This is a genomic window from Curtobacterium sp. Curtsp22, from assembly GCF_059492135.1.
In genome coordinates this window covers 283,733-509,249 of sequence record NZ_CP168519.1, presented here as the reverse complement: position 1 = coordinate 509,249, position 225,517 = coordinate 283,733, and the positions used below count along the sequence as shown (strand labels likewise).

Genomic DNA, 225,517 nt, shown 5'->3' with positions numbered 1-225,517 from the left:
GTGAGCGACACGACGCCGGCACCGGTCGACGAGACGGTCCCCTACGACGACCCCGCACCCGTCCCGCAGGACGACGAGCGCGACGAGACGAGCTTCGCCCTCTTCGAGGGCGACGAGGGCCGACTGGACGACCGGCAGCGCCGTGCCCTCGTGGCGCTGCTCCGCAACTCCTACGTCAGCGCACGGACGCACGCCGACGAGTGGCGCGCCGTGCTCGACGCGGAGTACCAGCTCCGCTCGCGCCTCAACGACCTGTTCCTCGAACTGCACGTGGACCGCGACCGCGAGGTCGCCTGGAAGCGTCAGGCCCGCTCCGAGAGCCAGCGCCGCGGCTTCCCCACGCTGCTGCGCGACGTCCCGTACACGCGTGAGGAGACGATCGTCCTCGTCTACCTGCGCATGCGTCTCCGCGCCGACACCCGCCCGGGCCCGGACCAGGTCGTCGTCGACCGCTCCGAGATCCTCGGGCACGTGGCCGGGTTCCGCCCCGCGACGGCGACCGACCGCACCCGTGACGAGGGCCGCGTGGCGAAGGCGGTCGAACGCCTCGTGACCGCCCGGATCCTGCTGAAGACCAGCGACCCGGACCGGTTCCGGGTCGCGAGCGTGGTCGAGGTGCTGCTCCCGCTGGAGCGGCTGCGCGACCTGGACACGTGGTTGGCGACCACAGCGTCGCGGACCGCCACCGCGCACGGGGACGCGACCACCCCGGACGGCGAGCCGACCGACGGAGACGACCCGTCCCTCCTGGCCGACGAGACCGACACCGACGACGAAGGCGAGACGGAAGCGTGACCGACACCTTCGAGATCCCGGCGCTGTTCGACACGGTCGCGCAGTGGCGCGCCGAGTCGATGCAGGTCGTGAACTGGGGCGGCTTCCACGGCCACCGCCAGGTCGAGCTGTCCGGCACCGCGACGCTCATCTCGGGCGCGTCCGGCACCGGCAAGTCGACGCTGATGGACGCGTACCTCGCCGTGATGATGCCGTCGGACGTGCCGTTCAACGGGGCATCGAACGACGCGACCACCGGGCGCGCGCGCAGTGCCGACCAGCGGAACCTGCTGACGTACCTGCGCGGCAAGGTGGACACCCGTCGCGACCCCGAGTCCGGCGCCCTGCGCGACGTGAACCTGCGCGGCGACGACCAGACCACGTGGGGTGCCGTCGCGGTGACGTTCCGGAACGACGACGAGCGGCGCTTCACGGTGCTGCGCGCGTACATCGTGCCGAAGCGTGCGCGGGGCGTCGGCGACATCCAGATGACCATGGCGACGGTGGACGACACGTTCGACCTGCGCCGGCTCGAGGAGTTCGTGCCGACGCGGTTCCACCACCTCGAGCTCACCGGACGCGTGCCGGGGCTCGTCATCCGCGACACCTACCAGGAGCTCGCGTACACGCTGCAGGCCCGCCTCGGGATCGGCGACTCCGGCGGCGGCAACCGGGCGATGCGGCTCCTCGCGCGCATCCAGGCCGGGCAGCACCTGCCGACCGTCGACGCCCTGTACAAGTCGCTCGTGCTCGAGACGCCGGGCACGTACGAGGCCGCCGACCGTGCCCTCGCGCACTTCTCCGCCCTCGACGAGGCGTACGAGGCGATGGACACCGAGGAGCGCAAGGTCCGCATCCTCTCCCCCATCACCGAACTGCACGCCGAGATCGCGCGCTCGAGGGCCGCGGCCGAGGCGCTCGTCGGGATCGCGACCGGCGCCGAGGTCTCCCCGTTCGCGCACTGGACCGCATCGCGCAAGCGTGCGCTCCTGGACGCCGAGGTGGACCGCAACGGGCGCGAACGCACGGCTGCCCGCGCCGAGGTCGCCGCGGCGGAGGCCCGGCACGCCGCGGTCGAGATCGAGCTGCGGGACGCCGAGGCCCGGCTCCGTGACCAGGGCGGCAACGCGCTGGCGCAGCTCGAGGACCGCATCGACCGTCGGACGCGCGAGCGCGACGCCGTCGTCCGCACCCGGGCGACCTTCGACGAGCGGACGGCCGTGCTCGGGTCGCCCGTGTCCACCGAGCAGTCCTTCACCGCCGCGCAGCGGGCGTCCCACGAGTTCCTCGGCACCTACCCCGCGTCGCGCGCGGAGCTCGACGAGCGCCGTGACGCCCTCACCCGCGAGGAGTACCCGCTCCTCGACCGCGAGCGGTCCCTCCGCCAGGAGCGCCAGTCGCTCGAGCACCGACAGGGCGCCATGCCGCTGCCGATGCACGAGGCCCGACTGGCGATGGCCCGCGCCGCCGGCATCGACCCGTCCGAGCTGCCCTTCGTCGCCGAACTGCTCGACGTGCTGCCCGGCGAGGAGCGGTGGCGCACGGCGATCGAGTCGGTCCTGGCGCCCGTCGCCCGCACGCTCCTGGTCGACCAGGACCGCCTCGCCGACTTCAGCGAGGCGATCGACGCGCTCCGCCTGCCGGTGCGCGTGCAGTTCGAAGGCGTCCCGACGGGGCCGCACATCGACGTCGACGGCGACCCGTCCATGGTGTCCGGCAAGCTCGCGATCAAGCAGTCGCCGTTCAGCACCTGGGTGCGCGAGCGCATCGAGTCCGACCGCACCGACGCCCGGTGCGTCGGGTCCGCCGCGGACCTCGGCGGCGGCGGTCGGCGCGTCACCGAGTCCGGGCAGCTCCGCGACGGTCGACGCGGTGCCCACGGCGACCGGCGTCAGGCGAACGTCATCGGCTTCACGAACGAGGCGCGGGTCGCCTCGGTGGAGCAGGAGCTGGCCGCGATCGCCGAGGACCTCGCCACGCTCGAGGCCCGGCGTACCGACGTCGCGCAGGACATCACGGCGCTCGACGTCCTCCGCGCGGCGCACCAGCACATCGTCGACGTCACGTGGGAGGCGATCGACGTCGTCGGGCTCGACGACTCGCTCGCCCGCCTCGACCAGGAACGCCAAGCACTCCTCGCCGCCGACGACGGCCTGCGCACCCTGCGTTCGGCCGTGGGTCGGCTCCGGGCGTCCCTCGACGAGGCGTCGGACCGTCGCGCCGCTGCCCGCCAGTCCGTCGCCCGGCTCGAGGAGCGGCACGCCGTGCTCGTGGACGGTCAGGACGCCGCGGCCGAGATCCTGTCGCGCTTCGAGGACACCCCTGACGCCCTGCCGGACGACCGACAGGCGCAGCTGCTGTCCGAGACGTTCGAGGAGATCGGAGCGCCGGACGGCGTCGACGGCTTCGACGACGCCACCCGCCGACTGAAGCGCCGGCTCGAGGAACGCCTCGCGCAGGCGCTCGACGGCGCCGCCTCGGCCTCGACCGCGTTGACGCTGACCTTCCAGCGCTACCAGGACGCCTGGCCGGACCCGAACCTCGGGACCGGCGTCGCGTCCTACCCCGACTACCGCGCCATCCTCGACCAGATCGTCGCGACGGGCCTGCACTCCCGCCGGAGCGAGTGGCGCCGACGTCTGTCGCAGTGGAGCGGCGAGGACCTCGTCCCGCTCGCCGGTGCCTTCGACCGGGCCGTCGTCGAGATCGAGGAGCGGCTCGAACCGGTCAACGAGATCCTCCGCGAGCTGCCCTTCGGTGCGAACCGCGACCGGCTCAAGATCCAGATCCGCCGGGTCACGCGCGAAGAGGTCACGGCCTTCCGCCGGGAGCTGCGGGCACTGTCGGCGTCCGTCGACACCGAGCTGACCGACGACGTGCTCGAGACCCGGTTCCGCCGGCTCCGACGCTTCATGGCCGTCATCCGCCCCGACCCGTCCGTCCCGCGTGGTGGCCGGACCACGCAGCGCGACGCTGTGCTCGACGTCCGGCGGCACATGGAGATCACGGCCGTGCGGTACGACACCGAGGGCAACGACCTCGGCGTGTACTCGTCCCTCGGTGACAAGTCCGGCGGTGAGACGCAGGAGCTCGTGGCGTTCATCGTCGGTGCCGCGCTCCGGTACCAGCTCGGCGACGAGACCCGGCCGCGGCCGCGGTTCGCGCCGGTGTTCCTGGACGAGGCCTTCATCAAGGCGGACTCGGAGTTCGCGGGGCGTGCGGTGACGGCGTGGCTGCGGCTCGGGTTCCAGCTCGTCGTGAGTGCGCCGCTCGACAAGGTCACGGCGCTGGAGCCCTCGATGGAGCGGCTCCTGTCGATGCGCAAGCACCCGGACACCGGGCACTCGTCGATCACCGAGATCGCGCGGGCTGCCGTGGGGGCGTAGGCGCGCGTCCCGTCCCGTCCGCGGGTCGACCGCCCGTTCGCGGGCCGCCGGGGTCGCACGAACTGCCGCCCGGCGCCGGCAGCAGCGGCACCTCGTGCGACCCCGGCGATGGGTGCACGGCATGTCGTGCGACCAGGGCGACCGTTCCCGCCACCCCCGGACTGGGGTGCCGGCAACAGCAGGCCGCCGGGCACTCCTTGACTACGATCGCCAGGAGCTCCACCGACTCCAGCAGGGACCATACCGTGACCACTCCCACACGCACCGCAGGCGCGATCGTCACCGGGCTCCTCGTCGCCGGCGCGCTCGCTGCGTGTGTCCCGTCCTCCACGGCACCGGGGTCGACAGCGGCACCGACCACCGCCACAGCGACTCCGCTGGTCACACCGACGCCGAAGCAGACACCGACGCCCACACCCACCCCGACCCCGACTGCGACCCCGACCGCCGTGCCGACGACGCTCCCGGTCGGCGACGTCACGTCGAACGGACGCACCTGGCGGCAGTCGTACGCCGAGGACTTCACGAAGCCCGCCGCACTCGGCACGGTGGCATCCGTCTACCCCGGCATGGGCCTCTACGACGGATTCCAGGACACCAGCGGACTCGGCACGTACGCCCCTGCGAAGGTGCTGTCCGTCGCCGACGGCAACCTCGACTTCGACTTCCACTCCGAGGGCGGCCGACCGCTCGTCGCCGCCGTCATGCCGGACGGGTACGCACCGCACACGACGGCACGGGTCAGCATCCGCTACAAGACCACGGTCACCGACGGGTACAAGTTCGTCGGCATGCTGTGGCCGTCCTCCGACGACTGGAACGACGGCGAGATCGACTGGCCGGAGTCACTCACGCTCGGAGCATCGCCGCGCCCCGCGTCCGCGATCCCGGGAACGTACGCGAACCGTCACGTCAAGTACGACCGCTCGGTGCAGGTCCACGCGAAGACCGACACCACCGAGTACCACGTCGCCACCACCGAGTGGGACACGGGCATCGTCCGCTTCTACTGGGACGGGGAGCTCGTCTCCTCCACCACCGAGGCCGTGCCGACGAAGCCGATGCGCGTGACCCTGCAGGGCGAGACGTGGACCGATCACGGCGCCGTCCCGACGGACGCGACGGGCACCGTGTCCGTCGACTGGATCTCCATCTGGAACTGACCCGCGCACGGTACGGTGGGCGCGTGTTCGGACGCCGCTCCCCCAGCCCCCGCCCCGACGACCGACCGGGCCTCGGCATCGGCGCCCTCGTGCAGGTCGTCGACACCGACCAGGGCGGCGAGCAGTGGGCTGACGAACCGATCGGCGTCATCGTCGCACCGGGCGGCAGCCAGCTCGGCGGGACCCAGCGCACCTGGACGGTCGCGTTCGAGGAACCCGTGTACACGAAGGACGGCCGCGGCCCGTTCGAGCGCGCGACCGTCCTGAGTCGTCAGCTGGTGCCGATCGAACCGGCACCGGACACCGAGGGCTAGTACTCCTCGTTGCCGCTCTTCATCATGGCTGCGAAGGCCATGCAGACCCCCACGCCACCGAGCACGCCGATGCCGATGATGACGCCTGCGATGAGTTCGAGCATTGGTGACTCCTTGGTTCCGGGGCCGGTCTGGCTGCCCTCAGGTTAGCGGATGCCGCGCATGAGCTTCAGCACCGGCTTGGCGAGGACGAGCAGGACGACACCGACCGCGACGGCGACGAGCCCGAGGACGGCGAAGTACGGCGCCTCGTCCGTCGGGTCGTAGTACTGCGAGAGCACCCCCGTGACTGCGGTGCCGAGCGACACCGACAGGAAGAACAGGGCCACCATCTGCGTCTGGAACTTCGGCGGTGCGAGCTTCGTGGCCACCGACTGCCCCACCGGCGACAGCAGGAGCTCGGCGATCGTGAAGACGAGCAGGATCCCGACGAGGGCGAGCAGCGGCGTGCCGTTCTGCCCGGTGCCGACGAAGGGCAGGAAGAGCAGGAACGCGACGCCCATGATGCCGGTGCCGAGGGCGAACTTCGTCGGGGTGGACGGCTGGCGGTCGCCGAGCTTCGTCCAGATCGCCGCGAACACACCGGACAGCACGATGATGAAGACCGGGTTGATCGACTGCACCCACGAGACCGGCATCTCCCAGCCGAACAGGGACCGGTCGAGGCGCTCGTCGGAGTAGACGGTCACGACGGTGAACTGCTGCTGGTACAGCGACCAGAACACCGCACTGCCGATGAACAGCGGGATGAAGGCGAACACGCGCGACCGCTCCTGCGCGGTGATGCCGCTCGAGAGGATCACCACGAAGTACCCGATCGTGGCGAGGATGACGATGGCGACGACCACGGTGGGCAGGTTGTCGACGTTGAGGAGCCCGGTCAGCACGGCGACCACGATCACCGCGAGTGCCACGAGGACGAGCACGCCGATGAGCGGGAGCCGACGGCGGTCGACGGGGTTCGTGACGTGCCGCACGGACTCCGGCAGCTTGCGGCGGCGGATCGCGTACTGCACGAGCCCGGCCGCCATGCCGACCGCAGCAAGGCCGAAGCCGTAGTGGAAGCCGAGCGAGCTCTGCAGCAGGCCGGTCAGGAGCGGACCGAAGAACGCCCCGAGGTTCACGCCGAGGTAGTAGAGCGAGAAGCCGGCGTCACGACGGGGGTCGTCCCGGCTGTAGAGCCCGCCGACGATCGTCGTCGCCGTGGCCTTGAGCCCGCCGGAGCCGAGCGCGACGAGCACGAGGCCGACGCCGACGCCCGCGACACCGGGGATGAGCGCGAGGGCGATGTGCCCGAGCATGACGACGATGGCGCTGCCGAACAGTGTCCGGTCCGCACCGAGCAGCCGGTCGGCGATCCACGCCCCGATGATCGTGAACAGGTACACGGCTCCGCCGTAGGCACCCATGATCCCGCTGGCGACGCCCTTGTCGATGCCCAGCCCGCCCTGCGAGAGCGTGTAGTACATGTAGATGAGGACGATGCCCTGCATCCCGTAGAACGAGAACCGCTCCCAGAGCTCGACGGCGAACGGCGTCGACAACTCGAACGGCTGCCCGAAGAAGGTCCGCCCGCGTGCGGGCGTGGTGGTACCTGACATGCCGGACAGTCTGCCCTCGCCCGTCCGCTCGCGCACAATCGTCTAGCCCTGCTCAAGAAATGACGGTCGACGCTTTGGAGGGTTCCCACCACCGTGTCGGACCAGAGCGCCCCGTGCGTTGTCAGCCCCGGACGGCGTTCACGCGACTCGCGGGTCCGATCAATAGCGTGGGTTCTGCAACACCGGACAGAGCAGTTCAGGAGGGCTCCGACCATGGTCGACACCGCACCCGTCCACAGCACGAACACGCCCAAGGCAGACGCCGCGGGCGACCCCGCCGCGGGCACGCCCGCCGGCGGGACGGACACCGACGTCCGGATCGACGTCGACCTGCTCGCCGAGCACCTGCTCGGCCGCTGGGCGGACGACCGCCGTGCCTCGCGACGACTCGCACTCGACCCGGCGATGCACAAGGTCGAGGGCATGCCCTACGCCGACGCCCGCGCCCGGACGCTCGACCAGCTCCGCATCCTCGTCGACGCGGGAGCGATCCAGCGCCCCTACCCCGAGGAGTTCGGCGGCTCGAGCAACCACGGCGGCAACCTCGCCGCGTTCGAGGAGCTCACCACGGCCGACCCCTCGATGCAGATCAAGGCCGGCGTGCAGTGGGGGCTGTTCGGCTCGGCCGTGCACCACCTCGGCACCGAACGGAACCACCGCGAGTTCCTGCCGGGCATCGTCTCGTTCGAGGTCCCCGGCTGCTTCGCGATGACGGAGACCGGGCACGGCTCGGACGTCCAGAGCATCGCCACGCGGGCGACCTACGACCCGGCGACCCAGGAGTTCGAGATCCACACGCCCTTCCGCGGTGCGTGGAAGGACTACATCGGCAACGCCGCCCTGCACGGCAAGGCCGCCGTCGTCTTCGCGAAGCTCGTGACGCAGGGCGTCGACCACGGCGTCCACGCGTTCTACGTGCCGCTCCGCGACGCCGAGGGTGCGTTCCTGCCCGGTGTCGGCGGCGAGGACGACGGCTACAAGGGCGGCCTGAACGGCATCGACAACGGCCGGCTGCACTTCGACCACGTGCGCGTCCCCCGCACCAACCTGCTGAACCGCTACGGCGACGTCGCCGAGGACGGCACCTACTCCTCGCCGATCGCTTCGCCCGGTCGCCGCTTCTTCACCATGCTCGGCACCCTCGTGCAGGGCCGCGTGTCGCTCGACGGCGCCGCGGTCGTCGCCCAGAAGATCGGCCTGGAGATCGCGCTGACGTACGCGGCACAGCGTCGCCAGTTCCCGACGGGCGACGGCACCGAGGGCGTCCTGCTCGACTACGGCCGGCACCAGCGCCGGTTGATCCCCCGCCTCGCCACGGTGTTCGCGCAGTCGTTCGCCCACGAGAAGCTCCTCCGCACCTTCGACGACGTGTTCAGCGGGCGTGAGGACACCCCGCAGCGTCGCGAGGACCTCGAGACCCAGGCAGCGGCCTTCAAGTCGATGTCCACGTGGTCGGCCCTCGACACGCTCCAGGAGTGCCGCGAGGCCTGCGGTGGCGCCGGGTTCCTCGCCGAGAACCGCCTCACCGGACTCCGCGCCGACCTCGACGTCTACGTGACGTTCGAGGGCGACAACACCGTGTTGCTCCAGCTCGTCGGCAAGCGCCTGCTCACCGACTTCCGCGCGAAGGCGCCGAAGGACCCGGCGTCGACCGCGAAGTTCGTGGCGGCCCAGGCGGCCACGAAGCTCGCCGACGCCACCGGTCTCCGACGCCTCGGACAGACCATGACCGACCGGGGCTCGCTCGCCGCCTCCGTCACGGACCTGCAGGACGCCAGGACGCAGCGCGACCTGCTCGCCGGCCGCGTCGACACGATGGTCACCGAGATCGGCATGCGCCTCGCGTCGGCCGGCAAGGACCGCGCACGCGGCGCCCGACTGCTCAACCGCTCGCAGCACGAGCTCATCGAGGCGGCGAAGGCCCACGCGGAGCTCATGCAGTGGGAGGCCTTCACCGAGGCCATCGACGAGGTCCCGCCGGGAGACACCCGCCGCGTGCTCGTCTGGCTCCGCGACCTGTTCGCCCTCGGCCTGCTGGAGCAGCACCTCGACTGGTACCTCATGCACGGGCGCATCACGGCGCAGCGGGCGCGGGCGGTCTCGGCCTACATCGACCGCCTCGTCGCCCGGGTCCGACCGGTCATCCCGCAGCTGCTCCACTCGTTCGGGTACGAGGCCGGCCACGTCCGCGCACCGATCGCGCTCGGTGCCGAGCAGGCCAGGCAGGACGAGGCGCAGGCATGGTTCGCCGCCGAGGCGGCCGCGGGTCGCCTCCCCGAGCAGGAGAAGAAGCCCCGCGCCTAGTGCTGGACGTGGGGCGCGTCAGGCGTCGCCGGCGGGCCCGCGGTCCTCGAGGGCCCGGCGGAGCCGCGCCTCGGCGTCGTCCCCGGCGCCGGCGGCAGCGGCCTCGGCGTTGGCCTCGGTCACCGCGCGCACGACCTCTTCGCGCTGGATCTTCACCCCGCGAGGCGCGTCGATACCGATCCGGACGCCGTCCCCGCGGCTGTCGAGCACCGTGATGACGATGTCGTCACCGACGAGGATCCGCTCGCCGACCTTCCGCGTGAGTACCAGCACCCGTTCAGCCTAGCGACACGACGGGGACTCCCAGCAGGTGCACCGACTCCGGCGTGGCGGTCTCCCCCGCGCCGATCGCCACGACCCCCGCCACGTGGGCCCGGTCGGCGACGGCGGCGAGCATGCGGACCGAGTCCTCGTGCTTCCGACCGACGTCCACGACGACCCAGACCTGGTCGGGTGCGAGTCCGGCGGCCGTCGCGACGTCGTCCCAGGCGGCGACCGCGAGCAGCGCGTACCCGTCGCGGACGCCCTCGGCCCGGGCGAGGATCCCGCTCCGCCGGTCGGCCGCGTCGGTCGGCCGCAGTGCGTGCCGGGTCGCGAAGATCCCGGCGGCTGCGTCCACGTCGTTCGGACGCCCGACGAGCAGCACGAGGTCGCCGTCGGCGGACCGGACCGACGGGACGGGCCGGGTGGGCGCGGTGGCGGCGACCAGCTGCTCGGCCACGACGTCGTCGACGAGCCGAGCCGTCCCTCCAGGAACGACCGACGGACCGGGCACGACGGACGCGACGGGCACCGCGGACGGACCGGGCAGGTCCAGGAGGCGCGACCCGCCCGGCTCCTCGGCCCCCGCCTCCGGCAGTGCACGCGTCGGGCGCGGGGCGCTCCCCGTGATCCCGTCGGCGACGAACCCGTCGAGCACCGACGCGAACGCGTCGGCCCGCGTGGACGCGGTGCCGTCGTGGCCGGCGATGCGCGCCTCCGCGGCTTCGGCATCGGCCAGGAGCGCGGCGATGCCCACCCGCTGGACCGGCGAGTCGGCGATGGCGACGCGCGCGGTCGGGACGTCGTCGGGGCCGGGGACCTCGACGGTGGCCTCGACGTGCGCCTTGCGGAACAGCCCGCCGATCCCCGGTGTGGTGACGCGCTCGGCGGCGACGATGCGTGCGCCCGGTCCGAACTCCGAGCGGACGGCGTCCCGGAGCTCGTCGAGCGTGGCGCCGTTACGCTGCAATCGGGTCGGCGGCACGGACCACTCCCACGGTCTCGATGGTGGAGCCCGCGGCGGTGGCCTCCTGGTAGGAGAGCACCGGCAGGCCGTTCGACTGCGCGGAGACCATGCGGTGCACGGCCGGGCGGAGCTGCGGGGCGCAGACGAGGACGGCGGAGATCCCCTGGTCCTCGACGGAACGGACGGCCTCCCGGAGCGACCCGAGGACCTGCTCGATGCGGTGGGCGTCGAGGACGATCTGGGTCCCCTGCTCGGACGGCCGGAGCCCCTCGAGCATCGACTGCTCGAGCAGCGGGTCGATCATGATGACCCGGAGCGTGCCGGCGTCGAGGTACCGGGCGGGCAGCGCGGGGCCGAGTGCGGCGCGGGCGGCCTCGACGAGCCCCTCCGGGTCGGTCGACACCTTCGCGCGGAGCGTGAGGCCCTCGCAGATCCGGCCGAGGTCGTTGATCGGGACCCGTTCGGCGAGCAGGCCCTGCAGGACCCGCTGCAGCTCGGCGAGCGAGAGCATCCCGGGGACGAGCTCCTCGACGGCCGCGGGGTTGACCTGCTTGACGCCCTCGGTGAGGACCTTGACGTCCTCGCGGGTGAGGAGCCGCGCGGCGTTGTCGCCGATGATCGCCTGCAGGTGGGTGACGAGCACGGAGACGCGGTCGATGACGGTCGCGCCGGTCATCTCGGCGGCGTGCCGGAGCTCGGCGGGGATCCACTTGCCGGCGAGGCCGAACACCGGTTCGACGGTGGTCTCCCCCGGGAGCCCCTCGAGGTGGTCGCCGAGGGCGAGCACGCTGCGCGACGGTGCGGTGCCCCGGCCGGCCTCGACACCGGCGATGCGGATGGCGTAGGTCGACGGCGGGAGCTCGATGCTGTCGCGGGTCCGGACGGGCGGGACGACGATCCCCATGTCGATCGCGATCTTCCGGCGGAGTGCCCGGACGCGGCCGAGCAGGTCGTCCGAGGCGCCGGACACCATGTCGACCAGGTCGGGCGCGAGCAGGATCTCGAGGGCGTGCACGCGCATCTGCTCGATGAGGTCCTCGGGGGTGTCGGCGCTCGGCGCGGCGGCCTCCATGGCCTGCTGCTGGGCGAGGGCAGCCTCCTCGCGCTTGGTGTTCTGCCCGAGGCGCCACCCGATGACGAGCAGCGTGGCGCCGATGACCAGGAACGGGACGATCGGCATGCCGGGGATGAACCCCATCGCGATCGCCGCGACGCCCGCGATCACGAGGGCGTTCCGCGACTGGGTGAGCTGCTGCGACGCCGAGGTGCCGATCTCGGTCTCGGCGCCGGAGCGGGTGACGATCATGCCCGTCGACACCGCCATGAGGAGCGCCGGGATCTGCGTGACCAGCCCGTCGCCGATGGTCAGGATGCCGTACTTCGACAGGGCGTCGGTGATCGACAGCCCGTTCTGCACCATGCCGATGGCGATGCCGCCGACGAGGTTGATGACGATGATGAGGATGCCGGCGATCGCGTCGCCCTTGACGAACTTCGACGCACCGTCCATGGCGCCGTAGAAGTCGGCCTCGGCGGACACGGCGGCACGGCGTTCCTTCGCCTGGGCGTCGGTGATGAGCCCCGCGTTGAGGTCCGCGTCGATCGCCATCTGCTTGCCGGGCATCGCGTCGAGCGTGAACCGTGCCCCGACCTCGGCGACGCGCTCGGCGCCCTTCGTGACGACGACGAACTGGATGACGACGAGGATCAGGAAGATCACCGCGCCGATGATGATCGAGCCGGAGACCGCCACGTGGCCGAACGCCTGGATGACGTCGCCGGCGAACCCCTCGCCCAGGACGAGCCGCGTCGACGCGACGTTCAGGCCGAGCCGGAACAGCGTCGCGACGAGCAGCAGCGACGGGAACACCGAGAAGTCGAGCGGCTTCTTCACGAACAGCGTCGTGAGCAGGATCACCAGCGCCAGCAGGATGTTGCAGATGATGAGGAAGTCGAGCAGGAAGGACGGCACCGGCAGGATCAGCAGCAGGATGATGCCGACGATGAAGACCGGGACGACGAGCTTCGGCAGGTCCTTGCGGTTCATGCGGGCACCCCTTCGGGAGTCGAGTTCGGGCGGAGCTTCCGGGGCCGGAGGTCCCCGCTGATCGTGGCCGGGTCGATGACCGTCGCGACCTCGTCCGGGGTGGTCGGCCGCGGCGGGGCGTGCGTCCCGGCCGCCGCTCCCCTGGCCTTGAGCGCCATGACGAACGACAGCACGCGGGCGACCGGCGTGTAGAGGTCGACCGGCACCTCCTGCCCGAGCTCGCACGCGGCGTGCAGCGCACGCGTGAGCGGGACGTCCTGGACGATCGGCACCCGGGCCTCGAGCGCCTTGTCGCGGATCATCGCCGCGACCGGACCGGCGCCCTTCGCCACGACGCGCGGCGCGGACTTGCCCGGTTCGTACGACAGCGCGACGGCGTAGTGCGTCGGGTTCGTCATCACGACGTCCGCGGTGCCGATCGCCTGCACCATCCGGTTCCGGCTCATCGCGAGCTGTCGGGACCGGCGCTGGGACTTCACGAGCGGGTCGCCCTCGGCGTGCTTGTTCTCGTCCTTGACCTCGCGCTTGGTCATCATCGTGCGCTTGCGGTTGCGGCGGATCACGACGAAGACGTCGAGCGCGGCGAGGACCAGGCCGGCGACGATCGCCGCCCTGAGCAGGGTGCCGGTGCCGGCGGCCGCGGCGTCGAGCACAGCGGACAGCGGCAGCGACCCGCTCGTCATGAGGACGGGGACGAGTGCCTGCACGGCCATCCAGAGGACGAGGCCGACGACGGCGGTCTTGAGGAGCGCCTTGCACCCGTTCCAGAGCGCCTGGGTACCGAACACCCGCTTCAGGCCCTGGATCGGGTCGAAGTGCTCGGGCTGCGGGGTCAACTTCCGGACGTGCACGCCGCCTTGCGCGACCGCTGCGGCCAGCACGGCGACGGCGACGACCCCGAGCATCGGGCCGAGGGTCCCGCCGAGCGAGCCGAGGGCCTCGTGGAAGACGGCGTTCATGGTGCCGATCGTCGGGTCGGCGATGACGCGCTGCACGGCTCGGAGCTGCTCGGAGCCCGCGGCGGCGGCGTTGCCGATCGCGGACGGCATCATGAGCGCCGCGACCGCGATCCCGATCCACGCGCCGAGGTCCTGCGACCGCCCGATCTGGCCCTTCTGGTGGACCTCGCGCATGCGCTTCTGCGTCGCCTGCTCGGAGCGTTCTCCGCTGTCGGACACGTCGTCACCCCCGTCCCGTGATCGCGGCCACCGCGTCGCCGGTGAGGGACGAGACGACGGACGGCAGGGCCATGAAGAGCGCGCCGGCGAAGACGACGGTCAGCCCGATCTTGATCGGGAAGCCCATCTGGAAGGCGTTGAGCGCCGGGGCCACGCGCGTGAGCAGGCCGAGGCCGACGTCGGCGAGGAAGAGCACCACCACGAGGGGCCCGGCGATCTGCAGCGAGGACAGGAACATCTGCGTGAGCGCGGTGACGAGCACGGACGCCAGGCCGCCGAGGTCGAACGTGCCGGTCAGGGGCACCGCGTCGAAGGAGCGCACGAGTCCGGCGACGATGAGCTGGTACCCGCCCGAGGCGAACAGCAGCGCGAGCGCCGCCATCTGGAACAGCCGCGTGAACTGGGCGCCGTTCACCTGCGACTGCGGGTCGAAGGCCTGCGCCAGCGTGAACCCGCCGAACAGGTCGATGAGCGCACCGGCCGACTGCACGGCGGCGAACACGAGGAACACGAGGAACCCGAGGGCGAGTCCGACGAGGAGCTGCGTCAGGAGCGCGAGCAGGAACGGTCCGGTGTCGAGCGACTCGTAGCCGACCGCGACGCGCGGGGCGACGCCGATCGCCAGCCCGATGCCGAGGATCACCTTCACCGTCGCGGGGAACGCGCGGTACGAGAACGGCGGCGCGATGACGAAGAACGCGACGAGGCGGACGCCGGCGAGCATCGTCGCCTCGAGGCGGTCGCCGTCGATCGACAGCTCCATCAGGCCGTTCCCAAGAGCTTCGGGATCATGTCGAACGCGACGTGCGTGAACCCGACCATCTCCGAGATCATCCAGTTGCCGCAGACGACCAGGGCGATCGCGACGGCGACGGCCTTCGGCACGAAGGAGAGCGTGACCTCCTGGATCTGCGTGACCGACTGGAACAGCGAGATCGCGAAGCCCACGACGAGCGACGTCACGAGCACGGGCGCGGCGAGCTTCGCCGACACCAGGAGCGCCTGGAGCGTGAGGTCGATGACGGCCTGCTGGTTCATCAGTGCACCACCTGGTAGCTCTCGATGAGGGACTTGATGATGAGCCCCCACCCGTCGACGAGGACGAACAGCAGGATCTTGAACGGGAGCGAGATCATGACCGGCGGGAGCATCATCATGCCCATCGACATGAGCGCCGCGGAGACGACGAGGTCGATCACCAGGAACGGGATGAAGATGACGAACCCGATGATGAAGGCGCTGCGGAGCTCGGAGATCACGAACGCGGGGATCACCGTCGTCATCGGCACGTCGGCCATCGACTTCGGGTTGTCCTGACCGGCGGCACGGGTGATGAGCGCCACGTCCTCCTCACGCGTCTGGTGCAGCATGAAGGTCCGCAGTGGCTTCGTCCCGATCTCGACCGCCTGGGTGAAGTCGAGGTGGCCGGCGAGGTACGGCTGCAGGGCGTCGTCGTTGATGTGCCCGAGGACCGGTGCCATCACGAAGAGCGACAGGAACAGCGCGAGCCCTGCCAGCACCTGGTTCGGCGGGATGGACTGCAGTGCGAGGGCGTTCCGCGTCATCGCGAGCACCACGAAGATCTTCGTGAACGACGTCATCATCAGCATGAGGGCCGGTGCGACGCTGAGCAGGGTGATCCCGATCAGGGTGACGACGGCGGACGACGGGGTGCCGTCCGGGCCGTTCACGCTGACGCTGAAGTCACCGGTCGACGGCGGCGTGGGCGTGGCGGGAGCGGTCGGCTGCACGACACCGGCCGCGTGGGCGCCGGTCGCCGTGAGCATGAGGAAGCCGGCGACGATCGTCACCCCCAGCAGGAGGAGGGCGATCAAGCGTCCGGTGCGTGCCGCGGTCACCCGGCCCGCCGGTTCCGGAGCGCCGAGGCGGCCTGCCGCCAGGTGTCGGCGGACAGGATCGACCCCTGCAGCTGCTGCGCCGTGGGCAGCGTGGTGCGCTGCGAGCGGCGGTTGCGGGGACGCATGGGTAGGTGGTCCTGGAGGGACGGCTCGGTCTGGTCCTGTCGCTGCAGTTCCCGAGAGAACGCGTCGGCCGACGGGGTCGGACGCACCGGCAGCGTCACCGGCCCGGTCACGATCGTGAGTTCCGGCGCCGGCGCCTGTCCGCTGGTGAGCAGGGCGACACCGTGCTCGGAGACACCGAGCACGAGGCGCTCGCCCTCGACGTCGACGACGACGACGCTCGCCTTGCCGCCGATGCCCTGGCGGCCGACGACCTCGACCGACGCCGAGCGGCGGCCCTTGGCCTTGCCCGCACCCAGGCCGCTCTTCGCGACGCGACGGTGCAGCACCCACATCAGGGCGAGCACGACGCCGAGCGAGAGCGCGACGCGGAGGACGATGACGGCGGTGTCCACGTCGGGGCTCAGACGCTCTCGGCGACGTCGAGGATCTTCGTGATCCGGACCGCGTAGTCCTGGTCGACGACGACGACCTCGCCGTGCGCGATGAGCCGGCCGTTGAGCAGGACGTCGGCCGGGGCTCCGGCGCTGCGGTCGAGTTCGACGACCGCGCCGGGCTCCATGCCGAGCACGTCGCGCACGGACATCCGGGTGCGGCCGATCTCGACGGTCAGGGTCATCTCGACGTTGTTGATCCGGCCGAGGTTCCCGGCGGGCAGGCTCGTCGTCGGTGCCGCGGCGGCCGGTGCGGACACGGTGCCGTTCTCGCGGACGCGCAGCGCGAACCAGCCGCCGGGGACGCCACCGGCGGTCAGCTCGAACACGACCGCGTCCGGGTCGGCCAGGAGCGCCGAGGCCGACTCGCGCCGAGCCTCGCCGAGGACGCCGACGCCGAGGACACCGGCGGCGGCCTCGAGGGACGGACGGAGCACGTCGGTCACGTCGACGATCCCGTGGTCGGTGCCGCCCGCGGCGACGACGGCCTCGAGGTCGGTGAGCACGAGGACGAGGTCGGCCGACAGGCCGCCGACGAAGGACGCGACCACAGCGTCACCGGCCGCCTCGAGGACGACGGGGGTCGCGCCTCCCGGGACCGCCACCGCTGCGAGCGGAGCGGCCGTCGGGAGCTGCGCGGCGAGTGCCTCGGCCGCCTGCGTGTGGAGGGTGGTCGTGACGGTCATGCGGGCTGCTCCGATGTGGTGGTGACGACGATGCCGGCGAGGCGCGAGCCGTTCGCGCCGACGGCGGCGGTGCCGACGGGCTCGCCGTCGACCGCGATGGTGAGGGGGCGGTGCTGCGGGTGCGGCAGCGGCAGCACGTCGCCGACGGCGAGACGCAGGACCTGCGACGGCAGCACGGTCGCCGGGGCGAACCGCAGGCTGACGCCGACCGGCACGCTGGCGAGCTGCGCGTCGACGAGGGCGCGGGCGTCGGCGGGGGTGACGTGGGCGGCGGCCTCGCCGAGCTGCGGCAGGACGGCGTCGGCCGGCAGCGCGAGCGTGCCGGGGGCGACGCGCTCCCCCACGCGGATCGTGAACGAGGCGACGATCATGAGGTCGCCCTTCTGGGCGGCCTGGGCGAACTGCGAGTTGAACTGGAAGCCGCCGGCGGTGACGTCGTGCGCGAGCAGGCCGCCGAACGAGTAGCGCAGGTCGTCGAGGGCGTCCTCGACGATCTTGCGGACGAGCGCCTGCTCGATCGGGGTGAACGTCCGGTCCGGCGTCGGGAGCGGCTTCGAGGCGCCGAGCGCGTGCGAGACCCAGGTGAGCGCGGCGTCGAGCGGGACCTGCAGCACGCCCTTCGGGACGACGTCCGCGATCGGGAGCAGCACCATGCCGGTGAGTGCGGGCAGCGAGGCGGCGTACTCGTCGTACGTCGTCATCTGGACCTGCTCGCACGTGACCTGGCTCACCACGCGGACCTTCGCCGTCAGCTGGGTGCCCCACTGGCGCGCGAAGGTCTCGAAGGCGAGCTCGAGGACCCGGGCGTGCTCGCGGGCGAGCGTCGACGGGCGCGCGAAGTCGTACACCTCGGGCGCTGGCAGGGTCTCGGTCACGGGTGCGTCTATCGGTCCGCCGGGGACGTCCCGTCAGTGCTGTGCCCCGTTCTGGGGCGGTGGTGCGCTCAGCCGGCTCGTGCCCCGTCCTGCGCCTTCGCCAGGGCCGGCATCAGCGCGCTGACGTCCTGGTCCTGGTTCGACAGCACCACGATGTCGACCCGCCGGTTGAGCGTGAGGTCGGCGTCCGTCCCGCCCTTCGCCAGCGGACGGCTCGACCCGAACCCGACGCTCTGGATGTGCTGGGCCGGCATCCCGCCGCGTTCCACGAGGTCGCGGAGCACCCCGGTCGCGCGGGCGGCGCTCAGCTCCCAGTTCGTCGCGTACGGCGCGGTGGAGTTCCGCTGGTCGGCGTGGCCCTCGACGCTGACGTCGTGGCCGCCGGTCTTCAGGACCGGGGCGATGGCGTCCATGATCCGCTTCGCCTGGTCGGACAGGTCGGCGCTGTTCGTGGTGAAGTACGTCTCGCTGCCGACGAGCCGGACCGTGAGCCCGCGGGCGTCGACCGTGAACTGCACGTTCGACGTCTGGCCGGCCTTCGCGAGGTTCGCCTTGATCGCCTGCTCGATGGCCTGCAGGTCGTCGAGCTCCTTCTTCGCCGCGGCGACGTCGGCCTTCGTCGCGGTCGTCGGCACCACGGTGGAGGCCGGGTCGACGTTGGTGTCCTTCGTGCCGGACGACGCGGTCGAGTGGTCTGCCTGGGACTTGTCGACGGAGTACCCGGAGCCGTCCTTGACCTCGTCCTTCGTCACGACCGTGCCCGACGCGGTGTCGATCTTCTGCGACTTCACCTCGCCGAAGCCCGTGGCGAGCGAGTTCTTCAGCTGGATGTACTTCTGCTGGTCGACCGTGGACATCGCGAAGAGCACGAGGAACATGCACATCAGCACGGTGATCATGTCCATGTACGAGGCCATCCAGCGCTCGTCGGGGTGCTCGGCCTCGTCGTGCGACTTCTTCGCGCGTCCGCGACCGCGCCCGCGGGGGTTGGCGCTCATCGTCAGGCCGCCAGCTGCTGGTCGTCGGCGTCCGCGTCGCTGCCCTTGCCGGCCTTCGCCTTGCCGCCCTTGGCGTCCCCACCGCGCGCCGCGGGCGGGACCATGGCGGTCAGGCGCTCGCCGAGCAGGCGCGGCTGGCTGCCGGCCTGCACCGCGAGGAGCCCCTCCATGAGCAGCGTCTGGCGGTCGGCCTCGAGCTGCGCGAGCTTGCGGAGCTTGCCGCCGATCGGCAGCCACAGGAAGTTGGCGGTGAGCAGGCCCCAGAGCGTCGCGACGAACGCGCTCGCGATGAGCGGACCGAGCTCGTCGGGCTTGCCGAGGTTCGCGAGGACGTGGGTCAGTGACACCACGGTGCCGATGATGCCGACGGTGGGGGCGAAGCCGCCGAGGCCCATGAAGAACGAGCTGGCCGACCGGACCGGGGCGGCGTTCGACTCGATCTCGTCCTCGAGCAGGATCCGCAGCTCGTCGCCGTCCGTGCCGTCCGCGATGTTCTGCAGCGCCTTCTTCATGAACGGGTCGACGTGCTTGTCGGCCTCCTGCTCGAGCGCGAGCAGACCGTTCGCACGGGCCGTCTCGGCGAGCCCGACCACGTCGTCGATGACCGACTGCGGCGGGGTGACCTTGCCGGTGAACGCCTTCGGCACGGCCTTGAAGCTGGCGATGGCGTCCTTGAGGGTCGTGCTCGCGATGCCGCAACCGATCGTGGCGCCGAACACGAGCAGCATCGGTGCCGGCAGGAACAGCCCCGCGAGCTCGACGTGCTCCATCTCGACCATGCCGAACAGGGCGCCGAAGGCGAGCAGGATCCCGATGATCGTCGCGATGTCCACGTCAGCGACCCCCGTCCTGCGTGCGGGGTGCCCGGTCGGTGGACACGGCGTGGATCGGGGCGACCGGTGCCAGCGTCGGCTGCGGGCCGGTGGCGTCTCGAGCGGCGGTGTCCGTACCGTAGGCCATGCCGACGATGCGTGCCCGGTACGCGGCGATCAGGTCGATGACGTCGGCCAGGGACTCGCGGACGATGTACTTGGCGCCGTCGACCATGATGAGCGTCGTGTCCGGCGTCTCCTGGATGCGCTCCACGAGATCGGGGTTGACAGCGAATCCGCTGCCGTTGAGTCGTGTGACGACGATCATGGCCCGTCCTGGTTCTCGATCGTCCCGCCGCCGTCCGTGGGGCGGGATGCTGCCCGTCCGTGGGCTGCACCGAGGACTATCGGCGGGCCCGGGCCGGTCGTTAGGCATGACCGGTCGTTCGACGTGGCCGGCGTGACCGGCGTGACCTGCCGACACCGGATTCCGGATCGGGTGCATCCGATCGGCCCCGTCCGCCGGTAGTGCCGGTGTGACGTCGACGACGACGTCGTCCGTACCGGCCCGAAGGGGCCAGAAGGAGACCCGACATGCGCAAGACCCTCGCCACCGGCCTCGCCGCCGGTGTGCTGCTCGCCGCCGCTGCGGCCGCGGTCCCGGCGGCCACCGCCTCCGCCGCCACCGGGGACGCGACGCTCTCCGTCCTGCACGCCGTCCCGGACGTCACGGTCGACGTCTACCTGGACGGGAAGCGCGCCCTCGACGACTTCACGCCGGGGACCCTCGCCGGCCCGATGATGGTCCCGGCGGGCGCACACCAGCTCGCGATCACCGCGTCGGACGCAGCCGATGCGTCGAAGCCGGTCATCGGCCCCGTGGACGTCACGCTCGACGCCGGCGGGAACTACACCGCCGTCGCGCACGACGACACCAGCGGCAAGCCCACCGCCACGCTCTTCACCAACGATGTCTCGGCCACCCCGGCCGGGCAGGGACGCCTGATCGTCCGGCACGTCGCCGCTGCGCCGGCGGTGGACGTCCTCGCCGGTGGCGAGGCCGTCGTCAGCAACCTGTCGAACCCCGACGAGCAGGCACTCGAGCTCCCCGCCGGCACCGTCTCGGCATCCGTCGCCGCCACCGGCACGACCGACCCGGTGATCGGTCCGGCCGACGTCGCTGTCACCGCCGGCGCCGACACGATCGTGTACGCCTGGGGCAGCCTGGACGACCAGAACCTGGCGCTCGCCACCCAGACGATCTCGGACCTCGGCGGCACGCCGAACGGCGTCCCGGCCGGCAACGCCGGACTCGTCGCGACGAACCGGACCGACACCGTCGGGATCGTCGGCGGGACGACAGCAGCCCTCGCGGCTGCGGTCGCGATCGGCGCGGTGGTGCTCCGGCGCCGCCGCACCGTGACCGGGGACCAGCGGCAGGACTCGGGTCACTGACCGTGCCGTCCCCGGTCCGGACCACCGCGGCGGCGCTCGTCGTCGCCGCGGTGGCCGCGACCATCCTGACCGGGTGCTCGTCGGGCGGCTCCCCCACCCCCGACGGGCACCCCTCGACCGCGATCGTCACCGGTCCGTCGTCGACGCCGACCCCGGTGCCGTCGGCGTTCTCGACCGCGGTGCCGCAGGTCCGCGCCACGGTCCCGCCGGCCGTCCGGGTCGCCGCTCCGTCCCGGATCGCCGTCGACTGGGCCGGGGTGCTGGCCGAGGTCCGTCCCGAGGGCGTCGACGACCAGGGCGCGATGTCCCTGCCGCCCGATCCGGCCGTCGCCGGCTGGTACCGGTACGGCGCAGCACCGGCGTCGACCACGGGGACCGTCGTGATCGCCGCCCACGTCGACGCCGTCGGCTACGGCGTCGGGCCGTTCGCCCACCTCCGGGACGTCCCCGCCGGCACGACCGTCACTCTGACCGACACCTCCGGTGACCGGACCCGGTGGCGGATCGACTCGGTCGCCCTCGTCGCCAAACGCGGCCTCCCGTGGGCCTCGGTCTTCCGGACCGACGGACCGCGACGGCTCGTCCTGGTCTCCTGCGGCGGCGTGTTCGACGAGTCCACCCACCACTACGAGAGCAACCTCATCATCAGCGCGACGCCCGCCTGACCGGAGCGATCACGACCGCCGTACGATCGGGTCACGGTCGACGACGACCACGCCAGCGACAGGATCCAGTGACGACCACCCTCCCGGACGACAGCGAGCTCTCCGACGCGTTCAGCGCCGGGAGCGAGGACGCCCTGCGCGCCGTCTACGACCGGTGGTCCCCGCTCGTCTACTCGTTGGCGCTCCGCGCGCTGGGCGACCAGTCGGCGGCCGAGGACGTGACGCAACAGGTCTTCGTGAAGGCCTGGCGCCGGAGTGCCAGCTACGACCCGGAGCGGGCCCCGCTCGGCGCCTGGCTCGTCGGGATCACCCGGAACTGCATCGCGGACGCCTTCGCGGAACGGACACGGCACGCCAGGACCACCGACCCGACCGTCGTCGAGGAGACCGCGGCGGCACCGGAGTCCGAGTTCGACCTGGCCGAACGCGCACTGGTCGCGGGCGAGCTCGACCGGCTGGACGACGTGCCACGCCGGGTCATGCGCTTGGCGTTCTACGACGAGCTGAGCCATCGTGAGATCGCCGAGCGGCTCGGACTCCCCCTCGGCACCGTCAAGAGTCACATCCACCGAAGTCTGGCTCGGCTCCGAACACGTCTCGAGGTGATCGAATGAAGCACGTCGACGACGAGACGCTCGCCATGCTCGCGGTCTCCGGTGTCGTGGCCGACGACGCCGTGACGGAGCACCTCGCTGCCTGCGCCCGGTGCCGTGACGAGGTCTCGGACCTGCAGCGCGTCGCCGCCGTGACGCGGTCGTCCTCCCACGTCCGGCTCGACGCGCCCCCGGAGGCGGTCTGGGACCGCATCGCCGCCGAGGTCCGGGACGGTCCGCCGCGCGTCCCGGCGGAGTCACCCGCACCGGTCGCGGTCTCCGGAACGGGCCGCCCAGGAGGAACGACCCGCCCCCGCGGACGGGTCACCCCCGGTGGTCCCCGCGTCCACCGCCGTCGGCGCGTCCTCCTGACCGTCGCGGCCGTCGTCGGGGCGTTCGCGATCGTGCTCGGGATCGGCGTGGCGACGGGTGCCCTGCCCGGGCTCCCCGGCTCGGCGTCCGAGACCGTGCTCGCACGGGCGGAGCTCGACGCGCTGCCCGGATGGTCCGGGGCCGGTGGCACCGCCGAGCTGGAGCGGGACCGCGACGGGCGGCTCTCGCTCGTGGTCGACCTGCGCGGCGGGACCGGACGAACGGGTACCGGTGCCCTGCGCGAGGTGTGGATGATGCGCTCCGACCTCGACGGGCTCGTCAGCGTGGGGTTCCTCGACGGTGACCGCGGGCGGTTCACGGTCCCGTCGGGCATGGACACCGCACGCTTCCCGGTCGTCGACGTCTCGGCCGAGGCGGACGACGGCGACCCGGCACACTCGGGCGACTCGATCGTGCGCGGCCGGCTCGCGCGCCCCTGACCGAGGACGTGCTCCGCTGGACGACAGGTGACGACGAAGTTCTCACAGACGGTGTATTCCCGAGTCGATCCTGAGAAGTCTGGGCGTTGTCCCCCGCGATTTATCTCATGGGCGTGTTAGCGTGCCCCTCATGACCGACACCACCATCGTCGCTCCCCCGACCACCCCGGCCCCGCTCCGCGAGGTCGGCGCCCTCATCCGGGGCGCCCGCAAGGGTCGCAGCATGACCCAGGCCCAGCTCGCCGAACGCGTCGGCACGAGCCAGAGCGCCATCAACCGCATCGAGCAGGGCGGCCAGAACCTGTCCCTCGAGATGCTCACCCGCATCAGCGACGCCCTCGACCAGCAGATCGTCTCGATCGGCGGCGCCCCGCAGCGTGCTCACCTCCGCGTGCAGGGCGGCCGCAAGCTGAGCGGCTCGATCGCGGTGAACTCGAGCAAGAACGCCGCCGTGGCGCTCCTGTGCGCCTCGCTGCTCAACCGTGGCGTGACCCGCCTGCACAAGGTCGCGCGCATCGTCGAGGTCGACCGCATCATCGACGTGCTCCGCAGCCTCGGTGCGACGGTCACCTGGTCCGAGGACGGCGAGACCCTCGAGATCGTCGCCCCGTCCGACCTCCGCCTCGACGCGATCGACGCCGACGCCGCCCGCCGGACCCGCAGCGTCCTCATGTTCCTCGGTCCGCTCAGCGGCCGGTACGAGTCCTTCCGCCTGCCGTACGCCGGCGGCTGCGACCTCGGCACCCGCACGGTCGAGCCGCACCTCATCGCCCTGCGCCCGTTCGGCGTCGACGTCGAGGCGACGTCGGGCTGGTACGAGGTCGACGTGGCCAACACCGAGGTCCCGACGAAGTCGGTCGTCCTCACCGAGCGCGGCGACACCGTCACCGAGAACGCGATCCTGGCCGCGGCCGCCCGCGACGGCGAGACCGTCATCCGCAACGCCAGCCCGAACTACATGGTGCAGGACCTCTGCTTCTTCCTCGAGCTCCTCGGGGTGGAGATCGAGGGCATCGGCACCACCACGCTCCGGATCACCGGCAAGAGCCGCATCGACGAGGTCGTGGACTACTGGCCGAGCGAGGACCCGGTCGAGGCCATGAGCCTGCTGACCGCCGGCATCGTCACCGACTCCACGCTCACCGTCACGCGCGCACCGATCGAGTTCCTCGAGATCGAGCTCGCGACCCTGGCCGAGATGGGCCTGCGCTTCGACGTGACCGACGAGTACCCCGCCGCGAACGGTCGCACCCGCCTGGTCGACATCACGGTGCACCCGTCCGAGCTGCACGCGCCGATCGACAAGATCCACGCGATGCCCTTCCCCGGCCTGAACATCGACAACCTGCCGTTCTTCGTGGTCATCGCCGCGATGGCGGAGGGCACCACGCTCGTGCACGACTGGGTCTACGAGGGCCGCGCGATCCACCTGCTCGACCTCACCCGCCTGGGCGCGAGCGTGACCCTGCGCGATCCGCACCGGCTTGACGTGACCGGCCCGACGCACTTCTCGGGTGCCGAGGTCAGCTGCCCGCCGGCCCTCCGCCCCGCCGTGGTCATCCTGCTGGCGATGCTCGCGGCCAAGGGCGAGAGCGTCCTGCGCAACGTCGGCATCATCGCCCGCGGCTACGAGCAGCTGCAGGAACGGCTCAACTCGCTCGGCGCGTCCATCGAGACGTTCCACGACTGACGCACCGGAGGCCGCACCCGGCCGCCTGCCGACGTGACCCGACGGCCCGTCCCCGCAAGTGGGGACGGGCCGTCACCCGTCCCGGGTGAACCGAGCCGTTCCTCCAGGCCGATGCCCAGGAGCGCTCCACTGCCCACCCAGGCCGACGGTGCTGGATGGGCTGATGGCCACGAGATCGCTCCTGACCGTCCCCCTGCTCACCACCGTCGCAGCCGCCGCCCTGGCGTGGTTCGTGCTCGGTCCGGCCGCCGCGCTCGCGTTCGTCGCGCTCGCGCTCCTCGAGATCGCGATGGCGGCAGACTCGTCGGTCCCGATGGCCGGCATCGCTTCGCGCCTGCACTCCCCCGCGCGGCGACTGTTCCTGTCGCTCGGCATCGTCGCGGGCGTCCTCGCGATGCGGCTGCTGCTCCCACCGGCCGCGGTGGCGGTCGGCGACGCGACCGACCCGGCGAGCTCGGTGGGCGAGGCCGTGTTCGCACCGGGCTCGTTCTCGGCGCACCTCGCCGAGGTGCGGCCGGCCCTCGCCGCCTTCGGCGCCGCGTTCATCTGGCTCGTGTTCGCCGAGTACCTCTTCAACACGGACCGCGCGTCGCGTCGGTCCTGGCTGGGCCGACTGGAGGCGCGGCTCGCCCGGGTCGCCCGCCCTCGCGTCTGGTCGCTGGTCACCGCCGGCACCGGGGTGCTGCTGACCTCGGTGCTCGTGGGGGTCGACGCCGGGTGGTCCCCGTCGACGCTGCTGCCGGTGGTCCTCGGCGGGACGATCGGCATCGGCGCGTACCTCGGATCGAAGCGGATCGCGGCGTGGGCGCTCCGGAGCACGGACGGGACCGACACGGCGTCGATCGGGACCGGGAGCGGCGCCTGGCGGATCCACGCCTACGCCTCGACGGTCGTCTTCGAACGCGGGCTCGTGGTGTTCATGCTGTTCGAGATCCTCGACGGGGTCTACAGCCTGTCCGGCTCCGGGGTCCTCGGCGGTGACGGGCTCGGGGCGCTCGAACAGGCAGCCGTGGCGATCGCCGCGATCGGGGTCGGGGCGGTGTTCCTCGCGCGCCTGACCTCGCGGCTCGACGAGGCGTCGGGGCTGAAGCGGCTCCGGTACCTCAAGGCGGGGGCGGCGTACGTGCTGGGCATCCTCGCGGTGCTGCTGTGGACGAGCCTGCTCGTGCCGATCCCCGGCGTCGTCGTCGGGTGGTTCGGCAGCGTCGTGATCGGCCTGGCGCTCGCGACCTCGCTGCCGTGGGGTGCGTGGTGGCGGCGGGCGCGGCGGTCGTTGCCCGGTGGGGCGCGCGCCGCGCGGGGCTGAACGGTCCGCCCCGCGGCAGACCCGCGCCGTCGAGGACTCCGGGTGCGCGCCGAGCCGCACCGTCCCTCCTGTCCGGTGTCAGCCGCGACCGACGAACGGCATGGCGGTCGGCATGACCGTCAGGTTCGACACGTTCGTGCCGGCCGGCATCCCGGCCATGTACGCGACCGCTCGGCCCGTCTCGGCGACGTCCATCGTCGGTTCGGGGCGGATCGAGCCGTCCGCCTGCATCGTCCCGTCCGCCGCGCCCGACCCCATGGTGGTGGCTGCGTTGCCGATGTCGAGCTGCCCGCAGGCGATGCCGAACGCCCGACCGTCGAGCTGGAGCTGCTTCGTCAGGCCGGCCACCGCGTGCTTGGCGACCGTGTAGGGCGCGGAGAGCGGCCGCGGTGCGTGCGCGGAGATCGAGCCGTTGTTGATGATGCGGCCGCCCTGCGGTGTCTGGGTCCGCATGATCCGGAACGCCTCGCGGGCGCAGAGGAACGAACCCGTGAGGGTTACGGCCAGCACCTCGTCCCAGGTGTCGAGCGTGATCTCGTCGAACTGCGTCGCCGGCGCCCCGGTGCCGGCGTTGTTGAACAGGAGGTCGAGTCGGCCGAACCGTGCGACGGTCTCGTCGAAGAGCCGTCGGACGTCCGCCTCGACCGAGACGTCGGCGACGACCGGGACGATGCGCTCCGAGACGGCCGCGACCTCGTCGAGCGGGCCACGCCGCCGTCCGGCGACCACGACCGTCCACCCGTCGCCCGCCAGCGCGAGTGCGGCGGAGCGGCCGATCCCGCTGCCGCCGCCGGTCACGACGGCGATGCGGGTGTCACGCGCGCGGGCGGGGGTCGTGTCGTCGCTCATGGCGGCACGCTACCGCGGACGTCCGTCCCCGTGCGTCATGCGTCGACCATCCCGTCGGGCGCCGCTGCGACCAGGCCCGCTCGCCGACGGAGGTCGAACGCGGCCGCGACCAGCTCCCGCGTGCGCGGGTGCCGTCCCGCGTCGAACAGCTGCTCGGCCGGACCGACTTCGACGATCCGCCCGGCGTCGAAGACCGCGATACGGTCGGCGACGCGACGCACCACCGCGAGGTCGTGCGACACGAAGACGCACGTCGTCCCGGTGGTGCGCTGCAGGTCGAGGACGAGGTCGAGGATCCGCGCCTGCACGGACACGTCGAGCGCCGAGGTGGGCTCGTCGCACACGACCAACGGGACGGGACCTGCGAAGGCCCGGGCGATGGCGACGCGCTGCTTCTGTCCGCCGGAGAGCTGCGCCGGCCGGCGGTCGAGGACCGCGGCGTCGAGTCCGACCCGGGCGGCGAGGTCCTCGGCGCTGCCCTCGCCACCGAGCAGTCGGATCGCTCGGCCGAGCACCTGCCGGACGGTCCGCCTCGGGTTGAGCGAGGCGTCGGCGTTCTGGAACACGACCTGCACGGGCGGGGTCCGTCGCCCGGGGCCGTCGCCCGCGGCGGAGGCAGCCGTGGTCACCGTGCCGTCGTACCGGACGAGACCGGCGAGGGCACGTCCGAACGTGGTCTTGCCGGAGCCGGACTCCCCGACGACGCCGAGGACCTCGCCCCGGTGCAGGTCGAGGTCGATGCCGTCGAGGGCGACCGCACCGTCGTACTCCTTGCGGAGGCCGCGGACCGACACGAGCACGTCGTCCTCCGTGGTGCCGCGGGCGGCCTTGCCCGCGGTGATGTCGGGCAGCGCCTCGACGAGCTGCACCGTGTACGGCTCGGACGGCGCACCGAGCACCGTTCGGGCGGAGCCCTCCTCGACGAGCACGCCGTGCCGGAGGACACCGACCCGCTCGCAGTGCGCGGCGACGAGCGGCAGGTTGTGGCTGATGAGGAGCGTGGCGAAGCCGGTCTCCTCGCGCAGTTCGTCGATCAGCGCCATGATCCCCGCCTCGACGGTGCTGTCGAGGCCGGTCGTGGGCTCGTCGAGCACGAGCAGCCGCGGCCGGGAGACCAGGGCCATCGCGATCGCGACGCGCTGCTGCTGCCCGCCGGACAGCTCGTGCGGGTACCGGACGCCGATCGTGTCCGGGTCGGGCAGGCCGACGCGGGTGAACGCCTCGACCGTGCCGGACTCGGCCTCGGCCCGCCCGGACCCGGTGGCACGGAGCACCTCGGCGACCTGACGGCCGACGGGCATCGTCGGGTTCAGCGCGAGGCCCGGCTCCTGGTGCACGACCGCGACCACGTCGCGCCGGAAGCGCCGGAGCCGTTCGCGGCGGAGCGTGGGCACGTCCGAACCGTCGACGACGATCGCCGCCGCTGAGACGTCGGCATCCGGACCGAGCGAGGCGGTGAGGGTCCCCGCCACCGTGCTCTTGCCGGAGCCGGACTCGCCGACGAGGCCGTACGATCCGCCCGCCTCGATCGTGAACGACACCCCGTCGACGACCCTGACGCCGCGGTACGCGACGGTGAGTCCCTCGACCCGGACCAGCGGTTCGCTCACTCGGCGACCTCCTTGAGGTTGTCCGCGATGAGGTTCGCGGCGACGACGATCGACGCCACGGCGACGCCCGGGAAGACGACCGTCCACCAGGCGGCCTGCAGGTAGGCGCGGTTCGCGTTGATGTCGAGGCCCCAGTCGGCGGCCGGAGGTTGCGACCCGAGGCCGAGGAAGGACAGCGACGCGGTGATGAAGATGGCGGCACCGAGGCTCAGGACGGCCTGCACGACGAACACCCCGACGACGTTCGGCAGGAGCTCGGTGAGCATCGCCCGGAGCGCGCTCTCTCCCTGCAGCCGGGCCGCCTGCACGTAGGACTTGCCCATCTCGACGAGGACCGCGGCGCGGACGATGCGCGCGATGCCCGGTGCGAAGAGCACGCCGACGATGAGCACGAGCGCCGGGGTCGAGACGCCGAACGCCCCCACGAGCACCACCAGGAAGATGAGGCTCGGCAGCGCGAGGAGCACGTCGAAGAACCGCATCAGGGCGGTGTCGACCCAGCCGCGGTGGAAGCCCGCGACGAGCCCGAGCGTGCCCCCGAGGACGGTCGCGAGCGCGGCACCGAACGGGCCAATCACGAGCGCCGGGCGGGCTCCGGCCGCGACCCGGGCGAAGACGTCGCGTCCGAGCGAGTCGGTGCCGAACCAGTGCGCCGCACTCGGTGCCTGCAGGAGTTCCCCGGTCTTCGCGAACGGCTGCAACCCGAACGCGTGCCACCCGACGGCGAGGACGACCCACCAGACGAGGACCGCGACCGAGACCAGGAAGGTCGGGCGACCCAGCAGCGCGCGCCAGCCACGACGGGCACGGCGCGATCCTGCGGTCTGCTCCGGCCCGGTGACGACCGGGGCGTCGGTGGCGAGGGCTCCGGGGACGACGGCGGTCATGCGGTGACCCGCCGTTCGAACCGGATCCGGGGGTCGACCACGACGAACAGGAGGTCGGTGAGCAGCAGCGCGCCGAGGGACAGCGCTCCGGCGAGCATCACGCCGCTCTCGAGCAGGAGCGCGTCCTTCCGCTCGGCGGCCGACACGAGCAGCGCGCCCAGCCCCGGGTACGAGAAGAGCGTCTCGACGATCACGCTCCCGCCGAGCAGGGTGCCGAGGTAGATCCCGAGCACCGAGAACGTCGGGATGAGCGCGTTGCGGACGACGTGCCGCCGGACGATCTGACCGGTCGTCAGCCCCTTCAACACCGCGGTCCGGTGGAACTGCGACCGGATCGTCTCGATGACGCCGGCCCGCACCATCCGGGTCAGGACGGCGAGGTACGCCAGGGCCAGCACGACCGCCGGCAGGGTGAGCACCCGGAGCCGCTCGCCGAACCCCGCGTCGAGCGCGCCGGACGCCTGCACGGGCACGACGCGGAGCCAGACCGCGAAGACCAGTAGCAGGACGATCCCGACCACGAACTCCGGGATCGCGGAGACGGTCAGCAGGCCAACCGTCACGGCACGGTCGGACCGGCGCCCCTGGCGGTAGGCCTGCACGGCGCCGAGCACGAGGGCGACCGGCACCATGATGACGAAGGCGTACGCGCCGAGCAGGAGCGAGTTGCCGAGCCGTCCGAGCACCAGGTCCCGCACCGGCTCGGAGTACACGAAGCTCGTGCCCCAGTCGCCGGTCACGAACCCGCCGATCCAGTGCAGGTACCGGCTCACGAGGGAGCCGTCGAGTCCGTGGTCGACGTTCCAGGCCTGCACCTGCGCCGCCGTCGCGTACTGCCCGAGCGCGTTCCGTCCGGGGTCCCCCGGGACGACCTGGACCAGCCAGAACGTGAGGATCGAGACCACGACCAGGACGAGCGGGATCTGGACGACCCGCTGGCCGACGAGGGACAGCAGACGACGGCGGCGCGCGGTGCTCATGACGAGGTGACCCCGATCCCGCGGAAGTCGAACCCGCCCGGGAAGTCCTGCCCGGACCGGAAGGTCCCCGTCACGCGCTTCTGCAGCAGGATGCTGCTCGACGCGAACGCCGGCACGATCACCGGCAGGTCCGTCCACTCGATCGTCGCGATCCGGTCGGCGAGGTCCTGCCGCTCGGACTTCGACGTGGTCGACTCGTACTGGTCGACGAGGGTCTCGAGCTCCGGGTTCGAGTACTTCGACGCGTTCCAGGCGGCGCCGGACCGGTAGATCAGGTCGACGTACTGGGCCGGCAGTCGCTGCGCCCAGTTCGTGATCGTCACGGGGGCGTTGAGCCACGGCGTGTCGGCCCCGTCGGCGTAGTACTGCGCGCTCGTGAGCACCTTGAGCGTGACGTCGAACCCGCCGACGGCCTCGAGCTGCTGCTGCACCACCTGGGCGAGCGCCTTCTCGGCGTCGAGCGTGATGATCTCGAACGACACGGTCTTGCCGCCGAGGAGCTCCCGCACCTTCGCCGCGTCCTGCGACCGCTGCTCGAGGCCCTTCGGCTGGATCGCGGAACTCGGGAAGAACGTGGTGTCGTTGCCGACCTCGGCGTTCCCGCCGTAGACCGTCTTGACGATCTCCTTCCGGTCGAGCGCCAGGGCGAACGCCTCGCGGACGTCCGGGTCGTCGAACGGCGCCTTGGTCACGTCGAGGAAGATGCCGTCGAACTTGTTGTAGTACGGCTTGGTCTCGTTGTAGTCGGAGGCCTGCAGCGTCGAGGTCGCGGTCGGGCTCGACGCGATCTGGTCGATCTCGCCGCTCTGGAAGGCCAGCAGCTGTGCCTGGTCGTCGGCGTAGAACTTCACGTCGACCTTCTCGAGGTCGACGTCCTTCGCGTCCCAGTAGTCGGGGTTCTTCGTGAACGTCGCGCCCTGGCCGGCGGAGTACTTCGACAGCACGAACTGGCCGGCACCGACGGGCTGCTTCGCCCAGTTCGTCGACGCCGTGAAGCCGGCGGGCTGGATCGTCGTGTTCGAGCCGGTGAGCAGGTAGGGGAAGTCGGCGTAGGGCTTGTCGAGCGTGAACTCCACGGCGGAGTCGCCGTCCGCGGCGACGGACCCGAGGATGCCCTCGAAGCTCGACTTGCCGGGCGACTGGCTGTCCGTGCCGATGATCGAGTCGAACGTCGCGACGACGTCCTTGCTCGTGAGGGCGGCGCCGTCCGAGAACTTCAGGCCGTCGCGCAGGGTGACGGTCCAGGTGTGCCCGTCGGACGAGGCCTTCCAGGAGTCGGCGAGCCGGCCCTCGAGCTTGCCCTGCGCGTCCTGGCTGAGGAGTCCCTCGGATGCCAGCCCGACGATGAACATCGCGTTGTAGTCGGACGTGGTGAGGGGGTTGATGGTGCTGTCGGGTTCCTGGAGGCCGAGCGTGTAGGTGCCGGCGTCCGACGAGCCGGACGAGGAGTCGCCGCCGGACGAGCACGCGGCGAGGGTGAGGGCGAGGGCGGACGCGGTGGCCGCGAGGGCGAGGCGCTTGAGGCGCCGCCGCCGCGACGTGAGGTCGACGGTCATGGTTGGCTCCTGGGGTTCGGGGTGCAGGGGGTGGTGCGGTCAGCGGTGCGCACGGTCGGGCACGCGGGGGTGTCCGAACCGCTCGCGCAGGGTGAGGTCGTCGTACGTGGTGGCGGTCCGGCCGCGGCGCTGCAGCTCGGGCACGACGTGGTCGACGAAGCGGTCGATGCCACCCGGCAGGTACGGGAACTGCACGATGAAGCCGTCCGCTCCGCCGTCGTCCGCGAGTTCCTCGAGCCGGTCGGCGATCTCCGGCCCGGTGCCGGTGAGCAGGCTCCGCCGGTACGACCACGAGTAGACGTCGCGGGGCGTCGCCGGCCCGTCCGCGAGCAGGCGCTCGACCGCGGGCTTCGGCGACCGGGTCTCGTTCGAGGTGTCGAACTCCTCGGCGTAGTCGAACGGCACGTCGACGTCGCGCCCCGACAGGTCCTGGCCGATCTGGTGCGACACGTCCTCGAGGATGAGGGCGTCCGGGGTGAGTGCGAGGATCGCGTCCGCCTCGGCCCGGGCGTCGGCGGCGGTCTCCCCCACGACCGGCATGACCGAGGGCATGATCTTCACGGCGTCGGCAGCGCGACCGTGCCGGACCGCCCGGGCGCGCAGGTCGTCGACGAACCGACGGACGTCGGCCGCGGACCCACCCCGCGTGAACACGGCGTCCGCGGTGTCGGCGGCGAGCTCGAGGCCGGATTCGGAGCCGCCGGCCTGGAACAGCAGCGGGTGGCCCTGCGGCGGCCGGGCGATGTTGAGCGGACCGCGCACCCGGAAGAACTCTCCGTCGTGGTCGAGCCGGTGCAGCCCGTCCCGGTCGGCGAAGATCCCGGACGCGGCGTCCGCACGGATCGCGTCGTCGTCCCAGCTGTCGAGCAGACCGTGGACGACGTCGACGAACTCGCGGCCGCGCTCGTACCTGCGGGAGTGGTCGATGTGTGCGTCGCCGCCGAAGTTCCGGGCCTCTTCGTCGTAGCGGCTGGTGACGAGGTTCCACGCCGCGCGGCCCCGGCTGATGTGGTCGAGGGAGGCGATCGTCCGCGCCACGTGGTACGGCTCGTTGTAGGTGGTCGAGACCGTCGCCGCGAGCCCGATGCGGCTGGTCACCTGGGACAGCGCGGCGAGCAGGGTGAACGGCTCCGGGCGGAGCGCGCCGTAGTGGTCGACGCCCGAGGGGTACCGGTCCCAGAAGTACAGGCCGTCCGCCAGGAACAGCGTGTCGAAGAACCCGCGCTCGGCGCTCTGCGCGATGTGGCGGTGGTGGCCGATCGTCAGGTGCTCGGCCGGCCGCGACGACGGGTGCCGCCAGCCGGTGACGTGTGCGCCGCCGGGGTGGAAGGCGAACGCACCGAGCAGGATCCGGTCGCTCATGCCGACACCTCCGCAGTCCGGAGCGTGCTCGCCGGTCGCGCCAGCCCGAGGTGCTCGCGCAGGGTGTCCCCGCGGTACGTGCGGTCGTACACGCCGCGGCGTTCGAGCTCCGGTACCACCTGGTCGACGAACCGGTCCACGCTCACCGGGATCGACGAGAACGCGAGCATGAAGCCGTCCGCGGCGTCCTGCTCGTAGCGCTCGGTCAGCCAGTCCGCGATCTGCTCGGGTGTTCCGGGCAGGAACCGGCGCCGCAGGATCGTCCGGTAGACCTCGCGCAGCGTCGTGGCGTCCGCGGCGATGCGTCGGATCGACTCGTACACCGACTTCGACTGGGTGATCGACGACTCGTCGAAGACGTGCTCGAACGGCGCGTCGAGCGGCCGGTCGGACAGGTCGGTCTGCAGGTAGTGCGAGAGCAGGTCGAGCGAGACGCGGTCCGGTGTGAGCTCCTCGATCTCGTCGAGCTGGCGCAGCGCGTCCGCCTCGGTGTCGCCGATGACGGGCGACACGGCCGGCAGGATGAGCATCGACGACGGGTCGCGACCGTTGTCGACGGCTCGGCGCTTGTAGTCGGCGTACAGCGCCTGCGCGTCGGCGAGCTCGTCCTGCCAGAGCGTGAACACGCCCTCGGCCTTCGCCCCCGCCAGCGCTCGGCCGGCCTCGGACGCGCCGGCCTGGAACAGCACCGGGTGAGCCTGGGGCGGACGGGCGATGTTGAGGGGTCCCCGCACCCGGAAGAACTCCCCCTGGTGGTCGAGGACGTGCAGGCCCTCGCGCTTGGCGAAGTACCCGGACTGCTTGTCGTGCAGGAAGGCGTCGTCGTCCCAGCTGTCCCAGAGTCCCTGCACGACGTCGACGAACTCGGCCCCCCGCCGGTAGCGCACCGCGTGGTCGAGGTTGGCGTCGCGCCCGAAGTTCCACGCCTCTTCGTCGGAGGCGCTCGTGACGAGGTTCCACGCGGCGCGGCCCTCGCTGAGGTGGTCGAGCGAGGCGAGCTTCCGGGCGACGTGGTACGGCTCGTTGTACGTCGTCGACACCGTGGCGGCGAGTCCGATGTGCTCGGTCCGCTGCGACAGCGCGCCGAGCAGCGTGAAGGGCTCGGTGCGGATGTTCACGACGTGGTCGATGCCGGAGTCGAAGCGGTCCCAGACGTAGAGCTCGTCGGCGATGAAGAGCGTCGCGAACCCGCCGCGCTCGAGCGTCTGGGCGAACCGGACGTAGTACTCCACGTCGAGGTACTGCTCCGGTTCGCTGCCGGGCAGCCGCCAGCTCGTGACGTGTTCACCGCCCGGGTAGAAGACCATCCCGCCCAGCACGAGGCCGCCGTCGCGCGTCATGCCGTCACCGCCTCTCGTGTCCGTGCCGGTGCGACCGGCCCCACCGTCGCCCCGATGCGTGGCGCGACGTCCTCCGCGAAGAGCGCGAGGGCCTCGCGCCGACGCTCCTGGTCGGCGTAGCCGTGCTCGACCTGCACGTTGAGCTGCGTGGCGTACCGGGAGTACGGCTTCGACAGGATCGACTCGGCGATGTCCTCGGCGGTGCCGTAGTGCAGGTTCAGCGACGCGGCCTTCTCGGCCAGGGTCGAGGCCGGGGGCAGGAACGACTCGCCCCACGCGTACTTCGCCTCGATGCCGGCACGGGCCTCGCGCAGCGCCGTGGCACGGTCACGGGCCGGGTAGATCGCGGTGGAGAGCGCCACCCGCGGCACCGCGCCGTCGGGCAGCGCGTCGAGGTAGGCGGCGGCGGTGACCTCGGCCGGTACCGTCTGGGTGGTGCCGACCAGGACCCCGTGTCCCCGGGTGGCGGCGATCGCAGCGCTGCCGGCGGTGAGGGTGGCGTCCCAGAGCCGGTCCAGCAGCGCGCTGCCGTCCGGGTTCAGTCGGGCCGTGCCGGTCCCGAGCGGCTCCCCGCGGAGCGCACCGAGCAGCGTGTCGAGCTGGGCGTCGAAGGCCGCCCGACGTGCCTCGTGCTCGGCGTGGGCGAGGTCCGGCGCGAAGACGTCGAGGGTCTCGGGGCCGCCGCCGTTCGCGACGCCGAGCTCGACCCGGCCGTCGCTGAGCGCGTCGAGCACCGCGGCGTCCTCGGCGACGCGGACCGGGTCCTCGTGCGGGAGCGTCACCGCACCGAGTCCGAGCCGGAGGGTCGAGGTGCGCTCGGCGAGGGCGGCGAGGAAGACGAACGGTGACGGCAGCCCGCCGCGGTCTGGGTCGTCGTCGTGCCGGAAGTGGAACTGCCGGACCCACGCGCTCGCGTACCCGAGTCGTTCCGCGGCGGCGAACAGGTCCAGCTCGTCGCGGTACGCGCGGCTCGCCGGCGGCGCTTCCGTCCCGTGCGAGAACACCGCGATCCGCAGTGGCACCGAGGCCACTCGGGCGGCCCGTTCGACGTGCGTCATGGAACACTCCCTCGTCAGTGGAGTGATGCAAACACGCACCACCGACGGTCCACGAGCGGCGACGTAACGGAGCGTTGCGCGACGTCACACGACGTAGGAGTGGGCGCGGACGGCGTCCGAGGAGCATCATGCGGCCGCACTGCGGCTCGGACGGACTCAGATGTCGAGGACCCCGTCGACCGCACTGCGACGCGGAGGGATGTGCCGGGAGCCGATGTCCTCGTCCAGGTACACACCGAGGTAGCCGTGGTCGACCGGTCGGCCGGTGTCGTCGAACACGCGGTACCGGCGACGGAGCCGGAGGAACGGCACGTCCGCGTGCTCGAACGACACGACGACCTCGGTCGCGGGGAACGCACCCTCGACCTCGACGCGGACGTCGCGGTAGTCGCTGCGGATCCGTCGCGGTCCGTCGACGCCGCGAGACCAGACGATGCCCGGACGGTCGAGGGCCGTGAGCTGCGCGACGAGGCGAGCGACGCTGCGATCCCGGTCCACGGACTCCCGGTCGACCACAGGCCACCGGGTGCCGTCGACGCCGGCCAGGTCGAGGCGCTCGATCCAGGGCGCCCGTCGGTCTTCCCGCTGCTCGATCGACCGCTCCCACTCGGCATCGGCAGTGTCAGCGTCCTCCGGGTCCTCGACCGCGACGGAGTCGAGCTGCTCCGTTTCGATCCTGGACGGGAGCCCTCCCGACACGTCGACCATGACCTCGCGAGGTCGGTAGACCACGTCCCGAGCGCCGTGACCGTCCGGGACGAGCTCCGGGCCGGTGGGGTGGTACCGCACGGTCAGCGTGTCCGCTTCCACCGTGACGCCCTCGACGAGGTGGTCGACGCGGATGGTCGTCCGTGTCCCGTCCGGGGCGATCCGTACGAGGTCGGTGGGCGGCGTGGGCGACGGCGGCTCGGGGGCCTCCGCGTCGTTCTCGTCGCCGTCGTCTCCCACCTCGAAGCCGTCGCGGTCGTCGGCGAAGCCGATCGACCACTGGTACGCCGTCATCACGGCCGAAGCGGACTCCTCGTCGTCCTGGTCGTCCTCGTCGTCCCGGTCGTCCTGGTCGTCCTGGTCGTCGAGCGACTCCTCGTCGTGAGCGACCTCGTCGTCGGGCTCGGTCCACGCCGCGGGGTCGGGCCAGAACGCACCGACCTCGGCCCAGGCGAGATCCGACGCTTGCAGCGCCTCGAGTTCCTCGGAGTCGTCCTGGTCGGAGTCCCCGCCGACGTGCGCCATCCAGCCCGAGGCGTCTCGGGGGTCGGCGAGCCACAACCCACCGACGTCCGCCCCGACGGGGCGCCGGTCACCGAGGTCCACGGCCGCTCCGACGTGGTCGGGGTCGAGGTGGACCGCGGTGCGGGTGACGTCGTCGATGCCGTCCGAGCGGTACACGACCCAGACGCCGTCGTCGGTCGGCCAGGCCTCGGCCTCCTCGATCGCACGCTGGGGCAGCGGAGCGGTCGGCCACGTCAGCCACCGCACGACCTCGCCGGCGGCGACGACGGCAGCGACCGGGCGGTGGAGGTCCGGCACGACCGCGTGATGTCCGATGGGCACCACGTCGAGCGGGAACAGGTGGTCGGGTCCGTCGGTCCGGTCGCTCGCATCGGTCACGTGCGTGACGCTACCGCGAGCCGATCGCCGACGCGTGCGGAGGGCGCACGCGCGCGGATCGGACCGTGAGCGGATCAGGCGCGTGCGCACACCGGGTGCGTGTGCGCTGTCAGCGCCCATCGCGTTGACTGGGGTGTCGGTCGATCGAGGAGTGCGTGTGCTGGGACCTGAACTGGTGGTCGTGCTCGGCCTCGCCATCGCCCTGACGGCGGGCATCGCCGACCGCATCCGGGTCGCCCCGCCGGTGCTGCTGCTCGTCTTCGGCGCGCTGCTCGCCCTCGTGCCCGAGTTCGCGGGTGTGCAGCTCCCCGCCGACGCCGTCCTCCTGCTCTTCCTGCCGGCGCTGCTGTACTGGGAGAGCCTGACGACGTCCCTGCGCGAGATCCGGAAGAACCTGCGCGGCATCGTCCTGATGGGCACACTGCTCGTCGTCGTCACGGCCGGGGCGGTCGCCGTCCTGCTCCACCTGCTCGGCATGCCGTGGGGTCCGGCCTGGGTGCTCGGTGCCGCCGTGGCCCCGACCGACGCCACGGCCGTCGGGGTGCTCACGAAGATGCTGCCGCGACGGAACGTCACGGTGCTGCGTGCCGAGAGCCTCGTCAACGACGGCACCACCCTCGTGGTCTACGGGATCGCCGTCGCGGTCACGGTCGGCACGCAGGAGCTCACGTTCTGGGGCGTCTCGGGCATGCTCGCGCTGTCCTACCTCGGCGGCGTGGCGGCCGGTCTGGTCGCGGCGTGGCTCGGCACACAGGTGCTCCGGCGCGTCGACACGGTCGTCCTCGAGAACCTGGTGACGCTCCTCGTGCCGTTCGTCGCGTTCCTCGGTGCCGAGGCGATCGGTGCCTCCGGCGTCCTCGCGGTCGTGGCCGCCGGAATCGTGGTGAGCCAGGTCGGTCCGAAGCTCGACCGCGCCGAGACCCGTCAGCAGGTCCGCGCGTTCTGGTCGTTCCTGACCTTCCTGCTGAACGGCGCGCTGTTCGTGCTCGTCGGCATCGAGGCGATGGTCGCCGCCCGTGCACTGGAGCCCGCCGAGCTCCTGCGCGCCACCGGCGTGATCGCCGCGGTGTCGATCGCCCTCGTGCTCGTGCGGTTCGCGTTCCTCAACGCTGCCGGCGGCACCGTGTGGCTCGTCACCCGACGGTCCGGCGGAGCACCGCGCGAGGGCCACCGGGACCGGCTCGTCAGCGGTTTCGCCGGGTTCCGCGGGGCGGTGTCGCTCGCGATGGCCGTCGCCGTGCCCCGGACCCTCGAGTCCGGCGCGGCCTTCCCCGACCGGGACCTCATCGTCTTCGTCACCGCCGGGGTCGTCGTCGTCACGATCGTCGGGCAGGCCCTGGTGCTGCCGGCCGTCCTGCGCCGGGCAGCACTGCCCGAGGACGAGTCGGTCGGTGAGGAGCGCCGCTACGCCGAGCGCACCGCGATCGAGGAGGCGCTCGACGCACTCCCCCGCCTGGCCCGCTCGACCGGCGCGGACCGTGCGACCGTCGAGCGGGTGCGGAAGGACTACGAGGCGCACCTCGACGTCATCCAGGCCCGCGAGGAGGAGGACGACGACCACCCGGCGCTGCAACGGCACGACACCGCGGTCGCCCTCGAGCTCGCCCTGGTCCGGCACAAGGCCGCGACGCTCCTGCGGTTGCGGGACGCCGACGAGATCGACGACCTCGTGCTGCGGCAGGTGCGGTCGGGGTACGACGCGGAGGAGGCGCGGCTGAACGGGGTCACCACGACCTGAGGGATCCGATTCTTGGACGTTCCTGACCAGCCCCGCGTCAGGCTGCCCCCATGCTCACGATGGTCCCCGCCGCGGTCTCGGTCTTCGATGCTGGCTCGCTCCTGCACGCGTTCGGCCCCTGGGTGTTGCTCGGCATCGGCGTGGTCGTGTTCATCGAGTCCGGTGTCCTCTTCCCGTTCCTGCCCGGTGACTCGCTCATCGTCACCGCGGCGATCCTGGTCGGCAGTCTCGGCATCGACCCGTGGCAGATCGTCGTGGTCGGCGTCGTCGCCGCGTTCGCCGGCGACCAGGTCGGGTTCTGGCTGGGCCGTGGTGCGGGCCGCCGACTGTTCCGACCCGACGCCCGTGTACTGACGACCGCACGCTTGCACGAGGCCGACTCGTTCTTCGCGCGGTACGGGGCCCTGTCGCTCGTCCTCGGTCGGTTCGTGCCGATCGTGCGGACCTACGTCCCCCTCGCCGCCGGCACGTCCGACATGCACTGGCGTCGCTTCACGGTGTGGAACGCGCTCGGGGGCACGGCATGGGTGGTCGTCATGACCCTGGTCGGCGTCCTGCTCGGCGGCATCCCGTTCGTCGCCCACAACATCGACGTGCTCGCGATCGTCATCGTCGTGGTCTCCGTGCTGCCGGTCGTCATCGGCGCGGTCCGGTCCCGGCGCGCCCGCCACGACCGGTCGTCGGGCCCCGGTGCTCGCGAGCGGTCGACGATCCGATGACCGCCCCGTCCGACTACGAAAGGTCCTCCGTGTCCCGCTCGAACCCCGCACCCGCCGGCCCGATCCGGATCTCCCGCAACAAGGTCCCCGAGCCCACGGCGTCGTTCTGGATCGTCAAGGTCCTCGCGACGACCGTCGGCGAGACCGCCGCCGACCTGATGAGCGACACGCTCGGACTCGGCCTGCCCCTGACCACCGCGGTCATGGCCGTCGTGCTCCTGCTGTTCCTCGTCGCACAGTTCCGGGCGCGCTCCTACCGCCCGTCGGTGTACTGGCTGACCGTGGTCCTCATCAGCATCGTCGGCACGTGCATCACCGACAACCTCACCGATGGGCTCGGGGTCCCGCTGTGGCTCAGCACCACGGTGTTCGCCGTGGGGCTCGCCGCGGTGTTCCTCGCCTGGCACCGTGTGGAGGGCACACTGTCCATCCACCGGATCGACACGGTCCGCCGCGAGGCGTTCTACTGGCTCGCGATCCTGTTCACCTTCGCCCTCGGCACCGCCGCCGGCGACCTCATCGGGGAACAGACCGGGATCGGGTACTTCCCGGCACTGCTGCTCTTCGCCGGGGGCATCGCGCTGGTCGCCCTGCTCCACTTCGGCTTCCGGGTCGATGGCGTCGTCTGCTTCTGGGCGGCCTACGTGCTCACCCGGCCGCTCGGCGCTTCGCTCGGCGACCTGCTCTCGCAACCGACGTCGGACGGCGGGCTCGGCATCGGGACGATCACCACGAGCGTGGTGTTCCTCGTGGCGATCCTCGTGATCGTCGGCACGGGCGCCGTCCGGCTCCGCCGCCGACGGTCGGAGACACTCAGCGAGGGTTCCGCCGCCTGAGTCCCGGCCGGTCCCCGGCTCGCGGCAGCGCGAGCACGAACACGGTACCGCCGGGCCCGGACTCGGCGACGCGCACGGAGCCGCCGGAGCGCGTGACGACGTCGCGGACGAGTGCGAGGCCGATCCCGTAGCTCCGGCGTCGTTCGGTCGGACCGGCGGCAGGCGTGCCGTGGGCGAATCGGTCGAACACCCGGTCCGGATCGATCCCGGTGATGCCGTCACCGTGGTCCCGCACCGTGATCGTCACCGTGCGGGCCGTGGCCTGCACATGGACCTCGACGTCCGAGCCGGTCGGCGCGTGTCCCACCCCATTGTCGAGGAGCGCGACGAGGGCGCGACGGAGCGCGGTGGCCGGCATCGCGACCGCGGCGTCGGCCACCGGACCGTCGTGCACGATCCGCACTGCCCGCTCGACGGCGACGACCTGCAGGTCCGCGACCGCCCCGACGATCTGAGGGCCGACGTCTGTCTCGTGGCGCTCGCCGTCCGGCACCATGGTCGCCGCGCTGAGGAGGTCGTCGACCACCGCCGCCAGCGACCGCGTGTCCTCCCGGAGCGCCGCCACCACCGCGGTGTGCTCGTCGTCGGCAGACATCAGCCGTTGCAACTGCTGCACCCGCGCGCTCATCACGGTCAGCGGGGTCCGGAGTTCGTGGCTCGCGTCCGCCACGAACGTCCGCTGCAACCGGAGCGCCTCCCCCAGCGGCACCACCGCACGCCGGGCGATGAACCACGTCGCCAGCCCGGCGAGCACCACCGCCCCGAGGCCGATGACGGCGAGGGCCCCGAGGAGCGCATCACGGTCGACGAAGATCCGGGTGCTGTCCGCCGCGTGCCGCTCGGTCGCCTCGCTCGGGGTGGACTGCCACAGCACGTAGGCGAAGACGAGCCCGATGATGACCACGACGAGCCCCGCGGAGACGGCCGCCACCCGCACGCCGATCCGGACCGCCGAGCGCCGCACGGCGACCTCGTCGGGATCCCGGGTCACGGCGAACCGATCCGGTAACCGGTACCGCGGATCGTGGTGATCAGCTCCCGGTCGGTCTTCCGGCGGATGTAGTGGACGTAGGTGTCGACCGTGCCCTCGACCTCGCTGTCCCCGAACACCGTCGACAGGATGTGGGCTCGGGTGAAGGCCGTGGTGGGCGATCGAGCGAGCAGTGCGAGGAGCGCGTTCTCACGGTCCGTCAACTGGATCCGGCCCGAGTACGGCGAGTAGACGGTCGCCGTGTCCGGGTAGAACGTCCACTCGCCGATCGGCAGCGGATCGCCTTCGGAGCGGAAGTCGCGCGTCAGCGCGCGCAGTCGGGCGGAGAGCTCCTCGAACTCGAACGGCTTCACGAGGTAGTCGTTCGCGCCCGCGTCGAGGCCGGACACACGGTCCCCGAGCGCGCCGAGTGCCGTGAGCATGAGCACGGGTGTCGCGTCCCGTCGGCTCCGCAGCCGGGCGACGAACTCCGCACCGCCGATCCCGGGCAGCCGTCGATCGACCACCATCACCGCGAACATCCGCTCGGCCGCCGCCGTGAGGGCCTGCTCACCCGAGGGCACGAGCGTGACGTCCCAGTCCTCACCGAGCACGTCGGCCACGAGCGGGCCGAGACGTGGGTCGTCCTCGACGAGCAACAGCCGGTCCGTCGTCGTCACCGTGCCTCCTCCGGCGCGTCGGGCGGCGCCTCGTCGTCCAGCGTGGCACAGCCGTGGCAGGCTCGGACCGTGAACGAGCCGAGCGGTCTCCTGTGGACGCTGGTCGGGGTCCTGGTGCTCGTCGCCGTCGCCACCGACGTGCTCCTGCTCGCGCGCGCGCCGTCGCCATGGGCCCCGGCGCTCGCGGTCCTGCGGGGCACGGTGCAGCTGGCGCTCATCAGCCTCGTCCTCGGCGGCGTCATCCGGGACCCCCTCTGGATCGCCGCCGCCCTGGTGGTGATGTTCGGCGTCGCCACGACGACCGCGGCGAGACGCCTGGGCACGCTCCGGACCCGGTTCCTGCCGGTGACGCTGGCGATGTCCGCCGGGATCGTCGGCGCGCTCGGCATCGTGTTCCTCACCGGCGCGATCGCGTTCACGCCGCGCTACGTGCTCGCCGTCGGTGGCATCGTGATCGGGAACGCGATGACGAGCGCCACGCTGTCCGGTCGCCGCTTCGTCGAGTCGGTCGACGACCGGTGGGACGACGTCGAGGGGTGGCTCGCACTCGGGGCGACTCCACGGCAGTCGACCGCCGACCTGGTCCGGCGCGCCGTGCACGCCGCGATGGTGCCGAGTACGGACCAGACGCGGACGACCGGGCTCGTCACACTGCCGGGGGCGTTCGTCGGCGCGATCTTCGGCGGCGTCTCGCCGATCGAGGCCGGGCGTTTCCAGATCGTCGTGCTCGCCGCGATCATCGCGGCCGGTGCGATCGTCGCGACGACGCTCACGCACACGCTGGCACCGGTCCGGACCCGGCCGCCACAGCTCACCTGACCGCGATTCTCAGCGGTTCCTCCGAACGAACGGGAGACCGTCGACGGGTGCGCTCGAACAAGGTCCCGGTCCCCTCCCCGTCGTTCTGGGCCGTCAAGGTGCTGACGACCGGGTTCGGCGAAGCCCTCTCCGACTACCTCGTCCGTCGGTTCGACCCCGTGCCGACAGTGCTCGTCACGGCCGTGGTGTTCACGGCCGTGCTCGCCGTGCAGCTCGGCTCACGCCGGTACGCACCTGGTCGCTACTGGAGTGCGGTGGTGATGGTCGCGGTCTTCGGCACGATGGCGGCGGACGCCGCACACGTGGCTGTCGGGGTGCCCTACTGGGCATCGTCGCTGGCGTTCGCCGGCGCGCTCGCGACGGTGTTCGTCGGCTGGCGACGCACCGCCGGCTCCCTCGACGTCCACGGGATCGACACCCTGCGCCGGGAGCTCTGGTACTGGGCGGCCGTCGCCGCGACCTTCGCGCTCGGTACCGCCGTCGGCGACCTCGTGGCATCGCTCGCCGGACTCGGGTTCCTCGCCGGAGGCGTGCTGTTCCTCGCGGCCATCGGCTTGGTCGCTGCTCTGCGCGGGTTCCAGGTGCTCGGACCCGTCACAGCGTTCTGGGCCGCCTACGTCCTCACCCGTCCGCTCGGGGCGTCGTTCGCCGACTGGGTCGCCGTCGAACCCGCGCGAGGTGGCCTCGGCGCCGGCACCGGACCCGTCTCGGCCGTCCTCGGGATCGTGATCGTCGTGTCCGTGTCGACCGTGGCCACCGGTCGACGCCGCCGGGTCGCCTCCCAGCCGCGATGACGGACGGGAGGCGCGGTGCCGGCCGGCACCGCGCCTCCCGTCCGTCAGGTCCTACGACTCGTCAGCAGCCGCCGGTTCCGAGGCGAGCGCCTTCCGACGCTGCACGACCTGGACCGCGATCGCCACCGGGACCGCCGCGAGGGCGAGTCCCCGCAGCCACGGACGGTCGAAGACGTGGCCGGACGCGTGGTCGAGGGACACCGGACCGGGGCCGCCGAGGGCGAACATCGCCGCCGAGAAGCCGAGGAACGCCGGGAACTCGAACCCGCCGTCGGCGTTGAAGAAGCCGTTCGGGATGTGCACGCTCGAGGCGACACCCATTGTCGTCGCGGCGCCCGCACCGGCGATCGGGGTGGCCAGGCCGAGCGCGAGGGCGGCACCGGAGCCGGCCTCGCCGATCCCGGCCAGGACGGCGTTGCGGCGGCCGGGTCGGAACCCCATCTGGTGCATGCCCTGGGCGGTGCCCTCGATGCCGCCGCCGCCGAACGCGCCGAAGAGCTTCTGGGAGCCGTGCGACACGAGGACGGCGCCGAGGGCGATGCGGAGCAGGGTCTTGGCGGTGACGGAAGCGGTCGTGGTGCGTGAGCTCATGCGTTCTCCCGGTGGTCGGTGGTCGTCCGGCCGAGGTGGTCGGCCGTGGTGTCGCAGAACGTACGCCCCGCCGGTCCGGTGTGGACCGGCGGGGTGTCCCGCGATGCGGTGGTCGTCAGCTGGTGAGCTGGCGTCGACCGCTCACACGGACGATGACACCGGCGACGACGGCACCGACGATCGGGGCGACGATGAAGACCCAGAGCTGCGCGAGCGGTGTCGCCCCGCCGTAGACGGCGGCAGCGATCGAGCGCGCCGGGTTCACGCTGGTGTTGCTGATCGGGATGCTCACGAGGTGGATCAGCGTCAGGGTGAGCCCGATGCCGATCGGCGCGACGGCCTGGTACTCCCGCTTGGCGGTGATCGAGAGGATGACGGCGATGAAGACACCGGTCAGCACCGCCTCGGCGAGGAACACCGACCCGAGGCCGTACCCGCCGGGGCTCGCCGATCCGTACCCGTTCGAGGCGAACCCGCCGTCGCGAGCGGCCGCGAACGCCCCCGGCTTGCCGGAGAGCACCGCGGCGATGATGCTCGTCGCGGCGAGCCCGCCGAGGATCTGAGCCACGATGTAGCCGGCGACGTGGCGGGCATCGGTGCGGCCCGCGGCGAGCAGACCGAGCGTGACCGCGGGGTTGAAGTGGCCGCCGGAGATGTGCCCGACGGCCGAGATCCCGGCCACGAGCGTGAGGCCGAACGCGAGGGCCACGCCGAGGTAGCCGACGCCCTGCTGGTTGTCCGTGGCACTCGGGACGTTCGCGGCGAAGAGCGCGGTACCGACGCCGCCGAGCACGAGCAGGAACGTGCCGAAGAGCTCGGACGCGTACCGGGCCACCGGCGACCAGACGGCCGCGTCCTCACGGCGCTGCTCGGACGTGGACTCGCTGACGGGTTCGTCCGCGGCGCGGTCGTGGTTGCGGTTCGCCATCGTGGTGTTCTCCGTTCGGTACGGCTGTCAGTGGACGCGGGTGGATTTGGCGAGGGTGGAGCGGGTGCCGCCGGTGAGGTGGACGAGGACGGGGATCTGCCGGCCGAGGGTGCGGTCCAGGACGGTGATGGCCTGGTCGACGGCGGTGAGGACGGTGACGGCGTCGCCGCCGCGGCGGACCGCGACGCGGATGCGTGCGGCGCGTTGGCGGCGGACGAGGTACGTGTCGACGCGGGCGCTGATGACGTCGCGGACGCCGTCGAGTTCGTGGTCGAGGACGTCGCGGACGAGGGCGACGTTGACGGTGACCTGGTCGTCGCCGGAGCGTTCCCGGACGGCGACGGACGTGCCGCCACCGCCGCGGGTGAACACCCACACCAACGCCAGGACGATCACGACGGCGCAGGCCGCGACGATGATCCACAGCGACGACGCCGGCACGCTCAGGTTCCGGGGCAGCTGGATGGTGCCCGAGATCGCGTCGCGGACGGCGGGCAGGACGCCCGCGCCGATGGTGATGCCGACGATGACCGCGACGAGGCCGAGGACGAACAGGATGATCCGGTTCAGGGTCCGGTTGCTCTTCGTCATGCGAGGGTTCCCTTCTCCTCGACCGTGACGCTCACGCGTCGGCCGAAGCGTTCGTCCAACCCCGACAGGCGGTCCCGGACGGCGTCACGGATGACCGCGTCGTCGACGGGGATCCCGCTGACGGGCACCACACGGACCTTGGTGGAGCGTCCGCGGGCGGTCGCGGAGGCGTTGCCCTCCGGGACACCGGCAGCCATCCCCGCGGCGTTCGCGGCGGTGGAGGCGAGGATGCGGGTGTCGATGACGACGGCACCACGGTCGTGGTCGATGACGGAGCGGTGCTGCCGGCCGGGCTTCAGGGCCAACACGATCAGGACCACACCGAGGACCACGAGGACCACGGCGATGACCTCGGCGATCGTGACGAACGCGGCGTCCGGGCGGAGCGCGGCGTCGACGACGGTCTGCGGGTCCGCGAGCAGCGGGGGCCGGCCGATGGCGGCGAGGACCGCTTCGGTGCCGATCCACGCAGCGACAAGGGCGAGCACCACGAGCGACACCGCCACGGCGGTCGAGCGGGAGCGGTGCACGCTCCGGCGACGGATGCGTCGTTCGACGGAACCGTTGCTCATGATGGCCTCCTAGGCGATCCGGGACCGGTGCTCGCGCACGATCCCGGTGAGTTCGATGTGGGCACTGCCGACGCGGCGGCCGGTGAGTTCCCCGACACGGCCCTTGACCTCGTCCGCGACCCGGGCGGTGCGGGTGACGATGTCGTCGCCCGCGGCGATGGGGCCGGTGATGTCGAGCGCGAGCGCGCCGGAGGTGTCGCCGAGACCGACGCGCACCCGCTTGGCGGGGGCGCCGAGCCGTTCGGCTGCGACGGCCCGCGCCAGCGAGGTCAGTGCGCGAGCGGTGATCTCGACACGGCCCGGGACGTCCGGGCCGGCGTTCACCGGGAGCTCCGGCGTCCGGTCAGCACGTCGGCGAGGGCACCCCGGTCGATGCGGCCGGTGACCAGCGCGGCCACGAGAGCCCCGACAGCACCGAACACGACCACGAGCACGAAGCCCCAGAACCCGAACTGCAACGCCACGACGGCGAGGATCGCCCCGATGAGGGCTCCGATCAGTGTGTTGCTCATGCGACTCGCGCTTCCTTCTTCTCGTCGTCCTTGTCGTCGTCGTCACCCGGGATGAACACGTCCTGCACGGTCACGTTCACCTCGGCGACCTCCATGCCCACGATCTGCTCCAGCGCACGAGCGACACCGGCGCGGACACCGTCAGCGACCTGCTGCAGTGCGACGGGGTACTCCGCGACGATCACGATGTCCGCGGCGACCTGCTTCTCACCGACCTCGACCTTGACGCCCTGACCGAAGTCACGCTGCCCGATCGCGTCACGGATCGCACCGATCGCACGCGCGGCACCGTTACCGAGGGAGTGCACCCCGTTCACCTCACGCGCAGCGATCCCGGCGACCTTCGACACGACGGTGTCATCGATGACGGTCTTGCCCGTGACGCCGCCGGTCGACGCAGCGGTCGAGGCGCGGCTCACCGAGGTGGCGGTGGTGGCCGGGGTGGTGGTCGTGGTGTCAGCCATGTTCGTTCCTTCCGTTGACCCGCCGGGCGTTCCCAGCGGTTGCTGTTCACGGATGAGACGGGGCCCACCAGACGGAAGTCACACCCGGCTCGTGCTGTTCAGCGATGTCCCAGGAACGGGGTCGGACGACGGGGTTCTTGTCCCCCGCCGACGACCGCGGCGGCACCTGGCGCGCAAAGCGGCCGCAGCGTCGCGCGGGCTGTCCCGTTCCCGCGCGATCCGGGGTCCGCACGGGCCCGGGCGTGCGGAGCGCCGGCGACGGGAGTACCGGCTACAGGTCCTGCAGTCGGCGCCCGGTGATGCCCTCGTTCCACCGCGTGACCGAACCCCCGACGACCGACTCGTGGTGTCCCGCGTGCCCGTCGGCGAGTCCGCAGCGCCACCGGTCGAAGACGCTGAGGCACGGGACGCGGGGAAGCCGGTCGGACCCGGCGCCGCTCGGGACCGGTTCGGCGGGGTACGTGGCGTTGCTGTCGTCGATCATTCCGCGGAGAAGACGACGCGACACCCCGTTCCGTCACGAAACGGCCGGCCTCCGGTCCGCCCGGGCGTTTCGCCGCCGGCCGGTGCAGGGTGGACGGACCACGACCGGACGACGACCGTGGACGACGACCGGAAGGCGGGGATGGACCACGACGATCCCCTCCTGCGCGCGGAGGACGCCACGCTCGTGGTCCGTGCCGTCGAGGGCGACGTGCGCGCGTTCGAGGTCCTCGCCCGCCGCCATGGCCCGGTGATGCGCCTCTACGCCGAGCAGATGCTCGGCTCGAACGTCGAGTCGGACGACGTCGTGCAGGACTCCTTCCTGACCGGCTGGCGTCGGCTGTCCGACCTCAACGACCCGGCCCGGTTCCGTCCGTGGGTGATGCAGATCGTCACCCGGAAGGCGCTCGACCGGCTCCGCCGACGACGACACCACGACGACGTCGACACCGTGCAGCACCCGGCCGACGTCGCTCGGCAGCCGGAGCGTATCGTCGAGACGCGGATGCAGCTCGACGCGATGTGGACCGCGCTCGACCGCCTCCCCGCAGACCAGCGGCGGTGCTGGCTCCTGCGTGAGACGGCCGGCTACAGCTACCAGCAGATCGCCGACGAACTCGAGCTGCCGGTGTCGACGGTACGTGGGCTGCTCGCTCGTGCCCGTCGGTTCCTGACCGTGGAGATGGAGGCATGGCGATGAGCGACATCGACGATGTCCCCGTGCCCGAGGACGACCTCGACGGCCACACGATGGAGGAGCTCGCGGAGTACCTCGATCGTGGCCGGTCACCACGCGACCCCGCCATCGAGGGCTCTGCCTCCTGCCGTCTCGCCCTGTCGAACATGGAGCGGCTGCGCGAACTCTCCCTCGGCGCCCTGCAGTACCGGGCCGACGCCGAGCCGGACCGCGAGACCGACTGGGTCGACCGGTTGCTCGCGACGATCCGCGCCGAGGTCCGCCCCGGTCGGGACGTGCCCGTCCCCCCACCCTGATCCCCGACTCCGCCTGTCCATGGCCGAGGCCGCCGTCCGTGGGCTGGTCCGCCGGACCGGCGACACGATGGGCGGGGTCGTGATGGGCAGCTGCACACTCGACGGCGAGCTCGGCGACCCCGGCGCCCCGGTCCACGTGCGCGTGACCGCCGGACTCGTCTACGGGGCGCCCGCGGACGAGACCGCCGACCGCCTCCGGGTGCGGATCGCCGCGGCGCTCGCACGCCACACCACCTTGACCGTTGCGTCCGTCGACGTGGTGTTCGACGACGTCTACCTGCCGTAGGAGCCCGACGTGAGCGACGAAGCGCTGTCCCGAGCCCTCACCGACCGGATCCGGAGCGTCCCCGGCGTCACGGGCGTGTACCCGACGAGGCCGATCGTGCACGCGGCCGCGGAGGCCGTCGCGTCGACCTTCGCGCTGCAGGAGCCCGACGTGCTCGTCGACGTGCACCGCGACGGCTCGGCGCTCCGGATCGGGGCGGGGATCGCCGTCGACGACGCACGTCCGGCTCCGGAGACGGTCCGCGAGGTGGGCGAGCGCATCCGCGACCTGGTCGACGAGCGGACGGGCGCCCCAGCCGACCTGGTCGAGGTGACGATCCGGCTCGTCGAGGGCATCGGCGGACCGGTCGACGAGTCGGCCGGTCCCGATGCGGGCGAGCACGTCGCGACACCCGGCTGACGGAGGCCGTGCGGCCCTCGACGCACCACGGACGGACGGGAGGCGCGGTGCGGGCCCGCACCGCGCCTCCCGTCCGCACTGGGTCACGGACGAGGCGGCCGTCCTGTCGTTCCGCGCACGCGTGGCGACGATCGACCGCAGCCGCCTCCTCGACGCGTCAGGTCACGGCGGACGTCGCACCGTCCTCGGTGCGGACGGCCGACCTGGCGCCCGGCGTGGCCCAGACGGTGCCGTCGGCGCCGAACGCGAGCACGTCGACGCCGGCGTCGCTCGTGAGCCTCCGGAGGTCCTCCGCGTCGCCGGCGACGACCGCGGTCGCGAGGACGTCCGCCGTGACGATGTCGTCGGCGATGACCGTCGCCTGGACGAACGTCGGGGCCGCGCGGCGCCAGATGTGCTCGCCGCGCTCGGCGGTGCCGGAGGTCGCGACCGCACGACGGGGTGCCTCGAGCCGGACGACACCGACGACGGTGTCCCGGTGCGTCGGGTCGACGACGCCGACGCTCCACGGGTCGTCGGACCGGTGGTGGCCGCGGACCAGCACGTCGCCGCCGGCGCTGACCATCCAGTCGCCGTCGCCATCACCGTCACTCGCGGCGTCGAGGACGGCTCCGGCGTCGCGGATCGCGAGTGCCTTGACGACGCCGGAGAGGTCGATCACGCCGTCCGGGCGGTGCGGGGTGAACGCTCCCCCGGTGCGCTCCCGCCAGTCGAGCGCGAGCGCGTACACGTCACGCACCTCGGACGGGGTGTCCGCGAGCTGGACCAGACCGTCCGCGACGCGGCTGAGGACCGACGACGGGTCGTACAGGCTGTAGCGGTGGTCGTAGCCGGCGAAGACGGCGCGCACTTCGGATGCGGCATCCGGGGTCGCACCCCGGAGGCTCACGACGGTGCCCATCGTCTCGAAGGTGGTGACGCCGCTCACAGTCCGGCCTTGTCGATCGCGGACTGGAGGGACGTCGTGTAGCCCTCGCTGGTGAAGGTCGCGCCGCTGACGGACTGGATCTGCGCGGACTGCGCCTGCAGCGCCTCCTGGCGGAGGATCGGGGCCGCCTGCTGACTGATCTGCACCGACCGCCCGTCGCTGTTCGTGAGCTGCAGCGCGGTGACGTCGGTGATCGTCCCCTTCGCGACGGTGATCTGGACCTGCACCGGGCCGTACCGGGTCTGCGTCGTGTCGCCGGTGAAGGTGCCGGTGGCGGAGGACCCGCCGGTGGTGCCGGTGCCGGTGCTGCCGGTCGTGCCGCCGGTCGTCCCGGTGCCGGTGGTGCCGCCGCTCGTCCCGGTGCTGGTGCCGGTGGTGCCCGAACCCGACGTCGTGCTCTGCTGTGCCGGGGCGGTGACCGCGGGCTGGCCGCCGAGCTGCCACCCGACGACCAGGACCGCGATGGACGAGACGACCCCGCCGGCGATGACGCGTGCTCTCATGACTCGAACCGTTCCTGGTGGATCTGGTGCTCGGGAACGCCCGCGAGCCGTGCTTCGCGGACGACCAGGTCGGACCAGGCACGCGGCCCGCAGACGTACAGGTCGGACTGGAGCAGGTTCGGGAACACGGACCGGAGGGAGACTCCGCGCCGGACGTCCTCCTCGGTCATCCAGCTCTCGCGGGAGCGGGATCGGTGGCCCACCATCGTGTAGAGCGGGCTGCCCGTCACCTCGGCGAGATCGGCGGTCTCGTGCCACAGGTACTGCTGGTCGGCGTCGGTCCCGCGGAGCAGCACGGTGGCCTCACCCGAACGGAGGTCGGTGTCCTCCAGCAGCGCCCGCACGGGGGTGATGCCGATCCCGGAGGCGACGAGCGCGAGGTACGGAGCGGTCCGAGCCCGGCTGGTGAACAGGCCGTAGGGGCCCTCGAGGGAGACGAACGCACCCGGGGTGATCCGGCCGAGTCGCGCGGAGCCGGCGCCGAGGTCGCGCACCGTGATCCGGGCACGATCGCGGCCGGGGACGGCGGAGAACGACACCGGGTGGGCGTGCCACCAGGTGCGGGCGGTCCAGAAGCGCCACACCCCGTACTGTCCACCCTCGGTCCCGAGGCGGTCGAGGTCCCGTCCGGCGAGGTGGATCGACACGACACCCGGTGCGACGGGCTCGACGCCGACGACACGGATGCGGTGGCGGAAGGTCACGACGAGGGGCAGCGCGAACCGGTACAGGGCGATCAGGCCGAGGGCGAGGACGTAGAGCGCGATCCAGTAGACCCGCTGCCACGTGCCCTGCGCGAGGACGCTGCCGACGCTGAGCATGTGCGGCAGCGCGACGAGCACCGCGGCGTAGCTCAGGAGGTGGATGACGTGCCAGGCCTCGTACGGCAGGCGACGGCGGACCGCGACGAGCGAGGACACCACCACGGCGACGAAGAGTCCGAGTCCGAGGTAGGCCAGCGGCATGTCCGGCGTGGAGAAGAGCGCGATCGTCTCGGCGATCGGCCCGGTGCCCGCCGAGGCGCCGTACCCCAGGGTCAGGAGCGCTCCGTGCGCGAGCAGCAGGTACAGCACGGGCTTCCCGAGCGACCGGTGCACCGCGATGGCGTTGTCCTGGCCGAAGGTCCGGTCGATGAGCGGCACGCGCGCGGCGAGCACGAGCATGACGAGCACGAGGTCGGTCGCGACGAGGCCCGCGACGATCCCGGCGTCGGTGAGCCAGCCGCCGATGCCGACGACCGTGTGCGATCCGGGCGACACGAGCCAGAGCATGACGGCCACCGCTGCCGAGACCCAGGCGAGGATCCCGAGCAGGTCGGTGACGGCGTTGCGGCGGCGTCCGGCTCGGCGGCGACGACGGGCCGCGACCTCGAGGGGTTCGGCCGGTGGCAGCGTGCCACGGACGGCGCCGTCGCCGGAGTGTCTCGGCGTCGGGCGGGTGGGGCGAGCGGTGTCGATCATCGGCTCGTTCCTCTCCAGCGTGTGATCGGGTGACTCACAGCATCGGCATCGGGCCTATGGAGGAACTCGGAACGGGACGTGCGCTTCGTTCGAGACTTCGAGTGATCGACGGCGGCGTCGGATCGGCGTCAGGCCGCGGGCAGCCGGACGGTCGCGACCGCGCCGCGGTGATCGGGGTGCTCGCCGTTCCGGAGCGACGCCGACCCGCCGGCGCGCTCAGCGATCCCACGGACGAGCGCCAGACCGAGTCCGCTGCCGCCGAGCACCGCACGCCGCGCACTGTCCGCCCGGGCGAACCGCTCGAAGGCCTGGGGCAGGAAGTCCTCGGGGACACCGTGACCGTCGTCGGCGACGGTGAGTTCGAGCGCGTGCGAGGCGTCCTGGGCGAGCGTCACCCGGATCACGCCGCCGTCGTCCCCGGCGGCGATCGCGTTCGCGACGAGGTTGTCGACGATCCGGGCGAACGCGGCGGGCTCGAGGGCGTACCGCTCGTCGGGGGCGTCGAGGGCCGCGGTGAAGTCGATGTCCCGGTCGACGGCACCGCCGAGGGCTCGCGCGCGGTCGATCGAGCCCATCAGCTCCGTCACGAGCGCGGCCGCCGGGGTCGACGGTGCGGGACCGGACTCGTCGAGCCGGCTGAGCTCGAGCATCGTGTTCGCGAGCGCCACGAGCCGTGCGGCGTCGCCCTCGGCAGCGCGCAGCTCCCGTTCGAGCGCCTCCGCATCGCCCGACGAGCGGTGTGCGAGCTCGAGCCGAGCGGTCAGGGCGGCGAGCGGTGTCCGGAGTTCGTGACTGGCGTCGGACACCATCCGCCGCTCTCGCTCGGCGTTCTCGCGCTGCCGGTCGATGAAGGCGTTGAGCGTCCGGGCGAGGGCGGCGAGCTCGTCGTCCGAGCTCCCGACCGGCAGGTGGCCGCCCGCGGTCCCGGCGCTCAGGTCCTCGGCGGTTCGCCGCATCCGCCCCACGGGTCGGAGTGCCAGCGTCGAGAGCAGCCAGGCCGTCGCCGCGAACGCGACGAGCGCCAGAACCGTCCCGACGACGAGCGAGCGGTCCACGCGCTCGAGTGTCTCCTGCCCGGCACGGCCGTCGTGGGCCGCCCACACGACCGCGGAGCCGTCGTCGTTGGTGACGGGCACCCCGACGACGGTGACGAGCCGGTGCCCGGTGTGGAGACGGAGCGTGACCTTGTCCTCGGGGACACCGGCCGGCAGTGATGCCCGGACGTCGCGCGGCAGCGAGTCCACGAGCCACGTACCGGAAGCGGTCCGGATCCCGACCAGGACATCCTCGGCGGGGCGGTCCGGCGCCTCGTCCGGGTTGTGACGGAGGTCGGAGACGAACGGCGCGGCGTCCCCGGCGGCGAGGGACTCGTCGGTCGCGATCGTCGCCCGTTCGATCTGCACGTGCAGCACGACCGCGATCCCGGAGAGGACCACGGCGCCCACGACGAGGCTGCCGAGCGTGATGCGCGCGCTGATCGAGAGGCGGCGGAGGACCCTCATGCCGTCGGCACGACCTCGAGCGCGTAGCCGACGCCGCGCACGGTGCGGATCGCGACGTCGGCATCCGCCGCCTGCAGCTTCTTGCGGACGTAGCTCACGTACTGGTCGACGATCGTCGGGTCGAAGTGCTCGGCGCTCCCCCAGACCTCCTCGAGGACCTCGGCGCGGGTCCGCGCTGCCGGCGATCCCTGGATGAGGAAGCGCAGCAGCGAGAACTCCTTGACGCTCAGCGGCAGGTCACGCCCGCGCACGGCGGCGCGGACGGCGACGGTGTCGAGTCGGACCGAGCCGGCCTCGACGACCGTCGCGGTCCCCGCCGCCCGACGGCGCAGGTGGGCTCGGATGCGGGCGTTGAGCTCGGCGATCGCGAACGGCTTCGTGAGGTAGTCGTCGGCGCCGGAGTCGAGCCCGAAGACCCGGTCGTCCACCGCGTCGCGCGCCGTGACGAGCACGACCGGGAAGTCCTCGCCCATCTCGCGCAGCCGACGGCAGACCTCGAACCCGGACATCTCCGGGAGCATGACGTCGATCGCGGCCGCGTCGAACGACTGCGCCCGCGCCTCGACCAGGGCAGCGACGCCGTCCGAGACCACGGTCACCGCATGGCCCTCGCCGACGAGCCCGCGTTCGACGAGCGCACCCATCTCCGGATCGTCTTCGACCACCAGGATGTTCGCCACGTCACACCACCCCGCTCGTCCCGAGGAGCGATTCGAAGACGAACGTCGCCGTGCTGGTCATGCCCCCAGCGAACCAGGTCCGGGCGCTTCCGTTCGTGTGAGGTTTCGAACGATGCCGGCGCCCGGAACCGCTTGGCTGGAGCCACAGCGCCGGCGTCGATCGGCGCACGATGTGGAAGGCCGACATGGACTGGCAGTTCGGCGGGATACCGCTCCACCCCCTCTTCGTCCACCTCACCTCTGTCGCGGTCCCGGTCGCGGCCCTCACCGCGATCGCCGTCGCCGTGTGGCCGAGAGCACGGCGGTGGCTCGCGGTCGGTGCGCCGATCATCGGGCTCGTCGCACTGGTGTCCGTGCCGCTCGCGACGTCCTCCGGCGAGTGGCTGGAGCACCACGAGCGGGAGACCGCCTTGCTCGAACGGCACACCGAGCTCGCCGACGGGATGCTGCCGTGGTCGATCGCGGTGTTCGCGCTCCTGGCGCTCTGGTGGGCGTGGCACCGGTTCGGGACCGCCCGGGTGACGAACCGCGGCGCGGTGCAGGCCGTCGGGATCATCGGGCCGGTACTGCTCGTGGTGGTCGCCGTCGTCTCGATCGTCGAGGTCGTCGTCATCGGCCACGCCGGAGCCGAGTCCGTCTGGAAGGGGTAGGCGCCACCCCGCGTCGGACGGGAGGCGCGGTGCGGGCCCGCACCGCGCCTCCCGTCCGACCGTGCGCCGGTCAGTACGTGTGGTCGCCGGTGCCGGTGGCCGCCGCGGGGGTCACCGTGAACCGGTCGACGTTGCGCATCGCGTCGCGGAGGTGCTCCTCGGCGTGCTCCGCGAGGTGCGTGGCGGCGTGCAGGTCGGTGGCCGCGACCTCGACCGTCGCGGATCCCGTGAGCCGGTGCCCGGTCCAGCGGAGCCGGACGTCACGGACGGCGAGCACCCCGTCGGCGTGCTCGAGCGCGTGTTCCGCCCGGCCGACCAGCGCGGGATCGACCGCGTCCATGAGTCGCGCCCCGATCGACCGCACCGTTCCCCAGAGCAGCAGCAGGATCGAGATCGAGATGAGCAGACCGATGATCGGATCGGCGAGCGGGAATCCGAGCATCACGCCGATAGCACCGAGGACCACCGACAGCGACGTGAAGCCGTCGAGCCGGGCGTGCACGCCGTCGGCCACGAGCGCCGCCGAACCGATGCGCTGACCGACGCGGATGCGGTAGATCGCCACGATCTCGTTGCCGGCGAACCCGATGAGCCCGGCGGCGACGAGCAGCCAGGGCGCCTCCACCGGCTGCGGGTGGACGAACCGGTCGATCGCCTGCCACCCCGCGACGACGGCGGAGAGCGCGACGACGAAGACGATGAACATGCCGGCGAGGTCCTCGGCGCGACCGTACCCGTAGGTCATCCGGCGGGTCGCGAGGCGGCGGCCGAGGACGAACGCGATCCACAGCGGCACGGCGGTCAGCGCGTCCGCGAAGTTGTGGATGGTGTCCGCGAGCAGGGCGATCGAGCCGGTGAACGCGACGATCACGGCCTGCAGGACCGTCGTGGCGAGCAGGACGAACAGGCTGATCTTGAGCGCGCGGACGCCGGCGGCACTGGCTTCCATCGCGTCGTCGATCGAGTCGGCGCTGTCGTGCGTGTGCGGGACGAAGAGATGCTGGAGGAAGCTCCGCACCCCACCGTGCGGATGCGAGTGGTCGTGCCCGTGGTCGTGCCCGTGGTCGTGCGGGTGCGTGTGGTCGTGGCCGCTCATGCCCGTCCCGGCTCCCCGCGGTGGTGCGGTGGCGCGCCGACCACGTGTTCCGCCTGCTTGACCGCATCGATGACGAGCTCGGACGCGTGCTCGTCCGTGAGCCGGTAGAACACCGTCGTGCCCTCGCGCCGCGTCGAGACCATCCGGGCGAGCCGCAGCTTCGCGAGGTGTTGCGAGACGGCTGCCGGAGTCTTGTCCACGACGTCCGCCAGGTGGTTCACGGACATCTCCTCGGCGCTCCGCAGCGCGAGGATGATCTTCACCCGGGTCGCGTCCGCGAGCATCGCGAACACCTCGACCGCGAGCTCGACGTACTCCGACTCCGGATCGAGTCCGCATGGTTGCTTGTCTACGTGCACACGCAGATACTAATGCACTGGTGCGTCACCGCCACCCGGGGTACCCGCTCAGGGCATCCCACCCGACCGCCCGGCACGCGACCATCGAACCGTGACCACCTCGGCGCCCCGTGTCGCGCTCCTCCTGGCCTCCCTCGGGTTCTTCCTCATCACGCTCGACATCCTGATCGTGAACGTCGCGCTGACGACGATCGGCCGGGAGCTCGGCGGCAGCACCTCGGGCCTGCAGTGGGTCATCGACTCGTACACGCTGCTCTTCGCGTCCCTGCTGCTGTTCGCTGGCAACCTGTCCGACCGCATCGGTGCGAAGCGTGCCATCGGGTGGGGCATCGCCGGGTTCCTGCTCGCCTCCGTCGCCTGCGCGATCGCCCCGACGCTCGGCACCCTGATCGGAGCGCGCGCCGTCCAGGGCGCTGCGGCAGCGGTCATGCTGCCGGCGTCGATGGCGCTCGTCCGCGAGGCGTTCCCGGACGCCCGCGAACGTGCCCACGCCCTCGGCATCTGGGCGGTCGGCGGCGCCGTGGCCGGAGCGGTCGGGCCGGTCCTCGGCGGCGCGCTGACCACGGTCGACTGGCGGCTCGTGTTCGCGATCAACCTGCCGGTGTGCGTCGTCATGCTCGGCATGCTGGTGCGAGTGGCACCCTCGCCCCGTCGCCCGAGCCGGTTCGACCCCGTGGGCCAGGTGCTGGCGCTGCTCACCCTCGCCGGACTCGTCTTCGGCCTCATCGAGGGTGGCGCGCACGGCTTCGGCACCGGGAATGTGGTCGCCGCACTCGTCGTCGCCGCCGCATCGCTCGTCGGGTTCCTCGTCGTCCAGGCCCGGGGTCGCTCCCCGATGATGCCGCTCGACCTGTTCCGGTCGAGCGGCATGCGGATCGCGCTCGGAGTCGGGTTCGCGTTCATGGTCGGCAACTTCGGCAGCGTCTTCGTGCTGAGCCTGTACCTGCAGCAGCACCTCGGGCTGTCGCCGCTGCTCGCCGGACTCGTGTTCCTGCCGTCCGCGGCGTGCAGCATCGTCGGCAACGTCGTCAGCGGCACCCTCGCCAACCGCTTCGGCGCCCGCGTCCCGGTCGTCGCCGGACTCACCACGATGGTCCTGGGTCTCGTGGTGGTGATCGTGTTCGCACCGTTCGACACGTGGGTCGCCGTCGCCGTCTGCGCGGTCCTGACCGGCGCGGGTGGATCGGTCGCGATGCCGCCAGCGACGTCCGTCGTCCTCGCCAGCGTCCCCGCGGAACGCTCCGGGACCGCGAGCGCGGTGTTCAACACCTTCCGCCAGGTCGGCGGCGCGGTGGCCATCGCCGTGTTCGGCGCCCTCCTCGCCGACCGGGCGCACTTCGTGACCGGCACCCAGGTCAGCTTCGTCGTCGCGGGAGCCGTCATCCTCGTCGCCGCGGTCGCGGCCACCCGCATCCGCACCACGTGACGGTCGGTCCGGTCGGGCGGGACGCGACCAGTGACGGACGGGAGGCGCGGTGCCGGCTGGCACCGCGCCTCCCGTCCGCTGGGTGGTCGCGTCGCGACCCGGTGTCAGCGAGCCGTCGTCACGCGCGTCCGTCCGCCGCAGCGGGCTCGGCGGCGTGCGCCGCGTCCCGGCGCTCGGTGGCGTCGAGGGATCCGAGCAGGCGGAGCGCATCCGCCGTCGGCGAGCCCGGTTCGGCCGTGTAGAGCAGGAAGCTCAGCGCCGGGTCGCTCATCAGGCGGGAGCCCTCGAACAGCAGGTCGAGCGCGCCGACGACCGGGTGCACGAAGTGCTTCTCGCCGGTGCCGTGCCGGCGGACGTCGTGCGCGCCCCACCTCGTCCGGAACTCGGGGCTGCGCGTGGAGAGCTCGCCGACGAGGTCCTGCAGCTCCCGGTCGTGCGGGTCGTGCCCCGCGGCTGCCCGGAGGATCGCCACGCTCTGGTCGGCGGCGAGGTCCCAGTCCGGGTAGAACGCGTCCGACCACTCGCGGTCGAGGAACGCTGCGCGGGCGAGGTTCGGGCGCTCGGCCTTCCGGAAGAGGTCGGCGTAGAGGGCCCGTCCGAGCGCGTTCGCGCCGAGCACGTCGAGGCGGTCGTTGCGGATGAACGCCGGGCCCCCGGTGAAGGCGTCGAGCGCGTACTGCAGGCCGGGCCGCAGCGTCTTCGGGGTCGTGGACCGGCGGCGGGCGGCCCGCACCGGCGAGGCGTTCGCGGCTCGGGCGAGGTCGAACAGGTGGTCGCGTTCGGCGTCGTCGAGGAGCAGCGCACCGGCGATCGCGTGCAGGACGCCCTCGGACACCCCGGAGAGACTGCCGCGCTCGAGCCGGGAGTAGTACTCGACGCTCACGTCGGCGAGCATCGCCACCTCGCCGCGGCGCAGGCCCGCGACCCGCCGGTTCGCTCCTGCGGGCAGGCCGACCTGCTCGGGGCGGACGCGGGCGCGCCGGCTGACGAGGAAGTCCCTGACGTCGTCGCGGTTCGTGCTCATGGACGGGGACTGATCCGGACGGTCGCCGAGGTCGGTCCGTCCTGCAGCATCGGGGGCAGGTACGGGCTGCCGGCGTACTTCGCCTCGTAGGCGGCGTCGATACGGCTGTTCAGGTCGGGGCCGACGGCCTCGAAGGCGACCTCGTGCTCGGCCCCGGCGGCGCGGATCCTGCCGGCACCCTGCTCGACAGCGGCGCGGTACCACCGGGAGCGTCGCCCGTTGTAGGCGCGGGCGTACAGCTCGCCGTCGACGACCACGGACCAGATCCACGTCGGCGTGCCGTACGTCGTGCCGTCCCCCCGGAACGGGCTGACGTGGAGGTCGTCGCTCGCGGCGATCGCGGCGATGGTGTCCTCGTCCCAGTTCGTCATCGGGTCACCGGCCCGCGAGGTCGTCGTCGGAGACGTGCTCGAGCCACGTGGTCGTGGTCGACGGGTCGTCGGCGCTCTCGAGCATCGCGAGGTGCTCCATGAAGGTGCCCTCGGCGGAGGCGTGGAAGTGCTCTTCGCCCGGTGAGACGTAGACCGTGTCACCGGGACGCGCGGTCACGACCTTCCCGTCGCGGGTCCCGAAGCGCGCCACGCCCTGGGTGACGCGGAGGAACTGGCCGCGGGCGTGGGAGTGCCAGGCGGTGCGGGCACCGGGGGCGAACTTCACGAGCGCGAGTGTCGCGCGCTGGTCGCCGTCCTGCGGGGTGACGATCGGGTCGACCCACACGTCGCCGGCGAACTGCTCCGGCGGGTTCTTGGCGGTGGGCTGCTTCGGCAGGATCTCCTGCGGCATGGGTTCGTCCTCTCTCGGCGGGTGGTCGTGTGCCCGCTGCGTCCGACGGTACGACCGATGGCGGTCGGGAGGGATGTCCTGACAGGGTGACCCTGTCGGTCTAGCGTTGCGGCATGGGCAGTGACGCACCACGGACGACCGATCGCGGCGACTCCACATCGACGCAGTTCCTCCGCCGCAACGGCGTCCGACTGCAGTCCCTCGTCGACCGGGTCGTGCCCGCCGACGAGTACCCGTCGGCGTCCGAGGCCGGCGCGCTCGAGTTCCTGGCGTCGGTCCTCGACGAGCGTCCGGACTGGCTCGACCGGCTCCGTGCGGTCGTGGACGGCCACGACCAGGACGACGACCCCGACTGGGCGTGGTTCGCAGGGATCGTCGCCGCCGGCTACTACGCCGACGCGGGCAACGGCGGCAACGTCGGCGAACGCTCGTGGGACATGGTCGGCTGGCAGCCCGGGCCGCCGGCGGGGTGGAGCGTCCCGGTACCGGTACCCACGGCGCAGCCGGTGGTGGTGCGCCCGTCGGAGTTGGCCGAGCGGTACGACGCGATCGTCATCGGTTCGGGCGCCGGCGGGGGTGTCGCGGCGTGCGGGCTCGCCGAGTCCGGGCGCCGGGTCCTCGTCGTCGAGGCCGGGTCCTGGCCGGGCACCGCCGACCTCGCGGAGGACCACATCCGCAATCCCCGGTCGACGTGGGGGCTCGCACCGCGATCGGGTCCCGTCGACCTCGGCAACCCGCGCGTGATCGCCTCGCAGGAGGGAGACCGGGTCGCGCGGCCGTCCGACTGGGACTGGCACAACAACGCCTTCACGGCGGGCGGTGGCACGAGGGTCTACGGAGCGCAGGCGTGGCGGTTCGCCCCGAGGGACTTCACCATGGCCACCGACCACGGCGTGCCGGACGGCAGCGCCCTGGCGGACTGGCCGATCGGCTACGCGGACCTCGAGCCCTGGTACGAGCGGGTGGAGTGGGAGCTCGGCGTGAGCGGCGACGGCGACGGTCCGTGGCCCGGTCCCCGCACACGGGCGCTCCCGATGCCGGCGGTGGCGGCGGGACCCGCGAGGGAGCGGTTGGCGCGGGCCGCGACCGAGCTCGGCTGGTCGACGGTGCACGTCCCGCTGCTCGTCAACTCGGTCCCCTTCCTCGGGCGGGGAGCGTGCGAGCAGTGCGGGATGTGCGTCGGGTTCGCCTGCCCCGTCGACGCGAAGAACGGCAGCCAGAACACGATGCTCCCCCGGGCCTTCGCCACCGGCAACGCGTCCGTCCTCCTCGAGACCCGGGCCGCGCGGATCCGGACGGACCGGTCCGGCCGCGTCGTCGGGGTGACGCTCGTCGGGACGGTCGACGGCGTGGACTGGCGTTCGGACGTCGACGCGGAGGAGGTCGTCGTCGCGGCCGGGGCGGTGGAGTCCGCCCGGCTCCTCCTCAACAGCCGCAGCGAGCAGGAGCCGAACGGGCTCGGCAACGGCCAGGACCAGGTCGGACGGCACCTGCAGGGGCACCGGTACGGCGGCGCGATGGGCATCTTCGACGACGTCGTCGAGGACGCCCTCGGGCCCGGGCCGTCCATCGCCACGACCGACTTCCGGCACGGCGTCCCCGGGCAGATCGGCGGCGGGATCATCGCGGACGAGTTCGTCGCGACGCCGTCGAACACCTACGCGTACCTCACCGGGTTCGGGCTCCTCCCCCGTGCTGGCATCGACAGCAAGCACGGGATGCGCGACCTCGCCCGCCGGAGCATGCGGCTGATGGGGCCGATCCAGGAGGTCACGTCCGCCGACTCCCGCGTCCACGTCGACCCCGCCGTCACCGACCGGTGGGGCGTCCCCGTCGCCCGGTTCAGCGGTGGCCCGCACCCGGAGGACACCCGTGCCCGAGACCACACCAGTGCGCGGAGCGGGGACTGGCTCCGGGCCGCGGGTGCGACGCGGGTCGCCCAGATGCACGGGGAGCTGACCGGGACGAGCGGTGGGCAGCACCAGGCCGGGACCCTCCGCATGGGCGACGACCCGCGCACGTCGGTCGTCGATCCGTTCGGCCGGGTGTGGGGACACGACAACCTGCGCGTCGCCGACGGATCGGTGCACGTCACGAACGGCGGGGTGAACCCGGTGCTGACGATCTTCGCGACGGCGATGCGGACGATCGACGACATGGTCCGGTGACGTCGGGCGCCGCGGACGCTACCCGCGCCGACGGGTGCGGGGGTCCGTCTGGTCCGGCGGGTCCGGCGGCTCCGGCGGCTCCGGCGACTCCGGCGGCTGGCCGAGGACGGTCCGTCCGGCGAGCACGGCCAGCGCGACCTCGGTGACCGGGAGCCGGTTCCGCCGCGCGTGGTCGCGCAGCAGCGAGAACGCGGTCGCGGGGTCCACGCCGTTCCGGTTGGCGAGCCACCCCTTCGCCTGTTCGATGACCGTCCGGCTCTCGAGGGCCGCCTGCAGCTGCGCCTGCGTCGTCAAGGCGTCGTCGATGGTCCGCTGCTGCACGACCGAGATCGCGGCGATGTCCGCCAGTGCCCGCGCGGCGACGACGTCGTCCTCGTTGAACGCGCCCGTGGACTCGCCGAACAGGTTGAGCGACCCGATGATCGTCGCCCGGAGCCGCAGCGGGATCGAGTGGACGGCGCGGTACCCGGCGTCCGCAGCGGCCCGGGAGAAGTGCGGCCATCGAGACTCGGCGGCCAGGACGTCTGGGATCGAGACCACGGTCCCCGTCCGAGCGGCTTCGAGGCAGGGTCCGTCGCCGACCTCGAGCTGCAGGAGTTCGAGCAGTCCGCTGTGGTGACCCACCGAGGCGGCGATGTGCAACCGGTCGTCCGACCCGAACAGCATCAGCCCGGCGGCCTGGACGTCGAACAGGGCCGCCGACTCGTCCACGAGGAGCTGCAAGCGGCCCGCGAGGTCGCGTTGACCGGTGGCACCGCCGACCAGTTCGATGATCGTGTCGAGCAGTCGTCGTTCGCGGTCGACACCCAAGGGGTCACTCCAGATTCGGTGATCAGAAGTGGCCGGTCGTGCGCTGCTCCAGCGGTCGGGGACCGCGTGGTCCCACCGTACGGCCCGCACATGCGAGCGGCCCGGGCGTCCGACGTGCCTGACCGGCGCACGACGGAAGGCACCGCGAACCGCGGGTCCCCGTGGTTCGCGGTGCCTTCCGTTGTGCGCAAGCACCCCGCACCGCGGGGCGGCTCCGCGCGCGGCCGCGGCGCCCCGCGCTACCGCTTCAGGTTCGTCAGCTCCTGCAGCACCTCGTCCGAGGTCGTGATGATGCGCGCGTTCGCCTGGAACCCGCGCTGCGCCACGATGAGGTTCGTGAACTCCTGCGACAGGTCGACGTTCGACATCTCGAGCGTGCCCGACGCGAGCTGCCCGACACCGGGCGACCCCGGAGCGCCGACCGTGGCGTTGCCGGAGTTGGCCGTGGCGCGGTAGCCCGACGCCCCGGTCTTCTCGAGGCCGGCCGGGTTCGCGAACGTCGCGAGGGCGATCCGGCCGATGGCGAGCGACGCACCGTTCGAGAACGTCCCGACGACCGTGCCGTCCTTCGAGATCGAGTAGCCCTGGAGCGACCCGGCCTCGTGGCCGTTCTGCGACGAGATCGACGCGGTGTTGAGCGAGGCGAAGCCCGTGAGCTGCCGCATGTCGACGGCGATGCCCCCGACGGCGAGCGTGCCACCGGCCGTGAGCTTGCCGTCGGTCCCGAACGTGAGCGACGTCGTCGCCTGGGTGCCCTGGCCGTCGGTCGCGGTGACGTCCCAGCCGGCGGCGGTCCGCTCGTAGGCGATCGACATGGTGTGCTTTGCACCGGACGCGTCGTAGACGGTGGCGTCGCGGGTGATGACCGCGCCCACGGCGGTCTCGGACGGCAGGTTGCCGGTCACACCAGCGGTGGAGGTGCGGACGGCGGGCGCGGCGGCGTCGAGCGGCAGGACGATGTCCGACAGGGCGCCGTTCTCGTTCACGACGCCGTTCGTGGCCGGGTAGCCCTGCACGATCTTCCCGTCGGCGCTGACGAGGCGGCCGTCGGCGTCGAAGTCGAACGCACCGGCGCGGCTGTACACGGTGTCGTTGCCGAGGCGCGTGACGAAGAAGCCGTCGCCCGAGATCATCAGGTCGGTGGCCTTGCCGGTGGCCTGGGCGGAGCCCTGCGCGAAGTTCGTGGAGACGCCGGCGACCTGCACACCGAGGCCGATCTGGGCGGGGTTCGTGCCGCCGATGCCGGTCTGCGGTCCGCCGGCACCCTGGGTCATCTGCGACAGGGTGTCCTGGAAGACCGTCGACGACGACTTGAAGCCGACCGTGTTGACGTTGGCGATGTTGTTTCCCGTGACGTCCAGCATCTGCTGGTGCGAACGGAGGCCGGAGATCCCGGAGTAGAGCGAGCGGAGCATGGTGCGTCCTTTCGTGGAGGTACCGAAGAAGAAGAAGAAGAGGAGGGGGTCAGGAGGTCGTCTTGATGCCGGAGATCACGTCGAGGTTGACCTCCTTCCCGTTCACCGTCACGGTCGGCACGCTCTGGGCGTACGACACCGCGGTCGCCGTCCCCGTGATCGACGTGCCGGACGTGGCGTCGGTGTAGCTGACCTGCTTCCCGACGAGGTTGGCGGCGGCGATCCGCATCTGCAGCGAGAAGTTCTCGTTCGCCGTCGTGGTCTGGTTGGTGATCTGCTCCATCATCGCGAGCTGCGTCTGCTGGCTGATCATCTGGTTCGTGTCCATCGGCGAGGACGGGTCCTGGTTCTGCAGCTGCGTGACGAGGAGCTTCATGAACACCTCGGAGTCCATCGTCTGCGACCGCGAGCTGGTCTGGTTCGCGGCGAGGGCCGCGGCCTGGGCGGCCTGGTCCACGGTGCCGGTGATGCCGTCGATCGGCATGGTCGTTCCCTTCGGTTCTGCCTGTGCTGGCGGTCGACGCTCAGGCGAGGACGTCGAGTCCGACGGTGCGGACGGTGGGCGTGTGGGCGGTGCCGGGTGCGCGCGGGGTGCGCCGCGCCTCCTGGCCGGTGTCGACGCGTGGACCCGTCTGGGCGGGCCGTTCGTCGTGCCCGGAGCGGGTGTCCGGGTGGTTCTGCGAGGACAGGTCGAGCGTGGTCGACAGTCCGGAGCCGGCGGCGTCGCGGCGGAGGTCCGGCATGACCTGCCGGACCGCGTCGCGCCCCGCGTCGGAGGCGGCGAAGAGCTCGACGTGCATCCCGTGCGCGGTGACGTGCGCGCGGACGGTGACCGGGCCGAGCGTGTCCGGCGTCACCTGGACGGTGACGACGTGCTCCCCCGGGCCGGCCTGTGCGAGCGTGAACACCGGTCGGGCCAGCTGCTGCGCGAGCGGGGCCGGGGCGTTCGCGGTGGCTGCGCCGGACGTCGGGGTGGCCGGCGCGGCGGGCGCCGTCGGCGCGGTGGTCGGGACCGCGACGGCGCTCTCGCCGCCGCGCGGCGTGGTGACGGCCTGGAGGCGCGGATCGCCCTGGTCGGGCGCGCCGCTGTCCGCCTCGTGGCCGGTCTGGGCACTGCTGCCCGGTGCTCCGGCGGCCGGGACGGTGGCGGTGGCCGTTGCCGTGGCGACGACGGGCTGCCCGGCGTCGGCGGGGTCGGCGCCGGTGCCGGTCGTGGCGACTCGGGTGCTCTGGGCGCTCTGGCTGGCCTGGGTGCTCTGGGCGACCGGCGTGCTCGCTGCTGCCGGGGCCGTCGGTGCGGCCGTTGTCCCCGGGGCGGCGGACGCCGGCGTTGCTGCCGTCCGGTCGGCCTGGAGCGAGGGTCCCGCCGGGAGGGCCGGACCGGGCGCACCGAGCGGGGCGGCCGGGGTCGTCGCCGCGGCAGCTGTCGACCCGGCCGGGGCTCCGGCGGCGGCCGTCGCTGCGGTGCCGCCGAGCGACCCGGCCGCAGGGCTCGTGGCAGCGGTCGCCGCGGTCGGGTGTGCGCTGCTCGCGGCGTCGGCGTGCATCGTCGGGTCGGCGGGGTCCGGCATCGGGGTCGCCCCGCTGCCCGGCACGGGTGCGTCGAGCGACGCCACGGACGAGCCGGCTCCTGCGGGCGCGGTCGTGAGCGGCTGCGCTGTCGCCTCCGACGGGGCGGCGGTGGTCGGCGCGGCGGGGACCGGCTGGACCAGGGCAGCGACGATCGACGCGGTGTCGACGGTCGGCGCCGTCCCCGTCGCGGCGGGACCGGCGGCGGTGCCGTCGCTGGAGCTGCCGACGGCGGAGGTACCGTCGGCGGAGCGAGCCGCGGCGGCACGGGTCGCACGGTCCGTCGTGCCGTCCGTCGTCGTCGCTTCCGTCGCCGAGCGGCGGTCCCGTCCTACCGAGGCAGAGGCCGAGGCCGCGGGCGGCGCACCGCGGTCCGCTCCGGGCGCCGGGGTGCGGCGGTCGAGGGACGGCCCCGTCGGCGTGCGTCGGTCCCGGGCGTCGGCAGCCGAGGCAGCGGACGCGGAGGACCCGGTGGCTCCCGCGTTCCCCGCGGCGGCCATCGCGGCGCCGAACGAGTCCGCGGACGCCGGCGCACCCGACGAGGACGCGGCCAGCGCCGGTGCCGGGGTGGCGGCGGACGTGGTGATGGTCAGGCTCATGCTGCGCTCCCCGCGTTCATGAGGGACAGCAGCGCCGCCGTCTGCAGGTCCGTCGCACCCGAGGCCGCGGTCGTCGCCGCCGTGGCGGACGCCTGCGCGGGCACGATGCGTCGGATCGTGGCGATGTCCGAGTCCTTGTACCAGTTGTCGACGATCCGGACGTCCTTGCCCGGTCGCGGCGCGTGCAGGACCTTGCCGTCGCCGACGTAGATGACGACGTGTCCCTCGCCCTTCGGGATGATGAGGTCGCCGGGCTGCGCGTCCTTGAGGGACCCCACCTCGACGCCCATCTTCGCCTGGTCCGGCACGACCCGGGGCATGGTCACCCCGAGATCCTTGAACACCGTCTGCACCAGCCCCGAGCAGTCCATGCCGCTCGTGGTGGTGCCGCCGAAGACGTACGGCACGCCGAGGTACTTCTTCGCGTCCGCGACGACGTCGGCACCCGTGGCGCCGCTGCCCGTCGCGAGGGTCCCGGCGCCGGCGTCGACGGACGTGGCGGCGGCCGCGGGCGTCACGGCCGAGGTCGTGCCGGTACCGGTCGTGCCGGTCCCGCTCCCGGTCGCGGTCGCCAGGGCGTCGGCGAACGCGGTCGACGAGGCGGCGCCCGACGCGGCCGAGGTGGCCGCCGTGGCGGTCGTCCCGCTGCGCAGGGCATCGATCTGGGTCCGGATCTCGGAGATCCGGGAGAGCACGGCGTCCACGCTCATCGGGCACCACCTTCCGCGCGGCTGCGTGCCGCGATCTCGTCGAGGGCGTTCTGTTCGGTGCGGAGGTCCTCGGCGGCCTGCTGCTCGTCGTGCTGGACCTCGAGCTTCTCGAGCCCGAGGGCGGACCGGCGGGCGGCGTTGTACTCGTCCTGTGCCCGGTCGGCGTCGGCGCGGCGGGTCCGGGCGACGGCGTCGAGCTCCTCGAGCATCCCGCGGGTGGCGGCACGGGCCGCGGCGACCGCGCTGAGGGTCGCGGCGTCCTGGATCGGCTGCGACCCCTCGGTGTCGGCGAGGTTCCGACGTGCCGCGATCCGGGTGTCGGCGGCGTCGCGCACCCGCTCGTTGGCGGTCGCGAGGGCGGCGGCGGCACGGTCCTGTTCGGCGTGCCGGAGCCGGAGGAGCCCGGCGAGCGGGAAACGGCGGGCCATCAGGCACCACCCCCGGCGCCGAGCGTGCCGACCAGGGCGTCGAGGGAGCGCCACGACGCAGCCGCGGTCGCGCGCTCGTCCATGCCCTGCCGCAGGAAGCCGTCGATCGCGTCCTGGTGGTCGACGGCAGCGTCCACCAACGGGTTCGTCCCGCGCTGGTACGCCCCGACGTCGAGCAGGTCCTGCGCCGCCTTGCGCGCGGCCATGACCTTCCGCAGGGCCGTCGCCGCACCGCGCTGCCCGGGCGTGGTGACCTTCGAGGCCACGCGCGACACCGAGCCGAGCGCGTCGACCGACGGGAAGTGCCCGGTGATCGCCAGCTTCCGGTCGAGGACGACGTGCCCGTCGAGGATGCTCCGGGCGGCGTCGGCGATCGGTTCGTTGTGGTCGTCGCCGTCGACGAGGACCGTGTACAGCCCCGTGACGCTGCCGACACGGTCGGTCCCGGCGCGTTCGAGCAGTCCGGCGAGGACGGAGAACGTCGACGGCGGGTAGCCCCGGGTGGCCGGCGGCTCCCCCACGGACAGCCCGATCTCGCGCTGCGCCATCGCGACGCGGGTGAGCGAGTCCATCATCAGCACGACGTCCTGGCCGGCGTCGCGGAAGGACTCGGCGATGCGGGTGGCGACGAACGCGGCACGCAGGCGCATGAGCGCCGGCTCGTCCGAGGTCGACACGACGACGATCGAGCGGGCGCGGCCCTCCGGACCGAGGTCGTCCTCGAGGAACTCGCGCACCTCGCGTCCGCGCTCACCGACGAGGGCGATGACGTTGACGGCGGCGTCGCTCCCCCGGGCGATCATCGACAGCAGCGAGGACTTGCCGACGCCGGAGCCCGCGAACAGGCCCATGCGCTGCCCGCGCCCGACCGTGGTGAGGGTGTCGAGCACGCGGACGCCGAGCTGCATCGGGGTGTCGATGCGCGTCCGGGCCATGGCGTTCGGCGTCTCGTGGTCGAGCGGCACCCACGCGACCGGCTCGCCACCGGCGCCGACGAGCGGACCGCGGTCGTCGATCGGGCGACCGAGTCCGTCGAGCACGCGTCCGAACAGTCCCGCACCGGTGGGCACGAGCACCGGTCGCCCGGTCGGCCGTGCGGGCGTGCCGGCGGTCACACCGGTCAGGCGCCCGAGCGGCATGCACCGGACGCCGGTGACGTCGGTCGCGACGACCTCGACGAGGGTCTGCGGCGCGCCCTCGGCACCGACGGCGACGACCTCGCCGACGTGCGCGTCGAGTCCGGCGATCGTGAGGCCGAGTCCGACCGCGCTCGTGACGACACCGACCCGCTGCGGAGCGGCCTGTCGGAGTGCCTCGTCGAGCCCACGGGGGCGGAGGAGCGTCGTGGTCACGGGGTCACCCCCAGCGCCGTGCGGGCACGGTCCAGCGCGGTGGCGATCCGCGCGTCGAGCAGCCCGTCGGGCAGGTCGACGACGGCGTCCCCGTCGTGCAGCGACGGGTCGGCGACGACCGGGACCGGCAGGTCGAGCTCGGCGACGCGCGCGGCGTCCGCGACGCTCAGCCGGACGGCCACGGCGACGGTGCGGTCGATGGACGCGAGCGCACGCTCGACGGTCGCCTGCGCACCGGGGACGACCCGCGCCTCCCGTCCGTCATCGGCGGTGTCCGCGGTTCGGGAGGCGCGGATCGCGTACCCGACGACGGCTTCCGCCAGGTCGACGGCCGCGACCGCGACCGACTGCTCGGCCTGGTCGAGGACCGGTGCGACGTGCGACAGCATCGCGTTCGTCGCGGCGTCGAGGACCGCGATGCGGCGCGCGGTGTCGGCCTGCATCGAGGCGGTGCGGGCCGCGTGCTCGGACTCGAGCCGGGCACGGAGCGCGTCGGTCTCGGCCTGCGCCTGCCGGAGCCCCGCGGCGTACCCGGCGGCGTGCCCGCGCACGTCGGCGCTGGCGGCGCGCGCGTTCCCGGACGGGTCCCCGATGACGGGGAACGCGACGCGCTGGACCACGGACTCAGTCAACGAGCTCGTCCTCCTCGGCGCGGTGGACCGTGATGACGCCCTGCGCCTCGAGTTCGCGGACACCGCGGACCACCTCGGCGCGGGCCTCCTCGACCTGCGAGACCCGGACCGGGCCCATGGCCTGCAGCTCGTCGTCGAGGAGCTCGCGGTTGCGCTCCGAGACGTTCGCCCGGATCGTCTCGACGACCGGCGCGGCGGCACCCTTCATGGCGGTCGCGAGGAGCTTCGAGTCGATCCCGCGCAGGACCTGCTGGATGTCGCGGGACTCGAGCTTGACGATGTCCTCGAACGTGAGCATCCGGGAGCGGATGTCCTCGGCGAGCTCGGGGTCGCGCTCCTCGAGCCCGTCGAGCACGGCCTTCTCGGTGGCGACGTCGGAACGGTTGATGATGTCGACGAGCGGGGCGATGCCGCCGACGACCTCGACGCTCTCGCGCGGCGACACGACGGCACCGGCGCGCTGGCGGAGGACGCCGGCGACGATCCCGACGGCTTCCGGGGTCGCGCTCCCCATGGTCGCGAACGCTTGGGCGACGTCGGTGCGGGCGCGCTCGTCCACCCCGGCGAGCACGGCGCTGGCCTGGGCGGGCTTCAGGTGTGCGAGCACGAGGGCGATGGTCTGCGGGAGCTCGCCCTCGAGGAGCGTGACGACCTGGCCGGGCTCGGCGTCGTCGAGGAAGTCGAACGACTGCCCGGCGAGGTTCGAGGCCAGGCGGTCCATGACGCCGGCGGCGCGTTCGGCACCGAAGGACGCCTCGAGCAGCCCGAGCGCGGTCTCCTTGCCGCCGCGCTTCTGCGTGCGGCCGCTCAGCGTCATCCGGTGGAACTCGGTCAGGGTCTTGTCGACGACGGTGTCCTCGACGCGGCGCATCCGGACGATCTCGGCGGAGATCTCCTCGGCCTCGATCTCGGTGAACTGCTTCATCACCTCGGCGGCGCGCTCGGTCTCCATCTGCATGAGGATGAGCGCGACCTTCTGCGCACCGGTCAGCGCACGGTCGCCAGCGCCGGTCCCGCCGGCGCTCGGCACGAGGGCGCTCACACCGGTGCCCGGTCGTCGAGGAGCCCGCGGAGGAGCTCGGCCGTGCGCTTCGGGTCCCGCTCGGCGAGGGCGGAGATGTCCTGGCGACGACGCTCCGCGGTGATCTCCTCGGTGGTGAGGACCTCGGTGGGGGCGTCGTCGTGCGGGACGGTGGGCAGCGCGACGGTCGGGGCGTCCCCGGCCTGCAGGGTGCTCCGGTCCGCGGCGCCGTCGACGGCGAGCGGGAGCTGGAAGGTCTCGCCGGAGAAGGCGTCGAGCTCGCCGAGGTCGACCGCCTCGCGCTCCTGCTTCCGGCTGCGGCGGGCGAGGAAGACGATGATCGCGATGAGGGCGAGCAGCGCGCCGACGACGATCCCGGCGGTACGGATCGACGACCACAACGCCTCCTGCTGGTCCGCCTTCTGCTGGGCCTCGAGCGCCTTCGTCGCCTTGTCGGCGGCGCTGGTGTCGAAGTCCATCATCGCCACGCGGACCTGGTCGCCACGGGTCTGGTCGACACCGGCGGCCGCGGCCACGAGGTCGTTGATGCTCTGCAGGTTCGCGTTCTGCACCGCGGCGGCCTTGGAGTTCAGCGCGACCGAGATCGTCTGACGGGAGAGCCCACCGGCCGGCAGCTGCGTGGTCTCGGTGGTGTGGTCGACGGCGTTGTTCTTCGTCGCGGACTCGTTCTTGTACCCGTCGTCGGCGCCGCTCGTGGCGGTGCCGTTCGGCACGGCGATGTTGTCCGGGCCGAGGACGCCGGTCGCCCCGGCGCCGCCGGCACCGGAGCCCGCGCCGTACTGCTCGGTGGTGGACGACTCGTTGAGCGCGACCGGGCCGGTCGTCGGCGTCGTGTAGGACTCCGACGTGCGGGTGCCCGAGTTCTGGTTCATCGTGGCGGACACCACGACGCTGGCGTTCCCGGTGCCGAGGGTCGTGTCGAGCAGGTCCTGGATCTTCTTGCTCGTCGAGGCGTCGTAGTCGGCCGCCTGGTCCGCCCCGCTGCCGGTCGCGCCGGTGCCGACGGCGGAGAGCGTCTGGCCCTTCGCGTCGACGACGGAGACGTCGGTCGGCTGCATGCCCTCGACGGCGGCGCTCGTCAGGTGCACGATCGCCTGGACCTGGTCGGTGCTCAGCTCGCTGCCGTTCTTCGTGGCGATGAACACCGACGCGGTCGGGTCCTTCTCCTCGGAGACGAACACGGTCTTCTCGGGGATCGCGAGCTGCACGGTGGCGGTCTGCACGCCGTCCATCGCGCCGATGGTCTTCGCGAGCTCGCCCTCCATCGCGCGCTTGTACGTGACGTCCTGCTGGAACTCGGAGCTCGTCACGCCCATCTTGTCGAGCAGCGAGTAGCCGCCCTCGTTCGATGCGGGCAGCCCGTTCGATGCGGCCTTGAGCCGCTCCGAGTACACCGACCCCTGCGGGACGAGGATCGTGGCACCGCCGTCGGTGAGCTGGAACGGCACACCGTCGGTGGTGAGCTGGTCGGTGACGCTCGCCGCGTCGGCCGCCGCCAGTCCGGTGAACAGCGGGGCGTAGGACGCCTTGCCGAGCCAGCTCGCGAGCGCGATGCCGCCGAGCACGAGCGCGGCGATGACGAGGATCGCGATGGTCCGCTGGGCGGCGCTGAAGCCCTTGACGTAGGCGGCGAGACGACCGAAGAGGTCCTTGACGGCGACGGGCATCAGGCCTGCATCCTCATGATCTCGTTGAAGGCGTCGACGCCCTTGTTGCGGACGGCGGAGACGAGCTCGAGCGTGACCTGCGCGCGGGTGGCGGCGATGGTCGCGTCGTGGATGTCGTCGAGGTTGCCGGTGACGGCCTTGAGCGCGAGGGTCTTCGAGTCGCTCTGCAGCTGCTGGAGCCCGTCGACCGCGTTGCCGAGGCTGGCGGCGAACCCGCTGCCGTCGGACGTCGCGCCGGCGGACGTGACTCCGCTCGTCGCGCTCGTGCCGACGTCGCTGGACGTGCCGCTCAGGCTCGTCATCGCGTTCGTCATCGCGTTGGTGGTCACACCGTTCACGGCGTCGATGGGCATCAGTTCTTCCCGATCTGCAGGGCCGCCTCGTAGGCGGTCTTCGCGCGGTCGACCACGGCGGCGTTCGCCTGGTAGCCCCGCTGGGCCATGATGAGGTCCGCCATCTGCGTGCCGAGGTCGATGTCCGGCATGCGGACGTAGCCCTCCGCGTTCGCGAGCGGGTTGTCCGGGTCGTACGTGACCCGGCCGGCGGCGCTGCCGAACGCGGCGCCCTTGACGTAGGCGCCGGAGACGCCGTTGCCCTCCTGGACCTCGACGTAGCGGGCCTGGAACGCGGAGTCGTCCATCGACTTCACCGTGTTGACGTTCGCGATGTTGTCCGACACGGCGTCGAGCCACTTGCGGTGCACCGTCATGCCGGTGCTCGCGATGCCGATCGCGTCGAACGTGGTCACGAGGTGGTCCGCATCGCCGCGCGGACACTGGTGAGCTCGGAGTTCATCGCCTGCGTGGCGAACTGGTACCGGAGCACGGTGTCGATGTTCGAGAGCGTCTCCTCGTCGAGGTTGACGTTGTTGCCGTTCGTGTTCGTCGGCTCGAGGCTCCGCGCGACGGTCGGGGTCGTGCCGCCGTCCCCGTCGACGATCGACTTCGCCAGGGCGTCCTCGAACTGGACCTTCTCGGCGTGGTAGTTCGGCGTGTTGATGTTCGCGATGTTGTTCGCGATGACCTTCTGTCGCATCGACAGGCCGTCGAGCGCACTCTGCAGTGCGACGCTCGTCACGGAATCGAACACTGGTGGACCGTCCCCTCGCTGACGACGTCCCCTGGTGACGTCGCCTGATGGCGGTGGCCGATCCGTGGCCGAACTGGTGAGCGATCCGTGCTCAGGGGGCGCTGTCGGCCGGGCCGCGGGGCGCGTTAGGGGTCGCCCCGAACGGGGGGCGGGGCGGGGCGCGCGGCGGCGGTCGGGTCGACTCGGTACGACAACGTCGATGTCGTACGACGTCGGGAGTGTCGATCGTTGCACGCGCGCCATGTCGCGGCCGCGCAGGAGCGACAACGTCGATGTCGTACGACGTCGACAATCTCGTACCGTCTCACCGCCGGCCCGGGCCGCCGGCCCCGCGCAGCGGCCCCGCGCCCGCGCCCGGCCCAGCGTCAGGCGGACGCGTCGAGGTACACCGAACCGCACGGCTCCCGCGTCGCGTCCACCGCCCGGAGCGCCCCGAGGTGGTCGAGCGTCGCCCGACGGTCCCCCTCGAGCGCAGCGATCCGGTCCCGCTGCGCGGCGAGCAGCCGGGAGGCACGCCCCACCAGCTCCCGCGGCACCGGCCCCAGCCCGGTCGGCTCGGACCACCGCACGTCGCCGCCCGCCGTCAGGTCGGCTTCGAGCACCTCGAGCACGGCCTCCCACGCGGCACGGCGTTCCGCGTCAGGCGACACCGAGTGCCCCGCCGGTCGGGTGCTGCACCGCGGTCGTCGCCGGGATCGACGCGGCGGCCTCGTGCCACGACTGCCGCAGCGGCTCGAGGATCCGGATGCAGTCGCGGGTGGCCTGGACGTCCCGGTGCACGTTCGCGGTGATGAGCGACGTCGACGCGTAGTTGTAGATCGCCAGCAGTCCCTCGCCGCCGTCCCACACGTCGATCTTCAGCGTCGAGGACAGCTCGCCGACGATGGCCTGCGCGTGCAGGAGCTGCTCGCGGGCCGCGTCCCAGTCGGCGGTCGTCTGTGCGGCCTCGGCGCGGTGCAGGTCGAGGAGCAGCCGGTCGTAGAGCATCGTGACGAGCTGCGCCGGCGTCGCCGAGAGCACGGCTTCGTTCGTGTACTGGGCACGGCGCTGATCCGTGACGGTGCGGGGCTGCGCGGCCTGTCGGAAGGCGGCGGACTGGAGGTCGAAGGCGTTCATCGGTGTTCCTGTCAGCTCGTCGTCGACGCCAGCTGGCTCGCGAGCCAGCTGGACTGGGACTGGAGCTTGCTGAGGCTGGTCTCGAGGCTCGCGTACATCGTCTGCAACGCTGCGCGACGCGAGGTGAGCCGGTCGGTCCAGCTGTCGATCTGGGTGTTGAGGTCCTTCGCGACGGCCTGCTGTCCGGTGATCGCGGTGGTGATGGACCCGTCGTACTTGTCGGAGGCAGAGGTGGCAGCGGCGCCGACGTTCGCCGCGACGCCCGAGAGCATCGCCTGCGTGCCCTCCGGATCGGTCGCGAGGGCCTTCTGGAAGACGTCGGCGTCGAAGGTGAAGTCGCCGTCCTTCGTGATCGAGATCCCGATCGACGACGGGGACTTGCCGCCCACCGGCGCGGACATCGTGCTCGCGAGCCGCTGGACGACGTCACGCGTGGTGCCGTCGCCCGAGAGCACGCCGGCCGTCGTCGTGGTGGTGCCGGTCGTCGGGCTGGTCGTGCTCGTGACGGCGGTGTTCGAGCTGTAGTACGCGGCCACGGCGTTCATCGCATCGACGAGGCCGGACGCGACGGTCTGCGCCTTCGTGGTGTCCTGCGCGATGGTCAGCGTCACCGGGTCGGTGGTGGGCTGCGTCACCGTGACGCTGACCCCGGGGACGAGGTCGGTGAAGGTGTTCGTCGTGCTCGTCACCGTCTGCGCCGCCGCGGTACCGGCCCACAGGGTCACGCTGGCGTCCTTCGCCTGCGTGACGACAGCGGCACCGACCTGGGTGAGGACGTTCGTCGCGGTGCCGGCGGTGACGTCGTCGGCCGTGCCGCGGTACACCTGGAACGCGCCGGCTGCCCCGGTCTTCGCCGAGGTGAGCTGCAGGCGGTAGAGCTTCGTGCCGTCGGCGTCGGTCCCGGCAGCGACCCGCGTCGCCGTGACACCGGCGCCCGACTTGTTGATCGCGGACACGGTGTCGTCGAGGGACCCGGAGGCCGGTGTGACGGTCGTCTTCGTGCCGTCGGCGCCGACGAGCGTGATCGGCTCGGCTGCGGAGGACCACGTCGCCATCGCCGCGGTGACGCCGACCTGGGCCGACGCGGTGGACCCGACCGTGAAGCTCAGCGACCCGGCGCTGGCGTTCGCCCCGGTGACCGCGGTGACGCCCGGCGACGAACTCGTGGCCGTGAACAGGTCGAGCGAGGTCGCCTTCGCCGCGTCCTTCGCCTTCGTCGCGAGGGTCTGCACGAGCCCGTTGATCGTCTGCAGTGACGAGATGAACGAGTTGGTGCTGGTGAGCTTGTTCTTGAGGAGCGTCTGCGGGACCCCCTCGACGCTCATCAGCGAGTTGATGAGGTCGGTGGTCTTGAGACCGCTGACGAGACCGTCGATCGCGAGACTGCTCGCCGATGACACGGACGACATCGATGGCTCCTGCCGCTACGAGGGGAAAGGGTGCGGGTGACGCCGCCGCCCGGGGTACCTGAACGATCCCGGACGGCGGCGTCAGCGCTGCTAGCGCAGGAGCGAGAGCACACCCTGCGTGCTCTGGTTCGCCTGCGCGAGCATCGAGGTGCCGGCCTGGCTGAGGATGTTGTCGCGCGTGTACTTGACCATCTCCTCCGCCATGTCGACGTCGGTGATGCGCGAACCGGCAGCGGTGAGGTTCTCCTTGGCCACGTTCGTCACGTTGATGGCGTGGTCGAAGCGGTTCTGGATGGCACCGATGTTCGAACGTGCCGTCGACACGCTCTTGATCTGCGCGTCGATCGTGGTGATCGCGGTCTGCGCACCGGTGGCGGTCGTGAAGTCGAGACCGGTGACGGCGGTCGCCACGGTCGAGACGTTCGCGCCCGACAGGTCGACGTCGATCTGGCTCGCCGCGTCGCCGTTGGCGCCGACCTGGAACTTCAGGACGCCTGCGGTGCCGGCGGAGCCGTCGAGCAGGTTGATGCCGTTGAAGTTGGTCGACTGGGAGATGCGGGTGAGCTCCTTGGACAGCTCGGTGACCTCGGTGGAGATCGCCGTGCGGGAGTCCGCGTTGTTCGAGTCGTTGCCGGCCTGCACGGCGAGGTCACGCATGCGCTGGAGGATCGAGTGGGTCTCGGTGAGGCCACCTTCAGCGGTCTGCACGACGGAGATGCCGTCCTGTGCGTTGCGGGCGGCGACCGTGAGGCCACCGACCTGGGACTTCAGCCCCTCGGAGATCGACAGACCGGCCGCGTCGTCGGCAGCACGGTTGATGCGGAGACCCGACGAGAGCTTCTCGAGGGACTTCGACAGGTCGTTCTGCGTCGAGTTCAGGTTCCGGTACGTGTTGAGTGCCGAGAGGTTGGTGTTGATGGACATACCCATGGTGGTTTCCTCCGTGAAATCTGGGTCGTACGTCTGCCCGTCCGTGGGCTGACAGGGGTGACTCTCGACCGGTTGGCCGGAGCCGTTAGGGAATCGGCGGAATTCGTCGTGCGACGAGACCGCCGAGGGCTAGCTCACCGCGACGACGGGGGCGGTCGTGACCGTCGTGGCGTCCTGCACGGCACGCGCCACGCCGGCTGCGGCGTTCGCGGCGACCCGTGCCAGGTACGCGCTCCGGCGCGCGGCGGTGGTCTTCGAGGCCGGCTCCACGGTGACGCCGTCGTCCCCGTAGTGCGCGGCGAGTCCGTCGCGGAGCAGGCGCATCGCCTCGGAGCGCTGCTGCGACACGGCGGAGTGGGTGATCCCGAGCTCGGCGGCGACCTCGGTCACCGACCGGTCACCGAAGTACACGTTCTCGACCACGAAGCGCATCCGCTCCGGCAGCGCCTCGACGGCGGCACGGAGGTAGCGGCGCTTCTCGGCCTCGAGCAGGTCCTCACCCGGCAGCGGCAGGTCCGCAGCAAGGGTGTCGTGCACGGTCTCGTCGATCGGCGAGACCGTCCGGGCCGCGTCGCTCATGGCGTCGGCGGCGGTCTGGCGGTCGACGCCCATCGCGTCCGCGATCTCCTGCACGCCGACGCTCCGCCCGAGCCGGGCCGACAGCGCCTCCTGCGTGGCGAGGGTCTCGCGGATCCGCTTCCGGGTGCCGCGGGACGCCCAGTCGGCGGAGCGCATGTCGTCGGCGATCGCGCCGGTGATGCGGGTGCGGGCGTACGCGCCGAAGGGGACGCCGAGGTCGGGGTCGAAGGCCTCGGCCGCGGCGACGAGGGCCAACGACCCGACGGCGGCGAGGTCGTCACGGTCGAGGTGCGTGGCACGCGCCCGCACGTCGGCGACGATGTAGCCCACGAGCGGGAGGTGCTCCACGATCATCGCGTTGCGGTCGTTCCGGTCCATGCTGATCCCCTGGTCGCCTGACATGCCTGACCCGTCCGTGGGCGCGGCAGACGCCGGCCTCGGATGGCCGGTGCGTACGCCGAAGACCCACCCGGGTCCCTCCGGGTGGTGCACCGTGCGTCCCTGCGACGCGGTGCGGGGTGTCCCCCGCGGTGCGCTTCGAATGTATCGGCTGGCAAAGCCCTGAGTGGGTGCACAACCGTCCCCAAAGCGGGGGTGAGGGGGCGTTTTCCCGGTCGGCATTTGGGGGGACCCCGGCCTGGGAACGCGCGTTCTTGTCCCCCGATGTGGGTGATTCCCTGGAGGCGCGGGTCGTGTCCGGCAGGCGCGGTCACCCGGTCGGTGCTTACGCCCGGCACCCGCGACCCGATAGGTCCCGGTGTCCGCAGGATGACCGACACACCCCACCGGGAGGAGCTGATGAGCGTGAACGAACTGTCCGCCGTGCTCTGGCGCGAACGCGAACTGCTCGAGCTGCTCACCTTCAAGCTCGAGGAGGAACAGCTGCTCCTCGCGGCCGGTCGCTCCCGCTGGGTCTCGCACGCCAGCCGCGAGGTCGAGCAGGTCCTCGAGCGTCTCCGCAGCACCGGTCTCGAGCGCGCCGCGTCGAGTGCCGAGGTCGCCGAGGAGTGGGGCGTCGCCGCCGATGCTCCCCTGCGCGAGGTCGTCGCCGCTGCGCCGAACGGCCCCTGGGGCGAGATCCTCGCCGCCCACCTCACCGCGATGGTGGAGCTCACCACCCAGATCGGGGCGCTCCGCGACGAGAACGACCGCTTCCTCCGTGCCGCCGCGCAGGCGACCGAGGAGACGCTCGCCGGGTCTGTCACGGGTGCCGCCACCTACGACGCCAGTGGTACCTCGGGTACCGGCACGGACGGCGCACGACTCTTCGAGGGGACCCTGTAGCACCGTGGTCAGCACCTTCGGCTCCCTCGCCACCGCCTACTCCGGCCTCGCCGCGGCCCGCGCCGGCATCGACGTCACCGGGCAGAACATCGCCAACGCCGGCACCGCCGGGTACACCCGCCAGCGCGTCTCGCAGTCCTCGATCCCCGCCGCCCAGACCGGGTTCATGCGCGGGACCGCAGCGCTCGCGGGCCAGGGCGTCTCCGTCGACGGCATCGCCCGCCTGGCGTCCCTCACGCTCGACGCCGGCGTGCGGGTGGCCTCCGGCTCCTCGGCCTACGCCGACGCCCGCGCCACCGCACTCGCCGCGCTCGAGAACGGGCTGAACGAACCCGGTGACGACGGGCTCGCCAGCAAGCTCGACGCCTTCTGGTCCTCGTGGAGCGAGCTCTCCAGCCACCCGGACGACCCCGGTGCCGCCAGCGCCGTCATCGGCGCCGCGAAGACCGTCGCCAGCGCGCTCGCCAGCGGCTCGAAGGCGGTCGACGCACAGTGGACGAGCGTCCGCGGCACCGTCGACGGCCAGGTGCAGCAGCTCAACGACGCCGCGTCGCAGGTCGCCGACCTGAACGGTCGGATCCGCACCGCGCTGGCGTCCGGCGGGAACGCGAACGAGCTGCTGGACCAGCGCGACCAGCTCACCCAGCAGATCGCCTCGCTGGCCGGCGGCACGGTCCGGCAGAACACCGACGGCACCGTCGACGTCCTCATCGGCGGCAACGCGATCGTGCAGGGCACCGATGCCCGTTCCGTGGCGCTCGGCGGCGGGCAGCGCATGGCCGACGGTGCCGCGGTCACCCTCACCTGGACCTCGGGCACGGCCGGCGCGGTCGCCCTGTCCGGCGGCTCGATCGGCGGGAACCTCTCACTGCTCGCCCCCGCGACGGCGAACGGCACCGGCGGAGCACTCGCCGAGGCGTCCGCGTCGTACGACCAGGTCGCGACGAAGCTCGCCAGCGCGGTCAACGCCGTGCACGCGACGGGGACGACACCGACCGGTGCCACCGGGACCCCGTTCTTCTCCCTCGCGGCCGGCGTCCCGGCTGCCCAGGGCCTCTCGGTCGTCCCGACCGACGGCAGCGGCCTGGCGACGCGGAACGCGGCGGGGGAACTCGACGACTCGTTCACCGACGCGCTCTCGCGACTCGGTGCGGCCTCCGACGGTGCCGACCGCTCCTGGGCGACGTTCGTGGCGGGGGTGGGCAGCGCCTCCAGGTCCGCCGCGTCGGAATCGACGCTCACCGGACTCGCGCTGACCAACGCGCGCACGCAGCAGCAGTCGAGTGCCGGTGTGGACCTCGACGAGGAGAACGTCAACCTGCTGAGCTACCAGCACGCGTACCAGGGCGCCGCGCGGGTCCTGACCGCCGTCGACGAGATGCTCGACACCATCATCAACCGCGTCGGACTCGTCGGGAGGGGCTGACCGTGATCACCCGTGTGACCACCCAGATGTCGATGACGGCCGCGAGCGCCAGGCTGCAGGCCGGCGCCGCGAAGCTCGCGCAGCTCACCGACCAGGCGACGACGCTGAAGAACATCCAGCGGCCGTCCGACGACCCCGTCGGGACCGCCTCGTCGATGCAGGTGCGCAAGGAGCAGGCGGCCGCCGCGCAGTACACGCGCAACGCGAACGACGCGGCCGGCTGGCTCGCCACGACCGACAGCGCCCTGTCGAGCGTGTACTCCGTGCTCAACAACGTGCGCGACCTCACCGTGCAGGCGGCGAACAGCGGCACCATGAGCGACACCGACCGCGATGCGTTCATCACGCAGTTCCAGTCCCTCAAGTCCGAGCTCGAGTCCCGGGCGAACACGACCTACGGCACGCGATCCGTGTTCGCCGGATCGTCCACCGCCGCCACCGCGTACGACCCGGCGACCGGGTGGGCGTCCTCCGGAACCGACGTCACCCGACGCATCGGCGACGGCACCACCGTGCGGGTCGACACCGCCGGCACCGCGGTGTTCGGCTCGGGGAACTCGTCCGTCTTCGCCATGATCGACTCGATCGTCGGCGACCTGCAGAACGGCGTGAACGTGAACCCCCGCATCAACGACGTCGACGCCGCGATCAGCACCGTGCGCGGCATCCAGGCCGACGTGGGCGTCCGGCACGCCGCGGCCCTCTCCGCGCAGGACTCCCTGAAGAGCGCGACCGTCTCGCTCGAGAACCGGCGCGCCGGCATCGAGGACAAGGACCTCGCGAAGGCCGTCCTCGACCTGCAGGTGCAGCAGACCAACTACCAGGCAGCCCTCGCCGTCACCGCGAAGGTCCTGCAGCCGACCCTGATGGACTACCTCCGATGAGCATCGACCTGACCTTCGCCGTCCCGCCGTTCGGCCTGGCGCCCGCCCCCGTCTTCACGCTGACGCCCGTGGACGGCGCCGAAGGCCTGTTCACCCTCGTCGGGGGTTCCTCGCGCTTGTTCGTGCTCGACGCCGCGGTGCACCTGCCGTCGTACGCGCCGGAGCTCACGAACGAGCAGGCGGCCGGGCTCGGGCTGACCGCGCCCGAGGACGCGATGCTGCTCGTCGTCGCGAACCCGGGCGGCGCCGACGGCGGGACCACGGTGAACCTGCTCGCGCCGATCGTCGTGAACGCCCGGACGTCGGTCGGAGCGCAGCTCATCCTCGAGGAGCAGGACCTGCCGCTGCGCGCGGAGCTCGCCGCGCGCTGAGCGCTGGCGCGGCGCCCCGGGTTCCGCGCGTGTTCGACATCGCGCGAGTCGATCGACGCGTGCTTCGTCGGAACCTGCACACGCATGAGATGCACGTGCATGGAGCGACATCACGCCTGACGATCGACGAGTGTCTTGTCGGTCGATGTACACGCACGGATCACCCTCTGTCCTCCACAGGCGGGTCGATGACCGGAGGTGTCCACGGATCCGGCGGCACGGGCGCCCGGGGACCGACGCGGGCGCGACCCTGGTGCGGTGAGCAGAGCAGACGACATCGAGATCATCCGCACGACCGGGCTCCCGAGCGCGGAACGGCGGCACCTTGAACGAGCCGTCCTCCGTGGGCAGCTGGTCCGGATCCGGCCCGGCGTGCTCGTGCAGCAGGGTGCGCTGGACGATCTCCTGCCCGAGCATCGGCACCACGTGCTCGTGCGGGCCTCGATCCACCGCGCACGCCCGAGCGACCTGGTCTCGCACGAGTCCGCGTGCGCCGTGCTCGGACTGCCGTTCGTGGGGCCGTGGCCACCGAAGGTGCACGTGTGCGATCCGACCTCACCGAACACCCGCGTCACGGCGTGGTTCGTCAGACACGGTTCCGAACACCGACCGCCGTTGGGTCACACCCGCGCGGACGAGATCGCCGCGACCGATGCGGCACGGACGGCGGTGGACCTGGCAGCATCACGAGCGCTGATCCACTCGCTCCCCGTCATCGACCACGTGCTCGGCCGCGGCCTCGCGACCGCGACGGACCTCGAGCGCGAGGCGGGTTCGCTGCACAAGGGGCGGACCAAGGCGGGGGTCGCGATCGGTATGGGGTCGGGGCTGTCGGGGTCGCCGGCGGAGTCGGTGTGCCGGGCCCGGTTCCGGCAGCTCGGCGTCCCGCAGCCCGTGCAGCAGCACACGTTCCGACGGCCCGGGGAACGCACGGCGATCGTCGACTTCTGGTTCCCCGACGCCGGCGTGGTGGTCGAGGTGGACGGCCGGGGGAAGTACGAGGACCCGGCGATGCTGGGCGGCTCAACCACCGCCGACGCCCACTGGCAGGAGAAGCAACGCGAGGACTTCGTGCGTTCCTTCCCCGAGGTCCGCGCCGTCGTCCGGCTGACCTGGGCGGACCTGATGGATCCCGAGCGGGTCCGGGCGAAGCTCCGACGGGCGGGGATCACGTGCCGGTGAACCGCGGAGCGTCCGGGTGGTGGGCCCGCTGGCGCTCGACATCGGAGACCGCGGCACGGCCGACGACCACGTCGCCCGCTCCGAGTCGGACTCCGTAGATCCGCCCCGTGCCTTTGACCACCGCGCCGCGCCGGTCCGGGTCCGGGTCGTGGCGGTCGGCCCCGGCGCTGAGGACGACGTCACGGACCGCAACCGTCCCGATCACCTGCGCGCCGGCACCGATCCTCGCCGGTCCCTCGACGAGACAGCCACCGGACAGCCGTGCACCCGCGCCGATCTCCACGTCGGCACTCCCGGAACCGGACGAGGCCGCACCGACCGCGACGACCGTGACCGGACCGGGCCCGATCTCCGCCCGACCGATCTCGACGCGCGCCCCGTCGGCGAGGACCGTCACCGGCCCCGGCCCCAACCGCGCCCCCGCGCGGACGACGACTGCCCCGGTCCTCCGGCTCTCGAGGACGGCACCCGGGTACACCACGACGCCCGGCTCGATGACCACCGAACGACCGACCAGCACGGACGCCGGGTCCAGGACGAGCACGTCCGGCGCCAGTGCCGCGACCTCGTCCGGCGTCAGGAATCCGGCAGCGCGCCGTGCTGCATCGAGTGCGTGTGCAGGGGTCATCCGACGAGCCTCCCATGCGTCCGGCGTACCGTCGTCCCCATGGCCCGAGAGCAGAAGGACCAGGCGATCGTGCCCTTGCCGGCAGCGCCTGTGGCCTCCACCCCCACCGACCCGAACGCGCGCACCCCCGAGCAGACCCAGCCGGCCGGCTGGGTCAAGATGCTCGACCGGGTACTGAGCGTGCAACGCCCCGTCGTGGTGGCCCACGTGCGGGCACTCCGCCGTCGGCACCCCGACTCGACCCCGGCCGAGATCATCCAGATCCTCGAGCGACAGTACCTCGCGGCGGTGACCACGGGCGGCGCGGCCGTCGGCGCGAGCGCGGTGATCCCGGGCGTCGGCATGGCGGCAGCCCTCGGGTTGAGCGGCGCCGAGACCGTGGGCTTCCTCGAGACCACGGCCCTGTTCGCGCAGTCCGTGACCGAGGTGCACGGCATCGCGCTCGACGACCCCGAGCGCGCCCGCATGCTCGTGATGGCGATGATCCTCGGCTCGCCGGGCACCCAGCTCATCAACCAGCTCGCGGGCCAGATCGCCGGTGGACAGGTCCGCACCGCGTTCTGGGGCGAGATGGTGACGTCGTCCCTCCCGAAGCAGGTCGTGAACGGCATCGGCGGACAGGTGCGCGACCAGTTCATCAAGCGCTTCGCCGCCCGGCAGGGCACGACGATCGTCGGTCGGGCCCTCCCGTTCGGGATCGGCGCGGCGGTCGGTGGCCTCGGGAACCACGCGCTCGGGCGGAAGGTGATCCAGGCCTCGCGGACGGGGTTCGGGCTGCCCCCGGCGCAGTTCCCGATCGTGCTGGAACCGAAGTCGGCCAAGGAACCGAAGCCGGCCAAGGACTCGAAGGCGCTCAAGGAACCCAAGCAGGCCAAGGCGCCGAAGGAACGGCGGGCGATCGGGCGTCGGAAAGGCCGCGAGGACCTCTGGGCCGACACCCCGGACCGCACCGGCGGCTGACGGTCGCACCCGCCGGCCGGACGCGACCGGCAGATAGACAGGAGGCGCGGTGCCAGCTGGCACCGCGCCTCCCGTCCGTCCCAGCGGAAACCCGCCTCAGCGCCCCCGCACCGGCGTCGTCACCACCTGCCCAGCGTGCGCGAACCCACCGCCGAACCCGAACAGCAGCGCCGGCACCCCCTCGGGGAGGTCCCCTCGGGCCCACGCCTTCGACAGCCCGAGTGGCACGCTCGCCGCCGATGTGTTGCCCGACTCGACGACGTCCCGCACCACGAACTTCGACTCCCCGCCGAGGGCGTGCACGAGCGGCTCGATGATCCGCAGGTTCGCCTGGTGGAACGCGAACACCTCGATGTCGTCCATCGTGAGCCCCGCAGCCGCGACGGCTGCCCGGGCGTGGTCGGCGGCCTCGGTGATGGCCCAGCGGTAGATGGAGCGACCCTCCTGGCTGAAGCGCTCGGGGTCGCCGGAGACGAGCACGGCCTCCTCGAGGTGCGGCACGCTCCCCCACGACACCGGGCCGATCTGGGCGTCGTCGGACACGCCGAGCACGGCGGCGCCGGCACCGTCCCCGACGAGCACGCACGTGGATCGGTCGGTCCAGTCGACGATGCCGGACAGCACCTCCGAGCCGACGACGACCGCGATGTCCGTCGACTCGACCCGGATCGCCTGGTCGGCCAGCGCGACGCCGTACTCGAAGCCGCTGCAGGCGGTGTTGATGTCGATGGGCGCCGCGGCGGGCGACAGGCCGAGCGCCGCGGCGACCCGACCGGCGGTGTAGGGCGCTCGGTCGCGGTGGGTGGTGGACGCGACGATGACCAGTCCGACGTCGGAGGGCGCGACGCCGGCGTCGGCGAGGGCGTTCCGCGCTGCCTCGATCGCCATGGAGGTCACGGTGTCCGACGGTCCGGCGATGTGCCGGGTCTCGATCCCGGTCCTCGTGCGGATCCACTCGTCGTTCGTGTCGACCATGGTCGAGAGCTCGTCGTTGGTCAGGATGCGTGCTGGCTGGTGGTGGCCGAACCCGAGGATCCGGCTGCCACGGAGTGCTGGGGTGTTCACGAGACCGCACGCTACTCCCCTGCCCGACCCGCTCATGCCCGGCGCGGCATGGAGCGCACCCTCCGAGGCGGGTACCCACAGGGCCTGCCTGCGGGGAGCGGGACCGCGTAGACCTGGACCATGGACTACACACACCTCGGCCGCACAGGGTTGTCGGTCTCACGAGCCGTGCTCGGGACCATGAACTTCGGCCCGGAGACCAGCGAGGACGACTCGCACGCCATCATGGACCGGGCCCACGAGCTCGGCGTCAACTTCTTCGACACCGCCAACGGCTACGGCGGCTCGGTGGGCAAGGGCGCCACCGAGGAGATCATCGGCCGCTGGTTCGCCAAGGGGGGCGGGCGGCGTGAGAAGACCGTCCTCGCCACGAAGGTCTACGGCGACATGATCGACTGGCCGAACGGCGGGAAGCTCAGCGCGTACAACATCCGCCAGGCCCTCGACGCGAGCCTGCAGCGCCTCCAGACGGACCACATCGACCTCTACCAGTTCCACCACGTCGACCGTGCGACCCCGTGGGACGAGATCTGGCAGGCGATCGACGTCGCCGTGCAGCAGGGCAAGGTGCTCTACGTCGGCTCGTCGAACTTCGCCGGGTGGCACATCTCCCAGGCCCAGGAGGCCGCCGCGCGCCGGAACACCCTCGGCCTCGTCAGCGAGCAGTCGATCTACAACCTCGTCGTCCGCGACATCGAGCGCGAGGTCCTCCCGGCCGCCCGCGAGTACGGCCTCGGCGTGATCCCGTGGTCGCCGCTGCAGGGCGGCCTCCTCGGTGGCGTCATCGAGAAGACCGAGAACGGCTCGCGTCGCCTCTCGGGCCGCAGTGCCGAGTACGTCGAGGGCCACCGCAACCAGCTCACCGCCTACGAGTCCTTCGCGAAGGAGCTCGGGCACACCCCGGGCGAGCTCGCCCTGGCGTGGCTCCTGCACCAGCCCGGCGTCACGGCGCCGATCACGGGCCCGCGCACCATGGAGCAGTGGGAGTCCGCGGTCCGCGCCGTCGACATCCGGCTCGACCAGCGTGCGCTCGACCGGCTCGACGAGATCTTCCCGGGGCACAAGACCTCGCCGGAGGACTACGCCTGGTGACGCGCTGACGCGACCCATGACGGGAGGCGCGGTGCGGGTCCGACCCGCACCGCGCCTCCCGTCCGTCGGCACGTCCAGAGCCGGACCCGCGTCGCGCGCGCAGCCACCGGTCAGAGCGCGGCTATCTCGTCGTCCCGCAGCCCGATGCTGCGGAGGTACCCGTCCACCGAGCCCCACCGCCGCTCGACGCGCTCGATGACCGTCGTCATGATCTCCGGGACGCAGCGGTGGCCGATCGCCGTCGCCACGGGGTCCGTGCTGGCGGCGCGCTCGGCGGCGAACCGCTCGACGAGCCCGGCGGCGCTGGCCGCGTAGTCGGCACCGACGGCGTCGAGGTCGGCACCCCAGTGCCGGGCGAGCAGCGCGCTCACGATGCCGGTCCGGTCCTTGCCCGCGGCGCAGCAGACGAGCACGTCGCCGTCCGCGGTGGCGATCGTCCGCAGCGCCGCGGCGATGCCGGAGCGGTGCCGGTCGAGCCAGTCGGTGTACTGGTCCTCGAGCTGGACGGCCTCGGCGGCGGACTCGATCGCCGAGGCCGGGTCGAAGAGCGGCACGGAGCGGTAGGCGGGCGCGGCGGCGAGCGGGTGCGGCTCCGCGTCCGTCTCGTCCACGCGGCGCAGGTCGACCACGGCCGCGAGGCCCGCCGGGTACGCGGCGGGAGCGACCGGGTCGGTGTTCGCCCGGTACACCGTGCGCCGGCGGCCGTGCTGGAGGCCTGGTCCCCCGACCTCGCGGAGGTTCGTCAGCGTGTTCGACGTCGTCGTCATGGCTCCACTCTGCCGGACGCGGGGCGCCGGGCGCGCCCGCCGTCGTGCCGCGTGCCCGGGCGGCCGGGCGCCTGCCGCGCCGCACAACCAAAGTCACCCCGAACCACGCGATCGCGCGGTTCGGGGTGACTTCCGTTGTGCGAACCCAGCCCGCGCCACCGGCGCGCGCCACGCGCCCGCCGGGCCCCGCGCCGCCCCGCGCCCCGCACCCCGCACACGACGACGGGCCCCGCGCTGCTGTGTGCGCGGGGCCCGTCGTGACGGTGTGGCAGCGAACTACCGGACGGAGACCGGGGTCTCGTCGCGCTCCTCGTAGAGGACGTAGCCCTCTTCGCCGTGGACCGCGGTGTCGATGCCGGCGACCTCGTCCTCGGTCTTCACACGGAAGCCCATCGTCTTCTCGATGATCCAGCCGATGACGAAGGCGAGGATGAACGAGTAGAGACCGACCACGCCGGCAGCGGCGGCCTGCTTGCCGAGCTGCGTGAACGAGCCCGAGTAGATCAGGCCGGTGTCGTTGGCGAAGAAGCCGAGGTACAGCGTGCCGACGATGCCGCCGACCAGGTGGACGCCGACGACGTCGAGCGAGTCATCGAAGCCGAGGCGGTACTTCCAGTCGATCGCGAAGCAGCAGATGATGCCCGCGAGGAAGCCGAGCAGGATGCCCCAGCCCGGGGTGAGCGCGGCGCACGCCGGGGTGATGGCGACGAGGCCGGTGACGGCGCCCGACGCGGCACCGATCGAGGTGGCCTTGCCGTCCTTGAGCTTCTCGACGAGCAGCCAACCGAGGATCGCGGCGGCCGGGGCGGCGAGGGTGTTGACCCAGGCGATCGCGGCGATGCCGTCCGCGGCACCCTCGGAACCGGCGTTGAAGCCGAACCAGCCGAACCACAGGATCGCGGCACCGAGGAGCACGAAGGGCGGGTTGTGCGGCTTGTGCGCACCCTTGGCGAAGCCGACGCGCTTGCCGAGGACGATCGCCAGCGCGAGACCCGCGGCACCGGCGTTGATGTGGACCGCGGTGCCACCGGCGAAGTCGATGACGCCCCAGGTCGCTGCCCAGCCGGACGTGAGGTTGAAGACCCACGAGGCGACCGGGAAGTAGACGACCGTGACCCAGACGCCGGCGAAGACCATCCACGCGCCGAACTTGGCACGGTCGGCGATCGCACCGGAGATGAGGGCGACCGTGATGATCGCGAAGGTCGCCTGGAAGCCGACGAACGCCATCGAGGGGTACGCGGCGTTGATCGTCGAGGCCTTGGCCTCCTCGAACGCCTGCCCGAGGCCGATCTGGTTCCAGTCGATGCTGAAGAAGCCGACGACACCGGACACCGCCGTGCCGTCACCGTGGTTCGCGAAGGCGATGGCGTAGCCGTAGACGACCCAGAGGACGCTCACGAGCGCGATCGCCCCGAAGGACATCATCATCATGCTGATGACGGACTTGGCCTTCACCAGACCGCCGTAGAAGAAGGCCAGGCCGGGTGTCATGAACAACACCAGCGCCGCCATGACCAACACGAACGTCGTGTTGCCCTGATCAAGCATCTGTTCACCTCTCGATTGCACCAGCGGCTCTTGGTCCGCGTCGGGTGTCACCGAGTCTGGCGAGGCGAGGTTTCACGAGGGAGCACGAAGTGTTTCGCGGATGTAACGCGACGGCCCGGTGTGTAAACGTCGTGTTTCGTCCGTCGGGCAGTCCCCTGGACGGGGGCCACGAGTTCTCCCGGTCCGTCCGGACGGTGTCCGACAGCCGTCGCGGAACGGGGCCTGGAGGCGCGGCACGGCAGGGAAGCGGCCGCTCGCGGCCGGCAGGCGGCTCAGTCCACGGCGCGGGTCAGCGCCACGACGCGGCTCGCCGCACGCAGGTACTTCTTGCGGTACCCGCCGTCGAGCATCGACTCGGGGTACACCTGGTCGAGCGGGGTGCCCGACGCCACGATCCGCACCTGCGCGTCGTACAGCCGGTCCACCAGCGCGACCCACCGGAGTGCATCGGTCTGGTCGGTGAAGGGCTGCACGTCGGTGAGGCCGACGGCGTCGAGGTCCTCGACCATCGCGACGTACTTCGACGGGTGCACGGACGCGAGGTGCCCGACCACCGCCCGGAAGTCGTCGAGCGTGACGCGTCCGCCGGGGAGTGCCGCGGCGACGTCGGCCACCACGCCCGCCGACTCGTCGACCGCACGCCGGCGGAAGTCGAGCCCGTCGATGCGCATGGTGTCGAACCGGTCGGACATCGCCTGGATCTCGCGCAGGAAGTCCTGGGCCGCGAAGCGCCCCTCGCCGAGGGCACCCGGCGGCGTGTTCGAGGTGGCGGCGAACCGCGTGCCCGTCTCGGTGAGCTCCTTGATGAGGCGCGTCATCACCATCGTGTCACCGGGGTCGTCGAGCTCGAACTCGTCGATGCACACCAACGCCGTCCCGCGCAGCAGGTCGACGGTGCCCTGGAACCCGAGGGCCCCGACGAGCGCCGTGTACTCGATGAAGGTGCCGAACGTCTTCCGACCGGTCGCGGCGTGGTAGGCGGCGGCGAGCAGGTGGGTCTTCCCGACGCCGAACCCGCCGTCGAGGTAGACGCCGGACTTCACGGTCGACTCCGCCACGGGCTTCCGGCGACCGAACAGCCCCCGGCGAGGCTGGTCGGCGGGACCGGCGGCGACGAAGGCCTCCACCGCGTCGCGGACCGCCGCCTGCGACGGGTACTCCGCGTCGGGTCGGTAGGAGGCGAACGACGCGTCCTCGAACTGGGGCGGCGGGACCAGCGACGCAGCCATCTGCTGCGGGGTCACCTGCGGGTCGCGGTCGACGAGGTGTTCAGGCGCGGTGTTCGCTGACAATCGGGGCAGTCCTTCGGGAAGCATGTCGTGGGGTGTCACGTTGCGTCAGGAGCACGGCACGCCCGCGTACCGTTGCCCACAGGCACCGACGACCGATCCTAGTCCGGTGCCGGATGACCACCTGGAGGTAGCCCACCATGACCGCACCGGTCGACACGTCCGAGAAGTTCACCGCCTACGCCCACCCGGAGCGGCTCGTCTCCACCGAGTGGCTGCAGGAGCACCTGGACGCCGGCACCCCGGACCTGGTCGTCGTCGAGTCCGACGAGGACGTCCTGCTCTACGAGACGGGCCACGTCCCCGGTGCCGTGAAGATCGACTGGCACACCGACCTCAACGACCCGGTGCTCCGCGACTACATCGACGGCGAGGCCTTCGCCGAACTGCTCGGCAGCAAGGGCATCGGCCGCGAGACCACCGTCGTGATCTACGGCGACAAGAACAACTGGTGGGCCGCCTACGCCCTCTGGGTCTTCTCGCTGTTCGGCCACGAGGACGTCCGTCTCCTCGACGGCGGCCGGGCGAAGTGGATCGCCGAGGACCGCGCGCTCACCACCGACCAGACCGTGGTCACGCCGGTCGAGTACCCCGTCGTCGACCGGATCGACACCGAGATCCGCGCCTACAAGGACGACGTGCTCGCCCACCTCGGCAAGCCGCTGATCGACGTCCGCAGCGCCCCGGAGTACGCCGGCGACCGCACCACCGCGCCGGACTACCCGGAGGAGGGCGCCCTCCGCGCCGGCCACGTCCCCACCGCCGTGAACATCCCGTGGGCCACCGCCGCGGCACCGGACGGCACCTTCAAGACCCGCGAGGAGCTCGACGCGATCTACCGCGACGGCGCCGGCATCGGCGACGCGGACGAGGTCATCGCCTACTGCCGCATCGGCGAGCGGTCGAGCCACACCTGGTTCGTCCTGCAGCACCTGCTCGGGTACGACAACGTCCGCAACTACGACGGCTCGTGGACCGAGTGGGGCAGCGCGGTCCGCGTCCCGATCGCCGTCGGCACCGAACCGGGTACGATCACCGACCGATGACCGACGCACTCCCCCAGTCCCTCGCCGAGATCCGCGACGACTTCCTCGAACTCTCCCAGCAGGACCGCCTGCAGCTGCTCCTCGAGTTCTCGAACGAGCTCCCGGCGCTTCCCGAGCGCCTGCAGGGGCACGAGGACGAGCTCGAACGCGTCGAGGAGTGCCAGTCCCCCGTCTTCATCACGGTCACCGTGGGTGCGGACGGCGACGCGCCCGGCATCGTCCGGATGCACGCCACGGCGCCGCGCGAGGCACCGACCACGCGGGGCTTCGCGTCGATCCTCGCGCAGGGGCTGTCCGGCCTGACCGCCGAGCAGGTGCTCGCCGTGCCGGCGGACTACCCGCTGACGATCGGGCTGAGCGAGGCGGTCAGCCCGCTGCGGATCCGGGGCATGGTCGGGATGCTGGGCCGGGTGCAGCGGCAGGTGCAGGCGCAGGCCGCGGTCGCGTAGACCCGCAACGACGTCGGACGGGAGGCGCGGTGCCAGCTGGCACCGCGCCTCCCGTCCGTCTGCCGGTCGCGTCTACTGCTGGTGGGTCGCGCTGGTGGGCTGGACCACCTCGGTCAGCCACGCGAGGATGCGGGCGTCGAACCAGTCGGCGTCGTGGTTCCAGAGCTTGGTGTGCCGGGCGGTCGTCTGCACCTCGAGCCGCACGATGTCGGGCCGGGCCTCGGCGAGGGCGTGCGACGCAGAGGACGGGACGAACCCGTCGTCGTCGCTGTGCATGAGCAGGATCGGCACGTGCAGCTCGTCGGCCCGCGCGACCATGTCGAGCTGCCGCAGGTCGACCGGCTGCCGCAGGCCCGTGAGCCGATGCAGGACCGGGGTGCGGAGAAGACGCTGCGCGACCTTCCGGACCGGCCGCGGCAGGCGGAGCAGCTGGCTCTGCGACTTGAGCACCGCGTGCCAGTCGACCACGGGCGACTCAAGCACGACACCGTCCACGAGGTCCGCGAACGCCGACCGGAGCAGGGTCTGCAGCACGACCGCGCCGCCCATCGACCAGCCCATCAGGACGACGCTCGACGCGCCCTGCCCGGCGAGCCAGCGGAGGACCGCGTCGATGTCCTCCCACTCGGTGCTGCCGAGGCCGTAGCGGCCGTCGACGCTCCGCGGGGCGACGCCGTCGTTGCGCCAGCTCGCCAGCACCACGGAGTACCCCGCCGCCCGGAAGACCGGCACCGCGCGGATCGTCTCGGCGCGGGTCACGCCACGACCGTGCACGAGGACGGCCCACGGCGCGTCCGGGTCGTCGGCGCGGACCACCCAGGCGGGTGCGGGGCCGTTCGGGGTGGGGACGTCGATGTCCTCGACCGGGACGTCCAGCTCGCCCGGGGTCAGGTAGAACCACCCGCCCCACCGACCCCGGCGGGCCGCGGTGGGGTCGCCGGCGTCGATCGCGATGATGCGGCGGGTGACGGTCGTGTCGGTGGTGCCGAGGACCTCGCCGACGCGCATGTGCCCGGTCCCGCCGCCGAACCAGAGGCTGTAGCGGCCCTGCAGTTCGGTGTCCGCGGTGCGCTCGAGCGTCACCGTCCGCCGCACGGGGTCGACGGCGTGGATCGGGACGCGTTCGGTGCGTTTGCGGTCGGGGGTGACCACCGCTCGGGCCACCGCCGCGACGAACCCGCCGATCACCGCGGTGGTGACGGCGGCCGCTGCGATGCCCGCTCCCAGGGCGACGAACCCGGCCGATCGTGCGGTCTCCTGGACGACGTCCTCGGCGGGTCGCGCGGATCGGGACATGGTCCGGAGCCTAGTCTGCATTCGTGTCCGAAACCCGAGAGCCCGACGCCTTCGCGCGGCTCCGTGCGTTCGTGGCGTCCGGCGGCGCGCGCGCCGAGACGACCGTCACCGAGATCCCCTCGCCGTCGCGCATCGCCCCGTTCTCGATCGCCCTGGCGGCGGACGTCTCGGGTGCGGCGCACGGCATCGACTCCGACCTCGGGACGGGCCGGTTCATCGCCCTGCACGACCCGGACGAACCCGAGGGCTGGGGCGGGTCGTTCCGCATCGTGACCTTCGCCCAGGCACCGCTCGAACCCGAGATCGGTGTCGACGAGTTCGTCGCCGACGTGACGTGGAGCTGGCTCGTCGACGCGCTCGCCGCGCACGGTGCGACCTACGACCACGCCTCGGGCACGGCGACCAAGATCATCTCCCGCGGCTACGGCGACCTCGCGGCGCAGGGCGACGGGGCGCAGCTCGAACTGCGCGCCTCGTGGACCCCGCGCGGGGACGACCTCACCGCACACGTCGAGGCGTGGGAGGAGATCGTGGCGATGCTCGCCGGTCTCCCGCCCGCGTCGGACGGCGTGACCCTGTTGGCCCCGAGGAGGCTCGCACGTGACTGACCCCGCATCTCCGGCCGGGGCGTCGCCCGCTGTCCCGTCGTCGGCTGCTCCGTCGGCGTCGCCGGCCGTTCCGTCGTCGGCTGCTCCGTCCGCGGCGTCGCCGGCGTTCGAGGCGTCGCACGACGCGGTCCACGTGATCGCCTCGCGCGAGGAGTACCTCGACGCCGTCGCCGCCATCGCGGCGGGCCACGGCCCGGTCGCCGTCGACGCCGAGCGCGCGAGCGGCTACCGGTACTCGCAGCGGGCGTACCTCATCCAGGTGTTCCGCCGCGGTGCCGGCGCGTTCCTCTTCGACCCGATCCCGATCGGCGACTTCTCCGAGCTCCAGGACGCGATCGTCGACGAGGAGTGGCTCTTCCACGCCGCGTCGCAGGACCTCCCCTGCCTGCAGGAGGTCGGCCTCGTCCCGACCCGCATCTTCGACACCGAGCTCGGTGCCCGCATCGCCGGGTTCCCCCGGGTCGGCCTCGGTGCCGTCGTGGAGCAGCTGCTCGGGATCACGCTCGCGAAGGCCCACTCCGCCGCGGACTGGTCGACCCGGCCGCTCCCGCAGTCGTGGTTGGTGTACGCGGCACTCGACGTCGAGCTGCTCCCCGACCTCCGTGACGCGCTCGCGGCGAAGCTCGACGAGGCGGGCAAGTCCCGCATCGCCGAAGAGGAGTTCGCGGCCGTCCTGACACGGGCGCCGAAGCCGCCGAAGGCCGAGCCGTGGCGCCGCCTGTCCGGCATGCACGCCCTCCGTGGCTCCAGGGCACTCGCGATCGCCCGGTCGCTCTGGTCGGCACGCGACGCCTACGCCCGCGAAGCCGACATCGCGCCGGGTCGCACCATCCCGGACTCGGCGATCGTCGCGGCCGCGGCGGCGAACCCGGCCTCGAAGGGCGAGCTGAGCGGGGTGAAGGCCTTCACGGGTCGTGCCAGCCGGTCCGAGCTCGACCGCTGGTGGGCCGCCGTCGAGGAGGGTCGCACGACCGAGGACCTCCCCCGCCTCCGATCCGCCGGCGAGCCCGCCCTGCCGCCGCCTCGAGCCTGGGCCGACCGCAACCCGGCAGCCGACCGCCGGTACAAGGCCGCACGGGCCGCCGTGGTGCAGCGCGCGGAGGAGCTCGACCTGCCCGTCGAGAACCTGCTCACGCCGGACACCCTCCGCACCGTCTCGTGGGAGCCGCCGACGCCGATCGCCACCGAGACCGTCGGTGCCGTACTCGCCGCGCACGACGCCCGCCCCTGGCAGGTCGAGGAGACGGCGTCGATCATCGCGCACGCCTTTGTCGCTGCTGCACAGGAGCCTGCTGCCGAGAGCAACACCGAGTCGTAGGAACGCCCCAACGGGCATGCGTCCGCACAGGCTCGGGGCATAGCGTCGCTGGTGCACGCCGGGTCGGACCCGGCCGGGCGGGGCGGGACGCGCCCAGCCTGATCAACGAGGATCTGGAGGCCCAGATTGCCAAAGGCAGCAGACGTCGTCTTCGTCGACGGAGTTCGGACACCGTTCGGACGAGCCGGGGAGAAGGGGGTGTTCTGGAAGACCCGCGCGGATGACCTCGCGGTGCACGCGATGCGCGGACTCCTCGACCGGAACGCCTCGTTGGACGGGGCCGCGGTGGACGACGTCGCCGTGGCGGCCACCACGCAGCAGGGCGACCAGGGGCTCACGCTCGGCCGGACGGTCGGCATGCTCGCCGGACTCCCGAAGACCGTCCCCGGGTACGCGATCGACCGCATGTGCGCCGGTGCCATGACGAGCGTGACCACCCTCGCCGGCGCCATCGCGTTCGGCGCGGCCGACGTCGCCATCGCCGGCGGTGTCGAGCACATGGGGCGCCACCCGATGGGCTTCAACTCCGACCCGAACCCGCGCTTCATCGCCGAGCGCATGGTCAACGGCGACGCGCTCGTGATGGGCAAGACCGCCGAGCGCCTGCACGACCGCTTCCCCGCGATCACCAAGGACCGCACGGACGCCTACGCCGTCCAGTCCCAGCAGCGCTACGCCGCCGCGTGGGCCGCGGGCAAGCTCCAGCCGGACCTGGTGCCGGTCGAGGTCAACACCGGCGAGGGCTGGGACATCGTCTCCAGTGACGAGCCGCCCCGCCCCGGCACCACGCTCGAGGCCCTCGCAGCCCTGAAGACGCCGTTCCGCTCGCACGGACGCATCACCGCCGGCAACGCGGCAGGCCTGAACGACGGCGCCACCATGAGCCTGCTCGCCTCGGCCGACGCGGCGAAGCAGCACGGGCTGCCGACGAAGATGCGCATGGTCTCGTTCGCCTTCGCGGGCGTCGACCCCGAGGTGATGGGCATCGGACCGGTGCCCGCGACCGACAAGGCGCTGGCGAAGGCCGGGCTGTCGATCGACGACATCGGGCTGTTCGAGATCAACGAGGCGTTCGCCGTCCAGGTGCTCGCCTTCCTCGACAACTACGGGATCGCCCAGGACTCGACGAACGTGAACGCCTGGGGCGGCGCGATCGCCGTCGGGCACCCGCTCGCCTCGAGCGGCGTCCGCCTGATGACCCAGCTCGCTGCTCAGTTCGCCGAGCGCCCGGACGTCCGGTACGGCATCACGACGATGTGCATCGGGCTCGGCCAGGGCGGCACCGTCATCTGGGAGAACCCGAACTTCAGCAAGTCCGCGGCACGGAAGGCGGCGTGACCATGACCATCGTCGACAACGACCAGCTCCTCGCCCTCAGCGAGGACGAGGTGGTCACCCACTCGTACCTGAAGCACGTCGCGCTGCCGTCCGGTGGCACGCTCGCGCTCATCACGCTCGACAACGGCAAGGACTACAAGCGACCGTCGACCCTCGGGCCGCGCACGCTGCACGAGCTCTCCGGGGTCCTCGACACCCTACGGACCGAAGCGTCCGCCGGGACGATCCAGGCCGTGGCGATCACCGGCAAGGAGTACTGCTTCGCCGCCGGTGCCGACCTCTCCCAGGCTGCCTCGGTGCCGTCGCGGGAAGTCGCCCACGACCTGGCCGCCCTCGGACACGCGACGCTCCGGAAGCTCTCCGACCTCGGGGTCCCCTCCTTCGCGCTCATCAACGGGATCGCGCTCGGCGGTGGCCTCGAGATCGGGCTGCACTGCACGTACCGGGCGTTCTCGTCGGCCGCGCAGGGCATCGGGCTCCCCGAGGTCTTCCTCGGCATCATCCCCGGGTGGGGCGGCGCGACGCTGCTCCCCCGCCTGATCGGCCCCGAGAAGGCGCTCCGCGTCATCGTCGAGAACCCGCTCAAGAACAACCGCCTGATGGACGGTCCGGCCGCGGTCGAGCTCGGCATCGGCGACGCGCTCATCCCCTCGGTCACCTTCCTGCCGTCCGCGGTGGCGTGGATCGACGGCGTCGTGTCCGGTCGCACCAAGGTCGTGCGGAAGAACGAGCCCGGCATGATCGAGAAGGCTGCGTGGGGCACCGTCGTCAAGGTCGCCCGCAGCCAGGTCGCGTCGAAGATCGGCACGGTCCCGAAGTCGCCGTTCCGGGCGCTCGACCTCGTCGCCGCGGCGAAGTCCGGCTCGCTCGACGAGCGGTTCGCCGACGAGGACGACGCCCTGGCCGACCTCATCTCGGGCGACCAGTTCGCCGCGTCGATGTACGCGTTCGACCTCGTGCAGAAGCGCGCGAAGAAGCCGGTGGGCGCCCCTGCGGACGTCTCGCCGCGCCCCGTCACGAAGGTCGGCGTCCTGGGCGCAGGCCTGATGGCGTCCCAGTTCGCGCTGCTCTTCGCCCGACGCCTCGGCGTCCCGGTCGTCATCACCGACGTCGACCAGTCCCGCGTCGACGCCGGCGTGGAGCGCATCCGCGGCGAGGTGGACAAGCTCCTCGACAAGGGCCGGGTCTCCCCCGACGACGCGAACCGCATCAAGGCGCTCGTGTCCGGGTCGGTGTCCTACGACGCGTTCGCGGACGCCGACTGGGTCATCGAGGCCGTCTTCGAGGAGATGAGCGTCAAGCAGGAGGTCTTCCGGAAGATCGAACAGGTCATCGCTCCGGACGCGATCCTCGCCACGAACACCTCGTCGCTGTCGGTGTCCGAGATGGGCTCCGTGCTGTCCGATCCATCGCGACTCGTCGGGTTCCACTTCTTCAACCCCGTCGCCGTGATGCCGCTGCTCGAGGTCGTGCGCACCGCCTCGACCTCCGACGAGACCCTCGCCACGGCCCTCGCCGTCGCGAAGACCCTCAAGAAGACCGCGATCATCACGGCCGACCAGCCGGGCTTCGTCGTGAACCGGGTGCTCGCCCGTGTCCTCGGCGAGGCGATGCGCGGCGTCGAGGAGGGCACGTCGTTCGACGTCGTCGCCCAGGGCGCTGCGCCGCTCGGCCTGCCGATGTCCCCGTTCGAGCTGCTCGAGCTCGTCGGCCTGCCGGTCGGTGCGCACGTGCTCGACTCGCACCACGCCGCCTGGCCGGAGCGCTTCTACCCGGGTGACGGCCTGAAGAAGATCGCCGAGTTCGGGCACATCCTGACCCGCGACAAGAAGGGCACCGCGACCGGGTACGACCCCGCTGCCGTGAAGCTCGTCGCACCGTCGAAGAAGGACGCGAGGCCGGTCGACGCTGCCGAGATGCAGCGCCGCTTCGAGGACGCCCTCGCCGACGAGCTGCACCGCATGCTCGAGGACGAGGTCGTCCAGCACGTCGAGGAGATCGACCTCGGGCTCATCCTCGGCGCGGGCTACCCGTTCCAGGCCGGTGGCATCAGCCCGTACCTCGACCGTTCCGGTGCGTCCGAGCGGGTCTTCGGCGGGGCGTTCCACGAGCCGCTGATCGTCGGGCCGGCCTCGCGCTAGCTGCGGCCGCTCGGCCCCGCACAACCGAAGTCACCCCGAACCACGGCGATCCGTGGTTCGGGGTGACTTGCGTTGTGCGGCGTACGGTCGAACCATGGCACAGGAGTGGTGGGCACCGAGGACGACCGGGCACCCCAGCGTCGTCGTGCCCGTGCCGCTCGCCGAGGTCCCGGAACTGCTCGACCGCGCCGTGCACGCCGTCCCGGGAGCAGCGGCGATGGAGATCCGTCCGGACGGGGCCGTCATCGGCCGCCGGACCTCGTTCGCCGTCCGCGCCGAGAACATCGTCATGACGTTCTCGCGCGAGGGGCCGACGTCCTCGCGCGTGGAGATCATCCGCGAGGGCCGCGACGGCTTGTCGTACGGCCAGGTCCTCTGGGTGACGCCGATGGCCCGCGCGATCCTGCGCGAGCTCGTGTCCGCCGCCGCCGGGCCGCCCGCGCCGCACTAGCCCCGCCCGCGCCGCGCCCGTGCCGCGCCCGCACAACGAAAGTCACGCCGAACCACGGCGATCCGCGGTTCGGGGTGAGTTGCGTTGTGCGCCGGCCGACCGAACCGCGCGCCGCCGGACCGGGCCGCGCCGCCACGCCGGGCCACGACCGGCGCGCGGCGCACGCGCCGCTCAGCGGTCGGCGGACTCCCGGGAGCGCGACGCCGCCCGCGCCGGCTTCGCCTGCGGCAGCTTCGTCCCGACGACCTGGTCGATGACGTCCCGAGCGATCGCCTGCGCGGTCAGCCCCACGTCCTCGAGGATCTGGGACCGCGACGCGTGGTCGATGAACGCGTCCGGCAGCCCGAGCTCGTTCACCCCGGTGTCGACACCCGCAGCGCGCAGGTCCTGCCGCAGCCGTGTCCCGACGCCACCGACCCGCACCCCGTCCTCGAGCGTGATCACGAGCCGGTGGTCACGCGACAGGTCGATGAGCGACGCCGGGATCGGCACCACCCACCGCGGGTCGACGACCGTCACGCCGATGCCCTGGGACTCGAGCAGCGCCGCCGCGTCGAGCGCCACCGGCACCATCGAGCCCACGGCGACGAACAGGACGTCGGGCTCCTGGTCGGACGACGGCGACCGCAGCACGTCCACCCCGTCCGGGAGTCGATGCTCCGCGACGATGTCCGGCCCGACCTGTCCCTTCGACCAGCGCAGCACGGTCGGTGCGTCGTCGACGGCGACGGCCTCACGGAACTCCTCGCGCAGGGTCGCGGCGTCACGCGGTGCGGCGATCCGGATCCCGGGCACCACCTGCAGCAACGCGAGGTCCCACATGCCGTGGTGCGACGGCCCGTCCGGCCCGGTGATGCCCGCGCGGTCGAGGACGAAGGTGACGCCCGCCTTGTGCAGGGCGACGTCCATGAGCACCTGGTCGAACGCCCGGTTCAGGAATGTCGCGTACAGGGCCACGACGGGGTGCAGGCCACCGAACGCGAGTCCGGCCGCGGTCGTCACGGCGTGCTGCTCGGCGATCCCGACGTCGATCACGCGCGAGGGGTGCTGTTCCTGGAAGAGGTGCAGCCCGGTCGGGCGGAGCATCGCCGCGGTGATCGCCACGATCTTCTCGTCCGACGCGCCGACCTCCGCCAGCGTCGAGGCGAACACCGAGGTCCACGACGGCCCCGACGACACGTCGAGCGACTCGCCGGTCTCCGGGTCGATGTGCCCGACCGCGTGGAACTGGTCGGCCTGGTCGCGCAGCGCGGGCTCGAACCCGTGCCCCTTCTCGGTGATGGCGTGCACGATCGTCGGCGCGCCGTACGCCTTCGCCTGGCGGAGTGCAGCCTCCATCGCCCGCTGGTCGTGCCCGTTCACCGGCCCGATGTACTTGATGTCGAGGTTCGAGTAGAGCGCCTCGTTGTTCGTGAACCGCGAGAGGAACCCGTGCAGCCCGCCGCGCATCCCGCGGTAGAGCGCCCGCCCGGGTGCACCGAACCGCGCCGCCGCGGCCTGGGACTTCTCGAACAGCGCCCGGTACTCGCGGCGCGTGCGCACCGAGCTGAGGAACCGCGCCATGCCACCGATGGTCGGCGCGTACGAGCGCCCGTTGTCGTTGACGACGATGACGAGTCGACGGTCGTTGCCGTCAGAGATGTTGTTGAGGGCCTCCCACGTCATCCCGCCGGTGAGCGCACCGTCGCCGACGACCGCGACCACGGTCCGGTCGGCCTGGCCGGTCTGCACGAAGGCGCGGGAGATGCCGTCCGCCCAGGACAGCGACGAGGACGCGTGCGAGGACTCCACGATGTCGTGCTCCGACTCGCTCCGCTGCGGGTACCCGGCGAGGCCGCCGCGCTCGCGCAGCCGACTGAAGTCCTGCCGCCCGGTGACGAGCTTGTGCACGTACGACTGGTGCCCGGTGTCGAAGACGAACGGGTCGTGCGGCGAGTCGAACACCCGGTGCATGGCCAGCGTGAGCTCGACGACGCCGAGGTTCGGGCCGAGGTGGCCGCCGGTCTTCGCGACCTCGGCGACGAGGAAGCGTCGGATCTCGGCGGCGAGGTCCGTCATCTGCGCGTCGGAGAGACGCTTCAGGTCGCGCGGCGACGTGATGCTCGAGAGCAGACTCACGGGCGCTCCTTTCGTGGGGCTGTCGGCCCACTCTATGCGCGTGACCCGACAACGGACGGGTGCGTCAGACGAGCGACCGCAGCACGTACTGCAGGATGCCGCCGTTGCGGTAGTAGTCCGCCTCACCCGGGGTGTCGATGCGGACGACCGCGTCGAACTCGATCGTCTCCTTGCCGGCGGGCGAGTGCTCGCTCGGCGCAGCCGTGACGTGCACCGTCTTGGGCGTACGGCCCTCGTTCAGCTCGGTCAGGCCGGAGATCGAGACGACCTCGGTGCCGTCGAGCCCGAGGGACTCGACCGACTCGCCGGCGGGGAACTGCAGCGGCACGACGCCCATGCCGATGAGGTTCGAGCGGTGGATGCGCTCGAAGCTCTCGGTGATGACCGCGCGGACGCCGAGCAGGTTCGTGCCCTTCGCCGCCCAGTCGCGGGACGAACCGGAGCCGTACTCCTTGCCGCCGAAGATGACGAGCGGGATGCCCTGCTCCTGGTAGTGCTGCGAGGCGTCGTAGATGAACGACTGCGCACCGTCCGGCGTGGTGAAGTCGCGGGTGTAGCCGCCCTCCACGCCGTCGAGGAGCTGGTTGCGGAGGCGGATGTTCGCGAACGTGCCGCGGATCATGACCTCGTGGTTGCCGCGACGCGAGCCGTAGGAGTTGAAGTCCTTGCGGTCGACGTCGTGCTCGGCGAGGTACTTGCCCGCCGGGCTGTCGGCCTTGATCGACCCGGCCGGCGAGATGTGGTCGGTCGTGACCGAGTCGCCGAGCTTCGCGAGCACCCGGGCGCCGGAGATGTCCGACACCGCGTCGGGCTGCATGGTCATTCCCTCGAAGTACGGGGGCTTCCGCACGTAGGTCGACTCGGTGTCCCACTCGAACGTGTCGCCCGTCGGGGTCGGCAGGTTCTTCCAGCGGTCGTCGCCCTCGAACACGGAGCCGTACTCGTGGGTGAACATCTCGGTGTCGATCGACGCGTCGATGACCTGCTGCACCTCGACCGCGTCGGGCCAGATGTCCTGCAGGAAGACGTCCTTGCCGTCCTGGTCCTGCCCGAGGGCGTCCTTGTCGAAGTCGAAGTGCATCGACCCGGCGAGGGCGTACGCGATGACCAGCGGCGGGGAGGCCAGGTAGTTCATCTTCACGTCGGGGTTGATGCGCCCCTCGAAGTTGCGGTTGCCCGAGAGCACCGCGGTGACGGCGAGGTCGTTGTCCTGCACGGCCTGCGAGATCTCCTCCGGCAGCGGGCCCGAATTGCCGATGCAGGTGGTGCAGCCGTAGCCGACCGTGTAGAAGCCGAGCTGCTCGAGGTAGGTCGTGAGACCGGCCTTCTCGTAGTAGTCCGTGACGACCTTCGACCCCGGCGCGAGCGTGGTCTTGACCCACGGCTTCGCGGTGAGGCCCTTCTTCGCGGCGTTCCGGGCGAGGATGCCGGCGGCCATCATGACCGACGGGTTCGACGTGTTCGTGCACGACGTGATCGCGGCGATCGCGACGGCACCGTGGTCGATCGTGAACGGGTCGGCCCCGTCCATCGCGACCTTCGTCGGCTGCGAGGCCGTCGACGGGGCGCTCGAGACGTACACGTGCTCGTGCAGCGCGGTGTCCTCGTTCGTGGAACCGGCGGCGATCGGGTCGGAGGCGGGGAAGGTCTCCTCCACCGCGTCGTCGAGGTCGGTCTGCTCGCTCGGCGTCGTGTAGTTGCCGAGGTCGACCTCGAACTGGGTCTTCGCCTTCGAGAGCTCGATGCGGTCCTGGGGGCGCTTCGGGCCGGAGATCGAGGGGACGACCGTCGAGAGGTCGAGCTCCATGTACTCGGAGTAGTTCGGCTCGACCGCAGCGTCGTGCCAGAGGCCCTGGGTCTTGGCGTAGGCCTCGACGAGCGCGATCTGGTCCTCGGAGCGGCCGGTGAGGCGGAGGTAGTCGAGCGTCACGTCGTCGACCGGGAACATGGCCGCCGTGGAGCCGAACTCCGGCGACATGTTGCCGATGGTGGCGCGGTTCGCGAGCGGGACCTCGCCGACGCCCTCGCCGTAGAACTCGACGAACTTGCCGACGACGCCGTGCTTGCGGAGCTCCTGCGTGATGGTGAGCACCACGTCGGTCGCGGTCACGCCGGCCGGGATCGACCCGGACAGCTTGAAGCCGACGACCTTCGGGATGAGCATCGACACCGGCTGGCCGAGCATCGCCGCCTCGGCCTCGATGCCGCCGACGCCCCAGCCGAGCACGCCGAGCCCGTTCACCATCGTGGTGTGCGAGTCGGTGCCGACGAGGGTGTCCGGGTAGGCGTAGGTCTCACCGTCGAAGTCACGCGTGTAGGTGACCTTCGCCAGGTACTCGATGTTGACCTGGTGCACGATGCCGGTTCCGGGCGGGACGACCTTGAAGTCCTCGAACGCGGTCTGGCCCCAGCGGAGGAACTGGTAGCGCTCGCCATTCCGCTCGTACTCGAGGTCGGTGTTGCGCTGGAGTGCGTCCTCGCGACCGAAGAGGTCGGCGATGACGGAGTGGTCGATGACCATCTCGGCCGGCGACAGCGGGTTGATCTTGTTCGGGTCGCCGCCGATCTCGGCCATCGCCTCGCGCATGGTGGCGAGGTCGACGATGCACGGGACGCCGGTGAAGTCCTGCATGACCACGCGGGCCGGCGAGAACTGGATCTCGGTGTCCGGCTCGGCGTCGGGCTGCCACGACCCGAGGGCGCGGATCTGGTCCTCGGTGACGTTCTTGCCGTCCTCGGTGCGGAGGAGGTTCTCGAGCAGCACCTTCAGGCTGTACGGGAGCTTCTCGTGCCCGGGCACCGTGTCGATCCGGTGGATCGCGTAGTCGACACCCCCAACCGACAGCGTGTCCTTCGAGCCGAAGCTGTTGACTGCAGCCACTGTGCCGCCTCCCTGGTTGATCGGTGTGCCCCCATCCAAGCGGGGCGCGAGGCGTCCCACCAGCAAGGCAAACCTAAACCCGCCAGCCCGGGAAGGGCCGCGGGGAATTATCTCGATGTCGAGACAACTCTACACCCGGGTGGCGTCGCCCTCGCGCTTGAACACCGTCCGGACGAGCAGCCAGGTCACCCAGAGCAGGGCGGCGTAGAGCGGGACGCCCGTGATGAGCTTGATGCCGGCGAGCAGTTCGACCTGGGCGGTCAGGTACAGCGGCACCTCGATGAGGAGCCGGATCGCGAAGAGTCCGACCCAGAGCCAGGTCGCCACGGTGAGCACGCGGCGCTTCGCCGGGTCGCGGCGCCAGTCCTGCGGGGTGCCGTCCTCGTTCGGCGGGAGCAGGAACCCGACGACCAGGCCGATGAGCGGCTGCCGGATGGCCAGCGTCACGAGCAGCCCGACGAGCCACACGGCGTTGATGACGATCCCGGGGATGAAGTTGCTCTCGGCCCGCCCGGTGATGAGCGCGAGGCCGGCGGAGATCGCCACGCCGAGGATCCCCGCGAGGCTCATCACGAGCGACTGGCGCTGCAGCAGGCGGAGCACCACGAACACGACGCCGATCGCGACCGGGATCAGGACGCTCGGGACGACCTCCTTCGTGATCGCGTAGACCACCAGGAACGCGAGCCCGGGCAGGACGGACTCGACGAGGCCGCGCACGCCGCCGATGGCCGCGACGAGGGCATGCCCCGACGGTGCCTCGCCGGGCGCGACCTTGCCGAGCCCGGTGTTGGCGACGGCGGCACGCATCTGGTCGCTGAACGAGGGCAGCGCGTCGGGCGCGTCCGCGTCGGGACGGGTGGTGTCGTCGTGGTCCGGCACCGTGCCTCCTGGTTCGGGTCGCCGGTCAGATCGCCGACTGCGTCGACTTCGGCATGTGCAGCGGGATGAGGTCGCGCGGCGGCATCGGGGTGGTCCCGCGGACCACGACGACGCTGCGGAACAGGTCCTCGATCTCGGCCGCGTCGTCGGGCTGCTCGGCGGCCTTGCCGGCGATCACACCGCGCAGGAACCAGCGCGGGCCGTCGACGCCGATGAACCGCGCGGGGCGGGCCCCGTCGGTGACGCCCGTGCCGTCGGAGACGACCGGGACCTGGGCGCGGAGCTCGGGGCCGAACGGACCGTCGACCTCGGACACGATGCCGCCCTGGCGCTCGATCTGCTCGGCGATCTGGGCGCGGATCTCGTGCCAGAGCCCCGTGGAGCGCGGTGCGGCGAACGGCTGCACCTGCAGCGTGGACTCGTCGTAGTCGAGCCCGACCGCGACGACGCGCTGCGAGCCCTCCTCCACCTCGAGCCGCAGGTGGAGCCCCTCGCGCGGGAGGACCTTCACGCCGCCGAGGTCGACGTACGGACGGACCAGGTTCGCCTCGGTCTCGTCGTGCGGGCCGCTCTCGGCACGGTCCTCGGGCGCGGACTTGTCGGTCGGCGCGACGGCGTCCACCTCGTCGAGGTCGGCGTCGGCGTCGATCGCGATGTCGACCTCCGGCGTCGTCTCGGCCACCTCGACCTCGTCGGCGACGGCGTCCGCCACCTCGACCTCGTCACGCTTGCGTCGGCCGAACTTCATGCGCGCGTTCCTTCCTGAGCGTTGTCCGCGGCGCCGCTGACGGCACCGCTCCGGTCACCGTAGCCCGACGAGCCGAACCCGCCCTGGCCGCGGACGCTGTCGGGCAGCTCGTCGACGCGGGTGAACGACACGCGCGGGACCGGCATGACGATCATCTGGGCGATGCGGTCGCCGACGTGCACCTCGTGCGCGGCGGCCTGGTCGGTGTTGAGCAGCGCGACCTTGATCTCGCCGCGGTACCCGGCGTCCACGGTGCCGGGCGCGTTCACGATCGTGATGCCGTGCTTCGCGGCGAGACCGCTGCGCGGGACCACGAACGCGGCGTACCCGTCCGGCAGCGCGATCTTCAGGCCCGTGCCCACGAGCCGACGCTCGCCGGGCTGCAGGACGAACGCCTCGGTCGAGACGAGGTCCGCACCGGCGTCACCGGGGTGGGCGTATCCGGGAGCGTTCTCCCCGGTCCAGAGCACGTCGACTGGTTCGGTCACGTGTCGAGGGTAGTGCAGACCGTGACCGTTCCGTGACCTGGTCGGAGTCGTGGTCGAATGGTGTCGTGACCCTGTACCGCGAACGACTGTGGGCTCCGCCCGTCCTCTACCTGGCGACGGCGCTCGTCATCCCCGCCAGCCTCCTCGTGTTCCTGCCGATCAGCGTGCTCGCCGGCGTCCTCGTGGCGGTCGGCATGTACCTCGGCGTGCTCGTGCTGCTCTGGGCGCTGGCTCCGACCATCGAGGTCACCGAGACCGAGTTCCGCGCCGGTCGGGCGCACCTCCCGCGGACGCTCGTGGGCGAGGTCGAGGGCTACGAGGGCGCCGAGGCCACCACGCAGCGCGGGCCGAAGCTCGACGCCCGCGCCTGGACGCTCTTCCGCGGCTACGTGCGCGGCGTCGTCAAGGTCGAGGTGCAGGACCCCGCGGACCCGACGCCCTACTGGCTGGTCAGCGTCCGCAACCCGTCGGCCGTCGTCGCCGCCCTGCGGTCCTGAGTCCCCACCTGCGATCCAGGAGGCGCGGTGCGGGCCCGACCCGCGCCTGCTGTCCGGCACGGCGCGCGTCCGAACGCCCAGCGCACGCAGAACGGCCCGTCACCTCGCGGTGACGGGCCGTTCTGGTTTCGTGCGTTCCCTAGAGCGCCGCGCACTCCGCGCAGACCGGGCCGAGCTTCGACTCGTGGTCGAGCTGCGAGCGGTGCTTCACGAGGAAGCACTCGACGCAGGTGAACTCGTCGACCTGGGGCGGGAGCACGACGACGTCGAGGTCGACGTCGCTGAGGTCCTGTCCGGCGAGCTCGAAGCTGCCGGGGTTGTCGGAATCATCATCGACGACCCCCGACATCTTGTCGGGAACGCGCTCCTTGAGGGCCTCGATCGACTCCGAGTCGGAGTTGTCGTCGGTCTTCCGGGGGGCGTCGTAATCGGTGGCCATGCCCATCCATTTCTCGTATCGAGAGGTCGTCGCCGGTGATCGGCGGCGACAGTTTGCACCACGTCTCGCCAGAGCGCAAACCGAAGTCTCCGGCGGGTCGTTCTGGCGCTGCAACCCGTGTGCCCGCCCGTCCATTCCCGCTGTCCGGAAACGCTCGCACGGGAGTCCACGGCACGCCCGTGCGCCTCCGCGGGATCGGGTCCGGACGGCTGCATACTCACGGGGTACGAGGCACGACCGTACGCGACGCTCGGAAGGCGGAACCATGCAAGACGTGAGAGTCATCGGGGTGGAGTCCGGGGCACTCCTGCTCGCGACCGACGGCGGGACCGAGTTCCGACTGCCCGTCACCTCGTCGCTGCCCGGTCAGGTCCGGCAGGCGAACCCCGAGTCCGGTCCGCACAAGCGCGTGTCCCCCAAGGACGTGCAGGCGCGGATCCGCGGCGGTGCCGATGCCGCCGAGGTCGCCCTGGCGCTCGACGTCGACGTCGAGTACGTGCGGCGCTTCGAGGGCCCCGTCCTCGCCGAGCGTGCCTTCATCCTCGACGCCGCGCACCGCGTGCCGGTCACCCCGGTCGACGACGAGTCGCCCGACACCTTCGGCGAGGCGATCACCGCCAAGCTCGAGGCGGGCGAGGCCAGCGGGATCGCCTGGGCGTCGTGGAAGCACGTCGAGAGCGGCTGGCAGGTCCGCGTGCACTACACGGCCGCCGAGGTCGAGCACGACGCCCAGTGGCGCTTCGACCCGAAGACGTCGACACTGACGCCCGACAACGGCGACGCGCACCGGCTCTCGCACACCGAGGACGAGGGCATCGCGCCGCGCCTCCGTGCGGTCGAGAACGACCACCAGGACACCGACGGGACGCGGTTCGACTCCGGCGCGTTCCGGGTCGACGAACCCGACGAGGACGTCACGAACCCCGAGGTGCAGGAGCGTCCGCTCCGCGCGCCGCTCCCCCGCATCGGAGCCGCCGTCGAGGAACGCGCCCCCGGCAACGAGACCGCCGACCTGCTCGAGGCGCTCCGCCGCCGTCGTGGCGAGCGCGAGGCCGCGGCCTTCGGCGAACCGCCGCAGGACGACGGACGACGGACCTCGATCAGCGTCGTCGACATCCCGCTGCAGGGGTTCGAGGACTCGTCGGACACCGCGCCGCAGCCGGACGCTCGACCCACCTCCGCACCCGAGGCCGAGGCCGGGCGGCAGGACCGCAAGAAGCGGAACCGACGGTCGATGCCGAGCTGGGACGAGATCGTCTTCGGGACCCGGCCGGACGACGACCCGGCCTGATCCCCGGCGACGCCCGTGCTCGTGCTACTGCGCGAACGCCCCGGCGAGGCGCAGCGGCACCATGGTCTCCTCGTCGGTCATCGCACCGTGCTGGCCGATCATCCGCTTCGGTGACTCGCCGTCGCGCAGGGCCCGGTCGTCGTTGAACGCCCAAGACCCCCGTGCCACGAGCACGACGTCCCCGATGCGCGGGACGACCTCGTCCGAGACGGCGCCGAACCAGCCGGCGGCGATCGCCTCGTCACGGCTCGCGACGTACGCCTTCTTGCCGTAGCGCGCCCGGAACTGCCCGACGAGGGAGCGGACGTCGGTGCCCGGTGCGACCGTGAACTGCCGGCAGCGCGGGTCGCCGGCGACCCCGACGACGTCGGTCAGCAGGAGCGGGTCGAGCGCGATGTTCGCGTGGTCGGGGACGTCGAGCACGCCGTGGTCGGCCGTCACGACGATCCCGACGTCGGCGGCGGCACGGCCCTCGAGCCGAGCGAGTTCGCCGTCGAGGAGCTCGAGCGCCGCGGTCCACCGGTCGGACTGCCAGCCGTGCTTGTGCCCGATCGAGTCGAGCTCCGGGACGTAGAGGTACACGAGCGAGCGCCCCGTCGCGGTCTCGGCGAGGGCGGCGTCGACGCGCTGCGGGATCGAGTCGGCCGGGACGTAGCGCGCCCCGGCGAGGACGTTGGCGGTCATCCCCGAGGAGCGGTACCGGGCGGGTCCGACCACCACCGGGTCGACGCCGAGCTCAGGCGCCTCGGTGAACAGCGTGCGGGCGAGGAACCAGTCTTTCGGGACCTCGTCGTCCCAGCCGCTCAGCAGGTTCATCACCCGGCCGGTGTCGGGGTTCCAGCCGCTGTACCCGACCACGCCGTGGGTGCCGGGCGACCGACCGGTCGTCAGCGTGCTCAGTGCGGCCGCCGTCGTCGTCGGGAAGCCGCTGCGCAGTCGCTTCTTGCTGGCGGCGAGCCAGCGGGCGTGTCCGGCGCGCGCTGCCAGCGCGCCGGCACCGAGGCCGTCGACCAGCACGACGATCGCGGAACGGGCGGGGCGGAGGGTGATCCGCGCCTCCAGTCCGGTGGAACGCAACCAGGCGTCGTCCGCAGCGCCGAGCGCGACGAGGCAACTCGGGAAGACGTCGGCGAGGTTCGCGGTGGCGTCGGGGGCCGTCGGTACGCTTGTTCCCATCTCCCCCAGTCTCGCAGAAGGGTGCCATGGCACGCACGGAAGCAGTCGGCCTGCCCGACGGTGAACGCATCGAGGACGTCGACGTCTCCGAGGAGATGCAGGGCTCCTTCCTCGAGTACGCGTACTCCGTCATCTACTCACGGGCACTCCCCGACGCACGCGACGGCCTGAAGCCCGTGCAGCGGCGCATCCTCTACCAGATGGCCGAGATGGGGCTCCGGCCCGACCGCGGCCACGTGAAGAGCGCCCGCGTCACCGGCGAGGTGATGGGCAAGCTGCACCCGCACGGCGACGGCGCGATCTACGACGCCCTCGTGCGCATGGCGCAGCCGTTCACGATGCGCGTGCCGCTCGTCGACGGACACGGCAACTTCGGCTCGCTCGACGACGGTCCCGCGGCCGCCCGGTACACCGAGGCCCGCCTCGCCGAGCCGTCGATGGCCATGACCGAGGGCCTGGGCGAGGACGTCGTCGACTTCGTCCCGAACTACGACAACCAGATCATGCAGCCGGGCGTGCTGCCCGCGGCCTTCCCGAACCTGCTCGTCAACGGCGCGTCGGGCATCGCGGTCGGCATGGCGACGAACATGGCGCCGCACAACCTCGGCGAGGTGGTCGAGGCGGCGAAGCACCTGCTCATGAACCCGCAGGCGACGCTCGACGAGCTGATGGAGTTCGTGCCGGGCCCCGACCTGCCCTCCGGCGGCACCATCGTCGGGCTCTCCGGCGTGCGCGACGCCTACGCCAGCGGTCGCGGCTCGTTCCGGACGCGCGCGAAGGTGAGCGTCGAGAACCTCACCCCGCGCAAGGTCGGCCTGGTGGTCACCGAGCTGCCGTACCTGGTCGGCCCGGAGCGCGTGATCGAGAAGATCAAGGACGGCGTCCAGTCGAAGAAGCTCGTCGGCATCTCCGACGTGAACGACCTGACCGACCGCAACCACGGGCTCCGGCTCGTCATCGGCATCAAGAGCGGCTTCAACCCGACCGCGGTGCTCGAGCAGCTGTACAAGCACACCCCGCTCGAGGACGGCTTCGGCATCAACAACGTCGCGCTGGTCGGCGGATCGCCCAAGACCCTCGGGCTGCGCGAGCTGCTCGACGTCTACGTGCAGCACCGGCTCTCGGTCGTCACACGTCGGTCGCAGTACCGCCTCGCGCGCAAGAAGGAGCGACTGCACCTGGTCGAGGGGCTGCTCATCGCGATCCTCGACATCGACGAGGTCATCGAGGTCATCCGCTCCTCGGACGACTCCGAGGCGGCGCGCTCCCGCCTGCAGACGGTGTTCGACCTGTCCGAGGTGCAGGCCGAGTACATCCTCGAACTGCGGCTCCGGCGCCTGACGAAGTTCTCACGCCTCGAGCTCGAGGGCGAGCGCGACCAGCTGCTCGCCGACATCGCCGCGCTCGAGGAACTGCTCGCGTCCGACGAGCGGCTCCGTGCCCGGGTCGCGCTCGAGCTCACCGAGGTGTCCGACCGGTTCGCGACGCCGCGCCGGACCCTGCTCACCGAGGCCGACGCCCCGGTCAAGGGTGGTCGCAAGGCCGCGGTCGACCCGGAGTCCCTGCAGATCGCCGACTCCCCGTGCCGCGTGCTGCTCTCGACCACCGGGCGGCTCATCCGCGTCGACATCCCGACGTCCGAGCTCGGCATCGTCCGGGTGCCGAAGCGGTCCAAGCACGACGCCGTCCGCTCGTCGATCGTCAGTTCGGTGCGCGGGCAGGTCGGGGCGCTCACGTCGACCGGGCGCGTGATCCGGCTCTCCCCCGTCGACGTCCCCGCCGTGCCGCCAGCCGCGGTCCGACTCGACGCCGGCGTCCGGGTGACGGACTTCCTCGGCATCGCCCGCGGCGAGACCGTGGTCGCCCTCGTCGACCTCTCCGGCGCCTCGTCGGACTCGCTCGCCATCGGCACCGTGCAGGGCGTCGTGAAGCGCGTCGTGCCCGGAGCCTGGCCGGACAAGCCCGAGTTCCCCGCCATCGGGCTGAAGCCCGGCGACGCGGTCGTCGGTGCCGCCCAGGCGCCCGAGTCGGACGACCTCGTGTTCATCACCTCGAACGCGCAGCTGCTGCGGTTCCCGGCGTCCGGCGTCCGTGCGCAGGGCCTCCCCGCCGGTGGGGTCGCCGGCGTGGCCCTCGCCGCGGGTGCCTCGGCGATCTGGTTCGGATCCGTCGCCCGCTCCGACGACGCCGTGGTCGCGACCGTCTCGGCGTCGTCCTCGGCGCTGCCCGGCACCGACACCGGCCGCGCCAAGGTCTCGGCCCTGTCGGAGTTCCCGGCGAAGGGTCGTGCGACCCAGGGGGTCCGGGCGCACGCGTTCCTCAAGGGTGAGGACGGCCTGACGGTGGCGTGGGCGGGCATCGCTCCCCCGCACGCGGTCGGGGCGGACGGCGCTGCCCGGACGCTGCCGGACTGGCTGTCGAAGCGCGACGGGTCGGGGGCGCCGCTCGACGCTGTCATCGACTCGATCGGTGGGAGCGCGGCGGCGCTCGACGGCACCGCCGGCGAGGCGTAGGCGCGCCGCGGCGCGGCGGCGACGTTTCCGGCCAGGCGAAAGTTCACGGGGCCCTCGCCCCGTGAAATGTCGCCCAGCGCGTGAACACGCGGCCGCGCCGCGGCGGACGCCGAGACTCGGCCCCGCGGACAGTCCTCGCGCCGTCGCGGCGCGAAACCGTCCGCCCAGCCGAGACTCGCCCTCGCGCGGCCGCGCCGGCGGCGACGTTTCGCGCCAGGCGACAGTTCACGGGGCTCTCGCCGCGTGAACGGTCGCCCAGCGCGTGAACACGCGGACGGGAGGCGCGGGACGGCCCCGCACCGCGCCTCCCGTCCGCCCATGGTGACGACCACCGGACCGCGCTGCGAACTTTCGCGCCCAGCGCGTGAGGACGCGCCGCACGGCGCCGCCGAGACTCGGCCTGGCGGACAGAACTCGCGCCGCCGCGGCGCGAAAGTGTCCGCTGAGGCGAGACTCGGGGGCGCCGCGCGCGCAGCGCGCAGCGCCGCCTACGCGTCGATACGGTCGCGGTCGAGGCCCTCGCCCGCGAGGATGAACTCCTTGCGCGGCGCCACGTCGTTGCCCATGAGCAGCTCGAAGACCTTCGCAGCACCCTCGGCATCGGTGATGTTCACCCGGCGCAGCGTCCGGTGCGTGCGGTCCATCGTGGTCTCCGCCAACTGGTCGGCGTCCATCTCACCGAGGCCCTTGTACCGCTGGATCGGCTCCTGGTACTTCTTGCCCTGCTTCTCGAGCTTCTTCAGCACGGCCTGCAGCTCGGCCTCGGAGTACGTGTACAGCGTGTCGTTCGCCTTGCCGCGGTTGACCACGACGACCCGGTGCAGCGGCGGCACGGCAGCGAACACCCGACCCTGCTCGATCATCGGCCGCATGTACCGGAAGAACAGTGTGAGCAGGAGTGTCCGGATGTGAGCGCCGTCGACGTCGGCGTCGGACATGATGATGACCTTGCCGTAGCGGGCCTGGTCGATCTCGAACGTCCGACCGGAGCCGGCGCCGATGACCTGGATGATCGAGGCGCACTCGGCGTTCGAGAGCATGTCCGAGACGGACGCCTTCTGCACGTTGAGGATCTTGCCGCGGATCGGCAGCAGCGCCTGGTACTCGCTGTTGCGCGCGAGCTTGGCGGTGCCGAGCGCGGAGTCGCCCTCGACGATGAAGAGCTCGGTGCCCTCGGCGTCCTGCTTGCGGCAGTCGGCGAGCTTCGTCGGCAGCGAGGAGTTCTCGAGCGCGTTCTTCCGGCGCTGGGTCTCCTTGTGCGCCCGGGCCGAGATGCGCGTCTTCATCTCGGCGACGACCTTCTCGAGCAGGGTCGCTGCCTGGGCCTTCTCGGTGCGCTGGGTCGACGTGAGGATCTCGGTGAGGCGCTTCGACACGACCTGGTCGACGATCTTGCGGACCGCCGGGGTGCCGAGGACCTCCTTCGTCTGACCTTCGAACTGCGGCTCGGGCAGGCGGACGGTGAGCACCGCGGTCATGCCGGCGAGCACGTCGTCCTTCTCGAGCTTGTCCTGCCCGACCTTGAGCTTGCGGGCGTTCGCCTCGACCTGGGCGCGCACGGCCTTGACCACGCCGGACTCGAAGCCGGCCTGGTGCGTGCCGCCCTTCGGCGTCGCGATGATGTTGACGAAGCTGCGGAACACCGTCTCGTAGCCACTGCCCCATCGCAGCGCGAGGTCGACCTCGCATTCACGCGACACGGAGGTCGACACCATGTGGCCCTTGTCGTCGAGCATCGGCACGGTCTCGGTGAAGTTGCCGGTCCCCTGGATGCGCCAGACGTCGGTGACGGCGGAGTCGAGGGCGAGGTGCTCGACGAACTCACCGATCCCGCCCTCGTACCGGAAGCGCTCGACGACGGGACCGGGCTCGACAGGAGTGCCCGTGGCCTCCGCCCGCGCGGCCGCTGCCTCGATCGAGGCGGGCCGCGCATCCGTGATGGTGATGCCGAGCCCGGGCACGAGGAAGGCCGTCTGGCGCGCTCGGCTGACGAGGTCGCTGGTGCTGAACTTCGCGTCGGAGGTGAAGATCTGCCGGTCCGCCCAGTACCGCACGCGGGACCCGGTCACGCCCTTCTTCACCTTGCCGGCGACGCGCAACTCGCTGCCGGAGGTGAAGGGGGTGAACGGCGCGTCCGGCCCGTCGCCGGCGAACGTGCCCGGCTCACCGCGGTGGAACGACATCGCGTAGGTCTTGCCGCCGCGGTCGACCTCGACGTCGAGGCGCTCCGACAGCGCGTTCACGACCGAGGCACCGACACCGTGCAGCCCACCGGACGCGGCGTACGACCCGGAGCCGAACTTGCCACCGGCGTGGAGCTTCGTGAACACCACCTCGACCCCGGTCAGACCGGTCTTCGGCTCGACGTCGACGGGGATGCCACGAGCGGTGTCGCGGACCTCGACCGAACCGTCGGGGTGCAGCAGCACGCCGATCTCGTCACCGTGCCCGGCGAGGGCTTCGTCGACGGAGTTGTCGATGATCTCCCACAGGCAGTGCATGAGCCCGCGGGAGTCCGTCGACCCGATGTACATGCCCGGACGCTTGCGGACCGCCTCGAGCCCTTCGAGGACGGAGAGATGGCGTGCGGAGTAGTCGGAGCTCACCTTCCGATGCTAGCGATCCGCACCGACACCACCGCGCGGACACTCGGACTGGGGACAGCCGATCCGCGCTGAGCGAAACGGGCGATCACAATGCGCCACTCTCAGGCATCACGTGTTGAAATAGGTGGACCAAGCCGCACCACCTGCGATCCGTGAGGAGCACAGCAATGACCCAGACCGTGCAGGACCTCTCCATCGACGAAGTCAGCAGCCACCAGCTCACCGCTGCCGACCGTTGCGACAGCTGCGGCGCGCAGGCGTACATCCGGGCCACCATGGCCAGCGGTGAGCTGTACTTCTGTGCGCACCACGGCGCCGAGTTCAAGGACAAGCTCGCGGCGACCGCCATCGAGTGGCACGACGAGAGCAGCCGACTCTACGAGTCGAAGTAGCGCCCACAGACGCGAGCGCTGAACGGACAGGAGGCGCGGTGCCAGCTGGCACCGCGCCTCCTGTCTGTCTGCGGTCGCGTCAAGCGATCCGCTTGAACGCCTTGTCGACGTAGCGGTCGACGGTCGCCCGTGCTTCGCGCGCGTAGCGGTCGATCGACGCGGTGCGCTCCGGATCCGGTGCGTACTCGCGGCCGAGCCGAGCGGTGGCCGCGGCGAGGACGCCGTCGGTCAGCTGCGGGTTGAGCGGCAGGATCGGCCCCTGCGTGTGCGTGCCGAAGGAGTTGCCGACGATCGCGCCCTCGACCGGGGCGCCCGCCTGGTTGCCGCCGCCGGAGACGACGTCGGCGAACGGCCGGACACCGGCTCCGAGCTCGATGCGCGTCGCGTGGTCCTCGAAGCCGGCGAGGCGCGTCGGGGCTCCGGGGAGCAGCGGGTACGCGGTCTCGAGCACGAAGTAGTTCACCCGACGCTCGGCGCCGCGGACGGCGCGCGCGTCGAACACCCCGAAGCCGGTGACGGGAGCACCGTCCGTCGGCACGACCTCGGTCGTGGCGAGGTCGAACCCGCCGCCGACGGCCACGACGGGCACCCCGGCAGCGGCGAACTCGCGGAGCGGCGCACCGATGCGTGCGATGTCGTCACCGAGCGACCGCATCGCGCTGAGCGGTCCGTTGCCGATGACGACGACGTCGGCCGTGGTGGGGAGCTCGTCACCCGGCGCGTACTCGAGCACCTCGGTGGCGATGTCCGCGGCTGCGGCCCGACGGACCAGAGCCGCCACGTTGCCGCGGTCGCCCGAGACGCCCATCTGGCGGGGGTAGACGTGCAGGATGGTCAGCCGGTCGGCCGTCATGCGGTCTTCTCCATGTCCGGGTGGCCGAGGGCCTTGCGGGCGATCATCATGATTTCGTAGTTGACGATGAAGTTCTTCGTCCCGGAGGTCGTCGAACCGAGCTGCTCCATCTGCTTGATCGCGGCCTCGACGTCGGGCTCGACCCGGCCGATGCGGACGCCGGCGTGCTCGAGGGCGATCGCGATCTGCCAGGCCTTGTCGCCGGAGACGACGTCGACGTGGTCGAGCTTCGAGAAGTCGATGTCGTAGATCCACGAGATGTCCGGCGTGCCCTCGTCGATCGCCATGAGCACCTGTTCGGGGTGGTCCGGCAGGGCGTCGAGGTTGAGCTGGAGGCTCGCGGCGTTCTTGAACATCGTGAACTCGGCGGACTCGCCCGCGATGGGGAGTCGCTCACCGCGTCCGTACGCCGGCTTCATCGTGCCGAAGGCCGTCGTCACGGCGTCGGCGCGGAACTGCGCACCGAGTGCGGCACTCGCCGTCGCGGTGGCCGCTGCCGCGTCGACGGCGTAGTGCAGCCCGCGAGCCGGCAGCCGGACGGAGATCTCGGCGCCGTCGAAGCGGATGGTCGCACCGTCGCCGGTGTTCACCACGACCTCGGCGTCGGCGACGTTCGGCACGGCGTCCTGCCGGTCGAAGTCGTCGGCGTTCTGCAGGCCGTTCGGTGCGGCGGCGACGACCTCGGCGCTGGCACCGAAGCGCAGCACGCGCTGGCCGTCGGTGCCGACGTAGGCGTCGAGGAACTGGTCGTCACGGTTGGTGATGACGTTCGCGGTCGACAGCGCCGCGGTGTCGAGCATCATCGTCGCGACGCGCTCGGTCTCGAAGAACCGGTAGAGCTGGTCGACCTGGACGTTGAGCATCGTCACGGTGGACGGCGACAGGATCCCGGCGAGCTCGACCGCGAACGCCTCGTCCACCTCGAGGATGCCGATGTCCGCCTTGAGCTTGCCGGTCAGCGACACCTCGGACAGCAGCGCCGAGGCGATGCCCTGCGGCAGGTTCGCCCCGGACGGGTTCGTGAAGACCCGCAGCCCGTGCGCCCGCACGATGTCGGAGATCATGTGGGTCGTCGTCGACTTGCCGTTCGAACCGAGCACGAAGACGACACCGTTCGGGAACTGCGCGGTGACGTGCTGGAGGAAGTTCGGCACCAGCTTGAGCACGATGTACCCGGGGTAGGCGGATCCCCCGCCCCGCGCACGTGCGAGGGCGCGGAGGATCCGCCCGACGAGGATCGGGATGACGAAGCGCATCGGCCTACTCGAGGTAGTCGCGCAGCGACTGCGACCGCGACGGGTGGCGGAGCTTCGCCATCGTCTTGGACTCGATCTGACGGATGCGCTCACGCGTTACGCCGAACGTGTCACCGATCTGGTCGAGGGTCTTCGGCTGGCCGTCCCCGAGACCGAAGCGCATGCGGATGACGCCCGCCTCACGCTCGGACAGCGAGTCGAGCAGGCTCTCGAGCTGCTTCTGCAGCATCGTGAACCCGACCGCGTCGGCCGGGACGACTGCCTCGGTGTCCTCGATCAGGTCGCCGAACTCCGAGTCGCCGTCCTCACCCAGCGGGGTGTGGAGCGAGATGGGCTCGCGGCCGTACTTCTGCACCTCGACGACCTTCTCCGGGGTCATGTCGAGCTCGCGGGCGAGCTCTTCCGGGGTGGGTTCGCGACCGAGGTCCTGCAGCATCTGGCGCTGGACGCGGGCCAGCTTGTTGATGACCTCGACCATGTGGACCGGGATGCGGATCGTGCGGGCCTGGTCGGCCATGGCACGGGTGATCGCCTGACGGATCCACCAGGTGGCGTAGGTCGAGAACTTGAAGCCCTTGGTGTAGTCGAACTTCTCGACCGCACGGATCAGGCCCAGGTTGCCTTCCTGGATGAGGTCGAGGAACTGCATGCCGCGGCCGGTGTAGCGCTTGGCGAGCGACACGACCAGGCGGAGGTTCGCGCCGAGCAGGTGCGACTTCGCGCGCTGACCGTCACGGGCGACCCAGCGCAGCTCGCGCTCTTCCGGCTTCGAGAGCCCGGTCGAGTGCTGCAGCTTGTCCTCGGCGAACAGACCGGCCTCGATGCGCATCGCGAGCTCGACCTCCTGCTCGGCGTTGAGGAGGGCGACCTTGCCGATCTGCTTGAGGTAGTCCTTCACCGGGTCGGCGGTGGCACCGGTGATCGTCGTGGAGTAGACCGGCGCCTCGTCGTCGTCGGACTGCGAGATGACCAGCGCACCCGCGGCGACCGCTGCTGCGGCGTCCGGCTTGGTGTCCTTCTCGTCTGTCTCGGTGTCGGCGTCGTCGATCGCGTCGGCCTCGGCGACCGGGGTCTCCTCGTCGATGTCCTCGTCGTCGTCGGCCTTCTTCTTCGCCTTCGGGGCGGCCTTCTTCGGGGCGGCCTTCTTGGCGGTGGTCTTGGTGGCGCGCTTCTTCGGCGCGGCCGTCCCCTCGGCTTCCGCAGCGCTCTCTGCTGCGGTGCCCTCGGGCTCGGTGTCCTTCGTGGGATCGATCGTCGTGCTCCGGGCAGCCATGCGATCACCTCTCTCGTCGTGCCACGTTCGTGGGGTCGTGGCCTCCCTCGCCGCCCAGGGCCTGCGCCGCGGTCTCCCGCGTCATCAGGTCCTACCGTTCCGGGCAGCACTAGGACCCATGTCAAGTCCCCCGGTTTCTGCGGCGCACTGGAGTGCTCCGAGACACAGGAGGCCCGAACGGGTCCGCGTTCATTATTGCACGCTCCGCTTCCGCAGGCGCGCAACGAGTGCAACCCAGAGCGGCCCCACCCGTATTCCGTCCTGGGCGTGCAGCACCCGGCGCGTGCGACGACGGGCGTGCAGCAGCATCACGACGCCGATCCCGACGACGACGTACTGCACGGTGAGGGCCAGCCGGAAGTTCGTCCAGGCGAACACGGTCTGCCCCGACGCCGACGACGCGAGGTCGAGGATCGTGCCGATCAGGAACATCATCACGAACGCGGCGAGGAACCCGCCGACGTTGACCACGCCGTTCGCCGACCCGAGGGAGCCGACGGGGTTGAAGGACCGCGCGAAGTCGAACCCGATGAGCGACCCCGGCCCGCCGATCCCCATCACGACGACGAGCACGACGAGCAACCACGTGGGCGGCTGTCCGGGCCACACGAGCACGGCGCTCCACACCACGGCGAGGGCGACGACGATCCCGAGCACCAGGTTCGACCGCCGCAGCGGGAACCGGGCGCAGAGCACGCCGAGCACCGGCCCGACGACGAACCCGGTGACGACGATCACGGTGAGGAAGCCGGCCGCCTCGGACGGGGAGTACCCCAGCCCGCGCAGCATCGGGACGCCCCAGAGCAGCGAGAAGACCGTTCCGGAGGACTGCGTGACGTAGTGGGACCAGAAGCCGAGCTGGGTACCGGGACGCCGCAGCGCGTGCCCGAAGGTGTGGAACGCGCCCCGCCAGGTGTGCGGCAGCGGGATCGTGTCGGTACGCACCGGCACGGGGCCGTTCCGGACGAACACGAACGCCAGCACGAGCCCGACGGCACTCGCGGCCGCGGCGACGCCGAACGCCGGCGACCACCCCGCGGTGTGCAGCAGCACGGCGAAGGGGAACGCCGACAGGATCTGCCCGACCTGTCCGAGGTTGCCGGTCCACTGCGAGATCTGCGGCAGGATCGGCCCGCTGAACCACATCGGCACGAGGCGGATCACGGAGATGAAGGTCATCGCGTCCCCGGCGCCGACGAGGACACGCCCCGCGATCGCCGGCCCGATGGTGGGCGACACCGCCACCACGGCCTGGCCGGCGACGAGCAGCGCGGCCCCCAGCAGCACGAGTCGGCGCGGGCCGACGCGGTCGAGGGCGATCCCCACCGGGATCTGGAGTCCGGCGTAGACGGCGATCTGCACGACCGCGAGCGTCGACAGCACCGCCGCCGACACCGCGAAGCGGTCCTGCGCGTCGACCCCGGAGACCCCGAGCGAGGACCGCTGCACGACCGCGAGGACGTACGCGAGCACCGCGACGCCCCACACGAGGAAGGCACGGCGGGAGTTCACGTCACCAGGCTAGCGGCGGCGGCACCGCCGCCAGGACGGGCTGTGGAGAACGCGACGAGCGAGGCGGACGGGTGTCGCGCCTCCCGTCCGACGGCCCAGGAGGCGCGACCCGCCTCCGCCATGTCGGTGCGGCTGGTCGGTACGGCTAGTCGCCGCTCGCGTCGCCGTCGGTGCGGCGGTCCGCAAGGAAGCGTTCCAGCTCCGCGGCGATCGCGTCTGCAGTGGGGACCTGCCCGTCGACGCCGGTGAGCGGCGACGCGATCGGGTTGCCCTCCATGTAGGTGTCGTGCCGTTCCTCGAGCACCCCGACCAGACGCTGCAGCTCCTCGTTGCCGGCGACCTGCTCGTCGACGCGGGTGCGGAACTCGCGTCCTTCTTCGCGCAGCTCGTCGGAGGGGAAGATGAGGCCGGTGGCGGCGGAGATGCCGGAGAGCGCGGCGACGGCAGCGTCGGGGAACTCGGTGTCGGACAGGTAGTGCGGGACGAGCAGGACGAGTCCGGTGACCTGTTCGCCGAGCTCGGACAGCCGGTGCTCGACGAGGTGCAGGACGTTCGCGGGCGCCTGGGTCTCGGGCTTCCAGACGCTCATCTGCTCGACGAGGTCGGCGCGCGTGCCGGACACGGTGAGGCTGATCGGGCGCGTGTGCGGGACGGGCATCGGGATCGACTGGACCCACGTGGTGTCGGCGACCCGGAGCTGGGCGGCGAGGTCGGTGACCGCGCGGACGAAGCGGTTCCACTGGAAGTCCGGCTCGTATCCGGAGAGGAAGAGGAACGGCTGGCCGATCTCGTCACGCACGAGGTGCAGTCGGAGCCGCGGGGGCTCGACGGCGGCGATGTGGTCGTGCTCGAAGGTGATCACCGGGCGGCGTGCACGCCAGTCGAGCAGGACGTCCGGGTCGAACTCGGCGACGAGCTCCGTCTCGAGGTCGTCCAGGACGGCGGCCGTCACCTGCGCCACGGCCGAGCCGGCGTCGGCGAACCCGGTGAGTCCGGCGACCAGGTGCAGCCCCTCGGGGACGGACGGCGCGTCCTCGGCGAAGGTGTAGAGCTCCTCGGGGTGGTTCACCGTCCCCATGCTAGGCGGGGAGCCGGTGTCCCCCGGTGCCGGGCGACCACGCCGACAGCGAACACCTGCTGGATAGGGTTGGGGCATGGTCCGACCGACGCTCTCCACCGACTCCTCCGCTCCCGCCTCGTTCTCCGCCGACGTCCTCGTGCTCGGTGTCCGGCCCGGGTCCGACGGCGCTCCCGCGACCATCGCGCCGCCCGCCACGACCCCGTTCTCCGCGCTCGACGGCATCGACCTCGCCGCCATCGGTGCGACCGGTGCGAAGGACCAACTCGTGCGCATCCCCGCCGTCGGTGTCGACGCGCAGGGCATCGCGCTCATCGGGCTCGGCTCCGGCACCGACGCAGCGGCACTCCGCTCCGCCGCCGGCAGCGCAGTCCGCCAGCTCCCCCTCGCGTCGTCGATCGTCCTCGCGCTGCCGACCGACACGACCGACCTCGTCGACGCCGCGCTCGAGGGCGCCGCGCTCGGTGCCTACTCGTTCACCCGGCACAAGGGCGCCGGCACGACCAGTCCCGCCCGCGGGGACCAGCAGGTGACCGTGCTGGCACCCTCCGCCGCGGCCGACGCCACCGTCCGCCCGGCGATCGTCGGCGACGCCGCCACGCTCGTGCGCGACCTCGTCAACACCGCTGCCGGTGACCTCGGCCCGGCGGACGTCGCCGACGTCGCCCGTGCGCAGGCCGAGGGGCTCCCCCTCACCGTCGAGGTCCTCGACGAGACCGCGCTCGAGGAACAGGGCTTCGGCGGCATCCTCGGTGTCGGTCGCGGCTCGGAGCGCCCGCCGCGGCTCGTCGTCGTCCGGTACGCGCCGGAGTCCGCGACGAAGCACCTCGCACTCGTCGGCAAGGGCATCACGTTCGACTCGGGTGGCCTCTCGCTCAAGCCGGCCGCATCCATGCTCGGCATGAAGACCGACATGACGGGTGCCGCCACCGTCCTCGCCGCGACCGTCGCCGCCGCGCGTCTCGGACTCGACGTCCGCGTCACCGCGTGGCTGTGCCTGGCGGAGAACATGCCCTCCGGCTCGGCGACGCGCCCCGGCGACGTCCTCACGCTGAAGAACGGCAAGACCGTCGAGGTGACGAACACCGACGCCGAGGGCCGACTCGTGCTGGGTGACGGCATGGCAGCCGCGTCGCTCGAGCAGCCCGACGCCATCGTCGACGTCGCGACGCTGACCGGGGCGCAGGTCGTCGCGCTCGGCGACCGCACCACCGGCCTCATGGGCAGCGACGACCTCGTCGCGCAGGTCCGCGCGGTCGCCGGGGCCGTGGCGGAGCCGATCTGGCCGATGCCGCTCCCCGAGGAGCTCGACGCCCGACTCGCGAGCGAGGTCGCCGACATGGTCAACGCCACCGTCGGCAACCCGGCGGGCGGCATGCTCCTCGCGGGCAAGTTCCTCGAGCGCTTCGTCGGCGAGGGCATCCCGTGGGCGCACCTCGACATCGCCGGTCCGTCGGAGAACAAGGGCGGCGGCTACGGGTGGCTCGGCAAGGGCGCGACCGGCGCCATGGTCCGGACGCTCATCTCGCTCGCAGAAGAGCTCCAGGCCAAGTAGTAGGTTTGACTCCGGCGGGACGGCGCGCTCGACGCGCCCCCGCCGGAAACCAACGGGACGGGACCGGAACCATGCGGTCCGACCGTCGGACGCCGCCGCCGCGGTGTCCAGTGGGGCCCGATCGGTCCCGACACGCACGAGGGAGTTGCACCAGGTGACGGAACAGACTTACGACGTCGTGGTCCTCGGTGGCGGCAGTGGTGGCTACGCCGCTGCGCTCCGGGCCGCCGAGCTCGGCATGAGCGTCGCGCTCATCGAGGGAGACAAGCTCGGGGGGACGTGTCTGCACCGCGGCTGCATCCCGACGAAGGCGCTGCTGCACGCGGCCGAGGTCGCCGACGCGACGCGCGACGCCGAGAAGTACGGCGTCATCGCCGAGTTCGCCGGTGTCGAGGTCCCGAAGGTCATCGAGTACCAGCAGGGCGTCATCTCGTCGAAGTACAAGGGCCTCCAGGGGCTCATCAAGGCACGCGGGATCACCGTCGTCGAGGGCTGGGGCCGCCTCACCTCGCAGAACACCGTGCAGGTCGGCGACCAGACCGTGACCGGCAAGAACATCGTGCTCGCGACCGGCTCCTACTCGAAGTCGCTCCCCGGCCTCGAGATCGGTGGTCGCGTGATCACCTCCGAGACCGCCCTGCGCATGGACTACGTGCCGAACAAGGTCGTCATCCTCGGTGGTGGCGTCATCGGCGTCGAGTTCGCCAGCGTCTGGAAGTCCTTCGGTGCCGAGGTGACGATCGTCGAGGCGCTCCCCCACCTCGTCCCGGCCGAGGACGAGTCGATGTCGAAGCAGCTCGAGCGTGCGTTCCGCAAGCGCGGCATCGAGTTCTCGCTCGGTGTCCGGTTCCAGGGCGTCGAGCAGCACGAGAACGGCGTGGTCGTCACGCTCGAGGACGGCAAGACCTTCGACGGCGACATCCTGCTCGTCGCGGTCGGCCGTGGCCCCGTGACGCAGAACGTCGGCTACGACGAGGTCGGCGTCGCGATGGACCGCGGGTTCGTCACCACGAACGAGCGCCTCGCCACGAACATCCCGAACGTGTACGCCGTCGGCGACATCGTTCCGGGCCTGCAGCTCGCGCACCGCGGCTTCCAGCAGGGCATCTTCGTCGCCGAGGAGATCGCCGGGCTCAACCCGGTCATCATCGAGGACAAGAACATCCCGAAGATCACGTACTCCGACCCCGAGGTCGCATCGGTCGGTCTCTCGCAGGCCAAGGCCGAAGAGCAGTACGGCGCCGACAAGGTGGACTCGTACGAGTACAACCTCGCCGGCAACGGCAAGAGCCACATCATCGGCACGTCCGGTTCGGTCAAGGTCGTCCGTGTGGTCGACGGCCCCGTCGTCGGCGTCAGCATGATCGGCGCCCGGGTCGGCGAGCTCATCGGCGAGGCACAGCTCGCCGTGAACTGGGAGGCCTACCCCGAGGACGTCGCGCCGCTCGTCCACGCGCACCCGACGCAGAACGAGGCACTCGGCGAGGCGTTCCTGCACCTCGCGGGCAAGCCGCTGCACGCACTGTGAACACCATGACCACCACCACGAACCACCCCTGCGAAGAGGAGTCCACCCGATGAGCGAATCCGTCAACCTCCCGGCGCTCGGCGAGAGCGTCACCGAGGGCACGGTGACCCGATGGCTGAAGAACGTCGGTGACCGGGTCGAGGTCGACGAGCCGCTGCTCGAGGTCTCGACCGACAAGGTCGACACCGAGATCCCGTCGCCGATCGCCGGCGTCGTGGAGGAGATCCTCGTGCAGGAGGACGAGACCGTCGAGGTCGGCACCGCGCTGGTGAAGATCGGCGACGGGTCGTCCGACGGTGGTTCCTCCGACGGCGGCTCCACCGAGTCGGACGAGTCCTCGAACGAGGCCGCCGCCGACGCCGAGGAGCCCGAGGCAGCCCCGAGCACCGAGCAGGAGTCCGAGACCCCTGCCCCGGAGCCGGCCGAGCCCGAGCCGGCGCCCGCCGGTCAGACGCAGCCCGCTGCGCCGCAGGCCCCGGCAGCACCGCCCGCCGCCGCTCCGGTGCCGCAGGCCGCTCCGGTCCCGCCGCCCGCCGCTGCCCCGCCGGCAGCGGTCCCGGCTCCCGCCGCCGCTCCGGCTCCGGCTGCAGCCTCGGGTGGCTCGGCCGCCAGCGCCTCGGTGCCGAACCCGACGCAGGACGCCTCGGCCTCCGGCTACGTCACCCCGCTCGTGCGCAAGCTCGCGAACGAGCAGGGTGTCGACCTCTCGACCGTCACCGGCTCCGGCGTCGGCGGACGCATCCGCAAGGAAGACGTCCTCGCCGCTGCCGAAGCCGCTGCGAAGGCCCCGGCTGCCGGCGGCTCCGCCGCTGCGGCCCCGGCCGGTCCGTTCGTCGCCGAGGTGTCGCCGCTGCGTGGCACCCGCGAGAAGATGACCCGCCTCCGCAAGGTCGTCGCCGAGCGCGCCGTGCAGTCGATGACCTCGACCGCGCAGCTCACCAGCGTCGTCGAGGTGGACGTGACGAAGGTCGCGCAGTTCCGTGACGCGCACAAGGCCGAGTTCCTCGAGAAGACCGGTTCGAAGCTCTCCTTCATGCCGTTCTTCGCCCTCGCGGCGTCCGAGGCGCTCAAGGCGCACCCGAAGATCAACTCGACCGTCGAGGGCGAGGAGATCGTCTACCCGGAGACCGAAAACGTCTCCATCGCGGTGGACACCGAGCGCGGCCTGCTCACCCCGGTGATCAAGGACGCGGCGTCGCTCAACCTGGCGCAGTTCTCGCAGTCGATCGCGGACCTCGCCGAGCGCACCCGCAACAACCAGCTCAAGCCGGACGAGCTCGCGGGTGGCACGTTCACGCTGACGAACACCGGTTCGCGTGGCGCGCTGTTCGACACCCCCGTGGTGTTCCTGCCGCAGTCGGCGATCCTCGGCACGGGCATCGTGACGAAGCGTCCGGCGGTCGTGAAGGTCGACGGGCAAGAGGCCATCGCGATCCGTTCGTTCGTCTACCTCGCGCTGTCGTACGACCACCGGATCATCGACGGCGCCGACGCGTCGCGCTACCTCGTCGCGGTGAAGAACCGCCTCGAGGAGTGCAACTTCGGCCCGAACCTCGGGTACTGAGCCCAGCGCTCGTCGTACTCCGGACGGCCCCGATCCCTCCGTGGATCGGGGCCGTTCCCCGTTGCCGGCGTGTTCAGCCGATCGTGAAGACCACCGCCGCGGTCAGGCCCGCCGCGACCACGACCCCCACCAGCGCGCGTCGGAGCGGCAGCCGTCTCCCACCGCCGATGAGGAGGCCGTGCTGGACGACCCCGCGCAGCGCCGTCTCGAGGGAACCAGCCGGCCGCGGTGGCATCGCCGTGCGCTCGGGCAGCCCGACGAGCAGGTCGTCCGACGGCCGTTCCCATCGGACCGGGCGCGGCGCCGCGGCCGCTCGGACCACCGCCAACGCCGCACGCACCGCCGTCGTGTCGCCGTCGAGGGCCTCGGCGAGGGCGCCATCGACGGCCGGACGGTCCGGCGCGCGTGCGTCGATCCGCTCCCACACCAGCCGGGCCGCGAGGACCAGGACCCTCGCGCCGCACTGGTCGGACCGACGGACGCCGTCCGACCCGGGTGGCCGGTCGCACAGCACGACCGCACCGGCATCGTCCACCAGGACGTCGTCGAGCCCCGCGGAGCCGATCTGCACCGCGCCGGAGCGTTCGGTCACCGCGAGCTCGAGCATCGGGACGGTGAGCGTCACGGCGACACCGGTGGTCGGCGTGCCGAGGGTGTCGAGTGCCGCGGACAGCACCGTCCCCGCGGGACGGAGGACGTCGACGGCGAGCCGTCCGTCCGCCAGCCGGCCGACGTCGACGACCGGGACGAGGTGCCGTGCCGAGGGATCCGGGGCGATGGCGGCGCGGTCGGCGACCCAGGCGAGGAACGGCTGCTCGTCGTCCACCGCGTGCCACCGGACGTGATCGGAGAGCGTCTGCATCCGGACAGCCTGGCCGGGCCCGCCCAGCCTCCGGCGGACGGGACGCCGTCCTGTGGAGAACGCTGTTCGCCCACAGCCAGAGCATCGACGGTCCTCGGAAGTCGGGACAGGCCGTATCCTGGTCGCATGGCACGCAGCAGTTCTCAAGGTACGACGGCGAAGGAGCCGGGTCGTCTCAAGCAGATGTACCAGGTCTTCACGATGACCCGTCGGGCGGACCCGAGTTCCGTCTGGTGGTTCGCCCTGGCGTTCGTCGTCCCGGTGGTGCTGGGCGTCCTGCTCGCTCTGCTGCTGCCCGGGCAGAACTGGCTCGCGGTCATCCTCTGGATCGTGGCCGGCGTGCTGCTGGGTGTGCTGCTCTTCCTGATCGTCCTCGGTCGGCTGGCCGAACGTGCCGCCTACTCGCAGATCGAGGGGCAGCCCGGTGCCGTCGGTGCCGTGCTGTCGAACTCGCTCCGCCGCCAGTGGCGCTCGAGCGAGATGCCGGTCGCGGTGCACGGTCGTTCGCAGGCCGCTGTCTACCGGGCCGTCGGCACCCCGGGCGTCGTGCTCATCACCGAGGGTCAGCGCGGCAACCTCAACCGCCAGGTCGACGAGGAGCGCCGCAAGGTCCAGCGCATCGTCCCGAACGTCCCGGTGCACGTCGTGCACGTGGCCAGCGGCAAGGACGGCGACGGTGACGACTCCGTGACGCTGCACAAGCTCCCCCGTGCCATGAACAAGTTCAAGAAGGCGCTCAACCGCAACGAGGTCCTGGCGGTCGCGAACCGGCTCGACTCCCTCACGCAGAGCCCGGCCGCGGCGATCCCGAAGGGGATGGACCCGATGCGGGCCCGCGCGGGACGTCCGCGCTGACGGACTCCCCCGCAGACGACGAACGCCCCCGACCGTGCCAGGTCGGGGGCGTTCGTCGTCTGCGGGCAGCATGGCAGGGCGGGCGGTGGCGCGGTGGGGTCGGCGGCGTCGCGCAGTGCGGCGGCGCGCAGTACGGCGTCCGCGCGGCGTCATGCGACGTCGGCGGCCTCGCACGGTGCGGCTCTCGCCAGTCGGTGCGAGGTCGACCAGGCGGTGCGGGCTCGTCGTGCGGCGCCGAGTGGGCAACTCCACGCCCGGCGAAGCACCTCGCACCGTGCAGCGCGGGTCCCGTGCGCTGGCGGTCCGAACGTCGGCGATGGGTCGATCGCGCACCGTGCGAGGTTCGGCACACCGTGGGACCGGTGCCTGCTCGCACTGACGACGGAACCTCGCACCGTGCTGCGCCGCGCTCTCGCGCCGCCCGTGCCACGCGCTCCGCGCCGCCGCGCTCTCGCGCCGCCCGCGCCACGCGCTCCGCGCCGCCGGGAGCGGCCTCGCGAAGCCGCGGCCCCGGCCCCCTCAGCGCCGCACCAACACCGTCCCCGCGATCCGGTCGTGCGCCCCACGGCTGTCGCGGTCGATGATCAGCGCCGGCACGACGAGGCACAGCAGCACCGTCCGCACCACCGGCCGCCAGACCCCGACGTATCCGCCGCGCATCGGCACCACCCGGAGCCCGACGCACACGTGCCCGAACGACCCCGACAGCAGGCAGATGAACAGGATCTGCAGCACGGCGAAGATCGCGATCTGGATCCACGAGTGCGCGATGTCCCCCGAGCCGTTCACGGGCGACCACACACCGGTCACGTACGCCACGAGGTCGGCCAGCGCACCGTCGATCAGCAGGGCCACGATCCGGCGGCCGATCCGCCCGACGCTGCGGGGCCCCTCTTCCGGCAGGCCGAGGTCCTTGCCCGGCCAGCCGTCGGGATGCCCCGGTCCCCCGGAGGACGACGCGGACGACGAACTGGTGCTGCGGGCCATGGTCCCAGCGTAGGCGAACGGGTCGACGTAACACGCACGAAACAATCCAGTCATGTCCGGGAAACTCGGTGTCAATAGCCTCGTCGGAGGGTGCCGAGATGGACCCTCCGACATCACCCAACCCATTGGAGATCGGCCCACATGTTCAGCGATTCCTCCGAGGTCCTGGCCTTCATCAAGGACACCGACGTCAAGTTCCTCGACATCCGGTTCACGGATCTGCCGGGTGTGCAGCAGCACTTCAACATCCCGGCCTCCACCGTCGACGAGGACTTCTTCTCGGTCGGCCAGCTCTTCGACGGCTCCTCGATCCGCGGCTTCGCGTCGATCCACGAGTCCGACATGCAGCTCATCCCCGACGTGACGACGGCGTACATCGACCAGTTCCGCGCCGAGCGCACGCTGATCATGATCTTCGACATCTACAACCCGCGGAACGGCGAGATCTACGGCCGTGACCCGCGTCAGGTCGCCAAGAAGGCGGAGAAGTACCTCGCGTCGACGGGCATCGCGGACACCGCGTTCTTCGCCCCCGAGGCCGAGTTCTACATCTTCGACGACGTGCGCTACTCGGTCACCCAGAACAAGTCGTTCTACTCGGTCGACTCCGAAGAGGGCGCCTGGAACACCGGTCGCGAAGAAGAGGGCGGCAACCTCGCCAACAAGACCCCCTACAAGGGCGGCTACTTCCCCGTGTCGCCGGTCGACAAGACGGCCGACCTCCGCGACGACATCACCCTCAAGCTGATCGAGGCCGGCTTCGAGCTCGAGCGCTCGCACCACGAGGTGGGCACCGGCGGTCAGCAGGAGATCAACTACAAGTTCGACACGATGGTCCACGCCGCGGACGACATCCTGAAGTTCAAGTACATCGTCAAGAACACCGCCGACCAGTGGGGCAAGGTCGCCACGTTCATGCCGAAGCCGCTCTTCGGTGACAACGGTTCAGGCATGCACACCCACCAGTCCCTCTGGAGCGACGGCAAGCCGCTGTTCTACGACGAGAACGGCTACGGCGGCCTGTCCGACCTCGCCCGCTGGTACATCGGTGGCATCCTCAAGCACGCCCCGGCGCTGCTCGCCTTCACGAACCCGTCGATCAACTCGTACCACCGTCTGGTGAAGGGCTTCGAGGCCCCGGTCAACCTGGTCTACTCGGCCGGCAACCGCTCCGCCGCGATCCGCATCCCGATCACGGGCACGAACCCCAAGGCCAAGCGCATCGAGTTCCGCGCGCCGGACGCCTCGGGCAACCCGTACCTCGCGTTCGCCGCGCAGCTGATGGCGGGCCTCGACGGCATCCAGAACCGCATCGAGCCGCACGAGCCGGTCGACAAGGACCTCTACGAGCTCCCGCCGGAAGAGGCGAAGGGCATCCCCCAGGTCCCCGGCTCCCTCGACGAGGCGCTCGAGGCGCTCGAGGCGGACCACGAGTTCCTCACGAAGGGCAACGTCTTCACCGAGGACCTCATCCAGACCTGGATCGACTACAAGCGCGAGAACGAGATCCTCCCGCTCGCGCAGCGCCCGCACCCGTTCGAGTACGAGCTCTACTTCGGCGTCTGACACGCACCGCACCACGAACGCCCCCGCACCGGTCTCCGGTGCGGGGGCGTTCTCGCTGTGCCGACACTCGCCTGCGGGCCCGGCTACCGGGTGAGAACGTGCCTGCCTGGAGGCGCGGCGCACGCCCGGCGGGCCGGCACCGCGCCTCCAGGCGGTCGCCTCGCACGTTCCTTCCCATCACACGCGCGCTGCCATGACGAATCGGGCGTACCTGGTCGGAAGTTCCGACCAGGTACGCCCGATTCGACCAGGTGCGCCCGAACGCGCCGGGCACACGAGAACGGGGCCCGTGCCGCCCCGGCACAGACCCCGCTTCGCGTCCGGGTGACTACCGCGCGGTGGCCACCGCGTCGTTCGTCCCCGCAGCGACGCTCACGGGTGCACCCGTGACCGGAGTGGGCCGTCCCAGGGAACGGACGGTCCAACCCGCCTTGACCCAGTCGGCGACCGGGAGGCAGTTGCGGGCGTCGATCACCGTGCGACGCCCCACGATCGAGGCGAGCGCCGCGGGGTCGGCAGCGATGACCTCGTCCCACTCAGTGAGGACGAGCACGACGTCGGCGTCCTCGATCGCACCCTCCATCGACGACGAGTAGGTGAGCGTCGGGAAGGAGCGGCGGGCGGTCTCCATCGCCTCCGGGTCCCACAGGGTGACCTGGGCGCCGCGGAGGTGCAGCGCAGCGGCGACGTTGAGTGCCGGCGAGTCGCGGACGTCGTCGGTGAGGGGCTTGAACGCCGCCCCGACGACGGCGACGCGACGGTTCAGCACGGAGCCGCCGAGCGCGTCGATCGTCATGTCGATGACGCGCTCACGCTGGCCCATGTTGATCTCGTCGACCTGCTGCATGAGGCCGACGACACGACCGGCACCGAGCTCGTTCGCGCGGTGCATGAGCGCCCGGATGTCCTTCGGCAGGCAGCCACCGCCGAATCCGAGGCCGGCGTTCAGGAACTTGCGGCCGATGCGGGCGTCGTGCCCGAGAGCGTCGGCCAGGGTCGACACGTCCGCACCGGTGATCGCGCACATCTCGGAGATCGCGTTGATGAACGAGATCTTCGTGGCGAGGAACGCGTTCGCGCTGACCTTGACGAGCTCCGCCGTGGCGAGGTCGGTCGTGATGACCGGGGTGCCCTCGGCGATGGGAGCGGCGTAGACCTCGCGGATCACGGCGTCGGCCGATGCGGAGGCACCGCCCCAGACGAGCCGGTCCGGGTGCAGCGTGTCGTCGACGGCCTTGCCCTCGCGCAGGAACTCCGGGTTCCAGATGAGCTCGGCGTCGATGCCCGACGGGGTGAACTCGCGGACGATGCCGCGGAGCCGCTCGGCCGTGCCCACCGGGACCGTCGACTTGCCGACGATGAGGCCGGGGTGCGTCAGGTTCTCGGCGACACCGCGGGTGGCGTTCTCGACGTAGGTGAGGTTCGCGGCGTGCGACCCGGCGCGCTGCGGCGTCCCGACGCAGACGAAGTGGACGTCGGCCGCGGCCACGGCCTCGGGCAGCGACGCCGTGAAGCGGAGCTTGCCGCTGGCGACGTGCTTCGTGATGAGCTCCGGCAGGCCGGGCTCGTAGAACGGGACCTCGCCGGCCGAAAGGGCCGCGAGCTTGGCGGGATCGACGTCCACGCCGATGGTCTCGAAGCCCATCTCGGCCATGGCGGCCGCGTGGGTGGCACCGAGGTAGCCGGTGCCGATGACGCTGATGACGGGTGCCGGACGGGAGTCTGCGGTCTTCTTCTGAGCGGTCACTGCTTGACCTCCTGCAGGTCGTAGTCGGTGTCGGTGCGCGAGATGCCGGCCACGAAGGCCTGGAGGCTGTCGGCGCGGGAGTTGAGTCGCCAGTCGTTCGTGGTGCGGACGCCGTCCACGACGGTGGTCGCGGTCTCGCTGAAGTACGAGAAGCCGATGACGTCGTCGTTCGCCGGTTCCGCGAGGCCGTCGAAGAGCGAGGTGATCCACTTCGCCTTCTGCCCGTTGGTCACGCTCGTCCCGGTCTCGGTCGCACCGATCTCACTGAGGAGGATCTTCTTGTCCGGTGCGATCTGGCGGAGCTGGGCGAGGGTCTTGCCGAACGTGTTGTCGAAGGTCGGCGACTCGGAGGCGGTGCGGTAGTACCCGCTCATCCCGACCCAGTCGACGTACTTCGACTCCGGGTAGTACTCACGCAGGTAGTCGAGCTGCATGTACTTGTCGTTGCCGAGCTTGTCGATGCGGCTCGGCGCCCAGTTCCAGATGACGTACTTGTTCGCGCCGCTGGCCTGGAAGACGTCGTGCACGTGCTGCCACATCGCCACGTAGGACCCGGCCGCGTTCTGCTGTGCCGTCCCCTCGGACCAGTTGTACCAAGAGCCGTTCATCTCGTGGTCGAGCCGGATGACCATCGGCTGCCCGTTCGCCGCGAGGGCCTTCGCGTACTTCGTGAGGTAGGCGTCGAACTTGCCCGACACGATGTCCTCGTTCGTGTACCCGGGGACGTACTTCGCGTCGTTGCCCGTCTTGGCGGGTGCGGACTCCCAGGTCATGAGCGGCAGGCGGCCGTTCGCCCACGCGCGCTGGACGGCGGTGGCGTTGAAGTCCTGGTCGAAGCCCTGGAAGAAGCCGACCATGTTCGTGGCCTTGCCGACCTGCTGCGAGACCTCGTCGTACTCCGCCCAGTTGAAGGGCGACTGCGCGGTGTAGAGGCCGTACCAGCGAGCCGGCTGCGCCATGATCTGCGCCTTGGTGGGGACGGCGATCGGGGTCGTGCCGGGGTCCTTCGAGGGGCCGCCGTTCGGGTTCGTGACGCCGTGGTTGCCGGAGCCGGAGCCGGAGCCGGAACCGTTGCCGGCGCCGCCGGAACCACCCGAGCCACTGCCCGAACCGTCGCCCGACCCGGAGCCGCCGGAGCCGCCGGAACCGTCGCCCGACCCTCCCGAACCCGACGCGCCGTCACCGGACCGTGCCCCGGCGGCCTTGGCAGCACCGAGGTCCGACTGCAGCGACGCGATCTGCGCCTTGAGCTCGGCGATCTGGTCGGCACGCGAGCCGGACTGCGCGGTCGAGGAGTCGAGCTTGCCCTCGAGCGCCCAGATCTTCTCCTGGGCGGCCGTGAGCTTCGTCTGGAGCTCGGCCGCCGAGATCTTCTTCTTCGGCGGCGTCACACCGAGCGCCTGGTGGACCGCGGTGGACACCGAGCCCGCCGGGGACACCCAGACGTTCCAGGTGATGAGTCCGAGGACGAGGACGATGGCGGTGGTCCCGACCGCGGTGAGTCGTGCGTGCTTGCTGGACTGGGCCCACCAGGCACCTGAGGAGCGGATGAGGTCAGACAATGAGGAAGGCCTCCAGGGCGAAGATCGCGAAGCCGATGCAGTACGGGATCGCGGCGTACGGGTTGTACCGACGGACGCGTGCCGGGGCGGGGGCCGCCGCAGTCGCCGACTGCGACTGCGCTGCAGTGGCTGCCGAGCGGCGGGTCGCGAGCACCGTCGCGGTGGAGTTGGTGGTGGCGTCCGGGCCGAACAGGTCGTCGAACGCCCGGTCCACGGCGCGCTGGTCGTCGCCGTAGCCGGCTCCACCGGCCGGGGCCGGGGCAGCCGCGTCGATCGGGCTCACCGGGGTCTGGGTGGCGACGGCCGAGGGCTGCACCGCGTCCGCGGGGTCCTCCTCCATCGGTCCACCCGCGTACGCACCGGCACGGGTCCCCCAGCCGGACGCGTGCGCCAGGCGGAAGAAGCCGATGAGTCGGATCGGCATGAGGAAGAACGTCGACACGATGATGAACATCGGCAGGCGGAAGAAGTCGCTCGGCTTCTCGGCGAGGTGCCGCATCTGCCGGATCGCCATGCTGAGCACTGACGAGACCACCATGAGGGCGGCGACGTAGACGAAGCCGGTCGAGAAGCCGTACTGCTGCAGGATCCCCTGGTAGAGGTTCTCGCCCTGGCCGGTGAAGGCGCGGTAGATCCAGCCGGCGATCACGCCGAACAGCATGAACGGCAGGATGATGTCGGTGAGGAAGAACACCGCGAGGATCGGCGCGTGACCGAGCATCCACGGGAGCATCCGGAGCGTGTTGTACTGCGAACCACGGGCCCAGCGGAGCTGCTGCTTGAACAGCTTCTTCACCTGCAGCGGAGCGTCCGTGTAGACCAGCGAGGTGTACTGGTAGACGGTCCGGTACCCCTCCTTGAGCGTGAGGTTCGTCAGGGTCCGGTCGTCGGACACCTCGAGGAACACGCCCATGAACTTCTCGTGCATGAAGCGGTCCATGACGCGCACGAGGATGTCGCGGCGGAAGGCGATCGTGCGCCCGGGCAGGCAACCGATCTGACCGAGGACGCTCTGCGCGGGCATCGAGTACAGCGCGCGGGAGTTCTCCAGCCAGTCCGCCCAGCGGGTGATCCAGCTGCGGGTCGGCTCGAGGATGCGCTGGCGCGTCGTCACGCCACCGACCGAGGCGTCCGCGAACGGCTTGAGCAGCTCGTCGAGGGTGCCGGGCGTCCACACCGTGTCCGAGTCGACGAGCACGGTGATGTCGCCGTTGGACATCTCGGTGCCGACCTTGACGGCGTTGCGCTTGCCCGGGATGGGCGTGTGCGTCCAGCGGACGAGTGGGGCGAACTCGTCACAGACCGCTTCGAGGGCCTCGTTGCGGGCGCCGTTGATGACGACGATGATCTCGCCGGGACGCTGCTCGACCATGCGGCCGATGACGTCGCGGAAGAGGTCGAGCGGTTCGTCCACGACGGGGACGACGACGCTCGTGGTGCCGGTGTAGGTGCCGGTGTAGGGGCGGTAGCGGGCGGACAGGATGACCTTGAGCAACCAGAGCAACCAGATCACCGCGGAGTACACGGCGAACAGGTAGAACTCGGGGTGCCCTTCGACCATCTGCCTGATCTGCAGAATGAAGGTGAACATCGATCCCTGCTTCAACGTTCGAGGTGGAGATTCCGCTTCGTTGGGGAATCAGGGCCGGTTCGGGTGACCCCATTGATGCAGAACCGTGACCCGGTGCGCAACGCGACCCCCGACCGGGGGCGTTACGGCCACGTTACGGGGTACACCACGGTCCCCCTCCGCGTGTGGTCATCGTGTCCGCACTGGTGCTGACAGCACTCCGGTGGACCACGTTCACCGCGCAACGCGCGTTCTGCAGACCTCCCGGGCCCGGGAGGCGCGACTCACCTCTGCAGGAAACCCCCGGTCAGCGGATGGTCACCTCGGACCGCGTTGCCTCGCCTGCCGGGCACGTTCCAGTCACCCCGGATGCTCGGTAACGACCAGGTAACGAGCGCTCATCAGTGCGCCGCCGGGGTACAGGCAGATGTCGAACGGGGGACGCTGCACGTTACGGGGAATTCACTTCCGAGGACGTGTCAACTCGCTGCGAAACACGTCGGTCCGGGCGTGTCGCGACGGGCGTCAGGCGCCGTAGAACTCGCGCTCGAAGACCTGACGTGCCCGGCGGGTGACCCCGAGGTAGTCCTCCTCGAGCTCCGAGGCGGACCCTGGCGGGTACTCCATCAGACGTGCGATGCCCTCGAGCTGCACCCGGTCGACGGGCAGCACGTCCGTGGTCTTGCCCGACCAGAGCACGAGCGCGCTCCGGGTCCGCGAGGCGAAGCGCCAGGCGGCACCGAGACGCTCGGCGTCGTCGGGGGCGACGAGGCCGGCGTCGCGGGCGGCGTCGAGCGCCTCGAGCGTGGACGTCGTCCGGAGGCCCGGGATCGTCAGCGCGTGCTGCAGCTGGAGGAGCTGGACGAACCACTCGACGTCGCTCAGGGAACCGCGGCCGAGCTTGAGGTGCCGGGCGGGGTCCGCACCGCGCGGGAGGCGTTCGGACTCGACACGGGCCTTGATGCGTCGGACCTCGCGCACCTGCTGGTCGTCGATGTGCTCCGGGTAGCGCGTGCGGTCGGCGAGGTGCTCGAAGTCACGCAGGAGCTGCGCGTCCCCGACCGCCCCGCGGGCCCGGAGCAGCGCCTGGGCCTCCCACGTGAGCGACCAGCGGGCGTAGTACGCGCCGTAGGAGTCGAGCGTGCGCACCACGGGGCCGTTCTTGCCCTCGGGGCGGAGGTCGATGTCGAGGTCGAACGGGTGGATCGCGTCGTCGGTCAACCGGGCGAGCTCCCGCACGATGGTCTGCGCCGCGCGCGAAGCCTGTTCGGACGGGACGTCCTCGGTCGCCCGGTACACGTAGAGGACGTCGGCGTCCGAGCCGAAGCCGAGCTCGCGGCCGCCGTACCGCCCCATCGCGATGACGCCGAACTCCAGGCCGGCCGGGGCGTCCCGTCGCGCGAGCGTGAGGGCACCGGCCAGGGTTGACTCCGTGACGTCGCTCAACGCCGGGCCGAGGGCATCGACGTCGAGGTGTCCGAGCACGGCGGCCATGCCGAGCCGGAGCGTCTCACGCCGTCGGGCGGACCGGACCAGGGCGGCCGCGCCGTCCACGTCGTCCCCGTGCCGTGCCGTCGTCGCCGTGACCTCGGCGAGCAGCGACTCGATCGGCCGGGGGCGCAGCAGCGCCTCCGGTTCGTCGAGCCAGGCCACGGCCTCGGGGAATCGTTCGAGCAGCCCGGACAGGAACGCCGACTCGGAGAGCACGGTGGTGAGCGAGTGTGCTGCGCCGGAGGAGTCCCGGAGCATGCGGAGGAACCAGCTCGACTCCCCCAGGGTGTCGCTCAGCCGACGGAAGGCCAGGAGCGCCCGGTCCGGTGCCGGTCCCTCGGCCATCCAGCGCAGGAGCACCGGCAGCAGGTTCCGCTGGATCGCCGCCCGGCGGCTGGTGCCCTGCGTCAGGGCTCGGATGTGGCCGAGTGCCCCGGCGGGGTCCGCGAAGCCGATCGCGCCGAGCCGGTCGACCGCCTGGTCGCTGGTGAGCACGATGTCGCCGTCGCTCGCGGCCACCGCGGACAGCAGGGGCCGGTAGAACAGGCGCTCGTGCAGGCCGCGCACCTCGAGCTTCACCGCACGCCACCGTGTCTCGAGCGCCGCAGCGGACCGTGCGAGACCGCTCGACCGCGCGAGGACCCGGAGCTCGTCCTCGTCGGACGGCATGAGGTGGGTGCGCTGCAGGCGGCGGAGCTGGATGCGGTGTTCGAGCAGGCGGAGCAGGGCGTAGTCCGGCCCGAAGCGGGCGGCCTCGGCACGGCCGACGTAGCCGGCGTCGGTGAGCGCGTCCATCGCCTCGAGCGTGGACCGGACCCGGACGGTCTCGTCGTCGCGGCCGTGCACGAGCTGCAGCAGCTGCACGGTGAACTCGACGTCGCGCAGACCGCCCGGCCCGAGCTTGAGCTGCCGGTCGACCTCGTCGTCGGGGATGTTGTCGGTGACCCGCTGCCGCATGCGCTGCACGGACTCGACGAACCCCGGTCGTTGCGCGGACGTCCACACGAAGCCGGCGACCGCGGTGGCGTAGCGCTCCCCCAGGTCGACCGACCCGGCGATCGGCCGCGCCTTGAGCAGGGCCTGGAACTCCCACTCCTTCGCCCAGCGCTCGTAGTACGCCACGTGGGAGTCGAGCGTCCGGACGAGTGCGCCGTCCTTGCCCTCCGGCCGGAGGTTCGCGTCGACCTCCCACAGCGCCGGTTCGGCCGCGAGGTCGGTGATGGCGTGCGTGGCCGCGATCGCCAGCCGCGTGGCGATGAGCACGGCACGGTCGGTCCCCACGCCCGTGCCCGCCTCGTCGTCGTGGGTCGGTTCGGTGACGAAGATGACGTCGACGTCGCTGACGTAGTTGAGTTCGCGGGCCCCGGCCTTGCCCATCGCGATGACGGCGAGCGGCGTCGCCTCGACGTCGGCCGCGGGGAACGGGACCTCGCGTCGGGCGACGTCCACCGCGGCCTCGAGCGCGGCACCGGCGAGGTCGGCCAGCCCGGCCGCGACGGCGGGGAACGCCTCGGTCGGCGCGGCGTTCAGGACGTCGAACAGCGCGATCTGGGCCAGGTGCCGGCGGTAGCGCACCCGGAGCCGGAGCCGGGCGTCCTCGCCCGTGGCACCATCGATCGCGGCGAGCAACGAGTCGGTGTACTCCTGCTGCGACCACGGGGCCGTCACCGGCGCCAGGAGCAGGTCTATCTCCGCCGGACGTCGGTGCAGGAACTCGCCGAGCCCGACCGACGCCCCGAGGAGCCGCACGAGCCGTTCGGTGGCGGCGTCGTCGGCGAGGACCGGACGCAGTTCGTCCGGCGCGCGCTCGAGCAGCCGCTCGAGCGCGCGGAGTGCGCCGTCGGGATCGGCCGTGGACTCCCACAGTGCCGGGGACCCGCTCACCGGCACCTGCAGGTCGGGGCCGAACCGCGCCTCCAGGTCGGCGATGCGTTCCAGGGTCTCCGACAGCTCCGCGAAGCCCAGGCGGGCCAACTCGGAACGCGACGTCGTCGTCCGACCGGTCATGTGGTGCGCGCCCCCGGTGCCGTCAGAGCGCGCCGAGGTTCGTGTCGAGCTCGAACGGCGTGACCTGGTCGCGGTAGGCCTTCCACTCCTGGCGCTTGTTCAGCAGCACGAAGTTGAAGACCTGCTCGCCGAGCGTCTCCGCCACGAGCTCCGAGTCCTCCATGAGGCTCAGCGCGTGGTCGAGGCTCGCCGGCAGCTGGCTGTACCCGAGGGCACGGCGCTCGGAGTCGGACAGGCTCCAGACGTTGTCCTCGGCCTCCGGCGGGAGCTCGTAGCCCTCGTCGATGCCCTTGAGCCCCGCGGCCAGCAGCAGCGAGTACGCGAGGTACGGGTTCGCCGCCGAGTCGATGCCGCGGTACTCGATGCGGGCGGACTGGCCCTTGTTCGGCTTGTACAGCGGGACGCGCACGAGGGCCGAGCGGTTGTTGTGGCCCCAGGTCACGAACGACGGGGCCTCGTCACCGCCCCAGAGGCGCTTGTACGAGTTCACGAACTGGTTCGTGACCGCGGTGATCTCCGGCGCGTGCTTGAGGACGCCGGCGATGAAGTGCTTCGCGGTGTCGGACAGCTGGTACTGACCGCCTGCCTCGTAGAAGGCGTTCTGGTCGCCCTCGAACAGCGACACGTGCGTGTGCATGCCCGAGCCCGGCTGGCCGGAGATCGGCTTCGGCATGAACGTCGCGTAGACGCCCTGCTCGATCGCGACCTCTTTCACGACGGTGCGGAACGTCATGATGTTGTCCGCCATCGTCAGTGCATCGGCGTAGCGGAGGTCGATCTCGTTCTGGCCGGGGCCGGCCTCGTGGTGGGAGAACTCCACCGAGATGCCGAGGTCCTCGAGCATCCGGACGGACCGGCGACGGAAGTCGTGCGCGCTGCCACCGGGGACGTTGTCGAAGTAGCCGGCGCGGTCGACGGGCTGCGGGCCGCCGTCCTTCCAGTCACGGCTCTTCAGCAGGTAGAACTCGATCTCGGGGTGCGTGTAGAACGTGAAGCCGCGTTCGCTCGCCTTCGCCAGCGTGCGCTTGAGCACGTTGCGCGGGTCGGCGACGGCGGGCTGGCCGTCCGGCGTCGTGATGTCGCAGAACATCCGCGCGGTCGGGTCGATCTCGCCGCGCCACGGCAGGATCTGGAACGTCGACGGGTCCGGGTGGGCCAGGACGTCCGCCTCGTACGAGCGCGTGAGGCCCTCGATCGCGGAGCCGTCGAACCCGATGCCCTCGGCGAACGCGCCCTCGACCTCGGCCGGGGCGATCGCCACGGACTTCAGGGTCCCGATGACGTCCGTGAACCAGAGTCGGATGAACTTGATGCCCCGCTCCTCGATGGTGCGGAGCACGAAGTCCGTCTGCTTGTCCATTGACGCCCTTTCCGTGGTGCAGCTGGTCCAGCTGGGAGTCTCAGCCTATTGGTCTTCGTCGTCCCAACGCTCGTTGTTCGCCTTGATCCGGTCCAGGGCGTGTTGCGCTTCCTCACGCGAGGCGAACGGGCCGATCCGGTCGCGCTGCGGCGACTGCGGGCCCTGCTCGACGGTGTGCGTCTTCTCGTTGAACCACCACTGGGACTCGATGCGTTCGTCACTCATGCCGCCACCGTACCCAGGTGGGGCGGCGGCGGTGCGGGCGGGCCGCGCCCCGCGCGCTGGGCGACCGCCTGGAGGCGCGGTGCCGGTCCGTCGGGTCGGCACCGCGCCTCCAGGCGGCCGCGTCCGCGCGACACGCGGCCCCGGCTAGAGTGGTCCGCATGCCCCGGGACGAACACGGACACCTGACCGCCGGCCGCATCTCCCCGTTGCGGTCCGTCCCGAAGGAGATCGAGCGCCCGGAGTACGTCGGCAAGGCCGAGCCGCACGAGCACGGACTCGGCGACACGTACACCCCGGACGAGGTCGAGCGGATCCGGACCGCCGGGCGCATCGCCTCCCAGGCCATCGACGCCGTCGGCGCGGCGATCCGCCCCGGTGTCACGACGGACGAGCTCGACCGGATCGGCCACGAGTTCGTCGTCGCGCACGGCGCCTACCCCTCGACGCTCGGCTACCGCGGCTACCCGAAGTCGCTCTGCTCGAGCCTCAACGAGGTCATCTGCCACGGCATCCCCGACGACACCGTCCTGCAGGAGGGCGACCTCGTCAACATCGACATCACCGCCTACAAGGACGGGATGCACGGCGACACGAACCGCACCTTCATCGTCGGGCAGGCGTCGCAGGAGGTCGAGGACCTCGTGACCCGCACGCGACTCGCCCTCGAGCGCGGGATCAAGGCCGTCGCCCCTGGTCGGCAGGTGAACGTCATCGGCCGTGCCATCGAGGCGTACGCGAAGCGCTTCGGCTACGGCGTCGTCCGCGACTACACCGGCCACGGCGTCGGGCGGGCGTTCCACTCCGGGCTGATCATCCCCCACTACGACGCCCCGCGCTTCGACGACGTCATGGAGCCCGGCATGGTCTTCACGATCGAGCCGATGCTCACGCTCGGCGGCATCGACGCCGACATCTGGGCCGACGACTGGACCGTCTCCACCCGGGACAAGTCGTGGACCGCACAGTTCGAACACACCCTCGTCGTCACCGAGCGCGGCGCGGAACTCCTCACGGTCTCCTGACCTCCACACCGAAAGGCTCCTCATGACCACCCTCGCAGTCGGCGTCGACATCGGCGGTACGGGCATCAAGGGCGCGATCGTCGACGTCGCCACCGGCGAACTCACCACCGACCGGATCAAGAAGGCCACGCCCGAGGGCGGGAAGCCGCACGACATCGTCGCCGTGGCCGCGTCCATCCTCGACGAGCTCGCTCCGGCGTCGGACGTGCCCGTCGGGGTCTGCTTCCCGGCGATCGTCCGCGACGGCAAGACCATGTCCGCGGCGAACGTGTCGAAGAAGTGGATCGGCTTCGAGGCCGAGGCGCTCTTCGAGAAGGAGCTTGGCCGCTCCATCCACTTCGTCAACGACGCCGACGCCGCCGGGTACGCCGAGCAGCAGTTCGGTGCGGCGAAGGGCAAGGACGGCCTGGTCGTCGTCACGACGCTCGGCACGGGCATCGGCACGGCGCTCATCAACGACGGCGTGCTCATCGTGAACTCGGAGCTCGGGCACCTCGAGATCGACGGGCACGACGCCGAGTCCCGCGCCTCGTTCGCCGCGAAGGAGCGCGACGACCTGTCGTGGAAGCACTGGGCGAAGCGGCTGCAGAAGTACTACTCCACGCTCGAGGCCCTGCTCTCCCCGGAGCTCTTCGTCGTCGGCGGCGGGGTGTCGAAGCAGTACGAGGAGTTCCTGCCGCTGCTCGACCTGCAGGCGGACATCATCCCGGCGACGCTCCGGAACAACGCGGGCATCATCGGCGCCGCGACCCTGGCCGCGCGGAGCGCCTGACGCGTCTGACGCGTCTGACGCGCCTGCGTGGGCTCGCCCGGACGCCGAGGTCGCACAACACGCCGCGCGCGTCCTGCCGAGGTCGCACAAGGTGCCGCGCGCGTCTCGTCGGGACGGCACTTCGCGCGACCTCGGTGTCCGCGCCCGGTAGACTCGTCCTCGCGAATGGGTCGGTGAGACGGTCGCGTCACTCCCCCGGGAGTGCCGAGGAACGTCCGGGCTCCACAGAGCAGGGCGGTGGGTAACACCCACCCGGAGCAATCCGCGAGACAGTGCCACAGAAAGCAGACCGCCGGCGGCGACGTCGGTAAGGGTGAAACGGTGGTGTAAGAGACCACCAGGGGTCCGGGTGACCGGATCCGCTCGGTAAACCTCGCCCGGAGCAAGGTCAGACAGAGGACGCTGAGGCTGCTCGCCGAGTCCTCGGGTAGACCGCTGGAGGCCGACGGCAACGTCGGTCCGAGAGAGATGGCCGTCACCGCCGCGCGAGCGGCGGGACAGAACCCGGCGTACGGCCGGCCCATTCGCACCCCACGCCCCCGCGTGCCGCGGGCGCTGACCGCGGCACTGTGCGCGGGCGCACGGTGCGCGGAGCGCGAACCCGTGCCGGGTTGCGCACTCGGTGCGCCGCTTCAGCGCGCCACGGCGTGACCGACACCGCACCAGGTCGTGTGCGCCGCACCGTGCGCCCGGCCCGCGCCGGGTCGCGCGGTGCGGCCGGCCCGCCCCCGTTAGCGCACGCACACGACGGACGGGAGGCGCGGTGCCAGCCGGCACCGCGCCTCCCGTTCGTCGTCTGGTCGCGTCTAGAGCCCGGACTCCGCCGTCCGCACAAGGATCGCGTCGCTGTCGGGGCAGAGCACGACGTCGTCGGGCGCAGCCCGCCGGATCGTCTGCAGGTCGGAGTTCGTGAGTGTCACGCCGGACGCCGTGGACACCCCGCCCTGCAGCAGCGAGGCACCGAAGCCGTACCGCGCCCGCTGCCGGTCGTACAGCGCGAGGAGGTCCGCCGGCACCTTCGCGGCGACGGCGGCACGGCTCTGCGTGGCCGATTCACGGTCGGACTCGAGCCGGGCGATCTCGGCGTCGCGCTCGGCCACGAGCCCGGCACGCGCGGCTTCGACGTCGGCGAGCTGCGCCTCGATGTCGCCGACGCGGGCGCGGAAGCCGTCGAGGTTCTCCATGACCTCGAGTTCGGCCGTCTCGAGGTCCCCGATGCGGCGCTGCAGCGACTCGAGCTCGCTCTGGAGACCAGCGGCGTCCTTCACGCTGGAGACGTTCTGGAGCATCGTGGTGTCACGCTCCACACGGGCCTGCGCCGTGGCGGTGTCGGACTCGAGGCGGGCGAGTTCGCGCTCGGCGTCCTCGACCTCGCCGGTGGCCGCCGCGAGCTGGGCGCGCAGCCCCGCCGCCGTGGTGCCGAGCTCGGTGAGCCGGTCCCCCTTCTGCAGCGACGTGATGCGGTGCGCGATCCGGGTGACGTCGTTGTCGAGACGCTGGACGTCGAGGAGGATGACCTGGTCCTCGGGTGCTGCCTTCATGGTCAGACTCCTTGTGTGTCGGTGGTGGGTTCGGCGGCCGGCAGGACGGCGAAGTCCCACGGGTCGGTGCGGAGGTCGCTCACGGTGACGCGGACGCCCGCGGCGCGGCGGAGTTGCTCGGCGGCGACGTCGAGCCAGAGCCACTCGGTGGCCCAGTGCGAGGTGTCGATGAGGGCGGGCCCGCCGACGAGCATCGCCTGCTCGCGGAACTCGGACGCCGGGTGGTGCCGGAGGTCGCTCGTGACGTAGACGTCGGCACCGAGCACGTCGAGGTGCCCGAGGTACGCGTCGCCGGCGCCGGCGCAGAGCGCGACGGAACGGACGGGCCGGTCGAACTGCCCCGAGACCCGGACGCCGGTCGCGGTGCCGGGCAGGAGGTCCACCAGCGCCCGGGCGAGCGCGCCGAGCGTGGTCGGTTCGGCGAGCACCCCGACGCGGCCGATGCCCGTCGACGGGTCCGCACCGGGCTCGAGCGGGCGCTGGTCGGTCAGGCCGAGCCGGTCGGCGAGGACGGCCGAGGTACCCGTCGTCACGACGTCGGCGTTGGTGTGCGCGGCGACGAGGGCTGCCCCACCACGGACGAGGGTGGCGAGCACGCTGCCCTTGTAGGTCGACTCGGCGATCGTGGTGACGCCGCGGAGCAGCAGCGGGTGGTGGGTGAGCAGCAGGTCAGCGCCGAGCTCGACCGTCTCGCGGGCGGTGGCCGGGACGGCGTCGACTGCGAGGTGCACGTGCTCGATCGTCTGGTCGGGGTCCCCCGCCACGAGCCCGACGGAGTCCCAGGACTCGGCGCCGGCGGCGGGCCACAGGTCTTCGATCACGGCCTGGAGTTCGCGGAGCGTCGGCATCCCTTCAGTCTACCGAGCCGCCCGGGTCGGTCCGGGCGCCCTGTGGACGACGACGGCACCGAGCAGCACTGTGGACGACGGGTGATGCGCCGCTGCCCGGTGGATCAGCGGCGACCGAACGCGCGCAGGACGACGGCGACGAAGCGCGTCCACCACCCGGCGGAGGCACGGTCCTCGGACGCGACGTCGGCTGCGTGGGCCGGGTGCCCGGCGGGCGTGTGCGCGGCGGGCGCGTGGGCGGCGGTCTCGGCGGTCGTCGGGACGACGGCCTCCGGGAGCACGACGGGCGTGCTCGCCGTCGCGCCGGCGTGCGCCGTCAGCGCGGCGGCGAACGCGGCACGGTCGATCACGGTCGGCCCGGTCGCGGGCTGGACGAGTGGCGTGGGTCGCGTGTTCGCGGACACCGGTGAGACGACCGGGAGGGACAGCACCGGACGAGCGGGCTCGTCGCGTCCCGCCGTGGTCGCCTCGGGGGCGTCGATCGCGTCCACGACCTCGGTCGCGTCCACGAGCGCGGGAGCGGGCGCGGAGCCGGTCGGGGCGACGACAGCGGTGACGACGGCGGGTGCCGGGACGGCGGCCGACGCGGGCACGCCGGCGACCGGCACGCTGCCCGTCGCCGCACGCCGCGCCGCGGCACGGTCACGACGATCGGCCTCGAGCGCGGCATCGGCCAGCAGGTCCGCGAAGACGGAGTGGGCGAACGCCCGAGCGGCCTCGACCTCGGGGTCGCGCTGTCCGGCGACGGTGGCCTCCCACGCGGCGAGGCGAGCGAGGTCCTCGTCACGACGACGGACCTCGTCCTCGAGGATCACGATGCGCTCGATCGTGCTGCGGCCGCTGGACGAGGACACCTCGACGGCGAGGTCCTCGATGCGGAGGGCAAGGCGCTCCGGCGGTTCAGGGAAGGACGGCGCGCAGACCGCGGCGTGCCGAGCACGGTCGCGGGGGCGACGGAAGGCGGAGTCGTCGGCCGGCACACCGGCGTCGACGACGGCCGCGGCGCCGCTGGTCGTGGCGGGCTCGACAGGGGCGTCCGACGCTGCGTCCGGACGCTGCACGGGCCCGGTGACCGGCGGGACCACGAGGTCCGACAGGTACGGGGCGCGCGTCGCCGGGGCGTCACGGAGCCACTCCTCGAGCTCGCGACCGAACGGGTCGACGAGGGGGGTGCGTGCACCGGACTGCGTTTCCATGATCGAAGGATAAATATCGCAACGCTCATCTCGGCGGACATCCCCGGTGTGTCGCCGGAGTCCCTGCCATATCGCCTCGAAGGTGAACGGCGTGTCGCGGGCGGGGTCAGAGCGTGCGCTCGAGGTCGTCCACGAGTGCACGGCCGGCCGACCAGGCACCGAGACCACTGGCGACGTTCACGTGGCCGAGCGCGCCGACCCGGACGGCTCCGGCACCGAGGACGTCCGCGAACGCCAGGGCCCGGTCGAGCGTGCAGTACGGGTCGTCGTCGCTGACCACCAGACGCGTCGGGACCGCAGGGGCCGCCTGGGCCACCGGCTCGACGAACCCGGCCGCTGCGGCGGGGAACCCCGGCGCGAGGGGGTCCGGCGGCGCCACGAGGAAGGCACCCGCGACCTCGGCGTGTCCGCGCTGCCCGAGCCACGCGGCGACGGCGAGGACGCCCAGGCTGTGCGCGATGAGCACCGGCGGTTCGTCGACGGCGGCCACGGCGCTGGTGATCGCGCGGGACCAGTCGTCCGGGTCGGGCTCGCTCCACGACGCCGGTGCGATCCGGACGACCGCGCCCGGGTCGTCGGCCGACCGGTCGTCCTGCCACAGCGACTGCCAGTGGTCGGGGTCGGAGTTCCAGATCCCGGGGACGATCACCCACGGTCGAGGTCTGCGCACCCTCGAAGCGTAGTGGGGGTCCGATCAGCCGTGCAGCGTGTCGCGCGGGTACTCGCCGAACCGGGCGGCGTACGCCCCCGAGAACCGTCCGAGGTGGGCGAAGCCCCACCGCACGGCGATCGCGGCGACCGTGACGTCACCCGGCGACGAGCGGCGGAGTTCCTCGCGGACGCGGTCGAGTCGGATGCCGCGCAGCATCGCGTTGGGCGCCGTACCGACCTGCCGCTGGAACGCCTGCTGGAGCCCGCGCACGCTGAGCCCGACGTGCTCGGCCACGTCGGTCGTGCTGATCGGTGTGTGGGCGAACGCGTGCATGTACTCGACGGCCTCGCGGACCCGGCCGGTGGCGCCCTGCGGCAGGGTGATGTCCGGCGCGAGCACGGTGTGCGGGAAAGTGCGGAGGAGCGCGAGGGCGGTGTCCCGGGCGGTCTCCGCGAGGACCAGCCGTGACACCGGTGCCTCACCGAGCACGGTCTCGGCGGCCCGGCGGACCTGGGCGTTCCACCCGCGGAGGTCCTCGCGCCGCGGCGGCTGGGTGTGGTCGAACACGAGCGGGGCCGGCTGCGTCCCGTGCTCCTCGGCCGCCACGCCCTCGAGGAACGTGCGATCGAACTGCACGAGGCTCTGCCGGACGTCCTGCAGGTCGAAGGCGAACGGTCGACCGGTCGGGAACATCATCGGCGTGCCGGGCGTGAAGGCGACCTCTTGCCGCCCGACGTCGACGGTGCCCCCACCGTCGGCGAGCCACATCACGACGTACTCGTCACCGGACTCGAGCTCGCCCTGCATCCGGGCGTCGAACCGCGTGGAGCGGAAGGACATCGTCTCGTCGCCCGTGACCCGGAAGCGGTAGCTGAACGGGCGTTCCGTGCGCTCCGCTTGGAAGCCCACGCTCTCGTACGCGTCCTCGTACATCTGGATCGCCGCCTCGAGGTCGGCCCCGGACGTCTCGAAGCTGATCCTGGGGTCGGGCTCGACGTTCATCGACTGGATCGTGACACGGCGGAACGGAACCCACGGGATGTATGCGCACGCATTGCGGATACCGGCCCACGGGCTGCGCGAAGCGGACGAACCGTTCCGTCAGACACGAGCGACACTCAGTGGCGCCCGCGCCGGACCGTCCACAGGTTCCGGTCCGCGACCCGTTCGTAGCGCAGGTCGTCGACCACCATCTGCACGAGCGCCAGCCCTCGCCCGCTCTCGGCCAGCGCGTCGGGAAGCTGCGCGGCGGACGGGTCGACCGGCACCGGCACACCGTCGTCGGTCAGCTGCGCCTCGACCGCGTCGGAGCCGACGTCGAGGTGGAGCGAGCACGAGACGCCGCGACCGGCCGCGCCGTGCTCGATCACGTTCGAGGTGAGTTCGACCAGCGCGAGCTCGAGGGCCATCCGGTCCTCGGCCGAGACGGTGGGCTCGGTGTCCCACACCGTCGCGAGGAACGCGTGCACCGCCGTGACGTCGTCCGGCGGGCACGCCAGGTCGAGGCTGTGCCCACCCACGGCGGCGTTCATGCCCAGTCGGTCACCGCGGCGTCCCCGTCCGGGTACGTGCGGAGGATCTTGTCCATGTTGGAGAGCTTCAGCACCATCTCGACCTGGTCGGACGGCGCCGCGATGCGGAGGTCTCCGCCGGCCTGTCGCGCGGCCTTGAGCGACCCGACGAGCGCGCCGAGACCGGAGGAGTCCATGAACTCCACCCCGGACAACTCGACGACCACGCGGGGTCGCCCGTCGCCGACGACCTTCGCGACGGTCTCGCGGAACGTCGGGGCCGACACCATGTTGAGTCGGCCGCTGCACTCGAGCACGGCGGCGCCGGCGTCCGCTTCGTGTACGACGATGTCCATGTCGGTGCCTCCTGGGATCGGTGCGGGGTGCACCCTGCAACCTACCGGGTCCGGGTCACGAACTCGTCGAGGCGCGTCCGGTCCGTCGCGTCGCCAGCAGCTGCACGACCACGGCGGCCGCCATGAGCACCGCCATCACCGACCCCATCGCGACCGCCGTCCCGCCGAGCGCTCCCGCGAGCGGCGTGCCGAGGCCGCCGAGCCCGAACGTCAGCCCGCCCTGCAGTGCTGCGGCGGTCCCCGGATGCGCGGCACCGACGTGCTGCGTTCGGGTCATCGCCGCCGGCAGGACGAACCCCCACGCCGCGGTCACGACGGCGAGCGAGACCCAGACCGGCACCGCGCCGGCCCCGAGCAGCGCGGACACGAGGACGCCCGTCGCGCCGAGGGTCCCGAGCGCCAGGCCGAACGACAGCAGCGCGTCCTCCGAGAACCGACCGACCACGCGGCGGAACACGAGCGTCGTGACGATCATCATCGAGGCGTTCGTGGCGAACACGAGGGTGTACATCCCCTCGGAGAACCCGAAGCCGGTCTGGAACACGAACGAGCTCGTGGCGATGTACGCGAAGAAGCCGATGGTCGAGAGCACCCCGGTCAGCACGTACGCACGGAACCTCGGGATGCCCATGAGCTCGCGGATGCGTCCCCAGTTCGCACCGAGGCCCACCCCGCCGCGGAACGCCCGCGGCAGGGTCTCGTGGAACCGGACGACCACGGCGACGAAGAACGCCGCACCGAGCACCGCGAGGACGACGAACATGAGTCGCCAGGTGCCGATCGTCAGCACCGCTCCCCCGGCCAGCGGGGCGACGACGGGGCCGATCGCGTTGATCGCCGCGAGGGTCCCGAACACCTTCGCCATCCGTGGCCCGTCGACCACGTCCGAGACCATCGCCCGCCCGGCGACCGCCCCGGCAGCACCCGCCAGCCCCTGGAACACCCGCGCCACGACGAGCGTCACGACGTCCGGCGCGAGCGCGCACCCGACGGAGGCGACGGCGAAGACCGCCGTGCCGACGAGCATCAGCGGACGCCGCCCGATGCCGTCGCTCACCGGTCCGGCGAGCAGCTGCCCGACGGCGAACGCGACGAGGAACGCCGTCAGGGACAGCTGCACGGCACCGGGCGTCGTGCCGAGGTCGCGTGCGATCGCCGGCAGGGCCGGGATGTACATGTCGGTCGCGAACGGCGAGACGCCGACGATCAGGGCGAGCGGCAGGATCGGTGGGAGGGCGGTCGTCCGGCTGGTCGGTCCTGTGCGCTCCGTCGTCACGTCGGCCACGCTACGCGCCCCCGAATCGATTCGACAAGGGCGGTGGTGTCGCGTTGCCGACACCGAGACGGCCAGGAGGCGGGCCCCACCAGCCGGTACCCGCGCACCGCGCCAGCGGGACGACGGCCGTGCCTGGAGGGACGGTGCCAGCTGGCACCGCGCCTCCTGGGCCCGAGGCGGTCGCGTCGACGACCGACGGCCGGTCGGCGTGGATCAGCCCGTGTTCTGCAGGCCGGCCGCGATGCCGTTCACGGTGAGGAGGAGCAGCCGGTGGTCACCGTCCGTCGGGTCCGTGCTGCCCGAGGTGCGGATCGCGCGGAGCGCCCGGAGCTGCAGGTGCGAGAGCGCGTCGACGTACGGGCTGCGGAGCCGGACGGCGCGTGCGAGGACGGGACGGTCCTCGAGGACGTCGCTCCCGCCCGAGACGCGCAACACCCACTCGCGCGTGCGGAGCATCTCGTCGAGGACCTTCGCGGCGAGGTCGTCGCGGTCCGCGAGTTCGAGGTACCGGCGGGCGATGTGCTCGTCGGTCTTCGCGAGCGACATCTCGACGTTCTTGATCATCGCGCCGAAGAGGGGCCACTCGGCGTACGCGGTGCGGAGGAGCTCCACGTCGCCGACGGCCTCGAGCGCGGAACCGAGGCCGTACCACCCGGCGAGGTTGATGCGCGCCTGCGTCCACGAGAACACCCACGGGATCGCCCGGAGGTCCTCGAGCGACTCGACGCTCAGACCGCGGCGGGCCGGACGGGAGCCGAGCGGGAGTAGACCGATCTCCTCCATCGGGGTCACGCGCGCGAACCACGGCGCGAAGCCGTCCGCCTTCACGAGGCCGTAGAACGCCTCGCGCGAGACGTCGTCGAGCTGCTGCGCGAGGTCGGCGAAGCGCGTGGCGGCGACGGCCGTGCGGTCCTCGTTCGACGGCGAGGACGCGAACAGCGTTGCCGAGGCCATCTGCTCGAGGTGCCGCGCGGCGATGTCCTTGTCGCCGTACTGGGCGAAGATGACCTCGCCCTGCTCGGTGAGCTTGAGGCGTCCGTCGATGGAACCGCGGGGCTGCGCCAGGACGGCCTCGTTCGCCGGGCCACCACCGCGGCCGAGCGAGCCGCCGCGGCCGTGGAACAGCGTGAGCTCGACGTCGTTGTGCTTCGCCCAGTCGGCGATCCGGGCCTGTGCGTCGTAGAGCGCGAGGTTCGCCGACACCGGACCGACGTCCTTCGAGGAGTCGGAGTAGCCGAGCATGACCTCGAGGCGGCGACCGGTCGCTGCGAGGCGACGCTGGAACGGCTCGGTGCGGACGGCCTCGTCGAGGATGTCGACACTGGCGTGCAGGTCCGCGAAGGTCTCGAACAGCGGGATGACGTCGAGCACCGGGGCGGCCTCGGGCGACCCGAGTGCGGCGACCGCGAGCTCGTGGACGTTCGCGAGGTCGGCTGCCGACTGCGTGAACGACACGATGTAACGACTGGCGGCGCGGACGCCGTACCGGGCCTGCAGCGCGGCGATCGTCCGGAAGACGGCGAGGACCTCTTCCGTGGTCTCGCTCAGCTCCCCGCCGGCGCGGATCTCGGCAAGGGCGTTCCGGTGCACCTGCGAGTGCTGCCGGACCTCGAGCTCGGCGAGGTGGAACCCGAAGGTCTCGACCTGCCAGACGAGGTTCTGCAGCTCGCCGTTCGCGGGACGGGTGGCCCCGGCCGCGACGAGCGAGGTCTGGATGGTGCGGAGGTCGGCCAGGAGCGCGTCCGGCCCGGGGTAGGCGAGCTCGGCCTCGCCCCGGCGCGTGGCGTCGATGCGGGCGGCGACGAACAGCAGCGCTCGACGGTGCGTCTCGTTCGGTGCACGGACCCCGATGCGCTCGGCGATCCCGGGGTCGAGGGACTCCTGCGCGGCGACGAGCGCGGTGAGACCGGCGTCCGCCGGGGTCTCGCTCGCGTCGAGGGTCAGGGTGCTGCCGATGCGGGTGGCGGCACGGGAGAGCCCGAGCAGGATGTGCTCGGCCGCGATCTCCGCCGCCTGGCGGGTGACGTCCGCGGTCACGTGCGGGTTGCCGTCGCGGTCGCCGCCGATCCAGGTGCCGAAGCGCACGAAGGCCGGTGCGGTGACCGGCACGCGGCCGGCGTCGTCGCCGAGCAGCCGGTCGTCGAGCAGGCGGTAGACCTGCGGGACGATCTCGAACAGCGTCTGGTCGAACACGCTCATCGCCGTGCGGACCTCGTCGAGCGGGGTCGGGCGGGTCGTGCGGAGCGGCGAGGTGCGCAGGAGGGTCGTGATCTCCTCGAGCAGCCGGCGCTCGTTCTCGGCGAGGGCCGTGGCGTTCGTCGTCCGGTCGCGCTCGTCGATGAGGTCGGTGATGCGCCGCACGGCCGTGGTCACCGCGCGTCGGCGGGCCTCGGTCGGGTGCGCCGTGAGGACCGGGTGGAACCGGAGTTCGCGCAGCCGGGCCGCAGCGGCCTCGTCGCCGACCTGCTCGACGAGCGAGGCGTACGTCGCCGGGAAGGAGTCCCCCGCGAGTCCGCCGTCGTCGCCGCGGTGCCGGAGCACGCGGACGCGGTGGTGCTCCTCGGCGAGGTTCGTGAGGTGGAAGTACGTGGTGAACGCCTGGGCCACGGCTTCGGCCCGCTCGGCGGACAGGTCCGCGACGATGGACTCGGCACGCGCGGCGCCCTCGGCCTCGCCGCCCTCGTACGCGTCGATGACCGCGGCACGGAGGCTCTCCACGTCGTGCAGGAGGTCCTCGCCGCCGGTCTCCCGCAGGACGCGTCCGAGCAACTTGCCGAGGTACCGCACGTCGGAGCGCAGGTCGCTGTCGACCGCGCCACTGACGTCGTCCCGCGCGCGTCCGTGGCGGGTCTGACCGTCGATCGTCATGTGGTCCTCTCCGGGTCTCGGCCGGGACGGTCGTCCCGGTATCCCAGCAGCGTATCGGCCCGTCGGGACCGGTGACGACAACCGTCCGGACGGACCGCGGCGGGCGGGTGCGCGGCCTCGCTTCGTGAGCATCGCACCCGGACGGACCACGGCGAGCGTTCGTAGAATCCACCCAGGGATGCTCCGCATCCGTGGGTGGAGGGACGCCATGGACGAGACGGCCGAGCCGGCAGACCACCAACCCGCCACGGTGCGGGCGCAGGACGACGTGGGGACGGGATCCGCGCCTCCTGGCCCGCCGGCCGACACGGCGGTCCGGAAGCCGCCCGTCGAGCGATGGGTCTTCTGGCCGGCCGCGGGGATCGTGCTCGCGTTCGTCGCCGTCGCGCTCGCCGCGCCGCGGGCCACCGAGGACGTCTTCTCGGCCGTCCAGGGGTGGATCGTGCGGGACTTCGGCTGGTACTACGTGATCGCCGCGGCCGCGTTCGTCGTCTTCGCGATCTGGATCGGCTTCAGCCGGTTCGGCGACATCGTGCTCGGCCAGGACGACGAGGCGCCCGAGTTCTCGACGCTCTCGTGGCTCTCGCTGCTGTTCGCCGCCGGCATGGGCATCGGGCTCGTGTTCTACGGCGTCGCCGAGCCGCTCAGTCACTTCGCCGCACCACGGCCGGGGGTGACGGGCGACGACGACGCCCTCGCGCAGCAGGCGCTCACGCAGACGTTCCTGCACTGGGGCCTGCACGCGTGGGCGATCTACGTCGTGGTCGGGCTCGCCCTGGCGTACGCGATCCACCGGCGGTCGCGACCGGTGTCGATCCGCTGGGCGCTCGAGCCGCTGCTGGGCAAGCGCGTGGTGGGCGGGTGGGGCAACCTCATCGACGTCCTCGCGCTGATCGGCACGCTGTTCGGCGTCGCGACGTCGCTCGGGCTCGGCGTGCTGCAGATCGGGTCGGGGCTCGAGTACACCGGGGCGGCGGAGAACACCCGGGGCCTGCAGATCGGGTTGATCGTCGTCGTCACGCTGATCGCCGTCGGGTCGCTGCTGAGCGGTGTCGGCAAGGGCATGAAGATCCTGTCGAACATCAACCTCGTGCTGGCGGCCGTGCTGCTCGTCTTCGTCCTGTTCGTCGGGCCGACGCAGTTCCTGCTCGGCGAGTTCGTGCAGTCGATCGGACAGTACGTGCAGGGGTTCGTCGGGCTGGCGTTCGACACGAGCGCCTTCGCGGGTCGGGCCGGGCAGGAGTGGCAGGGCGCGTGGACGACGTTCTACTGGGGCTGGTGGATGTCGTGGGCGCCGTTCGTCGGCATCTTCATCGCGCGGATCTCCCGCGGACGGACCGTCCGGCAGTTCGTGCTCGGCGTGCTGTTCGTCCCGACGCTGCTGACCTTCCTCTGGTTCGCGATCATGGGCGGGACCGCGCTGTACGACCAGCTGCACGGCACCGGCGACCTGGTCGGGGCGGACGGCAGCGTGTCCGTCGAGCAGGTCCTGTTCCAGCTGCTCGGCGGGATGCCCGCCGGGTCCGTGCTCGTGATCGGGGCGATCATCCTGATCGGGGTGTTCTTCGTGACCTCGGCGGACTCGGGCGCGCTCGTGATGGGCATGATCGCGACCGGCGGGCAGATCGAGCCGAAGAACTGGATCCGGGTGTTCTTCGCCGGGGTCACGGCCCTCGTCGCGGTGGCGCTCCTGCTCGCGGGCGGGCTGAACGCGCTGAAGACCGCGGCGATCACGACGGCGCTCCCGTTCAGCGTCGTGATGGTGCTGATGTGCTGGTCGACGGTGATCGCCTTCACGCGGGAGCGTCGGGCGTACGCGCGGGCGGAGCGTCGGGCGCTGATGGCGGACCTCGCGGACTTCTACCAGCAGGAGGTCGTCGAACCCGCGGAGCGCGCGCCGAAGACCGGCCCGATCCAGAAGCTCGCGCGCCGCATGCGGCCCTGAGGCGGGTCGGCGCGGGCGGCGCCGGCGAGGGAGCGCCGGGATCGCGGCGCGTGGCGGAAGCACCCCTGCGAAGCGACGCGCTCCGCGATCCCGGCGGGTCTGGTGGGCGGCACGTGGCCACTCGGGTCAACTCGGCTCGGTCACGCGATCACGGCCACGTCGTCGCCCGCGCCGTGCGGCCCGTCGTCGTCGGACCACGCCCCGGGACGGCCGAGCACCGGCCCCCGCGTCGCGTCGAGCCCCGCGAGCAGCCCGCTGTCGAGCCGGTGCGCCAGCTCGACCTCGGCGATCACGCGTTCGCGTTCCTCGGCCGACCACGGAGCCGCGTCGAGCTGCGCCCGGTAGGTCTGCTCGAACGCGCTCGGGTCGGCGACCTGGTCGAAGATGTAGAACAGGACGCCGTTCGTCTCGAAGCCGAACTGCTCCGCGAGCAGCCGCCCGATGAGTCGCCCGCCGGACAGGTCGCCGAGGGACCGCGTGTAGTGGTGGGCGACGAACCCGCCGGGCCATGTCGCCGCGACCTCGTTCAGTCGTCGGACGTACGCGGTGGTCTCGGGCAGCGGGCACACGAGCTCGGACCAGTCCGGACCGATGAGGTACTCGAGGTCCGCCCGGATCGCCGGCATCCGCGTCAACTGCGACGTGACGAAGGGGGCAGCCACGGGGTGCTCCGCCATCCGCTCGGCCGCGCGCTCGAGGGCGTCGTACACGAACGCGTACTGTCCGAGCAGGGCCGCGTACTCGCCGACGTCGCACCGGCCGGCGAGCAGGTCCTGCATGAACCCGTTGCCACCCGACGACCCCTGCGAGCGACGCGTGCGCCGGCGCAGCAGCTCGGAGAACGGGATGACGGTGTCCATGGAGGTAAGGCTAACCTTACTGAGCGGTACGTCAAGCACAGCGCACCCAGAAGTCGAGAGAGGAAGCTCGCACCGATGAGCTCGAAACCCAAACGCCCCCAGCACGTCTTCGTCGTCGATCGCACGGAGCGTCTCTCGCCGCACATGGTCCGCGTCCACCTCGGCGGTCCCGCCTTCGACGAGTTCGTCGCGGCGGCGGACCCGGAGCGGCTCGCCACCACGGACAAGTACGTCAAGCTCCTGCTCGCGAAGCCGTCGCTCGGGCTCACGCCGCCGTACGACCTCGAGTCGCTGCGCGAGTCGCTCCCGAAGCACGACCGGCCGGCGCGCCGCACCTACACCGTGCGCGCCGTCGACCACGAGGCGAAGACCATCGCCGTCGACTTCGTCGTGCACGGCGACGACGGCCTCGCGGGCCCCTGGGCGGCCTCGGCGCAGCCCGGCGACCTCCTCGCCCTCTCGGGTCCCGGCGGCGGGTACACCCCGTCCACCGACCCCGCCGTCACCCACGTGCTGCTCGGCGACGACAGCGCGCTCCCCGCGATCTCCGCCGCCCTCGAGGGCATGGCCGACACCGCCACGGGCGTCGCCCTCGTCGAGGTGGCGGGTCCGGCCGACGAGCAGGACGTCGCGCACCCGGCCGGGGTCGACCTGCGGTGGCTGCACCGCGACGCCACCGGCGCGGAGCCGGGCACGCTGCTGCTGGAGGCGGCTCGCTCGCTGGAGCGCGCCTCCAGGCCGGTGCAGGTGTTCGCGCACGGCGAGCGGACCGCGATGAAGGCGATCCGTCGACTGCTGCAGGACGACTGGGGACTCGAGAAGTCCGAGATGTCGCTGTCCGCGTACTGGGCGCTCGGGCGCGCCGAGGACCGGTTCCAGGAGGAGAAGCGCGAACCGATCGGCGTCATCTTCACCGAGTAGCGCTCCGGCCTGGAGGCGCGGCTGGCGTCGGTGGGTCGGGCTAGCGTTCCCGGCATGGTCGCCCTCTCGTCGTGCTGCGCGCCCGGTTGCGACGCCGGTGCTTTCGCCGGGTCGGCGGTGCCCGCGGTGCCGCTGTGCGCCGGACACGTCGCCCTCGTGGTCGACGCCGCCGCCGAGCACGTCGGCGTCGAGGACGTGCTGCCCGGCCCGTGCCCGGTGTGCGGGTCCCGGGTCGGCGTGCGCTTCCCGTCCGGTGCGGTGTGTGCGACGTGCGAGTGGCGCTGGGGTGACGTGCCGGACGGGGACCTCGCTCCCCCGCGGGTCGACGTCGTGTACTACCTGCGGATGCGGGACGACTTCGGCGACCGGATCAAGATCGGGACGACGGCGAACCCGCGGCAGCGGCTCGCGGCGATCCCGCACCAAGACCTCCTCGGGTTCGAGCGCGGCGACCGGACGCTCGAGCGGCGGCGGCACGCGCAGTTCGCCGGGTCGCGGTACCCCGGTACGGAGTGGTTCCGGGTGACGCCGGAGTTGCTCGAGCACGTCGGGGTCGTGGCCGCGGGCGTGAGCGACCCGTGGGAGCTGCACGCCCGGTGGCGGAGCGAGGCGCTGGCGCTGCGCGGGTGAGGCGCGGCGGGCGAGCGCGCGCCGCCAGCGGGCGCCCGCGCGCTTCGAACCACGAAAGCGACGTCGCACCAGCCGTCGCACGCGGTTCGACGTCGTTTCCGTGGTTCGACACGGCGCCGCCGGCGGCCGGCGGGTGCTGCGCACAACGCAAAGCACGTCGAACCGCGGGGAACCGCGGTTCGGGCGCACTTCGGTTGTGCGGCGCCGACGCCCGGGCGCCCGCAGATCAGCGCGCGTACGCGTCGACGAAGAGGGCGCCGCGGACCTCGCGCAGCGTGTCGGCCAGGCGGGCGATCGTCCGGCCTGAGATCCCGGAGACCTCGAGGTCGTACGGCCCCAGCGCCTGCAGCCGCCCGGTCCGGATGCGGACGACCTCCCACCCGACACCGCGCACGGCACGGTCCTTCCGGCGGTCCGTCTCCTGCCGGGGTCCGACGTGCTCGAGACCGTGACGTCCGGTGGAGTCGTACTCGATCGCGACGCGGAGCTCCGGCAGGATGATGTCCGGCCAGACCTCGACGTGGTCGAAGAACCGTCGGTCGAGGCGGATCGCGGAGTGGTCGAACGTGAAGGCGAACCGCTCGGCGAGGGCGGTCCGGAGCTCGGCCTCGACCGCGGAGGCCGTCGCCGGGGCGCACGCGCTCGTGAACGACTCCCCCGAGGGCAGCCGCGGCGTCTTCGGGCAGATCGACCGCGGGACGGCCGGGGGCCGGGGCCGGCGGGGTGCACCGGGCTCCGGGCGACGAGGGCGGGACCGCGTCGACGCCACAGCACCGGCCGGGGTCCCTCGAGCCGGAGCCGCGGGCAGCGTCTGCCGACCGGTGACGCGCACGACCCGCTGCGGGACCGGCACCGCGGCCGGCCAGTCGGACGGCAGCACGGGCCAGCGCTGCGGTTGGGCCTGGACGGCGCACTCGGGGCACCAGACCGACCGGCGTCGTTCCCGACCCGGACGGGAGCGCTGCTCACCCGGGGTCGCGACGAACACGTGCCCGACGTCGCACTCCCACGTCAGCAGGACCTCGGCAGCTGGTGGCACCTGGCTGAGGACGACGCCGTGGTTCCACTCCGGGTGGTACTGCCGGACGAGCACCGGGTACGAGGACCACTCGGCACGGAACTCCCCCACGGCGTAGGGCACCGCCACGCCGCGCGACCACTGTCGGCGGCGCCACCACGCGTCGACGGGTTCGGCCACGCTGTCACGCTAGGCAGCACCACCGACAACCGCGACGGCGACGGGGATCAGTCGGCGAGGGCGTTCCGCACGTAGCCGACGAGGGCGTTCGCGTGCCCGTGTCCCATGCCGTGCTCGGTCTTGAGCCAGGCGACGACCTCCATGTGCTTCTGGCCGTCGAGCCGGTCCGCGACGAGGTCGAGCCACTCCTGCACCGGACGCCCGTAGGTCTTCTCGATGCTCGGGAAATACGACGCCGGCCCCTTCGGCTTGCTGCCGTCGGCCGGGGGCTCCGGTGCGGTCACGCGGTGTGCGGTCATGGGGGTCACGATAGCCGCCGTCCCGCGTCACAGAGCGTCATCCGATCCTCGCGTGTGACGCCGGGTTCCCTCCCGTGCCGATGTGTTTCGCGCGGCGTTGTCGCGCCTCGGCGCACCTCCTACGGTCGCGACATGACCCAGACCACCGACGCGGAGCGCCCGACCGGAAGCCCCGCCGGAACTCCGACCGGAAGCACGGCCGGAAGCCCGACCGACGCGACCATCGACGCCGCCGGCCGCGCCGCGCTCGACCGCCCCGTCGTCCCGCTGCGCCACCCGCTGCGGTGGATCGCCGCGGCGGTTGTCCTCGTGGTCCTCCTGAACTTCGTCGAGACGCTCTTCACCAACGAGCAGTGGGGCTGGCCGGCGGTCGGCAAGTGGCTGTTCAGCCCGGCGATCCTGACCGGCCTGCAGCTCACCCTCGTCGCGACGGCACTGAGCGCGGTGATCAGCTTCGCCGGCGGCATCGTCGTGGCGATCGGCCGGCTCTCGCGCAACCCGGTGCTGTCCGGGCTCGCCTGGGGCTACGTGTGGCTGTTCCGTTCGGTGCCGCTCATCCTGGTGCTCGTCTTCCTCTACAACCTCGGGTCGCTGTACCCGACCATCGGCATCGGCGTCCCGTTCGGACCGCAGTTCGAGGTCCCGACCGCGAACGTCCTCAGCGACCTGGCGATCGGCGTCATCGGGCTGAGCCTCAGCGAGATCGCCTACGCGTCCGAGATCGTCCGCGCCGGTGTGCTCGCCGTCGACCACGGCCAGCACGAGGCCGCGCAGGCCCTCGGGCTCCCCCGCCGCCGCCAGTTCGTGCGGGTGATCCTGCCGCAGGCGCTCCGCTCGATCGTGCCGGCCTTCGTCAACCAGATCGTCGGCCTGCTCAAGGCGTCCTCGCTGCTGTTCTACGTGTCGCTCCTCGACCTGTTCGGCGTGGTGCAGAACCTGTCGAGCACGTACCCGACGGACATCATCCCGCTGCTCGTCGTCGCGACGATCTGGTACCTCGCCCTCACGAGTGCGGTGTCGATCGTCCAGTACTACGTCGAGCGATGGACGGCGCGCGGCTCGGTCCGCGCCCTCCCGCCGACGCCGTTCCAGCGGCTCCGGTCCGCGGTGCGCCGCGGTGCCGGGCGCGGCCGGGGAGGCCCAGGAGGCGCGGATCGCCCCTCCTCGTCGGCACGCGCTGCACAGGTGCTCGCCGCCAACCGCGTGGTCGCGTCCGGCCAGAACGACGGGAAGGACATCTGATGAGCGCCACCATCGGCATCCACGGCGCTGTGAAGGCCTTCGGCGAGAACGTCGTCATCGACGGCGTCGACCTGTCGCTGCCGTCCGGGAGCGTCACCGTGATCCTCGGCCCGTCCGGGTCCGGCAAGTCCACGCTGCTGCGCGCGATCAACCACCTCGAACCCCTCGACCGCGGTGTCGTCACCGTCGGCGGCGAGACCATCGGCGTCCGGGTGCGGACCGGGCGCGACGGGGTCCCCCGCTACAAGGAGCTGCCCGAGCGCCTGATCCTGCGGCAGCGCTCCCGGATCGGGTTCGTGTTCCAGCACTTCAACCTGTTCCCGCACCTCACCGCGCTCGAGAACGTGGCCGAGGGCCCGATCGCCGCCGGTGTCCCCGCCGCCACCGCGAGGGCCCGGGCCCAGACGCTGCTCGAACGCGTCGGCCTCGGCGACCGCGGCGCCACCCGCCCGCGCCAGCTCTCCGGCGGGCAGCAGCAGCGCGTGGCGATCGCCCGGGCGCTGGCGCTCGAGCCCTCGGTGGTCCTGCTGGACGAACCGACCTCTGCCCTCGACCCCGAACTGGTCGGCGAGGTGCTCGGCGTGATCGCGGACCTCGCCGAGTCCGGCACGACGCTCGTCATCGTCACGCACGAGGTCGCCTTCGCCCGCGAGGTCGCCGACCACGTCGTCTTCCTCGACCACGGCCGCATCGTCGAGCAGGGCCCGCCGGCGCAGCTCATCGACGACCCGCAGCACCCCCGCACGCGCGACTTCCTGTCCCGCGTCCGCTGAACTCCCCACCCGTTCCGACCCGACCCCTGGAGAACCATGTCCCCGATCACCCCCTCCCGCTGGCGGCACCGTGCCGGCGCCCTCGTCCTCGCCACCGGCGTCGTCGTCGCCCTCGCCGGCTGCGCCGCGAACGCCAGCGCCGGCACCGGCCCGGACGACGGCACCGTCACGATCGGCGCCGCCTCGAACGGCGCCGCGACCGAGACGAAGGTCTCCGTGCAGGAGGACTCGAAGCTCCACGACGAGCTCCCCGCCGACGTCAAGCAGTCCGGCAAGCTCGTCATCGGCATCGGGGCCCTGCCGTCCGGGTACCCGCCCCTCGCCTTCACCGGCGACGACCAGAAGACGCTGACCGGCTCCGAGCCCGACCTCGGCCGTCTCGTCGCGGCGAAGCTCGGCCTCGAGCCCCAGGTGAAGAACGCCACGTGGGACAACCTGTTCGTCGGCATCGACGGCGGATCGGTCGACGTCGGCCTGTCGAACATCACCGTGACGGAGCAGCGCAAGGAGAAGTACGACTTCGCCTCGTACCGCCAGGACAACCTCGCGCTGCAGGTGAAGGAGGGCAGCTCCCTGCGGTTCGACGGAGATCCGTCCGTGCTCGCCGGCAAGACGATCGCCACGGACTCCGGCACGAACCAGGAGAAGATCCTGCTCGGGTGGAAGGCCGACCTCGCGGAGCAGGGCAAGACCATCACGGTGAAGTACTACCCGGACGCGAACGCGAAGCTCCTCGCCGTGCAGTCCGGCAAGGTCGACGGCTACCTCGGCCCGAACCCGACGATCGCCTACCAGAACAAGCAGAACGCGGGGACGGCGAAGGCGACGACGACCGCGGGCACGTACTCGGGTGCCGGCGCCGACCTGCAGGGGCTCATCGCGGCGACCACCAAGAAGGGCGACGGGCTCGCGAAGCCGGTCCAGGAGGCCATCAACGAGCTCATCGACGACGGCACGTACGCCAAGTGGCTCACGGCCTACAACCTGTCGAACGAGGCTGTGAAGCAGTCCGAGCTCAATCCGGAGGGCCTGCCGCTCGACGCCAGCTGATCCGGCACGCGCTGTCCGACACCCCCGTGGCCGATCTGGCCGCGGGGGTGTCGTCGCGCGTGCCCTCGGGGCGCGGCGCGGTGCGGTGCGGTGCGATGCCGTGCCGTGCCGTGCCGTGCGACAAGGTCGACGTCGTACGACAGCAGTCACGTCGCTCGTTGCGCACGCGGGCATCCGCGGACGCACGACAGCGACACGGTCGACGTCGTACGACAACGACGATGTCGCGTCGGGCCGAGTCGGCAACCGACCAGCCGTGCGCGGGACGCGCGCACACGACGGACGGGAGGCGCGGTGCCAGCTGGCACCGCGCCTCCCGTCCGTCGGTCGGCCGCGTCTCAGACCGCGGCCGGCACCGCCTGCTCGGCACGCCGCGCCCACTCGGCCGCGAGCAGCTCGTAGGAGCGCACCCGCGCGTCGTGGTCGTGCGTGATCGTCGTGACGAGGAGCTCGTCCGCCCCGGTGGCACGCCGGAGCGTCTCGAGCTGGTCCGCGACCGTGCCCGCATCGCCGACGAACCGCGTGGCGATGCGGTCCGCGACCGATGCCGCCGCAGCGTCGTCCAACGGGTGCTCCCGGGCCCACTCGGGCGTCGGGTACTCGATCGCCCCGACACCGGAGCGGATGGAGTGCACCCACTGGCCGTAGCCGAGGGCGAGTCCGGACGCCTCGTCGGTGTCCCGGCCGACGACGACGTCCGCCGACACGATGACGTGCGGCGCGTCGAGCACGCCGGGGCGGAACGCGTCGCGGTACGCCTCGACCGACGCCAGGACCGTGCCCGGCGACGTGTGGTAGTTCGCGCCGTAGGGCAGGCCGAGCGCGCCGGCGGCCCGTGCGCTCGCACCCCCGGTGGAGCCGTGGATCCAGAGCTCGACGGGGGTGCCGGCGGCGGGTGGCGCCTCGACGACCGCGCCGTCGTGCGACCAGGTCCCGTCGAACAGCGCCCGGATCAGGTCGAGTTCGCCCTCGAACCGGTCGACGTCGCCCGGCACGCGACCGAGCAGCTCGCCCTGCAGCGCGAACCGGCTGCGCGGGGCGATCCGGAAGTCGAACGGTGCCGGGATGAGCAGCCCGTCGACGACCTCGTCCCCGCGCGGGGCGAGCGACGGCGGCTTCGGGGCACCGGGTGCGGGGGCGCCCGACCGGCCGAGACCGAGGTCGATCCGCGGCCCGTACAGCGCGGCGAGCGTGCCGAAGGTCTCGGCGATCTGCAGTCCGCGGACGTTGCCGACCAGCGTCGCCGCGCTGCCGACGCGGATCGTCGAGGTCGCGGCGGCCACGGCCCCGATCACGATGTTCGGTGCGCTGCCGGCGACACCCGGGTTGAGGTGGTGCTCGGCGAGCCAGTACCGGGCGTACCCGGCACGCTCGGCGTGCTGCGCGAGGTCGATCGTGCGGTGCAGCGCCTGCGCGGCGGTGGCCCCGGCGCTGACCGGGACGAGGTCGAGGACGGACAGGGGGACGGCGGTCATGCTGCGTCCGTCCAGGCGCCGGTGAGCTGGTCGAGACGGGTGTCCGCGCCGAACGCGATGCCGTGCACGTCCTTCGTGGTGGCGATGATGCTGGTGAGCTCGTGCACGGGGACGAAGTCCACCTGCGACGCGATCCGTTCCTGGATCGCCGCGAACGTGGCCGCACGCTCGGTGGCGGACGACTGCGAGAGCTCCTTCGTGAACAGGGCGTCGAGCGTGCCGTCGGCGGCGCCGATCGACTGGGCGCCGTCGCTCGAGAACTTCGAGCGGAGGACGTCACCGTCGGCGCGGGAGCTGTTGTCCCACGCGAGGTCCCAGTCCCCGCTCGTGGTGTTGGCGAGGTACTGCGGGACGGTGCCGCTCTCGAGGGTCAGGCCGACGCCGACCTTCCGCAGCTCCTGCTGGATGAGTTCGAGCGAGGTCTGGTTCGGCCCGAAGTTCGTGATCCAGATGAGCTTGAGCTGCAGCTTCCGGCCGTCCTTCGCGCGGATGCCGTCGGAGCCGGTCTTCCACCCGGCCTCGTCGAGCGCCTGCTCGGCCGCGGCCGGGTCGTACGAGATCGCCGAGGAGGTGTCGGTGTACCCGGGGGTGGTCGAGCCGAGCACCGACGTCGCGACCTCGAACAGGTCGTTCAGGGACGTGTCCCAGACGGTCTTCGGGTCGACGGCCTGCGCGATCGCCCTGCGGACGACGAGGTCGGACACGAGCGGGCGCTTCTGGTTGAACGTGAGCCCGAACACCTGCCCGGGGTTGGCGCGGGTCACGAGCTCGTACTGCGACTCGAGCGTGTCGACGTCGCTCGGCTGCACGCTGCTGATCGCGTCGAGCTGGCCGGACTGCAGGCTGCCGGTGCGGACGCTCGCCTCCGGGACGACCTGGAACGTCACCTTCGACAGGTGCGCCGCGCCGGTGTTCGACCGCGCGGCCGGGCCCCAGTCGTAGTCCTTGCGCTTCGTCAGGACGGTGGAGGTGTTCTTCGTGTACGACGACAGCGTGAACGGCCCCGTCCCGATGACGGCCGTGCCGTCGGCCCGGTCCTCGAACGGCGTCTCGGTGGTCTTCGGCGCGACGATGCCGAGCGCGACCGACGCGGTGGCGTTCGGGAACGCGGCGTTCGGCGTCGTGAAGTCGACCTCGACGGTGTCGTCGTCGACGACCTTCGTCTCCCGGTACCCCGAGAAGTACGCGGCGGCGGTGCTCGACGCCCCGGCCTTCGCGATGTCGTCGAAGGTGTCCTTCACGGCGGTGGCGTCGAAGGCCGACCCGTCGGAGAACGTCACACCGGAGCGCAGGTCGAACGTGAACGTGGTCGCGTCGGTGTTCGCCGAGTACTTCGTCGCCAGCCAGGGCTTCAGCGAGCCGTCCGACGGGTCCTGCCAGAGCAGCGAGTCGACGAGCTGCCGGGTGATGGCGAGGGTGTCGTTGCCGGCGCCGGTCCCGGTCGGGTTGAGCGTGATCGGGTCGTTCGCTATCGCGTAGGTCAGCGAGCCGCCGTCGACGGGCTTCGACGAGGACGACGACGCGCTGCCGCCCGACGAGCAGCCGGCCATCACCAGGGCCGCCGCGGTGCCGGCCGCGATCGCGACCACCAGACGGATCGGGGTGCGGTGGATGGTCATGAGACTCCTTCGGAGGGGGTGAGGGGTGCGACGCGCCAGGATCGTCCGGGGATCGCGTCGAGCAGGGCACGGGTGTACTCGTGCTGCGGGTGGTGGAGGACCTCGGCGGCAGCGCCGTGCTCGACCAGGCGCCCGCCCCGGAGGACGGACACCTCGTGGGCGATGCGGCGGACGACGGCGAGGTCGTGCGAGATGAACAGGTACGAGACGCCCAGCGTCTCCTGCAGCGACGCGAGCAGGTCGAGGATCTGCGCCTGGACGGACACGTCGAGCGCCGAGACCGGTTCGTCCAGGACGACGAACGACGGGTCGAGCGCGAGCGCCCGGGCGATGGCGACGCGCTGCCGCTGACCGCCCGACAGCTCCGACGGTCGCCGCCCTGCCGTCGATACCGGCAGGGCCACGAGGTCGAGCAGCTCCGCCGCACGGGCCGCACGCGACCGCCGGGTGCCGATCCCGAACGCCGCGAGCGGGTCGGCGATGATCGACCCGACCGACAGCCGCGGGTGCAGGGCCGCGTACGGGTTCTGCTGCACGATCTGCGCGCGGCGCCGGTACGCCCGCAGCGCCGCACCGCGGGCAGCGCTCACGTCGTCGCCGTCGAACCGGACGGTGCCCGCGTCGGCGCGCTCGAGACCGAGCACGAGGCGCGCCGTGGTCGACTTCCCGGACCCGGACTCCCCCACCAGCGCGAGGGTGCGGCCGCGCGGGACGGTCACGTCGACGCCGTCGACGGCGGCCACGCGGGCGAAGGACTTCCGCAGGCCCGTCGCGACGACGAGCGGGTCGTCACTGCCGGACGGGAGGCGCGGGTCGGCCCCCACGGACACGGTGACGTCGTCGAGACTGGGCGCCGCGGCGATGAGCGCGCGGGTGTACGCCTCGCGGGGAGCGCCGAGCACCTCGGCGGGGGTGCCCTGCTCGACGATCCGTCCCTCGGACATCACGACGATCCGGTCCGCCCGGTCCGCGGCGACCCCGAGGTCGTGCGTGATGAAGAGGACGCTCGTCCCCCGCTCGGCGACGAGTCGGTCGAGGTGGTCGAGGATCGTCCGCTGCACGGTGACGTCGAGGGCGCTCGTGGGCTCGTCGGCGACGAGGAGCTCCGGGTCGCCGATCAGTGCGATGGCGATGAGCACCCGCTGCCGCATGCCGCCGGAGAGTTCGTGCGGGTACTGCTCCGCGCGCAGTTCCGGACGGTCGATCCCGGCGCGACGGAGCTCCTCCACGGCGCGCTGGCGGGCGTCGGTCCCGGTCGCGATGCCGTGGATCTCGAGCACCTCGGCGACCTGCCGACCGATGCGCGTGACGGGGTTGAGCGAGACGGTCGGGTCCTGCGGGACGAAGCCGATCCGGACGCCGCGGACACGACGGACCTCGGCGTCGGACGCGGTGACCAGGTCGAGGTCCGCGGAACCGGCGGCGGTCCCGGAGAGCCGCACCGTGCCTCCCGTCAGCTCGGCCGCTGCGGGCAGGAGCCGGAGGACCGCGTGCGCCGTCGTCGACTTGCCCGAACCGGACTCGCCGACGATCGCGACGCGCTCGCCGCGACCGACGTCGAGGGAGACGCCGTGCAGCGCCGTCCGCGCGTGCCGGCCGTGGCCGTACGCGACCGTGAGGTCGCGGATGCTGAGGAGGCTCATCGGACGGCCCGCCGTTCGGTGTCGAGTGCCCGGGCGACGCGGTTGCCGGCGAGGACCGTGACCGCGATGACGAGACCGGGGATGGTCGTCAGCCACCACGAGGTGGCGATGAAGTCGCGGCCGGTCGAGACGAGCGAGCCCCACTCCGGTGCCGGCGGCTGGGCGCCGTAGCCGAGGAAGCTCAGGCTGGAGACGGCGAGGATCGCGGTGCCGAACTCGAGCGCGGCGAGGACGAGCACGGGGCCGGCCGCGTTCGGCAGGACGTGCACGAGCAGCACCCGCCACCAGCGGTTCCCGTTCGCCGTGGCCGCCTCGACGTACGGGGCGGTGCGGACCCGGACGACCTCGGAGCGCATGATCCGGGCGATGGTGGCGATGCTCGCGACGCCGACCGCCACCGCGACGTTCACGGTGCCGAAGCCCAGGACGGTCACGATCGTCAGCGACAGCAGCAGGCTCGGGATGGCGAGCAGGACGTCCGCGACGCGCATGAGCACGGTGTCGACCACCCCGCCGACGAACCCGGCGAGGAGCCCGACCACCGAGCCGCCGACGAGCCCGATGAGGATCGCGAGGATCGCCGCCTGCAGGGTGAGCGCCGTGCCGTGCACGACGCGGGCGTAGAGGTCGCGGCCGAGCTGGTCGGTGCCGAACCAGTGTGCGGCGTCGGGCGCGGTGAGCTTCACGGCGGGTTCCGCGGCGAGCGGGTCGAGGTGGGTCAGGGCGCCGGGGAGCAGCGCGGCGAGGACGACCAGGGCGAGCCAGAGCACGGCGAGCGTGAGGGTCGGCCGGGCGACGACGCCCCGGAGTGCGGTCGCGCCGCCGGGGACGCGGTCGGAGACGAGCGACGCGGGACGGCCGATCGCGAGCTGCGTGGTCTCGGTCATGCGGGGACTCCCTGGGGTGTCGGGGCGGTGGTGCCCGTGGTGGCACCGGGGCCCGCGGCGTCGCCCGTGCCGCCGCCCGGTGTCGGACCGTCCTGCTCCCGGAGCTTCCGGCGGCTCCCGGCCAGGACGACACGCGGGTCGAGGAGCGGGTACACGAGGTCGACGACGAGGTTCGCGACGACGAAGATCGCCGCGGCAACGAGCACGATGCCCTGGACGACGGGGATGTCCTGCCCCTGCACGGCGGTCGCGGTGACGCGGCCGAGGCCCGGGCGGGAGAACACCGTCTCGGTGACGACGGTGCCGGAGAACAGCTGTCCGACGATGAGGCCGGTCACGGTGAGGGCCGGCAGCGCGGCGTTCTTCAGCGCGTGCCGGAGCTGCACCCGCCAGCGTCCGGCGCCCTTGGCGTACGCGGTGTCGACGTACGGCTCACGGAGCGTCGCGACCAGGGACTTCGACAGCAGCTGGGCGATCGTCGCGCCGGTCGGCAGCGCCAGGGTGATCGCGGGGAGGACGACCGACGACGGTCCCTCGCCGCCGAACGCCGGGAACACGTGCAAGCCGAACGAGAACCACTGCACGAGCAGCAGGGCGAACCAGAAGCCCGGGACGGCGACACCGACCGGCGGCAGCTGCAGCAGGAACTGCCCGAGGGCGCGGTTGCGGGTCCACGTGGCGAGGACCGCGAGCCCGCCGCCGAACACGATCGCGAGCAGCAGGCCGACGACGGCGATCTGCGCGGTGGGACCGACGGCCTCGCCGATGACCTCGGTGACGGGTCGTCCGACGCCGATCGAGCGGCCGAGGTCGCCTGTGAGCAGCGAACCGAGGTGCTGGAAGTACTGCACGAGCAAGGGCTGGTCGAGTCCGTACTGGTGGCGGAGCGCGTCGAGCTGCGCCTGCGTCACGTCGGTGGCGTCCGGACCGAGCATGATCCGGGCGGGGTCGCTCGGCAGGACGTAGAGGACGAAGAAGGAGATCGTCCACGCCGCCCAGAGCACGAGCACCGCCTGCCCGATGCGCGAGAGCACGTACCGGGTCACGCCGCCACCACCGTCCGCGCTGGTGCCCACCCGAGGGCCGGCGCGACCCTCGACACGACGTCCGACACGATCTGCTCGTACTCGTCGCCGGCGAACTCGTACGGCAGCTCGATGCGGAACTCGTCGACCTCGGCGAGCGTGGCGTCCCGGACGAGCTGCTCGACGATCTGCTCGGCCGATCCCACGAGGTCCGCCGAGAACAGGGTGCGCCGGGGACCCTGCGGAGCCCTCTGCCGGTCGAGACGCGACTCGTACCAGGTCCGGTAGCGCTCACGCGAGACGCGGTCGGCCGAGTCGGTCGGGACGACGCATCGTCCCCAGGCGACGCGGGGTGTCCGGCCGGACGGCAGCGCGGCGCGGTAGGCGGCGAGCTGGTTCCGCTGGGCGGTGCCGTAGTCGTCCGTGCCCTCGCCCGAGGTGAGGTTGCCGATGAGCAGGTTGAGCCCGGCGCTGCCCGCGAAGGCGGCCGACCGGAGCGATCCCCCGCCGTACCAGACCCGGTCGACGAGCCCCGGTGCGTACGGCTGCAGCCGCGGGCGCTGGACGTTGCCGGGGCTCTGGATGACGGTGTCGTCGCCGCCGAGGAAGTCCCCGCGCAGGTTGTCGACGAAGCGGGTGACCCGCTCGTAGCCGCGGTCGAAGGAGCGCCAGTCGCCGTCGAACACCAGGTCGCCGAGGATGTCCTCGTGCGGGGCGCTGGTCGACAGCCCGACCTGGACCCGCCCGTGCGACAGGACGTCGGCGAGCGAGAAGTCCTCGGCCAGGCGGAACGGGCTCTCCCACCCGATCGGCACGACGGCGACCCCGAGCTCGATCGCGCTCGTGCGCTGCGAGGCCGCGGCGAGGAACACCGCCGCCGACCCGATGCCGTGCTCGAGGTGACGGTGCCGGACCCAGGCGCCGTCGACGCCGAGCCGCTCCGCCGTGGCGAAGAGGTCGAGCGTGGCCTCGAGGCCGTCGACGGGTGCGTCGTCCGCGAAGTTCCCCGGCACGAGGATCGACAGGCTGCGCACCGTCACGCGAGCACTCCCCGGCGGTCCCGGATGGTCCCGGGCAGACCGAGCGTCTCACGGAGCGTCGCGCCCTCGGTGTAGGACTCCCGGTAGACGCCGCGCTCCTGCAGCAGCGGGACGACCGTGTCGACGAACTCGTCGAGGCCGTACGGGTTGGTGTGCGGGACCACGACGAACCCGTCCGTCGCACGTTCCTGGACGTAGCGGTCGATCTCGGCCGCGATGTGCGAGGGCGTCCCGACGAACCCGCCGCGCGTCGACACCGCGATGACGAGCTCACGGATGGACAGGTGCTCGGCCTCGGCGCGGTCGCGCCACGACCGCACGAGCGCCGGCACGTCGCGGGTGTGCCGTGCGCGGCCGCGGGTGATCGCGGCGCCCTCGAGGTCCGGCTCGACGTCGGGCAGCGGGCCGTCCACGTCGTACCCGGACAGGTCGCGGTTCCACACCTGCTCGAGGAACGCGATCGCCGTTGCCGGGCTGACCTGGGCGCGCTGGATCGCCCGGGCCCGCTCGGCGGCGTCCGCGGCGGTGTCTCCGAGGACGAAGGTCGACGCGGGCAGGATGTGCAGCTCGTCCTTCGAGCGGCCGACGCGCTCGAGGCGCGCCGTGATGTCGTCGTAGTAGGACTTCGTGTCGTCGAACTCGGTGTGCAGCGAGAAGATCACCTCGGCGTGCGCCGCAGCGAGGTCGCGCCCCTCGTCGGAGTCGCCGGCCTGCACGACCACCGGGTGCCCCTGCGGGCTCCGGGGCACCGGGAACGTCCCGGTCACGTCGAACTGCGGCCCGTGGTGGTCGACGTCGCGGATCCGGGAGCGGTCGGCGAACACGCCCGAGGCCACGACGGCGTCGGACTCCCACGAGTCCCAGAGCTCGCGGGACAGCTCGATGAACTCCGCCGCCCGCGTGTACCGGTCGGCGTGGTCCAGGAACCCGCCACGACGGAAGTTCGCGCCGTGGAAGGCGTCCGAGCTGGTCACGACGTTCCAGCCGGCGCGTCCGTCGGTGAGGTGGTCGAGCGTCGCGAGCTGCTTCGCGAGTTCGAGCGGCTCGTTGAACGTGGTCTGCAGCGTGCCGACGAGCCCGATGTGCTCGGTGACCCCGGCGAGGGCGGCGAGGACCGCGAGCGTGTTCGGGCGCCCGACGACGTCGAGGTCGTGGATGCGCCCCTTCTGCTCGCGGAGCCGCAGGCCCTCGGCGAGGAACAGGTAGTCGAACAGCCCGCGCTCGGCGTTCCGGGCGAAGTGCTCGAACGACGAGAACGCGATCTGGCTCTCGGCCCGGTCGTCGCTCCAGATCGTGGTGTTGTTGACGCCCGGGAAGTGGGCGGCGAGGTGGACCTGACGCTTGGCGCTCATGCTGAGACCTCCACGGGGGCGGATGCGGACGCGTACCGGCTGACCGCCGGGGCGATGCCGAGCCGCGTGCGCAGGTCGGCGGTGGGACGCGAGGCCACGTCGGCACGGAGGCCGGCCGTGACGAGCGCGGGGACGAGCTCGCGGGCGATCGCCGTGGAGTCGAGCGGGATGCGCAGCGGGCGGAGTCGGACACCGGCGAACCCGAGGTCCCGCAGGTCCCCGATGAGCGTCACGAGCTCGGGCACGGTCGTCGCCAGCACGGACGTGTCGGACGTCGACGCGTACGGGGCACCGGCAGCCGTGTCGAGCGAGGCCAGCGCGTCGGCGGCGGCGGCCGACGACGGCCCGATGAGCACCGCGAGGTCGGCGAGGACCGGACGACGGACGTCCGAGCGGGCCACCTGCTCGAGGTGACGGACCTCGTCCAACAGGTCCCGCGCCTCCCGTCCGTCGTACCCGGGCGTGACGAGCACGACGTCCGCAGCGTCCACCGCGAACGCGGCCGCGTCGGCGCGGTGAGCCAGCGAGAAGACCGGCGGACGGCCCTGCGGCGACCGCGGCACGATCGACGCGCCGTGGACCGAGACGAAGGACCCCGCGAACGCGGCGTTGTGGATGCGGTCGCGGTCGATGAACCGGCCGGTGGTCACGTCGCGGATGATCGCGTCGTCGTCCCAGCTGTCCCAGAGTCGCGAGACGACCTCGGCGACCTCGCGCGCCTCGTCGAAGAGGACGGACGCCTCGTCGCCGCCGGGACGGCGCCCGAAGAGCGCTGCCTCGCGGGCCGTCGGGCTCACCTGGATCCGCCACCCGGCTCGCCCCTGCGAGACGTGGTCGAGGGTCTGGAGGCCCGTGGCGACGTGGAACGGTTCGGTGTGCGTCACCGAGACGGTCGGCACCAGACCGAGCGCGCGCGTCGCGGGGGCGACCGCGTTCGCGACGAGGAGGGCGTCGAGGCGGCCGACGACCGTGCTCGTGTCGAGGTCGCCCGCCGCGTCCACCGGACCGGCGGTGAAGGAGTCCTCGATCGTGACGGCGTCGACGCCGAGGCGGTCCTGCTCCACGACGACGTCGCGCCAGTGCCGGAGGCTGGTGAGGCGCTGCGCCGCGGGGCCGGCGGTGCGCCAGGCGGCGGGGTGCCAGCCGGCGCCCTGCAGCGCGGTGATGAGGGTGATGCGGTCGGGCATGGGGTGCGCTTCCGTCGGGTGTGGTCGGTGGTCAGTGCTGGTGCGACGCGGAGGTCGCGGAGTCGGAGGGAGCCGCGGCGTCGGCGCCGAACTTGAAGCCGAGGCGGCCGTGGGCGAACCCGCCGCCGGCGCGGATGGCGGTGGCGACCCAGGCGGCCTCGGCGAGCTCGGCCTCGTTCGCGCCGGCCGTGACCGCGCGCTGGCTGTGGCCGTCGATGCAGTAGACGCACTGCGTGGTGATGCCGACCGCCAGTGCGATGAGCTCCCGGTACTTCAGCGGGATCTCGCGACCCTCGGCCCGGAACACCGACTCGTCGAACTGCACGAAGGCCGAGAGGATGTCCGGGGTCTGCTGCTTGTAGACCTTCGTGAAGGTCTTGTCGTGCTCGCGGTCGAGGTAGTCGGTCATGGTGGCGACGCTATGACCGACCGGGCCCGGGCACGACGGGTGTTGCGGAGCGTGACCGGGCGTTGCCCCGTGTGACGCGGCGGGCCTGGTCGCCACGTCACACGGCGTCACGCGGCGGGCGCCCTACAGCCCGCGCGCCCGCGCCCCGAGCCGCCCGCGCAACGTGACGTCCTCGTACTCGCGGTGGAACACACCGCGCCGCTGCAGGATCGGGACGAGCTCGTCGACCACGGTCTCGAGGCCGCGCGGGAACTCGTCGATCATCAGGTTGAAGCCGTCGGCGGCCCCGGTCCGGTACCACTCCTCGATGGTGTCGGCGGCCTGCTCCGGCGTGCCGACGACGATCCGGGCGCCGTACCCGCCGAAGCCGCGCAGGACCTCTCGCAGGGACGTGTTGTGCGCGCGGACCCAGCGCACGACGGTCTCGTGGTACCCGAGCGAGGGGCCGTAGGTGACGGGGTCCACCTCGCGGTCGAGGATCGCCGCGGGGACCGGCGCGTCCGGGTCGAGGTCGGTGAGGTCGGCGTCGAGGTGCGTCCCGAGCGCCCGCAGGGAGTAGCCGTCCGGGGCGAGTGCCTCGAGCTCGTCGAACCGCTGCTGCGCCTCGGCCTCGGTGCTGCCGAGCACGAGCGACAGCCCCGGGACGATCGCCACGTCGGCCGCCCGCCGGCCGTACGTCCGGGCCGCCTGCTTGACGGCGCGGTAGTGCTCCCGGGCGGGCTCGGGCGTCAGCTCGACGGCGAACACGCCCTCGGCGACGCGCGCGGCGAGGTCCCGTCCGTGCGGCGATCCCCCGGCTTGGAACACCACCGGGTGTCCCTGCGCCGACGGCGGGACGGTGATCGCTCCCGCGAACTCGGTGAACTCGCCGTGGTGGTCGACGGGCAGCCCGGTGGCGGCGGACCGCCAGAGCGCCTGCACGAGGTCGACGACCTCGCCGGCACGGGCGTACCGCTCGGGTCGCTCCGGGTTCGTCGCGACGCCGAAGTTCGCCGACACCGACCGGTCGTAGGTCGTCACGGCGTTCCACGCCACGCGGCCGCCGGAGACCGTGTCGAGGGACAGGAGCCGCTCGGCGAGGTCGACCGGGTCGTTGTAGGTCGTCGACGCCGTCCCGACGAGTCCGAGGTGCGTGGTCGCGGCGGCGATCGCCCCGAGCGCCACGAACGGCTCGAGCAGCCCGTACGCGCGGACGTTGGGGTCGCCGAGCGCGGGGTGGTCCGCGAAGAACACCATGTCCAGCAGCCCGCGTTCGGCGGTCCGGCCGAGGTCCTCCCAGAACCCGACGGTGAGCAGGTCGGTCGGCTCGACGTCCTGGGTCCGCCAGGCCGCCGGTCGCTGGCCGAAGCCCTGCAGGTTGACGCCGAGGACGAGCCCGGCGTCGGTGTCGGCGCTCATGCGCCGACCGGCGCGGGGACCGGCAGACCGAGCAGGTCGCGCAGCGTCCGCCGGTGGGCACCGGGGCCGGTCGGGGTCCGGGAGGCGCGGCTCGGCCCCGACGCACCGGCCTCGCCCGGCAACGGGACGAGCGGGCGCGCGGCCCCGCCGAGCACCAGGTCGGCACCCTCGTGTGCGACGTCGTGCCAGACCGCGAGGACGGGCTCGCCCTGCCGGCTCGACGGCGTCGTCAACGGCCCCCGGACCCGGTACCCGTCCGGCCCGCCGTCGTGGTCGAGCGGGAGGATCCGGGTCGTGTCGGCGAACCGGCCGGCCTCGCGGTCGCCGACGATGCTGTCGAGCGGCCACGTCCGCCAGAGGCCGCGCACCACCTCGGCGAACTCGGCCGGGTCGTGCTGCTCCCCCGTCGCCGGCAGGCCGTGGTCCCGCGCTCCGACGACGAGTCCGACCCGGGCGTCCAGGACGTGGTCGAGGGACAGCACCCGGCGGGCGACGTTGTACGGGTGCTCCCGGGTCGGGGCCGCGGCGACGAGCAGCCCGTGCGTGGGCAGTGCGCGGCCGAGGGCGAGCGCCGCGGTGGTCGGGTCGAGCCGGTGGCCACGACCGCGTTCGGCGTCGAAGCGGTCGGTGCCGATCGCGACGACCGCGGCGCCCGAGGCACGGATCCGGTCGGCGAGCCGGGCGATCCCACCGGGTCGGGCGACGGCGGCGGCGAGGTCGCCGTCCGGCACGGCGACGATGGTCGGTGCTGGTGTCTCGGTCACGGTGGTCCCTCCGTACGCGTGCAGAGCGGCCCGCCACCGGCGCCCCCCCAGCGGCCGGGGCGGGCCGTTGCCGACGACCGTACGGGGCAGCGCGGCCCCGGCGGGTGCAGGTGTCGTCGGGTTGCGCCTCGTGACGGCGGGTTACACGCGGTCGAGCGGGCTGGCGCCGTTCACGAGCAGGTCCCCGACGATGCGCCGCTTGTGCACGCGCGGGTTGTGCGACGCCAGGGTCCGGGCGTTCCGCCAGTGCCGGTCGAGCCCCAGGGAGCGGAACGTGCCGCTCGACCCGAGGGCGTCGAAGACGAGCGTCGTCGCGTCGAGCACGGCGTCGGTGACCACCGTCTGCGCCTGGGCGACCGCGATCCAGCTCCGCTCGAGCGCGGCGCGCAGCACCGGGTCCGTCGAGGGGTCCGCCCCGGCCGCCCGGAGTCCGGTGTGGCGGTCGACGGCGGCGTCCACCGGTCCGAGGCTCGCGGTGAACGCGGCGTCGGCGGCGTACACCCGCGCCGCGACGGTGCCGATCGTGCTGAGCAGCTCGGGGTCGGCGGTCGGGTCCGTGGTCGTGCCGTTGTGGTGCCCGCGCTGCCGGGAGCGCAGCGCCTCGATCCCCTCGCGGAGGGCCGCACGCCCGATGCCGACGAGGATCGCGTGCATCACCGTCTGGTAGTACTGCTCCTGGTACGGGTAGCGCGTCGCGTACGGCAGGACCCGCTCGTCGGGCACGTGCACGTCGGTGTACGTCACGCTCCCGCTGCCGGTGATGCGCTGGCCGAACCCGTCCCAGTCGTCCCCGATCCGCACGCCCGGGTCGCGGGCGTCCACGAGGGCGACGAACCGTGCTCCGGCGTCGTCGAGCGCCAGCACCGTGATCCACCGGGCGTAGATGCTCCCCGTCGAGTAGAACTTCCGGCCGGTGACGCGCCAGCCGCCGTCCGGGTCCGGGGTGAGCCGCGTGCTGATGTCCGCTCCGGCCGGGTTCGGCGTCTCGCTCCACCCACCGCCGACGAACTCCCCACCACCGAGGCGTTCGACGATCGTCCGGTCGGAGGCACTCCCCTCGGCGTGCACCCGGTCCTCGATGAACGAGAAGTGGTTCCGCCACACGTGCGCGAGGTTCGGGTCGACCTCGGCGATCTCGGCGACCGCCCGGAACACGTCCGACAGCCGGGCCCCGACCCCGCCCCACTCGACCGGGGTGCGCCAGCGCGCGAACCCGGCGTCGACGAGCCACCCGAGCTGGTCGGTCGCGAGCCGTTCCTCGCGTTCCCGCTGCCGGGCGTCGAGGGCGATCCGCTCGATCACCGGTCGCAGCGGCGCGATCAGTTCCTCGTAGCGGGCGTCGGCCGGGATCTCACTCGGGCACATGGCGGCACGCTACCGGCGGTCGGGCGTCGTGCCCCTGCCCGCTGCAACCCGGCGTCACACCCGCACGGAGACGGCCCGGGATCACCACGTGATGCGGGCGAACTCCTCGTGCAGGCGCCGTGCGCGTCCGGGGTGGACCTGCTCGACCCAGCCGATCCGCCCGAGCAGGTGCGCCCGGAAGTCGGGGTGCCCAGCACGGTTCTGCGATGCCGGTCCGTGCTCGGCGGCGTTGTGCAGGATCGCGTGCAGCCGGTCGACCTCGCGTCGACCGGGCGACGTCCGGTCGTTGACGACGACCCCGGTGACCGACTGCCGCGTGCCCCGTCGCCGCACCCGGGTCTTCGACGGGTTCAACCGGAGTCCCTGCTCCGTGACGATCCGGTCGACCCCGCGGAGGAACGCGTCCGGTCGGGCCGCCAGCCGCTCGTCGCCGCTGAACGTCAGGTCGTCGGCGTACCGCGTGTAGACCGCGCCCACCGAGGCCGCCCACCCCGCGAGCCGCGCGTCCAGGTGCCGGAGTGCGGTGTTCGCCAGCGCCGGTGAGGTCGGTGCGCCCTGCGGCAGGTGCGCTTCGCGGAGCATCGCGCGCAGCGCCTGCCGTTCCTCGGGGCTGCCGCCGTCCGGCATCGCGCTGAGGACGTGCACCGGCACCCGGTGCGTGCACACCCCGGTGAGGACGTGTGCGAGCGGCTCCGCGAAGCCCGCCGCGCGGAAGACCCCGTACACGGTGGGCGCGGTGACGCTCGCGAAGAAGGACGTCAGGTCGGCCGTGACGACGATCTGCCGCCCGGTGTGCGCCGCGGCTCCGGTCACGACGCTCCGACCACCGACGAAGCCGTGCGCCGCGTCGTGCACCGGCAGCGCGGTGAGGAGCTCGTCGAGGATGGTCCGCTGCGTCCGGCGGAGCATGTCCATCGGCTTCTCGAGCAGGCGCGGCGTGCGTCCGGGTCGACGGATCCACTCGCAGCGGTGGTGGTGGAGCGGGCTCGAGGGCCCCGGTCGCCGGTTCCACGAGCGGGTGTCGGCGAGCCAGAGCAGCCGCCCGACGGTGAGGTCGAGCTCGCGCGCGAGCTCGGGCAGCGTGTCGACGAGCAGTCGGCTCGCGGTCTCCGGACGCGCCCGGACCGCGGTCGCCCGGCGCGCGACGACCCGGACCGGTCGGCGCGCCTCGCGTGCGCGGTGCAGCTCGGCGAGGCGCGGCGACGCCTCGAGCACCGCCGCGAGCTGTCGCGGTGCGTCGACCGGTGGTCGCGGGTGTGCCGCGAGGGCCGCCGCGACCGCGAGCCCGACGTAGGCGCGCTCGACGCCGACCACCGCCCAGCCGGCGGCGGTCAGGTCGTCCGGTCCCCAGTGCTCCGCGGTCAGGAACGCGTCGGCGAGGGCACCGGCGACGGTCAGGGGCGTGGGGTTCCCGGGGGACCCGTCGGTGCCTCCGTGCGGCGTCGCGCGCGGAGCGCGCCGTCCCGCTCGGGGCGTGTCGTCCTGCTGGTCCTGCGTGCCCCGGGGTGACCCCGGAGAGGTCGACGCGCCGCGCGCGTCGGCCGCCTCCCCCGGGAACTCCACGCGCTCACCCTACGGCGACCCGCTGACGGACGGGAGGCGCAGGTCGGGCCCGCACCGCGCCTCCCGTCCGCCGGGTGCCGGCGTATCGTCGGTCGGCGTGACGATCCAACAGCTCACCGAGCCCCTCGCCGGACAGGGGTGGGTCCAGATCGGCGAGGTCCTGCTCGCGTTCGCCCTCGCGTCGCTCATCGGCCTCGAGCGGCAGCTCCGGTCGAAGAGCGCAGGCATCCGCACGCAGGCGATCGTCGGGACCGCGTCGGCCCTCATGCTGCTCGTGAGCAAGTACGGGTTCAGCGACGTCCTCGTGCCGGACCACGTCGTGCTCGACCCCTCGCGCGTCGCGGCGCAGATCGTCTCCGGGGTCGGGTTCCTCGGCGCCGGGCTGATCCTCACCCGACGCGGAGCCGTCCGGGGCCTCACCACGGCCGCCGCGGTGTGGGAGACCGCGGCGATCGGCATGGCCGCGGGTGCGGGTCTCTGGCTGCTCGCACTCGTCGTCACCGCCCTGCACTTCGTCGTCGTGTTCGGCTACACCGCGATCGTCCGGGCGCTGTCCCGCTCCGCCGAGCAGTCGATGACGCTCGACGTGGTCTACGACGCCGGCCGCGGGGTGCTGCCGGACGTGCTCGCCCTCGCGACGGCCGGCGGGTGGCGGGTCGCCCGGCTCGTGCGGCAGGACACCGACCGGGTCGACGCCACCGCGGTCCGGATCGACGTCGCCGGCCGGGCCGAGGGGTCCCTGCTCATCGCCCGGATCGGCGAGGTCGACGGTGTCCGGGTCGTCGACCCGTCGGCCGCCGACGACCTGGAGTGACGCCGTGCCCTCGTTCTTCCTGACCCACGCCGAGGTGGTCGTCGACCCCGCGCGGCCGATCGAGTCGTGGGGGCTCTCCCCCGACGGGCGTGCCCGCGCTGCCGGAGCCGCGGCCGTCGCCTGGGACCCCGGGGTCCAGCGGATCGTGTCGAGCACCGAGCAGAAGGCGGTCGACACGGCGGCGATCCTCGCGGAGGCCGTGGGGCTCGTGCCCTCGACGGACCCCGCGCTCGGTGAGATCGACCGGAGCGCGACGGGCTACCTGCCGCCCGCGGAGTTCGACGGGGTCGTCGACGCGTTCTTCGCCACGCCGGAGGACTCGGTGCGCGGGTGGGAGCGCGCCGTCGACGCCCAGGACCGCATCGTCCGTGCCGTGCGGGCGCTGACCGACGCCGGCGACGTCACGATCGTGTCGCACGGTGCGGTCGGGGCGCTGCTGCTCGCCGATCTGCGGGGCGTGCCGGTCACCCGGACGCTCGACCAGCCGGGGATGGGCAGCGTGTTCTCGTTCGACCCGGGCGCGTGGCGGGCGACGAGTGGTTGGGCGCGCGTCGAGGTGCCCTGAGCCGGGCGTCGCCCGCGGGTGCGTGTGCATGCTGCGACATCGCGCCCGTCGATCACCTGGTGGAGTGTCGGACGATGCCCGCGCATCCGATGCACGTGCATGGTGCGACGTTCCGCGCGTCGATCCGGTGGTGCGGTGTCGAACACCGCGCGCCTGCACCCCGCGCCGCGCCGCCGCGCCGCCCCGCCGCGTCACGCCGGCAGCTGCTCCCCCGCCTCCACCGCGACGTCGAGCCGGTTCTCCGCCGGCGGCAACGGGCAGGTCGCGTGCGGCGTGTAGGCGCACGGCAGGTTCGTCGCCCGGTTGAAGTCGATCGTCGTCGCGCCCGACGCGTCCGGCGCCGGGACGTCCAGGCTCCGGTTGGCCGCGTACGTGGTCACGCCGCTCGTCCGGTCGGTGAACAGCACCAGGAGCCCGTCGCCGTACCCGTTGAACGCCAGGAGCGACCGCGGCCCGTCGAGGTCGAACGCCAGCACGCCCGGCGCCTCGTACACGTGCTGCAGCCCGTCGACGACCGACCCGACGGTCACCGAGCGCGGCGTGTCGAACGGCTCGAAGTGCGCCGCGACCGCGAACGACGGGTCCGGCGAGTACGACGGCGTCCCGGTGTACCCGGTCCGCGTCGGGTTCGAGGGGTGCCGCGGTCGGAGGACGTCACTGCCGCCACGCCGGGCGACCTCGATGGCGACCCGCTCGTCGCCGTCCTGCCACGCGATGGTCGTGCTCGACCGCTCGGGCAGCGGACCGAACCGGTGCGTACCCGTCACCGCGACGCCGTCGACCTCGATCGACTCGCCGTCGTCGAGGGTGACGACCGGTCCCGCCTCCGAGGTCGACCACGCCCCGGGCGCGTCCTCGAAGCGCTCCGGCGTGCCCGTCAGCCACCGGATGCTCGTGATCGCGAGGAAGCCGTGCGCACTCGCCCGGGCCGACTCGTGGGCGTCGTGCCACGCGGCCCACTCGGAGCGGAAGTCGGCTGCGGTCGGCGTCGTCGTGGTCATGCCACGACGGTACGTCGTGTCACGGCCGGGTGGCGACGCACGTCGTCTCCGGACGTCACGCGGTGTGCGCGACCGGCTCGGGAGGCGCGGTGCGCGTCGGACGCGCACCGCGCCTCCCGAACCGTGGTCGCGTTCAGACCGTCCGGGTCGCGCCCGTCACGGGGCCCGGCTCGGCGTCCTCGTCGTCGGCGGCCTGCAGGACGCCCTCCGCCTGGGGCAGCAGGTGCCGCACGGCCAGCGCGATCGACCGCGACCCGACGACCGCGACCAGCACCGAGAGCAGGGCGAGCACCCCCGCGGTGGGGATCCACGCCCACCGCACGTCGAGCACCCGCAGCCACTCGATCGCGGCCGTCGCGACCGCCGCCGCCGGGAACACGAACGACCAGAACCCGAGCGAGAAGGGCAGCCGCACGTACCGCGGCAGCAGGGCGACCTGCACCGCGACGAGCAGCACGCCGAGCCCGGTGATCGCCTGCACCGGGACCGTGAGCACGTCGTCCGTCAGCGCGAACACCGCGACCGTGGCGACCGACGGCGGTGCCACGAGGATCGCCATCGTCGGCACGAGCGGTGCGGGCAGCGCGGGGCGGAAGGACAGCCGGATGAGCAGCAGCCCGGTCATCACGACCCAGAAGAACACGCCGACGCCGAAGCAGGCCCAGGAGAGCCAGGTGAGCCCGACCTCGTGCGTGGCGACCGAGCCGACGAGCGCCGCTGCGACGGTCGGCAGGAGGTAGCCGCCGTGCACCGACTCGAGGGCGAGCCGACCCTCGAACCACGTCGCGAGGAGCCAGGCGGCGAACCCGGCGGCGACCGCCACGGCGACGAGCACGAGCACCCTCCCGCCGTCCGGCCAGCCGTGCGCGAGGTCCACCCCGAGCAGCATCGCGGTCGCCGGGACCAGTGCCGCGAGGGGACCCTGCGCGGGGTGCCGCAGTTGGTCGACGAGCCGGTCGTGCGCGCGCACCCGGACCCCGCGGACGGCGTGCGCGGCGAGCAGCCAGGTCCAGGCGACGGCGGCGATGCCCCAGAAGACCTGCGGGAGGACGGTCGGCAGGTCGAGGACGGGGGCGGCGTAGGACCAGGTCTCGGCGAAGCCGGCGAGGCCGAACGGGACGGCGAGGGTGTTGAGCGGGATGCGGGTGGTGGGACGGGGCACGGTGTCCCATTCTCCCGAGTCGGACCGCTCCCGGGGCCCCCGTGCCAGATTGGGCAGCATGTCCTTCGAGAACACCGACCACGTCCAGGCCACCACCGCCGGCTCGTTGCCCCGCACGCCGGAGCTCATCGCCGCGAACGCCGCCCGGCCCCTCGCCGCCGACGGCTTCACGCTGGAGACCACCGACGAGGTCCGTGCGCTCACGAGCGCCGCGGTCGACGACGTCGTCGCCCGCCAGACCGCCCTCGGCATCACGCAGCCCGGCGACGGCGAGTTCGGCAAGGCGATGTCGAACAGCGTCGACTACGGCGCCTGGTGGGGGTACTCGTTCCAGCGCGTCAGCGGCCTCAGCCTGACCGAGGAGGACATCTTCACGCAGGAGCCGGTCCGCTCCGAGCCCGGAAGGGTCCGGCTCACGAGCTTCCCGGACCGCCGCGACTGGACGATCTTCCGCGAGGCCTACACCGACCCGGGCTCGGGCATCGGCACGGGCAGGAACGCCACCGCGTTCCCGACGACGACCGGCCCGATCGCGTACACCGGGTACGAGGCAGCCCGGACGGACGCCGCCAACCTCCGGCACGCCGTCGAGGCGGCCGGCGCCGCGAACGGCTTCATCACGGCGCTCTCCCCCGGGTCCGCCGCGCGGGTCGCGAACGAGTACTACGCCACCGACGAGGAGCACATCTGGGCCTGGGCCGACGCCCTGCGCGAGGAGTACCGGATCATCCTCGACGCCGGCCTCGTCCTGCAGATCGACGACCCCTCGATCGCCGAGAACTGGGACCAGATCAACCCGGAGCCGAGCATCGAGGACTACCGCGCCTTCACCCGCATCCGCGTCGAGGCGCTCAACCACGCGCTGCGCGGCCTCGACACCTCGCGCGTGCGCTTCCACCTCTGCTGGGGCTCGTGGCACGGTCCGCACACGACCGACATCGAGCTCCGCCACATCGTCGACCTCATGCTCGACATCGACGCCGGCGCGTACTCGTTCGAGGCGGCGAACGCCCGCCACGAGCACGAGTGGACCGTCTGGCAGGACGTCGCGCTGCCGGACGGCAAGGTCATCGTGCCCGGCGTGGTCGGCCACGCCACGAACGTCGTCGAGCACCCGGACCTCGTCGCGCAGCGCATCGAGCGGTTCGCCTCGGTCGTCGGCCGGGAGCGCGTCATCGCCGGCACCGACTGCGGCCTCGGCGGCCGCATCCACCCGCAGATCGCCGCCGCGAAGCTCGAGTCCCTCGGCGAGGGCGCGCGCCGGGCGAGCGCGACGCTCTTCTAGCGGTCGCAGCGTTCGAGGTTCCGCGCTCGGTGCGGCCCGCGCAGCCTGACACGGTGTGCGGACGCTCGCACGGGACGGCCTGGAGGCGCGGTGCGGGCCCGACCCGCGCCTCCGGGCCCGCAGGCGGTCGCGTCTCCCCGAGAGCGACGTCGGAGCTCAGGAGGTCTGCCAGAGCACCGACGCCCGCGCGCCGTCGCTGAAGACGTACGCCCGGCCGGCGTCGCCGAGGTCGAACCCGAGCGGACCCGGTTCGATCGAGGCGACGAACTCGGTGCCCGCGGGGGTCTCGTCGTCCTGGATCCACTCCGGCACGCCGCCGTACTGGCCCGCGACGAGGACCCCCTCGGCGGCGGCGGCCGCGAGCACTCGGTCGGGGTCCTCGTCGTCGTGGACCATCGGCACCGGCACGTGCCGGAGGAGCATCGCGTCGGCGAGGAGCGGTGGGGACGCCGGCTCCGGGTCGTCGGGATCGCCGTGCGGTGAGACGGGTCCGGCCGCGAGGTGCAGCCCTCGGAGGGAGAACACGAACGCCGCGTTCGCGCCGCTGTCGGGCTCCCACGAGGCACACGTCCCCGGGTCGAACTGACACACGAACACGCTGACGAGCGTCTCCCGGTGTTCGATCTGGGCGGTGAACTGCATCGGTTCGTCGTGGTGGGCGCACAGCGGCCACTCCCATCCCTCGGGCACCGCGGGGGCACCGCCGATGCGCGAGGCGGTGAACGGGGCCGGCGCGTCCGGTCGGTACGCCCCGAGCACGATCGTGCCGAGGTGCTCCGCCACCGACGGCGCGGTCCGGGGAACGGGGGGCTCGGTCGGATGCTCGACCAACGTCAGCACGGTGCGCTCCGGTCCGCTCCCGCGCTCGGGTCCGCTCCTGCGCTCGGGTCCGCTCCTGCGCTCGGCGACGACGAACCGACCGGGCTGTGGCGGCGCGAGCGGCAGTTCCCAGCGGAGGAGCGGCCAGTCGGGCATCCCACGCTCGCCCGTGCCCGGATCGGGGCCGTTGTCCGCCGATCGGAGCATCCGGACCAAGGCGGCGACGTCGAGGTCCGGGAACCCCGCCGCACGCGATTCGGCGACCACCCGGGCCGCGGCACGGTCGAAGGGGGCGTCACGACGGCGGGCGCGCGGCCCGCCGGGACGGACGACGGCGGCGTGGATGCCGTGCAGGACGAGCAGCGGCGGGAGCGTCCACGCCGATGCGATGAGGAACGAGGCGCCGACCGCCCGGTCCCGGAAGGCGTTCTCGAACACCGAGATCGCGACGAAGGCGACGACGAGCACGATCCACGCGGTGACGAGCACGGTGGTCCAGGGTCCGCTGCCCGCCTTCGAGCCCGCGCGGTGCGACCGTGCACGTGCCCGGGCAGCGTCCTCGGTGTCGACGTCGACCCGTGTCGCCGGTCCTGCGTCGGCCATGCGGTCCCCCGATCCACGAGCACCCGACGTGCTCGCGAGCAGCAGGCTAGCGGTCGGACACGGCCGCTCCGGTCACCTACGGGCGCGCCCGAGCAGCACGGCGCCCACGACCGCAGCCGCGCCCGCCCAGGCCAGCGGCCGGGTCACGCGGCGGCGCTTCGCGACCCAGCCGCCGTTCGTCGCGTTGCCGGCGTCGGCCGGGGTCCAGAGGTTGCCGTCGGTCGGTGCTCCCGTGCCGCGGAGCGCGAACGTCTGCACCATCGGCTTGGTGATCTTGTGGAACAGCCCGGGGAAGACGTACTGCAGCGGCACGAGCGACGCCTGGATCCGGCCGACGAACCGGTAGCGCTTGGGGTGCAGTGCCGTCCGGACGACCGCACGGCCGGCACGCTCGACGGACACCGTCGGCGGCAACGGGTGCGAGGTCTTGCCGGTGTAGTTGGCGCCGTTCTGGTAGATCGGCGTGTCGATGGTCGACGGCAGGAGCGCGGCGAAGCGGATGCCCGTGCCGGCGAACTCGTCGCCGAGGACGTCGACCAGGCCGAGGGCAGCGTGCTTGCTCGTCACGTAGGCGGACTGGTACGGCGCGGACAGCAGCGACTGGATCGAGCCGACGAGGACGTAGGTGCCCTCGCCCCGCTGCTTCCAGTGCGGGAGCAGGGCGGTGATCGCGTGCAGGTGGCCGTACAGGTTCGTGTCGACGACGCGCTTGAAGGCCTCGGTCGGGGTCTGCTCGAACAGGCCGTAGACGAACAGGGCGGCGTTCCCCACGAAGACGTCGATCCGTCCGAAGCGGGTCGTGGTGGTCGCGACGAGGTCGCGGACGGCGTGCTCGTCGGCGACGTCCGTGGGGATCGCGACGGCCTCGGCCCCGAGCGCCCGGCACTCGGCGGCGGCGGCTTCGAGCGAGTCGTGGCTGCGGGCGGCCAGCACGAGCGTCGCGCCCTGCCGTGCGAACTCGTGCGCGGCTGCCCTGCCGATCCCGCTCGATGCTCCGGTGACGACGACGATCTTCCCGCGGAACCGATGTGCCATGGGTCCTTGGTACGCGGTCGCGGCTCCGTCCCCGCACAGGGCACGTGCAGCACGGCGGGTCCGGTAGCGTCGAGGGGCAGGCGACGAGGGGGAACGGTGCACGGGGACGCGGTGGACACCCTCGGGATCGACGGGGTCTGGTTCGATCCGCTCTGGCGGGTGGAGGTGCGGCTCACCCCGCTCGAACGACGACTGCTCGAGACCTGGACGGTGCGACGGCTCGCGTTCGTCGCCCACGCCGGCGGTGCCGCGCTCACGACGACCCAGTCGTACTCGCGGCTCGAACACTCCCTCGGGGTGCTCGCGCTCGTCGCCGCCTTCGCCCCGGACGACCACCTCGCCCGCACGACCGCACTCCTGCACGACGTCGGGCACCTGCCGTTCAGCCACACGTTGGAGGGTCTGGGCGGCCTCGAGCACCACTCCCTCGGACGAACCGCGATCCGGCGCCTCGCGGACGAGGTCCCTGGTATCGACGCCGACCAGGTCATCGCGGTCGACGAGGGCCGCGTGCCGTCGGTGCTGACGTCGGTCCCGGGCGGACTGAAGCTCGACCACCTGGACTCGTTCCTCCGGAGCGGCCAGGCGCACGGACGGACGCAGACGCCGCCGCACGTCCTGCTCGGTCGCCTGCGGCTCGTCGACGGCACGGTCGACGCGGATCCGGACGACGCCCTCGAGCTGGCCGACCTGGCCATCCGCGAGGCACTCGCACAGCGCTCCGCGGCGAACCTCGTGCCCGTGAGCGTGCTCCGCGACCTCGTCGGGCGGCTGCTCGACCGCGGTGCGCTGTCGCCGACCGACCTCGCCCGGAGCACCGAGGACGAGGTCTGGGCGCGCCTCGTCGCCGACCCCGACACCGCAACCGACGCCGACCTCCTGCGTCGCCGACCGCAGGCGTGGCGCATGCTCCCCGGCGACGGACCCGTGCCGACCGGTGCGCTCCGGCACACGGTCAGCCGTGGCTACCTCGACCTGCCGACGGTCGGTGGGCGTCCCCTGCGCGATCCGCGTGTCGCGGCGCTCGCCGCGGGCCTGCCGCTCCGGGTGGCCGTGACGCGCGACGGGGTGCGCTGACGCGGGTCGCCTGCCACGATGGGCGCATGCGCAAGGACGACCTCACCGTCGACGAGGCGACCGTCATCGCCCAGCACGCCCGCGACGGTGTGCTGGAACTCGACGATCCCGAGGTGCGCAAGGTCGTCGAGCAGGCGAACCGGGTCCTCGTCCGCGCACAGATGTGGGGCGACGAACCGAGTCCGAGGCTCCGACGCCGCCGGCGGTTCATCGCGATCGGCGCCCTCGTGATGGTGCTCGTCTGGGTCGCGGGGTTGCTCGCGCCGTTCGCCTTCCACTTCGGGTGACCCGGGCACGGGCTTGCCCCGCCGGGCCGGAGGGGCTTGACTCGACCCGATGACCAGCACGGCCGGCTCGACCGCGACCCCCAGGACCTGGACCGTGACCGCACGGGAGGACACCGGGCCCATCGCGCTCGTCGGGCTCCGCGCCTCGTGGGCGCCCCTGGCGAAGCAGTCCGTCGTCGCCGCCCTCGTGGTGGCCGCCGCGGTGACCAGCACACTCACGCCCTGGCTCCCGGTCACCGACGCGCCGCGGATGTGGACCGGCGTGGCACTCGCCCTCGGCGGACTGCTGGCGGCAGCTGTCATGGCGCGCTGGCCGGGCGCCGCCCGCGCCGAGCTGGTCGTCCCGGCGATCGACTTCATCGCGATCGGGCTGCTCCGGTACGGCACGGGCGACACCCGTTCGGTGTTCCTCGCCGTCGTCGTCCTGCCGGTGATCTGGATGGCGGCGAGCCCAGGTCGGCGCCACGTGCTGTACCCGCTGCTCGGGACCTGCGCCACGCTGCTGCTGCCGTACGTGCTGGAACCCACCGAACCGCGTCCGAGCGAACTCGTCCGGCTCGCCTTCGCGGTCGTCGTGTACGGCGCGACGGCGGCCGTGACCAACGAGCTCGCCCGGCAGGCGGACGTCCGGCTCAGCACCGCGCAACGTCGTCGTCGCGTGGCCGAGGGTGAGATCGACCGGGCCGCCCTCGTCCAGCAGTCCCTGCTGCCCGCGTCCACGGAGGGACTCCCACCGGAACTCCACGCACTCGGGGTGTGCATCCCGGCACGGACCGTCGGCGGCGACTTCTACGACTGGTTCCCGACACCGGACGGCGCGGCCTTCACGCTCGGCGACGTGATGGGCAAGGGCGTCGGCGCCGGCATGATCGCCGCCGCGGTCCGGTCCCTCGTGCGCAGCACCGTCGACGAACCGGACGCGGCCACGGCGGTCCGTCGAGCGGCCGCCGGCCTGGCGACCGGGACATCCGACGTCGAGAGCGCACAGTTCACGACGTGCTTCCACGTGCGGATCGACCGCGACGGCCACGCCCGCTGGGTCGACGCCGGCCACGGGTTGAGCCTGCTCCGGCGTGCCGACGGCACGGTCCGGTCGCTGCGGTCCGGGCACCTGCCGATCGGCGTCGGGACCTCGTGGTCGAGCGAGACGACCGACCTCGAGCCCGGCGACGTCGTCGTGAGCGTCAGCGACGGGGTGCTCGACCTCTTCGGCGGGGACCTCGACGCGCTCGACCGCTTCGAGGCCTGGGTCGCCGAACGCTCGCACCCCCAGCAGCTCGTCGACGGGATCACCGAGCTCGCCCACCGCGGCGAGCACCCCGACGACGTCACGGTGCTCTGCATCGCCTACCGACCCTGACCACCCACGCGCACACCCGAGGAGGACGACGTGGACGACCGCATCGACCGTCGCCGGTTCATGACCGCCGGCATCGCCGGGACCACCGCCGCGATCGTCGGCACGAGCATCGCGAGCCGTTCCACGCCGGCCGTGGCGGCAGCGGGCACCCTGCTCGCCGCGGACGAGTTCGACGGGCCAGCAGGCGGTGCGCCGAACAGCGCCGTCTGGCGGTACGACCTCGGCGCGGGCGGGTGGGGCAACGGGGAACTGCAGACCTACACGGACTCCCGGCGGAACGCGGCGCTCGACGGTGCCGGCAACCTCGTGATCACCGCCCGGCGTGAGGCCGACGGTTCGTTCACCTCGGCTCGACTGAAGACCGAGGGCACCTCGACGGCGCAGTACGGCCGGATCGAGGCGCGCATCCGGATCCCCCGGGGGCAGGGGATCTGGCCCGCGTTCTGGATGCTCGGCGCGGACATCGGGTCGGTCGGGTGGCCGGCCTGCGGCGAGATCGACGTGATGGAGAACGTCGGGTACGAACCGACCGTGGTCCACGGCACGGTGCACGGTCCGGGGTACTCCGGCGCGCAGGGCATCTCGGCGGCGTCCACGAACCCCACGGGGGCTCCGTTCGCCGACGACTTCCACGTGTTCGGCGTCGACTGGCGTCCGGACTCGATCACGTGGTCGGTCGACGGCACGGCGTACCGGACGCTGACCCGCGCCGACGTCGGGGCGAATCCGTGGGTGTTCGACAAGCCGTTCTTCGTCGTCCTCAACGTGGCCGTCGGCGGCTCGTGGCCCGGGTCACCCGACGCGTCGACGCGCTTCCCGCAGCAGATGACGGTCGACTGGGTGCGCGTCTTCGCGAACGCCTGAGCCTCAGGGGCGGCCGCGGCCGTTCCGCGCGACCAGCCACAGGTACGTGCTGTGCCCGATGAGGGCGAGGCCGAAGAACACCGCGGCCACGGCGTACACGCGGTCGAGCTTGCCCTGTCCGATCACGAGCATCACGACGCAGAACACGACGGCCACGGCGAGCACGCCCACCTGCACCGTCGACCAGATCCGTCGGAAGCGCGGCATGCCCGTCTCGTTCACGACTCCATGGTGCCAGATGCCGTCAGTGCTCCCGGAGCGCCTCGACGAGCTCGGCCTTCCGCTTCGACGAGTACCCGGTGATGCCGAGCTCCTTCGCGCGTCGCTTGAGGTCCGCCACGGTCCAGTCGTCGTACGACCCGGACTCGCCGCCCTTCTTCGCCACGGCGTGCTCGCCCCGCGCCGCCGCGGCGTTGCTGATGCGGGCGGCCTTCTCCTTCGAGTTGCCCTCCTTGCGGAGCTCCTCGTACATGTCCGGCTTCTTGAGTTGGTTCGGCATGGCGCACACCGTACGCCGAGACAGTCAGCCCTTCTCGGGGTCATTGCCCCAGTTCATCAGCGAGTACCGCCACGGGGTGCCGTGCACGTCGCCGCTCGGACGTTGCTCGGCATGTCGCGCGACGTAGCCGACCACCTTGCGCATGTGGGCGTAGTCGGCGTCCGTGTAGTCGCCTTGCTTCTTCTCGAGAATCCGGACGATGTGCCGCCCGCTCTCGTGCCCGGTCGATTCGCCGCCGCCGGCGGGCTTCTGTCCGACCTGCTTCGACTCGTCGGTGTCGAGCCACTTCCTGAGTTCCGACGCGGTCATGTTGACCGCCTCGTCGAAGTCCTTCCGGGTCTGCTGCTCGTCGTCGCTCATGGCCTCGACCGAACACCGCACTTCTGGGAACCGGTCCAGAGCGGGTCCGGTTTCGTGGAGGGGAACCGATGAGAGGACCCGCACCATGCCCCGCGACCAGTACGAACCAGCCGACCCGCGCACCCGCTACCCCGACGTCCAGCCGGAGCCGCAGACGCAAGCCGAGCCGGGCCTCCAGAGCCGCATGCGGCCGGTACCGGACCTCGGTGAGGAGACCTACCGGGGAACCGGCCGGCTCGCCGGTCGGAAGGCGCTGATCACCGGCGCGGATTCCGGGATCGGTGGCGCCGTCGCCATCGCGTTCGCACGCGAGGGTGCGGACGTCGCGCTCGCGTACCTCCCGGAGGAGCAGTCCGACGCGGACCACGTCATCGAGCAGATCCGCGCCGCGGGCAGGACGGCCGTCGCGGTGCCAGGTGACCTGCGGGACCGGTCCTACGCGACCACGCTGGTGGAGCAGGCCGTCGCGGGGCTCGGCGGCCTCGACGCGCTCGTGAGCGTGGCCGGCAAGCAGCGTTGGCAGCCCGAGGTCGAGGACCTCACCGACGAGCAGTTCGAGGCGACGTTCGACGTCAACGTGTTCGGGCTGTTCCGCCTGGTCCGCGCTGCGCTCCCCCACCTGCAGCCGGGGTCGACGATCACCACGACGGCGTCGATGGAGGCGTACGAGCCCGCTCCGGACCGGCTCGACTACGCGGCGTCGAAGGGCGCGATCAACAACCTCTCGAAGGGGCTGTCGCAGGCACTCGTCGAGCGTGGGATCCGGGTGAACATCGTGGCTCCCGGACCCACCTGGACCGTCCTGCAGCCGAGCGGCGGCGTCGACCCGGAGTCGCTCCCCGAGTTCGGGTCGAGCGAGTCGCCGATGGGCCGCGCCGCGCAGCCGGCCGAACTCGCGCCCGCCTACGTGTTCCTCGCCTCGCACGAGTCGAGCTACGTCGCCGGGGAGACCCTCAACGTGAACGGCGGCATGGTGACGCCGTGACCGGGCACGGCCCACGGGCTGCACGCACCCGGGAATGGAACGGGCGTCCCGGGTGTCTCATCCACCACCGAACGCGAAGGAGCACACCATGAGCCACGACCTCCACGAGAGCACGGCCGTCGACGTCCAGCAAAGCTGCACGCCGGCGACGACGGTTTCCGTCCTGCGCGACGAGCGCAAGCCGTCGTTCGGGCGCTGGCTGGGGCAGATCAACCGGCAGGACTGACCGCCGGAGCGACGCTCGCGGTCGGGGCCGCGGGCGTCGCCGCCGCGGCGGCCGCAGGTGCGGGGGCTGCGCCCGGGACGCCGAGTTCGCGGATCCGTCGCGCCGGCACCCCGGCGTAGACCCCGTGGGACGTGAGCCGCCCCCGGACGACCGCCCCGGCCGCGACCACCACGTCGTCCTCGATGACCGTCCCGGGCAGCACGACGGCACGCCCACCGATCCAGACCCGCTCGCCGATGTCGACCGATCGGCCCGAGGCGGTCTCGCTCCACGCCCCGTCGTCGCCGATCTCGTGGTGGCTCGTCATCACGAGCACCTGCATCCCGATCGCGGTGTGGTCGCCGATCCGGACCGGCGCGACGGCCTCGACCGTGACGTGCCGGTTGAAGTACACACCCCGGCCGACCACGAGGTTCTTCGGGTCCCCCGTCAGTGAGAACAGCGGGCCGGGGCTCGACGCGAGGTCGGCGCCCGCGGCGGACGCGATCAACCGGCGTACCGCACGCGGCAGGAACGGCGACCCGAGCAGCAGCGTGAACAGCGTGTACTCGCGGGCGTGGATCGCGTCGTCACGCAGCCGTGAGCCGAACGTGGACGGAGATGCGGTGCGTGCGGACATGCCGCCTCCAGGTCTCGCAGGGGGACGTGTGCGTCCTCGCACACAGCCGGAACGGTAGGTCGGCTCGAGCACGGTCGACAACGCGGGGACCGGCGCGTTGCGCGATTCTTGCGGTGTCTGCTGCCGGGATCCTCCACTGCTACCGTGCTCGCATGTCCTGGGGCCGACGGTACTTCGCGGTCCAGTCGGTCGCGGGGGCCCTCTGGTGGATCGCGGTGTGCACCCTCCCCGGGGTCCGGTCGGCGACCCTCGGCTCGCTCGACCCCGTCGTCGTCGCGGTGTTCGACGTCCCGCTCTTCGTCGTGGCATCGGCGCTCGCAGCGGCCGGCAGTCGCGCCGCCGCGGCGGTCACGACCGGGTGGACCGCGCTGGTCCTGGCCGCCCTGGCCGTCTGGGCCACCGCGACGACCGAGGCCGGTGCCGGTGTGCTCGTGATGATCGGCGCGACCGTCGGGTCCGCCCTCGCCCTGGCGCTCGTCGTGCTCGGCCGGGTCCCGACCGAGTGGCTGACGACCGGCCCGCTGCGGTTCCGGACCGCCGACCCCGACGCGGGTCGCCGCCGCCACGTCCTCGGCACCGTCCTGCAGATCACCGTCTTCTGGGGGCTCTTCCTCGTGGTGCTGCCGCTCGTCATCGCCGCCGCCGAGCACCGCTGGCAGCTCCACCCGACGCTGCCCGACGGCGTCGTGACCACAGCCGTCGTCACCGGAGCCGTTGCACTCGTCGCCGCGAGTGCGCTCGGCATCGCCTCCGCAGCGGCGATGTCGACGCAGGGCGCTGGGACCCCGCTGCCGTCCGCGATGCCGAACCGGCTCGTGATCGCCGGTCCGTACCGCTCGGTGCGCAACCCGATGGCGCTCGCCGGCATCGCCCAGGGCGTCGCCGTCGGACTCCTGCTCACCTCGTGGATGGTCGTCGTGTACGCGCTCGCCGGGTCGATCGTCTGGAACTGCGTCGTCCGCCCGCTCGAGGAGGCCGACCTCGACCACCGGTTCGGAGACGACTTCCGGCGCTACGCCGCACGCGTCCGGTGCTGGGTCCCCCGGTGGCCGGTCCCGGCGAGCGCCCCGGCGGACGCGATCAGCCCGCCGCGCCGCTGATGTTGACGAGCCAGGTCACGCCGAAGCGGTCGGTGACCATGCCGAACGTGTCGCCCCACGGGGCTTTCGTGAGGGGTTCGATGATCGTCTTCGCCCCGTCGGCGAGCCCGTTCCAGTAGCGCGTGAGGGCTTCTTCGTCGTCACCGCTGAGGGACACCGAGATGTTGCTGACGTCGGGGCCCTCCATGCCGGTCGGTGCGTCGGAGGCCATGAGCAGCAGACCGCTCTCGCCCTCGAGCTGGCCGTGCATGACCTTGTCGGCGTCGGCGGGGTCCTGTGCCATCCCGGCCTCGCCGAAGGTGTTGACGGTGAGTTCGCCGCCGAAGACGCCGTGGTAGAAGTCGAGCGCGTCACGGGCCTGGTCGCGGAGGCCGATGTACGGGTTGAGTCGGACGGTCATGGTGGACTCCTCGCGGATGGTGCACGGGCGCCGTCGTCCGTGTCGCGTCGATCGTCCCAGACCGTCGGCGCGCGCGGAAGCCCGTGGGCGGGTCGTGCAGGATGGGGCGGTGGACAGCGACGACGCGTACGACGAGCACCTCAGCGCCGAGATGCCGTGGACCGAGGTGGTCCGGACACTCGAGGGCCTCGGGTGGACGCCGTGCGGCACCGGGGACTGGGCGTGCGCGTTCCGTTCTCCCTCCGGTCGGCTCGCGGCGCGGGTCAGCCCGTTCGACCCCGCCGGGCCGTACTCGGCGATGCTCTACCGGGTGGCGGCGCACACCCGTCAGGTCCCCGTGCTGGTCGACCACCGCGTGCTCGAGGGTGGGTCCGACCTCACGGTGATGGAGTACCTCGCGCCGGTGTCCGCGGCCGAGGGGGCGGCCTTCCACCGGGCGATCGGTGCCCGCGAGCCGGACGTGGCGGCGCTCGCCGAGCACATCGACGCCGTGCACGCGCGTGGTGCCCGGGAGCAGCCGTGGTGGGGTCCGCTCGACGACAACCCGGCGAACGTGATGCGCGGCTCGGACGGCCGGCTGGTCGTCGCCGACCTGTTCTACGCCGACGGCCCCGCGCTGTACGCCACGGTGCGGGACGACCCCGACCGGGTCGTGCGGGACTACCCGGAGCACCTGCGTCGGCACATGACGGAATTGCCGCTGGCGAGTTCCGGCGGGTGGGCGGTCGGCGATGCGGAGCGGATGCGCCGGGCGCTGGCGGCGGCTGACCGACGCCGGTCGGGATGACGTCCGGACGGTCCCCGCCCACCACCAGCACCGGTCGGTCCCCGCCCACCACCAGCACCGGACGGTCCCCGCCCACCACCAGCACCGGACGGTCCCCGCGCACCCAGCCGCCTCGGCCTAGCATCGTGAGGATGCCCGACCCCCGCCCCGACGAGTTCATCCGCGTCCGCGGCGCCCGCGAGCACAACCTGCAGGACGTGGACGTCGACATCCCCCGCGACCGCATCGTCGCCTTCACCGGCGTCTCCGGCTCCGGCAAGTCGAGCCTGGCGTTCGGCACCGTGTTCGCCGAGGCGCAGCGCCGGTTCCTCGAGTCCGTCGCCCCGTACGCCCGGCGGCTCATCGCGCAGGGGTCCACCCCGCACGTGGAGTCGATCACGGGCCTCCCCCCGGCCGTCGCCCTGCAGCAGCGCCGCGGTGCCCCGAGTGCCCGCTCCACCGTGGGCACGCTGACGACCCTGTCGAACTCGATGCGCATGCTCTTCTCCCGCGCCGGCACCTACCCGCCGGGAGCCGACCGGCTCGAGTCCGACTCGTTCTCGCCGAACACCGCCGCCGGGGCCTGTCCCCGCTGCCACGGACTCGGCACCGCGCACGAGGTCACCGAGGCGTCCGCGGTCCACGACGACTCGCTCAGCATCCGCGACGGCGCGATCACCGCGTGGCCCGGCGCCTGGCAGGGCAAGAACCTCCGCGACGTGACGGCGGTGCTCGGCTACGACATCGACCGGCCGTGGCGGGACCTCCCCCGCGCCGACCGCGACTGGCTGCTCTTCACCGAGGAGCAACCGGTGGTCGAGGTGCACCCGAAGCGCGACCGGGTCGCCAAGCCCTACCGCGGTCGGTTCTGGAGCGCCCGACAGTTCGTGCTGCACACGCTCGCGGACTCCCAGAGCGAGACCCAGCGCACCAAGGCCCTGCAGTACGTCGAGTCCGGACCGTGCGGCCTGTGCGGCGGCACCGGGCTCACCCGGGCGGCCCTCGCCGTCACGGTCGGCGGGCACAGCATCGCCGACCTCAACGCGCTGCCGATCACGGCGCTCGCCGACGTGCTCCGGCCGATCGCCGCGATCACGGACGCCTCGGCGGCGACGTCCCGTGCGTCCTCGGGCGAACACACCGAGGTGGCCGTCGCGATCGCGGGTGACCTCGTCACGCGCCTCGACGTCCTCCTCGGCCTCGGGCTCGGGTACCTCGCGCTCGACCGGTCGACGCCGACGCTCTCCCCCGGTGAGACGCAGCGGCTCCGGATCGCGACGCAGCTCCGCTCCGGCCTGTTCGGTGTCGTGTACGTCCTCGACGAGCCGAGCGCCGGACTGCACCCCGCCGATGCCGAGTCCCTCGTGCAGGTGCTCGACGACCTGCGCGCCGGCGGCAACAGCGTCTTCGTGGTCGAGCACGACATGAGCATCGTCCGACGGGCCGACTGGATCGTCGACGTCGGGCCGGGCGCGGGCTCCGGTGGCGGCACCGTCCTGTACAGCGGTCCCGTCGACGGTCTCCAGCACGTCGAGGGGTCGGTGACGCGGCGGTTCCTCCACCCGGCCGGCCCACCTGCCGTCCGCACACCGCGGGAGCCGGTCGCCACGCTGGCGCTCCGTGACGTGACGCTGCACAACCTGCACGGTCTCGACGTCGACGTCCCGCTCGGGGTCCTCACCGCGGTCACGGGGGTGAGCGGCTCGGGGAAGTCCTCGCTCGTCGGTGGCGTCCTGGCCACCGAGGGTGCCTCGCACCCGCTCGTGACCCGGGTCGTCCAGGTCGACCAGAAGCCGATCGGCCGCACGCCCCGGTCGAACCTCGCCACCTACACGGGCCTGTTCGACGCCGTCCGCCAGGCCTTCGCCGCCACCGATGCCGCACGGGAGCGCGGCTGGGGCGCCGGACGGTTCTCGTTCAACGTCGCGGGCGGCCGGTGCGAGGTGTGCCAGGGCGAGGGGTCCGTCTCCGTCGAGCTGCTGTTCCTGCCCGGCAGCTGGGCGCCGTGCCCGGAGTGCCACGGTGCCCGGTACAACGCCGAGACGCTCGAGGTCCGGTGGGACGGCGCGAGCATCGCCGACGTGCTCGGCATGACCGTCGACGAGGCGGCACCGTTCCTCGCCGGCCTCCCGGCCGCAGCGCGCGGGCTCGAGACGCTGCGCCAGGTCGGTCTCGGCTACCTCCGACTCGGCCAGCCCGCCCCGGAGCTCTCGGGCGGCGAAGCGCAGCGCATCAAGCTCGCCACCGAACTGCAGCGCGCCCGGTCCGGCCACACGCTCTACCTGCTCGACGAGCCGACCACCGGCCTCCACCCGGCCGACGTCGAGCTGCTGTCCGAGCAGCTGTCGCGGCTCACGGACGCCGGCAACACGGTCGTGGTCGTCGAGCACAGCATGGACGTCGTCGCGGCGGCCGACCACGTCATCGACATGGGTCCCGCCGGCGGGGACGCGGGCGGGCAGGTGGTCGCCGCCGGCACGCCGGCCGCGGTCGCGGCGTCCGCCACGAGTCGGACCGCGCCCTACCTGCTCGCGCAGCTGGGGCGGTGAACGCGACCGGGTGACGGCCTGGAGGCGCGGTGCAGGCCCAAACCGCGCCTCCAGTCCGACCCGGTGTGGGTCGAGAGCCGCAGCGCTCGCTGAGTGGCCATCAGCTTTTCATCCCTCAGGAGGATGCACCCGCGGGGCGACCGGAGCATGCTGAGCGGTGTGTGGGGAGTCCGGTCGTCCGCGACCGCGGTCGTGGGGGCCGCGGTCGCGACGCGCCGGACCGTCTGATCCGACCCGGTCGGGGCCGATCCGTCCTCAGCGACGCAGCCCGCGCAGCCCGCTGCGGAGCTCGTCGACGAGGAGCTCGGGCTGCTCGAGTGCCGCGAAGTGCCCACCGCGCGGCGCCTCGCCGTAGTGGACGAGGTCCGGGTAGGCGGCCTCGATCCACCTGCGCGGCAGGAGCGGGATGTCCCGCGGGAACACGGTCACGGCGACGGGGAGGTGCAGCACCGGTCCCGCCATCGTGACGCTGCGGTTCTCCCAGTAGATCCGGGCGGACGACGCGGCGGAGTTCGTGAACCAGTACAGCGAGATCGTGTCGAGGATGTCGTCGACGTCGATGGCCTGCTCGGCGAGGCCCTGGTTGTCCGTCTTCGACTGGAACTTCTCGTAGATCCACGCTGCTTGCCCCACCGGTGAGTCCGCGAGGGCGAACCCCGGCGTCTGCGGTTTCGTGCCCTGCAGGTGGTTCGACCCGCCGAGCGGTCCCGCATAGCGCGCGAGGGTGTCGACCGCGTGCTGCTCCTCGGGCGTCCGCTCGTCCGAGATCGTCTCGGGGACGGCGTACGGGGTGTTCAGGTGGATGCCCGCCAGCCCCTCCGGGCGCGCCGCCGCGAGTGCGGTCGTCACCACGGATCCCCAGTCCCCGCCGTGTGCCACCCACCGGGTGTACCCGAGTCGCCGCATCAGCTCGGCCCACGCCGTGGCCGTGCGATCGACGTCCCACCCCGTGGTCGTCGGCTTGCCGGAGAACCCGAACCCGGGCAGCGACGGCACGACCACGTCGAAGGCGTCCGCAGGGTCACCACCGTGTGCGGCCGGGTCGGTCAGCGGACCGATGACGTCGACGAAGTCCAGGACCGACCCCGGCCAGCCGTGGCTGAGGAGGAGCGGCATCGCTCCGGGTTCGGCGGACCGGACGTGCAGGAAGTGGATGTCGATTCCGTCGATCTCGGTACGGAACTGCGGGGTGCGGTTCAGCCGCTCCTGGAACCGCACGGGGTCGTGGTCGTGCAGCCAGTGGTGCACGAGGGCCCGCAGGTTCTCCGACCGGACGCCCTGCGACCAGTCCGGCACGGTCTCCGGGTCGGGCCACCGGGTCCTGGCCAGACGGGCGCGGAGGTCGTCGACATCCGCCTGCGGGACGTCGACGCGGAACGGGCGGACGGCGGTGGATGCGGTCATGGTCTGCGGTCCTCACGATGGGTGTGCGGCAGATCGTTGCACACGGTTGTGCAACGAACACCGGAACCGTAACCCATTGCACAGCAGTGTGCAATGATCGGTGCATGGCTCCCGGATCCGCACGCGACCTCGCGATGGACGAGACACGGAACCGGATCCTCGACGTCGCCCGCGAACTCCTCGGCCGGCGACCGGATGCCGGCATGGGCGAGATCGCACAGGCCGCCGGAGTGGTCCGCCGCACCGTCTACGGGCACTTCCCGGCCCGTACCGACCTCGTCCGAACGCTGGCCGAGCGAGCGGGAGCGGAGATCGGTGCCATCCTCGAGCGCGCCGACGTCGACGGATCGCCCGCCGACGCCGCGTGGGCGCAGTTCGTCACCGACCTCTGGCCGCTCGCTCACCGGTACCGGGTGCTGTTGGCGCTCCGTCGCGGGCAGCAGGGCGACGAGATCCACGCCCTGCTCGGTGCGGTGGACCGGCGTCTCGCCGTGCTCGTCCAGCGGGGTCAGGACGACGGGGCCTTCGGGCTGCACCTCCCGGCGATCGCCCTCGGGCAGATCGCCTCCGCGACCGTCTTCGCCATCGCCGACGACAGCCGCCCGACGGCACCGGACGCGCCGGATGCCGGCGACGGAGCGGACGACGGCGATGCAGCGGGTGCCGCCGATGCAGCGGGTTCCGCCGATGCACTCGATCTGCGGGCCGCGGTCACCACCAGCCTCCTCGTCCTCGGCGCCCCGGCAGCACGGGCGCAGGAACTCGCTCCCGTGTCGGACTGACGGGGTCGATCGGGACCACCGTCGCGCGCGCTGCACCACCCCCAGCGACTCCGCCGCGCCCACGCCCCCACGCCCACGCCGGCGCGCGTTCCCACGTGCACGTCCGGGGCCCGTTCCCGGCCGGGTCTCGGCCTGGTCAGGACACCGACAGCCCCACCGCGGCGCGCACGGCACGCAGCCCCTCCGGCGTACCCGGCCAGTGCCGATCCAACGCCACCGCACCGGCCCGCCGCGTGACGAACCGGAGCACGAGCGCGACGACGATCGCGTCGTCGAGGTACCCGATGACCGGCAGGAAGTCCGGCACGAGGTCGATCGGCAGCAGCAGGTACCCGAGGAGCGCGACGAGGGCGATGCGCACACCCCTCGGCACCGTCGGGTCGGCGACGAGCCGCCGGACCAGCCGCACGACGTCGGGGACGAGCCGGAGCGCCTCGACCAGCCGGAGGCCGTCGCCCGATCGACGCGCGGCGACCACCAGGGCGAGCACCACGACGCCCCACACGATGACGAACCCGCCCAGGATCGCGATGACGACCGACCACCACTCCATGTCCCGAGCATGGCGGACACGGTGTCGCGGGAGCTGAGCGAACGGACAGGTCGCGCTGCGAAGGCGGTGTCGAGCCGGAACGGTGCCGCCCGCCCCGGTACTGTTCCCGTTCGTGAGTGTTCGTCGTCGCGCGTCCCGTGTCGTCTCGATCGGGGTCGTCGCAGCCCTCGCCGCGTCGTTGACCGGCTGTGGGGAGGGGGCCGGGGTCGACAGCGACTACGCGAAGATCTGCCGCGACAACTCGACACAGAAGCGCCTGCCGGACGACGACTGCAACAACCACGGCGGGCACGCCGGCTGGTACTACCTCCCGCTCAGCGGCAGCCGGGCGACGAAGGTCCCCGCCGTCGGCGACGCCGTGTCGGGCGGCACCGCCAGCCTCCCGTCGGGCAAGACCGCGGAGTCGGGCATCTCGTCCCGCGGCAGCTCGGTGACGAAGGGCGGCTTCGGCGGGTCCGGCGAGCACGGCGGGTTCGGCGGCTGATGGAGCGCGTCGAGTTCACCGAGCGCCCGGACTGGCAGCGACGGATCCAGCAGACCGGCCTCATCTACTCACGGTCGGTGCGCGAGGACGGCACCGCGGTCGAGTACTGGAACGACGGCGCGGCGTACGTGTTCACGCTGCCCGAGGTCGAGGCGCTCGAACGGCAGACCGAGGAGCTGCACCGCATGTGCCTCGAGGCCGCCCGGTACCTCGCCTCCGGCGAACTCGGCACCCTCGGGCTCACCCGCGAGGGCTTCGACCTCGCCGCGTGGTCGCTCGAGCAGCGCGAACCGGACGTGTACGCCCGCTTCGACCTCGCGTACGCGGGCGACGGCTCCCCCGCGAAGATGCTCGAGTACAACGGCGACACCCCCACCGGGCTCATTGAGGCCTCGGTGACGCAGTGGCACTGGCTGCAGGACCGCATCGCCGACGGGACGCTCCCCGCCGACACCGACCAGTGGAACGGCATCCACGAGGCGATGGTCGCCCGCTGGCGCACCCTGCTCCACGCATCGCTCCGCGCCGAGGAGGGCGGTCGACTCTTCGTCGCCCACTCCGACCTCGACACCGCCGGCGAGGACTGGAACACCGTCGCGTACATGCGGGACCTCGCCGGCGAGGCCGGGTGGGAGCACACCGGCATCGAGATGAAGGACATCGGGTGGCACGCGGTCGCCCGGCAGTTCGTGGGCAACGCCGAGCCCGTCGGCTCGTCCCGGAGCGTCTTCACGCTGCCCGGCGACGAGGACGGCACGCAGTACCCGGTCATCCGGAACCTGTTCAAGCTCTACCCGTGGGAGGACCTCGTCTCCGGGGACGACCGCGCCCGCGGTGACCAGGAGTTCGGCGCGTTCCTCGTCAGCGACCGTGGGCGCCTCGGCCGCTGGTACGAGCCCGCGTGGAAGATGTTCCTGTCGAACAAGCTGCTGCTGGTCGCGCTCTGGCGGCTGTTCCCGGGCCACGAGAACCTGCTGCCGGCGTTCGCCGACGGCCCGAACGGCATGACGGACTTCGTCGTGAAGCCGGTGTTCGGGCGCGAGGGCGACGGCATCGCCGTGCACCGCGCGGACGGCTCGGTGACGACGAACGGCTCGGAGTACCGCCGCGCCGGCACCGGCGGCGAACGGGTCTGGCAGCAGTACCACGAGCTGCCGGACTTCCCCGGGTCACGCGGCCACAACCACCCGGTGCTCGGCTCGTGGGTGGTGGACGGCGAGTCGTTCGGCGTCGGCATCCGCGAGTCCGACGGCCCCATCACCGACTACTGGTGCCGCTTCGCGCCGAACGTGATCACCGCGTCCTGAACGACGGGGCCGCGCGTCCTGCCACGATGGACGGCATGACCTACACCGCCAGCAGCGACCGCTACGACACGATGCCCTACCGCCGTACCGGGAACTCCGGCCTCGACCTGCCGCTGCTCTCGCTCGGCTACTGGCACAACTTCGGCGACGACGTCGCCTTCGAGACGCAGCGTGCCGTGAGCCGCCGCGCCTTCGACCTCGGCATCACCCACCACGACCTCGCGAACAACTACGGGCCTCCCTACGGTGCCGCCGAGGTCAACTTCGGGCGCCTCATGCGTGAGGACTTCCGGCCGTACCGCGACGAGATGATCGTGTCGACGAAGGCCGGCTGGGACATGTGGCCCGGCCCCTACGGCCAGGGCGGCGGCTCCCGCAAGTACGTCCTCGCCTCCCTCGACCAGTCGCTGCAGCGCACGGGCCTCGACTACGTGGACGTCTTCTACTCGCACCGCCTCGACGCGTCCACCCCGCTCGAGGAGACGATGGGCGCCCTGCACACCGCGGTCCAGCAGGGCAAGGCGCTCTACGTCGGCATCTCGTCGTACGACGCGGAGCGCAGCCGCCAGGCCGCCGCGATCCTGCGCGACCTCGGCACGCCCCTGCTCATCCACCAGCCCTCCTACTCGATGCTGAACCGCTGGATCGAGACCGAGGGGCTGCTCGACGCCGCGAGCGAACTCGGCTTCGGCGTCATCGGCTTCACCGCCCTCGCGCAGGGGCTCCTGACCGGCAAGTACCTCGACGGCGTCCCGGAGGACTCCCGCGCCGCCGCCGGCAAGTCCCTCGACGCGTCGAGCATCACACCGGAGGTGGTCGCCCACCTCCGTGCCCTGAACGACGTCGCCGCCGCACGTGGCCAGTCCCTCGCGCAGCTCGCGCTGGCCTGGGCGCTCCGCGACGAGCGGGTCACGTCGCTCGTCATCGGCGCCTCGCGCGTGTCCCAGGTCGAGGACAACGTCGCCGCCCTGGCGAACACGTCCTTCACCGACGAGGAGCTCCGCACCATCGACGAGCACTCCGTCGGGATCGCGGACGTCGACCTGTGGGCCGGTGCGCGCGCCGGTCAGGTCTCCTGAGCGGGAACCGTCACCAGGTGGCGGACGGGAGGCGCGGTGCGGGGCCGCGCCGCGCCTCCCGTCCCGCAGACGGTCGCGTCCGCACTCCGGAAGGCTGGCTGCTCACGTCACCCAGCTCCCGGTTGCAGCCTGTGGCTGCCGTCGGGCAGTCTCGATGCGTGAAGGTCCTCCGCAGCCAATTGACGCCCGAAGAGCGGATCCGTGACGACCGTCGTGGGGTCCGGGTCGGCTGGGCCGGGGTCTGGTTCGGTGCGGGCATGTGCTGGCTGATCGGAGCGGTCATGGCGTGGCTCACGCTCGCCGCGCTGCTGGGCGGGCACCCGGAAGATGCGCCGTGGATCCCGGGAACCATGTTCTGGGTGCTGTCGATCGTCGCGGTGTTCGCGATCCTCGGGCTCCGACGGATGCTCCGCGATCTCCGCGAGACGACGGCGACCTTGATCGAGCACATGCGTCAGGACGATGAGCGGGCTCGCTCGGCGGACGGGCGCTGACGGGAGGCTCTCGGGCGCACCGCCTCGTGCGGATCACCGCCAAGTGTGATCAGTCAGATGGTCGATCCCGTCTCTGACCACGATGCTGTGCTCGGGAGGCGCAATGGATCTGCTGGCATGGCTCACTGGGAAGAGCGCCGGGAACGTCATCACACTGCTCAGTGTGCTCGTCGCCTTCCTCGCCGCGATGCCCACTCTGTTCGGGTTCCAGGAGCGTTCACGCTTGACCCAGTTGGAGCGGATCGACCGCGTCATCCGTGGCAGTGACGCGCTTCCGCAGCACGTGGCGATGATGCGCATCATGCGCGCTCGACTGGTCGAGCGAGTGACGCGTCGCTACGTGCGGCGGGTCGATCTGTGGGCGTCGTTCAACGTGTTCTCGGTGATCACCGCGGCCCTGTTCGTGCTCTTGATCATCGCAGGACTGGTGAATGCCCCGGACGTCGTGGTGAACGCGATCGGCGGCGCTGTCGCCATCGGATGGGCAGGACTCATCCTCACGGGGTTGATCACATCAATAGTGTGGCTCGTCCGGAAGATCCGTTACTGGTGGAGCCTCCTCGACTGAACCAGCGGCGCGAGCGGACTCACACCGGGCTTGCGGTCACGTAAGAACCCGCTTCAATCGACGAGCACCATCGATTGCACTTCCTGTTCCGCACGGCGTAGATTCGCACCATGACCACCATCTCCGAGTACGCGGCGCAGCACGGCATCTCGCCGCGCCGCGCTCGTGCGCTCGCGCAGCAGGGCCGCCTCCCGGCACGACGGGTCGGACGTGCCTGGATCCTCGACGAGGGCGTCGCCACGACGCCGGCCGTCGGCACCCGACCGATGAGCGAGCGCACGCGGCGCCTGTTCCTCCGTGCACTGAGCGACCAGACCGTCCGGGAGGTGACCGGGTCCGACCGCCGACGCATCGCCGCGTACCTCGGCCGGCTGCGCGCCTCCGACCGACCGGCAGCGCTCATCCGGGCGTGGTTTCGCGGAGCGGACCTCCCGACGGGCTTCACGCTCGGGGAACTCCTGGTCCGGGCCGCACTGGAACACCAGGACGACGTCGTCGCCGAGCGTCTCGCCCGACCACAGCGGCGGTACCTCAACTCACCCGAGCGCCTGGCACGGGTCGTCGCCGACGAACGGGCGATCCACGGCCTCAGCCGCGCACAACTGGCCGACCGTGCCGGCACGACACCCGGTGACGTCGCCGCCGTCGAGACCGGGCGGCAGGTCGACACCATGCTCACCGTCCTCCGGGTCGTGAACGCGCTCGATGTGCACCCCCTGGCGTTGCCCACCGGAGCCGTCCGGGACTCCGCGTGAACCGGGTGCTCCACGCCTGGCTCGAAGGGCAGTACGTCGGCGAGTTCGCCGTCGACGGGAGCGGCCGGATCACACTCCGCTACGACGATGCGGCTCCGGACACACCCGTGTCGCTGTCCCTGCCCCGGGACGGCAAGATCTCCGACCGGGCACCGGGCCGGTTCCTCGACAACCTCCTGCCCGATCGGCCCGAAGCCCGCGACTGGATGCGCCGCGTCACCGGAGCCCGCTCGACGAGCACGTTCGACCTCCTCGAAGAGGTCGGCGGCGACGTCGCCGGCGGGCTGGTGCTCCTCCCCGCACCGGAGTTGCCGCAGCCGGCGGCCACCGCGCTGCTGCTGGCCGACGACGACGCGATCGCGTTCCGTATCAGCAGCCTGCACGACGATCCGGATCGCTGGTGGGAGCGGAGCGACCCGGCCCGGTTCTCGCTCGCCGGTACGCAACCGAAGTTCGCGCTCGCGAACGTCGCCGGTACCTGGTTCTGGCCGAACGCGTCGGTTCCGTCGACACACATCATCAAGCCGGCGTTCTCCGCCAACCGGGGAGCCGAGCAGGCAGAGGTCGCGGCCGAGCGCCTGGCAGCGGACATCGGCATCGTCGCCCCGCGAGCCGACGTGCTCGACGTGGTCGGTGAGCGGGCGTACCTCGTCGAGCGCTTCGACCGGGCACTGCAACCGTCCGGCTTCGCCGCGCGACTCCACATGGAGGACCTCGCACAGGCACTCGGCAGGTCCGGTGCCACCAAGTACCGCATCGGAGCGAAGCCGATCCTCCAGCTCCTGCTGCAGCACGATGCGTCGGGTACGGCCGCGCACGACTTCCTCCGGCAGGCCGCGTTCAACGCCGCGATCGGCAACGCTGACGCGCACGCGAAGAACTACTCGGTCCTGCTCCGGCCGGCGGGGGTGCAACTCGCGCCGCTCTACGACGCCCTGCCCACGCGCCTCTGGCCCGGGTACGACGAGCAGCTCGCGATGCGCATCGGTGGCGCGCAGTACTCGCAGGAGCTGACACTCGACCACTGGTCGAAGCTCGCCGATCAGTCCGGCCTGGACGTCGACCGCGCCCGCGTCGAGGTGCAACGGGTGTACGACGACGTCGCCGACCGGATCGACACCGCCTGGAACGACCTCGACGACGACCAGGCCGTTCGGATGCGCGGACTCGTCGCCGAGCAGACGGCGAAGATCGCGGGTCCGCGTGCGACGCGCACCCCGCGGGGAACGGTGGGCCCTGCCGGGATCGAACCGACGACATCCACGGTGTAAACGTGGCGCTCTACCAGCTGAGCTAAAGGCCCTCGCGTCGAGTCTACGGCGTCGGACACCCCGCCCGATGTTCAGCCACAGGCTTACTTTCGGCGATGTGAAGTCGTATCCTTAACACGTGCACTCCAACCCCGTGATCGCGGTGATCGTCGACCTCGTCGACTCCCGCACCCTCGACGACCGCGCGGCGGCCCAGCGCGACGTCGAGCGCGCCTTCGACGGTACCCCGGCGGTCGAGGCGGTCGATCCGCTGCGCGCCACCGTCGGCGACGAGTTCCAGGTGATCTACGCCACGCTGACCGACGCGCTCGTCGCGACCACGGCCGCGATCCTCGCCCTCCCGCCGACCGTGCAGATCCGGTTCGGGATCGGGCGCGGCACGGTGCAGACGATCGGAGCGGGTGCGGTCGGCCCCCTGCAGGACGGGCCCGGGTGGTGGTCCGCACGCGACGCCATCAACGAGACCCACCGGCGCGAGGACGGCCGGACCGCGTTCCTCCGGGCCTGGTACCACGACGCCGAGGACCGCCACGGACCGACGGAGCGACTCGTGAACGCCTACTTCCTGAGCCGCGACCACGTCGTCTCGCGCCTGACCCCGCGTGCACGGCGGATCGCCCTCGGGCTGGTCCAGGGCCGGACCCAGGCGCAGATCGCTGCTGACGAGGGCATCACGCCGTCGGCAGTGTCCCAGTCCGTGCAGAAGTCGGGCGTCGCCGCACTGGTCGAGGGCCTGCGGGTCCTCCGGGACGGGGGCCGCTGATGCTCGCCGGAGTCCTCCTCGCCCTCATCGGGACGGCCGACGTCGTGCGCACCCGGACCGGCACCGACGCCGCCCCACGCCGCGTCCTGACCGTGATCGTGGTCCTGCTGCTGTGGATCGGGGTGGCCGTCGTCGCCGTGCCGGGCCTCGGCCTCCCCGTCGGGGCGGTGGCCACCGCGATCGTGCTCGCCGCCCTGTGGATCGCCACGACGACGCCGGTGCGGCCGACCGACGCCCGGCCGTCGACCACACCGCCACGGGTCTGGTGCCGCCGTTCGGGCTCGTGGCCGTCGGTCCTGCTCGCGGTCGCGCTCGCCGTGCTGCTGCTGACGGTCCCGTCCGTCGATCCCTCGGGGTTCGTCGTCGAGTGGCAGCGTGGTTCCGCGCCGGCCTTCGTCGCCGCCGTCCCGCTCGCCGCGATCGTCGGCGGCGTCGGAGCGGCACTGTTCCTGGTCGACTCGGCCAACGTCGTCGTCGCCCAGGCCCTCCCGCCGGGGCTCTCCCCCGACACCGTCAGCCAGTCGGTCGAGGGCGGGCCGGCGTGGCGGCTGTTCGCCCGACGACCCCGTGGCGACGCCCGTACCGCTGCGGACGGCGACGGCAGCGAGGGCACGGTCCTGCTGCAGGGCGGCCGCATGATCGGCCCGATCGAGCGTCTGCTGCTCGCGGGTTTCGCGCTGGTCGGGGCGTTCCCCGTGGTCGCTGCGCTGATCGCGGCCAAGGGCATCGTCCGCTTCCCGGAGATCCGCCGCGAGACGACCGGGTACCAGGCCGAGTACTTCCTCATCGGCAGCCTGGTGAGCTGGGCGATGGCGTTCGCCGCGGCCGGCATGTGCTGGTTGCTCGCACAGGGCTGAGGCTCGCGCCGCGTGTCGAACCACGAATCCGACATCGAACAACCGCCGGGTCCCGGTTCGATGTCGGATCCGTGGTTCGACGCCGCCAGCGCACCGCTGTCCGGCCACGCACCGCCGACGCCACGGGTCGATCCACAGCGACCGCCCCGGGAGATCCCGGTCGTCGCCGGGTAGCGTCGACCCCGTGAACGGAGTCGGAGTCCTCGACGAGGCCGGCCGCCTGCGGCTGCTCGGTGCCGGTGCGACCGGTGCCGCCTTCGCCGTCGTGCTCGTCGTCCTCGTGGCGTCGTCGTGGACGGAACCGACCCCGGCGCTCCTCGTCGGCCTCGGTGTCCCGGCGGCAGCGGTGGGCATCGCGATCGCCGTCGTCCTGCAGCTCCGCTCCTGGCGCGCCGAGGGCGGGTACGACCGGAGCGTCGTCGTCCGCAACTGGGTGCTCGACGGCGAGGTGCCCCCCACCGTGCCGGCCGCCGAGTGGATCCCCCTCGTGCAGGCCCAGGCCGAGCGCGAGGTCGCCGGCTGGGGCAAGATCGTGCTCTCGACGATCTGGATCCTGATGACGTGGTCGATGCGGGACCAGCACGGACCGGTCATCACGACGATGCTCATCTTGCTCTGGATCGGCCTCGGCCTGTGGAGCGCACTCTGGGTGATCCCCCGCGCGCGGGCCGCCAAGCGTCTGCTCGGTCGCGGCGTCGCCACCCCCACCTGATCCCGACCGGCACGGCGCTGGGTACGCTCGGCAGCATGCAGAGTCGCACCCTCGGCCGTACCGGCCGCCCCGTGTCCGTCGTCGGCCTCGGGACCTGGCAGTTCGGCGGTGACTGGGGCCCGGTGTCCGAGGCCGACGCGAACGCCGTCATGGACGCGTCCGTCGAGTCCGGCGTCACGCTGTTCGACACCGCCGACGTCTACGGCGACGGTCGGAGCGAACAGCTGATCGGCGCGTGGCGGGCGGCCAACCCCGACGTCCCCCTGACGATCGCGACGAAGATGGGTCGGCGCGCCGACCAGGTCCCGTCGAACTACATCGCCGCGAACTTCCGCGAGTGGGTGGACCGCTCGCGTCGGAACCTGCGGCAGGACACCCTCGACCTCGTCCAACTGCACTGCCCGCCGACCGAGGTCTTCTCCGACGACGCCGTGTACGACGCCCTCGACGGCCTCGTCGCCGACGGTTCCGTAGCCGCCTACGGCGTCAGCGTCGAGACCGCCGACCAGGCGCTCACCGCGATCGCCCGCCCCGGCGTCTCCACGGTCCAGATCATCCTCAACGCGTTCCGCCTCAAGCCGCTCGACCGCGTGCTGCCGGCGGCCCGGGAGGCCGGGGTCGGCATCCTCGCGCGCGTCCCGTTGGCATCGGGGTTGCTGTCCGGCAAGTACACCGCCGACACCTCCTTCGCCGAGGGCGACCACCGCAACTACAACCGCCACGGCGAGGCGTTCGACCAGGGCGAGACGTTCAGCGGCGTCGACTTCGAGGACGGCGTCCGTGCCGCACAGGTCTTCGCCGCGTCGTTGCCCGATGCCGTGTCCGTCCCGCAGGCGGCGATCGCGTGGGTCGTCGCCCAGGACGGCGTGACCGCGGCGATCCCCGGCGCCCGCAACCCGGAGCAGGCTCGGTCGAACGCCGGAGCGGGCTCGCTCCCCGAGGTGCCGGGCCTCGACGAGACGGTCCGCGAGCTGTACGACGAGTGGTTCCGCGCCGCCGTGCACGACCGGTGGTGAAGCCGGCGGCCGTCGGCGCAGCGCTCGCGGCCCTCACGGTCCTGGCGCTCGTCGCGGGCGGGACGGCACCTGCGGACGGCACCTCACGGTCCGCTCCCCCGTGGCCCGCGCCGACGGCCCTCGCCGAGCGTGCCGACGATGCCGGACTGCGCAACGTCTGGGGCGAGCGGCTCGCCGAGCACGTGCACACCCACCTGACGATCCTCGACGGCGACGTCCCCGTGACGGTGCCGGCGAACGTCGGGCACTCGGACACTCGACGGTTCGCCGCGCAGCTGCACACGCACGACACCTCGGGCATCCTGCACGTCGAGTCCCCCACCCGGCAGACCTTCACGCTCGGGCAGTTCTTCGACGAGTGGGGCGTCTCGCTCGGCCCCGCGCACGTCGGCGGCCTCCGAGGGGAGCTGACGGTGTGGGTCGACGGCCGCAGGTTCATCGGCGACCCGCGCTCCATCGCGCTGACGAACCGCCGCGAGGTCGTGCTCGACGTCACGACGATCGGCGAGGTCCCGCACCTGCCGCCGCCCTTCGACTGGCCGCCGCAGTACCGCTGACCCGCGCCGCGCCCGGCGACGCCGCGTCAGGCGACGCCGCGCCGCGCCCTCAGTCGCCCGGTAGCCCGAGCGCGCTCCCCCGCGGGACCGGTCGCGGCTCCGGAGGGTGCACAGCCCGGAGCGCGCGAACCAGCTCGCGGTCGTGCCGGTCGGAGCCGCCGCCGACGCTCCCGAGGCCGTACCGCGCACGCAGTCGGACCGGCCCGTGGACGGTCTCGAGGCGGATGCACGACATCGTGAACGTCGGGTACCACGGAGGCCGGTACTCGCCCACGTCGATCGACGTCACGTCCACCCACCGCACGGTCGACACGGGTTCCGGTTCCTCGGGCGCCCACCCGTGCAGGCCCGCGTCGTCGACCGTCCACACCACCGGCAGCGACGTCGGCACCCCGACGGCGCGCTGTCCGGATGCCCAACGCCGCACCGGCAGCCAGAGCCGGATCGGCAGCCCACCGACCTCGTGCACCCGTCGCGCCGTCGCGCGGTCGGCATACGGGAACCACAGGTTCGGCACGACCACCACCACGCCCGTGATGATGACGGAGGCCGCGATCGCGCTGATCGTCGGTTCGGTGTTGAACGCGACGCACGCTGCGGTGCCGACCGCCACCGCGACGAGGCTCGCCACCCGGAGCGGCACCGGGTCGACGAACCGGCCGTCCCGCAGCCGCTCCAGCCACGCCCGACGGTCCCCCTGCACGTCAGGCCTCCTTCGGGGCGGTCCACGCCAGGTCGAGGTCCCACTCGTCCACCGAGCCGGCCGGCAGCTGCCACACGTACTCGTTCTTGAGCTTGCGGCCGTCCTCGCGGAAGGGTCCGGTGCGGTACGGGTAGAACGCCACGGTCGGCAGCGTGCCCGGTGGTGCCGTCCGGATCGCGTTCGAGAAGTCCTTGTTCAACCGCCGCAGTTCGGCGACCACCGCGCCTCGAGCACCGTCGGCGTCGAACCCCGATGCGCCGGACGCGAGCTGGAACGCGATGTGCAGCTGCCGGTCGCCCCGGTCGTCCTCGTAGCTGATCAGCCGGTGGTTCTCGACGGCCTCGAGCAGCGCCGGGTCGCCGTAGACCACGTCGCGTACGACGTCCGGCGCGACGACCGCCCCGTTGTAGTCGACGGACAGGTCGGACCGCCCGTAGTGGAACAGCAGCGGCAGGTCGAGCTCGGCGGCGTCGGCGAGCTCGTCGAACCCGTGCTCGCGCAGGGTCCGACGCAGCGAACGCATCCGCACCACGTGCCCGCGGTCGTGGATGTTGTACCGGATGCGGGGGCTGATGTTCTCGGACCGGGCGATCGTCACGACCAGCTCCCCGAGCTCGTTCGTCTCGATGAGGTACCCGAACGGGTTGAACTGGAACACCATCGGCAGCACGCCGTACTCGGCCTGTTTCGTCAGCGCGGCGGAGAGCTCCGGCGACGCCGCGATCGCCCGACGCAGCTGCACGCTGAACGGCGTCTCGATCCCGAGGTTGATCTCGAGGTCGCTCGCCCCGTACGACCCGAGCACGGCCTGCGCGTACTGCTCGATGTGGGCGCGCATGTTCTCGCTGATGCCCTCGCCGCCGAACGCCGCGACGATCGTGTACTCGCTCCAGTCGAGCCGGTCGTCCTCGAACAGTGCCTTCAGGAACGGCGGGTAGCTGCAGATGATGTAGGTGAAGCCGGTGCCGAACTCGCGCATCGTCTGCACGATCTTGTCGCGGTCCGGCCCGATCGACTTGATCATCGACGACTCAGTGAGCGACGCCGTCACGTTCATGCCGGTGGCCCAGGCGCCGAGGGAGAACGCGTTGAGCACGAACGGCTGCTTCGGCAGGTCCTTCGCGGTCCGCGAGAACCCGAGCTGCAGCAGCTGCCGGGTGGCCTGCCGTTCGTCGGGGCCGCGCACCCAGCTGGTCGGTGTGCCGCTGGACCCGCTCGACTCGTCGACGACGACCCCGCGCCGGGGCAGCCGACCGTCGATGCAGCGCTCGGGGATGCTCCACCGCTTGACGTACGACTCCTTGTCCATCTCGGGTAGCCCCGAGATCGCTGCGGCGATGCCGCCGCGTGTGTCCAGACGGGAGGCACGCCGCGCCTCCGCCAGGAACGCCCCGTAGGCGGGCACCCGCTTCGCAGCCCGCTCGGCCGTCCGCCACGCACGCCAGCGTCCGAGGGTCCAGCGGAGCGGCTCGATGCCCGGCGTGAGCAGGAGCTTGTGGGTGCCGACACGCGGCATGAACAGCGCCACGACCGTCTCGACGACCCAGACCACCGAGAACACCGCCGCGCGCTTCACCGGGCACCCACGATCGTCATCGCCTCCGCGGGTCGGCGGTGCGCCAGCGGTGGCGGTGCGCTGTGGCCGAAGCGGAAGAGCATCCACGCCATCCGACCGTCGGACTCGTCGACGCCGGCGCGCTCGACGAACGCGACGTGCGACCGCGGGTTCGTGATCACGGTGCCGAACGGGTGCAGGGCGACGCCCCGTGCCGTGAGCTCGAGCCAGATCCGCATGAAGGTGCGACCGGCCTCGACGTAGTCCGCCGGCGACGAGAACGGTCCCTCGAGCCACCCGAGCTGCCGGACACCGCGCATCGTCGACAGGTACACGCGCTTGAAGACCCCGCCGAGGACGGGTGCCTCCCAGAGCCCGCGGTGCTCCATCGCGAACCGCAGCACCGGTCCGGGCATGAGCATCGTCTCCGCCGACAGCCCGTCACCCGACTCCGCCGCCTGCCGCTTCGAGAACCGCAGCCAGTGCAGGATCTCGTCGTGCACGGCGTCGTGCTGCAGGTCGTCGAACAGGGTCTCCTGGTTGACCCGGACGATCTCGTCGACGACGGCACGGTCCGAGGTGGTGCGGAAGCGGTGGCCGGCCGCCGACGCGATGGCGGACGCGGCCTCGATCGCGGACTCGTCCACCAGGGTCGCGTCGTAGGGCCTGCGCGAGGTGCGCCGTGCGAGGAAGCGGGCCAGCGCCTCCCGGTCGTCCGCCGTCGCGGCGCGCGGGCGCAACGCGACCGTGCCCAGTCGGTGCAGGTGGTCGTCGGCCGCGCCGGAACCGGCGCCGGCGTCCAGCCGCCCGAAGTCCATCTCGGCGTGGTCCAGCCGTTCCTGCACGGTGAACCCGTGCGCCCGGGCGACCACGTCGAGCCCGGCCAGGAACACCCCGGCGCAGACGTGGCCGAACGGGATGCCGAACGACTCGGCCGGCAACCCCCGGCGCAGGTCGTAGAACACGGTCGCGGTGCGGTCGTCCTCGACGCGCACGACGATCGGTTGCGAGTTGTGCGGCGACGGGTAGTGCCGCGCGTCCTCGATGATGCCCGTCCACGGTGATGCCATCGGTTCCCCCTCGGTGGTCTCTGCGGTCGATCATACGAACGCCCGGTGACGCCCATGCCGTCCGGGGAATGCAGTGCTCCCCGAGCCCGCGTACGCTCGGCCCATGGCCACGATCCGGACCGGCACCGACCTCGCCGCGGTCGAGGACGTGATCGCCGGGATCACCGCGCACGGCGAGCGCTACCTCGCCCGGGTCTTCACCCCGCAGGAGCGCGCCGACGCCGGTGACGACCCGGAGCGCCTCGCCGCCCGCTTCGCCGGCAAGGAGGCCGTGCTGAAACTGCTCCGGCCGGAGCGTTCGGACGCCGTCCCGCTGACCGACGTCGCCGTCGTGCTCGACGCCGTCGGCGCCCCCGTCGTCGAGCTGACCGGTCGTGCGGCGGAGCTCGCTGAGGCGATCGGCTGCACGTCGATCGCGGTCTCGTTGTCCCACGAACGGGGACTGGCGATCGCCACCGCCGTCGCCCTCTCCGAGCGCTGACGCAGCCCCCTGAGTCGCTCCCTGTCAGGGCACTCAGGTCCGGCGCGGCGCGTGCGGTTTCACGCACCCGCACGGCGGCTTTCCGGGCCGCCGTCCTCCATATCGTTGCCAGCATGCACCAGGACCCGACCTCCGCAGCGACCGCCGTCGCACTCGTCGCCCCGACGACCGAACTGGCCGTCCGGCGAGCCCTCGCCGACCACGGGCGGCTCGTCGTCGACGCCATGGACGTGGCGTCGATCGCCGACCTCTACGCCCTCGGGCTGACCTCGCACGCCACCGTGAACGTGATGCTCGCGGTCGAGAACGAACTCGACGTGGAGTTCCCCGACGCCGCGCTGCACCGGTCGACCTTCGCCACCATCGAGTCCATCGCCACGGCAGCGGAGACGGCGGCGTGATCACCGAGGAGCGTCCGGCGAGCGCCGGGACGACCGTCTCCGCCGTCGACCGGTTCGCCGAGCGCACCGCCCTCGTGGTCGACATCGCCGCCCGGTACGCCGACGAGGTCGACCGTGACGCCCGTCCCCCGCGCGAGGCGATCGCCGCGATGAAGGAGCACGGTCTGCTCGCCGCGGCGGTCCCGGTGGAGCACGGCGGTGAGGGGGCGACCCTCGCCGAGCTCTCCGTCATCGCGACCGAACTCGGACGTGCGTGCGCCGCGACGGCCATGGTGTTCGCGATGCACCACGGCCAGGCCATGGCGCTCTGGCGGCACGGCGGCGTGGCCCTCGGCGTCACCGCGATGATCGAGGCCGTGCGGGACGGCGCCCTCGTCGCGTCGTCCACCACCGAGCGCGGCATCGGCGGCGACGCCCGTCGGAGCACCTGCGCGATCGAGCCCGACCAGGCCGGACGCATCCGGCTCCGCAAGGACGCCCCGGTCATCTCGTACGCGACCGAGGCCGACGCGATCCTCGTCACCGCCCGGCGCGACCTCGACGCGCCGGCGTCCGACCAACGGCTCGTCATCGCGCTGCCGGCGGAGACCACGCTCACGCAGACCTCGACCTGGGACACGCTCGGGCTCCGCGGCACGTGCAGCAACGGCTGGCTGCTCGACACCGAGACCCACGAGGACCGCGTCCTCCGCGACGACTACGCGACGATCTCCGCCCGCACCGTCCTCCCCGTGTCGCACGTGCTCTGGGCGTCGGTGTGGCTCGGCATCGCGGCGGACGCTGCGGACCGTGCCCGTCGAGCCGTCCGCAAGCAGGCGCGTGCCGCCGTCGGCCAGACCCCTCCTGGAGCCCTCCGGCTCGCCGAGCTCCTGGTCGACCTGCAGACCATGGCCGACGCCGTCCGGCACGCCGCGGCCCGGTTCGACCAGGTGGCCGACGACCCCGAGGTGCTCGAGTCGACGGCGTACGCGCTGGCTGCGAACGCGCTGAAGATCGGCTCCTCCGAGCGGGTCACCGACCTCGTCACCCAGGCGCTGCGGATCGTCGGCATCGCCGGGTTCGCCGCCACCGGGGACCTCAGCATCGCCCGGCACCTCCGAGACGCGCACGGTGCCGCCGTGATGGTGAGCAACGACCGCCTCCTGCAGAACGACGCCGCACTGGCACTCATGACCGGAGCCATCCTGTGACCATCACCGAACCGACGACCACGACGCAGTCCGCGCCCGCGTCCGACCTCGACGCCGCCCGCGCCGCGCTGCGTGCACGGCTGCTCGCCGACGGCGTGCTCATCGACCTCGGGTCGCCGGGGCTCTACGGCCGCACCGGAGTGTTCGAGCGCGTGTACACGGCGGTCGACACCGCGGCCGTGGCCAGCCAGCGGGACCTCGACGCCGAGGTCCTGCGCTTCCCGCCCGTGGAGCCGCTCGCGGCGTTCGAGCGCACCGACTACATCGCGTCCTTCCCGGACCTCGCCGCGTCGATCTCCGGCTTCACCGGTGACGACCGCACGCACCGTGCCCTGCTCGCCGCCCGCGAGCGCGGGGAGCGGTGGGAGGGCTTCCTCGAGCCGGCCGACCTGATGCTGACCCCGGCGGTCTGCCACCCGGTCTACGGGCTCGTCGGGGACCGCGTCCCGCAGGACGGCCGCACCTTCGACATCGTCGGCGACTCGTTCCGGCGCGAGCCCTCGCTCGACCCGATGCGGCTGCAGGCGTTCCACATGCACGAGTTCGTGCACATCGGCACGCCCGGCTCGGCCCAGCACCACCGCGACGACCGCATCCCGGTCATGCGCGCGCTGCTCGAGTCGTTCGGCCTCGAGATCGACGTCGTCCCCGCGAACGACCCGTTCTTCGGACGGGTCGGGCAGATGCTCGCCCGGAACCAGGTCGAGCAGGCGCTCAAGTTCGAGTTCGTCACGCCCGTCTACGGCCCGGAGCACCCGGCGACCGCGATCGGCTCGGCGAACCTGCACGAGGACCACTTCGGCACCTCGTTCGGCATCCGCACCGCCGACGGCGAGGTCGCGCACAGTGCCTGCGTCGCCTTCGGCCTGGAGCGCATCACGATCGCCCTCTTCGCCGCACACGGCACCGACCCCGACGCGTGGCCGGCTCCGGTCCGCGCGGCCCTGGCCCTGTGAGCACCCACCACGGCTGGACGGGTCGCCCGGCCCTCCGCGTCGCCGTGCAGCTCCCCGTCGCGGCGCGCGCCGGCGTCGTGATCTGTCCGCCGCTCGGGCAGGAGGGCGTCATCGCGTACCGGACCCTCCGCCTGCTGGCGGACCGACTGGAGGCGCGTGGCGTGGCCTCGGTGCGCTACGACCCGTCCGGACGTGGTGACTCCGCACCCGACGGCGATCCCGACGCGCAGGTCCGGTCGGCCCGTCGCGCCGCAGCGGTGCTGCGTGGTGCCGGGGTCGAGCGGGTCACGTACGTCGGTCTGGCCTCCGCCGCGCCGATCGCCGCCGCCGCCGCGTCCGACACGGACGGCCTGGTCCTCTGGGACGCGCCCGCCTCCGGCCGCGCCTGGCTCCGGAAGCAGCGAGCACTGGCGACGATCACGATCGGCGCCGACCGCGTGGTCGACGGCGTCGAGAGCCTCGTCGGCATCGACGTCGACCCCACCGAAGCTGCAGCACTCGGTGCGCTCACCTACCGGGCGCGCACCGGCCCGACCATCGCCCTCGTGCGCCCGGGCAGCAGCGCCCCCGCAGCGCTCGGCGACGTGACGACGACCGAGGTCACCGGGAGCGCCGAGCTCCTCGACGGAACGAGCATGGTCGCCCGGATCCCGGGCTCCGCCGTCGACACCGTCGTGGCGTGGACGGACGCGTGGGCGCCGACGGTGGCCCTGCCGGTCCTGCCGCCGGCACTCGACGAGGTCCTCGACGTGGACGCCCGCACGTCGGAGCGCATCGTCCGGATGGGCCCGGAACGGCTCTTCGCCATCGAGACCGTCACCTCCGGCCAGCACGAGGACGCCCCGGTCGTCGTGCTGCACAACGGCGCCGCCGAGCACCACGTCGGCGCGTCCGACTACCAGGTCGCCCTCGCACGGACCCTCGCCCGCGACGGTGCCCGGGTGGTCCGGGTCGACCGCAGCGGCACTGGTGAGAGCTCCGCGGTCCACGAGGACGAGCGGTCCGCGATGTTCGCGCAGGAGTGGATCGACGACCAGCAGGCGGTGGTCGACGCCCTCGCCGTGGACTCCCGACGGCTCGTGCTCGTGGGCATGTGCGCCGGCGCGTGGCTCGCGGGGCGCTCTGCGGAAGCCGCACCGCGCATGGTCCTCGAGATCAGCCCGAACGACTACCGCCGCCAGCCGGCCGCGGTGGGCGCGTACGCCGATGCCCTCCGCGCGATCGACGAACCGTCGCCGCTGCGTCTCGTGCTCCGTCGCTGGTGGAACGCCGTCGTACCCGAGTGGGTACGCGACCGGGTCGCCCGTCGCGACCGGGTCGGTGGGGTCGTCGGACACGTCCGTCCGCTCGTCGAGCACGGCACCGACGTCGTGCTCATCGCGTCGCCCGTGGACGTCGAGCTGTTCGAGCGGCTCGGTGGTCCGCGTGCCCTCCGGCGGTGGGGCACCCGGGGCCGGACCGGCAAGGTGGAACTCGTGCGGGTGCCGGACGGCGACCACTCGCTGTTCTCCCCGCTGATGCGGCAGGCCGTGCTCACCGAGGTGCGGTCACGCGTCGCGGCGACGTTCCCCGTGCACGCCTGACCGGCGAGCGAACCCGTCGATGGCGCGCTGCGCGATCGCGACCTCGGTGGGCCCGCCGTGTCCCTCGTCCTCGACGACCTCGAGGCGGCTGCCCGGCCACGCCCGGTGCAGCATCCACGGCGTGATGACCGGCCCGCTGACGTCCCGTCGCCCGTGCACGAGCACGCCGGGGATCCCGGCGAGCTCGCCGGCGCGACGGAGGACCTCGTCCGGACCGAGGAAGCAGTCGTTCGCCCAGTAGTGGGTGACCAGGGTGGCGAAGTTGCGCCGGTCCCGGGGATCGGCATGCAGCTGCCCCGGACGCCACGCCGGGTCGAGCGAGACGTGGGTCGACTCCCAAGTGTCCCAGCTGTCGGCTGCGGCGTCCCGGACGGCGGGGTCTCGCGACCGGAGCAGGCGGGCGTGGTGCTCGACCGGCCGCACCCCCGCAGGGACGTCGGCGGTGAACCGTGACCAGGCCTCCGGGAACACCGCCCCGACCCCCTCGGTGATCCAGTCGACCTCGCGACGGGAACCGGTGGTCACCGCGACGAGCACGACCTCGGTGACGCGCTCGGGGTGCTCGAGGGCGTAGGCGAGCGCGAGGGTGCTGCCCCACGAGACACCGTGCAGCAGCCAGCGCTCGACGCCGAGGTGTCGCCGCAGCGCCTCGACGTCCTCGATCAGGGCCGCCGTCGTGTTGCGGTCGAGCAACCCGAGGTCGTCGATCGCCCACGGGGTGCTCCGCCCGCACCCGCGCTGGTCGAGCCCGATGATCCGGTACACCTCGGGGTCGAACCGCTGCCGGTAGCCCCCGGCGCCGAGACCGGACCCCGGGCCGCCGTGCAGGTACAGCGCCGGGCGGCCGGTCGGGTTGCCGGACACCTCCCAGTGGATCCAGGCGCCGTCGGGGCGGTCGAGCCAGCCGTGGTCGTGGGGGTCGATGGGCGGGTGCACCCCCGGAGCCTACGACGGACGTGCGGACCGGACGAGGTCGAGCGTGCGCGCCACCGCGGTCGGGTGCTCGACGTGGGCGAAGTGCCCGCAGTCGTCGAGCAGCACCGTCCGGACGTCGGGCAGGAGGCCTCGGAGCGCCGCGAGGTCGGACACTCGGGCGAACACATCGTCCCGCCCGGCGATCGCCGTGACCGGGCACGTCACGCCGCGCCAGCGGTCCAGGTCGTAGGCGGCCGCGGCACGAGCGGCTCCGGTGAAGCCGGCCGGACGGAGCTCGTCGACGAACGCCTCGAGCACGCTCGGGTCGAGCCGGCGTACGTGCGAGAAGACGGGAGCGGCGAGGACGGGCAGGAGGCCGATCGTCCGGAGTCCGCGCAGGAGCGGCCGTGCCGTCTCCCCGGTGATCGCGAGGCCTGCCCGCAGCAGCGTGAACGCGGGGAGCGTCAGGAGCCCGCGCACGGGGTGCCGGGACGCTCCGGCGGTCGCCACGGTCGTGCCGGAGACGAGCGCGACGGAGCGCACGCGTCCGGGTGCCACGACGGCCAGGTGCATGCCGACGAAGGCACCCATCGAGTGGCCGACGACGTCGACGTCCGGGACCGCGAGGGCGTCGAGCACCGTGGTCAGCACCGACGCCGCCCGGTCGACCCCGAGCGGCTCGACCGGTGCGGGTGACGCGCCCCAGCCCGCCAGGTCGACGAGCACGAGGCCGCGGTCGTCGATGCCGTCCGCCGCCGACAGGAGCGGGGTCCACGTGGTCCACGACCCGGCGACCCCGTGCAGCAGGAGCAGCGCGGCGGGGCCGGGTCGGTGGTGCACGACGACCGGGCCGACGTCGGTCGGGACGACGGTGCGCTGCAGGCCCCACCGGTCGGCGTCGGCGGTGACCGGGAACGGCGCGTACGGCTCGGCGGTGACCACCCGCGGGGGTGGGCGGTCGTCGACGGCGTGCACCGTGCCTCCAGTCCGCGACGCGTCGCGCGTCGCCTCAGGAGGTGTTCGGAACGCTAGCCGACGGGGACTGGTGCGGCGCAGGCTGCCAGACGGTCGAGGGCGGCCTTGTACTCCGTCACGTCACGGGCGACGCCCGGCTCGGAGATGATCGAGGCCTTGATGCGACCCTGCACGTCGATGACGAAGGTCGCGCGGGTGGCGAAGCCCTTGTGCTCGAGGAAGACGCCGTACTCCTTCGAGACGGCGCCGTGCGGCCAGAAGTCCGCGAGGAGCTCGAAGTCGTAGCCGTTCGACTCGGCGAACGACCGGAGCGTCGCCTTCGAGTCGACCGAGATGCCGACGAGTTCGACGCGCTGGTCCTGGAACATCGCGATGTTGTCCTGGAGGGCGCAGAGCTCGTTGGTGCAGGTCGACGAGAACGCGAGCGGGAAGAAGACCAGCGCGACCGGGCGGACGCCACGGAAGTCGCTGAGGCGGACGTGCTCCCCGAACTGGTTCGGGAGTTCGAAGTCCGGCGCGAGCGAGCCGATCTCCAGTGCCATCAGTGCGTTGCTTCTTCCTCGGGCGTGGGGTGTGCCCGGTGTCCTCGCGCACGCACGGGTCGCGTGTGCACGATCGGCAATCGTACGCCGACGTCACCCGAATGCAAGCACCTGTCCACCCACACGTCACCATCAGCCTCTGGGTCGGTGCGGGGGCCTAGAGTGGTCGGGGCCCCATCCGGTCGTGACCCGACCAACCGGTGGCCCGCCATGTCCACCACCACGAGAACGAACGAGGTCAAGGGTGACGGTGAACGACCAGGACCCGTACAGCCACGGCAGCAGCGACCAGGACCCGGAGGAGACCGCCGAATGGCGTGAGTCCCTCGACGGGCTGGTGCAGACCCACGGCCACCAGCGTGGCCGCGAGATCATGCTGAGCCTGCTCAAGCGGTCCAAGGAACTGCACCTCGGTGTGCCGATGGTCCCGACCACGGACTACGTGAACACCATCGCGCCGGAGAACGAGCCCGAGTTCCCGGGCGACGAGGAGCTCGAGCGCCGCTACCGCCGGTGGATCCGGTGGAACGCCGCGATCACCGTGCACCGCGCGCAGCGCCCCGGGATCGCGGTCGGCGGCCACATCTCGACCTACGCGTCGAGCGCCGCCATGTACGAGGTCGGCTACAACCACTTCTTCCGCGCGCAGGACCACCCGTCCGGCGGCGACCAGGTGTTCTTCCAGGGGCACGCGTCCCCCGGCATGTACGCCCGCGCCTACATGGAAGGGCGCCTCGGCGAGGACCAGCTCGACGGCTTCCGGCAGGAGAAGTCCCACGCCGGCGGCGGACTCTCGTCCTACCCGCACCCGCGCCTCATGCCGCACTTCTGGCAGTTCCCGACCGTGTCGATGGGCATCGGCCCGATCAACGCGATCTACCAGGCGCAGCAGGCGAAGTACCTCTCCAACCGCGGCATCAAGGACGCCTCCGACCAGCAGGTCTGGGCGTTCCTCGGCGACGGCGAGATGGACGAGGTCGAGTCGCGCGGACAGCTCCAGGTCGCCGCGAACGACGGCCTCGACAACCTGAACTTCGTGATCAACTGCAACCTGCAGCGTCTCGACGGTCCGGTCCGCGGCAACGGCAAGATCATCCAGGAGCTCGAGGCGTTCTTCCGCGGTGCGGGCTGGAACGTCATCAAGGTCGTCTGGGGCCGCGAGTGGGACGACCTGCTCGCCCGCGACACCGAGGGCGCGCTCCTCAACCTGATGAACCAGACGCCGGACGGCGACTACCAGACGTACAAGGCCGAGAACGGCGCGTACGTCCGCGAGAACTTCTTCGGGCGCGACCCGAAGGCGCTCGAGCTGGTCAAGGACTACACGGACGACCAGATCTGGAACCTCAAGCGCGGTGGGCACGACTACCGCAAGGTCTACGCCGCGTTCAAGGCCGCGACCGAGCACAAGGGCCAGCCGACCGTCATCCTCGCGAAGACGGTCAAGGGCTACGGCCTCGGCCCGAGCTTCGAGGGGCGCAACGCGACGCACCAGATGAAGAAGCTCACGCTCGACAACCTCAAGCAGTTCCGCGACGAGATGCGCATCCCGATCACGGACGCACAGCTCGAGGAGAACCCCTACACGCCGCCGTACTACCACCCCGGGAACGACGACGAGGCGATCCAGTACATGCACGAGCGCCGGCGTGAGCTCGGCGGGTACGTGCCGGAGCGTCGCACCAAGTACACGTCGATCACCCTCCCCGAGGACTCGAAGTACCAGGTCGTCAAGAAGGGCTCCGGCAAGCAGGAGATCGCCACCACCATGGCGTTCGCCCGACTGCTGAAGGACCTGCTCCGCTCCCCCGACTTCGGCGACCGCGTGGTGCCGATCATCCCCGACGAGGCACGCACGTTCGGCATGGACGCGTACTTCCCGACGGCGAAGATCTACAACCCGAACGGCCAGCACTACACGTCGGTCGACCGTGAGCTCCTCCTCGCCTACAAGGAGAGCCCGCAGGGACAGATCATCCACGTCGGCATCAACGAGGCGGGCGCCCTCGCGGCGTTCACCGCGGTCGGCACCTCGTACTCGACGCAGGGCGAGCCGCTCATCCCGGTCTACGTCTTCTACTCGATGTTCGGGTTCCAGCGCACCGGCGACGCCATCTGGGCCGCCGGCGACCAGATGACCCGTGGCTTCATGATCGGCGCCACCGCCGGTCGCACGACGCTCACGGGCGAGGGCCTGCAGCACGCCGACGGCCACTCCCTGCTCCTCGCGACGACGAACCCGGCCGTGGTGTCCTACGACCCCGCGTACGGGTACGAGATCGGGCACATCGTCCAGGCCGGCCTCGACCGGATGTACGGCACGAACGAGGACGGCAGCGCCAAGCACGCCGACCCGAACGTCATGTACTACCTGACGGTCTACAACGAGCCGATCGTCCAGCCGGCCGAACCCGAGGGCATCGACGTCGACGGCATCGTCAAGGGCATGTACCTGCTCAACCGCAGCGAGCACGACGGCCCGAAGGCCCAGCTGCTCGCATCGGGTGTCGCCGTCCCGTGGATCCTCGAGGCGCAGCAACTCCTCGCCGAGGACTGGGGCGTGTCGGCCGACGTCTGGAGCGTCACGAGCTGGGGCGAGCTGTACCGCGACGGTCTCGACGCGGAGCAGCACGCCTTCCTCAACCCGAACGAGGCGCCGCGGACCCCGTACGTGACCGAGCGACTGCTCGGCACCGAGGGCCCGGTCGTCGCGGTGAGCGACTTCATGCACGCCGTGCAGGAGCAGATCCGCCCGTTCGTCCCGACCGACTACGCCACCCTCGGCGCCGACGGCTTCGGCTTCTCGGACACCCGTCCGGCAGCGCGCCGCTTCTTCCACATCGACGGCCCCTCGGTCGTCGTGCGGACGCTGCAGCAGCTCGCGAAGCAGGGCAAGGTCGACGGCGCGCTCGTCCAGCAGGCGATCGACAAGTACCGCCTCCACGACGTGACCGCCGGCACCACGGGCAGCGCGGGCGGCGAGAGCTGATCAGCGAGTGACGTCGGTCCGACCGGACCCCGAGAGCCAGGAGAGCGCGCGCGAGCGGGCGCTCTCCTGGCTCCGTCAGGTGTCCGGGGAACTCTCCACCGCCACCATCAAGCGGCTCGAGGACACCCTCCCCTGGTACAGCGAGATGCCTCCGGGCCGACGCTCCGCCGTGGGGCTCGTGGCCCAGGCGGGCATCACCTCGTTCATCAGCTGGCTCGAGGGCACCGCGTCGACCCCGTGGATCGCCGCGGCGGACGTCTTCGGCTCCGCGCCGCGGGAACTCCTGCGCTCGGTGAGCCTGCAGCAGACGCTCCAGCTCATCCGCGTGGTCGTCACCGTGGTCGAGGAACGCGCCAAGGACGACGAGATGCTGCAGGAGGCGATCCTCAAGTACTCGCGGGACATCGCCTTCGCGGCCGCCGACGTCTACGCCCGCGCGGCCGAGGCCCGTGGGCTGTGGGACGCCCGGCTCGAGGCCCTCGTGGTCGACTCCATCCTGTCGGGCGAGTACGACGACGAACTCCCGTCGCGCATCGCGGCCCTCGGCTGGCACGGTCACGGCGAGGTCGCGGTCCTGGTCGGCAACGCGCCGAAGCAGCTCGAGGTCGACCAGATCCGTCGAACCGCGCGGCACATGGACGCCGACGTGCTCATCGGCGTGCAGGGCTCCCGCCTCGTCGTGGTGATCGGCCGTGCCACGCCGCGCGACGACGTCCCCGAGGGCGAGGAGCCGGTGTCCTTCACCGCCATCGCCCAGGCGCTCGAACCCTCGTTCGGCGAGGGACACCTCGTCCTCGGCAACGAGGTGCCCGGCGTCGTCGACGCGTCCACCAGCGCGAAGGGCGCCCTCGCCGGCTTCGCGGTCGCGCGGGCCTGGCGCGGTGCTCCTCGTCCGGCCCTGGCCGACGACCTGCTCCCGGAACGCGCCCTCGCCGGCGACCCGCTCGCCCGGTCCGCTCTCGTGCAGCGCATCTACGTGCCGCTCAAGGACCAGTCGACGGAGCTCCTGCAGACACTCTGGTGCTACCTCGACACCGGCCGGTCGCTCGAAGCCACGGCGCGCGAGCTGTTCGTGCACCCGAACACGGTGCGCTACCGGCTCCGCCGCGTGGCGGACATCATCGGGTGGGACGCCACGCACGCGCGGGACGCCCTCATCGTGCAGTCGGCGCTCATCCTCGGCGCCATGTCCGAGTCGACCGCCGGGCGGCGTCGCATCCCGCACCGCCGGTGAGCCACGTCCTATGCCGCATCGTCGCTAGGAAATGCACAATGTCGAGCGGTCATCGCTGTGGGAAGCCCACACGGGTGCGGCGCGGGCCGACGGGCAGGATTGTCCGGTGATCGTCGTCGTCGCGCCCGGACAGGGCTCCCAGACCCCCGGCTTCCTCGCCCCCTGGCTCGAGGACGCCACCGTCCGTGACCGCGTGGGGGCGTGGTCCGAGGCCATCGGCGTCGACCTCGCCGCCCACGGCACCGAGTCCGACGCCGAGACCATCAAGGACACGGCGCTCGCGCAGCCGCTCATCGTCGCCGCCGGTCTCATCACGGCCGACGCCCTGCTCGCCGACGGCCGCCGTGCCCTCGTGGGCGGGGTCGCCGGCCACTCGGTCGGCGAGTTCACCGCCGCCGGGGTCGCCGGGATCCTCGAGCCGACCGACGCCGTCGCCCTCGTCGCCGAACGCGGCCGGGCGATGGCGGACGCCGCCGCGCTCGAGCCCACGTCGATGGCCGCCGTCCTCGGTGGGGACGCCGACGCCGTCGCCGCCGCGCTCGAGGCGAACGGCCTCGTCCCCGCGAACCACAACGGCGGCGGTCAGACCGTCGTCGCCGGTCCCGCCGACGCGATCGCCGCCCTCGCCGCCGACCCGCCCGCGAAGGCCCGCGTGATCCCCCTCGCCGTGGCCGGTGCGTTCCACACCCGGTACATGGCGTCCGCCGTCGAGCGTGTCGCCCCGGTCGCCGCCGCCGCGACCGTGCAGGACCCGTCGCTGCCGATCTGGACGAACGCCGACGGTTCCCGTGTCGACGACGGTCGTCGCTTCGTCGACCTCATGGTCCAGCAGATCCAGAGCCCCGTGCACTGGGACGCCGTGATGGAGTCCTTCGCGGCCGCCGGTGTCACGGGCATCATCGAACTCGCACCCGCCGGTGCCCTCGTCGGCCTGGCGAAGCGCGGTCTGCGCGGGACGCCGACCGTCGCGATCAAGACCCCCGACGACCTGCCCGCAGCGATCGACCTGCTGCAGAGCGCGGGCCAGGAAGCAGACGCAACCGCATGACCGACGCCCCCATCCCGACCACCGCGACCGAGGGGACGGAGCCGACCCGCGCCTCCCGTCCGCTGCTGCAGCAGCGTCGCGGCCACGAGTTCACCCGCATCCTGGCCTTCGGCGCCGCCCGCGGTGAGAACGCCGTGCCGAACGACGACCTCGTCGGGCCGATCGACTCCTCCGACGAGTGGATCCGCCAGCGCACCGGGATCATCACCCGCATGCGCGCCGGCAAGGACGTCGAAGCGGTCGACCTCGCCGAGGCCGCCGCGCTCGACGCGATCGCCAAGGCGGGCCTGACGCCGGACCAGATCGGCGTCGTGCTCGTGAGCACCGTGACCCACACCGTCGCCACGCCGTCGATGGCGTCCCTGCTCGCCGAGCGCATCGGTGCGGCGCCCGCCGCGGCCTACGACATCAGCGCCGCGTGCGCCGGGTACGCGTACGGCATCGCCCAGGCGGACTCGTTCGTGAAGTCCGGCATCGCCGACCACGTGCTGGTCGTCGGTGCCGAGAAGCTCAGCGACATCGTCGACCCGACCGACCGCTCGATCTCGTTCCTGCTCGGCGACGGTGCCGGAGCGGCGATCGTCGGCCCGAGCGACTTCCCCGGGATCGCCCCGACGATCTGGGGTTCCGACGGGTCGAAGTGGGACGCGATCGGCATGACCTCGACCTACAACGAGTGGGAAGCGGGGGCCGCGCGGCCGACGATACGGCAGGCCGGTCAGACCGTGTTCCGCTGGGCCGTCTGGGAGATGGTCAAGGTCGCCCGTGAGGCGCTCGAGTCCGCCGGCATCCAGCCGTCCGACCTCGCCGCGTTCGTGCCGCACCAGGCGAACATCCGCATCATCGACGAGTTCGCGAAGCAGCTCGGCCTGCCCGAGTCCGTCGTGATCGCGCGCGACATCACCACCACCGGCAACACCTCGGCCGCGAGCATCCCGCTCGCCACGCACCGCCTGCTCGAGGAGAACCCCGAGCTCTCCGGCGGCCTCGCCCTGCAGATCGGCTTCGGCGCCGGCCTCGTCTTCGGCGCCCAGGTCGTCGTCCTCCCCTAGCCCATCCCGGCCACGCACCCGCGCGGCCACCCTCCGACGAGCCTCCGGGCACGCGACCGCTGCGTGCCCTAGGCTGGTCCACGGTCAAACGACACCCCCTCAAGGAGAATCCCCATGGCCCTGTCCAACGAAGAAGTCCTCGCCGGCCTGGCCGAGCTGATCAACGACGAGACCGGCATCGCGACCGACACCGTCGCGGCCGACAAGTCGTTCACCGACGACCTCGACATCGACTCGATCTCGATGATGACCATCGTCGTCAACGCCGAAGAGAAGTTCGACGTCAAGATCCCCGACGAAGAGGTCAAGAACCTCAAGACCGTCGGCGACGCCGTCGACTACATCGTCAAGGCCCAGGCCTGACGCGAGCTTCCTGAGCGCCGCGGCCCCGGCGGACCGACCGCGGGCCGCGGCGCTCATCTCGTCCACCGGACCGACACTCGTCGGTCCACACAGGTCCGGCGTTCGTCGGGCCGCCCCGGTCCGGCGTTCGTCGGGCCGCCCCGGTCCGGCGTTCGTCGGGCCGCCCCGGCTCCGTCCGGCACCGCCACGAGCGGTCGGACGTCCTCACGAAAGAACACGTCGTTCCATGACCAACAAGACCGTCGTCGTCACCGGGATCGGTGCGATCACGCCCCTCGCCGCGACCGCCCCGGACACGTGGGACGCGCTGCTCGCCGGCACGTCCGGCATCACCCGCATCGAGGACCCGCGCTACGCCGAGCTCGAGCTCCCCGTCGAGTTCGCCGGCCAGGCGCGCCGGTTCCTCACCGACCAGCTGACCCGCCCCGAGTCGAAGCGCCTCGACCCCTCGTCGCAGCTGTCGCTCGTCGCCGCGCGCGAGGCCTGGGCCGACGCCGGCATCGACGCCGAGACCGTCGTCCCCGAGCGCCTCATCGTCGACTGGGCCACCGGCATCGGCGGCGTCAACACCCTGCTCGACGCGTGGGACACCCTGCGCGAGAAGGGTCCCCGTCGCGTCCTGCCGATGACGGTCCCGATGCTCATGGCGAACGGCCCGGCCGCCGCCATCGAGATGGAGTTCGGCGCCCGCGGCGGCGCCCGCACCTACCTCTCGGCGTGCGCGTCCTCGACCGAGTCCCTCGCCGAGGCCTACCGCCACGTCGCCACCGGCGAGGCCGACATCGTCATCACCGGCGGCGCCGAGGCAGCCCTGCACCCGCTGCCCCTCGCGGCGTTCGCGTCGATGCAGGCGCTCTCCCGCCGCAACGACTCCCCCCAGACCGCATCGCGTCCGTACGACGTCACGCGC

At 72.2% G+C, this 225,517-nt stretch carries 221 protein-coding genes, 1 tRNA gene and 1 other RNA gene (2 of these 223 cut by a window edge); 92 read left to right on the top strand and 131 right to left on the bottom strand.

What is annotated here, in order from left to right; translation table 11 throughout:
• Positions 1-4: the 3' end of a DUF3375 domain-containing protein gene (locus ACEN8D_RS02450; protein WP_413398109.1), read on the top strand. It extends 1,526 nt beyond the left edge of the window; 4 of the gene's 1,530 nt are visible here — the last part of the coding sequence; its start codon lies off the left edge, out of view; the stop codon is at positions 2-4.
• Positions 1-795 (top strand): DUF4194 domain-containing protein, encoded by a 795-nt coding sequence (locus ACEN8D_RS02445; protein WP_413398108.1) that lies wholly within the window; start codon positions 1-3, stop codon positions 793-795. The genes ACEN8D_RS02450 and ACEN8D_RS02445 overlap by 4 nt, the downstream gene beginning before the upstream one ends.
• The gene (locus ACEN8D_RS02440; protein ID WP_413461303.1) at positions 792-4,160 is read left to right on the top strand and encodes an ATP-binding protein; all 3,369 of its coding nucleotides are present in this window, start codon (positions 792-794) and stop codon (positions 4,158-4,160) included. The genes ACEN8D_RS02445 and ACEN8D_RS02440 overlap by 4 nt, the downstream gene beginning before the upstream one ends.
• 245 nt (positions 4,161-4,405) lie before the next feature.
• A complete protein-coding gene (locus ACEN8D_RS02435) occupies positions 4,406-5,323 on the top strand; it encodes a glycoside hydrolase family 16 protein (RefSeq protein ID WP_495601137.1) in 918 nt (305 codons plus the stop codon).
• 23 nt (positions 5,324-5,346) lie between these two features.
• Positions 5,347-5,637: a hypothetical protein gene (locus ACEN8D_RS02430; RefSeq protein WP_309779514.1), complete on the top strand. Its 291-nt coding sequence runs from the start codon at positions 5,347-5,349 to the stop codon at positions 5,635-5,637.
• A 146-nt stretch (positions 5,638-5,783) separates the two neighbouring features.
• On the opposite strand, the gene ACEN8D_RS02425 is transcribed toward ACEN8D_RS02430, so the two are convergent.
• Positions 5,784-7,238, bottom strand: coding sequence for a peptide MFS transporter (locus ACEN8D_RS02425; RefSeq protein ID WP_413399579.1), 1,455 nt, complete (start codon positions 7,236-7,238; stop codon positions 5,784-5,786).
• A gap of 213 nt (positions 7,239-7,451) precedes the next feature.
• Here ACEN8D_RS02425 and ACEN8D_RS02420 point away from each other — a divergent pair, with 213 nt between their 5' ends.
• Positions 7,452-9,542, top strand: coding sequence for an acyl-CoA dehydrogenase family protein (locus tag ACEN8D_RS02420; RefSeq protein ID WP_309887602.1), 2,091 nt, complete (start codon positions 7,452-7,454; stop codon positions 9,540-9,542).
• Between the two features lie 18 nt (positions 9,543-9,560).
• Here the strand turns inward: ACEN8D_RS02420 and csrA are convergent, their stop codons facing one another.
• The 13 genes from csrA to ACEN8D_RS02355 all read right to left on the bottom strand — a co-directional run bounded on the left by csrA (position 9,561) and on the right by ACEN8D_RS02355 (position 20,110).
• A complete protein-coding gene (gene csrA, locus ACEN8D_RS02415; RefSeq protein WP_413461768.1) occupies positions 9,561-9,815 on the bottom strand; it encodes a carbon storage regulator CsrA in 255 nt (84 codons plus the stop codon).
• Between the two features lie 4 nt (positions 9,816-9,819).
• A complete protein-coding gene (locus ACEN8D_RS02410) occupies positions 9,820-10,788 on the bottom strand; it encodes a hypothetical protein (protein ID WP_495601136.1) in 969 nt (322 codons plus the stop codon).
• Positions 10,763-12,817, bottom strand: a complete 2,055-nt coding sequence (locus tag ACEN8D_RS02405) for a flagellar biosynthesis protein FlhA (protein ID WP_413399226.1) — start codon at positions 12,815-12,817, stop codon at positions 10,763-10,765. Before ACEN8D_RS02405 ends, ACEN8D_RS02410 begins: the two co-directional genes overlap by 26 nt.
• Positions 12,814-13,995, bottom strand: coding sequence for an EscU/YscU/HrcU family type III secretion system export apparatus switch protein (locus ACEN8D_RS02400; protein ID WP_309887594.1), 1,182 nt, complete (start codon positions 13,993-13,995; stop codon positions 12,814-12,816). The genes ACEN8D_RS02405 and ACEN8D_RS02400 overlap by 4 nt, the downstream gene beginning before the upstream one ends.
• A 4-nt stretch (positions 13,996-13,999) precedes the next feature.
• Positions 14,000-14,758, bottom strand: a complete 759-nt coding sequence (locus tag ACEN8D_RS02395; protein WP_070418906.1) for a flagellar biosynthetic protein FliR — start codon at positions 14,756-14,758, stop codon at positions 14,000-14,002.
• Complete coding sequence (gene fliQ, locus ACEN8D_RS02390; RefSeq protein ID WP_070418905.1) at positions 14,758-15,033, bottom strand: flagellar biosynthesis protein FliQ; 276 nt, start codon at positions 15,031-15,033, stop codon at positions 14,758-14,760. The genes ACEN8D_RS02395 and fliQ overlap by 1 nt, the downstream gene beginning before the upstream one ends.
• Positions 15,033-15,830, bottom strand: a complete 798-nt coding sequence (fliP, locus tag ACEN8D_RS02385; protein ID WP_309887592.1) for a flagellar type III secretion system pore protein FliP — start codon at positions 15,828-15,830, stop codon at positions 15,033-15,035. The genes fliQ and fliP overlap by 1 nt, the downstream gene beginning before the upstream one ends.
• 20 nt (positions 15,831-15,850) lie before the next feature.
• Complete coding sequence (locus ACEN8D_RS02380; RefSeq protein WP_309779508.1) at positions 15,851-16,372, bottom strand: FliO/MopB family protein; 522 nt, start codon at positions 16,370-16,372, stop codon at positions 15,851-15,853.
• Positions 16,373-16,380: 8 nt separating this feature from the next.
• A complete protein-coding gene (fliN, locus tag ACEN8D_RS02375) occupies positions 16,381-17,097 on the bottom strand; it encodes a flagellar motor switch protein FliN (protein WP_413399228.1) in 717 nt (238 codons plus the stop codon).
• Positions 17,094-17,972, bottom strand: coding sequence for a flagellar motor switch protein FliM (locus ACEN8D_RS02370; protein WP_495601135.1), 879 nt, complete (start codon positions 17,970-17,972; stop codon positions 17,094-17,096). Before ACEN8D_RS02370 ends, fliN begins: the two co-directional genes overlap by 4 nt.
• Before the next feature lie 68 nt (positions 17,973-18,040).
• Positions 18,041-18,970 (bottom strand): OmpA/MotB family protein, encoded by a 930-nt coding sequence (locus ACEN8D_RS02365; protein WP_413399890.1) that lies wholly within the window; start codon positions 18,968-18,970, stop codon positions 18,041-18,043.
• 2 nt (positions 18,971-18,972) lie between these two features.
• Positions 18,973-19,803 carry a motility protein A gene (locus ACEN8D_RS02360; protein WP_413399889.1) on the bottom strand — a complete coding sequence of 277 codons (831 nt, stop codon included), beginning with the start codon at positions 19,801-19,803 and terminating at the stop codon, positions 18,973-18,975.
• A gap of 1 nt (position 19,804) precedes the next feature.
• Positions 19,805-20,110: a flagellar FlbD family protein gene (locus tag ACEN8D_RS02355; protein ID WP_261647256.1), complete on the bottom strand. Its 306-nt coding sequence runs from the start codon at positions 20,108-20,110 to the stop codon at positions 19,805-19,807.
• Positions 20,111-20,376: 266 nt separating this feature from the next.
• Between ACEN8D_RS02355 and ACEN8D_RS02350 the strand changes: the two genes are divergently transcribed.
• The 6 genes from ACEN8D_RS02350 to ACEN8D_RS02325 all read left to right on the top strand — a co-directional run bounded on the left by ACEN8D_RS02350 (position 20,377) and on the right by ACEN8D_RS02325 (position 26,303).
• Positions 20,377-21,237: a DUF4397 domain-containing protein gene (locus ACEN8D_RS02350; protein WP_413461305.1), complete on the top strand. Its 861-nt coding sequence runs from the start codon at positions 20,377-20,379 to the stop codon at positions 21,235-21,237.
• Between the two features lie 2 nt (positions 21,238-21,239).
• Positions 21,240-21,902 carry a class F sortase gene (locus ACEN8D_RS02345; protein WP_413461306.1) on the top strand — a complete coding sequence of 221 codons (663 nt, stop codon included), beginning with the start codon at positions 21,240-21,242 and terminating at the stop codon, positions 21,900-21,902.
• Positions 21,903-21,970: 68 nt separating this feature from the next.
• Positions 21,971-22,516, top strand: coding sequence for an RNA polymerase sigma factor (locus ACEN8D_RS02340; protein WP_071294616.1), 546 nt, complete (start codon positions 21,971-21,973; stop codon positions 22,514-22,516).
• A complete protein-coding gene (locus tag ACEN8D_RS02335) occupies positions 22,513-23,307 on the top strand; it encodes an anti-sigma factor (protein ID WP_413399715.1) in 795 nt (264 codons plus the stop codon). Before ACEN8D_RS02340 ends, ACEN8D_RS02335 begins: the two co-directional genes overlap by 4 nt.
• 130 nt (positions 23,308-23,437) lie before the next feature.
• Complete coding sequence (locus tag ACEN8D_RS02330; RefSeq protein ID WP_070418895.1) at positions 23,438-24,997, top strand: helix-turn-helix domain-containing protein; 1,560 nt, start codon at positions 23,438-23,440, stop codon at positions 24,995-24,997.
• Between the two features lie 163 nt (positions 24,998-25,160).
• Positions 25,161-26,303 carry a DUF475 domain-containing protein gene (locus ACEN8D_RS02325; protein WP_402736611.1) on the top strand — a complete coding sequence of 381 codons (1,143 nt, stop codon included), beginning with the start codon at positions 25,161-25,163 and terminating at the stop codon, positions 26,301-26,303.
• Between the two features lie 78 nt (positions 26,304-26,381).
• Here ACEN8D_RS02325 and ACEN8D_RS02320 read toward each other — a convergent pair whose 3' ends face one another.
• The 9 genes from ACEN8D_RS02320 to ACEN8D_RS02280 form a co-directional block, all read right to left on the bottom strand.
• Positions 26,382-27,152: an SDR family oxidoreductase gene (locus ACEN8D_RS02320; protein WP_413398950.1), complete on the bottom strand. Its 771-nt coding sequence runs from the start codon at positions 27,150-27,152 to the stop codon at positions 26,382-26,384.
• 35 nt (positions 27,153-27,187) lie between these two features.
• Positions 27,188-28,762, bottom strand: a complete 1,575-nt coding sequence (locus ACEN8D_RS02315; protein WP_413398949.1) for an ATP-binding cassette domain-containing protein — start codon at positions 28,760-28,762, stop codon at positions 27,188-27,190.
• A complete protein-coding gene (locus ACEN8D_RS02310) occupies positions 28,759-29,649 on the bottom strand; it encodes an ABC transporter permease (RefSeq protein WP_413398948.1) in 891 nt (296 codons plus the stop codon). Before ACEN8D_RS02310 ends, ACEN8D_RS02315 begins: the two co-directional genes overlap by 4 nt.
• Positions 29,646-30,629 carry an ABC transporter permease gene (locus ACEN8D_RS02305; protein WP_070418892.1) on the bottom strand — a complete coding sequence of 328 codons (984 nt, stop codon included), beginning with the start codon at positions 30,627-30,629 and terminating at the stop codon, positions 29,646-29,648. Before ACEN8D_RS02305 ends, ACEN8D_RS02310 begins: the two co-directional genes overlap by 4 nt.
• Positions 30,626-32,185: an ABC transporter substrate-binding protein gene (locus tag ACEN8D_RS02300; RefSeq protein ID WP_413398947.1), complete on the bottom strand. Its 1,560-nt coding sequence runs from the start codon at positions 32,183-32,185 to the stop codon at positions 30,626-30,628. Before ACEN8D_RS02300 ends, ACEN8D_RS02305 begins: the two co-directional genes overlap by 4 nt.
• Before the next feature lie 39 nt (positions 32,186-32,224).
• Positions 32,225-33,547, bottom strand: coding sequence for an NtaA/DmoA family FMN-dependent monooxygenase (locus tag ACEN8D_RS02295; RefSeq protein WP_229086583.1), 1,323 nt, complete (start codon positions 33,545-33,547; stop codon positions 32,225-32,227).
• Positions 33,544-34,887: an LLM class flavin-dependent oxidoreductase gene (locus ACEN8D_RS02290; protein ID WP_261647247.1), complete on the bottom strand. Its 1,344-nt coding sequence runs from the start codon at positions 34,885-34,887 to the stop codon at positions 33,544-33,546. Before ACEN8D_RS02290 ends, ACEN8D_RS02295 begins: the two co-directional genes overlap by 4 nt.
• Positions 34,884-35,945 (bottom strand): LLM class flavin-dependent oxidoreductase, encoded by a 1,062-nt coding sequence (locus ACEN8D_RS02285; protein ID WP_309779497.1) that lies wholly within the window; start codon positions 35,943-35,945, stop codon positions 34,884-34,886. Before ACEN8D_RS02285 ends, ACEN8D_RS02290 begins: the two co-directional genes overlap by 4 nt.
• A 156-nt stretch (positions 35,946-36,101) precedes the next feature.
• Positions 36,102-37,556 (bottom strand): hypothetical protein, encoded by a 1,455-nt coding sequence (locus tag ACEN8D_RS02280; protein ID WP_413399018.1) that lies wholly within the window; start codon positions 37,554-37,556, stop codon positions 36,102-36,104.
• A 157-nt stretch (positions 37,557-37,713) separates the two neighbouring features.
• Here ACEN8D_RS02280 and ACEN8D_RS02275 point away from each other — a divergent pair, with 157 nt between their 5' ends.
• From ACEN8D_RS02275 to ACEN8D_RS02265, 3 genes are read left to right on the top strand one after another with little or no spacing between them, the layout of a single operon-like run.
• Positions 37,714-39,294 carry a Na+/H+ antiporter gene (locus ACEN8D_RS02275; protein ID WP_309887557.1) on the top strand — a complete coding sequence of 527 codons (1,581 nt, stop codon included), beginning with the start codon at positions 37,714-37,716 and terminating at the stop codon, positions 39,292-39,294.
• Between the two features lie 50 nt (positions 39,295-39,344).
• Entirely contained in the window at positions 39,345-40,013 is a 669-nt protein-coding gene (locus ACEN8D_RS02270; protein WP_413399019.1) for a DedA family protein, read from the top strand.
• Positions 40,010-40,849: a COG4705 family protein gene (locus ACEN8D_RS02265; RefSeq protein ID WP_495601134.1), complete on the top strand. Its 840-nt coding sequence runs from the start codon at positions 40,010-40,012 to the stop codon at positions 40,847-40,849. The genes ACEN8D_RS02270 and ACEN8D_RS02265 overlap by 4 nt, the downstream gene beginning before the upstream one ends.
• Here ACEN8D_RS02265 and ACEN8D_RS02260 read toward each other — a convergent pair.
• Together ACEN8D_RS02260 and ACEN8D_RS02255 are read right to left on the bottom strand one after the other, a co-directional pair.
• On the bottom strand, positions 40,827-41,840 hold the full coding sequence (locus tag ACEN8D_RS02260) for a sensor histidine kinase (protein ID WP_413399021.1): 1,014 nt from the start codon (positions 41,838-41,840) through the stop codon (positions 40,827-40,829). The two genes, ACEN8D_RS02265 and ACEN8D_RS02260, sit on opposite strands and share 23 nt — an antisense overlap.
• Positions 41,837-42,499 carry a response regulator transcription factor gene (locus ACEN8D_RS02255; RefSeq protein ID WP_413399022.1) on the bottom strand — a complete coding sequence of 221 codons (663 nt, stop codon included), beginning with the start codon at positions 42,497-42,499 and terminating at the stop codon, positions 41,837-41,839. Before ACEN8D_RS02255 ends, ACEN8D_RS02260 begins: the two co-directional genes overlap by 4 nt.
• Positions 42,500-42,568: 69 nt before the next feature.
• Here ACEN8D_RS02255 and ACEN8D_RS02250 point away from each other — a divergent pair, with 69 nt between their 5' ends.
• Both ACEN8D_RS02250 and ACEN8D_RS02245 read left to right on the top strand, forming a co-directional pair.
• Positions 42,569-43,318: an ABC transporter permease gene (locus ACEN8D_RS02250; RefSeq protein ID WP_413399023.1), complete on the top strand. Its 750-nt coding sequence runs from the start codon at positions 42,569-42,571 to the stop codon at positions 43,316-43,318.
• Between the two features lie 47 nt (positions 43,319-43,365).
• Positions 43,366-44,112: a COG4705 family protein gene (locus ACEN8D_RS02245; RefSeq protein ID WP_495601133.1), complete on the top strand. Its 747-nt coding sequence runs from the start codon at positions 43,366-43,368 to the stop codon at positions 44,110-44,112.
• Positions 44,113-44,163: 51 nt separating this feature from the next.
• On the opposite strand, the gene ACEN8D_RS02240 is transcribed toward ACEN8D_RS02245, so the two are convergent.
• The 8 genes from ACEN8D_RS02240 to ACEN8D_RS02205 all read right to left on the bottom strand — a co-directional run bounded on the left by ACEN8D_RS02240 (position 44,164) and on the right by ACEN8D_RS02205 (position 48,254).
• Positions 44,164-44,703 carry a DoxX family protein gene (locus tag ACEN8D_RS02240; protein WP_413400236.1) on the bottom strand — a complete coding sequence of 180 codons (540 nt, stop codon included), beginning with the start codon at positions 44,701-44,703 and terminating at the stop codon, positions 44,164-44,166.
• Positions 44,704-44,818: 115 nt separating this feature from the next.
• The gene (aqpZ, locus tag ACEN8D_RS02235; protein ID WP_413400237.1) at positions 44,819-45,631 is read right to left on the bottom strand and encodes an aquaporin Z; all 813 of its coding nucleotides are present in this window, start codon (positions 45,629-45,631) and stop codon (positions 44,819-44,821) included.
• Between the two features lie 27 nt (positions 45,632-45,658).
• Complete coding sequence (locus ACEN8D_RS02230) at positions 45,659-46,222, bottom strand: Asp23/Gls24 family envelope stress response protein (protein WP_413461307.1); 564 nt, start codon at positions 46,220-46,222, stop codon at positions 45,659-45,661.
• Entirely contained in the window at positions 46,219-46,794 is a 576-nt protein-coding gene (locus tag ACEN8D_RS02225; RefSeq protein ID WP_495601132.1) for a DUF6286 domain-containing protein, read from the bottom strand. The genes ACEN8D_RS02230 and ACEN8D_RS02225 overlap by 4 nt, the downstream gene beginning before the upstream one ends.
• 9 nt (positions 46,795-46,803) lie before the next feature.
• Complete coding sequence (locus ACEN8D_RS02220) at positions 46,804-47,118, bottom strand: hypothetical protein (protein ID WP_309776741.1); 315 nt, start codon at positions 47,116-47,118, stop codon at positions 46,804-46,806.
• On the bottom strand, positions 47,115-47,306 hold the full coding sequence (locus ACEN8D_RS02215; protein WP_070418041.1) for a DUF2273 domain-containing protein: 192 nt from the start codon (positions 47,304-47,306) through the stop codon (positions 47,115-47,117). The genes ACEN8D_RS02220 and ACEN8D_RS02215 overlap by 4 nt, the downstream gene beginning before the upstream one ends.
• Positions 47,303-47,770 carry an Asp23/Gls24 family envelope stress response protein gene (locus ACEN8D_RS02210; protein WP_495601131.1) on the bottom strand — a complete coding sequence of 156 codons (468 nt, stop codon included), beginning with the start codon at positions 47,768-47,770 and terminating at the stop codon, positions 47,303-47,305. The genes ACEN8D_RS02215 and ACEN8D_RS02210 overlap by 4 nt, the downstream gene beginning before the upstream one ends.
• 271 nt (positions 47,771-48,041) lie before the next feature.
• Positions 48,042-48,254 carry a hypothetical protein gene (locus ACEN8D_RS02205; RefSeq protein WP_413400190.1) on the bottom strand — a complete coding sequence of 71 codons (213 nt, stop codon included), beginning with the start codon at positions 48,252-48,254 and terminating at the stop codon, positions 48,042-48,044.
• A 117-nt stretch (positions 48,255-48,371) separates the two neighbouring features.
• Here ACEN8D_RS02205 and ACEN8D_RS02200 point away from each other — a divergent pair, with 117 nt between their 5' ends.
• The 4 genes from ACEN8D_RS02200 to ACEN8D_RS02185 are packed head-to-tail and all read left to right on the top strand — an operon-like array spanning position 48,372 to position 49,931.
• Complete coding sequence (locus ACEN8D_RS02200) at positions 48,372-48,953, top strand: RNA polymerase sigma factor (RefSeq protein ID WP_413400191.1); 582 nt, start codon at positions 48,372-48,374, stop codon at positions 48,951-48,953.
• Positions 48,950-49,246 carry a hypothetical protein gene (locus tag ACEN8D_RS02195; protein WP_413400192.1) on the top strand — a complete coding sequence of 99 codons (297 nt, stop codon included), beginning with the start codon at positions 48,950-48,952 and terminating at the stop codon, positions 49,244-49,246. The genes ACEN8D_RS02200 and ACEN8D_RS02195 overlap by 4 nt, the downstream gene beginning before the upstream one ends.
• A gap of 19 nt (positions 49,247-49,265) precedes the next feature.
• Positions 49,266-49,532: a hypothetical protein gene (locus ACEN8D_RS02190; protein WP_413400193.1), complete on the top strand. Its 267-nt coding sequence runs from the start codon at positions 49,266-49,268 to the stop codon at positions 49,530-49,532.
• A gap of 9 nt (positions 49,533-49,541) precedes the next feature.
• Positions 49,542-49,931 (top strand): hypothetical protein, encoded by a 390-nt coding sequence (locus ACEN8D_RS02185; RefSeq protein ID WP_413461896.1) that lies wholly within the window; start codon positions 49,542-49,544, stop codon positions 49,929-49,931.
• 157 nt (positions 49,932-50,088) lie between these two features.
• Here ACEN8D_RS02185 and ACEN8D_RS02180 read toward each other — a convergent pair whose 3' ends face one another.
• The 5 genes from ACEN8D_RS02180 to ACEN8D_RS02160 all read right to left on the bottom strand — a co-directional run bounded on the left by ACEN8D_RS02180 (position 50,089) and on the right by ACEN8D_RS02160 (position 55,004).
• Positions 50,089-50,859 (bottom strand): FAD:protein FMN transferase, encoded by a 771-nt coding sequence (locus tag ACEN8D_RS02180; RefSeq protein ID WP_413461654.1) that lies wholly within the window; start codon positions 50,857-50,859, stop codon positions 50,089-50,091.
• Positions 50,856-51,362 carry an FMN-binding protein gene (locus tag ACEN8D_RS02175; RefSeq protein WP_413400052.1) on the bottom strand — a complete coding sequence of 169 codons (507 nt, stop codon included), beginning with the start codon at positions 51,360-51,362 and terminating at the stop codon, positions 50,856-50,858. Before ACEN8D_RS02175 ends, ACEN8D_RS02180 begins: the two co-directional genes overlap by 4 nt.
• Positions 51,359-52,822: a ferredoxin reductase family protein gene (locus ACEN8D_RS02170; protein WP_413461653.1), complete on the bottom strand. Its 1,464-nt coding sequence runs from the start codon at positions 52,820-52,822 to the stop codon at positions 51,359-51,361. Before ACEN8D_RS02170 ends, ACEN8D_RS02175 begins: the two co-directional genes overlap by 4 nt.
• A 128-nt stretch (positions 52,823-52,950) precedes the next feature.
• Positions 52,951-54,324 carry a sensor histidine kinase gene (locus tag ACEN8D_RS02165; protein ID WP_413399918.1) on the bottom strand — a complete coding sequence of 458 codons (1,374 nt, stop codon included), beginning with the start codon at positions 54,322-54,324 and terminating at the stop codon, positions 52,951-52,953.
• Positions 54,321-55,004 carry a response regulator transcription factor gene (locus ACEN8D_RS02160; protein ID WP_413399917.1) on the bottom strand — a complete coding sequence of 228 codons (684 nt, stop codon included), beginning with the start codon at positions 55,002-55,004 and terminating at the stop codon, positions 54,321-54,323. Before ACEN8D_RS02160 ends, ACEN8D_RS02165 begins: the two co-directional genes overlap by 4 nt.
• A 185-nt stretch (positions 55,005-55,189) precedes the next feature.
• Between ACEN8D_RS02160 and ACEN8D_RS02155 the strand changes: the two genes are divergently transcribed.
• On the top strand, positions 55,190-55,654 hold the full coding sequence (locus ACEN8D_RS02155; protein WP_413399916.1) for a DUF2231 domain-containing protein: 465 nt from the start codon (positions 55,190-55,192) through the stop codon (positions 55,652-55,654).
• 70 nt (positions 55,655-55,724) lie between these two features.
• Here ACEN8D_RS02155 and ACEN8D_RS02150 read toward each other — a convergent pair whose 3' ends face one another.
• Entirely contained in the window at positions 55,725-56,750 is a 1,026-nt protein-coding gene (locus tag ACEN8D_RS02150) for a cation diffusion facilitator family transporter (protein ID WP_413461652.1), read from the bottom strand.
• Positions 56,747-57,109 (bottom strand): ArsR/SmtB family transcription factor, encoded by a 363-nt coding sequence (locus ACEN8D_RS02145; protein WP_092387361.1) that lies wholly within the window; start codon positions 57,107-57,109, stop codon positions 56,747-56,749. Before ACEN8D_RS02145 ends, ACEN8D_RS02150 begins: the two co-directional genes overlap by 4 nt.
• Before the next feature lie 91 nt (positions 57,110-57,200).
• Here ACEN8D_RS02145 and ACEN8D_RS02140 point away from each other — a divergent pair, with 91 nt between their 5' ends.
• Positions 57,201-58,535 (top strand): MFS transporter, encoded by a 1,335-nt coding sequence (locus tag ACEN8D_RS02140; protein WP_413400104.1) that lies wholly within the window; start codon positions 57,201-57,203, stop codon positions 58,533-58,535.
• Positions 58,536-58,653: 118 nt separating this feature from the next.
• On the opposite strand, the gene ACEN8D_RS02135 is transcribed toward ACEN8D_RS02140, so the two are convergent.
• Genes ACEN8D_RS02135 through ACEN8D_RS02125 form a run of 3 tightly spaced genes read right to left on the bottom strand, consistent with a single transcriptional unit; the run spans position 58,654 to position 60,342 of the window.
• Entirely contained in the window at positions 58,654-59,559 is a 906-nt protein-coding gene (locus ACEN8D_RS02135; RefSeq protein ID WP_413461701.1) for a helix-turn-helix transcriptional regulator, read from the bottom strand.
• On the bottom strand, positions 59,556-59,930 hold the full coding sequence (locus ACEN8D_RS02130) for a DUF2255 family protein (RefSeq protein ID WP_413399760.1): 375 nt from the start codon (positions 59,928-59,930) through the stop codon (positions 59,556-59,558). Before ACEN8D_RS02130 ends, ACEN8D_RS02135 begins: the two co-directional genes overlap by 4 nt.
• Positions 59,931-59,934: 4 nt before the next feature.
• Positions 59,935-60,342, bottom strand: coding sequence for a (R)-mandelonitrile lyase (locus ACEN8D_RS02125; RefSeq protein WP_402717586.1), 408 nt, complete (start codon positions 60,340-60,342; stop codon positions 59,935-59,937).
• 113 nt (positions 60,343-60,455) lie between these two features.
• Here ACEN8D_RS02125 and ACEN8D_RS02120 point away from each other — a divergent pair, with 113 nt between their 5' ends.
• A complete protein-coding gene (locus ACEN8D_RS02120) occupies positions 60,456-62,510 on the top strand; it encodes a GMC oxidoreductase (protein WP_413399759.1) in 2,055 nt (684 codons plus the stop codon).
• Positions 62,511-62,528: 18 nt separating this feature from the next.
• On the opposite strand, the gene ACEN8D_RS02115 is transcribed toward ACEN8D_RS02120, so the two are convergent.
• The 18 genes from ACEN8D_RS02115 to ACEN8D_RS02030 all read right to left on the bottom strand — a co-directional run bounded on the left by ACEN8D_RS02115 (position 62,529) and on the right by ACEN8D_RS02030 (position 78,259).
• Positions 62,529-63,320 (bottom strand): ANTAR domain-containing protein, encoded by a 792-nt coding sequence (locus tag ACEN8D_RS02115; protein WP_413461700.1) that lies wholly within the window; start codon positions 63,318-63,320, stop codon positions 62,529-62,531.
• Between the two features lie 239 nt (positions 63,321-63,559).
• A complete protein-coding gene (locus ACEN8D_RS02110) occupies positions 63,560-64,735 on the bottom strand; it encodes a flagellar hook protein FlgE (RefSeq protein WP_070418840.1) in 1,176 nt (391 codons plus the stop codon).
• 49 nt (positions 64,736-64,784) lie between these two features.
• On the bottom strand, positions 64,785-65,219 hold the full coding sequence (locus ACEN8D_RS02105) for a flagellar hook assembly protein FlgD (protein ID WP_092387374.1): 435 nt from the start codon (positions 65,217-65,219) through the stop codon (positions 64,785-64,787).
• A 40-nt stretch (positions 65,220-65,259) separates the two neighbouring features.
• Positions 65,260-66,903: a flagellar hook-length control protein FliK gene (locus ACEN8D_RS02100; RefSeq protein WP_495601130.1), complete on the bottom strand. Its 1,644-nt coding sequence runs from the start codon at positions 66,901-66,903 to the stop codon at positions 65,260-65,262.
• Positions 66,900-67,613, bottom strand: coding sequence for a C40 family peptidase (locus ACEN8D_RS02095; protein WP_413461705.1), 714 nt, complete (start codon positions 67,611-67,613; stop codon positions 66,900-66,902). Before ACEN8D_RS02095 ends, ACEN8D_RS02100 begins: the two co-directional genes overlap by 4 nt.
• Complete coding sequence (locus tag ACEN8D_RS02090; RefSeq protein WP_413461704.1) at positions 67,610-68,041, bottom strand: flagellar FliJ family protein; 432 nt, start codon at positions 68,039-68,041, stop codon at positions 67,610-67,612. Before ACEN8D_RS02090 ends, ACEN8D_RS02095 begins: the two co-directional genes overlap by 4 nt.
• A complete protein-coding gene (locus ACEN8D_RS02085; RefSeq protein WP_413461703.1) occupies positions 68,041-69,393 on the bottom strand; it encodes a FliI/YscN family ATPase in 1,353 nt (450 codons plus the stop codon). The genes ACEN8D_RS02090 and ACEN8D_RS02085 overlap by 1 nt, the downstream gene beginning before the upstream one ends.
• Positions 69,390-70,025, bottom strand: coding sequence for a FliH/SctL family protein (locus ACEN8D_RS02080; RefSeq protein ID WP_309779472.1), 636 nt, complete (start codon positions 70,023-70,025; stop codon positions 69,390-69,392). Before ACEN8D_RS02080 ends, ACEN8D_RS02085 begins: the two co-directional genes overlap by 4 nt.
• On the bottom strand, positions 70,018-71,067 hold the full coding sequence (gene fliG / locus ACEN8D_RS02075; RefSeq protein ID WP_309779471.1) for a flagellar motor switch protein FliG: 1,050 nt from the start codon (positions 71,065-71,067) through the stop codon (positions 70,018-70,020). Before fliG ends, ACEN8D_RS02080 begins: the two co-directional genes overlap by 8 nt.
• A complete protein-coding gene (gene fliF, locus ACEN8D_RS02070) occupies positions 71,064-72,734 on the bottom strand; it encodes a flagellar basal-body MS-ring/collar protein FliF (RefSeq protein WP_413399734.1) in 1,671 nt (556 codons plus the stop codon). Before fliF ends, fliG begins: the two co-directional genes overlap by 4 nt.
• Positions 72,734-73,087 (bottom strand): flagellar hook-basal body complex protein FliE, encoded by a 354-nt coding sequence (gene fliE / locus ACEN8D_RS02065; RefSeq protein WP_413399733.1) that lies wholly within the window; start codon positions 73,085-73,087, stop codon positions 72,734-72,736. The genes fliF and fliE overlap by 1 nt, the downstream gene beginning before the upstream one ends.
• Positions 73,087-73,482, bottom strand: a complete 396-nt coding sequence (locus tag ACEN8D_RS02060; protein WP_070418832.1) for a flagellar basal body rod protein FlgC — start codon at positions 73,480-73,482, stop codon at positions 73,087-73,089. Before ACEN8D_RS02060 ends, fliE begins: the two co-directional genes overlap by 1 nt.
• Positions 73,479-73,823 carry a flagellar basal body rod protein FlgB gene (locus ACEN8D_RS02055; protein ID WP_070418831.1) on the bottom strand — a complete coding sequence of 115 codons (345 nt, stop codon included), beginning with the start codon at positions 73,821-73,823 and terminating at the stop codon, positions 73,479-73,481. The genes ACEN8D_RS02060 and ACEN8D_RS02055 overlap by 4 nt, the downstream gene beginning before the upstream one ends.
• A gap of 365 nt (positions 73,824-74,188) precedes the next feature.
• Complete coding sequence (locus tag ACEN8D_RS02050) at positions 74,189-74,473, bottom strand: hypothetical protein (protein ID WP_413398834.1); 285 nt, start codon at positions 74,471-74,473, stop codon at positions 74,189-74,191.
• Positions 74,463-74,939: a flagellar export chaperone FliS gene (gene fliS / locus ACEN8D_RS02045; RefSeq protein WP_413398833.1), complete on the bottom strand. Its 477-nt coding sequence runs from the start codon at positions 74,937-74,939 to the stop codon at positions 74,463-74,465. The genes ACEN8D_RS02050 and fliS overlap by 11 nt, the downstream gene beginning before the upstream one ends.
• Before the next feature lie 11 nt (positions 74,940-74,950).
• Complete coding sequence (fliD, locus tag ACEN8D_RS02040) at positions 74,951-76,348, bottom strand: flagellar filament capping protein FliD (RefSeq protein WP_413398832.1); 1,398 nt, start codon at positions 76,346-76,348, stop codon at positions 74,951-74,953.
• Between the two features lie 90 nt (positions 76,349-76,438).
• Positions 76,439-77,278 carry a flagellin N-terminal helical domain-containing protein gene (locus tag ACEN8D_RS02035; RefSeq protein WP_070418828.1) on the bottom strand — a complete coding sequence of 280 codons (840 nt, stop codon included), beginning with the start codon at positions 77,276-77,278 and terminating at the stop codon, positions 76,439-76,441.
• 129 nt (positions 77,279-77,407) lie between these two features.
• Positions 77,408-78,259: a sigma-70 family RNA polymerase sigma factor gene (locus ACEN8D_RS02030; RefSeq protein WP_229086786.1), complete on the bottom strand. Its 852-nt coding sequence runs from the start codon at positions 78,257-78,259 to the stop codon at positions 77,408-77,410.
• A 396-nt stretch (positions 78,260-78,655) separates the two neighbouring features.
• Here ACEN8D_RS02030 and ACEN8D_RS02025 point away from each other — a divergent pair, with 396 nt between their 5' ends.
• The 5 genes from ACEN8D_RS02025 (at position 78,656) to ACEN8D_RS02005 (ending at position 83,004) form a co-directional block, all read left to right on the top strand.
• Entirely contained in the window at positions 78,656-79,141 is a 486-nt protein-coding gene (locus tag ACEN8D_RS02025; RefSeq protein ID WP_070419569.1) for a flagellar protein FlgN, read from the top strand.
• A gap of 4 nt (positions 79,142-79,145) precedes the next feature.
• The gene (gene flgK, locus ACEN8D_RS02020) at positions 79,146-80,567 is read left to right on the top strand and encodes a flagellar hook-associated protein FlgK (protein WP_071295375.1); all 1,422 of its coding nucleotides are present in this window, start codon (positions 79,146-79,148) and stop codon (positions 80,565-80,567) included.
• A 2-nt stretch (positions 80,568-80,569) separates the two neighbouring features.
• Positions 80,570-81,451, top strand: a complete 882-nt coding sequence (gene flgL, locus ACEN8D_RS02015; protein WP_070418825.1) for a flagellar hook-associated protein FlgL — start codon at positions 80,570-80,572, stop codon at positions 81,449-81,451.
• Positions 81,448-81,822: a flagellar assembly protein FliW gene (gene fliW / locus ACEN8D_RS02010; RefSeq protein ID WP_413461524.1), complete on the top strand. Its 375-nt coding sequence runs from the start codon at positions 81,448-81,450 to the stop codon at positions 81,820-81,822. Before flgL ends, fliW begins: the two co-directional genes overlap by 4 nt.
• Before the next feature lie 258 nt (positions 81,823-82,080).
• Entirely contained in the window at positions 82,081-83,004 is a 924-nt protein-coding gene (locus ACEN8D_RS02005; RefSeq protein ID WP_413398829.1) for a hypothetical protein, read from the top strand.
• Here the strand turns inward: ACEN8D_RS02005 and ACEN8D_RS02000 are convergent.
• Positions 82,991-83,632: a hypothetical protein gene (locus tag ACEN8D_RS02000; RefSeq protein WP_413398827.1), complete on the bottom strand. Its 642-nt coding sequence runs from the start codon at positions 83,630-83,632 to the stop codon at positions 82,991-82,993. The two genes, ACEN8D_RS02005 and ACEN8D_RS02000, sit on opposite strands and share 14 nt — an antisense overlap.
• Before the next feature lie 39 nt (positions 83,633-83,671).
• Between ACEN8D_RS02000 and ACEN8D_RS01995 the strand changes: the two genes are divergently transcribed.
• Positions 83,672-84,592 (top strand): hypothetical protein, encoded by a 921-nt coding sequence (locus ACEN8D_RS01995; RefSeq protein WP_413398826.1) that lies wholly within the window; start codon positions 83,672-83,674, stop codon positions 84,590-84,592.
• Positions 84,593-84,688: 96 nt separating this feature from the next.
• Here the strand turns inward: ACEN8D_RS01995 and ACEN8D_RS01990 are convergent, their stop codons facing one another.
• Entirely contained in the window at positions 84,689-85,657 is a 969-nt protein-coding gene (locus ACEN8D_RS01990; RefSeq protein WP_309887345.1) for a beta-ketoacyl-ACP synthase 3, read from the bottom strand.
• A gap of 120 nt (positions 85,658-85,777) precedes the next feature.
• Here ACEN8D_RS01990 and ACEN8D_RS01985 point away from each other — a divergent pair, with 120 nt between their 5' ends.
• A complete protein-coding gene (locus tag ACEN8D_RS01985) occupies positions 85,778-86,749 on the top strand; it encodes an aldo/keto reductase (protein WP_413400017.1) in 972 nt (323 codons plus the stop codon).
• Between the two features lie 110 nt (positions 86,750-86,859).
• On the opposite strand, the gene ACEN8D_RS01980 is transcribed toward ACEN8D_RS01985, so the two are convergent.
• The 3 genes from ACEN8D_RS01980 to zapE form a co-directional block, all read right to left on the bottom strand.
• Positions 86,860-87,516, bottom strand: coding sequence for a tyrosine-protein phosphatase (locus ACEN8D_RS01980; RefSeq protein ID WP_495601129.1), 657 nt, complete (start codon positions 87,514-87,516; stop codon positions 86,860-86,862).
• 276 nt (positions 87,517-87,792) lie between these two features.
• Positions 87,793-89,067, bottom strand: coding sequence for an ammonium transporter (locus ACEN8D_RS01975; protein WP_070418818.1), 1,275 nt, complete (start codon positions 89,065-89,067; stop codon positions 87,793-87,795).
• A 272-nt stretch (positions 89,068-89,339) separates the two neighbouring features.
• Entirely contained in the window at positions 89,340-90,383 is a 1,044-nt protein-coding gene (gene zapE, locus ACEN8D_RS01970) for a cell division protein ZapE (protein ID WP_374475428.1), read from the bottom strand.
• A 113-nt stretch (positions 90,384-90,496) separates the two neighbouring features.
• Between zapE and ACEN8D_RS01965 the strand changes: the two genes are divergently transcribed.
• Positions 90,497-91,402, top strand: a complete 906-nt coding sequence (locus tag ACEN8D_RS01965) for a sulfurtransferase (RefSeq protein ID WP_092387410.1) — start codon at positions 90,497-90,499, stop codon at positions 91,400-91,402.
• Positions 91,399-91,851 (top strand): SufE family protein, encoded by a 453-nt coding sequence (locus ACEN8D_RS01960; RefSeq protein ID WP_071295259.1) that lies wholly within the window; start codon positions 91,399-91,401, stop codon positions 91,849-91,851. Before ACEN8D_RS01965 ends, ACEN8D_RS01960 begins: the two co-directional genes overlap by 4 nt.
• Before the next feature lie 72 nt (positions 91,852-91,923).
• On the opposite strand, the gene ACEN8D_RS01955 is transcribed toward ACEN8D_RS01960, so the two are convergent.
• Positions 91,924-93,147 carry a lysophospholipase gene (locus ACEN8D_RS01955; protein WP_261647202.1) on the bottom strand — a complete coding sequence of 408 codons (1,224 nt, stop codon included), beginning with the start codon at positions 93,145-93,147 and terminating at the stop codon, positions 91,924-91,926.
• A gap of 23 nt (positions 93,148-93,170) precedes the next feature.
• Here ACEN8D_RS01955 and ACEN8D_RS01950 point away from each other — a divergent pair, with 23 nt between their 5' ends.
• From ACEN8D_RS01950 to ACEN8D_RS01930, 5 genes are all read left to right on the top strand, one after another.
• Positions 93,171-93,755, top strand: a complete 585-nt coding sequence (locus ACEN8D_RS01950) for a DUF3000 domain-containing protein (RefSeq protein WP_070418813.1) — start codon at positions 93,171-93,173, stop codon at positions 93,753-93,755.
• The gene (locus ACEN8D_RS01945; protein ID WP_413461733.1) at positions 93,748-95,073 is read left to right on the top strand and encodes an HRDC domain-containing protein; all 1,326 of its coding nucleotides are present in this window, start codon (positions 93,748-93,750) and stop codon (positions 95,071-95,073) included. The genes ACEN8D_RS01950 and ACEN8D_RS01945 overlap by 8 nt, the downstream gene beginning before the upstream one ends.
• Positions 95,074-95,199: 126 nt before the next feature.
• Positions 95,200-96,411, top strand: coding sequence for a thiolase family protein (locus ACEN8D_RS01940; RefSeq protein ID WP_070418811.1), 1,212 nt, complete (start codon positions 95,200-95,202; stop codon positions 96,409-96,411).
• Positions 96,412-96,413: 2 nt separating this feature from the next.
• The gene (locus ACEN8D_RS01935) at positions 96,414-98,552 is read left to right on the top strand and encodes a 3-hydroxyacyl-CoA dehydrogenase NAD-binding domain-containing protein (protein ID WP_495601241.1); all 2,139 of its coding nucleotides are present in this window, start codon (positions 96,414-96,416) and stop codon (positions 98,550-98,552) included.
• 94 nt (positions 98,553-98,646) lie between these two features.
• A complete protein-coding gene (locus ACEN8D_RS01930; RefSeq protein WP_495601128.1) occupies positions 98,647-99,003 on the top strand; it encodes a hypothetical protein in 357 nt (118 codons plus the stop codon).
• Between the two features lie 171 nt (positions 99,004-99,174).
• Here the strand turns inward: ACEN8D_RS01930 and dxs are convergent, their stop codons facing one another.
• The 5 genes from dxs to dut form a co-directional block, all read right to left on the bottom strand.
• Positions 99,175-101,121 carry a 1-deoxy-D-xylulose-5-phosphate synthase gene (dxs, locus tag ACEN8D_RS01925; RefSeq protein WP_413461687.1) on the bottom strand — a complete coding sequence of 649 codons (1,947 nt, stop codon included), beginning with the start codon at positions 101,119-101,121 and terminating at the stop codon, positions 99,175-99,177.
• A gap of 64 nt (positions 101,122-101,185) precedes the next feature.
• On the bottom strand, positions 101,186-104,002 hold the full coding sequence (acnA, locus tag ACEN8D_RS01920; RefSeq protein ID WP_413399113.1) for an aconitate hydratase AcnA: 2,817 nt from the start codon (positions 104,000-104,002) through the stop codon (positions 101,186-101,188).
• Between the two features lie 129 nt (positions 104,003-104,131).
• Complete coding sequence (locus tag ACEN8D_RS01915) at positions 104,132-104,884, bottom strand: DUF3159 domain-containing protein (RefSeq protein ID WP_261647204.1); 753 nt, start codon at positions 104,882-104,884, stop codon at positions 104,132-104,134.
• Between the two features lie 25 nt (positions 104,885-104,909).
• Positions 104,910-105,632, bottom strand: a complete 723-nt coding sequence (locus tag ACEN8D_RS01910; protein WP_229086592.1) for a DUF3710 domain-containing protein — start codon at positions 105,630-105,632, stop codon at positions 104,910-104,912.
• Entirely contained in the window at positions 105,629-106,120 is a 492-nt protein-coding gene (gene dut / locus ACEN8D_RS01905; RefSeq protein ID WP_070418805.1) for a dUTP diphosphatase, read from the bottom strand. The genes ACEN8D_RS01910 and dut overlap by 4 nt, the downstream gene beginning before the upstream one ends.
• Positions 106,121-106,185: 65 nt before the next feature.
• Here dut and ACEN8D_RS01900 point away from each other — a divergent pair, with 65 nt between their 5' ends.
• Positions 106,186-106,617, top strand: a complete 432-nt coding sequence (locus tag ACEN8D_RS01900; RefSeq protein ID WP_070418804.1) for a DUF3093 domain-containing protein — start codon at positions 106,186-106,188, stop codon at positions 106,615-106,617.
• A gap of 139 nt (positions 106,618-106,756) precedes the next feature.
• Here the strand turns inward: ACEN8D_RS01900 and ACEN8D_RS01895 are convergent, their stop codons facing one another.
• Positions 106,757-107,056 (bottom strand): DUF4193 domain-containing protein, encoded by a 300-nt coding sequence (locus tag ACEN8D_RS01895; protein WP_031263038.1) that lies wholly within the window; start codon positions 107,054-107,056, stop codon positions 106,757-106,759.
• 265 nt (positions 107,057-107,321) lie between these two features.
• Here ACEN8D_RS01895 and sepH point away from each other — a divergent pair, with 265 nt between their 5' ends.
• Positions 107,322-108,347 carry a septation protein SepH gene (sepH, locus tag ACEN8D_RS01890; RefSeq protein ID WP_413399468.1) on the top strand — a complete coding sequence of 342 codons (1,026 nt, stop codon included), beginning with the start codon at positions 107,322-107,324 and terminating at the stop codon, positions 108,345-108,347.
• Positions 108,348-108,371: 24 nt separating this feature from the next.
• Here the strand turns inward: sepH and ACEN8D_RS01885 are convergent, their stop codons facing one another.
• On the bottom strand, positions 108,372-109,523 hold the full coding sequence (locus ACEN8D_RS01885) for an alkaline phosphatase family protein (RefSeq protein ID WP_413461764.1): 1,152 nt from the start codon (positions 109,521-109,523) through the stop codon (positions 108,372-108,374).
• Between the two features lie 26 nt (positions 109,524-109,549).
• On the opposite strand from ACEN8D_RS01885, the gene ACEN8D_RS01880 reads away from it, so the two are divergent.
• Positions 109,550-112,036 carry a DNA gyrase/topoisomerase IV subunit A gene (locus ACEN8D_RS01880; protein WP_495601127.1) on the top strand — a complete coding sequence of 829 codons (2,487 nt, stop codon included), beginning with the start codon at positions 109,550-109,552 and terminating at the stop codon, positions 112,034-112,036.
• A gap of 488 nt (positions 112,037-112,524) precedes the next feature.
• Here ACEN8D_RS01880 and ACEN8D_RS01875 read toward each other — a convergent pair whose 3' ends face one another.
• Entirely contained in the window at positions 112,525-114,642 is a 2,118-nt protein-coding gene (locus ACEN8D_RS01875) for a DNA gyrase/topoisomerase IV subunit B (RefSeq protein ID WP_413399979.1), read from the bottom strand.
• 167 nt (positions 114,643-114,809) lie between these two features.
• Here ACEN8D_RS01875 and ACEN8D_RS01870 point away from each other — a divergent pair, with 167 nt between their 5' ends.
• On the top strand, positions 114,810-115,034 hold the full coding sequence (locus tag ACEN8D_RS01870) for a DUF7455 domain-containing protein (protein ID WP_070418799.1): 225 nt from the start codon (positions 114,810-114,812) through the stop codon (positions 115,032-115,034).
• Between the two features lie 79 nt (positions 115,035-115,113).
• On the opposite strand, the gene ACEN8D_RS01865 is transcribed toward ACEN8D_RS01870, so the two are convergent.
• The 5 genes from ACEN8D_RS01865 to ACEN8D_RS01845 form a co-directional block, all read right to left on the bottom strand.
• Positions 115,114-115,887, bottom strand: a complete 774-nt coding sequence (locus ACEN8D_RS01865; RefSeq protein WP_413398890.1) for a type 1 glutamine amidotransferase — start codon at positions 115,885-115,887, stop codon at positions 115,114-115,116.
• Positions 115,884-117,143, bottom strand: a complete 1,260-nt coding sequence (locus ACEN8D_RS01860) for a MurT ligase domain-containing protein (RefSeq protein ID WP_413398891.1) — start codon at positions 117,141-117,143, stop codon at positions 115,884-115,886. Before ACEN8D_RS01860 ends, ACEN8D_RS01865 begins: the two co-directional genes overlap by 4 nt.
• A gap of 4 nt (positions 117,144-117,147) precedes the next feature.
• Entirely contained in the window at positions 117,148-118,416 is a 1,269-nt protein-coding gene (locus ACEN8D_RS01855; RefSeq protein WP_413398892.1) for an RNA polymerase sigma factor, read from the bottom strand.
• 192 nt (positions 118,417-118,608) lie between these two features.
• Positions 118,609-119,928: an MFS transporter gene (locus tag ACEN8D_RS01850; RefSeq protein ID WP_413398893.1), complete on the bottom strand. Its 1,320-nt coding sequence runs from the start codon at positions 119,926-119,928 to the stop codon at positions 118,609-118,611.
• A 145-nt stretch (positions 119,929-120,073) separates the two neighbouring features.
• Positions 120,074-121,006, bottom strand: a complete 933-nt coding sequence (locus ACEN8D_RS01845; protein WP_309779442.1) for a proteasome assembly chaperone family protein — start codon at positions 121,004-121,006, stop codon at positions 120,074-120,076.
• Between the two features lie 76 nt (positions 121,007-121,082).
• Between ACEN8D_RS01845 and ACEN8D_RS01840 the strand changes: the two genes are divergently transcribed.
• The 3 genes from ACEN8D_RS01840 (at position 121,083) to sucB (ending at position 125,653) form a co-directional block, all read left to right on the top strand.
• Positions 121,083-122,561: a leucyl aminopeptidase gene (locus ACEN8D_RS01840; protein WP_413398894.1), complete on the top strand. Its 1,479-nt coding sequence runs from the start codon at positions 121,083-121,085 to the stop codon at positions 122,559-122,561.
• A gap of 154 nt (positions 122,562-122,715) precedes the next feature.
• Positions 122,716-124,089: a dihydrolipoyl dehydrogenase gene (gene lpdA / locus ACEN8D_RS01835; RefSeq protein ID WP_070418792.1), complete on the top strand. Its 1,374-nt coding sequence runs from the start codon at positions 122,716-122,718 to the stop codon at positions 124,087-124,089.
• A gap of 49 nt (positions 124,090-124,138) precedes the next feature.
• Positions 124,139-125,653 (top strand): 2-oxoglutarate dehydrogenase, E2 component, dihydrolipoamide succinyltransferase, encoded by a 1,515-nt coding sequence (gene sucB / locus ACEN8D_RS01830; protein ID WP_495601126.1) that lies wholly within the window; start codon positions 124,139-124,141, stop codon positions 125,651-125,653.
• 73 nt (positions 125,654-125,726) lie between these two features.
• On the opposite strand, the gene ACEN8D_RS01825 is transcribed toward sucB, so the two are convergent.
• Positions 125,727-126,515 carry a hypothetical protein gene (locus ACEN8D_RS01825; RefSeq protein ID WP_413461489.1) on the bottom strand — a complete coding sequence of 263 codons (789 nt, stop codon included), beginning with the start codon at positions 126,513-126,515 and terminating at the stop codon, positions 125,727-125,729.
• A 126-nt stretch (positions 126,516-126,641) separates the two neighbouring features.
• On the opposite strand from ACEN8D_RS01825, the gene ACEN8D_RS01820 reads away from it, so the two are divergent.
• Positions 126,642-127,370: a DUF4191 family protein gene (locus ACEN8D_RS01820; RefSeq protein WP_309779440.1), complete on the top strand. Its 729-nt coding sequence runs from the start codon at positions 126,642-126,644 to the stop codon at positions 127,368-127,370.
• A 519-nt stretch (positions 127,371-127,889) separates the two neighbouring features.
• On the opposite strand, the gene ACEN8D_RS01815 is transcribed toward ACEN8D_RS01820, so the two are convergent.
• On the bottom strand, positions 127,890-128,357 hold the full coding sequence (locus ACEN8D_RS01815) for an RDD family protein (protein WP_413461490.1): 468 nt from the start codon (positions 128,355-128,357) through the stop codon (positions 127,890-127,892).
• A gap of 141 nt (positions 128,358-128,498) precedes the next feature.
• On the opposite strand from ACEN8D_RS01815, the gene glnA (ACEN8D_RS01810) reads away from it, so the two are divergent.
• Positions 128,499-129,923 (top strand): type I glutamate--ammonia ligase, encoded by a 1,425-nt coding sequence (gene glnA / locus ACEN8D_RS01810; protein WP_070418787.1) that lies wholly within the window; start codon positions 128,499-128,501, stop codon positions 129,921-129,923.
• A gap of 328 nt (positions 129,924-130,251) precedes the next feature.
• On the opposite strand, the gene ACEN8D_RS01805 is transcribed toward glnA (ACEN8D_RS01810), so the two are convergent.
• The 6 genes from ACEN8D_RS01805 to ACEN8D_RS01780 all read right to left on the bottom strand — a co-directional run bounded on the left by ACEN8D_RS01805 (position 130,252) and on the right by ACEN8D_RS01780 (position 139,885).
• Entirely contained in the window at positions 130,252-131,670 is a 1,419-nt protein-coding gene (locus ACEN8D_RS01805) for a UDP-glucose dehydrogenase family protein (RefSeq protein WP_070418786.1), read from the bottom strand.
• Positions 131,667-133,232, bottom strand: coding sequence for a glycoside hydrolase family 26 protein (locus ACEN8D_RS01800; RefSeq protein ID WP_309889428.1), 1,566 nt, complete (start codon positions 133,230-133,232; stop codon positions 131,667-131,669). Before ACEN8D_RS01800 ends, ACEN8D_RS01805 begins: the two co-directional genes overlap by 4 nt.
• Positions 133,225-134,823, bottom strand: coding sequence for a glycosyltransferase family 2 protein (locus ACEN8D_RS01795; protein WP_070418784.1), 1,599 nt, complete (start codon positions 134,821-134,823; stop codon positions 133,225-133,227). The genes ACEN8D_RS01800 and ACEN8D_RS01795 overlap by 8 nt, the downstream gene beginning before the upstream one ends.
• 504 nt (positions 134,824-135,327) lie before the next feature.
• Positions 135,328-138,300 carry a bifunctional [glutamine synthetase] adenylyltransferase/[glutamine synthetase]-adenylyl-L-tyrosine phosphorylase gene (locus ACEN8D_RS01790; protein ID WP_413461491.1) on the bottom strand — a complete coding sequence of 991 codons (2,973 nt, stop codon included), beginning with the start codon at positions 138,298-138,300 and terminating at the stop codon, positions 135,328-135,330.
• Between the two features lie 22 nt (positions 138,301-138,322).
• Entirely contained in the window at positions 138,323-139,660 is a 1,338-nt protein-coding gene (glnA, locus tag ACEN8D_RS01785) for a type I glutamate--ammonia ligase (protein ID WP_070418782.1), read from the bottom strand.
• A 45-nt stretch (positions 139,661-139,705) separates the two neighbouring features.
• Positions 139,706-139,885, bottom strand: coding sequence for an SPOR domain-containing protein (locus tag ACEN8D_RS01780; RefSeq protein ID WP_309889422.1), 180 nt, complete (start codon positions 139,883-139,885; stop codon positions 139,706-139,708).
• 158 nt (positions 139,886-140,043) lie between these two features.
• Between ACEN8D_RS01780 and map the strand changes: the two genes are divergently transcribed.
• From map to rnpB, 3 genes are all read left to right on the top strand, one after another.
• Positions 140,044-140,907, top strand: a complete 864-nt coding sequence (gene map, locus ACEN8D_RS01775) for a type I methionyl aminopeptidase (protein ID WP_261646026.1) — start codon at positions 140,044-140,046, stop codon at positions 140,905-140,907.
• 22 nt (positions 140,908-140,929) lie between these two features.
• Positions 140,930-141,679 carry a polyphosphate--glucose phosphotransferase gene (gene ppgK / locus ACEN8D_RS01770; protein WP_413400027.1) on the top strand — a complete coding sequence of 250 codons (750 nt, stop codon included), beginning with the start codon at positions 140,930-140,932 and terminating at the stop codon, positions 141,677-141,679.
• Positions 141,680-141,845: 166 nt separating this feature from the next.
• Positions 141,846-142,206, top strand: an RNA gene (rnpB, locus tag ACEN8D_RS01765) — RNase P RNA component class A.
• A gap of 279 nt (positions 142,207-142,485) precedes the next feature.
• On the opposite strand, the gene ACEN8D_RS01760 is transcribed toward rnpB, so the two are convergent.
• From ACEN8D_RS01760 to ACEN8D_RS01720, 9 genes are all read right to left on the bottom strand, one after another.
• On the bottom strand, positions 142,486-143,220 hold the full coding sequence (locus tag ACEN8D_RS01760; RefSeq protein ID WP_413461923.1) for a zinc ribbon domain-containing protein: 735 nt from the start codon (positions 143,218-143,220) through the stop codon (positions 142,486-142,488).
• Between the two features lie 2 nt (positions 143,221-143,222).
• On the bottom strand, positions 143,223-144,068 hold the full coding sequence (locus ACEN8D_RS01755; protein WP_413400315.1) for a Nif3-like dinuclear metal center hexameric protein: 846 nt from the start codon (positions 144,066-144,068) through the stop codon (positions 143,223-143,225).
• Between the two features lie 104 nt (positions 144,069-144,172).
• Positions 144,173-145,264 carry a hypothetical protein gene (locus ACEN8D_RS01750; RefSeq protein ID WP_495601125.1) on the bottom strand — a complete coding sequence of 364 codons (1,092 nt, stop codon included), beginning with the start codon at positions 145,262-145,264 and terminating at the stop codon, positions 144,173-144,175.
• Between the two features lie 106 nt (positions 145,265-145,370).
• Positions 145,371-145,934, bottom strand: coding sequence for an RBBP9/YdeN family alpha/beta hydrolase (locus ACEN8D_RS01745; protein ID WP_309889411.1), 564 nt, complete (start codon positions 145,932-145,934; stop codon positions 145,371-145,373).
• A gap of 24 nt (positions 145,935-145,958) precedes the next feature.
• Complete coding sequence (locus ACEN8D_RS01740; protein WP_413398836.1) at positions 145,959-146,918, bottom strand: AraC family transcriptional regulator; 960 nt, start codon at positions 146,916-146,918, stop codon at positions 145,959-145,961.
• Between the two features lie 116 nt (positions 146,919-147,034).
• Positions 147,035-147,448: an ATP-binding protein gene (locus ACEN8D_RS01735; RefSeq protein WP_070418773.1), complete on the bottom strand. Its 414-nt coding sequence runs from the start codon at positions 147,446-147,448 to the stop codon at positions 147,035-147,037.
• The gene (locus ACEN8D_RS01730; RefSeq protein WP_070418772.1) at positions 147,445-147,783 is read right to left on the bottom strand and encodes an STAS domain-containing protein; all 339 of its coding nucleotides are present in this window, start codon (positions 147,781-147,783) and stop codon (positions 147,445-147,447) included. The genes ACEN8D_RS01735 and ACEN8D_RS01730 overlap by 4 nt, the downstream gene beginning before the upstream one ends.
• A 55-nt stretch (positions 147,784-147,838) precedes the next feature.
• Positions 147,839-149,059 (bottom strand): multidrug effflux MFS transporter, encoded by a 1,221-nt coding sequence (locus ACEN8D_RS01725; protein ID WP_413398837.1) that lies wholly within the window; start codon positions 149,057-149,059, stop codon positions 147,839-147,841.
• A gap of 213 nt (positions 149,060-149,272) precedes the next feature.
• Positions 149,273-151,927 carry a phosphoenolpyruvate carboxylase gene (locus ACEN8D_RS01720; protein ID WP_413398838.1) on the bottom strand — a complete coding sequence of 885 codons (2,655 nt, stop codon included), beginning with the start codon at positions 151,925-151,927 and terminating at the stop codon, positions 149,273-149,275.
• Positions 151,928-152,105: 178 nt separating this feature from the next.
• Between ACEN8D_RS01720 and ACEN8D_RS01715 the strand changes: the two genes are divergently transcribed.
• Positions 152,106-153,872 (top strand): BCCT family transporter, encoded by a 1,767-nt coding sequence (locus tag ACEN8D_RS01715; RefSeq protein ID WP_413461540.1) that lies wholly within the window; start codon positions 152,106-152,108, stop codon positions 153,870-153,872.
• A gap of 140 nt (positions 153,873-154,012) precedes the next feature.
• Here the strand turns inward: ACEN8D_RS01715 and ACEN8D_RS01710 are convergent, their stop codons facing one another.
• Positions 154,013-154,732 carry a biliverdin-producing heme oxygenase gene (locus tag ACEN8D_RS01710; RefSeq protein ID WP_413398840.1) on the bottom strand — a complete coding sequence of 240 codons (720 nt, stop codon included), beginning with the start codon at positions 154,730-154,732 and terminating at the stop codon, positions 154,013-154,015.
• Between the two features lie 75 nt (positions 154,733-154,807).
• Here ACEN8D_RS01710 and ACEN8D_RS01705 point away from each other — a divergent pair, with 75 nt between their 5' ends.
• Complete coding sequence (locus ACEN8D_RS01705) at positions 154,808-155,653, top strand: siderophore-interacting protein (RefSeq protein ID WP_413398841.1); 846 nt, start codon at positions 154,808-154,810, stop codon at positions 155,651-155,653.
• A 54-nt stretch (positions 155,654-155,707) separates the two neighbouring features.
• Positions 155,708-156,283 (top strand): GIY-YIG nuclease family protein, encoded by a 576-nt coding sequence (locus tag ACEN8D_RS01700; RefSeq protein ID WP_413461539.1) that lies wholly within the window; start codon positions 155,708-155,710, stop codon positions 156,281-156,283.
• 226 nt (positions 156,284-156,509) lie between these two features.
• Here ACEN8D_RS01700 and ACEN8D_RS01695 read toward each other — a convergent pair whose 3' ends face one another.
• Both ACEN8D_RS01695 and ACEN8D_RS01690 read right to left on the bottom strand, forming a co-directional pair.
• The gene (locus ACEN8D_RS01695) at positions 156,510-157,481 is read right to left on the bottom strand and encodes a putative endonuclease domain-containing protein (protein WP_495601124.1); all 972 of its coding nucleotides are present in this window, start codon (positions 157,479-157,481) and stop codon (positions 156,510-156,512) included.
• 47 nt (positions 157,482-157,528) lie between these two features.
• Positions 157,529-157,780, bottom strand: coding sequence for a DUF4287 domain-containing protein (locus tag ACEN8D_RS01690; protein WP_071295979.1), 252 nt, complete (start codon positions 157,778-157,780; stop codon positions 157,529-157,531).
• 132 nt (positions 157,781-157,912) lie between these two features.
• On the opposite strand from ACEN8D_RS01690, the gene ACEN8D_RS01685 reads away from it, so the two are divergent.
• Genes ACEN8D_RS01685 through ACEN8D_RS01675 form a run of 3 tightly spaced genes read left to right on the top strand, consistent with a single transcriptional unit; the run spans position 157,913 to position 160,845 of the window.
• On the top strand, positions 157,913-159,022 hold the full coding sequence (locus tag ACEN8D_RS01685; RefSeq protein WP_413461901.1) for an amino acid ABC transporter permease: 1,110 nt from the start codon (positions 157,913-157,915) through the stop codon (positions 159,020-159,022).
• Positions 159,022-159,795 carry an amino acid ABC transporter ATP-binding protein gene (locus ACEN8D_RS01680; protein WP_413461902.1) on the top strand — a complete coding sequence of 258 codons (774 nt, stop codon included), beginning with the start codon at positions 159,022-159,024 and terminating at the stop codon, positions 159,793-159,795. The genes ACEN8D_RS01685 and ACEN8D_RS01680 overlap by 1 nt, the downstream gene beginning before the upstream one ends.
• 36 nt (positions 159,796-159,831) lie before the next feature.
• Positions 159,832-160,845, top strand: coding sequence for a transporter substrate-binding domain-containing protein (locus tag ACEN8D_RS01675; protein ID WP_495601123.1), 1,014 nt, complete (start codon positions 159,832-159,834; stop codon positions 160,843-160,845).
• A 338-nt stretch (positions 160,846-161,183) separates the two neighbouring features.
• Here the strand turns inward: ACEN8D_RS01675 and ACEN8D_RS01670 are convergent, their stop codons facing one another.
• From ACEN8D_RS01670 to ACEN8D_RS01610, 13 genes are all read right to left on the bottom strand, one after another.
• Positions 161,184-162,320, bottom strand: a complete 1,137-nt coding sequence (locus ACEN8D_RS01670) for an LLM class flavin-dependent oxidoreductase (RefSeq protein WP_413398743.1) — start codon at positions 162,318-162,320, stop codon at positions 161,184-161,186.
• Positions 162,317-163,939: an ABC transporter substrate-binding protein gene (locus tag ACEN8D_RS01665; RefSeq protein ID WP_413398742.1), complete on the bottom strand. Its 1,623-nt coding sequence runs from the start codon at positions 163,937-163,939 to the stop codon at positions 162,317-162,319. Before ACEN8D_RS01665 ends, ACEN8D_RS01670 begins: the two co-directional genes overlap by 4 nt.
• Positions 163,936-165,582: a dipeptide ABC transporter ATP-binding protein gene (locus ACEN8D_RS01660; protein ID WP_413398741.1), complete on the bottom strand. Its 1,647-nt coding sequence runs from the start codon at positions 165,580-165,582 to the stop codon at positions 163,936-163,938. The genes ACEN8D_RS01665 and ACEN8D_RS01660 overlap by 4 nt, the downstream gene beginning before the upstream one ends.
• The gene (locus ACEN8D_RS01655; RefSeq protein WP_071301934.1) at positions 165,579-166,469 is read right to left on the bottom strand and encodes an ABC transporter permease; all 891 of its coding nucleotides are present in this window, start codon (positions 166,467-166,469) and stop codon (positions 165,579-165,581) included. The genes ACEN8D_RS01660 and ACEN8D_RS01655 overlap by 4 nt, the downstream gene beginning before the upstream one ends.
• Positions 166,466-167,515, bottom strand: coding sequence for an ABC transporter permease (locus ACEN8D_RS01650; RefSeq protein WP_413398740.1), 1,050 nt, complete (start codon positions 167,513-167,515; stop codon positions 166,466-166,468). Before ACEN8D_RS01650 ends, ACEN8D_RS01655 begins: the two co-directional genes overlap by 4 nt.
• The gene (locus ACEN8D_RS01645) at positions 167,512-168,534 is read right to left on the bottom strand and encodes an LLM class flavin-dependent oxidoreductase (protein ID WP_413398739.1); all 1,023 of its coding nucleotides are present in this window, start codon (positions 168,532-168,534) and stop codon (positions 167,512-167,514) included. Before ACEN8D_RS01645 ends, ACEN8D_RS01650 begins: the two co-directional genes overlap by 4 nt.
• Positions 168,531-169,886, bottom strand: a complete 1,356-nt coding sequence (locus ACEN8D_RS01640) for an NtaA/DmoA family FMN-dependent monooxygenase (RefSeq protein ID WP_413398744.1) — start codon at positions 169,884-169,886, stop codon at positions 168,531-168,533. Before ACEN8D_RS01640 ends, ACEN8D_RS01645 begins: the two co-directional genes overlap by 4 nt.
• On the bottom strand, positions 169,883-171,073 hold the full coding sequence (locus ACEN8D_RS01635; RefSeq protein WP_413461557.1) for an LLM class flavin-dependent oxidoreductase: 1,191 nt from the start codon (positions 171,071-171,073) through the stop codon (positions 169,883-169,885). The genes ACEN8D_RS01640 and ACEN8D_RS01635 overlap by 4 nt, the downstream gene beginning before the upstream one ends.
• 31 nt (positions 171,074-171,104) lie before the next feature.
• On the bottom strand, positions 171,105-171,482 hold the full coding sequence (locus tag ACEN8D_RS01630; protein WP_070418756.1) for a carboxymuconolactone decarboxylase family protein: 378 nt from the start codon (positions 171,480-171,482) through the stop codon (positions 171,105-171,107).
• A gap of 123 nt (positions 171,483-171,605) precedes the next feature.
• Complete coding sequence (locus ACEN8D_RS01625) at positions 171,606-172,880, bottom strand: LLM class flavin-dependent oxidoreductase (RefSeq protein ID WP_413461556.1); 1,275 nt, start codon at positions 172,878-172,880, stop codon at positions 171,606-171,608.
• Positions 172,877-173,644, bottom strand: a complete 768-nt coding sequence (locus ACEN8D_RS01620; RefSeq protein WP_495601122.1) for an LLM class oxidoreductase — start codon at positions 173,642-173,644, stop codon at positions 172,877-172,879. Before ACEN8D_RS01620 ends, ACEN8D_RS01625 begins: the two co-directional genes overlap by 4 nt.
• Before the next feature lie 141 nt (positions 173,645-173,785).
• Positions 173,786-175,009, bottom strand: a complete 1,224-nt coding sequence (locus tag ACEN8D_RS01615; protein ID WP_413461851.1) for an acyl-CoA dehydrogenase family protein — start codon at positions 175,007-175,009, stop codon at positions 173,786-173,788.
• An 81-nt stretch (positions 175,010-175,090) separates the two neighbouring features.
• Complete coding sequence (locus tag ACEN8D_RS01610) at positions 175,091-176,572, bottom strand: reverse transcriptase family protein (RefSeq protein WP_495601121.1); 1,482 nt, start codon at positions 176,570-176,572, stop codon at positions 175,091-175,093.
• Positions 176,573-176,669: 97 nt separating this feature from the next.
• Between ACEN8D_RS01610 and ACEN8D_RS01605 the strand changes: the two genes are divergently transcribed.
• Positions 176,670-177,386 carry an MgtC/SapB family protein gene (locus ACEN8D_RS01605; RefSeq protein ID WP_083295328.1) on the top strand — a complete coding sequence of 239 codons (717 nt, stop codon included), beginning with the start codon at positions 176,670-176,672 and terminating at the stop codon, positions 177,384-177,386.
• Between the two features lie 4 nt (positions 177,387-177,390).
• Positions 177,391-177,951, top strand: coding sequence for a histidine phosphatase family protein (locus ACEN8D_RS01600; RefSeq protein ID WP_413400209.1), 561 nt, complete (start codon positions 177,391-177,393; stop codon positions 177,949-177,951).
• A gap of 191 nt (positions 177,952-178,142) precedes the next feature.
• Here ACEN8D_RS01600 and ACEN8D_RS01595 read toward each other — a convergent pair whose 3' ends face one another.
• Together ACEN8D_RS01595 and ACEN8D_RS01590 are read right to left on the bottom strand one after the other, a co-directional pair.
• Entirely contained in the window at positions 178,143-178,952 is an 810-nt protein-coding gene (locus ACEN8D_RS01595) for a DUF1684 domain-containing protein (protein ID WP_413400366.1), read from the bottom strand.
• Positions 178,953-179,085: 133 nt separating this feature from the next.
• A complete protein-coding gene (locus tag ACEN8D_RS01590) occupies positions 179,086-180,114 on the bottom strand; it encodes an SLAC1 family transporter (RefSeq protein ID WP_413461876.1) in 1,029 nt (342 codons plus the stop codon).
• A gap of 58 nt (positions 180,115-180,172) precedes the next feature.
• On the opposite strand from ACEN8D_RS01590, the gene ACEN8D_RS01585 reads away from it, so the two are divergent.
• Positions 180,173-181,399, top strand: coding sequence for a cobalamin-independent methionine synthase II family protein (locus ACEN8D_RS01585; RefSeq protein WP_413400049.1), 1,227 nt, complete (start codon positions 180,173-180,175; stop codon positions 181,397-181,399).
• Between the two features lie 156 nt (positions 181,400-181,555).
• Here the strand turns inward: ACEN8D_RS01585 and ACEN8D_RS01580 are convergent, their stop codons facing one another.
• A complete protein-coding gene (locus tag ACEN8D_RS01580; protein WP_413400278.1) occupies positions 181,556-182,821 on the bottom strand; it encodes a hypothetical protein in 1,266 nt (421 codons plus the stop codon).
• A 72-nt stretch (positions 182,822-182,893) separates the two neighbouring features.
• On the bottom strand, positions 182,894-183,856 hold the full coding sequence (locus tag ACEN8D_RS01575; protein ID WP_495601120.1) for an SDR family NAD(P)-dependent oxidoreductase: 963 nt from the start codon (positions 183,854-183,856) through the stop codon (positions 182,894-182,896).
• A gap of 96 nt (positions 183,857-183,952) precedes the next feature.
• On the opposite strand from ACEN8D_RS01575, the gene ACEN8D_RS01570 reads away from it, so the two are divergent.
• The 4 genes from ACEN8D_RS01570 to ACEN8D_RS01555 are packed head-to-tail and all read left to right on the top strand — an operon-like array spanning position 183,953 to position 187,444.
• Positions 183,953-184,933, top strand: a complete 981-nt coding sequence (locus ACEN8D_RS01570; RefSeq protein WP_413399297.1) for an HD domain-containing protein — start codon at positions 183,953-183,955, stop codon at positions 184,931-184,933.
• A 26-nt stretch (positions 184,934-184,959) separates the two neighbouring features.
• Entirely contained in the window at positions 184,960-185,220 is a 261-nt protein-coding gene (locus ACEN8D_RS01565) for a hypothetical protein (RefSeq protein ID WP_092387509.1), read from the top strand.
• Between the two features lie 49 nt (positions 185,221-185,269).
• Positions 185,270-186,580, top strand: coding sequence for a PP2C family protein-serine/threonine phosphatase (locus ACEN8D_RS01560; protein WP_070418747.1), 1,311 nt, complete (start codon positions 185,270-185,272; stop codon positions 186,578-186,580).
• Positions 186,581-186,610: 30 nt separating this feature from the next.
• Positions 186,611-187,444 (top strand): glycoside hydrolase family 16 protein, encoded by an 834-nt coding sequence (locus ACEN8D_RS01555; protein WP_413399296.1) that lies wholly within the window; start codon positions 186,611-186,613, stop codon positions 187,442-187,444.
• 3 nt (positions 187,445-187,447) lie between these two features.
• On the opposite strand, the gene ACEN8D_RS01550 is transcribed toward ACEN8D_RS01555, so the two are convergent.
• The 3 genes from ACEN8D_RS01550 to ACEN8D_RS01540 are packed head-to-tail and all read right to left on the bottom strand — an operon-like array spanning position 187,448 to position 188,303.
• Positions 187,448-187,666: a hypothetical protein gene (locus tag ACEN8D_RS01550; protein WP_071294861.1), complete on the bottom strand. Its 219-nt coding sequence runs from the start codon at positions 187,664-187,666 to the stop codon at positions 187,448-187,450.
• Positions 187,667-187,688: 22 nt separating this feature from the next.
• Positions 187,689-187,943 carry a DUF7218 family protein gene (locus ACEN8D_RS01545; RefSeq protein ID WP_071294860.1) on the bottom strand — a complete coding sequence of 85 codons (255 nt, stop codon included), beginning with the start codon at positions 187,941-187,943 and terminating at the stop codon, positions 187,689-187,691.
• A gap of 24 nt (positions 187,944-187,967) precedes the next feature.
• Positions 187,968-188,303: a DUF3140 domain-containing protein gene (locus tag ACEN8D_RS01540; RefSeq protein ID WP_309779375.1), complete on the bottom strand. Its 336-nt coding sequence runs from the start codon at positions 188,301-188,303 to the stop codon at positions 187,968-187,970.
• 85 nt (positions 188,304-188,388) lie between these two features.
• Between ACEN8D_RS01540 and ACEN8D_RS01535 the strand changes: the two genes are divergently transcribed.
• Entirely contained in the window at positions 188,389-189,288 is a 900-nt protein-coding gene (locus ACEN8D_RS01535) for an SDR family oxidoreductase (RefSeq protein WP_309886879.1), read from the top strand.
• Positions 189,289-189,376: 88 nt separating this feature from the next.
• The gene (locus ACEN8D_RS01530) at positions 189,377-189,514 is read left to right on the top strand and encodes a hypothetical protein (RefSeq protein WP_413399295.1); all 138 of its coding nucleotides are present in this window, start codon (positions 189,377-189,379) and stop codon (positions 189,512-189,514) included.
• Here the strand turns inward: ACEN8D_RS01530 and ACEN8D_RS01525 are convergent.
• Positions 189,498-190,133 carry an acyltransferase gene (locus ACEN8D_RS01525; protein ID WP_495601119.1) on the bottom strand — a complete coding sequence of 212 codons (636 nt, stop codon included), beginning with the start codon at positions 190,131-190,133 and terminating at the stop codon, positions 189,498-189,500. The genes ACEN8D_RS01530 and ACEN8D_RS01525 overlap by 17 nt on opposite strands.
• A gap of 152 nt (positions 190,134-190,285) precedes the next feature.
• On the opposite strand from ACEN8D_RS01525, the gene ACEN8D_RS01520 reads away from it, so the two are divergent.
• Positions 190,286-191,233 (top strand): methyltransferase family protein, encoded by a 948-nt coding sequence (locus tag ACEN8D_RS01520; protein ID WP_413399547.1) that lies wholly within the window; start codon positions 190,286-190,288, stop codon positions 191,231-191,233.
• On the opposite strand, the gene ACEN8D_RS01515 is transcribed toward ACEN8D_RS01520, so the two are convergent.
• Positions 191,214-191,633 (bottom strand): VOC family protein, encoded by a 420-nt coding sequence (locus tag ACEN8D_RS01515; RefSeq protein WP_413399548.1) that lies wholly within the window; start codon positions 191,631-191,633, stop codon positions 191,214-191,216. The genes ACEN8D_RS01520 and ACEN8D_RS01515 overlap by 20 nt on opposite strands.
• Before the next feature lie 109 nt (positions 191,634-191,742).
• On the opposite strand from ACEN8D_RS01515, the gene ACEN8D_RS01510 reads away from it, so the two are divergent.
• Together ACEN8D_RS01510 and ACEN8D_RS01505 are read left to right on the top strand one after the other, a co-directional pair.
• Positions 191,743-192,420 (top strand): hypothetical protein, encoded by a 678-nt coding sequence (locus ACEN8D_RS01510; protein WP_413399549.1) that lies wholly within the window; start codon positions 191,743-191,745, stop codon positions 192,418-192,420.
• A 131-nt stretch (positions 192,421-192,551) separates the two neighbouring features.
• Positions 192,552-194,948 carry an ATP-binding cassette domain-containing protein gene (locus tag ACEN8D_RS01505; protein ID WP_413461356.1) on the top strand — a complete coding sequence of 799 codons (2,397 nt, stop codon included), beginning with the start codon at positions 192,552-192,554 and terminating at the stop codon, positions 194,946-194,948.
• 255 nt (positions 194,949-195,203) lie between these two features.
• Here ACEN8D_RS01505 and ACEN8D_RS01500 read toward each other — a convergent pair whose 3' ends face one another.
• On the bottom strand, positions 195,204-196,352 hold the full coding sequence (locus tag ACEN8D_RS01500; RefSeq protein WP_413398097.1) for an epoxide hydrolase family protein: 1,149 nt from the start codon (positions 196,350-196,352) through the stop codon (positions 195,204-195,206).
• Positions 196,353-196,456: 104 nt separating this feature from the next.
• On the opposite strand from ACEN8D_RS01500, the gene ACEN8D_RS01495 reads away from it, so the two are divergent.
• Positions 196,457-197,134 carry a TetR/AcrR family transcriptional regulator gene (locus ACEN8D_RS01495; protein ID WP_413398096.1) on the top strand — a complete coding sequence of 226 codons (678 nt, stop codon included), beginning with the start codon at positions 196,457-196,459 and terminating at the stop codon, positions 197,132-197,134.
• Between the two features lie 136 nt (positions 197,135-197,270).
• On the opposite strand, the gene ACEN8D_RS01490 is transcribed toward ACEN8D_RS01495, so the two are convergent.
• Positions 197,271-197,687, bottom strand: coding sequence for a YkvA family protein (locus ACEN8D_RS01490; RefSeq protein WP_413398095.1), 417 nt, complete (start codon positions 197,685-197,687; stop codon positions 197,271-197,273).
• Between the two features lie 112 nt (positions 197,688-197,799).
• On the opposite strand from ACEN8D_RS01490, the gene ACEN8D_RS01485 reads away from it, so the two are divergent.
• The 7 genes from ACEN8D_RS01485 to ACEN8D_RS01455 all read left to right on the top strand — a co-directional run bounded on the left by ACEN8D_RS01485 (position 197,800) and on the right by ACEN8D_RS01455 (position 203,645).
• Positions 197,800-198,171: a tRNA-dihydrouridine synthase gene (locus ACEN8D_RS01485; protein ID WP_413398094.1), complete on the top strand. Its 372-nt coding sequence runs from the start codon at positions 197,800-197,802 to the stop codon at positions 198,169-198,171.
• Positions 198,171-199,478: a glutathionylspermidine synthase family protein gene (locus tag ACEN8D_RS01480; RefSeq protein ID WP_413398093.1), complete on the top strand. Its 1,308-nt coding sequence runs from the start codon at positions 198,171-198,173 to the stop codon at positions 199,476-199,478. The genes ACEN8D_RS01485 and ACEN8D_RS01480 overlap by 1 nt, the downstream gene beginning before the upstream one ends.
• 35 nt (positions 199,479-199,513) lie before the next feature.
• Entirely contained in the window at positions 199,514-200,557 is a 1,044-nt protein-coding gene (gene mgrA / locus ACEN8D_RS01475) for an L-glyceraldehyde 3-phosphate reductase (protein ID WP_071301990.1), read from the top strand.
• 158 nt (positions 200,558-200,715) lie between these two features.
• The gene (locus ACEN8D_RS01470) at positions 200,716-201,051 is read left to right on the top strand and encodes a hypothetical protein (protein ID WP_413398847.1); all 336 of its coding nucleotides are present in this window, start codon (positions 200,716-200,718) and stop codon (positions 201,049-201,051) included.
• A gap of 103 nt (positions 201,052-201,154) precedes the next feature.
• Positions 201,155-201,619 (top strand): hypothetical protein, encoded by a 465-nt coding sequence (locus ACEN8D_RS01465; RefSeq protein ID WP_413398846.1) that lies wholly within the window; start codon positions 201,155-201,157, stop codon positions 201,617-201,619.
• Positions 201,620-201,729: 110 nt separating this feature from the next.
• Positions 201,730-202,374, top strand: coding sequence for a helix-turn-helix transcriptional regulator (locus ACEN8D_RS01460; RefSeq protein WP_413398845.1), 645 nt, complete (start codon positions 201,730-201,732; stop codon positions 202,372-202,374).
• Positions 202,371-203,645 (top strand): HipA domain-containing protein, encoded by a 1,275-nt coding sequence (locus ACEN8D_RS01455; RefSeq protein WP_413398848.1) that lies wholly within the window; start codon positions 202,371-202,373, stop codon positions 203,643-203,645. Before ACEN8D_RS01460 ends, ACEN8D_RS01455 begins: the two co-directional genes overlap by 4 nt.
• Here the strand turns inward: ACEN8D_RS01455 and ACEN8D_RS01450 are convergent.
• Positions 203,605-203,677 (bottom strand) — tRNA-Val (locus tag ACEN8D_RS01450). The genes ACEN8D_RS01455 and ACEN8D_RS01450 overlap by 41 nt on opposite strands.
• Before the next feature lie 86 nt (positions 203,678-203,763).
• Between ACEN8D_RS01450 and ACEN8D_RS01445 the strand changes: the two genes are divergently transcribed.
• The 5 genes from ACEN8D_RS01445 to ACEN8D_RS01425 all read left to right on the top strand — a co-directional run bounded on the left by ACEN8D_RS01445 (position 203,764) and on the right by ACEN8D_RS01425 (position 207,550).
• On the top strand, positions 203,764-204,408 hold the full coding sequence (locus ACEN8D_RS01445) for a SatD family protein (protein WP_413398844.1): 645 nt from the start codon (positions 203,764-203,766) through the stop codon (positions 204,406-204,408).
• Entirely contained in the window at positions 204,408-205,265 is an 858-nt protein-coding gene (locus ACEN8D_RS01440; RefSeq protein WP_413398843.1) for a hypothetical protein, read from the top strand. Before ACEN8D_RS01445 ends, ACEN8D_RS01440 begins: the two co-directional genes overlap by 1 nt.
• A gap of 184 nt (positions 205,266-205,449) precedes the next feature.
• Entirely contained in the window at positions 205,450-205,977 is a 528-nt protein-coding gene (locus tag ACEN8D_RS01435; RefSeq protein WP_071301907.1) for a hypothetical protein, read from the top strand.
• A 35-nt stretch (positions 205,978-206,012) separates the two neighbouring features.
• A complete protein-coding gene (locus tag ACEN8D_RS01430) occupies positions 206,013-206,993 on the top strand; it encodes an aldo/keto reductase (RefSeq protein ID WP_413400106.1) in 981 nt (326 codons plus the stop codon).
• Positions 206,990-207,550: a hypothetical protein gene (locus ACEN8D_RS01425; protein WP_413400107.1), complete on the top strand. Its 561-nt coding sequence runs from the start codon at positions 206,990-206,992 to the stop codon at positions 207,548-207,550. The genes ACEN8D_RS01430 and ACEN8D_RS01425 overlap by 4 nt, the downstream gene beginning before the upstream one ends.
• Positions 207,551-207,599: 49 nt before the next feature.
• Here ACEN8D_RS01425 and ACEN8D_RS01420 read toward each other — a convergent pair whose 3' ends face one another.
• From ACEN8D_RS01420 to ACEN8D_RS01410, 3 genes are read right to left on the bottom strand one after another with little or no spacing between them, the layout of a single operon-like run.
• On the bottom strand, positions 207,600-208,253 hold the full coding sequence (locus ACEN8D_RS01420; RefSeq protein WP_413461437.1) for a hypothetical protein: 654 nt from the start codon (positions 208,251-208,253) through the stop codon (positions 207,600-207,602).
• A 1-nt stretch (position 208,254) separates the two neighbouring features.
• The gene (locus ACEN8D_RS01415) at positions 208,255-209,829 is read right to left on the bottom strand and encodes a phenylacetate--CoA ligase family protein (protein WP_413398494.1); all 1,575 of its coding nucleotides are present in this window, start codon (positions 209,827-209,829) and stop codon (positions 208,255-208,257) included.
• A complete protein-coding gene (locus ACEN8D_RS01410) occupies positions 209,826-210,878 on the bottom strand; it encodes a nitroreductase family protein (protein WP_413398493.1) in 1,053 nt (350 codons plus the stop codon). The genes ACEN8D_RS01415 and ACEN8D_RS01410 overlap by 4 nt, the downstream gene beginning before the upstream one ends.
• A gap of 103 nt (positions 210,879-210,981) precedes the next feature.
• On the opposite strand from ACEN8D_RS01410, the gene ACEN8D_RS01405 reads away from it, so the two are divergent.
• From ACEN8D_RS01405 to ACEN8D_RS01385, 5 genes are all read left to right on the top strand, one after another.
• Positions 210,982-211,359 carry a holo-ACP synthase gene (locus ACEN8D_RS01405; RefSeq protein ID WP_309886864.1) on the top strand — a complete coding sequence of 126 codons (378 nt, stop codon included), beginning with the start codon at positions 210,982-210,984 and terminating at the stop codon, positions 211,357-211,359.
• Positions 211,360-211,472: 113 nt separating this feature from the next.
• Positions 211,473-211,760 (top strand): acyl carrier protein, encoded by a 288-nt coding sequence (locus ACEN8D_RS01400; RefSeq protein WP_071294843.1) that lies wholly within the window; start codon positions 211,473-211,475, stop codon positions 211,758-211,760.
• Complete coding sequence (locus ACEN8D_RS01395) at positions 211,757-212,950, top strand: acyl-CoA dehydrogenase family protein (protein ID WP_309886863.1); 1,194 nt, start codon at positions 211,757-211,759, stop codon at positions 212,948-212,950. The genes ACEN8D_RS01400 and ACEN8D_RS01395 overlap by 4 nt, the downstream gene beginning before the upstream one ends.
• Entirely contained in the window at positions 212,947-213,906 is a 960-nt protein-coding gene (locus ACEN8D_RS01390) for an amino acid--[acyl-carrier-protein] ligase (protein WP_309886862.1), read from the top strand. The genes ACEN8D_RS01395 and ACEN8D_RS01390 overlap by 4 nt, the downstream gene beginning before the upstream one ends.
• Complete coding sequence (locus ACEN8D_RS01385; protein WP_413398492.1) at positions 213,903-215,489, top strand: alpha/beta fold hydrolase; 1,587 nt, start codon at positions 213,903-213,905, stop codon at positions 215,487-215,489. Before ACEN8D_RS01390 ends, ACEN8D_RS01385 begins: the two co-directional genes overlap by 4 nt.
• On the opposite strand, the gene pip is transcribed toward ACEN8D_RS01385, so the two are convergent.
• Genes pip through ACEN8D_RS01370 form a run of 3 tightly spaced genes read right to left on the bottom strand, consistent with a single transcriptional unit; the run spans position 215,454 to position 217,921 of the window.
• Positions 215,454-216,425: a prolyl aminopeptidase gene (gene pip / locus ACEN8D_RS01380; protein WP_413398491.1), complete on the bottom strand. Its 972-nt coding sequence runs from the start codon at positions 216,423-216,425 to the stop codon at positions 215,454-215,456. The two genes, ACEN8D_RS01385 and pip, sit on opposite strands and share 36 nt — an antisense overlap.
• Before the next feature lie 9 nt (positions 216,426-216,434).
• A complete protein-coding gene (locus tag ACEN8D_RS01375; RefSeq protein ID WP_413398490.1) occupies positions 216,435-217,379 on the bottom strand; it encodes an alpha/beta fold hydrolase in 945 nt (314 codons plus the stop codon).
• Positions 217,380-217,432: 53 nt separating this feature from the next.
• Positions 217,433-217,921, bottom strand: a complete 489-nt coding sequence (locus tag ACEN8D_RS01370) for a peroxiredoxin (protein ID WP_070418722.1) — start codon at positions 217,919-217,921, stop codon at positions 217,433-217,435.
• A 244-nt stretch (positions 217,922-218,165) separates the two neighbouring features.
• Between ACEN8D_RS01370 and aceE the strand changes: the two genes are divergently transcribed.
• The 6 genes from aceE to ACEN8D_RS01340 all read left to right on the top strand — a co-directional run.
• Positions 218,166-220,910: a pyruvate dehydrogenase (acetyl-transferring), homodimeric type gene (aceE, locus tag ACEN8D_RS01365; protein WP_070418721.1), complete on the top strand. Its 2,745-nt coding sequence runs from the start codon at positions 218,166-218,168 to the stop codon at positions 220,908-220,910.
• A gap of 7 nt (positions 220,911-220,917) precedes the next feature.
• On the top strand, positions 220,918-222,144 hold the full coding sequence (locus ACEN8D_RS01360) for a PucR family transcriptional regulator (protein ID WP_413461436.1): 1,227 nt from the start codon (positions 220,918-220,920) through the stop codon (positions 222,142-222,144).
• A gap of 106 nt (positions 222,145-222,250) precedes the next feature.
• On the top strand, positions 222,251-223,192 hold the full coding sequence (locus ACEN8D_RS01355; RefSeq protein ID WP_070418719.1) for an ACP S-malonyltransferase: 942 nt from the start codon (positions 222,251-222,253) through the stop codon (positions 223,190-223,192).
• A complete protein-coding gene (locus tag ACEN8D_RS01350) occupies positions 223,189-224,244 on the top strand; it encodes a beta-ketoacyl-ACP synthase III (protein ID WP_070418718.1) in 1,056 nt (351 codons plus the stop codon). Before ACEN8D_RS01355 ends, ACEN8D_RS01350 begins: the two co-directional genes overlap by 4 nt.
• Before the next feature lie 114 nt (positions 224,245-224,358).
• The gene (locus ACEN8D_RS01345; RefSeq protein WP_022903951.1) at positions 224,359-224,607 is read left to right on the top strand and encodes an acyl carrier protein; all 249 of its coding nucleotides are present in this window, start codon (positions 224,359-224,361) and stop codon (positions 224,605-224,607) included.
• A 226-nt stretch (positions 224,608-224,833) separates the two neighbouring features.
• Positions 224,834-225,517, top strand: partial view of a beta-ketoacyl-[acyl-carrier-protein] synthase family protein gene (locus ACEN8D_RS01340; protein ID WP_070418717.1) — the 5' portion only. The gene runs 561 nt beyond the window's last position; the window shows 684 of its 1,245 coding nt (coding positions 1-684); its start codon is at positions 224,834-224,836; its stop codon lies beyond the right edge, outside the window.

Bases quoted from the DNA above. Each gene is read 5' to 3' on its own strand.
- ACEN8D_RS02195 (WP_413400192.1), top strand. From the start codon at position 48,950: ATGAGCGACATCGACGATGTCCCCGTGCCCGAGGACGACCTCGACGGC.
- ACEN8D_RS02095 (WP_413461705.1), bottom strand. From the start codon at position 67,613: ATGAGCGTGGACGCCGTGCTCTCCCGGATCTCCGAGATCCGGACCCAG.
- ACEN8D_RS02290 (WP_261647247.1), bottom strand. From the start codon at position 34,887: ATGACGCGCGACGGCGGCCTCGTGCTGGGCGGGATGGTCTTCTACCCG.
- mgrA (WP_071301990.1), top strand. From the start codon at position 199,514: ATGACCTACACCGCCAGCAGCGACCGCTACGACACGATGCCCTACCGC.
- ACEN8D_RS02165 (WP_413399918.1), bottom strand. From the start codon at position 54,324: ATGAGGGTCCTCCGCCGCCTCTCGATCAGCGCGCGCATCACGCTCGGC.
- ACEN8D_RS01525 (WP_495601119.1), bottom strand. From the start codon at position 190,133: ATGTCCGCACGCACCGCATCTCCGTCCACGTTCGGCTCACGGCTGCGT.
- ACEN8D_RS01715 (WP_413461540.1), top strand. From the start codon at position 152,106: ATGCTCCGCATCCGTGGGTGGAGGGACGCCATGGACGAGACGGCCGAG.
- fliQ (WP_070418905.1), bottom strand. From the start codon at position 15,033: ATGAACCAGCAGGCCGTCATCGACCTCACGCTCCAGGCGCTCCTGGTG.
- ACEN8D_RS01790 (WP_413461491.1), bottom strand. From the start codon at position 138,300: ATGACCGGTCGGACGACGACGTCGCGTTCCGAGTTGGCCCGCCTGGGC.
- ACEN8D_RS02270 (WP_413399019.1), top strand. From the start codon at position 39,345: ATGCTCACGATGGTCCCCGCCGCGGTCTCGGTCTTCGATGCTGGCTCG.
- ACEN8D_RS01535 (WP_309886879.1), top strand. From the start codon at position 188,389: ATGCCCCGCGACCAGTACGAACCAGCCGACCCGCGCACCCGCTACCCC.
- ACEN8D_RS01520 (WP_413399547.1), top strand. From the start codon at position 190,286: ATGTCCTGGGGCCGACGGTACTTCGCGGTCCAGTCGGTCGCGGGGGCC.
- ACEN8D_RS02105 (WP_092387374.1), bottom strand. From the start codon at position 65,219: ATGCCGATCGACGGCATCACCGGCACCGTGGACCAGGCCGCCCAGGCC.
- ACEN8D_RS02155 (WP_413399916.1), top strand. From the start codon at position 55,190: ATGGACTGGCAGTTCGGCGGGATACCGCTCCACCCCCTCTTCGTCCAC.
- ACEN8D_RS01815 (WP_413461490.1), bottom strand. From the start codon at position 128,357: ATGGCCCGCAGCACCAGTTCGTCGTCCGCGTCGTCCTCCGGGGGACCG.
- ACEN8D_RS02035 (WP_070418828.1), bottom strand. From the start codon at position 77,278: ATGGGTATGTCCATCAACACCAACCTCTCGGCACTCAACACGTACCGG.
- ACEN8D_RS02100 (WP_495601130.1), bottom strand. From the start codon at position 66,903: ATGAGCCTGACCATCACCACGTCCGCCGCCACCCCGGCACCGGCGCTG.
- ACEN8D_RS02000 (WP_413398827.1), bottom strand. From the start codon at position 83,632: ATGACCCCTGCACACGCACTCGATGCAGCACGGCGCGCTGCCGGATTC.
- ACEN8D_RS01660 (WP_413398741.1), bottom strand. From the start codon at position 165,582: ATGAGCCTCCTCAGCATCCGCGACCTCACGGTCGCGTACGGCCACGGC.
- zapE (WP_374475428.1), bottom strand. From the start codon at position 90,383: ATGCTTCCCGAAGGACTGCCCCGATTGTCAGCGAACACCGCGCCTGAA.
- ACEN8D_RS01630 (WP_070418756.1), bottom strand. From the start codon at position 171,482: ATGACCGACTACCTCGACCGCGAGCACGACAAGACCTTCACGAAGGTC.
- ACEN8D_RS02420 (WP_309887602.1), top strand. From the start codon at position 7,452: ATGGTCGACACCGCACCCGTCCACAGCACGAACACGCCCAAGGCAGAC.
- fliW (WP_413461524.1), top strand. From the start codon at position 81,448: ATGAGCATCGACCTGACCTTCGCCGTCCCGCCGTTCGGCCTGGCGCCC.
- fliE (WP_413399733.1), bottom strand. From the start codon at position 73,087: ATGCCCATCGACGCCGTGAACGGTGTGACCACCAACGCGATGACGAAC.
- ACEN8D_RS01675 (WP_495601123.1), top strand. From the start codon at position 159,832: ATGTCCCCGATCACCCCCTCCCGCTGGCGGCACCGTGCCGGCGCCCTC.
- ACEN8D_RS01405 (WP_309886864.1), top strand. From the start codon at position 210,982: ATGGCCACGATCCGGACCGGCACCGACCTCGCCGCGGTCGAGGACGTG.
- ACEN8D_RS01895 (WP_031263038.1), bottom strand. From the start codon at position 107,056: ATGGCCACCGATTACGACGCCCCCCGGAAGACCGACGACAACTCCGAC.
- ACEN8D_RS02215 (WP_070418041.1), bottom strand. From the start codon at position 47,306: ATGAGCAACACACTGATCGGAGCCCTCATCGGGGCGATCCTCGCCGTC.
- ACEN8D_RS01430 (WP_413400106.1), top strand. From the start codon at position 206,013: ATGCAGAGTCGCACCCTCGGCCGTACCGGCCGCCCCGTGTCCGTCGTC.
- ACEN8D_RS01880 (WP_495601127.1), top strand. From the start codon at position 109,550: ATGGCACGCACGGAAGCAGTCGGCCTGCCCGACGGTGAACGCATCGAG.
- ACEN8D_RS02395 (WP_070418906.1), bottom strand. From the start codon at position 14,758: ATGGAGCTGTCGATCGACGGCGACCGCCTCGAGGCGACGATGCTCGCC.
- ACEN8D_RS01530 (WP_413399295.1), top strand. From the start codon at position 189,377: ATGAGCCACGACCTCCACGAGAGCACGGCCGTCGACGTCCAGCAAAGC.
- ACEN8D_RS01540 (WP_309779375.1), bottom strand. From the start codon at position 188,303: ATGAGCGACGACGAGCAGCAGACCCGGAAGGACTTCGACGAGGCGGTC.
- ACEN8D_RS02305 (WP_070418892.1), bottom strand. From the start codon at position 30,629: ATGAGCACCGCGCGCCGCCGTCGTCTGCTGTCCCTCGTCGGCCAGCGG.
- fliF (WP_413399734.1), bottom strand. From the start codon at position 72,734: ATGCCCGTCGCCGTCAAGGACCTCTTCGGTCGTCTCGCCGCCTACGTC.
- ACEN8D_RS01720 (WP_413398838.1), bottom strand. From the start codon at position 151,927: ATGACGATCGACGGTCAGACCCGCCACGGACGCGCGCGGGACGACGTC.
- ACEN8D_RS02365 (WP_413399890.1), bottom strand. From the start codon at position 18,970: ATGAGCGCCAACCCCCGCGGGCGCGGTCGCGGACGCGCGAAGAAGTCG.
- ACEN8D_RS02295 (WP_229086583.1), bottom strand. From the start codon at position 33,547: ATGAGCGACCGGATCCTGCTCGGTGCGTTCGCCTTCCACCCCGGCGGC.
- ACEN8D_RS01750 (WP_495601125.1), bottom strand. From the start codon at position 145,264: ATGGAAACGCAGTCCGGTGCACGCACCCCCCTCGTCGACCCGTTCGGT.
- sucB (WP_495601126.1), top strand. From the start codon at position 124,139: ATGAGCGAATCCGTCAACCTCCCGGCGCTCGGCGAGAGCGTCACCGAG.
- ACEN8D_RS01705 (WP_413398841.1), top strand. From the start codon at position 154,808: ATGAGCTCGAAACCCAAACGCCCCCAGCACGTCTTCGTCGTCGATCGC.
- ACEN8D_RS02150 (WP_413461652.1), bottom strand. From the start codon at position 56,750: ATGAGCGGCCACGACCACACGCACCCGCACGACCACGGGCACGACCAC.
- ACEN8D_RS02130 (WP_413399760.1), bottom strand. From the start codon at position 59,930: ATGACGAACTGGGACGAGGACACCATCGCCGCGATCGCCGCGAGCGAC.
- ACEN8D_RS01840 (WP_413398894.1), top strand. From the start codon at position 121,083: ATGGTCCGACCGACGCTCTCCACCGACTCCTCCGCTCCCGCCTCGTTC.
- ACEN8D_RS01995 (WP_413398826.1), top strand. From the start codon at position 83,672: ATGGCCCGAGAGCAGAAGGACCAGGCGATCGTGCCCTTGCCGGCAGCG.
- sepH (WP_413399468.1), top strand. From the start codon at position 107,322: ATGCAAGACGTGAGAGTCATCGGGGTGGAGTCCGGGGCACTCCTGCTC.
- ACEN8D_RS02330 (WP_070418895.1), top strand. From the start codon at position 23,438: ATGACCGACACCACCATCGTCGCTCCCCCGACCACCCCGGCCCCGCTC.
- ACEN8D_RS01730 (WP_070418772.1), bottom strand. From the start codon at position 147,783: ATGGACATCGTCGTACACGAAGCGGACGCCGGCGCCGCCGTGCTCGAG.
- ppgK (WP_413400027.1), top strand. From the start codon at position 140,930: ATGACCACCCTCGCAGTCGGCGTCGACATCGGCGGTACGGGCATCAAG.
- ACEN8D_RS01680 (WP_413461902.1), top strand. From the start codon at position 159,022: ATGAGCGCCACCATCGGCATCCACGGCGCTGTGAAGGCCTTCGGCGAG.
- ACEN8D_RS01975 (WP_070418818.1), bottom strand. From the start codon at position 89,067: ATGCTTGATCAGGGCAACACGACGTTCGTGTTGGTCATGGCGGCGCTG.
- ACEN8D_RS01655 (WP_071301934.1), bottom strand. From the start codon at position 166,469: ATGACCGAGACCACGCAGCTCGCGATCGGCCGTCCCGCGTCGCTCGTC.
- ACEN8D_RS02025 (WP_070419569.1), top strand. From the start codon at position 78,656: ATGAGCGTGAACGAACTGTCCGCCGTGCTCTGGCGCGAACGCGAACTG.
- ACEN8D_RS02300 (WP_413398947.1), bottom strand. From the start codon at position 32,185: ATGACCGTCGACCTCACGTCGCGGCGGCGGCGCCTCAAGCGCCTCGCC.
- ACEN8D_RS01755 (WP_413400315.1), bottom strand. From the start codon at position 144,068: ATGCCGACGCTCCGCGAACTCCAGGCCGTGATCGAAGACCTGTGGCCC.
- ACEN8D_RS01565 (WP_092387509.1), top strand. From the start codon at position 184,960: ATGCGCAAGGACGACCTCACCGTCGACGAGGCGACCGTCATCGCCCAG.
- ACEN8D_RS02405 (WP_413399226.1), bottom strand. From the start codon at position 12,817: ATGAACCGCAAGGACCTGCCGAAGCTCGTCGTCCCGGTCTTCATCGTC.
- fliN (WP_413399228.1), bottom strand. From the start codon at position 17,097: ATGACCGTCACGACCACCCTCCACACGCAGGCGGCCGAGGCACTCGCC.
- ACEN8D_RS02120 (WP_413399759.1), top strand. From the start codon at position 60,456: ATGGGCAGTGACGCACCACGGACGACCGATCGCGGCGACTCCACATCG.
- ACEN8D_RS01490 (WP_413398095.1), bottom strand. From the start codon at position 197,687: ATGGAGTGGTGGTCGGTCGTCATCGCGATCCTGGGCGGGTTCGTCATC.
- ACEN8D_RS01370 (WP_070418722.1), bottom strand. From the start codon at position 217,921: ATGGCACTGGAGATCGGCTCGCTCGCGCCGGACTTCGAACTCCCGAAC.
- ACEN8D_RS01350 (WP_070418718.1), top strand. From the start codon at position 223,189: ATGACCGACGCCCCCATCCCGACCACCGCGACCGAGGGGACGGAGCCG.
- ACEN8D_RS01635 (WP_413461557.1), bottom strand. From the start codon at position 171,073: ATGCCCGACCGCATCACCCTCATCACCGCGCTGCAGGGCGCCGGCTGG.
- ACEN8D_RS01690 (WP_071295979.1), bottom strand. From the start codon at position 157,780: ATGACCGCACACCGCGTGACCGCACCGGAGCCCCCGGCCGACGGCAGC.
- fliD (WP_413398832.1), bottom strand. From the start codon at position 76,348: ATGTCGTCCGTGTCATCGGCGAGCAGTCTCGCGATCGACGGTCTCGTC.
- ACEN8D_RS02310 (WP_413398948.1), bottom strand. From the start codon at position 29,649: ATGACCGCCGTCGTCCCCGGAGCCCTCGCCACCGACGCCCCGGTCGTC.
- ACEN8D_RS01845 (WP_309779442.1), bottom strand. From the start codon at position 121,006: ATGGGGACGGTGAACCACCCCGAGGAGCTCTACACCTTCGCCGAGGAC.
- ACEN8D_RS01855 (WP_413398892.1), bottom strand. From the start codon at position 118,416: ATGGCTGCCCGGAGCACGACGATCGATCCCACGAAGGACACCGAGCCC.
- ACEN8D_RS02175 (WP_413400052.1), bottom strand. From the start codon at position 51,362: ATGAGAGCACGCGTCATCGCCGGCGGGGTCGTCTCGTCCATCGCGGTC.
- ACEN8D_RS02350 (WP_413461305.1), top strand. From the start codon at position 20,377: ATGCGCAAGACCCTCGCCACCGGCCTCGCCGCCGGTGTGCTGCTCGCC.
- ACEN8D_RS02335 (WP_413399715.1), top strand. From the start codon at position 22,513: ATGAAGCACGTCGACGACGAGACGCTCGCCATGCTCGCGGTCTCCGGT.
- ACEN8D_RS01930 (WP_495601128.1), top strand. From the start codon at position 98,647: ATGGCACAGGAGTGGTGGGCACCGAGGACGACCGGGCACCCCAGCGTC.
- ACEN8D_RS02125 (WP_402717586.1), bottom strand. From the start codon at position 60,342: ATGCCGCAGGAGATCCTGCCGAAGCAGCCCACCGCCAAGAACCCGCCG.
- ACEN8D_RS01640 (WP_413398744.1), bottom strand. From the start codon at position 169,886: ATGAGCGCCAAGCGTCAGGTCCACCTCGCCGCCCACTTCCCGGGCGTC.
- ACEN8D_RS02030 (WP_229086786.1), bottom strand. From the start codon at position 78,259: ATGTCAGGCGACCAGGGGATCAGCATGGACCGGAACGACCGCAACGCG.
- ACEN8D_RS02135 (WP_413461701.1), bottom strand. From the start codon at position 59,559: ATGAGCACGAACCGCGACGACGTCAGGGACTTCCTCGTCAGCCGGCGC.
- ACEN8D_RS02170 (WP_413461653.1), bottom strand. From the start codon at position 52,822: ATGATCGACACCGCTCGCCCCACCCGCCCGACGCCGAGACACTCCGGC.
- ACEN8D_RS01700 (WP_413461539.1), top strand. From the start codon at position 155,708: ATGGTCGCCCTCTCGTCGTGCTGCGCGCCCGGTTGCGACGCCGGTGCT.
- ACEN8D_RS01625 (WP_413461556.1), bottom strand. From the start codon at position 172,880: ATGAGCGCCGACACCGACGCCGGGCTCGTCCTCGGCGTCAACCTGCAG.
- ACEN8D_RS01580 (WP_413400278.1), bottom strand. From the start codon at position 182,821: ATGGCCGACGCAGGACCGGCGACACGGGTCGACGTCGACACCGAGGAC.
- ACEN8D_RS01595 (WP_413400366.1), bottom strand. From the start codon at position 178,952: ATGACCACGACGACGCCGACCGCAGCCGACTTCCGCTCCGAGTGGGCC.
- ACEN8D_RS02205 (WP_413400190.1), bottom strand. From the start codon at position 48,254: ATGATCGACGACAGCAACGCCACGTACCCCGCCGAACCGGTCCCGAGC.
- ACEN8D_RS01795 (WP_070418784.1), bottom strand. From the start codon at position 134,823: ATGTTCACCTTCATTCTGCAGATCAGGCAGATGGTCGAAGGGCACCCC.
- ACEN8D_RS01820 (WP_309779440.1), top strand. From the start codon at position 126,642: ATGGCACGCAGCAGTTCTCAAGGTACGACGGCGAAGGAGCCGGGTCGT.
- map (WP_261646026.1), top strand. From the start codon at position 140,044: ATGCCCCGGGACGAACACGGACACCTGACCGCCGGCCGCATCTCCCCG.
- ACEN8D_RS01585 (WP_413400049.1), top strand. From the start codon at position 180,173: ATGTCCTTCGAGAACACCGACCACGTCCAGGCCACCACCGCCGGCTCG.
- ACEN8D_RS01495 (WP_413398096.1), top strand. From the start codon at position 196,457: ATGGCTCCCGGATCCGCACGCGACCTCGCGATGGACGAGACACGGAAC.
- ACEN8D_RS02090 (WP_413461704.1), bottom strand. From the start codon at position 68,041: ATGGCCCGCCGTTTCCCGCTCGCCGGGCTCCTCCGGCTCCGGCACGCC.
- ACEN8D_RS02265 (WP_495601134.1), top strand. From the start codon at position 40,010: ATGACCGCCCCGTCCGACTACGAAAGGTCCTCCGTGTCCCGCTCGAAC.
- ACEN8D_RS01575 (WP_495601120.1), bottom strand. From the start codon at position 183,856: ATGGCACATCGGTTCCGCGGGAAGATCGTCGTCGTCACCGGAGCATCG.
- ACEN8D_RS02190 (WP_413400193.1), top strand. From the start codon at position 49,266: ATGGCCGAGGCCGCCGTCCGTGGGCTGGTCCGCCGGACCGGCGACACG.
- ACEN8D_RS01760 (WP_413461923.1), bottom strand. From the start codon at position 143,220: ATGAAGGCAGCACCCGAGGACCAGGTCATCCTCCTCGACGTCCAGCGT.
- ACEN8D_RS01965 (WP_092387410.1), top strand. From the start codon at position 90,497: ATGACCGCACCGGTCGACACGTCCGAGAAGTTCACCGCCTACGCCCAC.
- ACEN8D_RS02225 (WP_495601132.1), bottom strand. From the start codon at position 46,794: ATGAGCAACGGTTCCGTCGAACGACGCATCCGTCGCCGGAGCGTGCAC.
- ACEN8D_RS01515 (WP_413399548.1), bottom strand. From the start codon at position 191,633: ATGACCGTCCGACTCAACCCGTACATCGGCCTCCGCGACCAGGCCCGT.
- ACEN8D_RS01615 (WP_413461851.1), bottom strand. From the start codon at position 175,009: ATGTGCCCGAGTGAGATCCCGGCCGACGCCCGCTACGAGGAACTGATC.
- ACEN8D_RS02230 (WP_413461307.1), bottom strand. From the start codon at position 46,222: ATGACGAAGAGCAACCGGACCCTGAACCGGATCATCCTGTTCGTCCTC.
- ACEN8D_RS01860 (WP_413398891.1), bottom strand. From the start codon at position 117,143: ATGCGCTTCGTCATCCCGATCCTCGTCGGGCGGATCCTCCGCGCCCTC.
- ACEN8D_RS01780 (WP_309889422.1), bottom strand. From the start codon at position 139,885: ATGAGTGACGAACGCATCGAGTCCCAGTGGTGGTTCAACGAGAAGACG.
- ACEN8D_RS01740 (WP_413398836.1), bottom strand. From the start codon at position 146,918: ATGAACGTCGAGCCCGACCCCAGGATCAGCTTCGAGACGTCCGGGGCC.
- ACEN8D_RS01685 (WP_413461901.1), top strand. From the start codon at position 157,913: ATGACCCAGACCACCGACGCGGAGCGCCCGACCGGAAGCCCCGCCGGA.
- ACEN8D_RS01935 (WP_495601241.1), top strand. From the start codon at position 96,414: ATGACCATCGTCGACAACGACCAGCTCCTCGCCCTCAGCGAGGACGAG.
- ACEN8D_RS01980 (WP_495601129.1), bottom strand. From the start codon at position 87,516: ATGACGACGACGTCGAACACGCTGACGAACCTCCGCGAGGTCGGGGGA.
- ACEN8D_RS02210 (WP_495601131.1), bottom strand. From the start codon at position 47,770: ATGGCTGACACCACGACCACCACCCCGGCCACCACCGCCACCTCGGTG.
- ACEN8D_RS01460 (WP_413398845.1), top strand. From the start codon at position 201,730: ATGACCACCATCTCCGAGTACGCGGCGCAGCACGGCATCTCGCCGCGC.
- ACEN8D_RS01960 (WP_071295259.1), top strand. From the start codon at position 91,399: ATGACCGACGCACTCCCCCAGTCCCTCGCCGAGATCCGCGACGACTTC.
- ACEN8D_RS01545 (WP_071294860.1), bottom strand. From the start codon at position 187,943: ATGCCGAACCAACTCAAGAAGCCGGACATGTACGAGGAGCTCCGCAAG.
- ACEN8D_RS02425 (WP_413399579.1), bottom strand. From the start codon at position 7,238: ATGTCAGGTACCACCACGCCCGCACGCGGGCGGACCTTCTTCGGGCAG.
- aqpZ (WP_413400237.1), bottom strand. From the start codon at position 45,631: ATGGCGAACCGCAACCACGACCGCGCCGCGGACGAACCCGTCAGCGAG.
- ACEN8D_RS02110 (WP_070418840.1), bottom strand. From the start codon at position 64,735: ATGCTCCGCTCGCTCTACTCCGGGATCTCCGGCCTCCGTTCGCACCAG.
- ACEN8D_RS01560 (WP_070418747.1), top strand. From the start codon at position 185,270: ATGACCAGCACGGCCGGCTCGACCGCGACCCCCAGGACCTGGACCGTG.
- ACEN8D_RS01440 (WP_413398843.1), top strand. From the start codon at position 204,408: ATGCTCGCCGGAGTCCTCCTCGCCCTCATCGGGACGGCCGACGTCGTG.
- ACEN8D_RS01985 (WP_413400017.1), top strand. From the start codon at position 85,778: ATGGACTACACACACCTCGGCCGCACAGGGTTGTCGGTCTCACGAGCC.
- ACEN8D_RS02285 (WP_309779497.1), bottom strand. From the start codon at position 35,945: ATGACGCACGTCGAACGGGCCGCCCGAGTGGCCTCGGTGCCACTGCGG.
- ACEN8D_RS02325 (WP_402736611.1), top strand. From the start codon at position 25,161: ATGGCCACGAGATCGCTCCTGACCGTCCCCCTGCTCACCACCGTCGCA.
- glnA (WP_070418782.1), bottom strand. From the start codon at position 139,660: ATGGACAAGCAGACGGACTTCGTGCTCCGCACCATCGAGGAGCGGGGC.
- ACEN8D_RS01870 (WP_070418799.1), top strand. From the start codon at position 114,810: ATGACCCAGACCGTGCAGGACCTCTCCATCGACGAAGTCAGCAGCCAC.
- ACEN8D_RS01955 (WP_261647202.1), bottom strand. From the start codon at position 93,147: ATGTCCCGATCCGCGCGACCCGCCGAGGACGTCGTCCAGGAGACCGCA.
- ACEN8D_RS01465 (WP_413398846.1), top strand. From the start codon at position 201,155: ATGGATCTGCTGGCATGGCTCACTGGGAAGAGCGCCGGGAACGTCATC.
- ACEN8D_RS01865 (WP_413398890.1), bottom strand. From the start codon at position 115,887: ATGACGGCCGACCGGCTGACCATCCTGCACGTCTACCCCCGCCAGATG.
- glnA (WP_070418787.1), top strand. From the start codon at position 128,499: ATGTTCAGCGATTCCTCCGAGGTCCTGGCCTTCATCAAGGACACCGAC.
- ACEN8D_RS01825 (WP_413461489.1), bottom strand. From the start codon at position 126,515: ATGCAGACGCTCTCCGATCACGTCCGGTGGCACGCGGTGGACGACGAG.
- ACEN8D_RS01500 (WP_413398097.1), bottom strand. From the start codon at position 196,352: ATGACCGCATCCACCGCCGTCCGCCCGTTCCGCGTCGACGTCCCGCAG.
- ACEN8D_RS01400 (WP_071294843.1), top strand. From the start codon at position 211,473: ATGCACCAGGACCCGACCTCCGCAGCGACCGCCGTCGCACTCGTCGCC.
- ACEN8D_RS01710 (WP_413398840.1), bottom strand. From the start codon at position 154,732: ATGGACACCGTCATCCCGTTCTCCGAGCTGCTGCGCCGGCGCACGCGT.
- fliS (WP_413398833.1), bottom strand. From the start codon at position 74,939: ATGAACGCCTTCGACCTCCAGTCCGCCGCCTTCCGACAGGCCGCGCAG.
- ACEN8D_RS02320 (WP_413398950.1), bottom strand. From the start codon at position 27,152: ATGAGCGACGACACGACCCCCGCCCGCGCGCGTGACACCCGCATCGCC.
- ACEN8D_RS01910 (WP_229086592.1), bottom strand. From the start codon at position 105,632: ATGAAGTTCGGCCGACGCAAGCGTGACGAGGTCGAGGTGGCGGACGCC.
- ACEN8D_RS01410 (WP_413398493.1), bottom strand. From the start codon at position 210,878: ATGGCATCACCGTGGACGGGCATCATCGAGGACGCGCGGCACTACCCG.
- ACEN8D_RS01665 (WP_413398742.1), bottom strand. From the start codon at position 163,939: ATGACCATCCACCGCACCCCGATCCGTCTGGTGGTCGCGATCGCGGCC.
- ACEN8D_RS01670 (WP_413398743.1), bottom strand. From the start codon at position 162,320: ATGACCGCCGTCCCCCTGTCCGTCCTCGACCTCGTCCCGGTCAGCGCC.
- ACEN8D_RS01345 (WP_022903951.1), top strand. From the start codon at position 224,359: ATGGCCCTGTCCAACGAAGAAGTCCTCGCCGGCCTGGCCGAGCTGATC.
- ACEN8D_RS02240 (WP_413400236.1), bottom strand. From the start codon at position 44,703: ATGAGCTCACGCACCACGACCGCTTCCGTCACCGCCAAGACCCTGCTC.
- ACEN8D_RS01735 (WP_070418773.1), bottom strand. From the start codon at position 147,448: ATGAACGCCGCCGTGGGTGGGCACAGCCTCGACCTGGCGTGCCCGCCG.
- ACEN8D_RS01885 (WP_413461764.1), bottom strand. From the start codon at position 109,523: ATGGGAACAAGCGTACCGACGGCCCCCGACGCCACCGCGAACCTCGCC.
- ACEN8D_RS02355 (WP_261647256.1), bottom strand. From the start codon at position 20,110: ATGATCGTCGTCACACGACTCAACGGCAGCGGATTCGCTGTCAACCCC.
- ACEN8D_RS01480 (WP_413398093.1), top strand. From the start codon at position 198,171: ATGGAGCGCGTCGAGTTCACCGAGCGCCCGGACTGGCAGCGACGGATC.
- ACEN8D_RS01505 (WP_413461356.1), top strand. From the start codon at position 192,552: ATGCCCGACCCCCGCCCCGACGAGTTCATCCGCGTCCGCGGCGCCCGC.